Genomic DNA, 230,686 nt, shown 5'->3' on the forward strand with positions numbered 1-230,686 from the left:
GCAATCCCCAGCGTATCGAGTAATAGTGCAACCTCTGTGTCCCAGTCCAATTGCTGGCACTTTAATTCACAACCCCAATGTCTTTCAGCAATCCGTCTGTCGTAATGTCTATCGAAGTCACGACACGCGGTAACAACGGTGAGGTTGGGGATCAATAGCAGACGGTCGATCTGGGCAAGGAAATACTGTAATACACGATGCTCACGGGCAATGGACAATACATCCAAAGAATCAATTACTACTATTACATGTGCGTCTTCAGCTAGCCTTGCAGTTTCCTCAACCCATTGTTGCGATAAACCCTGGGCCTGACGTTCTTCTGATGTTATATGGTCGGCGAACTCACGCGACTGAATAAATAAAGGCACAATATTTGAGCCAGTTTTTACTCTTTCTTCCAATGTCTCCTGCAATTCAAGCATCACACAGGTTTTTCCTGAGCCAGGGAGACCAGTGAGCAGGATGGAGCCTTTTTTGGCATCAATAGCGGCAAGCAGTTCATCCAAGGTTGGGCTAGTAATGCGTAGCCCCGCAATATCTCGCCGCCATGACCTACCAATAGCAGAAGTACTAGAAAAAGAATGACGTATGTTGGTGAGATCCATTGGTGGAACCAGTATTGAGCCGGCCTGTTGAATAATGGCTCGAAGGTCGTCTTTGGTTAAGCGATGCTGCGCCGCAGTAGATAAGTGATTGCCATCCATCCGTGCGCCTAGCCGGTCGAGATTCATCCATAGAGCATTGAATGCGTGGTCTGGATTACTGACCAAGTTTCGTAAGCGTTCGCGCAGCAATTCTTCCATCTGATCTAAATCATCACTGGTAACAAAATTGGTTCGATGCAGAAATTTAAACGTTGAAAGGCTGGGAGCAGCTTTCGCTAGTCGTTTCGACAAGGTTTTGTCCAGAACCTGTTGCGCTTTCCCTAAACTTTGTATGTAACTACTTTCATCTGGTTGGGATAAACTATGTTCTTTGAGTTTTGCAAGGTCGCCAAAGTTACTTCGCGAGTAGAAGCGGACGTTAACATTCGGGTTATTAGCCAGCAGATAGAAGGCTTTATCAAGCTCATCGCCAAGGTCGGCTATGCTCCAGGACTTAAAGTCTGTTTGATTTTTTTTGCACTGACAGGCGATCAAATCACCGTCTACCTTACCAACAACCACATCATCTACGGAATAGCTTATCGAGTCGACCTCAATCCATTGAAAGTCTTGATCGGACAATACTTTTAATGCCCAATAGAAAGCTACCAGAGTCTGGTATCCATCGCCACGGTTGGAGCGTATGCCTGCAATACTCATAAATTATTCCCTTCCGGAGGGGATTCATTCCTCCTAATCCATACGCATTAGCGTCGCCAAAAGTTGTGGGCATGATATTCGCCCCTCTGCAACTGTGTCAGAGAGTAAAGTATGCTCTCTTTAAATGCAGACTCGCATTCTTGGGAGTAATTCAGGTCGAATACTTAGCTACTTTGAAGAGCTATGTGACCTGTTGCTCTCAAGGAGTGGGATGGAATGGCTTCAACCAATCGCTTCCATCATTTTTGTAATTGATCCTATACACGTAATGTATACAACGCCATAAGCGAGATGAAGCGCCTAATTACCGCTAGAACGCATTTCTTTTCTGTCCCCATCCCCATCTGCAGCTCTAAAATTTAGCTCCGTTAGGGGACAGATTTTTGTGCACGGTAATTCGCGTTCTAGCTAATAATTTTTTGCATGCACATCAGCCATCTATACGGCCAATGTGTCTTACCCTACTATGAAACATTCTTTAACTTGGGTTTCGTAATAGTATCGATAAAATCCCCATACCACTGCAACATATCCCTACGCTGCTCAAGATACTGTGCATGGTTATACGTGCCACGAATGGTATTTTTATCCACATGAGCCACTGTAATTCGATCCAGGCCGTGTTATAGCCTTGTTCGTGCAGGATAGTACTCATCGTGTGTCTAAAGCCGTGTCCCGTAGCCTTCCCGTGATAACCGATCCTCTTTAATACCTGATTGATACTCGCTTCGCTCATTGGTTTAGTGATGTCGTTACGTCCAGGAAATACCAGGTTATAACGGCCAGTAACTGCCTGGATCTCTCGCAGTGCTGTCACAACTTGATCAGATAGTGGCACAAGGTGAGGGCGGCGCATCTTCATCCTTTCGACAGGCACTTCCCAAACTCGCTTATCAAAATCAAACTCTTTCCATTCGGCCATACGCAACTCAACGGTACGAACACCAGTTAACATCAGAATCTTCGTTGCTAACCTGGTTATTGGGCTACCTGAATATGAAGCGAGTGCTTGTAAGAAAGCAGGTAGTTCATCAGCTAGTAGGTGAGGGTAGTTTGTTGACTTAGGTGCTTTAAGCGCACTTGCGAGTTCAGAAAATGGGTTGGTTTTAGCTCTGCCTGTAACAATGGCGTAGTTGCATACTTGTTTGCAGGCCTGACGAATTTTTCGCAATTTATCGAGCACACCACGTTTTTCTAACTTACGCAGAGTTGTTAACCCTTCCAATGGTTCAATTTCAGCTATTGGGCGCTTACCGATATCCGGGAAGATATCGTTTTCAAATGCTTCCATCAGATCTTCGGCATAGCCTTTTGACCAGTTCGGTCGTTTGTACTCATGCCATTCAAGCGCGATAGCTTTGAAGGTATTTTCTACATTTGCCTTCTGAGCCAATTTTTCAGCTTTTTTCTCTTCGCTCGGATCGCCGCCTAAAGCAACAATCTTGCGAGCTTCTTCGCGCTTGAGCCGGGCATCGGCCAGAGAGATATCAGGGTAAACACCGATGGAGAGTTTTTTCTCTTTCCCCAAAACACGATACTTAAAGCGCCAGTACTTCGCACCATTAGGTTTTACTAAAAGATACAGGCCACCTCCATCAGTGAGCTTGTATTCTTTTTCTTTGGGTTTTGCAGTTTCTATCTGTCGCGCATTTAGTGGCATAGGGGCCTCTAATTTCCATTGAACGAGATGAGCCCCCTCAAAGACCCCCAGATACCACTTGATTTGGGTATAACTGAGTTGACCACAGTAGAGCTCGGGACAGAAAAATCCAGTGATTTCAGGGAGTATAAAGGAGAAAAAGCGAATTCAGTAGAGGTGTGTTGACTTGAAAATGGTACGCCCTACAGGGCTCGAACCTGTGACCTACGGCTTAGAAGGCCGTTGCTCTATCCAACTGAGCTAAGGGCGCACTGAAAGTGCTTTTTGTATCGTACCACGTTTTCGGAACGCTCGGATTATACGGTCAGTACCTTTCTAGTCAATGGCTTTTCAATCACCTGCGCGACAAATGAGCATAAAGGCTTAACAATGCCTGACAGCGAGCCGCTGTTCTGACAAAATAGAAACAATCCCCTCCCTTTTCGATTACAGACGGAATCATCTGACTGATGGCAGCAAAGATTATTGACGGTAAAACGATTGCGCAGCAGGTACGGCTTGAAGTTGCTGAAAAAGTAAGAGCCCGAATTGCCGCTGGAAAACGTGCCCCAGGACTCGCCGTTGTGCTGGTTGGCGAGAACCCGGCATCGCAAATTTATGTCGGTAGCAAACGTAAGGCTTGCGAAGAAGTGGGTTTTATTTCTCGCTCATACGATTTGCCCGATTCCACCTCTGAAGCAGAATTACTTGAGCTTATCGACACGCTCAATGCCGATAACGAAATTGACGGTATCCTCGTGCAGTTGCCGCTCCCGGCAGGTATCGACAATGTGAAAGTTCTTGAGCGCATTGATCCGGATAAAGACGTGGACGGTTTCCATCCGTATAACGTGGGCCGCTTGTGCCAGCGTTCGCCGCGTCTGCGCCCTTGTACACCGCGCGGCATCGTTACGCTGCTTGAGCGTTACAATATCGACACTTATGGCCTTAATGCCGTGGTGATTGGCGCGTCTAATATTGTTGGCCGCCCAATGAGCATGGAATTACTGCTGGCTGGCTGCACAACAACAGTCACGCACCGTTTCACCAAAAACCTGCGTCAACACGTTGAGAACGCCGATCTGGTTATCGTCGCGGTGGGTAAACCGGGCTTTATTCCAGGCGAGTGGATCAAGGAAGGGGCGATTGTCGTAGACGTGGGTATTAACCGTCTTGAGAGCGGCAAAGTCGTCGGCGACGTAAATTATGATGAAGCTGCAGCCAAAGCCTCGTATATTACGCCGGTTCCGGGTGGCGTTGGCCCAATGACCGTCGCCACTCTTATCCAGAATACCTTGCAGGCTTGCGAGGAATATCATGATGTCGATGGAGAGTAATATGGAGACCTTCTCATTAGGTAAACACCCGCATGTTGAATTATGCGACCTGTTAAAGCTCGAAGGCTGGTGCGAGAGCGGTGCGCAGGCGAAAGCGGTGATTGCCGAAGGGCTGGTAAAAGTAGACGGCGTTGTTGAAACACGTAAACGCTGCAAAATTGTTGCCGGTCAGACGGTGAGTTTTGAAAGTTTGAGCATTACGGTTCAAGCGTAATAGCACTTTCCCACCCTGCGTTCTGCCAGGGTGGGAGCGCATCCATATTGGTGGATGGCGCAATCTTATTCGTCCTACATTTTTCGCATTAACCGCAATCCATTCCCCTATAAATTGCAGGTCAAAACCTGCGCAACTTCAAATATTCGATAACAGTATGGCTACAACTTAGATTTTAGTTGCCCGGCTAAAAACGTTTCGTCAGTATAGGTAGAACGTTCTACTAGAACGTTCTACCTACCATTAAAACGCGTAAATTCAGAAAACGCGATGGCAGCGTCAACACCGGGGGATTGTCTATGAGTCTTTTATCAAGCGTTACAAAATCGTTATCAAAGTTGTCGATGATAGGCCGCGCACTAATGCTGCCTATCTCTTTATTACCCGCTGCGGGTCTGTTACTGGCCTTCGGGGATAAATTCCATTTACCGTTAATGATGAACGCTGGTGGGGTGATTTTCGATAACCTGCCAATGCTGTTTGCGATTGGTTCGGCTGTGGGATTAGCGGCTGAATCAGGTATTGCGGCGCTATCGGCGGCGGTGTCGGTGTTTATCATCAACATCACTATCGGCACAGTGCTGAATATTACGCCTGAAATGGCGGCGGCAGGCGGAAAATACGCCATGGTGGTCGGGATACCGACGTTGCAGATGGGGGTATTCGGCGGCTTGATTTCCGGCATTCTGGCGGCGTGGTGCTATAACAAATTCCACACCATGCAACTGCCTGAATTTCTCGGTTTCTTCTCAGGTAAGCGTTTTGTCGCCATCGCCACGGCTTTCTTATCGTTCCTGCTGGGAATGGCGCTGCCGTGGGTTTGGTCATATATCCAGTCGGGTATTGATTCGCTGTCGGTCATTGTGAATGGTGATAATCAGGCGGTATCGACCTTTATCTTCGGCCTTGTTGAACGCGCGTTGATTCCATTGGGTCTGCACCATATCTGGTACCCCTCGTTCTGGTATTCGTTTGGTGAATATACAACCAGCGCGGGCCAGGTCATTCATGGCGACCAAACTATCTGGTTCAAAATGCTGGAAGAGGGCGTGAAATCCTTCAGCAGCGACAGCTACCAGAACGCCGGGAAGTTTATGCAGGGCGAATTTCCGCTGATGTTATTTGCGCTGCCCGCGGCGTGTCTGGCGATGTATCACGAAGCCAACACTAAAAATAAGAAAATCGCCTCCGGTATTCTGTTCTCTGCGGCGCTGACCTGTTTCCTGACGGGTATCACCGAGCCGGTTGAGTTTACCTTTATCTTTGTTGCGCCGATTCTTTATGTATTCAACGCGATTATGGCTGGCCTGTCTTATATGTGTATGTATCTGCTGCATGCGCACATCGCCAAGTCATTCTCTGCAGGGATGATTGACTACATTTCGTTTGGTATTTTGCCTTCGTTCAACGGGTACCAGACCAACTTCCTGTCTGCGGTGATTGTTGGCGTGCCAATGGGGCTTATCTACTACTTCACTTTCCGCTACGTGATTCGCCGATTTGATGTGAAAACGCCGGGCCGTGCAGATGTGACTGCTAATGCTAACGATAAAACCGATACCGAACTGGCCGGGGACATTATTGGCCTGCTGGGTGGCGCGGAGAATATTAACTCCGTCGGATCGTGTATTACGCGTCTGCGCCTTGAAGTGGAAAAAAGCGACCAGGTGGATAAAGACGGCCTGAACAGCCTCGGCGCACGTGGCGTGGTGTTTGTCGGTGATTCGGGGATTCAGGTTATCTTTGGAGCCCGCGCGCAGTTCATTGCCCAGACTATGTCGACAATGATTGGCAAATAGATCGGCGCTGTAACGCAAATGCTATCGCGGAGATAGGCAAAGGACTCAGCCTCCTGTATGTTTCAGGAGGTTGAATTTTATGGATTATCGGTGGCAGGAACAGGATGAAAAAGGTCAACATTATTGATGTGGCACAACTGGCTGGCGTTTCTGTCTCCACCGTTTCTTTAGTGCTGCGCCAAAAAGGGAAGATCTCAGACGCAACCATCGACAAAGTGAACGCTGCGATTAAGCAGCTTGGCTATGTTCATAACACGGCGGCGGCAAACCTTCGTTCCAGTACTTCAAATCTCATCGGTCTGATTATCCGGGATTTTAACGATTCGTTTTGCGTGAATGTCATGGCGAGCGTGGTTCATTATCTTGAAAAACAAGGTTATATGGTTTTTCTTGGCCACCCGCAGGATGACACCCACCAGTTGCAGCAATGTTTAACTTCTTTCACCCAGCAGGGCGTGGCGGGGGTGATTTACCTCGATGCGAATCACCGCCTGGCATCCATCCCAGCATTGATTGCTGAATGCGTATTGCCGACGGTTATCATTGCTGAATCAACGGTGAGCAGCCATCGGGATGTGATCGGGCGTGATAATCGCCAGGCCGGAAATCAGGCGACGCGCTATCTACTCGATCGCGGTCACCGAAATATCGCCTATCTGGGCGGCACCGCGTCGAATTTGATGCGTGAAGAGCGCCTGCTCGGCTATCGCAATGCGCTTGCTCAATACGATTTGCCGTTTCGTGAAGAGTGGGCACCTGTTTGTAAAAATGATACCGAGGCTGCGGCACGTTTAACGCGCCAATTGCTTGAAAATAATAGCAAGATTACCGCCATGTTGTGCCATTCACCGTCCGCCATTATTGGCTGCCTTACGGGTATTCAGCAGGTGGGGCGAACCGTCGGCAAAGATGTGTTTTTGACCCAGCAGGTTTCGCTGATTGGCTTTGAAGATATGATGCACATTAATCTCACCTCGCCGCGTTTTACCTATGTTTCGGCATCAAGCGAAGAAGCGGGTCGGCAGGCGGCAACGCTGATTGTGAATAAGATCAAAACCCCGACGTTACCGTCGCAGAAGATTATTATTTCCGGGGAGTTGGTTTTGCGGGAATCTGCGTAATGTTTTCTCTTCCGGCAATTTTTCAGGAAGAGAAATGACCCCCACCCAGCCTCCCCCTTGTCAGGGGGAGGAGCTGGTTCTGCTCCCTCCACCTTGTCAGAAGGAGAAGCTGGTTCTGCTCTCTCCCCCTTGTCAGGAGGAGAAGCTAGTTCTGCTCCCTCCCCTGGTTAAGGGGAGGGTTGGGGTGGGGTCCCTGGGAACAATCAGTTGTTTGCAATTTCACTGGCACTTGCGAATTTTTGTCGGCACCGGGCTTATCAAGCAACGCGCTAACGGTGATACTCACCCGCAGCTTCTGGCTGGTATTCCAGCTCCAGCACTTCCAGATGCGTCTGGTTACCGTTCGGTAACGTCCAGTTAATGGTCGCCCCGACTCGTAAACCCAGCAGCGCTGCGCCCACCGGGGCCATTACTGAAAGCTGATTGTCGCTGTCAGTCAGGTTTACAGGATAAACCAGCGTGCGGACATGCTCTTCTTTCGAGGCCAAATCGCGGAATTTTACGCGGCTGTTCATCGTCACGACGTCTGCCGGAATATCTTCAGGCTTACGCATTTCGGCTCTGTCCAGCTCTGCGTTCAGCGCTAAAGCTACGGGCTGGTTAGCAAATTGCGGTTGCTCCAGCAAACGGTCAATACGCTCGGCATCAAGTTCATTAATGATAATGGCTGGTCTGGACATATTTCTCTCCATGTAAAAAAACAGGCACTCATGTGCCTGATGGCGGACCTTACAAAAGAAAACCCTCACCGGTAAGAGTGAGGGTTTGGTCTGTAGTGATGATACTGAGCTTAGCGCTTACTTTAAAGTGACTTCAATCACATTTTAGTAACGACGCATTTACAGGATAATGCTGCCGACCAGAGCGAACAGGAAGGCGATGGTGCCGATCAGCGTTTCCATTACGGTCCAGGTTTTTAGCGTGGTTTTCTCGTCCATTTCAAGGAAACGACCCACCAGCCAGAAGCCGGAGTCGTTTACGTGAGACAGCACGGTTGCACCACCCGCAATCGCCACCACGATGAAGCACAGGTCGAACTGGCTCAGGCCTGTTGTTGCGGCAACCATCGGGGAGATGAGCGCTGCGGTGGTGGTCAGCGCCACGGTGGCAGAACCTTGCGCTACACGCAGTGCAGTAGAGATCACAAATGCGGCGACAATTACCGGCATGCCGGTATCAGCCAGTACGCCAGCCAATGCATCACCAATACCACTGGCACGCAGTACGCCACCGAACATGCCGCCCGCGCCCGTTACCAGAATAATGCCGCAGATTGGGCCGAGCGCGCCGTCGCACACTTTTTCCAGATGCTGGCGGCTATGGCGGCCACTAAATACTGCCAGTGAGAAGAAGACGGTGATCAGCAGCGCGATAGGGGTTTTACCGAGCATGCGCAGGAATTGAATCACAATATTATCGCCGCTTACCCAACCGAGCACGGTGGCGGTATTCAGGCCGGTATCCAGGAAGATCAGCACCAGCGGCAATAAAAGGATGGCTAATACCGTACCAAACGCAGGCGGCTGGTGGTTAGGGTCGGCTTCTACACTTCCGAGGAAAGACGAAGGTAACGGAATGTCGAATTTTTTACCCGCATACAGGCCAAACAGATACGCGCCGAGATACCAGGTTGGAATGGCGATTATCAGACCCACAATCACCAGCAGGCCGATGTTTGCGCCCAGTAATTCACTGGCGGCAACCGGGCCTGGATGAGGTGGCAGCAGGGCGTGCATTACCGCAAACGCACCCGCAGCAGGCAGCGCATATTTCAGCGTAGAGCCGCCGAACTGTTTTGCTACGCTGAAGATAATAGGCAGCATCACGACCAGGCCTGCATCGAAGAAGATCGGGAAGCCAAACAGCAGCGATGCAACACCCAATGCCAGCGGGGCGCGCTGTGAGCCAAACTTACCGACCAGCGTGTCAGCAAGCACTTTTGCCCCGCCGGAAATTTCGAGCAAGCGGCCAATCATGGCGCCGAGGCCAACCAACAACGCAACGCCTGCCAGGGTGCTACCAAAACCGCCCAGAATAGTGGGGACAATTTTGTCAAACGGTACCCCGGTGACCAGGGCGACGACCACACTCACCAGAGTTAATGCCAGGAATGCATGCACTTTAAAGCGCATGATGAGTACAAGCAGGAGTACTACAGCACAGGCTGCGATCCCTAGCAGGGTTCCAGCGCCGTAAGGGGCGGTTATTTCGGTCATATATTTATCCTCTGCGCCGAATTTTGCGGTGAATTATCGTACAGATATAATTCATCATTTTTCTGATACCGGTAACATGATATCGGTAACATGGCGCCATCGGGAATGGATCTCCTCATCTTTATTAACATTTTGGGAGCAAGTTCAAACTATCGAAATAAACCCTTATTAACATCAGTGGATCGATTGCCCATCGTAAATAAACCTGTCAGGTGAAAAATTTGCATTACCCTTTATAGGCATGTTTCACCTATGCGCCTTGTGCGCCCCTCACCTGTACAGGAGATATCATGAGCCATTACGACAAACTCACGTTAAAGGACGGTAGTTCTCTTTACTTTAAGGATTGGGGAGAAGGACAACCGGTGGTTTTCAGCCACGGCTGGCCATTAACGGCGGATGCGTTTGAAGATCAGATGTTTTTCCTTGGGCAAAAAGGATTCCGGGTTATTGCTCATGACCGGCGTGGGCACGGTCGCTCATCCCAGTCATGGGAAGGAAATAACATGGATCAGTATGCCGATGATTTGGCTGAGCTGACCGAGCACTTGAATCTGAAAGATGCGATTCATGTTGGGCACTCAACCGGTGGCGGGGAAGTGGTGCGCTATATTGGCCGCCATGGCACAAGTCGCGTAGCAAAAGTGGTGTTAATCAGTGCTGTTCCGCCCATTATGGTGAAAACCGATTTCAACCCAAACGGCGTGCCAATCGAGGTATTTGACGGCATCCGCGAAGGGGTGCGAGTTAACCGCGCAGATTTTTTCAAAGAGCTGACGCTGGCGTTTTACGGCTACAACCGGCCAGGGGCTGAAATTTCGGAAGGCGTTCGCGAGAGTTTTGTCGAGCAGGGGATGCAGGGCGGGATCAAACCGCTGTACGACTGCATCAAAGCGTTTTCTGAAACCGATTTACGTGAAGACCTCAAGAAAATCACCGTCCCTACGCTTGTGATTCACGGCGATGACGATCAGATTGTGCCGTTTGAAACCTGCGGCAAAGTGACGGCGGCAACCATACCGGGCGCAACGTTCAAAGTTTATGAGGGCGGGTCGCACGGCATCTGCACTACGGAGAAAGACCGGGTCAATGCTGATTTGCTGGAGTTTTTAAAAGGCTAACTCTTTCAGGCGGGTAAGAAATATCACCCGCCGTTTATTCACTCATTTACCCGCCACCGGCAACATAATCTCTTTTAAAATCTCGTAGCGCTGTTGAGGCGAGAGCCAAATCAGACCTAACAACTTATGGGCCTGACCTTCCCGTTCGAATTGCGCTTTTAACTGCATTAAATACCGTTTCGTCGTGTTCATAATGACCTCCGCATTTGATAACCAAAGCATAAGGCTACAAACCCGGAACTAATACTGAACTGATTGTTTTTTGTCTTCCGTATTTATGGCGACTTAATACCCTACGGCATCCAGACGGAAACTTTTCCCGCAGTTACCGGGGTTGCGTTGTTGTGCAAATGAGCCAGAGGCCAGCGGTTGGTTAATGCGTGTGGCATCAAGCGAAATTTGCATTTCGGTGAGATAAGCCGGATTGCCGTTACAGGTCAGTTTTACGGCCTTTACCGCATTGTTGCCAAAACTTTCTTTTAGGGCTTGATTGAAGGCTTTACGTGCCACAACCTTGCCGTAGTTTTGGGCTAAAAACTCGCCGAAAGCGCTCTGTTTTACTTCCGTATTCATCCGAACCATGGTGGCGAAATAGGCATTGGGATTAAATCCGAAGCAGGCACCATGCTTTGCAAATTCATAGCGCTCAAGGCAGGATTGGCCGCCAGCACCGGGCATTACTCCCGCCAGTTTGCTGGCAATATCTGCAGATAACGCCGGAGCGGGAGCCTGGCACTTCTGTGAACCACGCACTTCGGCCATTTCAGGCACCGGGCGCGTGGAGCATCCGTATCGCATCCAGCGTTTTTTATCGACACCTCGCGCGGCCACTGATTTTGGTAAACCGGGCCACAAACCATGCACCGTCAAAAACGCACGTTTATCATTTTGTTCCTGCTGCGTTTTGCATTCGGCGGGCTCGTTGCGCTTGCGTTCATGCATGCTCTGGCAAAAACCGGTCTGCCACGAGAGCGCCAGCACATAGCTGTCAAAATCACCGTACTGTTTGGGTTCAAGATTATCTGCCGTAGCGGCAAAACTGGTGATACAGGCGAGGGACAAAAGCGCGGTAGGGCAGAGTAATTTCATGCCTTTCTCATTGGGTTGAGTGATGGTTCTTTATTTAATCATAAAAAAAGCGCCTGGATGAGGCGCTTATTGAGAACACTGAAATTAAGGGAGGATGGCCGCCGATGGCACCAGAAACTCGGTGGCGATAATCACCACAACCAGACCTACGGCAATCGGGACGGAAGTGCGTTTTACCACTTCGAACGGAGAGATTTTTGCCATACCCGCCACGGCAACAACTACGCCTGAAACCGGGGAGATAGTACGGCCCAGGTTAGAGGCTTGCAGCATTGGAATCGCAAGGTACGCCGGGTTGATGCCGGATGAATGAGCCAGTTTCGGGATCATTTCAACAAAGGCATAGAACGGGGCGTTACCCGAGCCGGTCGTCATCGCGGCAAGCATGGTGAGGATCACCAGGACGAGCATCAAAATGATACTTGCGGAGCCGAACGAGGTCGCAATAGAAATCAGGCTCTGAATAAAGCCGATGGTGCTCAGACCCTGGGCAAATACGCCCGCCGCAACCAGCAGCATCACGACGTTTGCAAAGGCATCTGCCATTCCGCGATAGCACACTTCCAGCCCGGAGAAGACGTTCTGAGTATTGAAACCACGGAAAAATTCAATAATCGCCGCAGCCAGAATACAGATAACCAGAATGGTGATGATGTGTAACTGTGGCCCCCATTTGCCGTCAAAAATTAACACACCGATAATTGGCGTGAATGGCAGAATGGCGTAGAACGAAGGCGCGGTGGTCTGAATTTCGCTGACATCAAGCATCTCATGGCTGATGTGCTCTTTTTTATCCAGGTAGCGCTGCCAGAAGAAGTGGGCAATCGCCATCGCAACAATCGCAGCAATTGAAATAGGCACCGTGGTTTTAAAGGCAAAATCAACCAGCGACATTTCAGCCGCTTTCGCAGCCAGCACCACGTCGCCGGACGTTGGCGACAGGATAATGGCAGCAGGAGAGGCGCAGATAGCGGCGGCAGCGCCACGGCTAATGCCGACGTTTACCATGACCGGGAAGAGCGTTGCCATCAGCAACACGCCAAGACCCGTTGCAGAAGAGACCGCCAGTGACATCAGGCAAGCGACGAAATAGGCTGCCACCATCAAAATATACGGTGAGTTAATAAACTTCAGCGGTTTTGACGCAAGTTTAACCACCATGTCATTTGCGCCAATATGCGTCATATAAGCGGCAAAACCACACAGCATCATGATCATCATGCCGAGATCGCCACCGCGGCTCATCAGCAGAATTTTGACGTATTCAAAAATATCAGTGAGGGTATAACCGGTGCTGGTGGCACTGGACGGCAAAACCTGATGACCCATCAAGGCACTGATAATAAGCAGTAATAAACCACCGACAAATAATACGCCGGTCGCGGAGTAGCCTTTGATGATGTAGCGAGCTACACCAACAATCACTACCACGCCAATAAGTAATTCCATAATCGTTAACATTAATCCCCCTGTTCCGTTTGGTTTTCGGCATCTATATCCGTCATAGTCCTGCAACTCGAATTATTTTGGGTATATTGGCCGCACCTCAACGTAACGTCATTCCTGAAAATAAAAATATGACGCTTTGTAGTCGTCTGCGAAAGCGGTGCCAATCTGCCTGAATCACCGGGGCGAAATTCTGATAAGCATCAAATTTAGTCAGCACCGCGAATCTGCCGTAACACTTTTGCAGGCAGTGTTGCAATTATGACATTTACTTATTGATAAGCGTTATTTATTTGTACCCCTTATTGTTCTTTAAATACTCACCTGGAGGTAATTAAATTAAAAATTCATTACGAAATTGTTAATTAAAAAGCTAAATGTAAAGCATCTAAAAAAATCTTTAAAATAAAACACGCTGGTGTTTATACTGCCGCCTCGCATATTTCGGGGTGTGTATCTTGCAATCCACTTTCTGGTCGACAAGCCGTTTACGATTCTTCAGAAAGCATCTTTTGATGCTGCTGATGGCGTTCGGCTGGCTGTTTGTTAATAGCCAGGTCGCGGTGGCATCGCACGACTGCCCGGTAGAAGTCAGCTCGCAAATTCTGTCTATTCAGCACAACGACCATATGTTGATGGATGGCGCAGGCGATACGGTAAAAGTGAAGGGATCGCTGTGCGAAAAGCACTGCATTCCTGATGTGATGCAAAAAGACAACGGCCATAGCGCTCTGGTCGCTTTGCCGGTCACAAATACGCTGGCTTTAATTGTGCCTGAATGCAGTGAAACGGTGGCAGCCGTTGCTGTATTAACCCCTCCTGCCACCGGCCCTCCGGCCACGATACGGTTTTGTCGCTTTAGAGAATAACTCCAGCACTGTCTTGGTTTACAGGCGTTTTGCCATCCTTTGACTTGTGTTCTGGAGATTTTTTATGTCTATTTTTTGTGCTCGTTCCCTGACGACCGTGGCGCTGTCCGTCCTCACTTTTTTGACTGTAGCGCAAGCTGCACCTCACCAAATGCCTCACGAGATGTCCCATGAGATGTCCATGCCCATGCCTCAACCTATGGCCGCTGAGGTTTATCACGGGCATGGCGTGGTGAAAAAAGTTACCGACCATTCAGTTTCAATCGCCCATCTTCCCGTTGCCGCCCTGAGCTGGCCCGCAATGACCATGACGTTCAGCTTGCCTGCTGTCGGCACATTGCCGGTGGTTAAAGCTGGTGAAACGGTTGACTTCACTTTTAGCCAGCAGGCTGAAGGCTACCAACTCACCTCGGTTACCCCGACTAAGTAACTGAGGTCATTATGAAACAACATTCCCTGAGCTTATGGCTCGGCGGGGTGCTGTTTGCCGTGTCTGTCTCTGCCGCGTATGCGGCAGAGTTCAGCCTGCAACAGACCCTGACCGCCGCTGAACACTATTCCGCAGAACTCTCTGCTAATCGCAATCAGAGCAACGCGCTCAGTGCGATGGCCGATTCTGCCCGCGAGTTGCCCGACCCTAAATTGCAGTTTGGTATTGAAAACGTCCCGGTGCAGGGCAGTAACAACCACCGGTTCACCCGTGAAGGCATGACCATGCAGCGGATCGGAATCATGCAGGAGTACGTAAGCGGAGAAAAACGCGACCGTAAAGTCGAAACGATCCTTGCGCAATCCGCCAGTAGCGCCGCCAAAGCCGAAGTGATTCGCGCGACATTGCAAAGAGCAACGGCTCAGACCTGGCTGGATCTGGCGTTGTCGCAAAAAGTCCTGGCAACGGCACAAAAGCTGGTGGCGGAGACTGAACGTCAGGTCAACGTACAAAAGGCGACGGTTGCCAGTGGCAGTTCACCGGCCTCAAGCGTGGTGGATATCCGTATGACGCTATTGGGCATGCAGGACAAAGTGACTCTTGCCCAGCGCGATGTGGCACTCGCGCAGACGCGTTTACTGCAACTTACCGGCGAAAACATAGATGCAACGAGCGGGGGCTTACCGCGCTATCAGCGTTTGCCCGCTGACCCGGCGGTGCTGGAGCAAAACGTTGGGCAGCATCCGGAAGTTGTAGAAGCCGCTCGCGAAGCGGACGTGGCAAAAGCGCGCTCGGCACAATCCGCCGTGGCCGCAAAACCGAATGTTGGCGTAGAAGTTTTCTATGCCCATCGCGCGGATGACTATGACGATATGGCGGGCGTGATGTTCACCGTCGATCTGCCGCTGTTTAAAACAAATCGTCAGGATAAAGACCTGGCCGCGGACATGTCCCGCTCCATGGAGGCGAACGACCAGTTGGCGCTGGCAAATCGTGAGCGTGTCGCGCTGGTGCGTACGCTGGTGGCGCAATATCAGGCCGCGCAAACGCTCTGGCTGCGCCAACAGGATGAGATTTTGCCTCTGCAACGCCAGCGCTTGTCGTTGATTGAAGCGCAATATCGCTCCGGCCAGTCCTCTCTTTCCGAATTACTTAATGCACGCCGCACATTGCTTGATGCTGAACTCAGCGCCCATAGCGCGGAAAAAACCGTGGCTGAGACCTGGGCCGCCATTCGCTATCTGACGCCACAGGAAGAAAACCCATCATGAAAACCGTATTGAAACTTTCTTTGTTAGCACTCACTACCACGGCGGCGTTGGGCGTTGGTTTTTACGCGGGTAAACAAAGCCATGGTACGACCGTGCCGGTTGCCTCATCTGAACGAAAAGTTCTCTATTGGTATGACCCGATGACACAGGGGCAGCGTTTTGATAAGCCGGGTAAATCGCCGTTTATGGATATGGATTTGGTGCCGCGTTACGCCGATGAGGCGACAGAAGATGGTGGTGTGACGGTAAGTGCTCGCCAACAACAGAATCTGGGGATTAAAACGGCGATCGTCGCTAAAAGAGCGCTGGATTATCAGTTTGATGCCTTTGCCACCGTTTCGACAAACGAACGCAGTCTGCAAATTATTCCGGCCAGCGCCAACGGGGTGGTTGAAAAACTCTTTGTGAATGCGCCGCAGCAATTTGTGAAAGCAGGCGAACCGCTGGCGCAGCTTTGGATCCCGGAGTGGACGGCGGCTCAGCAAGAGTATCTGGCGGTGCGTCGCTTAGGTGATAGCGCGTTAAGCGCCGCCGCACGTGAGCGTTTGCAACTCCAGTTTATGCCATCAGATGTGATTTACCGGGTCGAACGTACCGGAAAACCACAGACGCGCGTAACGGTGCAGGCAAAGCAGGCGGGGTATATCAATAAATTGGATACCCGTGAGGGCGCGCAGGTTGCGGCAAATTCACCGCTGTTCGAGATGGCAAGCCTCGAATCCGTATGGCTTGTGATTGATTATCCGCAAACGCAGGCTCAGGCATTGCAGGTCGGAAGCGAAATTCTTGCGTCGAGCGATAGCTGGCCGGGTGAGACGTTCCACGGGCGCGTGAGCGAATTGTTGCCGAATATGGAAACCGCGACCCGGACGTTGAAAGCGCGCATCGTGCTGGAAAACCCGCACATGAAACTCAAGCCTGGTATGTATCTCAATGTGAAACTTGCCAGTCAACGCAACCTCCCGCCCGTGCTGGCGATCCCTGAAGAGGCATTGATTGAAACGGGCAGCGCCAGCCGGGTACTGGTCACTCAGAATGACGGCCATTTCACGCCGGTGAACGTGGTTGTTGGTACCGCGCAAAATGGTTGGGTGGAAATTAAACAGGGGCTGAGGGAGGGCGATAATGTTGTGACTTCCGGGCAGTTCCTGATTGATTCGGAAGCCAGCTTACGCAGTGCATTGCCGGAGGAAAAAATCGCCACGCCAGCGGCTCCTGAATATCAGGGCGAAGCGGTAGTAAAAGAGATTGCTGAAGATGCGATAACCCTTTCGCATAAGCCCATTCCCGCGTTGAAATGGGGCGCGATGACGATGGATTTCGCGCTGAAATCTGCCGCCGATGCTCAGAGTATTAAAGTCGGCGATAGCGTGATGTTCAGCTTTACCCTGGATGATCAACAAGGTGCGGTCATTACGCATCTGATGCCGATGGCGGAGGTAATGAAATGATTGCTTCCGTTATTCGCTGGTCACTAAAAAACCGCCTGCTGGTATTACTGGCGGCACTCATGATGGCGGCGTGGGGGATTTGGTCGCTACAGCGCGCCCCGCTGGATGCGTTACCGGATCTTTCGGACGTGCAGGTGATCATTCGTATCAACTACCCTGGCAAAGCGCCGCAGGTGGTTGAGGATCAGGTGACTTACCCGCTGACGACGACCATGCTATCGGTTCCTGGAGCAAAAACCGTGCGCGGTTTTTCGATGTTTGGCGACTCGTATGTCTACATTTTGTTTGAAGATGGGACTGACCCGTACTGGGCGCGCTCGCGTGTTCTTGAATATCTAAGCCAGGTGCAGTCACTTCCCCAGGAAGCAAAAGCCTCGTTGGGGCCAGATGCGACCGGTGTTGGCTGGGTATATGAATATGCTCTGGTGGACAGAACGGGTAAACACAGCCTTGCGGATTTGCGTGCGCTACAGGACTGGACGCTTAAATTTGAGCTAAAAACGGTTCCGAACGTTTCGGAAGTGGCAAGCGTGGGCGGTATGGTGCGGCAGTATCAAATCGTGCTCGATCCGCAGCGGATGCGTGCGCTGAATATCACCCATGAGCAGGTCATTAGCGCGGTTCAAAGCGCAAATCAGGAAGGCGGCGGTTCGGTCATCGAAATGGGCGAAGCCGAATATATGGTGCGCACCGCGGGTTATCTAAAAAATCTTAATGATTTTAAGCAGGTAGTCATTACTACGCGTGAAGGCGTTCCAGTATTACTGCGCGATGTGGCCACGTTGCGAATGGGGCCAGAAATTCGCCGTGGCGTGGCGGAATTTAACGGTGAAGGGGAGGTGGCGGGCGGCATTATTGTGATGCGCTACGGCAAAAATGCGCTGGATACCATCCATGGCGTGAAAGCGAAACTCCAGCAAATCCAGAAAAGTTTGCCCGCAGGCGTTGAAATCGTTCCGGTCTATGACCGTTCTCATCTCATTGAAAATGCGATTGAAACGCTCTCCCATAAGCTGCTGGAAGAGTTTATCGTCGTGGCGCTTATCTGCGCGCTATTTTTATTCCACTTCCGTTCGGCGCTGGTGGCGATGATTACGTTGCCGCTCGGGATTCTGGGCGCGTTTATCGTGATGCATTACCAGGGCGTGAACGCCAATATTATGTCGCTGGGAGGTATTGCGATTGCGATTGGCGCGATGGTTGATGCCGCGATTGTGATGATCGAAAACATGCACAAAGTGCTTGAACAGTGGCGGCACGATAACCCTGATAAACAGCCAGCGGGCGCTGATTATTGGCGTATTTCTGAACAGGCAGCGGTCGAAGTCGGGCCCGCGTTATTCTGTAGTTTGCTTATCATCACGCTGTCATTTATTCCGGTGTTTTCCCTCGAGGCGCAGGAAGGGCGAATGTTCTCTCCACTGGCCTTTACCAAAACCTATGCGATGGCGGTGGCGGCAGGCCTGGGAATCACTTTAGTCCCGGTGCTGATGGGGTATTTTATTCGCGGGAAAATTCCTGATGAGAAGGCCAATCCCATTAACCGTTGGCTGATTGCCGCTTATGAACCGCTGCTGGATAAAGTACTGGTGCGCCCTAAAACCACACTACTGGTTGCCGGGTTGGTATTGTTGGCAACACTTTGGCCGCTTAGTCGTCTGGGCAGTGAGTTTATGCCGCCGCTTGATGAAGGTGATTTACTTTATATGCCGTCAACGCTGCCAGGAATTTCAGCGCGTGAAGCGGGGCGTTTGCTGCAACAAACCGATCGCTTAATCAAAATGGTGCCGGAAGTGGCGACGGTATTTGGCAAAGCCGGCCGGGCAGATACTGCCACTGACCCCGCGCCGTTAACCATGATTGAGACGACGATTCGTTTCAAACCTCGCGATCAGTGGCGGCCAGGAATGACGATGGACAAGCTGGTAAGCGAGCTGGATAGCGTGGTGAAGGTGCCGGGCATCGCGAACGTTTGGGTGCCGCCGATTCGCAACCGTCTGGATATGCTCTCGACCGGAATTAAAAGCCCGGTCGGCATCAAAGTGAATGGCAATAATATTGCGGCTATTGAACAGGTTGCTGAACAAATCGAGCGTGTGGTGAAACAGGTTCCGGGCGTGACCTCTGCGCTGGCAGAAAGACTCGGCGGGGGACGCTACGTTGATATTAATATCGACAGACTGAAAGCGGCGCGTTACGGCGTTTCGGTCAAAGAGCTGCAATCGCTGGTTTCGACGGTGATTGGTGGGCAAAACATTGGCGAAACTATTGAAGGGCGTGAGCGTTATCCCATCAACGTTCGTTACCCGCGAGAAGTACGAGATAACATCCAAAAGCTGCAAAACCTTCCAGTAATTACGGCAAACGGCAGCCAGATTGCGCTTTCTGAACTGGCGGATATCAGTATTACCGACGGGCCGCCGATGTTAAAAAGTGAAAATGCGCGTTTATCGAATTGGGTTTACGTCGATTTACGCGGCCGCGATTTAAAATCGGCGGTCGAGGATATGCAACGTGCGGTTGCTCAGCAGGTAAAATTACCGGACGGCGTGTCATTATCCTGGTCAGGGCAATTTGAATATTTAGAACGCGCCAGCGCTAAATTAAGAATTGTCTTACCTTTCACGTTAATGATTATTTTTGTTCTACTCTATGTGACCTTTTCACGCATCAGTGATGCGTTATTAATTATGGGGACTTTACCCTTCTCATTAATTGGAGGTGTCTGGCTGCTTTATCTTCTGGGATATAATTTATCGGTTGCTGGTGCAGTTGGGTTTATTGCCCTTGCCGGTGTAGCGGCTGAATTTGGCGTCATCATGGTACTTTATTTAAATCAGGCGATTGCAAAGCATAAAGTGTTAGATCCGGAGGGTGGGAAACCGATGCTAATGCGCGCGCTTCACGAAGGGGCGGTGCTGCGTGTGAGGCCTAAAGTGATGACAGTCGCCACAATTATGGCAGGGTTACTGCCCATTATGTGGGGCGACGGCACGGGTTCGGAAGTAATGCGGCGCATCGCGGCACCGATGATCGGCGGAATGATAACCGCTCCGCTGTTATCAATGCTGGTGATTCCTGCAATGTTTGTTTTGCTAAAAAGGCATAAATAATAACCAGTTGCCCTTTGCATTTATTATTCTTACAAAATGCAAGGGGTGATTTTCTCTCTGTGTATAGAGACTTAAAATTCTATCTTTAGGAATTAACCTGAGGCTTATTTAAGTTTGGTTAATATATGGTTTGTTAAGTTGTGCATTGAATTTTGAAGTGGAAATGAATGTGGCTTTAACAAATAAAATTATCCTTTCTGTTATTATTTTCTTTTCGTCATTGGCGGCATTGCCTGCTGCTCTGGCGAATCAAAGCAGTTTATTGATTAACACCTGGGACACTTTATCCAATAACGTTTCGCAAACGTGGAACGAACCACAACATTATGATTTATATGTTCCTGCTATAACCTGGCATGCCCGCTTTGCTTACGATAAAGAAAAAACCGACAGATATAACGAACGCCCGTGGGGGATCGGATTTGGGCAAACCCGTTGGGATGAGAACGGCAATTGGCATGGTTTGTATCTGATGGCGTTTAAAGATTCCTATAACAAATGGGAACCGATTGGCGGTTATGGCTGGGAGAAAATCTGGCGGCCACTCGCCGATGATAACTTTCATCTTGGCCTGGGTTACACGCTGGGGGCGACAGCGCGCGATAACTGGAAGTACATTCCGGTCCCTGTGATTTTACCTTTGGCATCTGTCGGTTATGGGCCTGCGACCTTCCAGATGACCTATATCCCCGGGACTTACAACAACGGTAACGTTTACTTCGCCTGGTTACGTTTCCAATTTTGATTGGATGGAGTAGGCCGGAATCAGACAAAACCTGTACTTTAGTTTTAACCGTTCAAAAATACGGGTTACTGCACAGTTTTTAAAAGAGGTAGCAATTTTTATCACTTTTTAGCACTTCGGGGCTGGACAAAATCCATGACAATTGGTGTACTGGTACTCGACACAGCATTTGTGTCGTTTTTCATGTAAAGGTAATTTAGATGTCTAAGATTAAAGGTAACGTTAAGTGGTTTAACGAGTCAAAAGGCTTTGGCTTCATTACTCCGGAAGATGGTAGCAAAGACGTGTTCGTACACTTCTCTGCAATCCAGAGCAATGGTTTCAAAACCCTGGCTGAAGGTCAGCGCGTTGAGTTTGAAATCACTAACGGTGCCAAAGGCCCATCTGCTGCTAACGTAATGCCTGTATAAGTCATTACCAGTAGAATATAAAAACCCGCTAAGGCGGGTTTTTTTTGCTTTAAATTCAGGGTATTCAGACAAACAGATAAACTTTCATAAAGCACATCACAACCAGCGTACACATGAGCACCGCGGTCCATCCTGCAACACGTTCTTTCATCATTTTGCACCACTCTAATTTTCCACCAGAGTGACAGACGAAAATTAAGCTAACCTTAACACGTTGTGAATCAGTGGCCGTAAGCGATAGAAACTAACCAAAACGCGATGGCTGTCATGGTTATTGAACCCGCCAGGTTTAACAGTATGTTTAACCCCGCCCAGGCCAGACGCCCATCCTGAAGCAAAAATACGACCTCCGCCGAAAACGTTGAGAAGGTGGTTAAACCTCCGCAAAAACCGGTAGTGATCAATAATTTCCACACCGGGTCGAGGTGAGTCATTCGGGTAAACAGCGCCAATCCAAGGCCGATAATAAACGCCCCTACGAGGTTCGCCGTTAGCGTCCCTACCGGAATCGCCCCATGCACTGGGTTTAACTTCATACCGAGAAACCAGCGCACAACGCTCCCCGTTCCGCCGCCAATAAATACGGCTAAAAGCATCTGTAACACGATAATTCCCTGTTCGTTAGGATGAGAAAGTGTTTGAGTGTAACGTCAGCCCAGACTGTTTCACACCCGGTATACTAAAATTATTCGCAGCCTATTAGGAAACAACGATGAAAGTTGCAGTAGGGCAGTTTGCGGTAAGTAAAGTCTGGCAGGAAAATGTCCAAACCTGCCTTGAATATATGACACAAGCCCACGCTGACGGAGCGCAATTACTTGTGTTGCCCGAGGCGGTACTGGCTCGTGACGATAGCGATCCGGATTTGTCGGTGAAGTCGGCGCAGGTGATGAACGAAGAGTTTATCGAGCAGCTTTGCGAGCAAAGCCGCAATAACGATCTGACCACGATACTGACGCTGCATATCAAAACGACGCCCGGTCGTGCAGCCAATACTTTGCTGGCAATTCGCGGTGGCGAAGTTATCGCTCGCTATCAAAAACTTCACCTCTACGATGCGTTTAACGTTCAGGAGTCGCGGCTGGTAGATGCGGGAGAGGGTTTACCGCCGTTGATTGAGGTTGCGGGCTTTAAAATCGGGCTGATGACCTGCTACGATCTGCGTTTTCCAGAGTTGGCGTTAAGTCTGGCGTTGGCGGGAGCAGATGCTTTAGTCCTGCCCGCCGCATGGTTACGCGGGCCGAACAAAGAGATGCACTGGGCAACGCTGTTAAGCGCGCGCGCGCTCGACACAACCTGCTATCTTGTGGCGTCCGGTGAGTGCGGTAATAGAAATATCGGCCATAGCCGGATTGTTGATCCGCTTGGCGTTGTGATTGCGGCGGCAAATCAGCGCCCAGCATTGATATATGCTGAACTGGAAAACGACTACATTTCAGAGGTTCGAGCGATGCTGCCGGTTCTGAAAAATCGCCGTTTTGCCCCACCTCGGCTTTTATGATTATTTTTTACCCGATCTTGATCCAACTTGTTACAGGTTGCTATTGTATCGCACGCGAAAATGACCGTTAATTGTCTCAGTGTATTATTCGCCGTATTCACGGCCAGTATGATTAAAGAAGGTTGCTATGGGTGAGATTAGTATTACAAAGTTATTGGTAGTCGGTGTGCTGATTGTTTTGTTATTTGGCACCAAGAAGTTACGCACCCTCGGTGGCGATCTCGGTTCGGCAATTAAGGGCTTCAAGAAAGCCATGAGTGACGATGAGACTGGTGCGAAACCTGCCAACAATACGGACGCTACAGCCGATCGTATTACGCACAAAGACTGATCACCACGCAGTTTTCAGCCCAAAATAAAAAACCGGCATCAGTTGTGCCGGTTTTTTTGTGCAAGCTGCGGATTAAAAGTAACGATTTGTTACACCGTTATTTAACTTCCATCCCTTTGGCTTGCAGATCTGCGTGGTATGAAGAGCGAACAAACGGGCCACAAGCCGCATGGGTAAAGCCCATCGCCAGCGCTTCTGCTTTCATCTCATCAAACTCGTCAGGGCTAACATAACGCTGAACAGGTAAATGGTGACGGCTTGGCTGCAAATATTGGCCCAGGGTCAACATAGTGACGCCATGGCGGCGGAGATCGCGCATAACTTCAATGATCTCTTCGTTGGTTTCACCTAAGCCTACCATCAAACCTGATTTGGTCGGGATATCAGGATGCGCTTCTTTAAAGCGCTCCAGTAATTTCAGCGACCAGTTGTAATCAGCGCCAGGGCGGACTTTACGATAAACGCGCGGCACGTTTTCCAGGTTGTGATTGAACACATCTGGTGGCGTTGCGGTAAGAATTTCTAGTGCGCGGTCCATACGTCCACGGAAATCAGGCACTAATGTTTCAATTTTGATATTCGGATTTTTTTCGCGAATGGCGCTGATGCAATCGGCAAAATGCTGAGCGCCACCATCGCGCAGATCGTCACGGTCAACAGACGTGATAACCACATAGCGTAATGCCATGTCAGCAATAGTTTGGGCAAGTTTTGCAGGCTCATTGGCATCTGGTGCGATAGGGCGGCCATGAGCCACATCGCAGAATGGGCAACGGCGTGTGCAGATCGCGCCTAAAATCATAAAGGTTGCCGTTCCATGGTTGAAACACTCTGCCAGGTTAGGGCAGGAGGCTTCTTCACACACAGAGTGCAGACCATTTTTACGCATTGCCGCTTTGATACCCTGAATTCGGGTCGAATCAGAAGGAAGTTTGATCTTCATCCATTCTGGCTTTCTTAACAGCTCCTGGCGCTCAGTCACCACGTTTTTCACCGGGATCAGAGCCATTTTATCGGCGTCGCGGTACTTGACGCCGCGCTCCATTACAATGGGTTTACTCATATCGTACGTATTCCAGTTGCTGATAACGAAGACAGGCTAATCGAATGTTTTATTTTTCAACTATTTTTTAATAACGCCCGAAGTATATCATCACTGGAGGGGATAAATCAGCCTGACGGCGCAGGAAATGGGGGAAAGAATTGTAAATGATTTGTTGGATTGTGCGTTTTCATACGTTAACAGTTAGCATATCGACCTCAAAGCCGTGGGCAAGAGGTCGATAACACTACGCGGCCTCAAACTCGTGAATAATGGCGTCGATGACTTCCTGTAACACGGCGTCACGTGAACTGAGCTTATTTATGTGCATAGTGGTTGTGAGCGTTGCCGCCGAGAGCGCGGCGCATTCCACCGTTTTAAGCTGGTACATGTGCGAATACATTTCAAAGACTTTGCCTGGCATAAAGCCAATTAAGTCGCTGGTACTGAGCATTGAGGCTATCGTTAAAAAGTTATAGCTGCTAAAGGTGATCTGGCGATTGGGTAAAATTTCGTTAATTGTATGGCGTGCATCAATTAACAAGTCATCCTGCATAATCAGAAATGTATAATTCATTCTCTGAATATCATTTTCGCTAAATATTGATTCAGCGTTGGGGTGATCGCGGCGACAAACAGCTACCAGATGGTCGTTATAAAGTTTATAGCTATTGATCCCGGGGCTATGATGGGGGCGAGTGTCGATAGCAATATCGGCCTGAAATTGCGAAAGCTGGCGTTCAGTCACGGGAACGTTGCGAATAGATAATTTAGGATTCACCAGTTGAATAGCTGAATAAATCCTTGGCATTAGTAGTGCGCCCAATGATGGTGGGCTAGCAAGCGTAATTGTGCGCTCTTTTTCGTAGTTATTATTCACATCTAATGCACAAAGAATGGATTCAAACCCCTGGCTAATATATTCATGCAAATGCGCGGCATAGGCGGTTGGCGTGACACCTTGCCCCTTGCGTATGAATAGAGGGTCAGGAAAGGTAGTTCTCAGTTTTTGGATCGATTGGCTAACTGCGGAAGGGGTTAAATTTAACACCCTGGCGGCATTAACGATCCCTTTATGAATGTAGACGGCTTCAAAAACAGTTAATAAATTAAGATCAATATTACGTAGTGCATTGAATGTTGGATAATTATTTTCTTCATTTCTTTCCATGATACTTCTCTCCTTGGTTGGGTCTGGCCCTGCCATCTATAAAGTATACTCATGTTAAACCACTGAGATACTTTAGTATTATTAAAAGATAAATTTAATTTTATTAACGTTTTGATTAATAGTGATGGTAACAGTGAATTATTCACTGAATTTATATCTAAAAATAACTTGATGGTTAAGGCGGTTTTCTCAACGCTTCAAGAATTTACATGACCTTTTTCAGTTGAAGGAAATTATACAAAATGTGTCATAAAGTAAAGCAGATTAGGGTAAACACATTTCAATGACTGCAGCATAATAAAGTGCAGTCATTAAAATAATATATATTAACTGGTAATGTATTTAACGGGAGGATTGTTAAGGCATTCAATAAATTTATTAATGAGCAGCGGCTGAATATCTTTCACCAGAACGCCTGGTCGCAAGGTACTGACCTGAGTCATTTCAAGACCCGCATAGCCGCAGGGATTTATTCGCAGAAAAGGAGTGAGATCCATATCAATATTCAATGCCAGCCCGTGAAATGAGCACCCTTTGCGGATGCGCAGCCCGAGAGAACAAATCTTACGCCCTTCAACATACACGCCCGGCGCATCAGCGCGCGGATAGGCTTCGATACCTAACTGTGCGAGGGTGTTAACCACGGTCTGCTCAAGAATGGTCACCAGCTCGCGAACCCCGAGCTTACGACGTTTGAGATTAAGTAACACATACATGACTTGTTGACCGGGACCATGATAAGTCACCTGGCCGCCACGATCGCTTTGAATCACTGGAATATCACCGGGAACTAAAACATGCTCCGCTTTACCCGCCTGGCCTTGAGTAAAGACGCGTTCATGCTCAACCAGCCAAATTTCGTCTGGCGTATTTTCATCTCGGGTGTCGGTAAAGTCATGCATCGCCTGCGAAATGGGTTCGTAGGGTTGCAGGCCCAGTTGGCGGATTTGAATAGTATCTTGAGACAAAACATCGTCTCCGGCAGGTTAGAAAGTAGAGGGAGTATATCTCAGCGCGGCATAAAGAAGTACCCGGTCAGAAGACCGGGTTTCCATCACAGTACCATACGGACGATTTCGATATTGCCCAGCTCTTCGTAGAGTGTTTCCACTTGTTCAATATGCGTCGCGGTGATGGTGATGGACACTGAATGGTAATTACCTTTGCTGCTTGGTTTGACCTGCGGGGTGTAGTCACCAGGGGCGTGGCGCTGCACCACCTCAACGACCAAATCAACCAGCTCAGGTTTCGCCAGACCCATCACTTTGTAAGTAAAGGAGGTCGGGAATTCGAGCAATTCTTTCAGATTGGTTTTCATGGTAGCTCCAGCGTTACGGCATTAAAAATGATAACTCCCGCCAGCAGGGGCGGGAGTTGCTTTGATTCATAGTATATGGGGATGACTTCCACTCTTTCAAGTGTTCAATTATTAACCAAACCAGTGATGGAACATCAATTTGATATAATCAATCATACGGCTGAAGAAGTTACCTTCAGGCATTTCTTGAAGCACGACCAGCGGACGCTGTTCGATAGTTTTGCCATCCAGTTGGAAATTGATGGTGCCCACAACCTGGTTTTTTTGCAGCGGCGCGTGCAGTTCGGTGGTATTGAGCACGTAACTGGCTTTCAGGTCTTTCATACGACCACGTGGAATCGTCAGGTAAACGTCTTTATCTACGCCCAAAGATGCACGGTCGTTATCACCAAACCACGCGGGTTCTGAGGCGAATTCTTTGCCAGCTTTCAGCGGAGAAACGGTTTCAAAGAAGCGGAAGCCCCAGGTCAGCAGCTTTTTGCTCTCTGTTTCACGGCCCTTATAAGTGTGCCCACCCAATACGGCGGAAATCAGGCGCATCTGGCCTTCGGTTGCGGATGCCACAAGGTTATAACCTGCGGCGTCAGTATGGCCGGTTTTGATACCGTCAACTTGCAGGCTGGTATCCCACAGCAAACCGTTCCGGTTGATCTGGCGGATATTGTTAAACGTGAACTCTTTCTCTTTGTAGATTGAGTATTCGTTAGGAACATCACGAATCAACGCTTGGCCGATAAGCGCCATATCACGCGCGGAGCTGTACTGACCTTCTGCATCCAGGCCATGGACGGTCTGGAAATGGGTATTCTTCAGACCAAGTGCAGAAACGTAGCTATTCATCAGACCGACGAATGCATCCTGGCTGCCTGCCACAAAGTCGGCCATTGCCACGCATGCATCGTTACCAGATTGCAGGTTAATACCGCGGATCAACTGCGATACGGGTACCTGCATGCCTGGTTTCAGGAACATCAATGATGAACCTTTAAATACTGGGTTACCGGTCGCCCAGGCGTCCTGTCCAACCGTCACAATGGAGCTTTCGTTAAATTTACCGGCTTTCATCGCCTGGCCGATGACGTAGCTGGTCATCATTTTCGTCAGGCTTGCAGGATCACGGCGGGCATCGGCGTTGGATTCGGCCAGAACCTTGCCAGAGTTGTAATCAATCAGGATGTACGCTTCCGCATCAATCTGCGGCACGCCTGGGATCATGGTTTTAATGTTCAGGTCGTCAGCGTGTGCGGCTGCCATCGCCGAAAGAGTTAGCGCGGTAGTCAGCGCCAGGCGTTTAACAAAACGAAAAGAAGGGGCTGTATTCATGATTAGAACAACGACATCCATGATAGGAATAAAAAAAAGTGCCTTACTATAGCAAAAGCGATTTTTGCTGGCATCCGTCTTTGCGCATCATTTGTTAATGGAATTTACATTAATTGACGCAGGACGGATGCCAGACACAACCACTTACATAGCGGGTGCGTTAGTGATGAAAGATTGCTGTTGGGCTTCGCTCATCAGGCGTTGTTGCAGGGCGCTTGCTTCGCCTCTGCTACCGAAAGGCCCAAGCTGCACACGGAACATGGCGCCATTGCTGGAAACCTGGCCCGGTACGCCAAATTGCTGACTCAGTTTCTGCTGCCACTGTGCGGCGCGAGCCTGATCGCTTACGGCACCCACTTGAACTACATAACGGCCTGATGCGGCGGCGACGGGCGCGGCGCTTTGTACGCTACCCTGAACTGAACCCGGGGCGGTGACGGGGGCGGTTTGTTGCACCGGCGCTGCGGTTTGAACAGGTGCTGCAGATACAGCCGGTGTGGCCGCCACTTCTGGTTGGTCACTTTCGATTACGCCAGGGGCAAGCGGTGTTGCTGCGCCCAGGAAGCCACTGCTTTTAACTGGGGCACCGGTTGTGTCTTCACTTTGCAGGGTTGAATTACTGATTGCGCGCACATCGCCTTCAGGTGCTGCCACTGGCATACCGGAAGAGGCGCTCCCCATCCCACCGTTTAAGTCAGGGCGAGCGGGCAGGGCGTAGGTTTGTTTGGCGATAGTGGTACATGCGGTGCCAGGGCCTGACATCGTGCCGTCCTGGGCTACCAGAATAGGGTCGATACGCACTTTAGTATTGTTGGACGTGTTCAAACGATCGGCTGCGGCACGAGATAATGAAATCACACGGTCATTGCCGTATGGGCCACGGTCGTTAATACGCACCACCACCATGCGGCCATTGGCGAGGTTAGTAATACGTGCATAGCTTGGAATCGGCAGCGTTGGGTGTGCTGCGGTCAGTGCAGACGGGTCGAACGCTTCGCCGGATGCCGTCAGATTGCTGCCTGGTTCTGCGTCATAAATGGCGGCAAGACCAGCCTGGCTAAAGTTAGCCGGGTTCTGCACGATTTTGTAGCGCTTACCGTTGTTTTCGTAATCCTGATTTACCGAAGGATTTAACGGTTCGAAGCGCGGGTCGGCGCCGCTTATTTCAACCATCGGGCCATTACACACCGCCGGTTGCGGTTGCTGGCTTACCTGTTGTTGGTCGCCGTCATCAGACGAGCAGCCAGCCAGTATTGCAGCAACGACACAGATCCCAAGCCAACGCTTAACCATTACGCACCTCATCCACTTACACGCTTTTTGATAACATTTTTCGGTGGGTATGGATCGACATTACGATACCAAACCCGGCCATCAGAACGATCAGGGCCGAGCCCCCGTAACTCACCAGCGGCAAAGGTACGCCGACCACCGGTAAGATACCACTAACCATGCCAATGTTAACAAACACATATACGAATAAAATTAACATTAGCCCACCGGCCATTACTCGGCCAAATGTGGTTTGCGCGCGAGCCGCAATGATAAGGCCGCGCATAATGAGCAACAAATAGAGCGCCAGCAGCACCAGAACCCCCACCAGGCCTAACTCTTCGGCAAGTACTGCGAAGATAAAGTCAGTATGACGTTCAGGTAAAAATTCAAGCTGCGACTGTGTTCCGTGTAACCAGCCTTTGCCGCGTAATCCGCCGGAACCAATAGCAATTTTAGACTGAATAATATGATAGCCCGCGCCGAGTGGGTCACTTTCAGGATCAAGCAGCATCATTACGCGTGCACGCTGATAATCATGCATCAGGAAGAACCAAAGGATCGGAATGAAGGCGGCGACCAACAGGACTGCAACGCCAATCAGTTTCCAGCTCATACCAGACAGGAACAGGACGAACAGTCCGGATGCAGCAATAAGAATTGAGGTACCAAGATCGGGCTGCGCGGCAACCAGCAGCGTCGGCATGAAAATAAGCACCAGTGCGATACCGGTATTTTTTAGCGTCGGGGGGCAGACATCGCGGTTGATAAAACGCGCAACCATTAGCGGCACGGCAATTTTGGCTATTTCTGATGGCTGGAATCGCACGATCCCCAGATCCAACCAGCGCTGGGCCCCTTTGGAGATCGCTCCAAATGCATCCACCGCGACCAGCAAGATAATACAGACGATATACAGATACGGCGCCCAGCCTTCATACACTCGCGGGGGGATCTGTGCCATCACGATCATCACTACCAGGCCCATTAAGATTTGGCCAATCTTACGCTCCATCATGTCCATATCCTGGCCACTGGCGCTCCAGATAACCAGCGCACTAAAGATTAGCAGCGCCAGAATGGTCAAAAGGAAGATCGGGTCGATATGGATTTTATCCCAGAACGACTTCTTGTTTGGATTATCAGTCATGGTCATTGGTCCTCAGCCCCTGGTGACGCGGGTACTTCAGTAGGCAGTACCGTATTGTTATCCCCGAGCATAATATGGTCGAGGATCTGGCGCATGATGGTGCCTACAGCGGGGCCTGCGCCGCCGTTTTCCAGAATCATGGTGACGGAAACCTGTGGATTATCGTAAGGAGCAAACGCGGTCATTAATTTATGGTCACGTAAACGTTCAGCAATTTTATGGGCGTTATAGGTTTCATTGGCTTTCAGGCCAAATACCTGCGCCGTCCCTGATTTTGCGGCGATTTTGTAGGGTGCGTTAGCAAAATACTTATGCGCCGTTCCGTTAGGGCGGTTTGCCACGCCATACATTCCGTCTTTAGCAATTTCCCAGAAGCCGGAGTGAATATCGCCAACCGGCGGCTGCACGGGCTGCTGCCAGGGAACTTGCTTCCCGTTCTCAACCGTACTCATCAGGAAATGTGGAACGCGAACGATGCCATCGTTAATCAGGATCATCATCGCTTTACTCATTTGAATCGGTGTTGCGGTCCAGTAACCCTGGCCGATACCGACCGGAATGGTGTCGCCCTGATACCATGGCTTTTTAAAGCGTTTCAGTTTCCATTCGCGCGTTGGCATGTTACCGGCTCTCTCCTCGGAAAGATCGATACCCGTAAAGTGCCCGTAGCCAAATTTGCGCATCCACTCGCCCATGCGGTCGATACCCATGTCATAGGCGACCTGATAGAAATAGGTATCTGCAGATTCTTCCAGCGCTTTGGTGACATTCAGGCGGCCGTGGCCCCATTTTTTCCAGTCGCGATAACGTTTTTCAGAGCCGGGTAACTGCCACCAGCCTGGGTCAAATAGCGAAGTATTGCGAGTAATGACGCCGGCGCTTAACGCGGAGACTGCCATGTAAGGTTTCACCGTCGATGCTGGCGGGTAAACCCCCTGCGTTGCACGGTTGATTAGCGGCGTATTCGGGTCATTGAGTAAACCCGAATAGTCTTTAGTCGAGATGCCGTCTACAAACAGGTTAGGGTTGTAACTTGGCATGGAAACTAACGCCAGAATACCGCCGGTGCGCGGGTCGGTAACTACCACTGCTGCACGGCTTCCCGCAAGTAACGTCTCAATATAATTCTGGAGTTTCAGGTCGATAGTCAGATAGATATCGTGCCCGGCTTGCGGCGGCACTTCTTTGAGCTGACGAATAACGCGACCGCGGTTGTTCACTTCAACTTCTTCATAGCCGGTTTGGCCATGCAGGACATCTTCGTAGTAACGCTCAATACCGAGCTTACCGATGTCATGGGTTGAGGCGTAGTTTGCAAGCTTGCCGTCTTTATCGAGGCGTTCAACGTCTTTATCGTTGATTTTAGATACGTAGCCAATGACGTGTGTCAGGGCTGAACCATAAGGATAGAAGCGGCGTTTATAGCCCTTCACTTCCACGCCCGGAAAGCGGTACTGGTTTACGGCAAAACGTGCAACCTGCACTTCGGTCAGATTGGTTTTAACCGGAATAGAGGTAAAGCGATGCGAGCGGGCACGTTCTTTCTTAAAATTAGCAATATCGTCGTCAGTTAAATCCACCACCGAGCGTAATGCTTCAAGCGTCGCCTGCACGTCATCCACTTTTTCTGGCATCATTTCTACCTGATAAATGGTGCGGTTGAGTGCCAGCGGGGTGCCGTTGCGATCGTAGATAATCCCGCGACTAGGTGGGATTGGAACCAATTTTATACGGTTTTCATTCGAACGGGTTTGGTAGTCGGTGAAACGGACGATCTGCAAATTATAAAGGTTGGCGATAAGCACACCGCTTAGCACCAAAATACCGAGAAACGCGACCAGCGCCCGGCGCACAAAAAGCGCAGACTCAGCGGTATAGTCACGAAAAGAATTCTGTAATTTCATCCGCAGCTTTGTTCTACCTGACGATATTTACTCACGGTGATAAGGATGGTTGGTCGTAATGCTCCACGCGCGGTACAGGCTTTCAGCGACCAACACCCGCACTAAAGGATGCGGCATCGTCAAATTGGAAAGCGACCAGCTCTGTTCTGCGGCAGCTTTACACGCCGGGGCAAGCCCTTCCGGCCCGCCAATCAGCAAGCTAACGTCACGACCATCCTGTTTCCAGCGTTCGAGCTGCACGGCAAGGTGCGGCGTATCCCATGGTTGCCCCGGGATATCCAGCGTGACAATTCGGTTGCCCTTGCCGGCGGCTGCCAACATCATCTCGCCTTCTTTTTCAAGAATACGTTTGATATCAGCATTTTTGCTGCGTTTTCCTGCGGGAATCTCTACCAGTTCAAATGGCATATCTTTTGGAAAACGACGCAGGTACTCGGTGAAGCCGGTTTGTACCCAGTCAGGCATTTTTGTGCCAACTGCGACTAATTGCAGCTTCACGCATTAACCCCAGAGTTTTTCCAGTTCGTACAACTGGCGGCTTTCTTCTTGCATGACGTGGACGATAACTTCGCCAAGGTCAACAACTACCCAGTCAGTTGCGTTTACGCCTTTAACACCCAGTGCATCTACGCCTGCTTTACGGGATGATTCAACGACGTGTTCTGCAATAGACATAACGTGACGGTTGGAAGTACCGGTACAGATAATCATGCAATCAGTGATGCTTGATTTACCCTGAACATCCAGAGCAATGATGTCCTGGCCTTTGAGGTCGTCAATTTTATCGACGATGAAATCTTGGAATTCTTTACCCTGCAAGTGTTCCCCCTGGGAAAAGTAGAGTGTGTTCGATGTCGCCCGCATTTAACCCATTGGATGGGGAAGTCTTACTGACGAGTCAGCAATGCGGCGCTCAAAGCGGGGTATCATCCCACCGAGTAGCCTGGTTTGCATCGCCATTTTTGTAAAACTATTTTGGAAAGTCATGCTTGCGGGCAGGAAATTATGGCAGCGGAGCATAACAGCCTGGACTGTAGTGTCAATGGTTGACGATAACTGTAATACCGACAAGTCATGATAATGGGTGATAAACAGCGCGATTATTAAGGGTTCTTAGCGTGGTGAAGTCGTCGCGAATCTCAATTGAGCTCCATGCGCCTTGTTCAATCACAAAATGCCACAGCGACGCCGGAGGCATATTGAGTAGCGTTGCAATAAGTAGACTGAGTACCCCTTGATGACTCACAATCAGAATATTCTCGCTTCCCTGCATTGAAGATAAGGACTTCGCAAAAGTGCTGATGCGCCGGGAGAAAAGCTGAAATCCTTCTCCATTGTTCGGCACTACGTTCTGCCAGTCATTACACCAGGCGGCATAATTTGCGCTATCAAGGCGCTGTAAATCGCGATGGTGGCGCATCTCCCAGTCACCAAAATTCATCTCATTGAGAAGCTGCTCGGTGATAACCGGTATTTTTCGCTGTTGGAGAATTAATTCGGTGGTGTGCTGCGCCCGGCCAAGCCCGCTGCACAGTACCTTTTCGAAAGTAACGTTATCCAACATGCGACCTACGGCTTGCGCCTGAGCAACGCCAAGTTCCGTTAATGGCGTTTCGGAAATTCCGCTGTATAAACCCTCTACATTTGCCTGGGTTTGCCCATGGCGCACTAACCATAATTTCATTTAAACCTCGCGCATACGTTGGCTGGCAAGGGCATAAGTGTATCATTGCGCTTCACGATTCGAGGTCTGTTTTATGGGGGAAGTATGGCGTTCAGTAGTCAACACGGTGGCAATATTATTGAAGCCGCAGCCGTAATGGGTGTGGATGCGAATACCTTGATCGACTTTAGCGCGAACATAAATCCGCTAGGCATGCCAGATTCTTTAAAGCGAGCAATTACTGAAAATCTGGTGCTGGCTGAACGCTACCCTGATGTGGAATATCGAGCGTTACATCAGGCGCTGGCAAATCATCATAAAATTCCGCAGGAATGGGTTCTGGCAGGAAATGGCGAAACGGAGCTGATATTTAACCTGGTGCAGCAGCTTTCTCCTCGCAAAGCCTTATTGTTGACGCCGGGATTTGCGGAGTACCGCCGTGCTCTTGCGCGTGTGGGATGTGAGATAACGGATTTTCACCTTTCAGAAGAGCAGGGCTGGCAACCTGAGGCGTCCTTACTTTCGGCATTATCCTCCGATCTGGATTGCCTGTTTTTATGTACGCCAAATAACCCAACAGGCCTGTTGCTGGACAGATCGTTACTGCTCGCCGTTGCGCAGCGCTGTCGTGAAAACAATATTGCGTTGATCGTTGATGAAGCCTTTCTTGATTTCATTCCGGATGAACCAGGGTTAATTCCCCATTTATCGAATTTCCCAAGGCTTTATGTTTTACGTTCGCTCACCAAATTTTTTGCCATAGCCGGTTTACGCCTGGGTTATTTAGTCAGCGCCGATACCGTGACCGTCGGGCGTATTCGTGAGCAAAGAGAGCCCTGGACAATTAATGCCTTTGCCGCCCTGGCAGGCGAAGTAATTCTCAACGACAGCACTTATATAGAAGCGAGTCATCACTGGCTCAGTAATGAACAACCTCGTTTGTTTAATGCGCTGAATGCGCTACCGGGTATTACGGTTTGGCCGCCCAGAGCGAACTATATTTTCTTACGCTGTGATATTGAAGGTGTCGATTTGCAGCGGGCGCTGCTCGAAAAGAATATCTTGATTCGCCACTGCGCAAATTATCCAGGGCTTGACGTGCGTTATTATCGCGTGGCAATTAAAAGCCCGGCAGATAATGACAAATTACTGGAAGCGTTGCGGCAGGTGCTTAGCCATAAAGATGGTGCTGGCGAATAAACTCTGCGACGGCGGGGGGAAGCAAATCATCGCATGCCAGATGCTGCTCTAAACGCTGGCGAATCGTGGTGGCTGAAATATCATACATCGGCGTCTGGGCGAGGTAAATTTTACCCGCAGGCTGCGCATGAAGGGCTTCCACCGAGGAAGTTTGATGCGCATCTAGCCAGCGCTGTTCTTCGGACGTATTCATTGACAGAGAATACCCGGGGCGCTGGCAAACTAACAGATGGCAGAGCGTCAGCAGGGTTTCCCAACGGTGCCAGCGCTGCAGACTCAGTAAAGAATCTTGCCCCACAATAAACGCCAGCGGCTGTTCAGCGCCAATTTCTGCACGCAGTTGTTCGAGAGTTTCTACCGTGTACGAAGGCGTTTCGCGCTGTAATTCGCGGTCATCCAGGCGGAAAAGTGGGTTTCCGGCAATGGCAAGCTCCACCATCTTTTTGCGTTGCTGGCTACTTGCCAAAGGCTGAGGACGATGGGGAGGGACATTGTTCGGCATGATGGTGACCTGATGCAGCCTCACCTGTTTTGCCAGCGCTTCGACCGGTTTTAAATGCCCGTAGTGGATGGGATCGAATGTCCCGCCATACAGGGCAGATAAACGCGGTGTGCTGTTAGCCATTAATGAAAATGTCCGGTAACGCTTTATGGCACAGCAGTAGTGACAGCCCTTCAAGATCCGCCCAGACCGATTGCCCGTAATCTTGTTTCAGCGTCAGCTCAATTTGGCTTAACAAACGAACCGCCTGATAAAGCTGCTCCGCTGATAAGCGATTGAGTGCTTCCGTCACGAGCGCACGGCGGTTTTGCCAGACACGCTGTTGATCAAACAACGTGCGAAGCGGAGTGCTTGCCGACTGACGTTTGAGATTGACCAGTTGCAGTAATTCACGCTGAAGCGTGCGTAGCAAGATAACCGGCTCACTGGCTTCAAGCCTGAGCTGCTGAAGAATATGCAGCGCGCGTTTGCTCTTCCCGGCAAGAATCGCATCAACCCAATGGAAGGGCGTGAAATGGGCCGCGTCATTGACCGCTTGCTCGACGCGCGGCAGCGTCAGTGTGCCGTCAGGCCAAATCAGTGACAGCCTTTCAAGCGCTTGAGACAGCGCCAGCAGGTTGCCTTCATAGCAATAACAGAGCAATTGGTTGGCGGCATCATCCAGCGTCAGGTTCATCTGCTTTGCACGCTGAGCAACCCAGCGCGGCAATTGAGCCTGTTCCGGCGTCTGGCACGTCACAATCACGCAGCGATCGGCAAGTTGATTCAGCCACGCGGCGTTCTCCTGCGCTTTAGTCAATTTGTTGCCGCGTACCAGCAGCAGAATATCGTCATGCAGCAGCGACACCAGCGTTTCAAGTTGCGCATTAATGGCGGCGTTCGGCCCATTTTCTGGCAGCAAAAGCAGAAGAGTCTGACGGCTGGCGAACAGGCTTAACGCCTTGCAAATAGAGAACAGATCTTGCCAGTCGGTACTGGTGTCAATCTGAACGGTGTGATGTTCATCGAAGCCTTGGGTGCCCGCCGTCTGACGAATAGCATCCTGGCTTTCCTGAAGTAAGAGCGGATCGTTACCGAGCAGCAGATACGCCGCGCGCAGCCCTTCGTTGAGCTGCGCGCGGAGTTGTTCAGGGTACAACCGAATCATTTGCTACCAGATACAGCCGGAATCGTCGTTGACGTACGGCCGGTTGAGGTCGCAGGCTTCGGCGTGCTTTTCACCGGTGTTTCGGCTTCTTCGGTTTCAGCTACGTCCGCCACATGCACCGTCATCAGCTTACGAATAAGCTGCTGCGCCACATTGGTGTACATCTCTTTGATCAGCAAATCTTGCTCGGCATCTTTTTGCAGAGCCGCCAGTGGATTATCAAAGAATGATTTGTACACTTTGGCACTGATTGGGTAGATATCATGGCCCGGAATCAGCACTTGTGCTGAGGCGGTCATAACCATTTGATACTCAGCAGTACGCCCATCCTGGAAGATGGATGCGGTATCCTGGCCGATTGAGCTGCCCAGTAAGCGCAGAGAAGGAATATCCTTACGTACACCTGTCCCCGTGTCGTCCACAAGCGTAACGCCATTCAGACGTAACTGAGAGCGCACCTCACGTGCCAGTGGGCCGTTAGGATCGCCGGAATTCAGGATCATTGTTTTCATTTGATCCGGAACCTGCGTGTTGCCACGCAGGTGAAAACCACAGCCAGCGGTGACAAGCACCGCCAAAGTAACTAATAAACTGACAAAGGGATGTCGCACGGTTCCTCCTGCGCTTAGCCCACAACCAGATTGAGCAGTTTGCCCGGTACGTAAATCACTTTACGTACGGTCACACCCTCAAGATATTTCGCAACCAGATGTTCCTGACCTGCGCGTTCCTGCACTTGTTCTTGTGTGGCATCAGCAGGGACTGTGATTTTACCGCGAACTTTACCGTTCACCTGCACCACAACCAGCAGCGAGTCTTCAACCATTGCGCTTTCATCAGCCTGCGGCCACGGTGCGTTGTCAATATCGCCTTCACCGCCCAGAGATTGCCACATATCGAAGCAAACGTGCGGGGTGAACGGATAAAGCATACGTACAACTGCCAGCAGTGCTTCGTTCAGCAGCGCGCGGTCTTGCTCAGCTTCCTGCGGTGCTTTTGCCAGTTTGTTCATCAATTCCATGATGGCAGCGATAGCGGTGTTAAAGGTCTGACGACGACCAATATCATCGGTTACTTTTGCGATAGTTTTGTGAACATCACGGCGTAATGCTTTTTGATCTTCGCTCAGTGCGGCGATATCCAGAGCCGGTGCAGCACCACGGCTGGTGTGCTCGTATGCCAGTCTCCAGACGCGTTTCAGGAAGCGGTTCGCCCCTTCAACACCTGATTCCTGCCATTCCAGCGTCATATCCGCAGGGGAAGCAAACATCATAAACAAGCGAACGGTGTCCGCGCCGTAGCGTTCAACCATCACTTGTGGGTCGATGCCGTTGTTTTTCGACTTCGACATTTTGCTCATGCCAGCATAGACCAGTTCGTGGCCCTGTGCGTCAGAGGCTTTGATAATACGGCCTTTCTCATCACGCTCTACAATCGCATCAACCGGGGAAACCCAGTTACGCTCACCGTTAACGCCGGTGTAGTAGAAGGCGTCAGCCAGAACCATACCCTGACACAGCAGTTGTTTGGCTGGCTCGTTGGAAGTCACCATACCCGCATCGCGCATCAGTTTGTGGAAGAAGCGGAAGTAGAGCAGGTGCATGATGGCGTGTTCAATACCACCAATGTAGATATCAACCGGCAGCCAGTAGTTCGCTGCTTTGGAATCGAGCATGCCTTTATCGTACTGCGGGCAGGTGTAGCGCGCGTAGTACCAGGAAGATTCCATGAAGGTGTCAAAGGTGTCAGTTTCACGCAGCGCAGGTTTGCCATCAACGGTGGTTTTAGCCCACTCAGGATCGGCTTTGATTGGGCTGGTAATGCCGTCCATGACCACATCTTCCGGCAGAATAACCGGGAGTTGGTCTTCAGGTGTAGGCATAACAGTGCCGTCTTCCAGCGTCACCATTGGAATTGGTGCGCCCCAGTAACGCTGACGGGAAACACCCCAATCGCGCAGACGGTAGTTTACTTTGCGCTCACCCACGCCTTTCGCCGTGAGTTTATCTGCGATAGCGTTAAAGCCCGCCTGGTAATCCAGACCGTCAAATTCGCCGGAGTTAAACAGCACGCCTTTTTCGGTCATGGCTGATGCAGACAGGTCTGGCTCGTTGCCATCGGCATTAAGAATCACCGGTTTGATTTGCAAACCGTATTTGGTGGCAAATTCCCAGTCGCGCTGGTCGTGGCCAGGAACAGCCATCACTGCGCCGGTGCCGTATTCCATCAGTACAAAGTTTGCGACCCATACCGGCACGCTTTCGCCTGTCAGTGGATGAATGGCATTAACGCCAGTCGCAACGCCTTTTTTCTCCATGGTTGCCATTTCTGCTTCGGCAACTTTGGTGTTACGGCACTCTTCGACGAATTCAGCCAGTTCAGGGTTGTTCAACGCCGCTTGTTGGGCGATTGGATGACCCGCTGCTACGGCCAGATAGGTCACACCCATAAAGGTGTCCGGGCGCGTGGTGTAAACGGTCAGCTTCTCAGCGCTGTTTTCAACGTCGAAAGTGATTTCAACGCCTTCGGAGCGGCCAATCCAGTTACGCTGCATGGTTTTGACCTGATCAGGCCAATGGTCCAGCGTATCCAGATCGTTTAACAGTTCGTCAGCGTAAGCGGTGATTTTAATGAACCACTGTGGGATCTCTTTGCGCTCAACTTTAGAGTCGCAACGCCAGCAGCAACCGTCGATAACCTGCTCGTTTGCCAGAACAGTCAGGTCATTCGGGCACCAGTTAACCGCGGAGGTTTTTTTGTAAACCAGCCCTTTGTTATACAACTGAGTAAAGAACTGCTGCTCCCAACGATAATATTCCGGGGTACAGGTCGCCAGCTCGCGGCTCCAGTCATAACCAAAGCCCAGCGTTTTGAGCTGGTTTTTCATGTAATTGATATTGTCGTAAGTCCACGGTGCCGGTGCGGTGTTATTTTTTACCGCAGCCCCTTCCGCAGGCAGGCCAAACGCATCCCAGCCGATTGGCTGAAGAACGTTTTTGCCCAGCATACGCTGGTAGCGTGCGATAACGTCACCGATGGTGTAGTTACGAACGTGGCCCATGTGTAGTCGGCCAGAAGGATAGGGGAGCATCGAGAGGCAGTAATACTTCTCTTTGCCTTCGTCTTCGGTAACTTCAAAAGTACGCTTCTCTTGCCAGTGAAGCTGTACGTTGGATTCTATCTCTTCCGGGCGATATTGCTCTTGCATGGCAGCCAGTGGTCCTGTGATGAAAGACAGCTACAGGTTGTAGCTTTAACGTATTAATTTCAGATCGGCATAGCATAGCCGATTAGGCTGCGGCAAAACAGCCTTTCGAAAGTCCGAGTGCCCATTTCTCGTTTGCAGTTATTTACCTGGACTTTGGGCAATCTAACAAAGCGATAGCCGATTAAGGTCTACTATTAGAGTAGGTTAGATAACAGTGAATGCAGGAATCGCTTCAAGGAGACAGGCAGACGATGAACAAGGTTGCTCAATTTTACCGTGAACTGGTGGCCTCTCTCACCGAGCGGTTACGCAATGGAGAGCGAGATATAGATGAACTGGTCGCCAGTGCGCGCAAACGCATGAACGAAACCGGGGAACTTACTCGTACCGAAGTTGACGAAGTGACGCGTGCAGTCCGTCGAGATTTGGAAGAGTTTGCACGCAGTTACAACGAAAGCCAGGATGAATTTACCGACAGCGTTTTCATGCGCGTCATTAAAGAGAGTATCTGGCAAGAACTGGTGGATATCACCGATAAAACTCAGCTTGAATGGCGGGAAGTTTTTCAGGATCTCAACCACCACGGTGTTTATCACAGCGGTGAAGTGGTGGGGCTTGGGAATTTGGTTTGTGAGAACTGTCATTTCCACCTGGCGATTTACACCCCGGATGCGCTGCCCGTTTGTCCTAAGTGTGGGCATAACCAATTCAGCCGTCGGCCATTTGAGCCTTAAAATTCATAATACTGCGAAGGAACCGCGATGCCCAAAAAGTCTTTGGCCAGAAACATGCTGGCTGTCGTTCTCTCAGCGCTGCTGATACCCGCAACGGTATCGGCAGCACAAATACTGAAATATACCGATCATGAACCGCTGGGCGGGATGCGTACTCGCTTCATTCAGGACGTTTTCTTTGCCGAAATAGAGAAACAATCTCATGGTCGCCTGAAAGTTGAAGCGCACTGGAACAGTGAACTGGCGCGGAGCTATGACGCGCTCGGCGTAGTTAAAGAAGGCAAAATTGCCGACATGACCACCGCAGTGCCTGAATACACACCGAAAGAGTTCCCCTTACAGCAAATTTTCAAAAGTTTCCCTGTCGGGCAAACCGGGGATAAACAAGTCGCGTTTTTCCGCAAGGCTTACGCCACTATCCCTGCGTTGCAGAATGAATTCGCTCAGCAAAATGTGGTGAATATCTTCCTCGCAACGGGATATCCGGTCGCATTTTTCAGCACCAAACCTTTGAATAAGCTCGAAGAGATTAAAGGAACAAAGTGGCGTTCTGCGAGCTTCTGGCATCAGGATTTCCTGAAAAACAGCGGGGCGATACCTGTCTCCATGCCGTGGGGCGCAGGAATTTATGATGCTCTGAAAGCGGGAACGCTGGATGGGTTAATGGTCAATGTCGACAGCGGTTATGATCTTAACGTCCATAAAACTGCACCCAATGTGTTGATCTCCAAAGATCTATGGTTGGGGCATGTTTACCCGGTGGTGATGAACAAAAACAACTGGGATAGACTTGCCGGCAAAGATAAAGAAGCCATTAAGCGTGCAGCAGAAATTGCTTATCAAACCCAGGGTTCAGTTATGGACAGCAGCTTTAATGCAATGGTGGAAGCGCTGCGAAAGAATGGCGCGCATGTCCGCACGCTGAACGCCGGTGAAGTCGCGCGCTGGGAAGCATCCGTAAACTATCAGCAGGTGCAGGAAAAGTGGGTCAAGGAGCAAGAGGGTAAGGGCGTGAAAGAGGCTGGCCCAACGCTTATGAAAATCACTGCACTGCAAAAAGAGGCAATGCAGTAGAAATTTGCCGCGCAATCACTGTGTTGAACAGGGACTGCGCGGGTTGTCACTCTAAATTAATGCAGGATTTTTGCCAGGAAGTCTTTCGCGCGTTCGGACTGCGGGTTATTGAAGAAATCCTCTTTATTCGAGTCTTCGACAATCTTCCCTTCATCCATAAAGATCACGCGGTTCGCTACTTTGCGGGCAAAGCCCATTTCATGCGTCACCACCATCATGGTCATCCCTTCATGCGCCAGTTCAACCATAACGTCCAGCACTTCGTTGATCATCTCTGGATCAAGTGCTGATGTTGGTTCGTCAAACAGCATCGCAACTGGATCCATGCAGAGCGCACGGGCAATCGCCACACGTTGCTGTTGGCCGCCGGAAAGCTGTGCCGGGAACTTATCCGCATGCGCTGTTAACCCAACTCGCTCAAGCAATTTAAGCCCTTTTTTACGTGACTCTTCCTTGTTGCGTTTCAGGACTTTCACTTGAGCAAGCGTCAGGTTTTCAATAATCGACAAATGCGGGAAAAGTTCAAAATGCTGGAACACCATGCCGACGTGCGAACGTAGTTCAGCCAGATTGGTTTTCTTGTCGTTCACCTGCGTGCCGTTAACAACAATTTCGCCTTTTTGCACCGGCTCAAGACCATTTACGGTTTTAATCAGCGTTGATTTACCGGAGCCGGATGGCCCACAAACCACCACCACTTCGCCTTTTTTCACTTCGGTTGAGCAGTCGGTTAGCACCTGAAAGTGACCATACCATTTAGAAACATTTTTCAGGGAAATCATTACACTGTCCTTTTCTTCAAGTAGCTGACCAACAGCGAGGCGCTAAGACTAATGATGAAGTACACAAAACCAGCAAACAGGATCATCTCAACCTGGGTTCCGTCACGTTCACCAATGGTGGATGCGGTACGGAAGAAGTCAGCCAGGCTCAGTACATAGACCAGGGAGGTATCCTGGAACAATACAATCCCTTGGGTGAGCAGCAGGGGAACCATGGCGCGGAATGCCTGTGGCAAAATGATTAATTTCATCGACTGCCAGTGCGTCATGCCCAGGGCGAGCGCCGCGTTTGATTGCCCGCGTGAAACGCTCTGGATACCGGCTCGGATAATCTCTGAGTAGTAGGCTGCTTCAAACATCGAGAACGCCACCATCGCGGAGATCAGGCGAATGTCCGTTTGCGGCGAAAGGCCGAGTACTTTTTGCAAAATACCAGGCACTACCAGGTAGAACCACAGCAGCACCATAACGAGCGGGATTGAACGGAAAACGTTGACGTAAGCGCTGGCAAACCAGGCGATCGGCTTGATTGGCGACAGGCGCATAACCGCCAACAATGTTCCCCACACGATGCCGAAGATAACTGCCGTTACGGTGATTTTCAGGGTGATAATCAAGCCCTGCATCAGGTAAGGCATGGCGGGGAGAATGGAACTCCAGTCAAACTCGTACATTATTTGCCTCCCATATTGCCTGGCAGGCGAACTTTGCGCTCAACCACATACATCACCAGCATAATCACGGCGTTAATTAACACATAGGCAAGCGTAATCGCGGTGAAGGATTCGTAGGCGTGCGCAGAATAATCCAGCAGTTTACCCGCCTGCGCGGCCATATCGACCAGACCAATCGTTGATGCGATGGCGGAGTTCTTCACCAGGTTCATCATTTCAGAGGTCATTGGCGGCACGATAACGCGATAGGCATTAGGCAGCAGTACATAGCGGTAGGCTTGTGGAAGCGTAAGACCCATTGCCAGAGCCGCGTTTTTCTGCCCGCGAGGCAACGATTGAATCGCCGCTCGAACCTGCTCACAAACGCGAGCGGCGGTAAACAAGCCGAGACAAATCATTGATGACAGGAAGAATTGAATATTCGGGTCAAGCTCAGACTTAAACCACATGCCGAGATTTTCGGGCAGCAATTCCGGCACCACTAAGTACCAGGTAAAGAACTGCACGATAAGCGGCACGTTACGGAAAAGTTCGACATAAAGCGTACCGATTCCTGAAAGGAAGCGGTTAGGCACAGTACGCAAGATACCGAACAGAGAGCCGACGAGGAAAGCGATTATCCATGCACAGATGGACAGGGCGACGGTGACCTGGAAGCCATTCCAAATCCAGCCCAAATAGGTGGTGTTGCCGAACGGGGCGGGCTGTAGAAATATTCCCCAGTTCCAGTCTATAGACATAACGTACTCCGAGAAAAAATTGAGGGTAGCAGTAGCGCTACCCTCGAAGATTGATGAGAAGCTTGCACCCGTATTTCAGATCGTTGCCTGAAATTTTTGGGTACTTTCACGCCGGATGGGGAACGACCATCCGACGCATAGTCTGTCCGAGCTTCAGTTCGTCAATCGGGAGGGCTGGGTCATCCCGGCCCCTGTTCTAGTTAGTTTAGTGCCTTATCGTTTGGTGCTTTGAACAGCGCCTTCATGTCTTCGGACAGTTCAAAGTTCATGTTGATATTTTTTGGTGGGATTGGGTTTTTGAACCACTTTTCAAACCATTTAGCGGCTTCGCCTGAGGTCTGTGCCTGAGCGATGGTGTCATCCATCAGCTTTTTGAAGTCTGCATCGTCTTTACGTAGCATACAGCCGTACGCTTCGTGAGATTGCGGCGTGCCAACGATTTCCCAGTTATCCTGTTTCTTCGCTTTCGCACGTTCGCCTGCCAGCAGGGCATCATCCATCATAAAGGCAACGGCGCGGCCACTTTCCAGAGTACGGAAAGAGTCACCGTGGTCTTTGGCGCTGATAATGCGCATATCCATTTTCTTCTCTTCGTTCAGCTTGTTGAGCAGAACTTCAGAAGTCGTACCGGAGGTCACCACCACGGCTTTGCCTTTCAGATCGGCGAAATCTTTGATTGGGCCGCCTTTCTTCACCAGCAAACGAGTACCGACGACGAAAATAGTGTCGGAGAATGCCGCTTGTTTCTGGCGCTCGAGGTTATTGGTGGTGGAACCACACTCAAAATCGAAAGTACCGTTTTGCAGCAATGGAATACGGTTCTGAGAAGTAATCGGGATTAATTTAACGTGCAGGTCAGGCTTGTTGAGTTTCTTCTTAACAGCTTCAACGATGGCGTTGGAGTAATCCTGAGAATAGCCGACCACTTTCTGTTGGTTATCGTAATAAGAGAAAGGCACGGAAGACTCACGGTGACCGACAACAATAACGCCGTTAGCAGCGATTTTGTCCAGCGTGCTTTGCTGCGCATTGTTTGCCGGTTTGGCGTCTTCTGCGTGCGCGATTCCGGCACCCATTCCGATAACCAGCAAAGCTGAGGCTAGTTTACGTAATTGCATGACCAACTCCTTTATCTTCGTGCCATGTGGCACTGATACCCGTTGTGAGTGTTGTTTTGTTGTTGTGTATGACTAAATCAGAGTGAATCTTTGCCTATTTGTTAGCATTTAACCTAGCTTAATGTAAATAATTTGCTATTCAGATGTTTATTTTTGCGAAGCGTGCCGCACCGTTTAAAGGCAAAAATATTACGTTGCACTACTCTGGTGCGCGTAATGTCATTGTTTGGTGCAGCTCAATGCTTCGTACTGCCCGCAGAGACTGACATAGCATTTTGTAGGCTTCTGATAAGTATTTATTTGCAAAGGTTATGCCAGAAATAAAAAAGGCCAGCGTTAGCTGACCATTTTTGGGGTAATGCGGAGTTATAGTTTGCGGCGTGTACGCAGAGCCAGCAGCACTGAGGCGAAACCAAATATCAAGGTGGCAATCCACAGCGGCCAATTCCCGAAGTGGGCATAGGGGGTGATGCCACGTGTTGGTGTGACTTTAGCTTCCAGAACCTGGCGGGTAAATTGTGGAATCATCGCGTCCACATCCCCATTCGCATTAATCACGGCGGTGATGCCGTTATTGGTGCTGCGTAAAAGCGGGCGCCCCAGTTCCAGCGAACGCATGCGCGCCATCTGGAAATGCTGCCACGGACCAATCGACTTACCGAACCAGGCATCGTTTGAAATGGTTAGCAGGAAGTCGGTATCCGGGCGGAAGTTATCGCGGACTTGCTCGCCTAAAATAATTTCATAGCAGATAGCTGCTGTCAGCTTAATGCCGTTCGATTCGAGTTGTGGCTGGAGGTATGTGCCACGGCTGAATGAGGACATTGGCAAATCGAAGAACGGCGCGAGCGGGCGCAGAATAGACTCCAGCGGTACAAATTCACCAAACGGCACCAGGTGATTCTTGTTGTAACGATCGGTGCTGTTGTAGTTGTACTGATTGTCTTCACCCAACGTGATGATGGTGTTGTAGGTATCGTAGCGGTTCTGTTTATTAAGCCGTGCATCAACAATACCGGTAATCAGAGAGCTGTGTTTGGAACGCAGCAGGTCGTCCATCATGGTAAGGAAACTTTGCTGGTTAATTTCAAGATCTGGAATAGCGGACTCAGGCCAGATAATCAGTTGGGATTTTCCCATCTGCGGCTGAGTTTTATCCAGATAAATCTTTAGCGTATTCAGCAACTGATTCTCATCCCATTTCAGGGATTGCGGAATGTCCCCCTGAACCATCGCCACATCAATGGTTCTTTCAGCCTGAGGCTGATACCACTGAATGGAACGCAATGGCCACGGCAGAACCAGCAGGGCAGCAGCAATTACAGCCGGTCGCCAGTTACGTTCGTGTAGCGCGAACACCAACAGGCCACTGATGATCATCAGCAGGAAGGTGACGCTTTCAACGCCGAGAATCGGGGCAATGCCCTTTAGCGGGCCATCGATTTGGCTATAACCAAACTGTAGCCACGGGAAGCCGGTGAGTACCCAGCCGCGTAAGAACTCGGTGAGCTGCCAGAGCATCGGGGCGGCAATCGCCACGCGCCACCAGGTCGTTTTTGGCCATAGCTTGCTGAGAAAACCGCCGAACAAACCGGTATATAAAGAAAGATACGCGGCCAGCAACACCACCAAAAAGACGTTTACCGGGCCGGGCATCCCGCCAAACTGCGCGATACTGACATAGACCCAGTTAATGCCGGAGCCGAATAGCCCGAGCCCCCAGAAGAAACCAATCCAGGCACTCTGAATAGCGCGGCGATTAAGTGTCAGCCCCTGAAGACCCGCTAAAGAGATAATCGCAGCAGGCCAGAAATCGTAAGGGGAGAAAGCCAGCGTTCCGCAGGCACCAAAAAGCAGCGCCAGCAGCAGACGCACACGCTGGCGTTGAAGGAGTCGAGCTATAGCCATCTTTGAATTAATCTTCCAGTTTCGGTTGTGGCGAGTCGTCCGGAATTCTGACATGAACCTGAATCACACGGCGGCTATCAGCCATCGCGACTTTGAACTGATAACCATCAATTTCAATAGTTTCGCCGCGGGCAGGTAGGTGGCCAAAGGCCTGCATGACTAATCCACCAATGGTATCCACTTCGTCATCGTTGAAATGGGTAGCAAAGGTGTCGTTAAAATCTTCGATTGAGGCTAACGCGCGAACCGTCCAAGTATGACGGCTTAACTGGCGGAAATCGCCATCTTCTTCGTCGTCGTACTCATCTTCAATTTCCCCAACAATCAGTTCGAGAATATCTTCGATGGTGACAAGCCCGGAAACGCCGCCAAACTCATCAATCACAATCGCCATGTGGTAGCGTTGCTGACGAAACTCTTTAAGCATGCGGTCAACACGCTTACTTTCTGGCACAACGACGGCCTGTCGTAACACTTTTTCCATGCTAAATGGTTCAGTATCGCTGCGCATAAACGGCAGCAGATCTTTGGCCATCAGAATCCCTTCGATATGATCTTTGTCTTCACTGATCACCGGGAAGCGGGAGTGTGCGGATTCGATGATGACATCGAGGCATTCATCCAGCGTCTGGTTGTGCTTGAGCGTTACCATTTGTGAACGAGGGATCATGATGTCGCGAACGCGTTGGTCGGCGATATCCATGACGCCTTCAAGCATGTCGCGGGTATCCTGATCGATCAGATCGTTTTGCTCAGAATCACGGATCAGTGTCAGCAGATCGTCACGGTTTTTAGGTTCACCGTGGAATAGCTGGTTGAGAATCAGGGAAAAGAATCCCTTCTTACTGGCAGGCGTGTCACTGTTTTGTGAGTTGTCGTCGCTCATGGCGTTAGGTTTTATTACCTCATGTTCGTTACTGATAAACAGGCAGCTCGATGGTGCGCTGCCTGCAGGTATGTGCTTCGCAGGATTAAACCCTACGCAGACTATTCTTTCTCGGCAATGTACGGATCAGCATACCCAAGAGCAAGCATTATCTCTGTTTCCAGGGATTCCATCTCTTCGGCTTCTTCATCTTCAATGTGATCGTAGCCAAGCAGATGCAGGCTGCCGTGGATGACCATATGCGCCCAATGCGCATCCAGCGGTTTTTGCTGTTCTTTTGCTTCTTGCTCCACCACCTGACGGCAAATAATCAGGTCGCCTAACAGCGGCAGTTCGATGCCCGGAGGCGCTTCAAACGGAAACGAAAGCACATTGGTGGATTTATCTTTCCCACGGTAGGTAAGGTTCAGATCGTGGCTCTCTGCGTCGTCCACCAGGCGAATCGTGACTTCTGACTCTTCCTGAAATTGTGGAATGACCGCATCAAGCCATGTCTGAAATTGTACTTCCGTTGGCAAGCCGCTAGTCTCTTCACATGCGACCTGTAAATCCAGTATTACCTGACTCATTTACTCTCCTGAGCGGCGGCATTGATAGCCATCGCCTCTCGCTTGCGTTCTGCCGCGAGTTCATCTTTACGAACCTGTTCTGCGTTTTCCCACGCTTCATAGGCATTCACAATGCGTGCCACAACCGGGTGGCGAACGACGTCTTCGCTATTAAGGAAGTTAAAACTGATTTCATCGACTTCCGCCAGCACGTCAATCGCGTGGCGCAGGCCAGATTTCATATTACGCGGCAGGTCAATTTGCGTGACGTCGCCGGTAATTACTGCTTTTGAATTGAAGCCAATACGCGTCAGGAACATCTTCATCTGTTCGATGGTGGTGTTCTGGCTTTCATCCAGAATAATGAACGCGTCATTAAGCGTACGGCCACGCATATACGCCAGCGGGGCAACTTCAATAACGTTGCGCTCCATCAGCTTTTCCACGCGCTCAAAGCCGAGCATTTCAAATAACGCGTCATAAAGTGGACGCAAGTACGGGTCGACTTTTTGGCTCAGGTCACCCGGCAGGAAGCCGAGCTTTTCGCCCGCTTCAACCGCCGGACGCGTCAGCAGAATGCGACGAATATCCTGGCGCTCCAGCGCATCAACTGCCGCCGCAACCGCGAGATACGTTTTACCGGTACCCGCAGGGCCAACGCCGAAGGTGATGTCGTGATCGAGAATATTGGCGATGTATTGCGCCTGGTTTGGCGTACGCGGCTTGATAACGCCCCGCTTGGTTTTGATGTTCACCGCTTTGCCGTACTCAGGAACGCTTTCCGCAGACTGTTCCAGCACGCGAATTTCTTTAATTGCGAGATGGATTTGCTCCGGCGTGATGTCCTGAATTTCACCGCGTAATGGCGCGGTATCGACATATAAATTGCGCAGAATATCTGCGGCGGCATTTACCAGAATCGGGCGGCCCGTGAGCTTGAAGTTGTAGTCACGACGGTTGATCTCGATACCCAGCCGACGTTCAAGCTGCTTGATGTTGTCATCAAATGGGCCACACAGGCTTAGCAGACGCGCATTGTCTGCGGGTTCTAGCGTAATTTCACGTGTTTCGATATTCAAACTTATCCTCGGGGTCGCACAGGGCCAGTAGAAGGTATTGCTGCACTATTTCTTGCAAGTTATTGCAAGTCATAAAAAGTGCAGGCCATAAAAAAGATTATTTACGGCGACGGCTGATGGCGCAAGCCTGGTTTTTGATATTTGGGTGGCTGATTCAGAAAGCAAGTGCAAACGATGAAAATGCCTGTCGTCTCACAGTGTTAGCGAGCCGACAGGCAAAACAGAGCGGAATTATGGCTGATAAATCCCTACGCCGAGTTCATTCTCTTTGCGCGTACGGGCAATTACGGATTCTGGAGATTGTGCAATGCGCAGCCCCATTTCGTCTTCAGTACGGACAACTTTGCCGCGCAGAGAGTTGTTCGTTGCAACTTCCGTGATCTCGACATCAACAAACTTACCGATCATATCCGGGGTGCCTTCGAAGTTTACCCCACGGTTATTTTCGGAACGCCCGGTTAGCTCCATAACGTTTCTGCGTGAGGTACCTTCCACCAGAACGCGCTGGGTTGTGCCGACCATCTTGCGGCTATACTCCATTGCCTGTTGGTTGATGCGCTCTTGCAAAATATAGAGCCGCTGCAATTTCTCGCTTTCAGGAACGTCATCAACCATATCGGCGGCAGGCGTTCCAGGACGTGCGGAGAAGACGAAGCTGTAGCTCACGTCAAAGTTCACATCCCCAATCACTTTCATGGTTTGCTCGAAATCTTGCTGGGTTTCACCAGGGAAACCAACAATAAAGTCAGAGCTAATCTGAATCTCAGGGCGTACCGCACGCAGTTTGCGAATAATCGATTTATATTCAAGCGCGGTATGCGTCCGACCCATCAAATTCAAAATGCGGTCAGAACCACACTGAATTGGCAGGTGCAGGAAGCTCACCAGTTCTGGCGTATCGCGATAAACATCGATGATATCATCAGTAAATTCAATCGGATGGCTGGTGGTGAAGCGAATGCGGTCTATACCGTCGATTGCGGCAACCAGGCGCAGTAATTCAGCAAAAGAACAGATGCCACCGTCGAAAGACGGGCCACGATAAGCATTCACGTTCTGGCCGAGCAGGTTCACTTCCCGCACGCCCTGGGCGGCGAGCTGTGCAATTTCAAACAGCACATCATCGCAAGGGCGGCTCACTTCTTCACCACGGGTGTAAGGCACCACGCAGTAAGTACAATACTTATTACAGCCTTCCATAATAGAAACGAAAGCGGTTGGGCCGTCGGCTTTGGGTTCTGGCAGACGGTCAAACTTTTCGATTTCAGGGAAACTGACGTCCACGATTGGGCTGCGGTTACCGCGCACTTTGTTGATCATTTCAGGCAAACGGTGCAGGGTCTGCGGGCCGAAAACAATATCAACATAATGCGCACGGCTGCGAATCATCTTGCCTTCCTGGGAAGCAACGCAGCCGCCAACGCCGATAATCACATCGGGGTTTTTACGCTTTAAAAGTTTCCAGCGGCCTAGCAGATGGAATACTTTTTCCTGGGCTTTTTCACGGATGGAGCAGGTGTTAAGCAGCAACACATCCGCTTCTTTTGGGTTATCCGTAAGGGTATAGCCATGTGTGCTGTTCAGCAGATCGGCCATCTTCGATGAATCGTATTCGTTCATCTGACAGCCCCAGGTTTTTATATGGAGTTTTTTGGTCATCGACTTGCCATTGCTCAGTTAAAGCCAGGAATTCAGGCGGCGTATTGTAATGCTTTGGCGTTGTTGTGACCAGCCTACGAAACCTGGGTAAAAATCCGGTAGAATCAGGATAGACAATTTAAGGACAAAATCATCATGCTGAATCAGTCAATTGATGTTGTGGTCGTCGGCGGAGGCATGGTCGGTGCGGCTGCCGCTCTCGGTCTTGCGCAAAATGGTTTTCGTGTTGCGGTGATCGAGCATCAAGCTCCCGCCGCATTTGATGCCGCAAGCCAGCCCGACGTGCGTATTTCGGCTATTAGCTCGGCGTCCGTTGGTTTGCTGAAATCCCTCGGGGTGTGGAGCGCTATTCGCTCTATGCGCAGCCATGCTTACCGCCAGCTCGAAACCTGGGAGTGGGAAAGCGCCCACGTGAGTTTTAAGGCAGATGAACTAGGTCTGCCAGAGCTTGGCTATATGGTTGAAAATCAGGTGTTGCAACTGGCGTTATGGCAGGCCCTGGAAGCGCATTCTAACGTTACGCTGCTGTGTCCGGCGGAGATTATCCGCATGCACGGTGAGGCAGGGCAGTGGACGTTACATTTTGCGGATGATCAAACTTTAACGGTTCCGATGGTCATCGGCGCGGACGGTGCGAATTCTCAGGTTCGCCGTTGGGCTGGAATTGGGATTCATGCCTGGGAATATCGTCAGTCCTGCATGCTTATCACCGTGAGGTGCGATCAAGCGCCAGGGAATAGCACCTGGCAGCATTTCACTCCGAATGGGCCGCATGCATTTTTACCGCTTTTTGATAACTGGGCTTCGCTGGTGTGGTACGACTCACCTGCGCGTATTCGGCAGTTGCAAAATATGCCGATGCCACAATTGCAAAAGGCGATACAAGCGAGCTTCCCTGAGCGCTTAGGCAAAGTCACACCCGTTGCCAGCGGCGCTTTCCCTCTGACGCGTCGCCATGCATTGCACTATACACAGCAAGGACTGGCTTTAATCGGCGATGCCGCGCATACCATTCATCCATTGGCCGGGCAGGGTGTGAATTTAGGGTATCGAGATGTAGAAGCATTGATGGATGTGATGATTAATGCACGTAGCTACGGCGAAAATTGGGCAGATGCTCGCGTCCTGAAGCGCTATCAGACGCGCAGGCAGGCGGACAATTTCCTGATGCAAAGTGGAATGGATCTTTTCTATGCTGGTTTTAGTAACAGTTTGGGGCCGCTGCGGGTGATGCGTAATTTAGGACTGATGGCGGCTGAACGCGGTGGCGTATTGAAACGTCAGGCGCTGAAGTATGCGTTAGGATTATGATTCGTTAATGATTTTGTAGGTCGGATTAGCGTAAGCGACATCCGACCTGGTTGCCAGATGCAGAAAAGCAAAAAGCTCGCCGAAGCGAGCTTTTCATTTTTGGCTGGGGTACGAGGATTCGAACCTCGGAATGCTGGTATCAGAAACCAGAGCCTTACCGCTTGGCGATACCCCAAAAATATGGTGGCTACTACGGGAATCGAACCTGTGACCCCATCATTATGAGTGATGTGCTCTAACCAGCTGAGCTAAGTAGCCAAATTGTAATTCTCAAAACTCTTTTTTGACTGGCTGGGGTACCTGGATTCGAACCAGGGAATGCCGGTATCAAAAACCGGTGCCTTACCGCTTGGCGATACCCCAACTTTGGGTGCACAAAACTAATATGCTATGTCAAAAACTGTTATGTCAAAAAAGTGGCTGGGGTACCTGGATTCGAACCAGGGAATGCCGGTATCAAAAACCGGTGCCTTACCGCTTGGCGATACCCCATCCGTGCAACGCTATAAAATGGTGCGGGAGGCGAGACTTGAACTCGCACACCTTGCGGCGCCAGAACCTAAATCTGGTGCGTCTACCAATTTCGCCACTCCCGCGCTTAAAAAAAGAATTATGGTGGCTACTACGGGAATCGAACCTGTGACCCCATCATTATGAGTGATGTGCTCTAACCAGCTGAGCTAAGTAGCCTTCTTTTTTTCGCGTCACCTTATCGGCGTTGCGGGGCGCATTATGCGTAGTTGGACTTCTAGCGTCAACAAATTTTTTCCCGAAAAGTGGCTGAAATTGTCTGTTTGACCAGCTTACGAACAGCTTGATGCAATATTCGTCAATTATCGGTTATTTCGTGGTTTTATTGGGTGAAAAATCCCGAATTGAGGTAGGGATTCATGCAGAAATAAAAACGGGCCCGTAGGCCCGTGTAGTTAATTTTGTTCGCTTATTTGTAAGCAGACTGGTGAACGCCCACTGCACGACCCGATGGATCATTCATTGTTTTGAACGCTTCATCCCATTCAATCGCCTTAGCGGAAGAACAGGCCACTGATGGACCGCCCGGAACGCATTGTGCAGCGCTTGGCAGTGGGAACAACTCTTCGAAGATTTCACGATACAAATACGCTTCTTTAGAGCCTGGCGTGTTGTATGGGAAACGATAGCTTGCTGTTTCCAGTTGTTGATCGGTCACCTGGCCTGCAGCAACTTCTTTCAGCGTATCAATCCAGCTGTAACCCACACCGTCAGAGAATTGCTCTTTTTGACGCCATGCAACGCTTGCTGGCAGATAGGATTCAAAACATTCACGCAGGATATGTTTTTCCATTTTGCCGTTGCCACACATTTTGTCTTTCGGGTTGATGCGCATGGCGACATCAAGGAATTTTTTGTCGAGGAACGGTACGCGAGCTTCAACGCCCCATGCAGACATCGCTTTGTTAGCACGTGCACAGTCAAACATATGCAGAGCCTGCAGTTTACGCACGGTTTCTTCATGCAGTTCTTTATCGTTTGGCGCTTTATGGAAGTACAAGTAGCCACCAAACACTTCATCAGAACCTTCACCGGACAGCACCATCTTGATGCCCATCGCTTTAATTTTGCGTGACATCAAATACATCGGAGTGGAAGCGCGAATCGTTGTCACATCATAAGTTTCAATGTGATAGATAACATCGCGGATCGCATCCAGACCTTCTTGTACGGTGAAATGAATTTCGTGGTGCACGGTACCCAAATGGTTTGCCACTTCTTGGGCGGCTTTCAGGTCAGGAGAACCGACCAGCCCGACGGCGAAGGAGTGCAGTTGTGGCCACCAGGCTTCTGAACGCTCTTCATCTTCTACGCGACGCGCCGCAAATTTCTTCGTGATGGCGGAGATAACAGAGGAATCCAGACCGCCAGAGAGCAGAACGCCATAAGGAACGTCAGACATCAGGTGGCTTTTCACGGAATCTTCCAGCGCCTGACGCAATTCGTTTTTATCCGTAACGTTATCTTTTACCGCATCGTATTCGAACCAGTCGCGTTGGTAGTAGCTGCGAATTTCTCCGTCTTTGCTCCACAGATAGCTGCCCGCCGGGAATTCTTTGATGGTACGGCAAACCGGAACTAGCGCTTTCATTTCTGACGCGACATACATGTTGCCGTGTTCGTCATGGCCCATATACAGCGGGATGATGCCGATATGGTCGCGGCCAATCAGGTACGCATCTTGTTTTTCATCATAAAGAATGAAAGCAAACATGCCTTGCAGATCGTCGAGGAACTCTGGACCTTTCTCCTGGTAAAGTGCGAGGATCACTTCGCAATCTGAACCTGTCTGGAATTCGTAGCGGTCGCCGTATTCCGCGCGCAGAGCCTGGTGGTTGTAGATTTCACCGTTAACTGCCAGAGCGTGAGTTTTTGCTTTGTTGTACAGCGGCTGCGCGCCGGCGTTAACGTCGACAATAGAGAGGCGTTCGTGAGAAAGAATGGCTTTATCGTTAGCGTAAACGCCAGACCAGTCAGGGCCACGGTGGCGCATCAGGCGAGATAACTCGAGCGCTTTCTTACGCAGTTCGACCGCATCGGTCTTAATATCCAGAACACCAAAAATTGAACACATAGAACTCTCTCCGCAAACTCTCTTGAGTCATTAAATTGTCATGTCGCATTGCCGTTTTTTGATTTTTGAGCGGCGCTGCTGCGTTGCATGACTATGAAAATGCGCAATCATTGATGGGAATGCAAGCCCTTTAGCTTAAAGGGGATAAATAGTTCAGTAGTGATTGTTGATTACTGAAAAATGAAGAGGAAATAAGCTGGAAAATTAGTGGATCGGCAATGAAAGGCGAAAATCATTAAATGAAGAGTGCGGCATTTGGAGGGCGGATAAACGAAAGCGTAATCCACCCCTTAAAGGTTTAGATGATATCGACTTCTGCAACCGACGGGTAAATCCAGGAAGGGCGGAATGGCATGGCATCGATGTCGTTTAAGGTCGAAACCCCTGACAGAACCAGAATCGTCTCCAGACCGGCCTGGAACCCTGCAAGAATATCGGTGCGCAGGTTATCGCCAACAATGACCGTGTGCTCTGAATGGGCCTGCATTTTGTTAAGCGCGGCGCGGATAATCCACGGGCTTGGTTTGCCCACGCAGAATGGCTTACGGCCAGAGATTTTCTCAATACCCGCACACAGGGCGCCACAGGCGGGATAGTAACCACGGCCGTGTGTATCCGGGTTGGTCGCAATAAAGCGTGCGCCGTTCGCTACAAAATAGGCGGCTTTGTGCATCATTTCCCAGTTGTAGGAGCGTGTTTCACCGACGATAACAAAATCAGGGTTAATGTCGGTGATGGTGAAGCCCGCTTTATACAACTCGTGAATCAAGGCCCCTTCACCTACGACATAGGCTTTTTTCCCTTCCTGACGGCGGAGGAAATCGGCGGTTGCCATCGCAGAGGTATAAAAGACGCTGTCAGGCACATCAATACCGGCAGATGCAAAACGGTTCGCCAGATCCTGGCCCGTTTGCGACGGGTAATTGGTCAGCAGCACCAGCGGCATACCCTTTTCCATAATGCGGGCTAAGAATTCATTAGCACCAGGTACGGCGACGTTATCGTGCATCAGCACGCCGTCAATATCACAAATTACATTCTGAATGGTCATTGACTACTCGGGCTCACCTGAAAAGAAGGCGTAACTATAGCGTAAAAGAGGGCTTAACTGGATTAACTTTCCAGCAAACGCTGAAGCAGAACGCCATTAAGCATGGAGCGTTTTACCAGGGCAAAAGCGCCAATGGCCGAACGATCATCCAGTTTTGAGCATACGACAGGCAGGTTTTTACGAAACGCTTTTAACACCTGAGTGTTGATGCAGCCTTCAATTGCGGGAAGCAGCACTTTTTCCGCTTCGATAATTTCACCGGCAATCACCACTTTTTGCGGATTAAACAGGTTAATGGCAATGGCGATAGCTTTACCCAGATGGCGACCAACATGTTCAATGACTTCACACGCCAACGCATCGCCTTTATTTGCTGCTTTGCAAATGGCCGTAATGTCGCACTCTTCAAGCGTCAGGCGGCTGTTATAACCTTGTTCAAGCAAGTGGCGTACGCGATGCTCGATGGCGGCATTGGCGGCAATAGTTTCAAGGCAGCCAAAGTTTCCGCAGTGGCACCGTTCACCTAACGGGTCGACCTGAATATGGCCGATTTCACCAACGTTACCGTTGCGGCCAATAAAAATGCGCCCGTTTGACAGGATCCCGGCACCGGTACCGCGGTGTACACGCACCAAAATGGAGTCGTCGCAGTCGTGAGTTGCACCAAAGTAGTGCTCGGCGAGCGCCAGGCTACGAATGTCATGCCCGACATAGCAGGTCACTTTGAACTGTTTTTCAAGGCTATCAACCAGCGACCAGTTGTTCACCTGGATATGCGGCATATAACGGATCACGCCGCTTTCAGGATCGACCAGGCCCGGCAGAATTACAGAGATGGCAATCAGTTCGCGTATTTTGCGCTGGTTTGACTCAATAAAATGAGTGATGGCATTCAGCAATGCGTGTTCGAGCGTTTCCTGGGTGCGTTCAGGAAGGGCGTAATGCTCTTCCGCAAGCGGTTTAGCGCTAAGATCAAACAGCGTAATGGTGGCATCATGGCGACCAAGACGCACGCCAATGGCGTGGAAAGCGCGGGTTTCGGTGATAATCGAGATAGCGCGGCGGCCTCCAGTGGAAGCCTGCTGATCGACTTCTTTGATCAGCCCGCGCTCAATAAGCTGGCGAGTAATTTTCGTGACGCTGGCAGGCGCAAGCTGGCTCTGTTCGGCAATCTGAATGCGAGAGATTGGCCCATGTTGGTCAATCAGGCGATATACCGCCGCGCTATTCAGCTGTTTTACCAGATCGACATTACCAATTTGAGCCTGTCCGCCAGTCGTCATGCCTTAATTACTCAGTTACGACCTCGTTACCATTAACAAAGGTCTTGGTGATTTTAAAATCGCGAGTAAAAGTCGTCAGGTTGGCGACTTTTCCTGCAGCGATTGTACCTAATTGTTGTTCTACGCCCATCGCACGGGCAGGGTAGAGAGTCGCCATACGCAGGACTTCATCTAAAGCGATACCTGCATGTTCTACCAGGTTTCGTACCCCTTCGATCATCGTCAGGGCTGAACCGCTCAGCGTACCGTTCTCATCTACACACAAACCATCGCGGTAGTATATTGTTTTTCCTGCGAAAATGAACTCATCGATATTTGCCCCCGCCGGAGCGGTTGCATCGGTCACGAGGCAAAGTTTATCGCCCTTGACCTTTTTCGCCGTGCGAATATTGGCATAGTCCACATGTAAACCATCGGCAATGATACCGCAGTAAACATCGGGCTCATCAAAAATTGCACCTGCAAGACCCGGTTCACGGCCAGTAATGTATGGCATCGCGTTGAAAAGATGGGTTGCGAAGGTAATGCCCGCGCGGAAACCTACTTTGGCTTCTTTCACGGTGGCATTGGAGTGCCCGGCAGAAACGATAATGCCGGAGGCAACCAGTTTGCTGATCACTTCTGGCGCGACCATCTCTGGAGCCAGAGTGACTTTGGTGATGACATCTGCGTTTTGGCACAGGAAATCGACCAGTTCTGCATCAGGTTTACGCACATAGCTTGGGTTGTGCGTCCCTTTTTTCACCATGTTCAGCCACGGGCCTTCAAGATGCAGACCGAGTGCCTGGTGCTGATACTTCGCCAGGTATTCGCGCATCACTTTTACGCCTTGCTTCATCAGCTCATCGCTACTGGTGATTAGCGTCGGTAAATAGCTGGTGCAGCCAGAGCGCTCATTGGCTTTCTGCATAATTTCCAGCGTTTCAACCGTTACCGCATCGGCGGAATCGTTGAACTGCACGCCGCCACAGCCGTTGAGCTGCACATCAATAAAACCGGGGGCGATGATTGCTCCGCCCACATCGCGAGTCTCAATACCCGCAGGGAGATCTGAGCGCGGGCAAACGCGTTCAATCAGGCCGTTCGCGATAATAACCGCGTGATCATCAAGAATTTCATGGCCGGTATAAATCCGACCGTGAGTTAATGCAAACATAGTTACCCCCGGTTATACCCGTCATACTTCGAGTTGCAGCGGTGTTGGCTGCAACTCAAATGAGTCAGGGTATAAGATAATATTTAAAGATCTTTGATGTTTTCAGCTTCGAGCTCATTGAAGTACTTCAGCGTCTTCACTTTGAGTTCCATGGTGGACGGTTCATCACAAACAACCACGGCTTTAGGGTGCAGTTGCAGACAGCTAATGGTCCACATGTGATTCACGTTACCTTCTACAGCCGCTTGCAGAGCCTGAGCTTTCAGATGGCCGAGAACCAAAATCATCACTTCTTCTGCATCAAGCAGCGTGCCTACGCCCACAGTCAACGCATATTTTGGCACTTGAGAAACGTCGCCATCAAAGAAACGGGAGTTTGCAACACGGGTGTCATGGGTCAGGGTTTTAATACGGGTACGAGATGCCAGAGAAGACGCAGGCTCGTTGAATGCGATGTGACCGTCGTTGCCTACGCCACCCATAAACAGGTGAATTTTTCCGTATGAACGAATTTTTTCTTCATAACGGCGGCATTCTGCGTCAACATCTTCGGCATTGCCGTTCAGCAGGTTGATATTTTCTGCTGGGATATCAACGTGATCAAAGAAGTTACGGTGCATGAAAGTGTGGTAGCTTTCTGGATGCTCTTTTGGCAGACCAACGTACTCATCCATATTAAAGGTGACGACGTTTTTAAAGCTGACCTGGCCCGCTTTATGCATCTCTACCAGCGCTTTATACGCTTCAAGAGGCGTACCACCTGTTGGCAGGCCCAGCACGAACGGACGATCTGCTGTCGGGTTAAACGCATTGATACGCTTAACGATATGGCGTGCTGCCCATTTGCCAACTTGAGCTGGGGTAGCCAGGGGAATCAGTCTCATCATTCACCTCATAAGTTAATAGAAAATTACTTTAGCCAGATTGATTGTCCGAACCCTTTAAGGGTAAACCAGTTTTAAACTGACTATGACGGGATCAATCTGTCTTGATTTTTTGGATGATAAAATAAGTTTTAGTCGATAGCCAGTCAAAGGGGAGTGGAATAACAATATTTGGTGATTTTAATCACAAAAAAAGGGTGTTTAATTTGCGATACGAATTAATTTTTCACACACTCAGAAAGTTGGTGAATAATCGCCATGCTTTCAAGGTTTGTTAAACAATAATAAAACGGCTTTGAACGAGCCTTAACGGGGTCTCATAGGGGGAATTAACGTGAGTATTCTAGGTTATATGCAAAAGGTTGGCCGCGCGCTGATGGTGCCGGTAGCCACGCTACCAGCCGCAGCCATATTAATGGGTGTTGGTTACTGGATTGACCCGGTTAGCTGGGGTGGTGATAGCGCATTAGCTGCGTTATTCATCAAATCTGGTGCTGCAATCATTGACCATATGGGTGTGCTGTTCGCCATTGGTGTGGCTTACGGTATGTCCAAAGATAAAGATGGTGCTGCTGCACTAACCGGCTTTGTCGGTTTCCTGGTTTTGACCACACTTTGTTCGCCAGCCGCTGTTTCCATGATCAAGCATATTCCGCTGGATCAGGTTCCTTTGGCGTTCACTAAAATTGAAAACCAATTTGTGGGCATCATGGTGGGGATTATCTCCGCAGAGTTGTACAACCGCTTTAGCAGCGTCGAACTGCCAAGAGCGTTGTCCTTCTTTAGCGGCCGTCGCCTGGTTCCAATTCTGACCTCCTTTGTGATGATCGCGGTTGCCTTCATCATGATGTTCATCTGGCCAATCGTGTTTAGCGGCCTGGTGAACTTTGGTGAGCATATTCAGAAGATGGGTTCTATTGGCGCGGGCGTTTACGCGTTCTTCAACCGTCTGCTGATTCCAGTTGGTCTGCACCACGCGCTGAACTCTGTATTCTGGTTCGACGTTGCGGGTATCAACGATATTCCTAAATTCCTGGGCGGTGCTAAATCTATCGCTGAAGGAACGGGTATCGTGGGTATTACCGGTCGTTATCAGGCGGGCTTCTTCCCAATCATGATGTTCGGCCTGCCAGGTGCGGCACTTGCAATCTACCATTGCGCGCGCCCTGAAAATAAAGCCAAAGTACTGGGTATCATGATGGCGGGTGCGTTTGCTGCCTTCTTCACGGGTATCACCGAACCGTTGGAATTCTCCTTCATGTTCGTTGCTCCAGTTCTGTATCTGATTCACGCAGTGCTGACCGGTATCTCTGTATTTATCGCAGCAAGCATGCATTGGATTGCGGGCTTCGGCTTCAGCGCAGGTCTGGTGGATATGGTGCTTTCTTCCCGTAACCCGCTGGCAACACACTGGTGGATGCTTATCCCGCAGGGCCTCGTATTCTTCGTTATCTACTACGTCGTGTTCCGTTTCACTATCACCAAATTCAATCTGTTAACTCCAGGCCGTGAGCTGGCAGTTGCAGGGGATGAGGCTGATGGTCAGGACGTTAATGTTAGCGCTAATACTAATCAGGATGTTTCTGAGCTGGCTCGTCAGTACATTGCAGCGGTAGGGGGTTCTGCAAACCTGACCGGTATTGATGCATGTATCACTCGTCTGCGTCTGGGCGTAAAAGACTCTTCGCTGGTTAATGAAGCTCTGGCTAAACGCCTGGGTGCGACCGGTGTTATCCGTCTGAATAAAACCAGCGTGCAAATCATCGTCGGCTTTGTGGCTGAGAAAATTGCTAACGCAATGAAAACCGCGGGCGATGTTGCGCCGGCACCTGCAAGTGCTGCGGCTGCTGCACCGGTTACTGCGGCGTCAAAACCACAGGCTGTACCTAATGCCGTTACCATCGCTGCTCTGGTTTCTCCGGTCACGGGTGATGTAGTTGCACTGGAACAGGTTCCTGATGAAGCTTTTGCCAGCAAAGCAGTAGGTGATGGTGTGGCGGTTAAGCCAACCGAAAAAACGGTTGTCGCGCCAGCTGCCGGTACCATCGTAAAAATCTTTAATACTAACCACGCGTTCTGTCTTGAAACCGAAAAAGGTGCAGAGATCGTTGTCCACATGGGCATTGATACCGTCGCACTGAACGGTCAGGGCTTTACCCGCCTGGTAGAAGAGGGCGCTGAAGTGGTTGCAGGCCAGCCGATTCTGGAAATGGATCTTGATTTCCTGAACGCAAATGCCCGCTCCATGATTAGCCCGGTAGTTTGCAGCAATATCGACGACTACAGCGGTCTGGTTATCCAGGCGAAAGGTTCTGTCGTTGCAGGGCAAACTCCGCTGTACGAAATTAAAGGCAAATAATCGCTCCTGAGTCATTGATTGTGCCTTTAGCGGCTGGCGAGTCTTTCTCCAGCCGCTTTTTTATTGCTTCTGGTTAGTCCCCCCGATGTCCTTATTTATGCAACTAAAGGTTGTTTCCGGCGCTTGCTTATAAGATCATGTGCCAATTAACGAAAGTTTTTGCATAGAGGAACCCGCGATGAGTGAGGCAGAAGCCCGCCCAACTAACTTTATTCGCCAGATCATCGATGAAGATTTGGCCAATGGTAAGCACAACAGCATTTGCACCCGTTTTCCGCCAGAGCCAAATGGCTATCTGCATATCGGTCATGCTAAATCCATCTGTCTGAACTTTGGTATCGCCCAAGATTATCAAGGCCAGTGCAACCTGCGTTTCGATGACACCAACCCGGCAAAAGAAGACATCGAATTCGTCGATTCCATTAAGCATGACGTCGAATGGCTAGGTTTTCATTGGTCCGGCAACGTGCGCTACTCCTCCGATTATTTCGATCAGCTGTTCAACTATGCTGTAGAACTTATCAATAAAGGTCTGGCGTATGTTGATGAACTGACGCCTGAGCAGATCCGTGAATATCGTGGCTCCTTGACCGCGCCTGGCAAAAATAGCCCATTCCGCGATCGTAGCGTTGAAGAAAACCTCGCATTGTTCGAGAAGATGCGTAACGGTGAATTTGCCGAAGGAACCGCGTGCCTGCGTGCGAAAATCGATATGGCATCGCCATTTATCGTGATGCGCGATCCGGTTATTTATCGTATCAAGTTTGCCGAGCACCACCAGACTGGCAACAAGTGGTGCATCTACCCGATGTACGACTTCACCCACTGCATTTCCGATGCGCTGGAAGGCATTACGCACTCCCTGTGTACGCTGGAATTCCAGGACAACCGTCGTCTGTACGATTGGGTGCTGGATAACATCACCATTCCTGCGCATCCGCGTCAGTACGAATTCTCTCGCCTGAATCTCGAATACGCCATCATGTCCAAGCGTAAGCTGAACCTGCTGGTAACTGAGAAGGTGGTAGAGGGTTGGGATGACCCGCGTATGCCGACTATTTCTGGTCTGCGCCGTCGTGGTTATACCGCCGCTTCTATCCGTGAGTTCTGCAAGCGTATTGGTGTCACTAAGCAAGACAATACCGTTGAAATGGCCTCTCTGGAATCTTGTATTCGTGATGACCTGAACGAGAATGCGCCGCGTGCGATGGCGGTACTCGATCCGGTGAAAGTTATCATTGAAAACTTCCCGCAGGGTGAAGTTGAAATGGTGACCATGCCTAACCATCCGAACAAACCGGAGATGGGCAGCCGTCAGGTGCCGTTTAGCCGTGAAATTTACATCGACCGCGCTGACTTCCGTGAAGAAGCTAACAAACAGTACAAGCGCCTGGTGTTGGGTAAAGAAGTGCGCCTGCGCAATGCGTATGTGATTAAAGCCGATCGCGTAGAGAAAGATGAAGCAGGTAACATTACCGTGCTGCATTGCTCCTACGACCCGGACACATTAAGCAAAGACCCGGCAGACGGACGTAAAGTTAAAGGCGTTATTCATTGGGTCAGCGCGGAACACGCTCTGCCAGTTGAAATTCGTCTTTACGATCGTCTGTTCAGCGTGGCAAACCCAGGTGCTGCGGAAGATTTCCTTGCGACGATCAACCCGGAATCTCTGGTGATCAAGCAAGGTTTCGTTGAGCCTAGCCTGCAAAATGCTGAAAAAGGTAAAGCGTATCAGTTCGAGCGTGAAGGTTATTTCTGCCTTGATAGCCGTTATGCAACCGCTGAAAAACTGGTATTTAACCGTACAGTTGGTCTGCGTGATACCTGGGCGAAAATGGGCGAATAATCCCCTCGCTGTAAGTCAATATCTGACAAAAACGTCGCAAATTGCGGCGTTTTTTTTCGCTTTATAATCATCAGCTTAACTTTTTATCTGCATTCGCGTTGCGAATTAATGTTATTTAAGTCCGTTTTCATACATTTTCTTCGGTCAATCCTGAAGCATAAAAAATTCTAGCAATCACTATGTGAGCGCTCTCTATTAGAGCTTTGTATGTAAATTAACGTAATTTACCCTATAAAATTCTCGTGTCGTTGTTTGTTACAAATACTCATAAATTATGTGCTCTCTGTCATAGTATCGGAATGAACTCTTACAAAGTCGTTGATAATTCGCGTCGCGAAAAATAGTCTTATGAACAGCAGTAATGCGGGCAAATATTCATAACCGCTTTAGCCGTTAGGCATTTTTACTTTTTTTCGCGATATGACGTCTTTTAACGTCCAGCGATTATTTATACGTCAAAGAGGAATATTATATGCGTACGTTTAGTGGCAAACGTAGTGCGCTGGCTCTTGCTATTGCAGGTGTCACGGCTCTTTCCGGACTGGTTGTAATCCCTCAGGCAAGTGCAGCAGGTTTTATTGATGACTCCACGCTGACCGGCGGTGTCTATTACTGGCAACGTGAGCGCGACCGTAAAGACGTTACAACGGATAAATACGAAACCAACCTCGCTCACTCCACATGGAACGCAAATCTGGACTTCCAGTCTGGTTATGCTGCGGACATGTTCGGTCTTGATATTGCGGCCTTTACTGCTATCGAAATGGCAGAAAATGGTGACAGCGGTCACCCAAACGAAATCGCATTCTCTTCAAAAAACAAAGCGTATGACGAAGACTATTCCGGCGATAAAAGCGGGATTAGCCTCTATAAAGCCGCTGCTAAATTCAAATATGGTCCAGTCTGGGCGCGTGCAGGTTACATCCAACCCACCGGTCAAACTCTGTTGGCTCCGCACTGGAGCTTCATGCCAGGCACCTATCAGGGCGCTGAAGCGGGTGCAAACTTTGACTATGCAGATGCGGGCGCATTGAGCTTCTCCTACATGTGGACTAACGAATATAAATCCCCATGGCACCTGGAGATGGACAAGTTCTATCAGAACGATAAAAACACCAAAGTCGATTACCTGCACTCTGTCGGCGCTAAATACGACTTCAAAAATGATTTGATCCTTGAAGCGGCCTTCGGCCAGGCTGAAGGTTATGTGGATCAATACTTCACCAAAGCCAGCTATAAATTTGACATTGCTGGTAGCCCGCTGACCACCAGCTATCAATTCTATGGAACGCGTGACAAAGTCTCTGATGGCAGCGTCAACGATCTGTACGACGGTACTGCATGGTTGCAGGCATTAACCTTCGGCTATCGAGTCGGCCAGGTCGACCTGCGTCTTGAAGGCACCATGGTTAAGGCAGACGGCCAGCAGGGCTACTTCCTGCAACGTATGACGCCAACTTATGCATCTTCTAACGGTCGTCTTGATGTGTGGTGGGATAACCGCTCTGACTTCAACGCCAACGGTGAAAAAGCGGTATTTGCAGGCGCAATGTATGACCTGAGCAACTGGAACCTCGCGGGTTGGGCGGTAGGTGCTTCTTATGTTTACGCATGGGATGCTAAACCAAGCTCTAAACCGACGACCGATGGCTTCTACGATGCGGATCGCCGTCTGAAAGAGTCTGCATACAGCCTTGATGCAATGTATACCGTTCAGGATGGTCGTGCGAAGGGAACCCTCTTCAAGTTGCACTTCACTCAGTACGACAACCACTCCGATATTCCAAGCTGGGGCGGGGGTTACGGCAACATCTTCCAGGATGAGCGCGACGTGAAATTTATCGTTATCGCCCCATTCACCATCTTCTGATTTGATTCCGGGCATGAGAATGCCCGGTTTGTTTAAGGATACTCAGCATGAAAAAAATCATTTTAGTGACGGTGATGGCTTTAGGTTTGAGCGCCTGCGCACAACCGAAAACAGCGCCGGAAGATTCAAAGCTGAAAGCAGCTTACAGCGCGTGTATTAACACCGCCGAAGGTAATCCGGATAAAGTCCAGGCGTGCCAAAGCGTGCTCAATGTGCTGGCTCAGGAAAAACAGCATCAGGAATTTGCGAAGAAAGAGACGGTTCGCACCCTCGATTACCAGAATTGCATTCAGGCAACCCGCACGGGTAACGACCAGGCGGTCAAAGCCAAATGCGATAAAATCTGGCAAGAGATCCGTACCAACAACCAGTAGCGGTGATCTTCATGCAATAAAAAAACCGGTGAGCTTCCTCACCGGTTTTTTTACATCTGACCTCTGGGTTAGGGAAGCCAGGATAGACGGATTACTTTTCGCTGATTTCGTGTGCGTGCTCGTCTGTACGGCAATCACCTTCAGCGCAGTGACCATAAAGGTACAGGCTGTGGTTCGTCAGACGAATGCCATGACGAGATGCAATCTCACGCTGGCGCGCTTCGATTGAATCATCACTGAATTCAATAACTTTGCCGCAGTCCAGGCAGATTAAGTGGTCATGGTGATGCTGTTGCGTCAGTTCGAACACGGATTTACCGCCTTCGAAATTATGACGGGTCACAATGCCTGCATCATCAAACTGGTTTAATACGCGATAAACGGTGGCGAGACCAATCTCTTCACCCATATCAATCAGACGCTTATATAAGTCTTCCGCACTGACGTGATGATTCACCGGCCCCTGCAACACTTCTAAGATTTTTAATCGAGGAAGCGTGACTTTCAGGCCGGCCTTCTTTAATGCGGTATTGTTGTCAGTCATGCGGAAATTGTCCTGTTGCTTAACGAATCGCTCGGACTCAGGGTGAGCGTTAAGATGAATGCGTCTCATTATAGAACTGCAAATTCTAAATGGGAACCGCAAGTATTATACCCGTCATACTTCAAGCTGTGGGGGGTGTTGGCTGCACTCACTTACCCCAGTCACTTACTAAAGTAAGCTCTTGGGGATAAGCTCCCTGGCCGCCTGGCCACAACTTGAATTATTTAGGGTAAAAGCATATTCAAGCCAGAAAACTGCGGCTGAGTCGCGATTTGCTTGCCTTACTAGCTATTTTCCAGGAATTCATTGTACAGGGACAAACTGAAAAGTTACAAATTTGTAGCAATTATTTTAATCGGAAATATCTATTGATAATGTGACGCAGCCAAAGGGCCACGTCACTAATAGCATTAAGCGCTGAGGATATCAGCCAGATTCAGTTCTTCAGAAACCTGGTTAACCCATTTCTGAACGCGCTCTGCGGTAAGCTCAGGTTGGCGATCTTCGTCGATAGCCAGGCCAACAAAGTGATCGTCATCTGCCAGGCCTTTAGACGCTTCGAAATGGTAACCTGCTGTTGGCCAGTGGCCCACAATCGCCGCACCGCGCGGTTCGATAATGTCGCGAATAGTACCTAATGCGTCACAGAAATATTCTGCGTAGTCTTCCTGGTCGCCACAGCCGAACAGCGCAACCAGTTTGCCATTGAAATCAACTTCTTCCAGCGTCGGGAAGAAATCATCCCAGTCGCATTGCGCTTCGCCGTAATACCACGTTGGAATGCCGAGAAGCAGAATATCGAAGCCTTCCAGGTCTTCTTTGCTGCTCTTAGCAATGTCATGCACCTCAGCAACGTCCTTACCGAGCTGTTTTTGAATCATTTTCGCGATATTTTCGGTATTACCGGTGTCGCTGCCGAAAAAAATGCCTACGATTGCCATGAGTAAAATAACCTCTTGATACTTAATGGTATGATGGCTGCTATTTGGCCACAGATAGGGCAATCATAGCAGAACACATCACGGGGCGGAAACTGCTATAACCCTGTAGTGCACAGACTGCAACATTATACCCATCGTCCTGCAACTCGAATGCTAATGGGTATAACACGATATCTAACTAAGATGTTGCTTCAGTTGTTCGAGCAGTATCTCTTCAATCAGTTCACTGCGGCTGATATTGCGCGCTTCAGCCAACTGATTAAGAGCCTCTACCGCCTCATTGTTGAGCTTTAACTCCACTCGCTTCAGGCCGCGTACTTTATCGCGCTTGAGTTGATTGCGTTTGTTGATACGCAACTGCTCATCACGCGTTAGCGGATTGGTTTTTGGTCGCCCCGGGCGACGCTCGTCCGCGAACAGATCTAATGTAGTACGGTCCGTTTGTTCTTTTGCCATGATTAGACTACTGACAGGGAATTCAGGTGGCACGGAGCGGGGTGCTCTGGCGCAATTTAGCGCGCAATCATACATCAGCATGGCTTGCGCGCCAACGCGTTAGCCGCATCTTGCGGCCAGTCGGTCTGTTTTTAATCAGTTTGCGGCTGTTAGGTCGATAAAACGATGGATTGCGCGCAAAACAGCATCAGGTTTTTCGGCATGGACCCAATGCCCGGCTCCGGCAACCACATGTGCACGCGCCTGCGGGAACTGCGAAAGCAGTTCGCTACGGTGTGATTCATCCACATAAGGCGAGGTGCCACCGCGTATAAACAGTGCCGGTTCGTTCCACGCCGGAATTTTTTTCCAGCCGACAATATTTTCGTACTGCTCCCACAACACCGGCACATTAAATTTCCATTCACCATCGGTAAAAGATTTCAGCAGGAACTGAATCACACCTTCTTCATTAAGGTATTCACGCATCACTTTCGCGGCCTGCTGACGCGTTGTGATTTTCTCGGCACTAACCGCATTAATTGCCGCAAAAATCTCGTCATGGCGGCGAACCTGATAATCCACCGGCGCAATATCAATGAGCACTAATTTATCGATGCGCTGCGGTGCAATCGCGGTCAGCGCCATCGCCACTTTGCCGCCCATCGAATGACCGATGATAATCGCTTTCTCAACGCCATATTCATCGAGCGTTTCCACTACGTCCTGCGCCATGGCGGCGTAGTTCATCTCTGGGCTACGTGGTGATAAACCGTGGTTGCGAAGATCAATTTGCAGCAGCGTGTGATTTTGCCCAAGGTCACGGGCCAGCACGCCAAGATTATCCAGGCTACCAAAAAGACCGTGAATAAGTACGATGGGGGAATTACTAGTCGATTGTTGCGCAGTTTGCAGGCGAGCATTCAATTTCATGGCAAAGTTCTTTTTTTTTACTTCGTGAGGTTAGGGTATCATAACGGCATCCTGCCGCTGTGCCGCAAATATTCAGTCTAGTCTGACTTTGTGGTGTGACAAAAGCTTGGCGCTACCCGAGGTTGGGATTTGTCCCTATAATCCCAACAACTTGTATTCAGAAAAGATATCGCACTGGATTAAGATGAAAACAATTGAAGTTGATGACGAGCTCTATCGCTATATTGCCAGCCACACGCAGCACATTGGTGAGAGCGCGTCCGACATTTTACGGCGCATGTTGAAATTTACCGCCGGCCAAACGCCTGCTACACCAGCAACGACCGGCCAGGCAGCACAAGTTGTCGCCGCTCCGGAAGCCAAACCCGTAAACAAAGCACGCGATCGTGTTCGCGCGGTGCGTGAACTGCTGCTTTCCGATGAATATGCAGAACAAAAGAAAGCTGTTAACCGTTTCATGATGGTGCTTTCTACGCTGTATACCCTCGATGCTCATGCTTTTGGTGAAGCGACCGAATCGCTGCATGGTCGCACCCGCGTCTATTTTGCCGGTAACGAGCAAACGCTCCTTGCTAACGGCAACCAGACTAAACCTAAGCATGTTCCAGGCACGCCATACTGGGTCATTACTAATACCAATACGGGTCGTAAATGCAGCATGATCGAACACATCATGCAATCAATGCAGTTCCCGGCGGAATTGATTGAAAAGGTTTGCGGCACAATCTAACACCTCGCGTCAGAAGGAAAGGCCAATGGCTAACCACCCTCGTGCAGGACAACCGGCACAACAGAGCGATTTGATTAACGTAGCCCAACTCACGGCCCAGTATTATGTGCTGAAGCCTGAAGTGGGGAATAGCGAACACGCGGTGAAGTTCGGAACTTCCGGTCACCGTGGCAGTGCGGCACGTCATAATTTCAACGAGCCTCACATTCTGGCGATTGCTCAGGCGATTGCAGAAGATCGTGCAAAAAATGGAATTACCGGGCCGTGCTATGTGGGTAAAGATACTCACGCGCTGTCTGAACCTGCGTTTATCTCCGTGCTGGAAGTGCTGGCTGCGAACGGTGTGGATGTCATTGTGCAGCAGGCAAACGGCTATACGCCGACACCTGCTATCTCTCATGCCATTCTGACGCACAACAAATCAGGTGGTGCACAAGCGGACGGTATCGTTATTACGCCTTCGCACAACCCACCGGATGACGGCGGTATCAAATACAATCCGCCAAACGGTGGCCCGGCTGATACTAACGTCACCAAAGTGGTTGAAGATCGCGCTAATACGCTGCTGGCTAACGGTTTGAAAGACGTAAAACGCATCTCTCTTGATCAGGCGTGGGCAAGCGGCCACGTGCAAGAACAAGATCTGATTCAGCCGTTTATCGAAGGGCTGGTGGATATCGTTGATATGGCTGCTATCCAGAAAGCGGGCCTGAAACTGGGCGTTGATCCGCTCGGTGGTTCCGGTATCGAATACTGGCAGCGTATTGCGAAGCACTACAATCTGGATCTGACGATTGTTAACGATCACGTCGATCAAACCTTCCGCTTCATGCATCTCGATAAAGACGGCGCTATCCGTATGGATTGCTCCTCCGAATGCGCAATGGCGGGTTTGCTGGCGCTGCGTGACAAGTTTGATTTGGCATTTGCCAATGACCCGGATTACGACCGCCACGGTATCGTCACGCCTGCGGGCCTGATGAACCCGAACCATTACCTGGCTGCTGCGATTAATTACCTGTTCCAGCATCGTCCGCAGTGGGGCAAAGATGTTGCAGTGGGTAAAACCCTGGTTTCTTCTGCGATGATTGACCGTGTGGTGAATGATTTGGGCCGCAAGCTGGTAGAAGTGCCGGTTGGTTTCAAATGGTTTGTCGACGGCTTATTTGACGGAAGCTTTGGCTTTGGCGGTGAAGAGAGCGCCGGGGCATCATTCCTGCGTTTCGACGGCACGCCGTGGTCCACCGATAAAGACGGCATCATCATGTGCCTGCTGGCGGCAGAAATTACCGCCGTAACCGGTAAAAATCCGCAGCAGCATTATGACGAACTGGCTGCCCGTTTCGGTGCGCCAAGCTATAACCGTCTGCAAGCGCCAGCCACGTCTGCGCAGAAAGCGGCACTGTCCAAACTTTCCCCTGAAATGGTTAGCGCAAGTACGCTGGCGGGCGACCCGATTACCGCACGCTTAACCGCGGCACCAGGTAACGGCGCATCCATTGGCGGCCTGAAAGTGATGACCGAAAACGGCTGGTTTGCAGCACGTCCTTCCGGTACGGAAGATGCGTACAAAATCTACTGTGAAAGTTTCTTGGGTGCAGAGCATCGCCTGCAAATCGAGAAAGAAGCGGTTGAGATTGTTAGCGAAGTGCTTTCAAGCGCGAAATAAGCGTTAATAACAGTGAAAAGGCGCCGTGAAGGCGCCTTTTTTACGTCTGTTGATAGCTACAACATAAATCGATAACCAATCCCTGTTTCGGTCAACAGATGGCTTGGGCGCGCCGGATCGCTTTCCAGTTTCTGACGCAAATGCCCCATATAAATCCGCAGATAGTGGCTGTGCTCCACGGCATTTGGCCCCCAAACCTGGTTGAGCAACTGGCGCTGAGTCAGCACTTTACCGTGGTTATTTAACAGCGTGGCGAGCAGGCGAAATTCAATCGGAGTGAGGTGAATCTCCGCCCCCTCGCGTGTAATGCGCCGCGAGGCGAGATCAACGGTGATAGTAGAAAACTGATAAACCGGATCGGGCTGCGCAAGGCTTGCATGGCGGCGCAGCACCACGCGCAAACGCGCCTGTAATTCACCAATGCCAAACGGTTTACTGAGATAGTCATCGGCTCCGGCATCCAGCGCATCAATTTTAACTTGTTCATCGCTGCGAGCAGAAAGTACCACAATCGGCGTCTGGCTCCACTGGCGAAAATCGCGAATAAAATCAATGCCGTCGCCATCCGGTAAACCAAGATCAAGGATCACTAAATCGGGTTTGCGCGTGGCGGCTTCCAGCAAACCCCTTTGTAGCGTATCGGCTTCATGAACGCGTAACGATTCCCCTTCCAGCGCGGTGCGCAGAAAACGGCGGATCTCTTTTTCATCTTCAACAATCAGAACTGATATCACAAAGCCTCGTTCATCTCTGCCATTTCCGGTGCCGGGGGCAGGGGTAAAATAACATGAAAACTCGCGCCGCCTTCCGGGCGATTGGCCGCAAAGATCTTTCCGTCATGCACTTCGACTATCGCCTGACAAATTGCCAGACCCAAACCGACGCCGGGAATGGCGGACTCTTTATTGCCCCGTGAAAACTTATCAAAGATTAGCCGCTCTTTACCAGCAGGAATGCCCGGTCCGCTATCCCAAACTTCAAGATCCAGTTTATCCGCCACGGGTTGGGCGTGAATGCCAATGTTTGCCTGAAAACCTGCGTACTTTACGGCGTTTTCCAGCAGGTTTATCAGCACGCGTTCAAACAGCGGGCCGTCGACGTGAATAAGCATCAGCGGATCGGGCAAATCCAGTGCGATATGACGCCCGCCGAGGCTCGGCTCCAGCATTTTTAACGCGCTACCCACCACTTCCTCGAGCGTGAGCCACTCTTTGCGCAGGTTAAATCCGCCGGACTGTATACGCGCCATATCCAGCAAATTATTAACCAGGCGGGTGGTATTAAGCACGTGCTGGCGAATGTCATTGGCCTGCGGGGCATGCTTAGAACCTTCAGACGCCAGATCCAGCGTCAGAATTTCTGCCTGACCAAACAGCACGGTTAGCGGGGTACGCAAATCGTGTGAAAGTGCAGCGAGCAGTGAATTACGCACCTGTTCGCGTTCGCTGGAAAGCCGCGCCTGTTCCTCGCTTGCTGTCAGTAATAATCGTTCAAGCGCCGTGGCGGCCAGCAATGTGAAAGTTTCCAGCAGGCGTTGCTGCTCGGGGATCATTAGCTGACGCAAATTACTCGGTTCGACAATCAGCAGGCCGAGCGTTTTTGCGGGCGTTTTAAGCGGCAAAATCTGATACGGCACGCCCGGCAGCGTGTCTGTCCCGGCACCGGCTGGCTGGCCTTTATCAAAGCTCCAGCGGGCGATGGCTTCGTCCCAATTTTGCGGCTCGCTTTGCGCATTCGCCCGCTTCAGAACCCCGTTTTCATCGGGCAGCAGCAACTGGGCGCGGGCATTAAAACTGTTATTAATAAACAGCTCGCTGGTGGCGGCAATATCCTGCGGAGTGCGCTCGGCGGCGAGCGCTTTAGACATCTCATAAAGATGGCGGGTGCGTTGCTCGCGATAGCGGGCGATTCTCGCCTGATAACGCACGCCCGCCGTCAGGTTGCCGATAACCAGGCCGACGGTAAGCATGACCGCAAAGGTTAACAAATACTGAATATCAGAAACCGCCAGCGTGCCGTGCGGGGCGATAAAAAATAGATCGAAACTGAGGACGCTTATCACCGTTGCCAGCACCGACGGCCAGCGACCATAGAACAACGCTACAATCACCACGCCCAATAAATAGAGCATCACCAGGTTTGCGGCGTCAAACGCCATTAACCACTGATTGGCAATAAATGTCGTCACAGCACAAAGCGCGATGGCAACGCCGCAGCCGCGGAGTTGTACGCGCCATTTCTCGCTGAAACTACGGGAATCCTGGGTGGACGGCGAAGAGACAGAGGGTTTGTCATCCAACGCCACAATCACCAGATCGAGATCGGGCGCACGGCGCGCTAATTTATCGGCAAAGGATTCACGGCTCCACCAGCGTCGCGTCGTCCGCCTGCCAATAATTATCTTCCCGAGATTATGCTCACGGGCGTAACGTAAAATCGCTTTATCTTCTGCCGGATCGGCAAGCGTGGTGGTTTCGGCACCCAGCTCCTGGGCGAGGCGTAATGCGGCTAAAATAGCGCGGCGTTGATGTTCCGGTAAACGGTGAAGCAGTGGGGTTTCAACATAAACCGCGTGCCACACGCTACCCAGTTTTGCCGCAAGTCTCGCGGCGGTTCGCACCAGTTTTTCATTGCCCGAGCCGTGGCCGATGCACAATAAAATGGCATCTCGCGTATGCCAGACTTTTTCCTGGCCTTGGTTTTCGCGCCAGGCGCGCATTTGGTCGTCGACGCGATCGGCGGTGCGGCGTAACGCCAGTTCGCGCAGGGCAATTAAATTCCCTTTACGGAAAAAGTGTTCGATGGCGCGTTCGGCCTGGCCTGCGATATACACCTTTCCTTCATGCAGGCGCTGGCGCAAATCGTCAGGGGGTAAATCAACCAACACGATTTCGTCGGCGGCATCAAAAATCGGATCGGGTACGGTTTCGCGCACCTGAATACCGGTTACACCACCCACGATGTCATTCAGGCTTTCGAGATGCTGCACGTTGACGGTCGTAAAAACATCGATGCCCGCGTCCAGCAACTCTTCCACATCTTGCCAGCGCTTGGGGTGGCGAGAGCCGGGTGCATTGCTGTGCGCCAGTTCGTCCATCAGAATCAAGGCCGGGTTACGCGCCAGAGCGGCGTCGAGATCGAACTCCTGAACCCAACGCCCGCGATGATGGATACGTTTTGCTGGCAGCAAATCCAGTCTGTCGAGCAACGCGGCGGTCTCTTTACGGCCGTGCGTTTCCACCACGCCAATCAGAATATCCAGCTCCTGCGCCCGCAGGCGTTGCGCCTCCTGAAGCATGGCGTAGGTTTTCCCTACGCCCGCGCAGGCCCCGAAAAAGATTTTCAGTTTTCCTCGAGCCGGGCGTCCGACCTGCTCCAGTAATTTATCGGGATTAGGGCGCAGTGGTTCCTCTGTCATAACAACTCCTGGTGGGCCGAAGATAATCCCTGGTATTTTTGGTGGATGGCGCGGACGCTTATCCACCCTACAAAACCATTTCTGGCCGGGTTGGTCGGATAAGCTCTGCGTCATCCGACAGTTTTTTTATGGAGCCTGAAGTGCATCCAAAGCCATATTAACCAACAACACATTTACCACCGGTTTGCCGATAAAACCGACCAACGGCTGTGTGGTGTTTTCAACTATCAAACGCTCAACTTGTTCAACCGGCAAATTGCGCGTTTTGGCAATACGCGGGATTTGCCAGGCTGCCGCCAGGGGTGAAATCTGCCCGTCAAGGCCACTCGCTGAAGCGGTTACGAGTTCTACCGGAACCGCTGGTTTTGCCTGCGGATTTGCCGCACGTAACGCTGCTACACGTTCGGTAACTTGCTTATCTAACTCTGGATTACTGCCCGCCAGATTACTCCCGCCCGAGGCCATCGGATTATAAGGGGTTTCTGCGGTAGCAGAAGGGCGGCCTTGTAAATACCTGGCCTGAGTAAAGTTTTGCCCAATCAGGCTTGAGCCGCGCACAACGTTCGTATCAATAATGAGCGAGCCGTTGGCCTGCGCCGGGAACCACCACTGGCCTAACAGCGTGGTCAGGAGCGGATAAAGCCCACCGGTAACCAGGGTCAGTAAAATCAGTAACAGTATAGCGGGACGTAAGGTAGTCATTTGTTTTTCCTCTTAAACCAGGCCGCACACGGTCAGGAACAGATCGATAATTTTGATACCAACAAACGGCACAATTAATCCGCCTAAACCGTAAATCCACAGGTTGCGGCGTAACATGGCGGCGGCGCTTAACGGTTTGTAGCTCACGCCGCGCAACGCCAGGGGGATCAGGCAGATGATGATCAGCGCGTTAAAAATGACCGCGCTTAAAATAGCCGAGGCAGGGGAGTGCAGATGCATCACGTTCAGGGCATTGAGCTGCGGATAAGTGGCGGCAAACGCCGCGGGGATAATTGCGAAATATTTCGCCACGTCGTTGGCAATACTGAAGGTGGTCAGCGAGCCACGCGTCATCAGCATTTGTTTACCGATATGCACCACTTCAATCAATTTGGTGGGGTTGGAATCCAAATCCACCATGTTGCCCGCTTCTTTTGCGGCCTGGGTTCCGGAGTTCATGGCAACGGCTACGTCCGCCTGCGCCAGCGCCGGGGCATCGTTGGTGCCGTCCCCTGTCATCGCCACTAAACGGCCTTCCGCCTGATATTGACGAATTAAAGCCAATTTGGCTTCCGGCGTGGCTTCCGACAGGAAATCATCGACACCCGCTTCGGCGGCAATCGCGGCTGCGGTCAGGCGGTTATCACCGGTGATCATTACGGTTTTAATGCCCATCTGGCGTAGCTGGGCAAAGCGTTCTTTAATGCCGCCTTTGACGATATCTTTAAGCGCGATAACGCCCAGCACATTTGCACCTTCCGCAACGACTAACGGCGTACCCCCCGCACGTGCCACACCTTCTACCAGCGTATCGACAGCCGGCGGGAAGTGGCCGCCGTTGGCTTCAACGTGGCGGCGAATCGCATCGACAGAACCTTTGCGGATCATCCGATCCTGAATGTTGATCCCGCTCATGCGAGTTTGCGCGGTAAACGGTACAAACGTGGCATGCAGGTTTTGCACATCGCGTTCGCGCAGGTTAAAGCGCTGTTTTGCCAGCACGACGATGCTGCGGCCTTCCGGCGTTTCATCGGCAAGAGAGGAAAGCTGCGCCGCATCGGCCAGGGTTTTTTCTTCAATTCCCGGAGCCGGCAGGAAATCTGAAGCCTGGCGGTTCCCAAGGGTAATGGTGCCGGTTTTATCCAGCAGTAGCACATCCACATCGCCCGCCGCTTCTACCGCCCGCCCGCTGGTGGCAATCACATTTGCGCCCAGCATGCGGCTCATCCCGGCGACACCAATCGCGGAAAGCAATCCGCCGATAGTGGTGGGAATTAAACAGACTAACAGCGCAATCAGAACGGTCACGCTGACCGCCACGCCGCCATATTGTGAGAACGGCCAGAGCGTGGCGGTTGCCAGTAAAAATACAATCGTCAGCGCCACTAACAAAATGGTCAGCGCGATTTCGTTTGGCGTTTTACGGCGCTGGGCACTTTCCACCATCGCAATCATGCGGTCGAGGAAGGTTTCACCGGGATTCACGCTGCACTGAATCACCAGCCAGTCGGAAAGAATACGTGTCCCGCCCGTTACGGAGGCAAAGTCGCCGCCCGATTCACGAATCACCGGTGCGGATTCACCTGTAATCGCACTCTCATCGACAGACGCACCGCCCTCCAGCACTTCGCCATCGCACGGGATGATATCGCCCGCTTCCACCAGCACGATATCGCCTTTACGCAAATCCGCGGCAGGAACGTGATCCATCTGCGCGTCATGCTGCGGGGCGCGAAGTTTGCGAGCCCAACTGGTTTTCTTCACGCCTTTCAGACTATTGGCTTGCGCTTTACTGCGGCCTTCTGCCAGCGCTTCGGCAAAGTTTGCGAACAGCACGGTAAACCACAGCCAGAGGCTGATGGCAGCGGTAAACAGCGCGTCGCCTTGCAGCTTTCCGCTATACATCGCGACGGCTAGTACGGTGGTCAACACGCTGCCGACCCAAACGATAAACATCACCGGGTTACGCCACTGCACCTGCGGGGTAAGTTTTTTAAACGAATCAATCAGCGCCTGACGAATCAGCGATGGTTCAAATAGCGCCTGTTGCTTGCGACTCATGGAAGCCTCTTAATCACAAATTAACCAGGGAAAGGTGTTCCGCAACCGGGCCTAATGCGAGGGCGGGAATAAAGGTCAGCGCACCCACTAACAGCACGGTGCCAATCAGCAAGCCGATAAACAGTGGGCCATGCGTGGGGAGTGTGCCAACCCCTGCGGTTTGCGATTTTTTGGTGACAAGCGAACCGGCAATCGCCATCACCGGTACGATTACGGCAAAGCGGCCAAACCACATACACACTGCGAGTAGTACGTTCCAGAACGGCGTATTGGCACTTAAACCGGCGAACGCGCTGCCGTTGTTGTTGGCGGCGGAAGAGACGGCGTACAGCACTTCGCTAAAGCCGTGAATGCCCGGGTTTAACATGCCCGCGCGACCGGCTTCGGTCATCATGGCGAGTGCCGTGCCAAGCAGTACCAGAGTAGGGGTGACCAGAATCGCCAGCGCGGTCATTTTCATTTCCGCTACGTCGATTTTTTTGCCCAGATATTCCGGCGTGCGGCCAATCATCAGCCCGGCGATAAACACCGTCAGCAACACAAAGAGCAGCATGCCGTACAGGCCAGAGCCCACGCCGCCGAACACCACTTCACCAATCTGCATCAGCCACATTGGGATCATGCCGCCTAACGCGGTAAATGAGTCATGCATAGCGTTGACTGCGCCACAGGACGCGGCGGTCGTCACCACGGAAAACAGGCTACTGACCAGAATGCCAAAGCGGCTCTCTTTGCCTTCCATATTGATGTTGCTGTCAGCGCCGAGCAGGGTGAAATGCGTGTTACCGCGCATTTCGGCCCACATCACCACCGCGACGCAGATGACAAAAATCACGCCCATCGCCCATAAAATGGCCCGGCCCTGGCGTTTGTCACCTACCGCTTCACCAAATGAAAAGCACAGGGCGGTAGGGATCAAAAAGATCGCCAGCATTTGTACAAAGTTGGTTAGCGCCGTTGGGTTCTCAAACGGGTGGGACGAGTTGGCATTAAAGAAGCCGCCGCCGTTGGTGCCGAGCATTTTTATCGCTTCTTGCGAAGCCACGGGGCCCATCGGTAATACCTGATGCACGCCTTCCAGCGTGGTGAAAGGCTGATAAGCCGCCACGTTCTGTAATGTCCCCTGGCTGATAAAGAACAGCGCAATCAACAGCGAAATCGGCAGCAGGATGTAAAGCGTAATGCGAGTTAAGTCGACCCACGCGTTGCCCAATGTGTTGGCGCTGTGGCGCGAAAAAGCGCGAATCAACGCAAACACCACGGCAATCCCCGTCGACGCTGACAAGAAGTTTTGCACCGTAAGGCCGACCATCTGGCTGAAATAACTCAGCGTGGTTTCCCCGCTATATGACTGCCAGTTGGTATTGGCGACAAAACTGACCGCCGTGTTGAGCGCCAGATGCCAGGAGAGGCCGGGTAGTTGCTGCGGATTGAGAGGTAAGTGTCCTTGCGCTAATAAAATGACAAACAACACCAGCAGGCCCAGAACGTTAAAGACCATAATGGCGGCGAGATAACGCTTCCAGTTCATTTCGCTTGTGGCGTCGGAGCCCAACACTTTCCACAGGAGCGAATCCATTCTTCCCACAACCGGCAGCGGCTCGTTTTCGATCAGGCGCGTCAGCACGCTCCCCAGGGGTTTTGCCAGGATAAAAAGAACGACCAGGAAACTGGCAATTAATAAAAAACCGGAGGCGGCCATCAGAATGCCTCCGCATTAATCAGGGCGTAAATCAAATAGCCCAACAGCACACAAACTAGCACCACGCCAGCAATCAGTCCTGCACTCACAATCCACCTCCAGAGGCGTTAAGGATATGGACAGAGGGTAAGAATTCGCGTGCAAAGATGTCGTAAAAGTCTGGGGGCGGGGTGTAAAAAAAGTATAAAAATTGCAAAAGCCATTAATTAACTAATGATTAGTATTTATTTAACTATTTTGTAACTTAGTTACGGCAGGGAATGTAAATTCATCGCAAAAAGTGACTTTAAGTGGTCGGAGGAGTAGTAAACTTTCAGCCAATGCGATACTATTTTAGCCAGATGACAAGTTCTATTTTCCCGGTGTTTGCTACCGGTCACATTTGAGGGAGAAACCTATGACTTTATATAAAGACTATCCTGTGCATCAGGTTTTCCTGCGTCGCACATGTGTTGTATTAGCGGGTATCCTGGCCCTGCCGGTGATGCTGTTCTGGAAAGATCGCGCTCGTTTTTACAGCTATTTGCATCGCGTGTGGTCTAAAACCAGTGAGAAACCGGTTTGGATGGCGCAGGCCGAAGCCGCCTCCGGTGATTTCTACTGAGTTCGCTGGAAGATAAGAAAAACCGCCACTTGCTGGCGGTTTTTTTATGCGTGAAGATAAGCCCATAGATAAAATAGAGGGCAACCGCATGTTAATTTGGCAAGATTTACACCATTCAGAATTAAGCGTTACCGATCTCTACACCCTTCTGGCGTTACGCAATGAAGTGTTTGTTGTCGAACAAAACTGCCCTTATCAGGATATTGACGGCGACGATCTGGTCGGCGAAAACCGCCATATTCTCGGCTGGAAGGGCGGTAAACTGGTGGCCTATGCCCGTATTTTGAAAAGTGAGAGTGAATTTGATCCCGTGGTAATTGGCCGTGTGATTATCGACAAAAGCGTGCGCGGCGAAAAACTAGGGTATCAATTAATGGAGCAGGCGATGGCTTCCTGCCAGCAGCACTGGGCGGACAAAACGGTGTATTTGGGCGCACAGGCACATCTGCAATCGTTCTACGCGCGCTTCGGTTTTATCCCGGTAACGGATGTGTACGACGAAGACGGTATTCCACATATCGGTATGGCGAATCGTTAATCGCCAGGCGAGAAGGCTAAGTATTGTCTATAGTTAGCGGACGAGTATTTCCTTAAACACGGAGAACAGTGATGCAACCGTATGAATCTCGTCTTGATGATGACCTAACTTTGCTGAGTGAAACGCTGGAAGAAGTCCTGCGTTCCTCAGGTGACCCTGCCGACCAAAAGTACATTGAGCTGAAAGAACGTGCCGAAAAGGCGCTCAGCGAAGTCAAAGACCGGGTTAGCAATGCGTCAGACAATTATTACTATCGTGCTAAAAAAGCAGCTTATCGTGCTGATGACTATGTCCATGAAAAACCGTGGCAAGGAATTGGTGTCGGGGCTGCCGCAGGCCTGGTGTTAGGGCTTTTGCTCGCCCGACGCTAAGCGCCAACCGGCGCATTTTTTACCGTGCGCCGGTTAAACAAAATCTTACCTATTGGGTGGGATTTTTTTTTGCCGCCATGACCACGTATAATTGAAGGTTTTCAGGGAAGGTGAGGTCCACGTGAATTCAGTTGTCATCGCGCTGCAACAGTTACAGCTTGCATTGAACGCAGAATTTGCGGACGCGCCAGGCTTAAAGCAATTATCGTTTGCCTTAAACCTGAGCAATGCCTCAGATGCCCTTGCCTGGTTGACCAGCCAGCCCCTTTATCCTCAATTCTATTGGCAGCAGCGTAATGGCGATGACGAAATCGCCGCCCTCGGAGCGGTGCGTCATTTTGAAACATTAAATACTGCCCGCGCTTTTCTGGATGATTACGCCGACCAACCGACCATCCGTATCACCGGCGTGAATGCTTTTGATCCCGCTAAAAGTTTTTTATTCCTCCCAAGGCTCGAATGGCGGCGCACCGGCGGCGGGGCTTTTCTCTGTCTTCAACTTTATAGCGACACCTCTTTACAAGATGATGCCCGTGCGGCGCAACAATTCCTCGAACAAATCTTGCCAGCCAAACAGCTACCGTTGCAGCGTTTGAATTGCGTTGGCGAGCAGCATTTCCCCGCCGAACCTGAATGGCAACAGTTGATTGGCCGCGCAATTACTGCGATTGAAGAACATCAACTCGATAAAGTCGTACTGGCAAGAGCAACCGACCTGCAATTTACTACCGCCGTTTCTGCGGCAGGTTTTATGGCCGCCAGCCGCCGGGTGAATCTCAATTGCTACCATTTTCTGATGGTGTTCGACGCGAGTCATGCGTTTCTTGGCTCAAGCCCCGAGCGCCTGTGGCGGCGCATAGATAACGCATTGCGTACCGAAGCGCTGGCCGGGACGGTTGCTAATCATCCGGATGACCATCGTGCCTGGACCCTCGGGCAGTGGCTGTTAAAAGATGATAAAAACCAACGTGAAAACATGTTGGTTGTGGAAGATATTTGCCAGCGTTTGCAAAAAACCGTGGGCGCAATCGACGTGCTGCCCCCGCAGGTGGTGCGACTGAGAAAAGTGCAGCATCTGCGTCGCTGTATCTGGACCGATCTTACGCAGCCTGACGACGCCGCATGCCTTGCAATGCTGCAACCCACAGCGGCTGTGGCGGGGCTGCCGCGCGATGTCGCCCATGATTTTATCGCGCAAAATGAACCGTTTGAGCGCGAATGGTATGCGGGTTCGGCAGGGTATTTATCGCAACGCCAGGCTGAATTTTGTGTCGCCCTACGTTCGGCAAAAGTCACCAATAATATCGTGCGCTTATACGCAGGCGCGGGTATTGTCGCGGGCTCCGATGCGATGGAAGAGTGGCAGGAAATAGAAAATAAAGCCGCCGGATTACGTACCTTGCTGACGAAAGCTGCATTCTGAGTGGCTGTTTACCGACCCACATCAAAATAACCGTCTCAGCAATAATTATAATGAGTCAGCAAAATTGACTCAGGACCAAATCATGTCGATAAGCTCATTTAACCGCCGTTGGGCTACGGTAATTCTTGAAGCGCTAACCCGCCACGGTGTACGCCATGTGTGTATCGCGCCGGGTTCGCGTTCGACGCCGTTAACCCTTGGGGCGGCTGAAAATCGAGCCTTTATTTGTCATACCCATTTTGACGAACGGGGTTTAGGGCATCTGGCACTAGGGCTGGCAAAAGCGAGCCAGGCTCCGGTCGCGATTATTGTGACCTCGGGGACGGCTGTTGCCAATCTCTATCCGGCGATCATTGAAGCGGGTTTGACAGGCGAAAAACTGGTGGTTCTCACTGCCGATCGTCCACCAGAGCTTATTGATTGCGGAGCCAATCAGGCAATCCGCCAACCTGGAATATTCAGCTCTCACCCAACGCAATCCATTAATTTACCGCGTCCCACGCAGGATATTCCTGCCCGCTGGTTGGTTTCGACAATTGATAACGCCCTGGGCCAACAAATGGGCGGCGCTGTTCACATCAACTGCCCGTTTGCCGAGCCGCTGTATGGCGAGCCGGACGAAACCGGTATGAGCTGGCAACAGGCGCTTGGCGACTGGTGGAAAAGTGATAAACCTTGGTTGCGCACAGGTTCGGCCCTCGAAGCGCTGAAACAGCGCGACTGGTTCTTCTGGCGCCAAAAGCGCGGCGTTGTGGTTGCCGGGCGTTTAAATGCCGAAGAAGGTAAACAGGTTGCGGTATGGGCAAAAATGCTGGGCTGGCCGTTGATTGCCGATGTGTTATCGCAAACGGGGCAACCGCTACCGTGCGCAGATCTCTGGCTGAGTAACAGCCAGGCGGTGACCGAACTCGCCGAAGCACAAATAATTATCCAGTTTGGCAGCAGCCTGACGGGAAAACGCGTTCTGCAATGGCAAGCAACGTGTGAGCCGGAAGAGTACTGGCTGGTGGACAGCTTACCCAACCGCCTCGACCCTGCGAACCATCGTGGCCGTCGCCTTGCATGTGACATCACCCAGTGGCTGGAGTTGCACCCTGCGGAAAAACGCACGGCCTGGGCCGAGACGTTATCTCCCCTGGCAAAGCTTGCTCAGGAAACCGTGGAAAAGGGCACCGTAGAATTTGGCGAAGCCCAGGTGGCCGCACGTTTGCCGAAACTGCTTCCTGATGCGGGGCAACTGTTTGTCGGTAACAGTCTGATTGTTCGCCTGGTGGATGCTTTCGCACAGTTGCCAGCGGGTTATCCGGTTTACAGCAACCGTGGCGCAAGCGGTATCGACGGTTTGCTCTCAACGGCTGCGGGTGTGCAACGCGCTACCGCTCGCTCGACGCTTGCGATTGTGGGCGATCTGTCAGCCCTTTATGACATCAATTCACTGGCGTTATTGCGCCAGGTTTCCGCCCCGTTTGTTTTGCTGATCGTGAATAATAATGGCGGGCAAATCTTCTCGCTGCTGCCCACGCCTGCCGTCGAGCGCGAACGCTTTTACTGTATGCCGCAAAACGTCAATTTTGCCCCTGCGGCGGCGATGTTTGGCCTCACCTATCACAACCCGACGAACTGGGATGAGTTGCATGATGCGGTCACCCGAGCATGGCTGCGCCCGGAAGCTACAATTATCGAATTAACCGTCGCAGAAACTGACGGCGCGCAAACCTTGCAGCATTTGCTGGCGCAGGTAAGCCAGGCATGATCCTGCACGCGACCTACCGTGAAGGGCGCAATACCAGTTTGCCATGTCTGGTCTGGCTGCATGGATTTTTAGGAAGCCACCGCGAGTGGCTAGCACTTTGCGAGAATTTTGCCGACTGGCCGCAGTTGCTAGTTGATCTGCCCGGTCACGGAGAATCCGCGAACGTAGTGGCAGGCGATTTCACCCAGGTCGACAAACTGCTGCGCAACACGCTACTTAGTTACAACATACTAAATTACTGGCTGGTGGGTTACTCCCTCGGCGGGCGTGTGGCGATGTACCATGCTTGTCAGGGTGGGAATCGCGGTTTGTGCGGGCTGATTGTGGAAGGTGCGCATCCAGGCCTTGCCGACGAAAACGCTCGCTATGAGAGGAAAAACAGCGACCATCTTTGGGCGCAGCGGTTAAGCACAGAACCCTTAACAGCGGTTCTTTCTGACTGGTATCAGCAGCCCGTGTTTCATTCGCTAAACGACGAGCAACGCCGTGCACTAATCAGCACGCGTAGCCAGAATAACGCGCTTACTCTCGCCGCCATGCTCGAGGCCACATCGCTGGGTAACCAGCCTGATTTGCAGGCCGCACTAAAAAAATTGCCGCTGCCTTTTTACTACCTTTGCGGTGAACGGGACGAAAAATTCCGCGCCGTGGCGCAAAGCCTGGAATTGTCACCGCATGTTATTGCCGCCGCGGGCCATAATGCGCACCGGGAAAATCCCGCTGCATTCAGTGCCTGCTTACTTAATTTATGCTCTAAATAATTCGATTTGCAGGTAAGCGGCGAGGGTGTAAAGCCAACCCCCCTGCAGCTTGAAGTATGACGAATATATTGCGAAAACTTATCGAGGATACACCATGATTTACCCGGATGAACAAATGCTCTATGCCCCGATTGAATGGCAGGACTGCTCGGAAGGTTACACCGATATTCGCTATCACAAATCTGCCGATGGCATCGCGAAAATCACCATTAACCGCCCGGAAGTGCGTAACGCCTTCCGCCCATTGACCGTGAAAGAGATGATCAACGCCCTGGCTGACGCTCGCTATGACGACAATATCGGGACCATTATCCTGACTGGCGAAGGCGAAAAAGCGTTCTGCGCCGGTGGCGACCAAAAAGTGCGTGGCGATTACGGCGGCTATCAGGATGCAAGCGGAACTCACCATCTGAACGTGCTGGATTTCCAGCGCCAGATTCGTACCTGTCCAAAACCTGTTGTGGCGATGGTTGCCGGTTTTTCCATCGGCGGCGGCCATGTGTTGCACATGATGTGCGACCTGACCATTGCGGCGGAAAACGCCATCTTCGGCCAAACTGGCCCGAAAGTGGGATCGTTTGACGGTGGCTGGGGTGCTTCTTACATGGCGCGTATCGTCGGCCAGAAAAAAGCGCGTGAAATCTGGTTCCTGTGCCGTCAGTACGATGCGAAAGAAGCGCTGGAAATGGGTCTGGTGAACACCGTAGTACCGAATGCCGATCTGGAAAAAGAGACCGTGCGCTGGTGCCGTGAAATGCTGCAAAACAGCCCGATGGCGCTGCGCTGCCTGAAAGCTGCCCTGAATGCGGATTGCGACGGTCAGGCCGGTTTGCAGGAGCTTGCGGGTAACGCCACCATGCTGTTCTACATGACCGAAGAAGGTCAGGAAGGCCGCAACGCGTTCAACCAAAAACGCCAGCCGGACTTCAGCAAATTTAAACGGAATCCGTAATGCGTCGCGTCGAACTGTGGCGCTTTCAGGTGCCGATGGATGCGGGCGTGGTGCTGCGCGAGCGGCGCCTGAAAACACGCGATGGGCTGCTGGTACGTCTGACGGATGGCGATAAACAAGGCTTCGGGGAAATTTCACCGCTGCCGGGTTTTAGCGCTGAAACGGTGGATGAGGCCCAAAACGTGGCGCAGGTTTGGCTGCAAGACTGGCAAACGGGGAGCGATTGCGCCTTACCGGAAATGCCTTCGGTAGCGTTTGGCCTAAGCTGTGCGCTGGCGGAAATTAGCGGTGAATTACCGCTGGCGGCGGATTACCGCGCCGCCCCGCTGTGCACGGGCGATCCCGATGAACTGTTTGAAATGCTCGCTGCAATCCCAGGCGAGAAAATCGCCAAGGTGAAAGTGGGCTTGTACGAGGCGGTGCGCGACGGCATGGTGGTCAATTTGCTGCTTGAAGCCATGCCTGATTTACAGTTGCGTCTGGATGCCAACCGCGGATGGACGCCGCTCAAAGCGCAGCAGTTCGCCAAATATGTGAATCCAGATTTCCGCCCACGTATTGCATTCATTGAAGAACCGTGCAAAACCCGCGAGCAGTCTCGCGAGTTTGCTCGCGAAACGGGCATTAATATCGCCTGGGATGAGAGCCTGCGGGAACCTGACTTTGAGTTTGCTGCGGAACCAGGTTTAAGGGCAGTGGTTATTAAGCCGACGCTAACGGGCAGTCTTGCGAAAGTTCGCCAGCAGGTTGAGGCTGCTCATGCATTGGGTCTGACGGCGGTTATCAGTTCATCTATTGAATCGAGCCTTGGTTTAACGCAACTGGCACGCATCGCCGCATGGCTGACGCCGCAAACGATGCCAGGTCTGGATACGCTGTCGTTAATGCAGGCTCAGTTAGTACGTCAGTGGCCGAATAGTCCGTTACCATGCTGGTCGTTAGGCTCCCTCGAACAAGTGCTTTGATTATTCAAAGACGAAGAACTTTCAAACATCATGATTTTTCAAGATTTCCCGTGGCAGCACTGGGCGCAAATTCGTGGCTCACAACCGGCTGTTAGATTAGGCCACGAAACCCTGAGCTGGGCAGAGTTATGCCAGGAGGTTGATACCCTTGCGGGCGGTTTTTACCAGCAAGGGGTACGGGAAGGGAATGGCGTCGCGTTGCGGTCAAAAAATGGCCCGGAAATGGTTCTGGCCTTTCTGGCGTTGCTGCAATGTGGTGCGCGGGTGTTGCCGCTCAATCCGCAACTGCCGGACTCTTTGCTGGAACAACTGTTACCCGAGCTAACCATTAGCCACGCGTTAACGTTGGCAGCGCCGCTGAGCGTTTCCGATATTCCTGTTTTGTCTATGCATCATGGCGAGCGTTTTCAGGCGCAATGGCTGCCGTCCCGATATGCGTCGATGACGTTAACCTCCGGCTCCACCGGTTTACCTAAAGCCGCAGTACATACCAGCGATGCACATCTTGCGAGTGCTGCGGGCGTGTTGTCGGTGATGAACTACGGCCCGAGCGATAGCTGGCTGCTGTCGCTACCGCTATTTCACGTTTCCGGGCAGGGCATTTTCTGGCGCTGGTTACTGGCGGGTGGTTGTCTGGTGGTGCGTGATTTACATCCTCTGTGTGACGCCCTGCAAGATTGTACGCACGCATCGCTTGTGCCGACCCAACTCTGGCGTTTGCTGGAACAGTCGCAGCCGCTTGCGTTGCGCGAAGTGTTGTTGGGTGGCGCGGCGATTCCCGTGGAGCTCACGGAATCTGCGCAGGCGAAAGGTATAAGTTGCTGGTGCGGTTACGGGCTTACCGAACTTGCGTCGACGGTTTGCGCTAAACGCGCTGACGGTTTGCCTGACGTTGGCGAAGCGCTGCCGGGTCGTGAAGTGAAAATCATTGATGAAGAAATATGGATTCGCGCAAACAGTCTCGCCTCGGGCTACTGGAAAGCGGGAAAAGTTGAACCGTTAGTAAACTCCCATGGATGGTTTGCAACACGCGATCGTGGCGTAATGCACGAAAATCGTCTGACGATTGTCGGCCGTCTGGATAATCTTTTTTTCAGCGGCGGGGAGGGGATTCAGCCCGAAGACGTTGAGCGCGTTATCGTTACGCATCCGGCAATCAAACAAGTATTTGTGGTACCGATTGACGATGCTGAATTTGGGCAGCGCCCGGTAGCGGTTGTTGAAGCCGGTGACGATTTTGATTTATCGCTGCTTACCGAGTGGCTCCAGGGAAAAGTGGCGCGTTTTCAGCAGCCGGTGCGTTGGTTGCGTTTACCCGAGGAGCTTATGCAGGGCGGAATTAAAATTTCACGGGCGCAGTTAACCCTGTGGGTTAATGCCGGATGTCGCTCACGCTAATCCGACCTACGAAATTACGCACTTCACTTCAGGCGGGGATCAACCCCGCCGAAAATAATATTATTTCAATGCGTTAAGTGCTGCCGCTACACCCGCACCGTATTCCGGATGCACCTGATTAAACAGCGCAATCTGACGCGCCTGAATAAACTCTGGAACATCTTTCATATCCCCGGCGATGCGGTTAAACATACGTTGATGCTCTTCAGCACTCAGCAGGTTATAGAGCGCGCGTGGCTGCGTGAAATAGTCGGTATCTTCACGATGATTCCAGTGATCCGCAGCCCCTTCGAGACTTAATGGCGGCTCGCTAAAATCAGGCTGTTCCTGGAACACATTAAAGCTGTTTGGCTCATACGTCGCGCCATTGCCGCTGTTGCCGTCGATGCGCATCGCACCATCGCGATGGTAATTGTGGAACGGGCATTTTGGTGCATTCACCGGGATTTGGTGATGGTTAACGCCTAAACGGTAGCGATGGGCATCGCCATAAGAGAAGAGGCGGCCTTGCAACATACGGTCTGGAGAGAAACCAATGCCCGGCACCACGTTTGCCGGAGACATCGCCACTTGCTCAACATCAGCAAAGTAGTTATCCGGGTTACGATTCAGTTCCAGCTCACCCACTTCAATCAGCGGATAGTCACCGTGCGGCCAGACTTTTGTTAGATCAAACGGGTTATATGGCGTTTGTGATGCTTCGGCTTCCGGCATAACCTGCACGTAGAATTTCCAGCGCGGGAAATTACCGCTTTCGATGGCATCAAACAGATCGCGCTGGGAGCTTTCACGGTCATTGGCGATAATCTCCGCCGCTTCATCGTCCATCAAGTTGGCGATTTCCTGCTGCGTTTTCAGGTGGAATTTCACCCAGAAACGCTGATTGTCGCTATTAATAAAGCTGAACGTATGGCTACCAAAACCGTGAATATGGCGATAAGAACGTGGCAGCCCGCGGTCGCTGAAGTCGATAGTTAACTGGTGCAGGGTTTCAGGAAGCTGTGAGAAAAAATCCCATTTGTAGGTGGCGTTACGCAGGTTGGTGCGCGGGTCACGCTTTACTACGTGGTTCAGATCAGGGAATTTAAGTGGATCGCGCAGATAGAAAATAGGCGTGTTGTTACCGACTAAATCCCAATTGCCTTCCTCGGTATAAAACTTCATTGAGAAGCCGCGAATATCACGCTCGGCATCTGCCGCACCGCGCTCGCCTGCAACGGTTGAGAAGCGAATGAATAGCTCAGTTTGCTTACCAATCTCAGAGAACAGCTTCGCGCGGGTGAACGGGGTAATGTCATGGGTGACGGTAAACTTACCAAACGCACCGGAACCTTTGGCGTGCATACGGCGCTCAGGGATCACTTCGCGGTCAAAGTGAGCCAGTTTCTCAAGAAACCATACGTCCTGTAACAGCATTGGGCCGCGAGGGCCTGCGGTTGCAACATTATTATTGTGGGCAACGGGTGCCCCGGCGGCAGTAGTCAATCCTTTCTTGCTCATTATTGTCTCCATTTACCAATGTAAGTGACAGCCATACGTTTAACGAGGTGTCGAACTGTTTATAGGGATGTTATGGCTTAGGAGCAATTTGGCATTTTCTATCATTGCGATACCTTGATCCGGCGACGGCAATGCATTTTTTTTTCATTTTCTTACAAACGAATGTTAAAAAGCATTCCAGGCCCGTTGATTAGATCATCTGTGACTGTAGAATCGGCGTTTTTTCAGGGATATCCCTTTTTCTGCTCAGGATTGAAAGCATGAATAAATTATTAATGGCTGGCGCTGTGGGTTTAGCACTTGTTTCTGCATCAGCAAGCGCTATCAGTATCAGCGGTGAAGCGGGTGAAAAATATACCAATGTGGGTGTTGGCTTTGGTACAGAATCAAGCGGTATTGCTATCAACGGTAACTACGCACATAACGACGACGATGGCGATATCGTAGGCCTGGGTTTAGGCCTGAATATTCCCCTGGGGCCTATGATGGCAACCGTGGGCGGTCGCGGCGTTTATCTGAACCCGAACGATAGTAAAGAAGGTTACGCCGTTGCTGTGGGCGGCGGCCTGAGCTGGCCGATCTTTGAAAGCTTCACTGTTTTCGGTGACTATTACTATTCCCCGGATTCACTCTCTAGCGGCGTGAAAAACTACCAGGAAGCGAGCGGCGGTGCGCGTTGGAGCATCATGCGCCCAATCAGCGTTGAAGCGGGTTACCGTTATATCGGTGTTGATGGTAAAGACGGCGACCGTAATAACACTATCGCTGACGGCCCATACGTCGGCGTAAGCGCAAGTTTCTAATCTTTTCAGGCCGCGGCGTTCTGCCGCGGCCTATTCATTTCAGTCAATCTATTCTGCTTGAGTTATAGTAAATCGTTATCTTCCCGCGGAGTACAACGATGATAAAAGTGGAAATGCTCTCTACCGGCGACGAAGTGCTGCACGGTCAAATTATTGATACCAACGCAGCCTGGCTTGCTGATTACTTTTTTAACCAGGGTTTACCGATGTCGCGCCGGAATACGGTGGGCGACAGTCTCGAAGATTTAATTGCGGTGCTTTCCGAGCGCAGCGAACAGGCTGATGTGCTGATTGTGAACGGTGGCCTTGGGCCAACCAGCGACGATTTAAGTGCGCTTGCCGCCGCAACCGCCGCAGGCGTAGAACTGGTGATGCATCAGGAATGGCTCGAACATATGGAGCGCTTCTTTGCCGAGCGCGGGCGTGAAATGGCCCCGAGCAATCGCAAACAAGCGTTAATCCCGGCGAGCAGCGAAATGGTGGATAACCCCGTAGGTACCGCGTGCGGGTTTGCTCTGCAACTAAACCGCTGCCTGATGTTTTTCACGCCAGGTGTGCCTTCTGAATTTAAAGTGATGGTTGAGCAGCAAATTATGCCGCGCCTGCGCGAGCGCTTTGTGCTGCCTGAGCCACCTGTTTGCCTGCGTCTGACGACGTTCGGGCGTTCTGAAAGCGAACTCGCCCAAAAGCTGGAACCGCTGCCGTTACCCGAAGGTGCGGTTATGGGCTACCGCTCATCGATGCCCATTATTGAACTGAAACTGACCGGGCCTGCCAGCTTGCGCAAAGAAATGGAAGCCGTATGGCCGGAAGTGCAGCGCGTAGCCGGGGAGAGTGCTATTTTCGAAGGCACAGAAGGGCTGCCTGCGCAGCTAGCTGAACGTCTGCGCGAGCACTCACATAATATTGCAGTGAGTGAGCAGTTCACCGCCGGGCTATTGTGTTTGCAGCTTTCCGGCGCACAAGCCCCGCTGGGTAATAGCGAAATCCTCTCCGCGCGCCCTGAAACGCTGGCGCAAATTACCACCCGCGCTAAAACCTTTGCGCAAGACGCGGGAAGCACTCTGGCGCTGGTGGTAGGAAGTCTGGAGGATGAACTTCTCAACTTCGCGCTGCATACGCCGACCGGCACGTACGGCCTGCAGGTGAAATTCAGCGTGAATCGTCACGCTTTACGTACGCGGCAGGAAGTGTGTGCGATGATGGCCCTGAATATGCTGCGTCGCTGGCTAAATGGCTGGGATGTGGCGGCTGAACACGGCTGGGTGAATGTGGTCGATGTGATTCGGGCGTAGTTAATGAGAGCTCATAAAAAACCTCTCATTGCATAACGCCCTGGGAGGTTTTTTTACATCTCTAATTCAATATCGCCCTGTGCCTGGCAGCAGCAGGGGAGAATTTCACCGGGCTGAATAAAGGCTAACGGTTCCGTCAGCCATTTTACCTGGCCTGCAATCAATCGTGTCCGGCAGGAGCCGCAGTAACCCTCACGGCACTGATACTCAACGGCGACCTGATGTGATTCCAGCGTTGCCAACAATGAAGGGTGTTCTTCTTCACACTGGAGTTGAGCGCCCGTGACACTGAGAATAATGCGGCCCATAAATTACAGTTGGAAATCGCTTAAATCGTCGGTATTCACGTTCGAATCAATCTGGCCTACCAGATAAGAACTCACTTCCACTTCCTGCGGCGCAACCTGCACGTTATCAGACACCAGCCATGCGTTGATCCATGGGATTGGGTTTGAACGGGTTTTGAACGGGAGATCAAGGCCAACCGCCTGCATACGAATGTTAGTAATGTAATCAACATACTGGCAGAGGATGTCTTTGTTCAGGCCGATCATAGAGCCGTCGCGGAACAGGTAGCTTGCCCACTCTTTTTCTTGCTCTGCGGCCAGCACGAACAGGTCGTAGCATTCCTGGCGGCATTCCAGAGCAATTTCTGCCATTTCTGGATCGTCTTCACCGGAACGCATCAGGTTCAGCATGTGCTGAGTGCCGGTCAGGTGCAGCGCTTCATCACGGGCAATCAGTTTGATGATTTTAGCATTGCCTTCCATCAGTTCGCGCTCGGCGAAGGCGAAGGAGCAGGCGAAGCTGACGTAGAAGCGAATCGCTTCCAGCGCATTAACGCTCATCAGGCATAAATAGAGCTGGCGTTTGAGCGCACGCAGATTCACGGTCACGGTTTTGCCGTTCACAGTATGCGTGCCTTCGCCCAGCAAATGCCAGTAGCTGGTCATTTCAATCAGCGTGTCGTAATAACCGGAGATATCTTTCGCGCGCTTTAAGATCTCCTGGTTTGTCACGATGTCGTCAAACACAATCGCCGGATCGTTAACGATGTTACGGATGATATGGGTGTAAGAGCGCGAGTGAATCGTTTCGGAAAACGCCCACGTTTCGACCCAGGTTTCCAGCTCAGGAATAGAGATCAGCGGCAGGAGCGCAACGTTCGGGCTGCGGCCCTGAATGGAGTCCAACAGCGTCTGGTATTTCAGGTTGCTGATGAAGATGTGTTTTTCGTGATCCGGCAGTGCCTGGTAGTCGATACGGTCGCGGGAAACGTCGACTTCTTCCGGACGCCAGAAGAAGGAAAGTTGCTTTTCAATCAGCTTTTCGAAGATGTCATATTTTTGCTGATCGTAGCGGGCCACGTTTACCGGCTGGCCAAAGAACATTGGCTCAGCAAGTTGATCGTTTTTCGTCTGTGAAAAAGTGGTGTAAGCCATGAATTGGGGTCCTGTCTGATAGGTAATGTCGGATGGCGCTTCGCTTATCCGATCTACCACACCAAAATTTGTAGGGCGGGTGAGCAAGGTGCCACCCGCCGCAGAGCGTTAAAAAACGCGGTTAGATTTTACATGCGCCGCTTTCGCAGCCATCGTCCTGGATGGAAGGCGCCAGGTCGTCTTGCGCATCTTCCGCACCATCGCGGGTGTTCTGATAATAAAGCGTTTTGACACCGAATTTATAGGCGGTGAGCAAATCTTTGAGCAATTGCTGCATCGGTACTTTGCCTGACGGGAAGCGCGTTGGGTCATAGTTGGTGTTGGCAGAGATCGACTGGTCGATAAATTTCTGCATCAGGCCGACTAATTGCAGGTAACCGTCGTTGTTCGGCAGATCCCATAGTAACTCATAGCTTTCTTTCAGCGTTTCGTAATCCGGCACAACCTGGCGCAGGATACCGTCTTTTGACGCTTTAATGCTGATGTGGCCGCGCGGTGGCTCGATGCCGTTAGTCGCGTTGGAAATCTGCGACGAAGTTTCAGATGGCATCAGTGCAGACAGCGTGGAGTTACGCAGGCCGTGAGTTTTAATCGATTCGCGAAGCTGCTCCCAGTCGAGATGCAGCGGTTCGTTGCTGATCGCATCCAGGTCTTTTTTGTACGTGTCGATTGGCAGAATGCCTTTTGCATAGGTGGTTTCGTTGAACCACAGGCAAGGGCCTTGCTCTTTCGCCAGCTCGTTCGATGCTTTCAGCAGGTAATACTGAATCGCTTCGAAGGTTTTGTGCGTCAGGTTATTCGCGCTGCCGTCGGAGTAACGAACGCCGTTTTTCGCCAGGTAGTAGGCGTAGTTAATTACGCCCACGCCCAGGGTACGGCGGCCCATTGCACCGCGTTTCGCAGCGATAATTGGGTAATCCTGATAATCCAGCAGGGCATCCAGCGCACGTACCGCCAGAATTGCCAGCTCTTCCAGCTCATCCAGGCTTTCGATGGCGCCCAGGTTGAATGCAGACAACGTACACAGCGCGATTTCGCCGTCTTCGTCGTTGATGTCATTCATTGGTTTGGTCGGCAGCGCAATTTCCAGGCACAGGTTGGACTGGCGAACGGGTGCGATAGCCGGGTCAAACGGGCTGTGGGTGTTGCAGTGGTCCACGTTCTGAATATAGATACGGCCCGTTGAAGCACGTTCCTGCATCATCAGCGAGAACAGATCAACCGCTTTCACGCGCTGTTTACGGATGCTGTCGTCTTTTTCGTATTTGGTGTAAAGCTTCTCGAACTTCTCCTGATCGGCAAAGAAGGCGTCGTACAGGCCTGGGACGTCAGACGGGCTGAACAGGGTGATGTCTTCGCCTTTCAGCAAACGGGTATACATCAGTTTGTTGATTTGCACGCCGTAATCCATGTGGCGCACGCGGTTGCCTTCAACGCCACGGTTGTTTTTCAGCACCAGCAGGCTTTCAACTTCCAGATGCCACATTGGGTAGAACAGTGTGGCTGCACCGCCACGCACGCCGCCCTGAGAGCAGGATTTCACCGCGGTCTGGAAATGTTTGTAGAACGGAATACAGCCGGTGTGGAACGCTTCACCGCCGCGAATTGGGCTACCCAACGCACGGATACGACCGGCGTTAATGCCGATGCCTGCGCGTTGGGAGACGTATTTCACAATGGCGCTGGAGGTGGCGTTAATTGAATCCAGGCTGTCGCCGCACTCAATCAGAACGCAAGAGCTGAACTGGCGAGTCGGGGTGCGCACGCCGGACATAATCGGCGTAGGCAGGGAAATTTTGAACAGAGAAACCGCATCGTAAAAACGCTTCACGTAGCTCAGGCGGGTTTCACGCGGGTAGCCGGAGAACAGGCACGCAGCGACCAGAATATAAAGGAACTGTGCGCTTTCGTAGATTTCGCCGGTCACACGGTTTTGAACCAGGTATTTGCCTTCAAGCTGTTTTACCGCCGCGTAAGAGAAGCTCATATCGCGGTCGTGGTCGATGTAATCGTCCATCTGCTTGAACTCTTCTTCCGTGTAGTCTTCCAGCAGATGTTGATCGTATTTGCCCATCTCAACCATTTTTACCACATGGTTGTAGAGTTTAGGCGGCTCGAACTCACCGTAGGCTTTTTTACGCAGATGGAATACTGCCAGACGTGCGGCCAGATACTGATAATCAGGCGCTTCGCGAGAGATTAAATCTGCCGCCGCCTTGATGATGGTTTCATGAATGTCAGAAGTTTTGATGCCGTCATAAAACTGGATGTGCGAGCGCAGTTCAACCTGTGAAACGGAAACGTTATTCAGACCTTCAGCGGCCCAATCAAGAACACGATGGATTTTATCCAGATCGATGCGCTCTGTGCGCCCGTCACGTTTTGTAACCAGCAGACTCTGATTCATGTGAGTTTGTACCTGTCCGTGAAATAAAAAAATGCCCTGTTTATCCACAGCTGGCCTCTTGTGGCTAACTTTGTGGATAAATACTATATCTAGGGGTTTGTGGATTACTTAATCACTATATGGTGAGTATTCTAGTAACTAATCGCTTGAGAACAAGTATTGATTTCGTGGCAAAATTGAGGTTGTGACAACGTGGTTTTCGCTAAGTCCACGCCACGTAAGGCTTGTGACAATTGTCAATGGGATGCAAAAAAAATGATATTTTTGATCGGGTGCTGATTTCTTAAACTTAATGGATAAGTGCGCAACTTGATGTTGCGCAAAATCCATAACACTAACCTATGACGAAGCGGTTAATTAACTCTCTGTGTGCAACATATAGTTAACATCAACGCCCGGTGCGAGTTTAAAAGTATTGGTGATTGGATTGAAATGCAGCCCGGTCATGTGGCGTTCGCGCAGTTGAGTTTCATCCACCCAGGCTAATAATTCCGCAGGTTTGATGAATTTTTTCACGTCGTGGGTGCCTTTGGGCACCATGCGCAGAATGTATTCCGCACCGACCACCGCCATCAGCCAGGATTTGCCGTTACGATTAAGCGTGGAGAAAAAGACGTGGCCGCCGGGTTTCACCAGTTTTGCACAGGCTGTGACGACCGATTTCGGATCGGGCACATGCTCCAGCATTTCCATACAGGTCACGACGTCATAGGTTCCGGCAAATTTATCCGCATGCTGCTCAACGGTTTCCTGAACATAATCCACCTGAATCCCGCTTTCCAGCGCATGGAGTTTAGCCACCTGTAGCGGTTCGAATCCCATATCAAGCCCGGTTACGTTGGCTCCTTCGCGCGCCATGCTTTCAGCCAGAATCCCGCCGCCACAGCCGACATCAAGCACCGTTTTACCGAACAAACCGCCCGCACGCTGGTTGATATAGCCCAGGCGCAGGGGGTTAATACGGTGCAGAGGTTTAAATTCGCCTTCTGAATCCCACCAACGCGAGGCAACGGCTTCGAATTTGGCGATTTCATCATGGTCGACGTTCTGGATTACCGGTTGGTTTTCGGCATTCATGGGGCTACTCACTCCTTACGTATTTCGAACGGCGAGTATATCAGCCAATGCCGACGAATAAAGCTCTTAGCAAATGTGTTCTGGTTTCCCCACAGTAGGGCGATTGTGTTATAATTTGCGACCTTTGAATCCGGGACACAGTAGAGGGATAGCGGATACATGAGCGACCTTGCCAGAGAAATTACACCGGTCAACATTGAGGAAGAGCTAAAAAGCTCGTATCTGGATTACGCGATGTCGGTTATTGTCGGCCGCGCACTGCCAGATGTCCGCGATGGACTCAAGCCGGTACACCGTCGCGTACTTTACGCCATGAACGTATTGGGCAATGACTGGAATAAAGCGTATAAAAAATCCGCCCGTGTTGTTGGTGACGTAATCGGTAAATATCACCCGCATGGTGATACCGCTGTATATGACACTATCGTGCGTATGGCGCAGCCATTCTCTTTGCGTTACATGTTGGTAGATGGCCAGGGAAACTTCGGCTCTGTAGACGGTGACTCCGCCGCGGCGATGCGTTATACGGAAATCCGTATGTCGAAAATCGCGCATGAGCTGATGGCCGATCTCGAAAAAGACACGGTAGATTTCGTCGATAACTACGACGGAACCGAACGCATTCCTGATGTTATGCCAACCAAAATTCCTAACCTGCTGGTAAACGGTTCGTCCGGTATCGCGGTAGGTATGGCAACAAACATCCCGCCTCATAACATTACCGAAGTGATCAACGGCTGCCTCGCTTTTATTGAAGACGAGAACATCAGCGTTGAAGGGTTGATGGAACACATCCCAGGCCCGGACTTCCCGACAGCGGCAATCATCAATGGCCGTCGTGGCATTGAAGAAGCGTACCGCACCGGGCGCGGCAAAATTTACATCCGTGCTCGTGCAGAAGTAGAAGCCGATGCTAAAACCGGCCGTGAAACGATCATCGTTCATGAAATTCCGTATCAGGTAAACAAGGCGCGCCTGATCGAGAAAATCGCTGAGCTGGTGAAAGATAAACGCGTTGAAGGCATTAGCGCGCTGCGTGACGAATCTGATAAAGACGGCATGCGTATTGTTATCGAAATCAAGCGCGATGCCGTCGGCGAAGTGGTTCTGAATAATCTTTATTCTCAAACCCAACTTCAAACTTCCTTCGGTATCAACATGGTTGCTCTGCACCAGGGCCAACCAAAGATCATGAACCTGAAAGATATTCTTTCTGCGTTCGTGCGTCACCGTCGTGAAGTGGTTACGCGTCGTACTATTTTCGAACTGCGTAAAGCGCGCGACCGTGCGCATATCCTCGAAGGCCTGGCGATTGCGCTGGCTAATATCGACCCGATCATCGAACTGATTCGTCACTCTCCAAACGCGGCTGAAGCGAAAGCTGGCCTGATTGCGCGTTCATGGGATCTGGGCAACGTTGCGGCCATGCTGGAACGTGCAGGTGATGATGCAGCACGTCCTGAGTGGCTGGAACCAGAATTTGGTATTCGTGATGGTCAATATTTCCTGACCGAGCAACAAGCCCAAGCGATTCTGGATCTGCGTTTGCAGAAACTGACCGGCCTTGAGCATGAAAAACTGCTCGACGAGTATAAAGAGCTGCTGGAGCAGATCGCTGAGTTGCTGCACATTTTGGGCAGCGCTGAACGTCTGATGGAAGTGATCACTGAAGAGTTGGTGGCCATGCGCGATCAGTTTGGCGACAAACGCCGCACTGAAATCACCGCGAACACGGCTGACATCAACATCGAAGATCTGATCAACCAGGAAGACGTGGTTGTGACGCTGTCTCACCAGGGTTATGTGAAGTATCAGCCATTGACTGATTACGAAGCACAGCGCCGTGGCGGTAAAGGCAAATCTGCAGCCCGTATTAAAGATGAAGATTTTATCGATCGCCTGCTGGTGGCCAATACACACGATACCATTCTGCTGTTCTCCAGCCGTGGCCGTCTGTACTGGATGAAAGTTTATCAGTTGCCGGAAGCGAGCCGTGGTGCACGTGGCCGTCCAATTGTTAACCTTCTGCCGCTGGAAGCGAACGAACGTATTACTGCCATTCTGCCAGTGCGTGAATACGCCGAAGGCATCAACGTGTTTATGGCTACCGCGAGCGGTACCGTGAAGAAAACCGCGTTGACCGACTTCAGCCGTCCACGTTCTGCAGGCATTATCGCCGTTAACCTCAACGAGGGTGACGAGCTGATTGGCGTTGATTTGACTGACGGTAGCAACGAAGCGATGTTGTTCTCGGCTGCGGGTAAAGTGGTGCGCTTCAAAGAAGACGCCGTTCGTACCATGGGCCGTACTGCAACAGGTGTTCGCGGTATCAAACTGGCGGGTGAAGATAAAGTCGTTTCCCTGATCATTCCGCGCGGCGAAGGGTCTATCCTGACCGTTACGCAGAATGGCTACGGTAAACGTACCGCTGCTGAAGAGTATCCGACCAAGTCGCGTGCAACTCAGGGCGTTATCTCCATTAAAGTGACCGAGCGTAACGGCAGCGTCGTTGGTGCGGTTCAGGTGGAAGATACCGACCAGATTATGATGATCACCGATGCCGGTACTCTGGTTCGTACTCGCGTTTCTGAAGTGAGCGTCGTTGGTCGTAATACTCAGGGTGTTATCCTCATCCGTACCGCGGAAGATGAAAACGTTGTGGGTCTGCAACGTGTTGCAGAGCCGGTTGACGAAGAAGAACTGGATGCTATCGACGGCACCGTTGCGGAAGGTGATGACGACATCGCACCAGAAGCGGAAAGTGATGAAAATACCGACGATGCAGCAGACGACGAAGCGGACGAATAATCCGAAAGTTGTCGTCTGATATGAGCCATCCAGGTTGATACTTTCAACCCTTAAAACGCCCGACGCATTCATTGCGTCGGGCGTTTTGTATTTTAATACCCTGTACTATTCTGATGAATGAAAGTCAGGTGAATTCAAGATTCAATTAACAAGGCGAAACAATGGCTATTCCTGAAAAGTATGAAAGTGTAGAGCGCTGGGCATTCGGCGATACCGAGCGCCAGGCGGATGAACTGGTCAAGCTGGTGCTTGATGGGGTGAAAACCGCAACCTGCTCCAATCTGGACGGGGAAGGCATTGCGCAGCCGGGTGATATTTTTGTGGTAGTCGATGGCAAGAATGAACCGGTTTGCGCGATTGAGCTGACCAAAGTGGATATGAGCACTTACGATCAAGTAGACGAAGCCCACGCGTTGGCAGAAGGGGAAGGCGACAAAACCCTGGCTTACTGGCGTCGTGAGCATAAGCGCTTTTTTGAAGAGTACGATCTGTTTTCCCCGGACATGACGCTGGTGCTGATGCATTTCAAGGTCATCGAAAAGTTCTGATTTCATCTATAACGTCGATTTCGTCAGTCGGGTAAGCGCGGCGCTTCCCGACATTAACTTGACGTTCAAGACGATAGCCACACATCCTTTGCCGTTGCGGGCTGCCATTTTTGCGGCTACCTTAACGGCATCCAAAGTTTTACACTTCTATAACCAGGCTCAATTTGAAATATCTTGTCTCTTTTCGCACCACACTCAAAGTCTCCCGCTATCTGTTTCGGGCGCTGGCTTTATTGCTTTGGCTGCTGATTGCGCTCTTTTCGGTTTTCTATATTGTTAATGCGCTCCACGAAAAAGAGTCAGAAATTCGTCAGGAATTTAATATCAGCTTCGACCAGGCGCAGCGCTATATTCAGCGCACGTCTGATGTGGTGAAAGAGCTCAAGTACATTGCGGAAAATCGTCTTACGGCGGCGAACGGCGTGCTGCCGACCATGGAAAATGACGACAACAAAATTGACCCACCGAGTTTTATGCCGCTGTTCCCGGATTCCGACTGTTCTGCGGTAAGCACCTCCTGGCGCTCTTCGTTGCAATCCCTTGCGTGGTTTTTACGCTACTGGCGAGACAACTTTTCTGCGGCCTACGATCTCAACCGCGTCTTCTTGATTGGCGGTGACAACCTATGTATGGCGGATTTCGGCCTGCGTGAAATGCCGCTTGAGCGTGAAAAAGCGCTAAAAACGCTGCATGAGCGCATTTTAAAATACCGTAACGCACCGCAGGAAGAACGCAGCAACAGTATTTACTGGATTGGCCAGGGGGCGCGTCCGGGCGTGGGTTACTTCTATACGCTGACGCCGGTTTATCTGGCTAACCGCTTGCAGGCGCTGCTGGGCGTCGAGCAAACCATCCGTATGGAAAACTTCCTGTCGCCGGGCTCAATGCCTATCGGCGTTACGATTCTGGATGAAAACAGCCATCCGCTGATTTCACTGACCGGGCCGGAAACACGCATTCAGCCAGATGATAAGTGGCTGCAGGAGCGTTCGTGGTTTGGTTACACATCAGGCTTCAAGCAGTTCATCCTCAAGAAAAGTTTACCGCCTTCATCAATGAGCGTGGTCTACTCCGTGCCGGTGGATATGGTGCTGGAGCGCATTCGCATGCTCATCCTTAACGCCGTGCTGTTAAACATCCTGGTTGGCGCGCTGCTGTTTACCCTGGCGCGAATGTATGAGAAACGGATATTTATTCCGGCAGAAAATGACGCACAGCGTCTGGAAGAGCATGAGCAGTTCAACCGTAAAATTGTTGCCTCTGCGCCGGTCGGGATCTGCATTCTGCGCACTCAGGACGGCACCAACATTCTGAGTAATGAACTGGCGCACAATTACCTCAATATGCTGACTCACGAAGACCGGCAGCGCCTGACGCAAATCATCTGCGGGCAGCAGGTTAACTTCGTTGATGTCCTGACCAGCAGCCATACCAACCTGCAGATTAGCTTTGTCCATTCGCGTTATCGCAATGAAAACGTGGCGATCTGTGTGCTGGTGGATGTGAGCGCGCGCGTCAAAATGGAAGAGTCGCTCCAGGAGATGGCGCAGGCATCTGAGCAGGCGAGTCAGTCAAAATCCATGTTCCTTGCTACGGTGAGCCACGAGCTACGGACTCCGCTTTACGGGATTATTGGTAACCTGGATTTATTGCAAACCAAAGAGCTGCCAAAAGGGGTCGATCGTCTGGTCACGGCGATGAACAACTCTTCAAGCCTGTTGCTGAAAATTATCAGCGATATTCTCGATTTCTCGAAAATTGAATCTGAGCAGTTAAAAATTGAGCCGCGTGAGTTCTCCCCGCGTGAAGTCATGAGCCACATTACGGCGAACTATTTGCCGCTGGTGGTGCGTAAACAACTTGGCCTGTACTGCTTTATCGAGCCTGATGTGCCGCTGACGCTGCAAGGCGACCCGATGCGCCTGCAGCAGGTGATTTCTAACCTGCTCAGTAACGCGATTAAATTTACCGATATTGGCTGCATCATTCTCCATGTCAGCGTCGAAGGGGATTATCTCTCCCTGCGCGTGCGCGACACGGGGGTGGGGATCCCGGCCAAAGAAGTGACGCGATTGTTCGACCCGTTCTTCCAGGTCGGTACCGGCGTGCAGCACAACTTCCAGGGCACCGGGCTGGGGCTTGCTATTTGCGAGAAGCTCATCAGCATGATGGACGGTGATATTTCCGTGGATACTGAAGTGGGAATGGGTAGCCAGTTCACTATTCGTATTCCTTTATATAGTGCGAATTACGCCGAGCAATCCCAAGTGGAAGGGCTGATGAATAAGCGCTGCTGGTTGGCGGTGCGTAATGCTTCCCTGAGCAAATATCTTGAGTCGTTGCTTGTCAGAAATCATTTTGATGTTCAGCCATATCATGGCGAAACGCCTGATAGCGATGATATTTTAATTACCGATGATGATCTGGAAAAAGCCTGGGAAGGGCGCGCGGCCATTATTTTCTGCCGCCGCCATATCGGTATTCCTGTTGAAGCCTCCCCTGGCTGCTGGCTGCATAGCCTTGCGGCCCCGCATGATTTATTGCTGTTATTGGGTCGCATCTACAGCGTTACGGTGACTTTACCGGGCACGGATTCCGCAACACCTGTGCCGTCTGGCAGCAATGAGCGCAACGATGACATGATGATCCTTGTGGTTGACGATCATCCAATTAACCGACGTTTGCTGGCAGATCAGTTGGGATCGTTAGGGTATCAGTGTAAGACGGCAAACGACGGCGTTGATGCGCTCAATGTGCTGAGTAAAAATCATATTGATATTGTGCTTAGCGATGTCAACATGCCGAATATGGATGGCTATCGCCTGACACAACGTATTCGCCAGCTAGGTTTGACGCTGCCGGTTGTCGGCGTGACGGCGAATGCGCTGGCCGAAGAGAAACAGCGTTGCCTGGAGTCGGGAATGGATAGCTGCCTGTCGAAGCCAGTAACGTTGGATATTCTTAAAACGACAGTGGAAATTTACGCGGCCAGGGTGCGCAAGAGCAGGGGATAACTAATGGTGGATGTCGCTTACGCTAATCCACCCTACAACGGCTTTGTAGATCGGGTAAGCATAAGCGCCACCCGACATTAGCGGTTACTCTTTATCGGCTGGAGACAGGCTCACCGATGAAAGGTAATTCAGCAGAGCGATGTCGTTCTCAACACCCAATTTCATCATGGCTGATTTTTTCTGGCTGCTGATAGTTTTAATGCTGCGGTTCAGTTTACGGGCAATTTCAGTCACCAGGAAACCTTCTGCAAACAGGCGCAGCACTTCGCTCTCTTTAGGAGACAAACGCTTGTCGCCGTAGCCGCCAGCGCTGATTTTTTCCAGCAGGCGAGAAACGCTTTCAGGGGTGAATTTTTTGCCTTTCTGCAAGGCAGCCAGCGCTTTTGGTAAGTCGGTTGGCGCACCTTGCTTCAGTACAATCCCTTCGATATCCAGTTCCAACACCGCGCTCAAAATAGCCGGGTTGTTGTTCATCGTCAGAACGATGATCGAAATATTCGGGAAGTGACGCTTGATGTATTTGATAAGCGTAATGCCGTCGCCGTATTTGTCGCCAGGCATTGAGAGATCGGTTATCAAAACATGGGCATCAAGTTTTGGCAGATTATTGATAAGCGCTGTGGAATCTTCAAACTCGCCGACAACATTCACCCACTCGATTTGCTCGAGAGATTTACGAATGCCGAACAGGACAATCGGATGGTCGTCGGCAATAATTACGTTCATACTGTTCATGTAATAGGCTACCTTGCTACAGCAAACTCTTGACGTAAGCGTCAATATCGCTGGTATATTTTTGTATGTTGGTAGCATCACTTTCACGAATGTGATGCTCTAACGTTTCACATAACTGCTTGCCGGGTACCAGATTGAGCATTGCAAACACCCCTTTCAAGCGGTGAGCTGTTTGCGCTAACGCTGCGAAATCATGCGCCGCAGATTCAGTATACAATCTCCTAACATCTTCCGGTACTGTGTCAACAAACAGTGCGTAATAGCCACTGGCATGAAGCTGTGCATTTTCATCGCCACCTAACGGTGATTCTGAAGTTCCTTCTTGCGCCAGTTGCTCTTCTATCAGCTGTAGCACCGCATCCTGCATGGCATTACTGATATTAAAATTAACGCGGAACTGGCCTGGGCCAAGTTTACGCATTCCGTTCTCATCATCGCTTAAAAGCAACCCATAAGATGTAAGATTAGACGGATTATCTGTCAGGAAGATATCAAACTCTTGACTTGCCAGTCTTTCATCCGGGGTGATGCACTGTGCCCCCCAGTTTTCCAGCAGGCGAGTGACGATATTTCGTACTTCATTCGAGGTAATATCAATCATCGCTACCACATCATCCAGCAGTTTTTCTTCCTGCTCTTCCTGCTGGGGTTCCGCCGTCATTTTGATGTGCAGATTGTAGCGAGTGCCAATTTCTTCACGGGTTTTGATATTAAGATGACCACCCAATTTGCGAGAAAGCTGGTCGCATAAATAGAATGTTAAACCGTTAGCTTTCCCGTAACGATCTTCCTGGGTTTCGTTCAGGAACGGGAAGTGGAGATTATCAACTTCACCGCTGCTAATACCTTCTCCGGTGTCCAGAATACGGAACAGCAGGCGGTCCGGGCCCGACTCTTCTTCGGTAATATCAAGAGTGATTTTGCCAATCTGTGTGGTTGTCACCGAATAGTGCAGTAACAACAGCAGCACTTTACGCAGCGCTTCTCTGTCGCCGTGGCGCTCTTCATCGGCCGCCAGGTGATTATTGATTAACAACTGCAAACCCTTACGTTTAATAACCGGCAGCATTTCAAGCGCCACTTCATCAATCAGGGGTTGAATGGCGAATTTCGTGGCGTGGGTTTTCCAGGTGTCAGACTCCAGCATATTCAGCAGTTGAATCTCATCCACCAGGCGCACTATCGTTTGGGCTTCATTGGCGACCGCACGCGCTTCCGGTGTATTGAGCGCGCTGGCGTGTTCGGCGATATTTTTCACCGGTAGCTGTAGCGCTTCGCCAATATGCTGCATGAATGTCACACGCCCTTGCTGATTTTTTTCATACAGGCGCTGAGCTTGCTTGAGCTTTTTGTTTACCAGAATCTCGCGATCCTGATCGCGAATCACGAAGATCTGCGTGCGCGGCGCAATCTGGCTACGGAACTGGCGGATCTCATATAGCTCGTTGTTAATCGTCGCCTGGATAACGCCCTGATGCTGATCGGCCATCGCAATAATGTTTTGAAGATTCAGGTGCGGCAGGAGATGGTCGGCAATTTTGTTGCTGATAACCGTGCGGTTTGAATCCAGGTCATGCACCAACAGCCCCAGCGGCAGTTGGGCAACAATCTCTTCATTTAATGCGCGTAAGATTTGCAACTCGCCGTTGCCAGTTTGTACCTCGGCTGGGCGCGCTGTCTGTTGACGAAATGTGGTGAAGCCAAAAAAAGCGAGCGCCAGAAGGCCGATATTGAGCAACAGCGGCAGCAAAATGTTCTGCAACGTATCCATCAGCAGCGTGCCAAGCGGCACTTGCCACGCCAGGCGCAGATTCGTGGAAGCAAGAGGGGAGGCGATTTCAATTTTTGCACCATTAAAATTAATGGTGACGCTATCCGCGCCCTCTTTTTCCGAAACGTTGCCCGGTAACTGCGCGTCATTATTTTCCAGACGGAAACTGTCCAGCGGCATGCCAGGAGGAATCAAGTCATTGATGGGTAGATCAAACGCGACGACGGTTGCCAGGTGACCCGGCTGGTTAAACGTGGTGCGTAACGTGAAGTAGTGGCCGTTTTGCCAGGCGAGTTGGCGCAATGGAGAAAAGCTTTCGCGTTCATCCAGCGCGTTTGCCTGCTGAAGCATTTCTGCACGGCGGGAGTCGACGATTGAACCAACGCCACTCTCTTTAAGCCCGGAGGAGAGATCTTTAAGCGGCAACGTTGAAACCAGGATCATGCTGTTGTCCTGGCCGTTTAAGTAATACATCGACCACGGGCTGTTTTCGGCACCCCACAGCGTATCGAGATAGGTTGAGATACGTTGTGTCATATCCAGCGTTGAGCTGTCGTGAGAGCCAAAAATCAGCGCTTCCGTTTTACGACGCGTTTTTTCTAAATAGTAAACATCCTGGCGCAGGCGAGTCTCTTGCAAACCGTCGCTTGCCGGTGTCGTAGACACGGCGATGTTGTCATAAATTTGCCAGGTCGCGTAACGGTAGCTATCGATTCTTTTATGCAGCGCATGGGTGATATCCACCACCTGGTAGCTTTTGCCTTTCAGCCAGGTGTTGACGGCGCTTTGTACCATAACACCCATAGCGACCAGTAACACGACGATCAATAGTAGAAAGAAGCGCGTGATATTGCCGGGGATAAGCGAAAATTTATTAGGGATCATACTGTCTGACTGACTCATTGTTAGCGCGCAACCCGGCGAGCATTCGCCACTTAAAAAAATCCACTGCACTGCTATGCCAGCAGGCAGGCGTCCAGGCTGTTAGTAAACACACCAACTTGCCCTGGTAAGAATACCTGCAACGTGCGTTGGCGTCATCGTCTTCGCAGGTAAAACCCCACGAGTATAATTCGAAATCGCTACATTTCCAGGTTGTTGATAATTAGCAAAAATAACGCCGTCTAATCGTATGTATTTCATTCAGTGCTATGGGTTATTTTTGTACAAAATAATTTTTGCTGTACAACTATTTTTCTGGAATGAGAGTCTATTTAGATTTTCTTTTTTGAGAAAGTTCCCGGTTCGCTTTCAGGAAAGCATGACAAGAAAAAAGGAAATTTCTTAATAGTCATTACTATTTAGGTGGGAGTAGCACAAAATGATTAAAGTTACGTAAAGAAGCGTAAAAAAAACCGGATGCAAGCATCCGGTCCAAATAGGGGTAAACAGACATTCAGAATTGAATGACGGTAATAAATAAAGTTAATGATGATAGCGGGATGTATTTTATATATAAATCAGAGATATGTTTTGTCATTCAGTGCTACTGGCATTATGTTTTCGTATCTTATTGATTTATTGTTATGTTTTAATTTTTTTGATTATTAGTGCTTATATTATTGTCTTTTTGTGCGGAAAAAAGTTCCATAAAATTAACATTCTGAAACATGTATATGGATAAATGAAACATCTCTAGGCTTTTGGTATCATATTCGGATTGGATTAATCTGTATTTGTTTCGGACAATGAGTTTGCCGACTGATTAGAAAATTAATCAGTAAGCAGTGGCATATAAAAAGGCATATAACAGAGGGTTAATAACATGAAAGTTAAAGTACTGTCCCTCCTGGTTCCAGCATTGCTGGTAGCAGGCACCGCTCATGCGGCCGAAATTTATAACAAAGACGGCAACAAATTAGATCTGTACGGTAAAGTAGATGGTTTACATTACTTTTCTGATGACAAAGGTTCTGACGGTGATCAGTCTTATGTTCGTATCGGTTTCAAAGGTGAAACCCAGGTAAATGACCAACTGACCGGTTACGGCCAGTGGGAATACAACGTTCAGGCAAACGATACTGAAAGCAGCTCCGACCAGGCGTGGACGCGTGTTGGTTTCGCCGGTATTCGCGTTGCTGATGCAGGTTCCTTCGACTACGGTCGTAACTACGGCGTAGTTTACGATGTCGCATCCTGGACCGACGTTCTGCCTGAGTTCGGCGGTGACACCTACGGTGCTGATAACTTCATGTTCAGCCGTGCTAATGGCGTTGCAACTTACCGTAACACCGATTTCTTCGGTCTGGTTGACGGCCTGAACTTCGCTGTTCAGTACCAGGGTAAAAACGGCAGCACCTCTGGTGAAGACTTCACCGGTCGTAGCGTTCTGAAACAGAACGGTGACGGCTACGGTATGTCCTTAACTTATGATTTGGGCGAAGGCTTCAGTGCTGGTGCGGCAATGGCTTCTTCCAAACGTACTGCTGACCAGAACAACGAAACAGGTATCTACGGTAACGGTGATCGCGCTGACGCTTACACCGGTGGTCTGAAATATGACGCCAACAATATCTACCTGGCAGCTCAGTACACCCAAACTTACAACGCAACCCGCTTCGGTGGCTCTGGTCGTTCAGCTGATGATGCTTACGGTTTTGCTGACAAAGCGCAGAACTTTGAAGTTGTTGCCCAGTACCAGTTCGACTTCGGTCTGCGTCCATCCGTTGCTTACCTGCAATCTAAGGGCAAAGATATCAGCAACGGCATTAACAACTATGGCGACCAGGATCTGCTGAAGTATGTTGATGTGGGCGCGACTTACTACTTCAACAAAAACATGTCCACCTATGTTGATTACAAAATCAACCTGCTGGATGAAAACGAGTTTACCCGCGCAGCCGGTATCTCTACCGATGACATCGTAGGTGTTGGTCTGGTTTACCAGTTCTAATATCTGCTGTTGTAATCAAAGTGAAAGGCGCCTCAGGGCGCCTTTTTTACGTCTGAACCCTCAACAACACTTCACTTTTAACCACATTTTTTGCCAGTTGGTGTACCCTTTTGCGCTCGAACAGGAGAGAGAAACAATGGACTTACGATTATTACGCTATGGCCTGTTTGCCATAGTCGTGGGCGCGTTAGCGGGCTGTGATAACCCAACGGCGAAAAGCAGCGCGGGGATGGTGCTGGAAGGTAAAACCATGGGCACCTACTGGCGTGCAAGCCTTGCAGGCGTTGACAACGCACGGCAGGCAGAACTGCGCGAAAAAATCCAGGCGCAGCTCGATGGCGACGATCGCTTGTTATCGACCTACAAAAAAGATTCTGCATTATCCCGCTTCAACCAGTCTACTTCGACGGAACCGTATCCGGTTACTGAGGCGATGAGCGATATTGTCACCATGGCTTTGCGCATTGGCGCGAAAACAGACGGCGCGATGGATATCACCGTTGGCCCGCTGGTGAATCTCTGGGGTTTTGGCCCGGATAAACAACCGATTAAAACCCCTGATCAGGCACAAATCGACGCCGCGAAAGCCTTAACCGGTTTGCATCATCTGACGGTAATAAACCAGGCTGGAAAGCAGTGGTTGCAGAAAGATCTTCCCCGTTTGTATGTTGATCTCTCCACTATGGGCGAGGGTTACGCTGCGGATCATCTGGCGCGTTTGATGGAACAAAACGGGATCAGCCGTTATCTGGTTTCAGTGGGCGGAGCCGTGGTCACGCGTGGCACCAATCCAGAAGGTAAAGCCTGGCGCGTTGCCATTCAGAAACCGACCGATCGTGAAAATGCGGTGCAAGCGGTTGTAGATCTCAACGGGCATGGCATCAGCACTTCTGGAAGTTATCGTAACTATTACGAGCTGGATGGAAAACGCCTCTCGCATGTGATTGATCCGCAAACCGGCCAGCCCATTCAGCACAAACTGGTTTCCGCGACGGTGATTGCTCCGACCGCGATGGAAGCCGATGGCTGGGATACCGGGCTTATGGTGCTGGGCACTGAGAAAGCCAAACAGGTTGCGCAAAAAGAGGGCCTGGCGGTCTATTTGATCACCAAAGAAGGTGACAGCTTTACGACGTGGATGTCCCCGCAGTTTAAAACCTTCCTGTTAAGCGAGTAAAATTAGAAAGCAAGATTGCGGGTTTCTCTTCGCGGTGAAGCTGTCAAAGTCATATCGTGACAGCAAAATAAAGGAGCCAGTCATGAAAGATTTTTTTGACAATGCCACCGATGAAAGCCGCTGGCAGGCCGTGGAAACCCGCGATAGTCGCGCAGACGGGCAGTTTATTTTTGCGGTGAAAACCACCGGAATTTGCTGCCGTCCTTCCTGCAGCGCACGCCACCCGTTACGCAAAAATGTGCTCTTCTTTAAAACCTTAGCAGCGGCAATCGACGCCGGTTTTCGCCCATGCAAGCGCTGCCAGCCAGACAAACTTGTCCCTGAGCAGCAGCGTATCGACCGCATTACCCAGGCCTGCCGCCTCATCGAAAGTAGCAGTGAGCCGATTGTTCTGGCGCGTTTAGCCGCGCAAGTTGCCATGAGTCCCTTTCATTTTCACCGCCTTTTTAAACAGGTCACAGGGTTAACGCCCCACGCCTGGCAAAAAGCACTGCGGGCAAAACGCCTGCGCGAGCAATTGACGCAAGGTGATCTGGTCACGCGCGCCATTTTCGATGCGGGTTATCAATCCGGGAGCAATTTCTACCAGCAAGCGAATGAAGTGTTAGGGATGACGGCGAAGCAATACCGGCAGGGGGGCGAACGCACAGTGATTCAGTTTGTGACGGGTTCTTGTTGGCTGGGGGAATTTCTGGTCGCCCGCAGCGAGCGGGGAATTTGCGCCATACTATTAGGGAATGATGCGCAAGAACTGGGCCACGAACTGGAAACGCTGTTCCCGCACTCTTCGCTCATGACGGGCGACGAACAGTTTGCCCAAAGCGTGGCGCAGGTGGTGAGCTTCCTTGAACATCCATGCGAGCATTTCTCTTTGCCGCTGGACATCCAGGGAACCGCGTTTCAACAGCAAGTCTGGCAGGCACTGCGTGATATTCCTGCCGGGCAGACCGCCAGCTACAGTGATATTGCCCAACGCATTGGCAAACCGCAGGCGGTTCGCGCCGTAGCGGGGGCTTGTGCGGCAAACAAACTGGCGGTGATTATTCCCTGCCACCGTGTTGTACGTAACGACGGTGCAATTTCGGGTTACCGTTGGGGCGTGGAACGTAAACGTCAACTTCTTGAAATAGAGGCCAAACTGCAGGAGGAGTAATGCTCGATTTATTTGCCGATGAAGCACCGTGGATTGAGCCGCTGGCGGATGGGGCAGTGATCCTGCGTCGTTTTGCCAGTGCCGATGCGCAGGCATTGATCGCTCAAATTTCGGAACTCGCCGCAGCTTCCCCGTTTCGCCAGATGGTCACACCCGGCGGGTACACCATGTCCGTGGCGATGACCAACTGTGGGGAAGTCGGCTGGACAACCGATCATCACGGTTATCTCTATTCGCCGATTGACCCGCTCACTTCGCAGCCCTGGCCCGCTATGCCCACTCTTTTCAGAACGCTATCCGATGGAGCCTCTAAAGCTGCCGGGTACGCTGATTTTACCCCTGACGCCTGCCTGATTAACCGCTACGCATCGGGAGCCAAACTTTCGCTGCACCAGGATAAAGACGAGCTAAATCTACAGCAGCCGATCGTCTCCGTTTCTCTGGGCTTACCGGCGGTGTTTCAGTTTGGCGGCCTTAAACGCAACGATCCGCTTAAAAAAGTGATGCTCGAACACGGCGACGTAGTGGTATGGGGTGGGCCTTCAAGGCTGTTTTATCATGGGATTTTACCGCTCAAATCGGGCCACCATTCCGCCACCGGCGAATACCGCTTTAATCTGACGTTCCGTCATACTCGCTAACACGAATATAAATAAGAATTATTCTTGCTCTGGAACAATAGCCGTTTAAACTGCTCGCTGTTTTCGATTGACGGGTAGTGAGTAATGGAACTTTTGCGTGTGGTTTACCGGCAGTATCGCTGGCCTTTCTTAATGGTGATGGCACTCAGCCTGCTTAGTGCGGCACTGGGTATTGGCCTAATCGCCTTTATTAATCTGCGACTGATCGAAACGCCGGATATTTCCCTTTCGGTACTGCCCGAATTTCTCGGCTTGCTGCTGTTATTAATGGCGGTGACGCTCGGCTCACAGTTGGCGCTGACGACGCTTGGGCACCATTTTGTCTTCCGTCTGCGCAGCGAATTTATTAAACGCCTGATGGATACACACGTTGAGCGTGTCGAACAGCTCGGCAGCGCAGCGCTGCTGGCCGGTTTAACCAGTGACGTACGCAATATTACCATTGCCTTTGTGCGCCTGCCGGAGCTGGTTCAGGGCATTATTCTGACCTTCGGCTCAGCGGCCTACCTGGCGTGGTTATCGCCAAAAATGCTCGGCGTAACGGCGATTTGGGTCGCGGTAACTATCCTCGGCGGTTACCTGCTGGTGGCGCGTGTCTATAAACACCTGGCGCACCTGCGTGAAGTTGAAGACCAACTCTATAACGATTATCAGACCGTCATTGAAGGGCGCAAAGAGCTGGCGTTAAACCGCGAACGTGCGGAGCGTGTGTATGATGACATCTATATTCCCCACGCCACGGATTACCGCAGCCATATCATTCGTGCCGATACCTTCCACCTGAGCGCGGTGAACTGGTCGAACATTATGATGCTTGGCGTTATCGGCCTGGTATTCTGGATGGCAAACAGCCTCGGGTGGTCAGATACCAACGTCGCGGCGACCTTTTCCCTGACGCTGCTGTTTTTACGTACGCCGCTGCTGTCGGCGGTGGGTGCGTTACCGACTTTGCTCACCGCTCAGGTGGCGTTTAACAAACTCAACAAGTTCCACCTCGCACCGTACGATGCGCAATTCCCACGCAGTAAAGAGCCAGCCCGTTGGCAAACGCTTGAAATGCGCGATGTGGTGTTCCAGTACGGGGACAACACCTTCTCCGTGGGCCCGCTGAATCTCAAAATTGAGCGTGGCGAATTGCTCTTTCTGATTGGCGGAAACGGTAGCGGCAAATCCACCATGGCGATGTTGCTTACCGGGCTTTACCAGCCGGTATCCGGCGCTATCTATCTGGATGGTAAAAAGATTGATGCCAGTAATCAGGATGACTACCGCAAACTGTTTTCTGCGGTGTTTACCGATGTCTGGCTGTTTGACAGACTGCTTGGCCCGCAAGGGGAACAGGCGAATCCAGAGCTGGTTGCCACCTGGCTTGAACGCCTGAAAATGGGTAACAAACTGGAGCTGGAAAACGGCACCATTCTCAATCTGAAATTGTCCAAAGGTCAGCGTAAACGAGTGGCATTACTGCTGGCGCTGGCGGAAGAGCGCGACATTATTTTGTTAGATGAATGGGCGGCCGACCAGGATCCCCATTTCCGCCGCGAGTTCTACCAGACGCTGCTGCCGCTTATGCAGCAAATGGGCAAAACCATTTTTGCGATCAGCCATGACGATCACTACTTTATTCATGCCGACAGGTTGCTGGAGATGAACCAGGGGCAGTTAAGCGAACTGACGGGCCTTGAGCGAGAAAGTGCATCCAGAGATGCGGTGGCCCGAACCGGAAGCTAATCCCGGCAGTATCACATTAACCTGGCAACCCATTCACCTATCAATGCCTGCCATCTCAAACCAGTCTTAATCGACTGGTTTTTTGTTTTATGCGCCGCGACCCGCTATAACTTAGCTCGTCGCAAAAAGGGAAAACTGCCAGATGCCTGTCACTCCAAAGTACAGCGCCAAACAGCGTGCGCAAGACCGAGCCAGAATCCTTCAAATCCTGTTAACCAATAAAGCGGTAGCCACCGGTATTCTTGGCAAACTACCGCAGCCGCAAGCACAAACGCCCGAGCAGGATATCGCCGAAATCATGACGCTGGTGGCAAGACTGCCCGCCGCCGATCTCGCTGATGTCCTGGAAGCGTTGCCGACCGAAGAACGCCATGCTTTATGGCGGCTGGTAAAAGACGATCGGCGCGGCAAAGTGTTGATTGAAGCCTCAGAAACCGTCTGGGACGACTTAATCGAAGACATGAGCGATAAAGCCTTGCTCAATGTCATTCGTCCGCTGGATATCGACGACCAGATTTATCTCGCGCAATATCTGCCCCGCGACCTGATGGGGCGGCTGCTGGCAACTCTTCCGCAAGAAGAGCGCACCCGAGTCCGGCAAGTGCTGCACTACGAAAAGCACAGCGTCGGCGCGATTATGGATTTCGAAGTGATCACCGTCCGGGCAGATGTCACGCTGGCGGTGGTACAGCGTTTTCTACGCTTGCGCGGCAAAATTCCGCAAAATACCGATAAAGTTTTTGTCACCACGCGCGATAAAACATTATTGGGAGAGTTGGGCCTGACCGCTATTTTGCTGCATGCCCCGCAAACCCCGGTGCTCAATGTGATGGACGATAACCCCACCTGTTTTGCGCCCGAAGATAACGACGAAGTGGCCGCCCGCACCTTTGAACGTGATGACCTGGTGAGTGCTGCGGTTATCGATAGCAGTGGCAAACTGATTGGCCGCCTGACCATCGATGAAATCGTCGATGTGGTTTACGAAGAGACGGATAACGACCTACGCCGTATGGGCGGCCTGAGCGCTGAAGAAGACGTGTTCGCCCCGGTCAGCAAAGCGGTTAAAGCGCGTTGGGCGTGGCTTGCGATTAACCTGTGTACCGCTTTTGTCGCCTCGCGCGTCATCGGCCTGTTCGAACATACTATTTCGCAACTGGTGGCTTTAGCATCGCTGATGCCGATTGTTGCGGGAATAGGCGGTAACACCGGAAACCAGACGATCACGATGATTGTCCGCGCTCTGGCGCTGCAACATATTCAGCCGGGAAACTTCTCCTTCCTGGTGTTGCGCGAGCTGGGTGTGGCGCTGTTTAACGGGATTATTTGGGGCGGCGTGATGGGCTGCGTCACCTGGCTGCTTTACGATGACCTTGCGTTGGGTGGCGTAATGACCCTGGCAATGGTGCTTAATTTGTTGGTGGCATCGCTGATGGGCGTCCTGATTCCGATGATCATGATGCGGCTCGGAAAAGACCCGGCGGTGGGGTCGAGTGTACTGATTACCGCCATTACCGATACCGGCGGTTTCTTTATTTTCCTGGGGCTTGCGACGATCTTTTTGTTGTAGCGATAGCCGCCTGAGGCACACGACGGGTTAATTATCCGAACTTACCACTTTTAAGTTCTGTAATTTCCCGTCTGGCATCGTTATATTATGCAGTACATAACGAAACGCAATGGAGATTATCATGGCTAAGCAGTGGATCCGTCTGGCATTAGGTGCCGCATTGAGCGTTACTTTAGCTGGTCAGGCATGTGCCGATAACAGCAAAATTACCGTTTTTGCCGCGGCATCTTTAACTAACGCAATGCAAGATATTGCTACCCAATATCAGAAAGGCAAAACGGTTGAAATCGCTTCTTCTTTTGCCTCATCTTCAACGCTTGCACGCCAACTTGAAGCCGGTGCGCCTGCGGATTTATTCATCTCTGCCGATCAGAAATGGATGGACTACGCGGTAAGCAAAGATGCGATTAAAACGGACTCTCGCGAGACGCTGCTCGGCAACAGCCTGGTGGTGGTTGCGCCTAAAGCCAGCAAATTGGGCGATGTGGCGATCAACGCCAAAACGGATTGGGCCTCTTTGCTGAAAGGTGGTCGTCTGGCGGTTGGCGATCCAGACCACGTTCCCGCGGGCATTTATGCTAAAGAAGCGCTGCAAAAATTAGGCGCATGGGATACGCTATCACCAAAACTTGCTCCGGCAGAAGACGTGCGTGGCGCACTGGCGCTGGTTGAACGTGATGAAGCACCGATTGGTATCGTTTATGGTTCTGATGCGGTTGCAAGCAAAGGCGTGAAAGTTGTCGGTACTTTCCCGGAAGATTCCCACAAGAAAGTGGAATACCCGATTGCCATTGTGAAAGGCCACGACAACCCAAGCGTTAGCGCGTTTTACACTTATCTGAAAGGACCGGAAGCGGCTGCTATCTTCCAACGTTACGGATTTACGACCAAATAATGATATTGACCGATCCCGAATGGCAGGCGGTACTGCTGAGCCTGAAAGTCTCAACCCTTGCGGTGCTGTTTAGTCTTCCTTTTGGGATCTTCTTTGCCTGGGTGCTGGTGCGTTGCCGGTTCCCGGGCAAAGCCTTGCTCGACAGTATTATTCATCTCCCGTTAGTGCTCCCCCCTGTGGTGGTTGGTTACCTGTTGCTGATTGCGATGGGCCGTCGCGGTGTGATTGGCGCCTGGATTTACGACGTTTTTGGCATCACCTTTGCGTTTAGCTGGCGCGGAGCGGTGCTCGCGGCGGCGGTCATGTCCTTCCCGCTGATGGTGCGTGCGATTCGCCTGGCGCTCGAAGGGGTGGATATGAAACTCGAACAGGCGGCGCGTACACTGGGTGCCGGGCGCTGGCGTGTCTTCTGCACGATTACGCTGCCGTTAACGTTACCGGGCATTATTGCCGGAACCGTGCTGGCATTTGCGCGTTCACTCGGTGAATTTGGCGCAACCATTACCTTCGTTTCGAATATTCCCGGCGAAACCCGCACCATTCCTTCGGCGATGTATACCCTGATTCAAACCCCCGGCGGCGAAAGTGCGGCGGCGCGGTTGTGCGTGATTTCGATTGTGCTGGCGCTGGTGTCATTGCTGGTGGCCGAATGGCTGGCGCGACAGAGCCGTAAACGGATAGGGGCGCTCTGATGCTGGAATTGAATTTTGTTCAGACGCTGGGTGACCATCGTCTGGCGATTAACGAAACCTTGCCGGGGCAGGGGATTACGGCGGTATTTGGCGTGTCTGGCGCCGGGAAAACCTCGCTGATTAACGCGATTAGCGGCCTGACTCACCCCCAGCATGGGCGCATCGTCCTCAACGATCGCGTATTAAGCGATGCCGAAAACAAAAAGTTTCTCGCTCCTGAAAAACGCCGCATTGGTTACGTGTTTCAGGACGCTCGCCTGTTCCCGCACTATCGTGTGCGCGGCAATCTTAAATACGGTATGCCAGCGCGCGCGGCCGGGCAGTTCGATAAATTAGTTGAACTGTTGGGGGTTGAACCGCTGCTCGAGCGCTTCCCATGGAGCCTGTCGGGAGGCGAAAAGCAGCGCGTAGCGATTGGTCGCGCCTTATTAACTTCGCCAGAATTGCTGCTGCTGGATGAGCCGCTCGCCTCGCTGGATATTCCGCGTAAACGCGAGCTGCTGCCGTATCTGCAACGTCTGGCGCGTGAAATTAATATCCCGATGCTCTACGTCAGCCACTCGCTGGAAGAGATTCTCCACCTGGCCGATAAAGTGCTGGTGCTGGATGGCGGTGAAGTGAAGGCATTTGGCAATCTGGAAGAGGTGTGGGGCAATAGCGTCATGCACCCGTGGCTGCCGAAAGAGCAGCAAAGCAGCGTGCTAAAAGTGACGGTGCTGGAGCATCATCCGCACTACGCCATGACCGCACTGGCGCTGGGCGATCAGCATTTGTGGGTCAATAAATTAGATAAACCGGTGCAGTCGACGTTACGCATTCGCATCCAGGCGTCGGACGTTTCGTTGATTCTCCAGCCGCCGGTAAACAGCAGTATTCGTAACGTGTTGCGGGCTAAAGTGGCGAACTGTTATGACGATGAAGGGCAGGTGGAAGTTCAACTGGAAGTTGGCTCGCGCACGCTTTGGGCGCGGATTAGCCCGTGGGCGCGGGACGAATTAATGATAAAACCGGGCCAGTGGTTGTACGCGCAAATCAAAAGTGTGTCGATCACCGCGTGAAAAGTGATGTCGGGTGGCGCTTGCGCTTACCCGACCTGTGACCGCTTTCTGACAGCTATAACAAATGCTTATAAATCGTCTCCGCGATACCCGCTTCCAGATTGGTACCGATCACTAAATCCGCCCGCGCTTTAATCGCGTCATCCGCATTACCCATTGCCACACCGAGCCCGGCGCTTTCCAGCATACTTAAATCATTAAAGTTATCGCCGAAGGCCATCACTTCACTCATGGATAAACCTTGTGATTCAACCCACTGCGCCAGGCGATTGCCTTTGCTGTTACCGCGTTGCGCCACATCGACCTGATCATGCCATGACCATTCGCACGCCAGCCCCAATTCCCGTTCGACCACCTGAGTAAAACTTTGCAGCTTGATGGTATCGACATCCGTTAGCGCAAACTTCCAGATGGCATCAACGTTATGCGCGGCTTCGCGCAGGGAATTCACATGGCGGAACACCGGACGCTGAGCTTCAGGCAAAGATTTGGCCCAGTTTTCGGTACGCAAAACATGCCCGGTAGTTTCCTGATACAGCATCGCGTCATCCACATACATCAGCCCATGAACGTTGTGGGTATCAAGCAAATCAATCAACTGGCTCGCCTGCTGCGGCTGTAAAGGATCGGATGCCAGTACCTTTTTCGCATGATAATCATACAAATAAGTGCCATTGCAGCAAATTGCAGGTGTTTCCAGGGCCAGTGCCTGATAAAAAGGATGGATGGCAACGTGATGACGGCCCGTCACAATGATCACTTTCACGCCAGCGTCATGTGCGCGTTGTAAAGCGGTCAGTGATTCAGGAAGAATAGTTTTTTGCGGCGTGAGCAATGTGCCGTCAAGATCAAGGGCGATTACGCGATAAGTCATTTAGGGTTCCAGTCAAATTCAGAATCATAAGGCCTGTGCCGATGTTACACCGCTTGCGGCGTTGTTCAAAATGACAACACGATGCGGCAAAACGCACTACCCTTGTGACTATTACTCAAGACGTTGGGAGGAGAGAGATTTCATGAAACAAACAGTCTATACCGCGAGCCCCGAAAGCCAGCAGATTCACGTTTGGCAACTCGACCATGCAGGCGAACTGACTCTGGTTCAGGTCGTTGATGTGCCAGGCCAGGTGCAGCCGATGGTCATTAGCCCTGACAAACGTTTTCTGTATGTGGGCGTGCGTCCTGAGTTTCGCGTCATTGCTTACCGCATTACGCCAGATGACGGTACGCTTACCGAAGCGGGTGTTACCGCCATTCCGGGCAGCCCAACGCATATTTCAACCGATCGTCAGGGACGTTTCCTGTTCAGCGCTTCCTACAATGCAGGCAGCGTAAGCGTTGTGCGCCTTGGTGCAGATGGTTTACCGGGTGAGGTGGTAGATGTGGTCGAAGGGCTGGAAGGTTGCCACTCAGCCAATATTTCGCCGGATAACCGCACGCTGTGGGTGCCTGCGCTGAAGCAAGATCGTATTTGCCAGTTTACGCTGTCTGACGACGGCAAACTGGTAGCGCAAACGCCTGCGGAAGTGACCACCGTTGAGGGCGCAGGCCCGCGTCATATGGTGTTCCATCCGAACCAGCAATACGGTTACTGCGTCAATGAACTGAACAGCTCCGTGGACGTGTGGGAGCTGAAAAATGCTAACGGTAAAATTGAATGTGTGCAAACGCTGGACATCATGCCGCCAGATTTTGCTGATACTCGTTGGGCGGCTGATATTCACATTACACCGGATGGTCGTCACCTCTACACGTGCGACCGCACCGCCAGCATCATCACGGTATTCAGCGTGTCAGAAGATGGTAGCGTCCTGGCGTTAGAAGGTTTCCAGCCGACGGAAACGCAGCCGCGCGGGTTTAACATCGACCATAGCGGGAAATACCTGATTGCAGCGGGCCAGAAATCACACCATATCGCGGTTTATCAAATTAACGGCGAGCAAGGGTTACTGGAAGAGAAGGGCCGTTATGCCGTGGGGCAAGGGCCGATGTGGGTAGTCGTTAACGCCTTCTAATACTTTGATTCAATAATAAAAAAACCTCGCAATTGCGAGGTTTTTTGTTTTAGGTCGAACGCTTAATTACTCTGCAACGACCGCACTGCCAACGCCGCGGTTGTTGAACTCCCACATACGGTTTGCGTTAGCATCGTTCAAATCGCGCTGGATGGCGTCTTTCTCGCCTTTCGTACCGACATTCCCGGTAAACGGACGTTTAGAACTTGCGGCATCGCCCCAGGGTTTTGCGCTATTGAAGCCTTCGTTGATCACGCTGTCACGGATAACGACCTGACCATTGGATGTCTGGCCTGCGGTATAACCGTTTTCATTCGCTTCAACATCCCAGGCGCGACCCAATTGCGCGACGTTATCGCCTGCGGCGGTAAAGCGGCTATTGATTGCCAGGAAACCGTAGTAAATGTTTGGCAGCGTAGCAGGGGCAAACACATAACCTTCCTGGGTACGGCTATTAACCAGACGGAAATCGGTATTCTCGAACACCACCGCACCACGGCCAGCAACCACATCCACATCACCTTCGATGTAGCTATTTGTTACCAGTGTGCGCGGCTGACGGTCAGTTAACATGCGGTTTTGCACGTCGCTGTTGGTCACAAAGAAAGTGTTCTGGCGGCCCAGCAGATGAACATTGTTCAGTTGCACTTTGTCGCCATCGGTACGCAGAGCAACGGCCTGATGGTTACCCCCGTCAACGCTATCACCCAGGGTGTTTGCGATAGTCAGGTTTTGCATCTGCAGGCCATTGTTTTGGGACCACACTGCTGCGGAACACATGATGCCAACGGTCGCGCTGCGCTTGCTCTGGCAGCTATCGAACATGTACCAGGCAGGTTTGCCCGGCATATATTTGCCTGATGGGTTGACCGCGCGGCGCCAGGTATTCACATCGATTTCGGAATCCAGCGGCATGGTGATTTTCACATCGCCTGCATTATCCGTAGTGCCGTACAGCGTGACGCTGCCGGAACCCGCAGGGATATAAACGGTGCCCACATATTCGCCTGGCTGAATAGCGATGTACTGGCGAGTGTTGCTGTGTTTCATCATGGCTGCATCAACGGCTGCCTGAATAGACGTGTGAGTCACGCCTTCGCCACCGGCGGCACCGACGACAAAATCAGGCTGCTGCGGAAGGCGAATGGATGACGGAGCCCAGGCCGCTTCATCTTTATTCTTAGATGAGAAGTAACGCGCCTGAACGAAGTTCTGCGCTTCATCGGACGATAAAATTGGACGAGACTGGGTGCCCGGCGCGACTTGCTTAGAAGGGATGTCTTCCGGAGGTGTTGAACTACAGGCCGACAAAGCTACAGCAAAAGCGAGCGCGGCTGCCCGACGAGAAACCGAAAAAGTATTCAAGGCTTGCTCCTTGCAATGCAATTTTAAAAGGGGATCTGAAAACCTGCTTTTTTATACTATGTTGAGCGAAACGGGAAGCCGATTGTGCAAATCGGCTTCATAAAGGTGGGATTAATTAAACATTGCAGTAATCGACGCGCTTCCTAACGAGTGGAAATGGACGTTGTAACCCACCATGGCACCCGAAGCGTTCTCGTCAATATCGAGTTTTTCAACGTCGATGGCGTGAACGGTGAAAATGTAGCGGTGTGATTCCCCTTTTGGTGGCGCCGCGCCGCCGTAGCCCGGTTTACCGAAATCTGTGAGTGTTTCGATGGCGGGTTCCGGGAGATCGGCCAGACCTGAGCCTGCCCCCTGTGGCAGCACGCGCGTATCGGCAGGAAGGTTGATCACCACCCAGTGCCACCAGCCAGAGCCGGTTGGTGCATCAGGGTCATAACTGGTGACTACAAAGCTTTTGGTGCCCGCCGGCACATCGTCCCATGCCAAATGAGGGGAAATGTTATCGCCGTCGTAGCCCATGCCGTTAAACACCTGACGCCAGGGGAGTTTATCCCCCTCTTTAAAATCCTGGCTTATCAATTTCATTGCCTACCCCTTGGTCAGAGATCCAGTAATTTCAGGAGTTCCTCGGCAGCAATAGCGGATGACGCCGGGTTTTGTCCGGTGACCAAATGCCCGTCCACCACCGCATATTCACCCCAGTCGTCGGTGCGCTCGAACAGCCCACCTGCTTTTTTCAGCTCATCTTCCACCAAAAACGGCACGACGGCGGTTAAGCCCACGCCCTCTTCTTCGCTATTGGTAAAGCCCGTCACGCGTTTGCCTTTGACCAGCGGCGAGCCGTCGGGCTTAGTCACCTTGCGCAATACACCTGGCGCATGGCATACCGCCGCTACGGGTTTTCCCGCCGCCCAAAATTCTTCGATAAGTTTGATCGAATGGCTATCTTCGGCCAGATCCCACAGTGGGCCGTGGCCGCCGGGATAAAACACCGCGTCAAAATCTTCAGCGTTGATGCCCGCAAGTTTTTCAGTATTCGCTAACAGTTTCTGAGCGGCGGCATCAGCGCGAAAACGGCGCGTGTCATCGGTTTGCGCGTCGGGTTCGTCACTTTTAGGATCAAGCGGTGGCTGCCCCCCTTTTGGAGAGGCGAGAGTCACCTCAAGCCCGGCGTCGTGAAAGACATAATACGGCGCGGCAAACTCCTCAAGCCAAAAGCCTGTGGGTTTGCCGGTATTACCCAGTTGATTGTGCGAGGTTAAAACCATGAGGATTTTCATCTGAATCTCCCTGTTGGGACGTGAAAAGATCCTCGAAGTGTAGTGCATGCGCGAGCGGCTTGCTGGCGCTCAGCGTCTGAAAAACGCCGGATTTTCCACGGCACCCGCCACGGCGGTGATAAGTTTTTCCAGTTGTTCAGGGCTGATAATGTAAGGCGGCATCAGGTAAATCAGCTTGCCGAACGGACGAATCCAGACACCTTGTTCAACAAAAAATGCCTGAAGTGCAGCCATATCGACCGGATGGTGCGTTTCGACGACGCCAATCGCCCCGAGTACCCGTACATCAGCAACCTGCTCGCAATTCTGTAAGGGTTTTAGCCCCTCTTTTAGCTGTTGTTCCAGCGTGCGCACTTGCTGCTGCCAGTGGCCTTCCTCTAAAAGCGCAAGGCTTTCCGTGGCGACCGCACAGGCCAGCGGATTACCCATAAACGTTGGGCCGTGCATAAAGCATCCGGCTTCGCCGTCGCTGATGGTTTCCGCGACGTGGCGGGTGGTCAGCGTGGCTGAAAGCGTCATGGTGCCGCCGGTTAACGCTTTGCCAAGGCAGAGAATATCCGGTGAAATCCCCGCATGTTCGCAGGCAAACAGTTTGCCGGTGCGCCCAAAACCGGTGGCAATCTCATCGGCAATCAGCAAAATCCCTTCGCGGTCGCACATGCGGCGAATACGGCGTAGCCACTCAGGATGATAGAAGCGCATTCCGCCTGCGCCCTGAACAATCGGCTCCAGAATCACGGCGGCAATTTCATGGCGATGAGCGGCCATTAAACGCGCAAACGGCACGATGTCCATTTCGTCCCATTCATCGTCGAAACGGCAATTTGGTGCAGGGGCAAACAGGTGCTCAGGCAGGTAACCCTGCCACAGGCTGTGCATCGAATTGTCCGGATCGCACACCGACATCGCACCAAACGTATCGCCATGATAACCATGACGGAAAGTGAGGAAGCGCTGGCGCGGTTCGCCTTTGGCGTGCCAGTACTGCAACGCCATTTTCATCGCCACTTCAACGGCAACGGAGCCGGAGTCGGCCAGAAAAACGCATTCAAGATTTTCCGGTGTCATCTCGACCAGTTTACGGCACAGCGCCACAGCGGCGGGGTGGGTGATACCGCCAAACATTACGTGCGACATCTGGTCAATCTGGTCTTTCATCGCTTGATTTAAACGCGGGTGATTGTAGCCATGAATGGCTGCCCACCAGGATGACATCCCGTCAACAAGGGCTTTACCATCAGCAAGTTGCAGTTCGCAGCCCGTCGCTGCCACAACCGGATAAACCGGTAGCGGTTGGGTCATCGAAGTGTAAGGATGCCAAATATGTTGTTGGTCGAACGCTAAATCAGCAGGGGTCATAGGGTGGCTTGTAAACCATTTAAAAAAGATTTAGGTTTACAAGTATAACGTCAATCAACGGCTAACAACACCCTTTTTGGAGACGCCCAATGGCTCACCACGCACGCTGGACAATGTCGCAGGTCACTGCTTTATTTGAGAAACCTTTCCTCGAACTGATGTTTGAAGCTCAGCAGGTGCATCGTCAGCACTTCGATCCCCGTCATGTGCAAGTCAGCACGTTGCTGTCGATTAAAACCGGCGCGTGCCCGGAGGACTGCAAATATTGCCCGCAAAGTGCCCGCTACAAAACCGGGCTGGCGTCTGAGCGCCTGATGGAAGTTGAGCAGGTGCTGGACTCGGCGCGTAAGGCACTCAATGCCGGTTCTACCCGTTTTTGCATGGGCGCAGCCTGGAAAAACCCTAATGACCGCGATATGCCATACCTTGAGCAAATGGTGCAGGGCGTGCGTGAAATGGGGCTGGAAACCTGCATGACGCTCGGCACATTAACCGGTACGCAAGCAGAACGCCTCGCGGCGGCAGGGCTGGATTATTACAACCACAACCTGGATACCTCCCCAGAATTCTACGGCAATATCATCACCACTCGTACCTATCAGGAGCGTCTCGATACGCTTGATAAAGTGCGCGGAGCGGGGATTAAAGTTTGCTCCGGCGGCATTGTTGGGCTGGGGGAAACCGTTACCGACCGCGCCGGATTGCTGCTGCAATTAGCCAATTTACCGACGCCGCCGGAAAGCGTGCCGATCAACATGCTGGTGAAAGTGAAAGGCACGCCGATGGCCGATAACGAAGACGTGGATGCGTTTGATTTTATTCGCACTATCGCCGTGGCGCGTATCATGATGCCGACCTCCTTTGTGCGTCTTTCCGCCGGGCGCGAGCAGATGAGCGAGCAAACTCAGGCGATGTGTTTCATGGCGGGCGCGAACTCCATTTTCTACGGCTGCAAACTGCTGACCACACCAAACCCGGAAGAAGATAAAGATCTGCAATTGTTCCGCAAGCTGGGCCTGAATCCGCAGCAGACCACAACCCACGCGGGTGATAACGAACAGCAGCAACAACTGACCGACCAATTGCTCTCAGCAGATACGGAGAATTACTACAACGCGGCGGCTGTATGACCTGGCAGCAGCGTATCGACGGCGCTTTAGAGCAGCGGCGCGCAACGGGCAGCTTTCGAATCCGGCAGGTGAATCACCAAGGTAGCGGGCGCTTTCTTGAACAAGGCGATACCCGCTATCTGAATTTTTCCAGCAATGATTATCTGGGAATCAGCCATCATCCTGAAGTGATTCGCGCCTGGCAAGACGGGGCTGAAAAGTATGGCGTCGGCAGCGGCGGCTCCGGGCATGTCACTGGCTATAACGAAGCGCATCGGCAATTCGAGGAACAACTTGCTGACTGGCTCGGTTACCCACGTGCGCTGCTGTTTATTTCTGGTTTTGCCGCCAACCAGGCACTTATTACGGCGCTGACGGAAAAACCAGACCGTATTCTTGCCGATAAACTTAGCCACGCCTCGCTTCTCGAAGCGGCGATGCTGAGCCCGGCACAGCTTCGGCGTTTTGCCCATAACGATGTGGCTGCGCTAAAAACGCTACTCGCGCAACCGATAGACGGCCAGAAACTGGTGATAACCGAAGGCGTATTCAGCATGGACGGCGACGAAGCACCGCTGGCTGAAATCGCTCGGGCTACTCTTGAGGCTCAGGGATTATTGCTGGTGGATGATGCGCACGGCATCGGGGTGCTCGGTGCGGAAGGGCGGGGCAGTTGTTATCAGCAACACGTTAAGCCTGATTTGCTGGTCGTTACGTTTGGTAAAGCGTTTGGGGCGAGCGGGGCTGCCGTTTTGTGCAGCGAATCAATGGCAGATTATTTGCTGCAATTCGCTCGCCATCTGATCTACAGCACCGCAATGCCACCCGCTCAGGCCTGCGCGTTGTCGGCGGCGTTGAAGGTGATTCGCCGCGATGACTCAAGACGTGAGCAACTCCGCGCCAACATCGCCCGCTTCCGTGCGGGAGCGGGGCAATTACCGCTGAAATTAATGGCCTCGCAAACCGCTATCCAACCGCTCATTGTCGGTGAAAATGAAGCCGCGGTGAGTCTTGCCGTCACGCTGCGTGAACGTGGGTTCTGGCTGACGGCGATTCGCCCGCCAACGGTGCCAGCGGGAAGTGCAAGGCTACGCGTAACTTTAACCGCCAGTCATACCGTTGAGGATATCGACCTGCTTCTGGAGGCGCTGTATGACGCAACGCGTTAACAAAGCCGCCGTCGCCGCGGCATTCGGTCGGGCGGCAACCACCTATGACAGTCACGCCCAGTTGCAGCGTGCCAGCGGAACATTGCTTGCGGCCAGGCTCGAAGGCCGTGAAATTTCAAGCGTACTGGACGCAGGCTGTGGCACCGGCTGGTATAGCCGCGTGTGGCGTGAAAAAGGCTGCCACGTGACGGCGTTAGATCTCTCTCCCGCCATGTTGAATCATGCGGCCCAGCAAGATTCTGCGCACCGTTACCTTGAAGGCGACATCGAAACCATCAACCTGCCGGATAACTACGCCGATCTCGCCTGGAGCAACCTTGCGGTGCAGTGGTGCAGTGATTTACGCCGTGGTTTGAGCGAGCTTTATCGCGTGACGCGCCCCGGCGGCTGTGTGGCATTTACCACCCTTGCAGAGAACTCATTGAGCGAACTGCATACCGCCTGGCAGGCAGTCGATGAACGGCCTCATGCGAATCAGTTTCTCGCCGTCGAACGTATCCAGAATGCCTGTGCGGGCTGGCGTTTCTCTCTGCAAATTCATGAGATTAGCCAGACGTATGATTCGGTCCTGGCTGCCATGCACTCGCTAAAAGGAATCGGTGCGACGCACCTTCATGACGGGCGTAAAGCGTCGTTGATGACCCGTCAACAATTGCAAAAATTAAGCTTCGCCTGGCCGCAAAAAGAGGGGAAATTCCCTCTGACCTGGCAACTTGTTTGTGGAGTCATTGAACGTGATTAAAAAATGGTTTGTTACCGGAACCGATACGGAAGTGGGGAAAACCGTCGCCAGTTGCGCATTGCTTCAGGCAGCAACGCAGGCGGGTTATCGTACCGCAGGTTATAAACCGGTGGCTTCGGGCAGCGAAGTGACACCGCAAGGTCTGCGAAATAGCGATGCGCTGGCGCTGCAGCGCAACAGCAGCGTGGAGTTAAGCTACCCACAGGTCAACCCGTTCACTTTCCAGGAGCCGACATCGCCGCATATTGTGAGTGCGCTAGAGCAGCGTCCCATCGCATTTTCGGCGCTGTCATCAGGTCTTGAGGCGCTTTATCCCCTCGCAGATTGGGTGCAGGTTGAAGGGGCTGGAGGCTGGTTTACACCGCTTTCGGACAACACCACGTTTGCTGACTGGGTGGGGTTAGAGCAGTTGCCCGTTATTTTGGTCGTTGGTGTGAAGCTGGGCTGCATTAACCACGCCATGTTAACCGCACAGGCAGTGCAAAGCGCGGGGCTGCGTTTGGCAGGCTGGATCGCCAATGACGTTCAACCTACCGGCAAACGCCACTCGGAATATATCGCGACACTGCGCAATGTGTTGAAAGCACCGATGTTGGGGGAGATCCCTTTCTATACCGATATTGACACTCAAACCTCTCTTGGCCGCCATTTAGATATTTCTCTTCTTTCGGCATAACTCGCAAAACCTCAGCACTTTTCAGCAACGCCCGAGATGTTTTTCGGGCGCTCTTCCGCTATTCGTTATGGGACATTATTTCTCCTTGAAGTAAAACCTGAGGCGGGTAAATTACTTCTCAATTTCATGTTGTCACCTGACAACTTTTTTGAGAGTATGGTCTGGAGGTTTTATGAAGCGGCGCGTTCACCCGAATAAGGATATTGAAGCAGCATTAAGTTATGCGGAATGTCAGGGGTGGCAAGTCCGCCCTGGCGGTTCGCATTGCTGGGGTAAGATGTATTGCCCGTGGAATGACAAAGCCTGCCGCTGCGGTGAGTTTTGTATTAGCTGTATCTGGAGCACGCCACGTAGCGCGTTTAATCACGCCAGGCAAATACGCCTCGTGGTTGATAACTGTAGCCAGCAAAGCATACCGCCGATTATCAGACATTAAGTTTCAAGGAGCAGAACATGTCAGAATTTAGTTTCACATTGATTTTTACACTGCCAGAAAAAAGCCAGAATCCAGCCGAATGGGTTGAAGCCTTAGGAGCACAGGGCTGTGACGATGCGCTGGTGGGGGTAGGAGTAACGGGGCGTATCGCGTTAAATTTCATTCGCGAAGCGCAAGACGCCAAACAGGCGGTGGTTTCAGCCATTCAGGATGTAAAACGCATTATTCCAGGGGCGAGCCTGGTTGAAGTAATGCCCGATTTAGTCGGGTTAACGGATATTGCCGAACTGCTGGGATTTTCACGTCAATACATGCGAAAAGTGATGGTCAGCCGCAATGCTTTCCCCCAGCCGGTACATGACGGTAAAACGGCCATCTGGCATCTGGAGCCTGTGTTGCGCTGGATGCGAGAAGCGGGCGTATCGAAAGTGCCTTTGCCGCTGGTGGAGCTTTCAGCCGTTACACGCCAGTGCAATTTGCAGCGGGAGATGGCCGATCTCGATCCGAGCCTACAGAAGAAACTCGGGCAACTATGACGGCAGAATACTACGGGATCATTCTTGCCGTCCTGTGACACTCCATCATGGATCAATCCAACTGGAGACGAGTTTGTCGTCCAGTAGCGCGACATTTCCCTGGGCGACGTTACGGCCCCGGTGAAGCAAACAGAAGCGGTCTGCAACGCGGCGGATAAATGACAGTCGCTGTTCAACCAGCAGAATTGTCAGCCCAAAATCACGGCTCAGCCGCCGGATAATATTCCCCAGATCGTTAACAAACCGCTGCCCGCTGCCAAAAGTGGGCTCATCAAGAATCAACAGTTTGGGTTGCGTTACCAGGGCGCGAGCCAAGGCTAACTGCTGCTGAAGATCGCCCGACAACTCACCGCCGCGCACATGGCGCAAGCTGTAGAGTTCAGGAAAAAGCGCGTAGACCATGCCGGGTATAGAACGTGAGTTGCCTCGGGCAGCTAAAAGCGCAATGTGCAGATTTTCTTCAACACTGAGTTGAGAAAAAATGCGCCTGTCCTGGGCGACATAACTCATTCCTAATGCCGCACGGCCTTCAATCGGCTGCGTCAGCAAATCCTGCGGAGGGTGGCCCGCCTCAAGCCAGGTCATAGTGCCACTTTGCACGGGGAGGTAACCGGTGATGCAGTTAACCAACGTTGTTTTACCCATGCCAGGTGCACCGAGAATGCAGGTGCACTCTCCAGGGGTTAGTTCGAGATCCAGATTCCACAGAATATGGTTTTCGCCATAAAACTGATTCACAGCACGCAGACTCAACATCGACATTCTCCTTCAGGCAGGGTTAACAATGCGGAGCGACTTCTGCAACGCGGAGTATTACTTATCAACAGTGCAATTCCCTTGCCATGAACGGATCGATACGCCTGAACTTTGCAACTTTGAGAATAGACTCATGAAAAAGGATGAATAAGCCTTCGTGCTCTACGACTCAAAAAGCACGATGCACTTTGTCAGTGCCGGGGTTTGGTCTGTTTGGTGCAAAGCCGCGCGGTTGCGTTATGAAAATGCTTAATTCGTGAGCGGTAGCATAAGAAAAGGTAAATCCATCACAGGTAAAAAAGGATCAAAAAAAAACCTTAAAAATATTTTTGCGGCTCCGCACAGAGAATTTAGGGTTTTTTGCGGTCTGCGCTGCAAAAGGGCTGAGAGCAGTTATCCACTATTCCTGTGGATAACCATGTGCATTAGAGTTAGAAAACTTGCGGTAAGCGAGAGCGGGCGCGGGTTGCGCATGAATTGGCGCGAAACCAGACTTTCTTAAATAAACTTTTAAAATTAATGAGTTGAATAAAATCAATCGTTGCAATAAAAGTGCCACAGATGTTCCTTACGCTTTTATGACACTGCTTGACAAATGTTAAAAGCTAAAAAAATCTGGGGATAACCATTTTGGTCAGTTGAAACCTCTGAGAGATGAGTGTTTTACCGGCAAACCAGACGGTAAAGAGGGGGGAAGTATCATAAACTCGATGGCATGGAACTGGTTTTTCATCCAGTATCTTTTTCTGGCAAAATTTCCTGTGCCGAGTAAAATTACCCTCCGGCCCGCTCGTTTCTTCACCAGGTAGCCTCTTCATGAGTAAAGCATTCAAATTAAATTCAGCATTCAAACCTTCTGGCGATCAGCCCGAAGCCATACGTCGCCTTGAAGAGGGGCTAGAAGACGGGCTTGCCCATCAAACGCTATTGGGGGTGACGGGCTCCGGTAAAACGTTCACCGTGGCGAATGTGATTGCTGATTTGCAACGTCCCACCATGGTGCTGGCTCCGAATAAAACCCTCGCGGCACAATTGTATGGCGAGATGAAAGAGTTCTTCCCGGATAACGCGGTTGAATTTTTTGTTTCCTACTACGATTACTACCAGCCCGAAGCCTACGTTCCGAGCTCAGATACGTTTATCGAAAAAGACTCATCGGTTAACGAACATATCGAACAGATGCGCCTGTCGGCCACCAAGGCCCTGCTTGAGCGGCGCGATGTGATTGTGGTGGCTTCGGTATCGGCCATTTATGGTTTGGGCGACCCGGATTTATACCTGAAGATGATGCTGCACCTCACCAAAGGGATGATTATCGACCAGCGTTCTATCTTGCGCCGCCTGACTGAATTGCAATATACCCGTAACGACCAGGCATTCCAGCGTGGGACTTTCCGCGTGCGCGGCGAAGTGATTGATATCTTCCCGGCTGAATCTGACGACCTGGCGTTACGTGTCGAGTTGTTTGATGAAGAAGTGGAGCGGCTTTCGCTGTTTGACCCGCTGACCGGGCAAATTGACAATGTGATTCAGCGTTTCACCGTGTACCCCAAATCCCACTACGTCACGCCTCGCGAACGTATTCTGCAGGCAATGGAAGAGATCAAAGAGGAGCTGGCGGACCGTCGAAAAGTCCTGCTGGCTAACAATAAATTGCTTGAAGAGCAGCGCCTTGCGCAGCGTACGCAGTTTGATTTAGAGATGATGAACGAACTGGGTTACTGCTCAGGGGTAGAAAACTATTCACGCTTCCTTTCTGGCCGTGGCCCTGGCGAGCCGCCGCCAACGTTGTTCGATTATCTGCCAGCCGATGGCTTGCTGGTTGTCGACGAATCCCACGTTACCATTCCGCAAATCGGCGGTATGTACCGTGGGGACCGGGCGCGTAAAGAGACGCTGGTGGAATATGGTTTCCGTCTCCCTTCCGCGCTCGACAATCGTCCGTTGAAATTTGAAGAGTTTGAAGCGCTGGCTCCGCAAACGATTTATGTCTCGGCAACCCCAAGCAACTACGAGCTGGAAAAATCGGGTGGCGATGTTGTCGATCAGGTTGTCAGGCCAACTGGCCTGTTGGACCCTATTATTGAAGTTCGTCCGGTGGGCACTCAGGTTGACGATCTGCTGTCTGAAATCCGTAAGCGCGTCGAAATTAACGAACGTGTTCTGGTCACTACGCTGACCAAACGCATGGCCGAGGATTTAACGGAATATCTCGAGGAGCACGGCGAGCGGGTTCGGTACCTGCACTCAGATATTGATACCGTTGAGCGTATGGAAATCATTCGTGATTTGCGCCTTGGCGAGTTCGATGTTCTGGTGGGGATCAACTTGCTGCGTGAAGGGCTGGACATGCCTGAAGTGTCGCTGGTGGCGATTCTTGATGCCGATAAAGAGGGCTTCCTGCGTTCCGAGCGTTCACTGATTCAGACCATTGGCCGTGCGGCGCGTAACATCAACGGTAAAGCCATTCTTTACGGCGACAAAATTACGCCATCTATGGCAAAAGCGATTGGCGAAACAGAACGCCGCCGTGAGAAACAGCAGCGCTATAACGAAGAGAATGGTATCACGCCGCAAGGGCTTAACAAGCGAGTCGTAGACGTCCTTCAGCTTGGCGAAGGGATGGCGAAAACCAAAGGCCGCATGAAGAGCAAAGCGCGCAGCGTGATTGAAGATGATGAAATCGTTCTGACACCAAAAGCGCTGCAGCAGAAAATTCAGCAGCTAGAAGGCAAGATGCTTGAGCATGCGCAGAACCTGGAGTTTGAAGAAGCGGCGCAGATTCGTGACCAGCTTCATCAGTTGCGGCAGCTTTTCATCGCAGCTTCGTAGTTCATTTCACAATGGCGGATGTTGCTTGTGTTAATCCGCCCTGCGAAAACCGGTTTTGTCGGTCGGGTTAGCGTGAGCGGCACCCGACAAAACGCTACCCCAGTTGCTGAATCGCTTTCTCCAGCGCCTGGCGAAGCAGGTGCCGGTCATGGCGGTAACGAATATCGTGCGCCTCAAGCGGCTCCTGAATCACCACGCGATCGGTGATTTCAGACACATCAATTTGTGGGCCAACAACTACCGCATCAATAATCCGCTTCCCAACACGTTGCTCCATAATGTCTAAGGTTTGCCCCAGCGTCAGGCTGGCTGCAGCAGTGCTAAGCTCTTTGCCGAGATTACCGATAAATACCACCGGCGCAGGCGTTCGGCGCAGCGCTTGATCCATATCCTCAAGCAGAAGCAGCGGCATCAGGCTTGTGTAAAAACTCCCCGGCCCAATCAAAATTAAATCCGCTTCGGCAATGGCCTGCACCGCTTCACGCGTGGCGTGCGCTTTAGGGTACAGCGACAGCTCCTGTGGCGGGGAAGAAAGCTGATCTATATTCACTTCCCCGTAGATAAAATGCCCGTCTGCATCGGTTGCCATCAGATCAACCGGCTGTTCAGACATCGGAATCAGAAACGCATCCACTTTAAGCAGGTTACGAATGAGATTGATAGCTTCTAAAGGCCGCACACTCAGATGGTCGAGGGCCTTTAACATCAAGTTTCCGAGGTTATGTCCAGAAAGTTCGCCGTTACCTCCAAAACGATACTCAAACATGGCAGAAGCAACGCTTTGTTCGGTAATTAACTGATTTAAGCAGTTGCGCATATCGCCCCAGGCAATCCCCCCTTCGGAGCGTCGAATGCGCCCCGTAGAACCGCCGTTATCGGTGGTGGTCACAATGCCGGTTAAACGTGAACCCAAAGAGGAGAGGGATGACATGACCCTGCCCAGACCGTGCCCGCCGCCAAGGGCGACCACCCGGTCCAAATCCGCAAACGTACGATTGCGCATAACTATTCCTTATGACGAACTATCGAAATAAGGTAGCGCAAAAGATCTTAAAATACGATTCAGCCATGGAGGTTAATGATGTATATCAAAGCAAAAGTTCGCTTTTCGCGTAGTCTGTGGCGAAATTGAGCAATTAGTTCGTTATGTATATATTTATATAACGAAAGCTGCTATGGCGAATAACTTCTCCACGCGCTACTATCGCTTTAACACACACTAAGCCTCTGGACCTAAGTCGCAAGATACGGTGCTTTGGCCGTGACCCTGAGTCACCAGGGTGCAGAAAGAAATGCCTGCACCTCCCGTATTTGGAAGGTGTACATGGCTACTCAACTTACCGATGCTTTCGCACGGAAGTTTTTTTATCTGCGTCTGTCTATTACCGATGTTTGCAACTTCCGTTGCAATTATTGCCTCCCTGACGGCTACAAGCCTCACGGCGTGGCAAATAAAAGTTTCCTCAACGTCGATGAAATTCGCCGTGTTACGCGCGCCTTTGCTGCCCTCGGCACGGAAAAAGTGCGCCTGACGGGGGGCGAACCCTCCCTGCGCAAAGACTTTACTGACATCATCGCTGCCGTGCGTGAAAATCCGGGTATTCGCCAGCTTGCCGTTACCACTAACGGTTATCGCCTTGCGCGTGATATCCAGCAGTGGCGCGATGCCGGTCTTACGGCGGTGAACGTCAGCGTCGATAGCCTAGATGCACGCCAGTTCCACGCCATTACCGGCCAGGATAAATTCCGCCAGGTGATGGAGGGGATTGATGCCACTTTTGCCGCGGGTTTTGAACGCGTAAAAGTGAATACCGTGCTAATGCGCGGGGTAAATAGCCACGAGCTCGATACCTTCCTTGCATGGATTAAACCCCGCCCCATTCAACTGCGTTTTATTGAACTGATGGAAACCGGCGACGGCGGCGATCTGTTCCGTAAACATCACATTTCCGGCAAAACCATTCGCGACCAACTTCTGGCGCGCGGCTGGATTCACCAGATTCGCAGCCGCAGCGATGGCCCGGCTCAGGTCTTCTGCCACCCGGACTACCAGGGCGAAATCGGCCTGATCATGCCGTATGAGAAAGATTTCTGTGCCAGCTGCAACCGCCTGCGCGTCTCGTCTGTCGGTAACCTGCATTTATGCTTATTTGGTGAGCAGGGGATTTCACTGCGCGATCTGCTGGCCGATGACGGGCAAATCGATGCGCTTGAAGCCCGCATTGCCGAGGCGTTAACGCACAAAAAGCAGACCCATTTCCTGCATGACGGTGACACCGGCATCACTCAGAATCTGTCCTACATCGGCGGATAAAAGTGGCGGGTAAACCCCAAAAAACGCGTAAACCAGATAAAAAAGCCAGATAAAAAAGGAAGAGACCAATGAGCCAGGTGAGTAGCGAATTTATCCCGGTACATATTGCCATTCTGACTGTTTCCAGCCGTCGCGGTGAAGAAGATGATACATCAGGACATTATCTGCGCGATGCCGCAACAGATGCGGGTCACAAAGTGGTCGCTAAAGCGATTGTGAAAGAGAACCGCTACGCAATTCGCGCTCAGGTTTCCCAGTGGATTGCAGACGATGAAGTTCAGGTTGTGCTGATTAACGGCGGAACAGGTTTTACCGACGGTGACCAGGCCCCAGAAGCACTGCTCCCGCTGTTTGATCGCGAAATCGAAGGTTTTGGCGAAGTGTTCCGCATGCTCTCTTTTGAAGAGATCGGCACTTCAACGCTGCAATCGCGCGCGGTGGCGGGTATCGCCAACCGTACGCTGATTTTCGCTATGCCCGGTTCGCCGAAAGCCTGCCATACCGCATGGGACAATATTATTCAGCCGCAGCTTGATGCTCGCGTGCGCCCGTGTAATTTCCACCCTCATCTCAAGAAATAGACTATGTCGCAACTGACCCATATTAATGCGCACGGCGAAGCGCACATGGTTGATGTCTCCGCCAAGGCCGAAACCGTACGCGAAGCGCGTGCGGAAGCGTTTATCACGATGGAAGCTGCCACGCTTGCCAAGATTATTGAAGGCAGCCATCACAAAGGTGATGTGTTCGCCACCGCACGTATTGCCGGTATCCAGGCCGCGAAACGCACCTGGGATTTAATTCCGCTTTGCCATCCGCTGATGCTCAGTAAAGTCGAAGTCAACCTGGTTGCTCAGCCCGAGCATAATCGTGTGCGCATTGAATCCGTCTGCCGCCTGACCAGTAAAACCGGAGTGGAAATGGAAGCATTAACCGCCGCATCGGTTGCCGCGTTAACCATCTATGACATGTGTAAAGCAGTACAAAAAGACATGGTAATTGGCCCCGTGCGACTGCTGGCGAAAAGCGGCGGCAAGTCGGGAGATTTTAAGGTGGAAAGCCATGATTAATGTCCTTTTCTTCGCGCAGGTGCGTGAGCTTATTGATTGCGACCGCCTGCAACTGGATGCCACTTTTAGTGACGTTGAGCAACTGCGCCAGCACCTCGCCGCGAAAAGCGACCGTTGGGCACTGGCGTTAGAATCCGGTAAGCTTTTGGCGGCGGTAAACCAAACCCTGGTGAGTTTTGACCATCCGCTTAACGAGGGCGACGAAGTGGCGTTCTTCCCGCCGGTGACGGGGGGCTGAAATGGAAAACACACGAATCCGCGTAAGCCATGAAAACTTTAACGTTGGCGATGAATACCAGTGGCTTGCGCAGTGCGATGAAGACGGAGCCGTGGTGACGTTTACCGGCAAAGTACGCAATCACAATCTGGGCGATAGCGTCAGCGCGTTAACGCTTGAGCACTATCCGGGGATGACTGAAAAAGCCCTCGCGGAAATCATCGACGAAGCACGTCTTCGCTGGCCGCTGCAACGGGTGAGCGTTATTCATCGCATTGGCGAATTATGGCCTGGGGATGAGATCGTTTTCGTCGGGGTGACCGGGGCGCATCGTAATTCTGCGTTCGAATCCGCACAATTCATCATGGATTATCTGAAAACGCGAGCCCCGTTCTGGAAGCGCGAAGCCACGCCAGAAGGGGATCGCTGGGTAGAAGCGCGGGATACGGATAAGCAGGCGGCAAAACGCTGGTAACAGGCACCTCGGTGTAGTTGTGTTAATCTTAAACATGGTGGGCCTTAAAGCCTGAAGTTCAGTTAACGTAATTCACTAAAGGAAGCATCATGGATCGATTCCCACGTTCCAATGACACCATTGTGCAGCAGGCCCGTACTGGCTTGCAGGCATATATGGCACAAGTATACGGCTGGATGACCTGCGGCCTGTTGCTGACGGCATTTGTTGCCTGGTATGCCGCGAATACCCCAGCGGTAATGGAATTCGTCTTTTCCAGCAAAATCACATTCTTTGGGTTGATCATCGTCCAGTTAGGGCTGGTGTTTGTGCTTTCCGGTATGGTGCATAAGCTCAGCGCAGGCATGGCAACCAGCTTGTTCATGCTCTATTCCGCCTTAACGGGCCTGACGCTTTCCAGTATTTTCATCGTTTACACCTATTCTTCGATTGCCAGTACTTTTGTCGTCGCAGGCGGGATGTTTGGTGCGATGAGCCTTTACGGCTACACCACCAAGCGCGACCTGAGCGGTTTTGGCAACATGCTGTTTATGGCGCTGATCGGCATCGTGTTGGCTTCGCTGGTGAACATGTGGCTGAAAAGCACCGCGCTGATGTGGGCGGTGACTTATATCGGCGTGATCGTGTTTGTTGGTCTGACGGCCTACGATACCCAGAAGCTGAAAAACATTGGCGAGCAAATTGATACTCGCGATACGCAAACCATGCGCAAGTACTCGATTCTTGGCGCACTGACGCTGTATCTCGACTTCATCAACCTGTTCCTGATGCTGCTGCGTATTTTCGGCAATCGTCGTTAATTATTGAGGGGGCGGGTGGCGCTTGCGCTCACCCGATCTAACCAAGAAGGTGGATAAGCGGAACGCGCTATCCACCTTCTTGTTTACAAACTCCTCTCCATCTTCTCTTCGTTCTTTACCCGCATCTTTTTCGCCCGGCTTTCCAGCCACAAATAACAAACAATCGCCAATAGCAGCGGAGCGATAAAGTAGAGCATACGGTAAGCCAGAAGTGCGGCGATGATTGTGCCGTTGCTGACATGTTCGCCTGCCAGCAGGGCAATAAACACCGCTTCCAGCACGCCAATTCCGGCGGGAATATGCACAATAACCCCCGCAATACTGCTGACCAAAAGCACGCCTAAAACGAAGAAATAATTGACCTGCTGGCCCAGCAGCAGCCAGATTATTGCGCCCATTACCATCCAGTTAGCGCTGGAAATCACCATCTGCATCAGCGCAAATTTGAACGACGGCAGCACCAGGCGCTGGCCTTTGATCGTCATATGGCGATGCTTTGCAAATGCACAAAACCACAGGTAGACCGCAATAATTGCCAACAACACGATGCCTAAAATCCGCAGCGTTGTTTCGTCGATATACCAGTGAGCCGGGAGCTGCACTACGCCCACGGTAAAAATCACGCCAGCGAGCAAAATATAGCCGAGCCAGTTGGTCGAAATGCTTAACGAGAAAATGCGCGTTATGGTGGCGCTTGGCAGGCCAAGGCGGGAATAAAGCCGATAGCGCATACCGATCCCGCCGACCCAGGTGCTCAGCGTTAAGTTGAAGGCATAACAGATAAACGACACCAGCATGACCTGCCGTTTCGCCAGTTTATGCCCGCAGTAAGAGCGCGCCAGCAGATCGTAACAGCCATAAATCAGGTAGCTTAGGATCACCAGCCCAACCGCGCTAAACAAAGCGATGCGGTTGTAATTTCGAATCACCTCCCAGACTTCTTCCCAGTTTACTTTTGTGGCATACACCACCAACAGCACGATGACGGCGATGAAAAACAGCCAGGTGAGAATTTTTTTCGCTTTGCGCCATTTTGGGTGCGAGTGTGACATCAGAGTTTGACCCCCTGATTATCCGCTTCGACCCGATCCTGCGTTTCAATATGCGGTTGCGCAGGAGGCATCACCTGCGAAAGACGTGGGGTATGCGCGGGTAACCAGCCCACCATCGCCGGGAAGTGACGCAAGAAGTGGAACGCCAGAACGCTTTTTCCCAGGTTCCACCAGGTTCGTTTGGGCAGCATCGACTCAACAACAGGGTGGCAATCTTTGGCAATCAGCCCGGTCAAATTTGCGCGCAAAGTGTCATTGAAAGTGCGGTCATAAATAATCAGGTTCGCTTCCAGATTGAGAGACAAACTCAGCGGATCAAGATTACTGGAGCCGACGGTTGCCCAATGGTCGTCCATCAATGCGACTTTGCCGTGTAACGGGCGGCGATGGTATTCGTAAATTTTCACCCCCGAGCGCACTAAATAATTGTACAGCAGGCGTGCACCGACTTTAACAATCGGCATATCCGGCTCGCCCTGAACGATCAACTTAACGGAAACGCCGCGGCGAGACGCATTGCGCATCGCATGCAGCAAGCGATAACCGGGGAAGAAATAGGCGTTGGCGATAATCACTTCACGCTTCGCATTACTGAGCATTTTCAGGTAATAACGCTCGATGTCATCCCGATGCCTGTCGTTATCACGCCAGACGAACAAGGCTTGCGCTTCGCCAGGCGTCAGGTTTTCCTGCGCCTGGTTACGGCGGCGGTTCCACCAATGGCGTTTATTTTCCTGCCCCGGCAGGTTGGAAATCACATACTGATAAATATCATCCACCACCGGCCCTTCAACTTTGACCGAATAGTCCTGCTTGGCTTCCGGGCCGTAATCACTCATTTGTTCGGCGGAATAGTTAATGCCGCCGACAAACGCCACTTCGCCGTCCACCACTACAATTTTGCGGTGCATACGGCGGAATAAATTTGTACGCATGCCAAACACCAGCGGGCGGGGATCGTAATAGCGGAACATCACGCCTGCGGTAGTCAGTTGGCTAACAAATTCATCGCTTAAATCCGGCGAACCGTAGCCATCAAGCAGCACTTCTATACTAACGCCGCGACGCGCAGCATTTAGCAGTACTTCGTGTAACTGCCGCCCCACGTTATCTTCAAACCAGATAAATGTTTCGAGCAGCACTTTGCTGCGTGCCTTCTCAATAGCTTTAAACACCGCAGGGAAGAATTGGTCACCGTTTTCGAGCAATTCAATCCGGTTCCCGTCGCGCCAGTTATTTTTCATATATGAATCTCCACCGCTAATGGCGCATGGTCTGAAAGGTGGCGCCAGTGCCGCAACGGCAAAGCCGTTGGAGCCGAGGCAGACGCATTTTTCACATAAATTCTGTCAAGGCGAAGCAGCGGGAAACGAGCAGGGAAGGTACGTGCCGGGCGGCCCATTGCGCGGGTAAAAACTTCATCTAAACCCGTCTGTTTTAACTGCCGATTCACGCGTTGCTGCCAGTCATTAAAATCACCGGCGACGATCACAGGCTCGCCTTCCGGTAATTCATTGACCAACTGGCAGAGCATATTGAGCTGCGCCTGACGGTGAGCATCTCGCAGGCCAAGATGCACGCATATCACGTGCACGCGGATACCTTTACCCGGCGGATTCATCTGGCAATAAAGCATGCCTCGCTTTTCGTGGCCCTCTACGGAAATATCGCGGTTTTCATAATGGCTGATAGGGAAGCGGGACAGCACCGCATTCCCGTGATGCCCTTCGGGATAAACCGCGTTACGGCCATAGGCGAAATCGCTCCACATGGTGTCGGCGAGAAATTCGTAGTGGCTGGTATCAGGCCAGTTTTCCACATGCAGCGGATGCACTTCATGAGCGCCCATGACCTCCTGCAAACAGACAATATCGGCGGAAGTCGCGCGGACTGCATCGCGTAACTCCGGCAAAATAAAACGCCTGTTGAGGGCGGTAAAACCTTTGTGTGTATTAATTGTGAGCACTTTAAAGGATAAGTGCTGAGCATTGTTACCCATGCTTCTCCCGGCATTGTTAACATCCTAATGAAAATAAAGTGTAGTCTCTGTCACAAATAGGTGCTGGGTTACGGAATTTTCCGCATACTGCGGTACTCTGAAAGACAGAAATTAGTGGCCAGGAGAGAAATAATGAAATGGCAACAACGTGTACAAGTGACAACAGGCCTTAGCTGCTGGCAAATTATGCTGCACCTTTTGGTGGTCTGTGCGCTGCTCGTTGGCTGGAAAACTGCCACCCTTATCCCGGTTGGAATTGGGCTGTGCGCGCTGTATATCGCAACAGTTGTTTTGATGTTCATTCTGCAACGCGTTCATACCGGGCGTTTACGCGATATTGGCGATTTTCTGGAAGAGCTGACCACCACCTGGTATTTCGGCAACGCAATGATTGCGCTGTGGCTGTTATCCCGCGTTATCGATAATAAATTTTTACTGGCAGGCGCAGGGCTTGCAATGATTGCAGGCCCGATAATCTATTCACTGTTTGCCAAAGATAAAACCTCAGGCGATTTTGCGCCGAAACATCCAATACGCCGCTGAACCCGTGGTGGCCGCTATCACCAATAGTGGCCACACACTTCCCCACACAATATCGAAACTCGCGTTCTTCAAATAAATCTGCTTGGTGATGTCGGTGAAATGGCGAATCGGGTTTGCCCATGTCAGATTTTGCAGCCACACTGGCATGTTTTCTACCGGTGAGACATAGCCCGAGAGCAATATCGCGGGCATCATAAAGACAAACACCCCGATAAACGCCTGCTGTTGCGTGGAACACAGCGCCGAAATCAGTAACCCAAACCCCACCAGCGACAAACCGTAAATCAGCATCGTGAAGTAGAACAGCAGTAGCGAGCCGGAAAACGGAATGTGATAACCCCAAATCCCGACGGCAAGCACAATGGTTGCCTGGCCGATAGCCACAATCTGCGCGGGCACCGCTTTACCCACGAAGATTTGCCAGGTTGCCAGCGGGGAAACCAGCAGTTGATCCAGCGTGCCTTGCTCACGTTCGCGGGCGACGGAAAGTGAAGTGACAATCATCACGCCAATAGTGGTGATCATCGCAATTAAAGACGGCACCACAAACCATTTGTAGTCCAGATTTGGGTTATACCAGTTGCGTACCACCAGTTCGCTGTTGTTGGGTTTTGGTTGCCCGGACACCAGTTCCTGCTGGTAGTTTTTCACGATCTGCTGAAGATAATTGGCGGCGATTTGTGCGCTGTTCGAGTTACGCCCGTCCAGAATAATTTGCAGTTTTGCCGGCTGCTGGCTGGCAATATCCCGGGAAAAATCTGCCGGGAAGCGAATCAGCAGCAGCGCTTTTTGGTTGTCGATAGTCGGCTGAATTTCTTGCGGGCTTTTTAATAGCAGCACATGGCTGAAAGCTTTGGCGCGGGCAAAACGCTGGGTGAGTTCCACCGAGTGGCTGCCGTTATCTTCGTTGTAAATCGCAATGGTGGCGTTGGTGACTTCAAGCGTTGCCGCGAACGGGAACAGCAACACCTGCAATACCACGGGCAAAATCAGAATCGCACGGGTTTGCGGCTCGCGAAGCAGGGATTGCAGCTCTTTGCGAATCAGTGTCCAGAGTCGATAAAACATAGCCTTCCCTTAATCAAGACGACGTTTGGTTTTCAGCGCCGTCAGGCCGATAAACATCACCGCCGAGGCAATCAAAAACAAAGTGTTGATCACAAGCACGGTCGTAATATTCCCCGCCAGAAACAGGCTTTGCAGCGTGCTGACGAAATAACGCGCCGGAATAATATAAGTCACCGCGCGGATAATCGCGGGCATGCTGTCAATCTGGAAGATAAATCCGGACAGCATAATCGACGGCAAGAACGCCGCATTCAGCGCCACCTGGGCGGCATTAAACTGGTTGCGGGTAATCGTTGAAATCAGCAGCCCCATACCGAGCGTGCTGAGTAAAAACAGGCTGGTGATAAAGAATAAAATCAGCAGCGAACCGCGATAGGGCACGCCGAGAATAAACACCGACACCAGCATACACAGCAGCATCGCCAGCATGCCCAATACGTAATAGGGCAGCAGCTTACACAGCAGCAGTTCGGTGCGCGTCACCTGCGTGGAGAGCAGCGCTTCCATGGTGCCGCGCTCCCACTCGCGGGCGACCACAAGCGAGGTCAGAATCGCACCGATCACCGTCATGATAATGGTCACGGCACCGGGAATAATAAAATGCTGGCTGATGGCGGCGGGGTTAAACCAGTACCGTAGCTGCACGTCGATTAATGGCTCAAATTTTTCGCCCCGGTCTTCCGCCCGCTGTTGCTGCCAGATTTGCCAGATCCCCTCCATGTAACCCTGCACAAAGTTGGCGGTATTCGGCTCGCTGCCGTCGGTAATGACCTGCACGGGTGCCGTCGCTCCGGCTCGCGCCATGTTTTGTGCAAAATCTGAGGGGATCACCACCAGGCCGCGAATTTTCCCCGCCTGCATTAACTGAATCAGATGCTGGCGGTTATCGCTGATGGTTGGGTCAATGTAAGGCGAGGCGGTAATCGTGTGGGCGAAATCCAGCGCCTCTTCGCTTTGCTGTTCCAGCAACACGCCCACGCGCAGGCGGCTGGAGTCGAGGTTAATGCCATACCCAAAAATAAACAGCAGCAGCAGGGGGATCACCACGGCAATCAGCCAACTGCTTGGGTCGCGCACAATCTGGCGTGTTTCTTTCACGCACAGGGCGCGCATGCGCCGCCACGAGACGGCCTGGTTATGTTCGCTCATGCTCGTGTTCCTTATCCCATTGATGAATCAGCGTGATAAAAGCCTGCTCCATCGTCGGGTCGGTTTGTTTGTCGTCGGCCGCCTGCTCTTTCAGGTCGTCCGGCGTGCCGCTGGCGATGAGTTTGCCGCGATACACCAGCCCAATGCGGTCGCAGTATTCCGCTTCATCCATAAAGTGCGTGGTCACCATAACGGTCACGCCTTTTTCCACCATGCTATTAATGTGCAGCCAAAATTCACGGCGCGTAATCGGGTCAACGCCGGAAGTCGGTTCATCAAGAAAGAGAATATCGGGCTCGTGCATTAGCGAGCAGGCCAGCGCCAGGCGCTGCTTAAACCCGAGCGGCAGCGCGTCTGTGGCACTGTTCATAATCGGTTGCAGGTTAAAGGCTTCGCTCATGCGGTTAATTTTCTCGTCCTGTGCTTTGCCGCGCAGGCCGTAGACGCCGGAGAAAAATCGCAGGTTTTGCGCCACGGTCAGGTTGCCGTAGAGCGAAAATTTTTGCGCCATATAACCCAGATGCTGACGCGCTTTGCCTGAACTGGTTTTTAAGTCCATATCCAGCACTAACGCTTTACCGGACGTGGGCACCAGTAATCCACACATCATTTTAAACGTGGTGGATTTACCCGCGCCGTTTGGCCCTAGTAGGCCAAAAATCTCCCCGCGCTGGACGGTAAAATTAACGTTGTCGGTTGCCGCGAAATCGCCAAATTTTTTGGTCAACGCTTCGGCTCTGATAACCGTTTCGCCTTGCGTGCCTTCAACGGTATGCAGAATTTTCCCCAGAGGAGATTCTTGCGTAGCCGCGCCCCCCAGCAGATCGATAAACGCATCTTCAAAGCGGGGTTCAGTCTGTGCGAGGCTTTCTTGCGGCACATTGAGCGCGTGCGCGAGATCTTCAACCGACGACGCTTTGGCGAGGATCAGGCGCACCGAACGCCCCTGAATCACGCCGTCGCTCACCTGCGGTAATTTCAGCGCCCGTTGCAGCAGCTTGCGGTTATTTTCATCATTGTGGCTCACCAGCAGCGAGCGGCCCGCCATTTGCTGAGTCAGCTCTTTTGGTGCGCCTTGATATAACAGCTCGCCCTCGTTCAGCAGCAGCACGTCGCGGCACTGCTCGGCTTCGTCGAGATATGAGGTGCTCCAGAGAATCAGCATGCCGTCACCGGCCAGCTCATGCACCATTTGCCACAGCTCGCGGCGTGAAATCGGGTCAACGCCGACGCCCGGTTCATCAAGCAACAAGACTTTGGGTTGACCGACCAGGGTGCAGGCGAGACCGAGTTTTTGTTTCATCCCGCCGGATAGTTTCCCTGCAAGGCGCGTGGTAAACGGGCCGAGAGCGGTAAATTCCAGCAGCCGCTTAAAGGTGGCTTCGCGCTCGGCCCCTGTGACGCTGCGTAAATCGGCGTACAGCGTCAGGTTTTCCATCACCGTTAAATCTTCATACAGGCCAAATTTTTGCGGCATGTATCCCAGAACGGCGTGTAAAGCCCGATCGTCTTCCACCGGATCGAGGCCAATGACGTTTGCCGATCCTTCGGTGGGTTTCAGCAATCCCGCCAGCATACGCATTAGCGTGGTTTTCCCCGCGCCATCCGGGCCAACCAGCCCCGTCACCGCCCCGGTACGAATCTCACAATCAAGACTCGCCACCGCCGGTTTTTCCTGGCCTGGAAACTGTTTCATTAGCCCTTGCAGGCGAATGATGCCTTCCTGGCTATTCATGTGATTTCTCATCATTGAATTTCACGGTGACAGGCATCCCCTGGCGCAACGCGTCGTCGGCATCGGTCACGATAATGCGCAGGCGGTAAACCAAATCGGTACGCAAATCAGGCGTTTCAACGGTTTTCGGGGTGAATTCCGCCGTTGGCGAGACAAAACCAATTTTGCCGTGATAGGCCTTATCCGGGCGACCATCGGTATAAACCAGCAGCTCAGTGCCCGGTTTCGCCTGGTTGAGGCTCACTTCACTGACGTAAGCGCGCACCCAAACCGGGCGCGTCAGGGAGAGAGTAAGTACGGTGCTGCCGGCGTTTAGCATGCTGCCGGGCTCCACGGCGCGGGTCAGTAACGTGCCATCTGACGGGGCAACCAGCGTGGTGTCCTGCAAATCTAACTGCGCCTGGGCAAGCTGGGCTTTTGCCTGTTGCAGACTTGCTTGCGCCTGGGCTATTTCCTGCGGGCGGTTACCGGTACGGTACTGGCTGAGTTTATCCCGCGCGGCTTTAAGCGTCGCTTTGGCCTGATCGCTGGATGAACGGGCATTTTCCAGTTCGTTAGCGGAAATCACGCGTCTGGCCCATAAACCTTGCTGGCGCTGATAGAAATTCTGCGCGTAATCGAATGCTGCCTGCGCCTGATTAACCTGGGCGGCGGCCTGGGCGATCTCTTCGTCACGATAACCGGCAATCACCAGGTCAAATTTGGCCTGCGCCGCAGCCACGTTTGCCTGAGCCTGAAGCAGAGCGTTTTGATAAGGGCCTTGATCCAACTCACCCAGCGTTTCACCGGCTTTAATGGCATCGCCTTCATCCACCTGCAAGGCCGCAAGCCGCCCTCCCACGCGGAAGCTCAAATTCACGGTGCGAATGTCGACGTTGCCATACAGCGTCAGACCCTGATCTTGCTTATTTTCGTACCACACCCAGCCCGCAATGCCTGCGGCGATGAGCGCGATAACGGCTACGATAACTATCGGCTTTTTACTTTTCATTGCCGGATTTTCCTCGTTCACTCGATAAGCCCTGCAAAATGAAATCGATATGGCTGCGCACCACATCGCTGATTTGCTGAACATTTTCTTTATCAAACGTTGCCCACCCGGCGCGAAGCAGAATGGTTTCTCGCCCGAGGCGGAAAGCCAACACCTGCCCGAGCAATGCGTGGGTATGAAGAATGGTGGCGGTATCATCCGGCGGGCTGCCGGTATAACACCCAACCAGACTGGTGAGATGCGCGTGCATCGGGGCAATCACCTGGTCGTGAATAAGCTGGTAAGCCGGGGTGGGGGAGAGCTGTTCGCGAGAAATAAATTTGCTGAGGTTTAGCGTTTCGTCAGCCGTCAGCAGGATAATCATGTGCTCGCAGGCGGTATGAATGAGTTCGCGAATCTTCGCTTTATCAGGCGGTTGCTGGTTAAGAATCGCCTCGGCGTGTTCGACATGAGGCTTAAAATTATGCGTGATGAAATCGGCGATCCACTGTGCGCAGGCCATATATAGCTCTTCTTTTGAGCCAAAATAGTAGGTAATAGCCGCAATGTTTTGACCGGCGAGGGCGGCGATGTCGCGGGTAGTGGCGTGCAATCCGTACTCGCCAAATTGTGCAAGAGCGGCAGCAATAAGCGTATTTTTTGCCTGTTCACCGCGGGATGTGACCGGTGTCGGTGTTGCGTTCATACCGACCTCATAGAAAGTTAATCAATCGATTGATTAAGAGTAGGCGCGATATTTATTGCTGTCCAGTACGCATATTTATCTGACGAATGCTTCAAAAAATAGAATTTGTGCGCAAAGTCACAAAACCTGTTACACTGCGCCGCTTACGGCACCGTGGTTTGTGCCCCTCTCTCGCGCCAGAATGACTGGCGTCATATGAACCCCTGGAAACTACACCGCACCTCGCGGTCAGGGCGATTCTGGAGTACCTATGTCTTTTGATTCTCTCGGCCTGAACGCCGATATTCTGCGTGCAGTGGAAGAGCAGGGCTATCGTGAGCCTACCCCTATTCAACGTCAGGCGATTCCGGTTGTTTTAAGCGGTCGCGACCTGATGGCCAGTGCCCAAACCGGTACCGGCAAAACCGCAGGCTTTACCTTGCCGCTGTTACAGCGCCTGGTAGACAAACAGCCGCATGCTAAAGGTCGCCGCCCGGTGCGCGCGCTGATCCTGACGCCAACCCGTGAGCTGGCTGCTCAGATTGGCGAAAACGTGCGTGACTACAGCAAATATTTAGATATCCGCTCGCTGGTGGTTTTCGGCGGCGTGAGCATTAACCCGCAGATGATGAGACTGCGTAGCGGTGTGGATGTGCTGGTGGCAACCCCTGGCCGTCTGTTAGATCTGGAACACCAGAACGCCGTGAAACTCGATCAGGTGGAAATCCTGGTGCTGGATGAAGCTGACCGCATGCTGGACATGGGCTTTATTCACGATATCCGTCGCGTGCTGGCAAAACTGCCTGCCCGTCGCCAGAACCTGCTGTTCTCCGCAACGTTCTCCGATGATATTAAAGGCCTGGCTGAAAAGCTGCTGCATAACCCGGAAGAAGTCTCTGTTGCGCGTCGTAATACCGCTTCTGAGCAAGTGACTCAGCACGTTCATTTCGTTGATAAGAAACGTAAAAGAGAACTGCTGTCGCAGATGATTGGCGAAGGTAACTGGCAGCAGGTACTGGTCTTTACCCGTACCAAACACGGTGCGAACCACCTGGCAGAACAGTTGGGTAAAGACGGCATCACCGCCGCCGCTATCCACGGCAACAAGAGCCAGGGCGCGCGTACTCGTGCATTGGCTGACTTCAAAAGTGGCGGCATTCGTGTGCTGGTCGCAACGGACATCGCGGCGCGTGGTCTTGATATCGAAGAGTTACCGCACGTCGTGAACTACGAACTGCCTAACGTACCGGAAGATTACGTGCACCGTATTGGCCGTACTGGCCGTGCGGCAGCAACCGGTGAAGCGCTGTCTCTGGTTTGTGTTGATGAACACAAACTGCTGCGTGACATCGAGCGTCTGCTGAAGCGCGAAGTGCCGCGTATGGCACTGCCTGGGTATGAAGTCGATCCGTCTATTCCTGCTGAACCGATTGTTAACGGTCGTCAACAGCAGCGTGGCGGTGGCCGTGGTAACGGTGGCGGTCAAGGCCAACGTCGTGGTGGCAACGGCGGCGCATCTTCTGATCGCAGCAGTGCACCGCGTCGCCCGTCACGTCCACAGGGTGATGGCGCGGCAAAACCGGCCGGTGCGAATGGGCGTCGTCGTCCAGCGCGTAAGCCTGCGGCTACTAACTAATATCAGACCCCCTCCCAGCCTCCCCCTTACCAGGTGGAGGAGTTAACGGCTCTCTGGGGTGGTTTTAGAGCAAATAAAGAGGTGCTAACATAGCGCCTCTTTTTTTTATCGGAAAACGTTATGCGCGTGCTACTCGCACCAATGGAAGGGGTTCTCGACTCTCTGGTTCGTGAACTGCTTTCTGAGGTCAACGACTACGACTTGTGTATCACCGAATTTTTACGCGTGGTCGATCAGCTTTTGCCGGTAAAATCTTTCCATAAAATCTGCCCTGAACTGCTGCATAACAGCCGCACGCCGTCCGGGACGCTGGTTCGCATACAACTTCTTGGGCAGTATCCGCAGTGGCTGGCAGAAAACGCCGCGCGTGCGGTAGAACTCGGCTCCTGGGGGGTTGATCTCAACTGCGGCTGCCCGTCGAAACTGGTGAACGGCAGCGGCGGTGGGGCCACACTCCTGAAAGATCCTGACCTGATTTACCGGGGAGCCAAAGCGATGCGCGAAGCGGTGCCCGCCCATTTGCCGGTAACGGTTAAAATTCGCCTCGGTTGGGACAGCGATTCTCGCCAGTTTGAAATTGCCGATGCGGTGCAACAGGCCGGAGCCAGCGAACTGGTGGTACATGGGCGCACTAAAGAAGATGGCTATAAAGCCGAGCGCATCAACTGGGCGGCGATTGGTGAAATCCGTAAACGCCTGTCGATTCCGGTGATTGCCAACGGGGAAATCTGGGACTGGCAAAGCGCTCAGGAGTGCATGGTAGCTACGGGCTGCGATTCCGTGATGATTGGCCGTGGCGCACTTAACGTACCGAATTTAAGCCGCGTGATTAAATACAACGAGCCGCGTATGCCCTGGGCGGACGTCATCAAACTGCTGCAAAAATACAGCCAGCTCGAAAAGCAGGGCGACACCGGTATGTATCACGTTGCGCGTATCAAACAGTGGTTGGGTTATTTACGTAAAGAATATATTGAGGCCACGGATGTATTCAGCGAAATCCGTACATTGAAAACCTCGAAAGATATTGCATTGGCGATTCAGCGCTTATAGTTCAATGGCTCCGGGCAAAATAGCGCCCGGACATCAACGGATAGTATTCTATTAATTAGCGTTAATTATTTGTTTAATGAATATATGGCTGTTATCTGCCAGGATATTTGAATTGCATTTTTTTAAGATGTAAATCACACATCGTAATATTAATCCCGATCGCCTGTGGATCATTAATAAATACAGTGTTAACTTGCGAACCGTTGATAACAGGATTGTGACTGTCTAACAGGCAAAACCTAATCATCTGATGCTAAAGACTTGCGTCAGGTGATTAGGTTTTTTTTTGCTTTTTATGTATCGCTGAACGTATTCAGCGATACATGTGACCGCCTGTATTCAATAAAAAATAGGTAACGACTGCCGTAATAATATTTTATCGCACCTATAAATTTCTCCAGAAATGCAGATAATAACAATGACAGGATGTTTATTATGCTTATACACAAAAAATCTATACCTCTATTAATGTTAATGGCGGGGTGCAGTTTTATACCGCCCGCCAGCGCGCTGGATTATTCAACGGGCGGGTTTCTGGAAGATAGCCATCTGGATCTCACACTACAGAACGTCTGGATGCTAAATACCACCGATCAGCGTGCTGACCAGGATGTCGGTGACCAAAACGCATGGGCTCAGGCGATGCATGTAAACTGGCAAAGCGGATGGCTGTGGGACAGCGTGGGTCTGGATGCCTCATGGTATGGCGTGGAAAAACTCTATGCCAACGATGCCTTTTACGGCCGAGATCTGGTGCGTGATAACAACGGACACGCAGAGGGCTTTAACAAGGTCGGGCAGCTTTATGGTAAAGGGCGCTGGGGGGATAAAACCAGGCATCTCAATCTGTGGGCTGGCTGGAAGGAGATGTATAAGTTCGGCACCCTAACTTCTTCCCGTAGCCGCGCAACGCCGAGCACATGGGAAGGCATAAGCTCAGAAGCGGTTTGGGATGACTTCACCCTGCGCGGGGGCATTGTGACTCGTTTTTCTGAACGTGACGAGCCTGAGAAACGGCGCTTCATCACGCTCAGCAGCCAGCAGGAGATTGATTATATTGCCACCGGTGATGCGAGTTGGTCCCCCGCGAAGGGCACTAAAATTACTTATGTTGTGGGTGAGGCCAAAGATTATCTGTTACGCCACGGTATCGAGGCGAATGCCAGTTGGCCCCTTTCGGATAAATTTAATTTATTAACCAAAGGGGTATTTTATTACAACCGAGGTTTAAGCGACTGGGAGGGTAACCGCGCCTTTAACGACGATGCGAAACATCTCTATCTGCAATTAGGTTATCAATACGAAGGTTCTGAGTCGGGTATCGGCTGGTCAAAAACTAAAGCGCCGCTGGATAACGGGCTGGGGTATTTCTATTGGCACTTTGGTAAAAATACCCGTGGGGCATTTAATAGCCCGGCAGATGGCGAAGGCAACGACTATATCAATGACGGCGAGCAGATGATCTATTTATACAGTCAGTATAAATTCTCCCCTGAATTTATGGCGGGTATTTATGGCAACTATGGATTTGGGATGGAGTACCAGGATGTTTCCCTGAAAGAGTGGGAATATGGTGGGTATTTCTTATGGTCACCGGAAATGATTAAAGGATTCACTATTTTTGCAGGCGCTGGGCCAAGTTATACATGGAAATTAACCAGTAAGAGTACCCCATCGTTAACAGAGGATAACCGTACTTTCCACCGGGCAAAGGGCATCGGTGCTGCGGTACGCGTGGAATATAAATTTAATGTGTTCTGATGAATAACCAGGGAATTAAAACAATGAAAAAATCGCTTCTCGTTTTGCTGATGCTTCCTGTGCTGAGCGGTATTGCTTATAGCGCAGTGCGCCCAATGCGAATTCTGATCGTTAATGACGATGGCTGCGAATCGGTGGGCACTACCTCGCTTCAGGAAAAGCTCGCCGCTAAGGGCTATGACGTCTGGATGGTTGCCCCCGCGACTAACCAAAGCGGGGTAGGGTCCGCCATCACCTTCAAGCCGAATAAAATTTTTGATGTGAAAAAGATAGCGGAAAAGCGCTATTGCTTCCCCGGCACACCTGCGGATTCTGTTGATTTTGGTCTGCTCGGGTTAATGAAAAATAACCCGCCAGATTTAGTGATTTCCGGTGTGAATGACGGGCCAAATACCGGCGCCGCGCAGCTCAATTCCGGAACGGTTTCTGCCGCAGCACGCGCAGTCCGCTATGGCCACCCGGCCATTGCCGCGAGTATTGGCTACATCTTCACTGAAGAAGAGATGAAGGCGAAATGGCCATCTACACATCAGTACTGGCCTGACGCGGTAGATTATGTGGTAAGTCTGGTCGGCCAACTTGGCGCGGCCTGGCAACCAGGAAAACCGCTGCTGCCTGTGGGGTCGGGGCTAAGTATCAACTATCCGCCGCTTGCGAAAAAAGCTATTCACGGGGTAAAAATCGTCAAAAATGAACCGCATCCGGCACCGCAAATTGCCTGGAAAATCCTGGAGGAGGGTAAAGCGCAGCAGTTGATGAGCGCAGATGCGCTGAAGCCGGTGGTGACTGATACCGATACTGGCTGGCTGAATAAAGGCTATATCACCTGGACGCCTTTTGATGGCCAATGGAATGCGCCAGAGTATGACAAACAATACCAGCGCCTGGTTGTTTCTCAGGGTAAAGGGTGAGAGTTAAGTCGAGATCTGCATCACGATTTTTCTACCGGTGGGTTGTGGAGTAGGGCGAAGCTGGTACATTCATCGGATTGGATTGTCACTGCGTATGCAGGCAAAACCTGATTATCTGGCTCCGGTCGGAAGTCAGGTTTTTTTGTTTCTGGGGTACTGATGAAAATCGCCAAAATACTCAATAACAACGTAGTGGTGATTCTGGACGAGCACGGGCGTGAGCAAGTGGTGATGGGACGCGGTCTGGGGTTTCAGAAACATATCGGTGAGCCGCTTGAACAGGACAAAATCGAAAAGGTTTTCGCCCTGAAAAGTGACGAACTGGTGGCGCGTTTAGGGGAATTACTGAGCCAGATCCCGCTGGAAGTGATGACCACCTGCGATCGCATTATCGAGCTTTCGCGCCAGCGTCTGGGCAAGTTGCAAGACAGCCTCTACATTACGCTGACCGACCACTGCCATTTTGCTATCGAACGGCAAAAGAAAGGGGTGGCGATTCGTAACGTGCTGTTATGGGAAATTAAGCGCCTCTACCCCAAAGAGTTTTTGCTCGGTGAGGAAGCGCTGGCCATCATAGAAAAACGGCTGCACATTCAACTGGCAGAAGATGAAGCGGGATTTATCGCACTGCATCTGGTGACGGCTCAGTTGAACAGTGAAATGCCTGAAGTGATGCACGTGACCCGTGTGATGCAAGAAATTTTGCAGATTGTGAAGTACCAGCTACGCTTTGAATATGACGAAGATAGTCTGAGTTATCAGCGTTTTGTCACGCATCTGAAGTTTTTTGCGCAACGCATGCTGAGCCGCAATGTAGTCGCAGACGATGACGCAACGCTGCATGCGGCGGTAAAAGATAATTACCCACACGCCTGGCGCTGTGCTGAAAAAATTAGCCGCCATCTTGTGACCGAGTATCAGCGTGAATTGACCACAGAAGAAATTATGTTCCTCGCGATTCATATTGAGCGGGTGCGTAAAGAGAGCCTTAAAGTTTAATCACCGCGCGTCGAAAGGCGGGCGATAAAAACGGATTGTTACTGCTTCGGCAGGCAAAACCTGAGAACGGGTTTCCCATAACGGGAAGTCGGTCTCAGGTTTTTTTTTGATTCTTACTCAGACATAGATACCGAAAGGTGAAAGGAAAGAAGATGGGATATCAAGACGTTGCAAGAGATATTCTGACCCATGTCGGTGGGCGAGAGAATATTGCAAGCCTGGTCCACTGCGCCACACGGCTGCGCTTCAAACTCAAAGACCCGAAGCAGGCCAATGCTGAGGCGCTGAAAAGGAACCCCGGCGTGATTATGGTGGTGGAAAGCGGCGGGCAGTTTCAGGTAGTTATCGGCAATCACGTGCATGATGTTTACAACGCCGTGTGTGCCGAAGCGGGCATTACGGAAGATAACGCGCAATCCTCGCAAGAAACGAGCGAAAAAGTCAGCCTGCTTAGCCGCCTGATTGATATTGTTTCGGCGGTATTCACTCCGTTTATCGGCGTAATGGCGGCCTCCGGTATTCTCAAAGGTTTGCTGGCGGTGGCGGTGGTCTTCGGCTGGCTTGCTACAGATAGCGGCACCTACAAACTCTGGTTTGCGGCGAGCGACGCGCTGTTTTACTTCTTCCCGCTGGTGCTCGGTTATACCGCCGGTAAGAAATTTGGCGGCAACCCATTTATTACCATGGCGATTGGCGGGGCGTTAACGCACCCGGTGGTAATGCAGGCGCTGGACGCCAGCAGCAAGGCGGGGGCGGCAAGCGAATATTTCCTGGGCATTCCTATCACGTTTATCAACTACAGCTCCTCGGTTATCCCAATTATTTTCGCCGCCTGGGTGAGCTGCTGGGTAGAAAAACACAGTAACAAATTGCTCCCTTCTGCGGTGCGTAACTTCTTTACGCCGCTGTTTTGCCTGGCAATTACCGTCCCGCTGACATTTCTGCTGATTGGCCCGGCGGCGACCTGGCTGAGCCATATGTTGGCCCTTGGTTATCAGGCGATTTATGCCTTTGCGCCGTGGCTCGCGGGTGCCGTTATGGGGGCGATTTGGCAGGTCTGCGTCATTTTTGGCCTGCACTGGGGCCTGGTGCCGCTAATGATTAACAATTTGTCGGTATTTGGACACGACACACTGTTACCGCTGCTGCTTCCGGCGATTATGGGGCAGGTGGGCGCGTGTCTGGGCGTGTTCCTGCGTACCCGCGATACGCGTCTGAAAATGCTGGCGGGATCGGCGGTCAGCGCCGGAATCTTTGGTATTACCGAGCCTGCGGTTTATGGCGTCACGCTACCTAACCGTCGCCCGTTTATTTTCGGCTGCGTAGCTGGGGCGATTGGCGGGGCGATTGTTGGGTTCAGCCACAGCAATGTCTATTCGTTTGGCTTCGCTAACATCTTTACCATCGCGCAGATGATTCCTCCGGGTGGAATAGATGCCAGCGTTTGGGGGGCGGTCATCGGCACGCTTATCGCGCTGGTGCTGTCTTGCGTACTGACCTGTATTGCCGGATTACCGCGCAGCGAAACCGAGATGCCGGAAATGGCTAAAGTACAAGAAAATGAAATTCTGGCGCCGATGAGCGGAACGGTTCTGGCGATGAATCAGGTTCCTGATTCCACGTTTGCAAGCGGCTTGTTAGGTGAGGGCGCGGCAATCATTCCCCTCACCGGGAAAGTTATCGCACCGTTTTATGGTGAAGTGGCTTCGCTGTTCCAGACGCGCCATGCCATTGGCTTACTCAGCGATAGCGGTATCGAAATGTTGATTCATATCGGGATTGATACCGTAAAACTGGACGGGCAATTCTTCACCGCCCACGTGAAAGTCGGGGACAAAATTAAGCCGGGCGATCTGCTGATCGAGTTTGATCGCCAGGCCATTCTGGATGCGGGTTACGATCTGGCAACGCCCGTGATTATCAGCAATAGCGACGATTACACCGCCGTTAAGCGTATGACAAATAAACTTTCAGTTGATTCGGGTATGCCGTTCCTGACGGTAAGCCGCTAAATAAAGGAGAAGTAGATGAAAGCATTTCCTGAGACGTTTCTATGGGGCGGCGCGATTGCTGCAAATCAGGTTGAAGGTGCATGGCAGGAAGACGGGAAAGGGATTTCAACATCCGACGTTCAACCCCATGGCGTATTTGGTGACGTAGTGGAGCGCAAATCGGGCGATTTTGGCATTAAAGATGTCGCCATTGATTTCTACCACCGTTACCCGGAAGACATCGCGCTGTTTGCGGAAATGGGATTTAGCTGCCTACGGGTTTCTATCGCCTGGACGCGTATCTTCCCGAATGGCGATGAAATGCAGCCTAACGAAGCGGGCCTTGCCTATTACGACCGTCTGTTTGATGAACTCGCAAAGCATAACATCACGCCGATGGTGACGCTGTCTCACTACGAAATGCCGTGGGGACTGGTCAAAAACTACGGCGGCTGGGGCAGCCGTGACGTCATCACTTTCTTTGAACGCTACGCTCGCAGCGTGTTTACGCGCTTTAAGAATAAAGTGAAATTGTGGCTGACGTTTAATGAAATCAATATGTCGCTGCATGCGCCGATGACGGGCGTGGGGCTTTCTGAGGACAGCAGCAAAGCCGAAATTTACCAGGCGATTCACCATCAACTGGTGGCGAGTGCGCTGGCGGTCAAAGCCTGCCACGAAATCATCCCGGATGCGCGAATCGGCAATATGTTGCTGGGCGGGCTGATGTATCCCCTGAGCTGCAAGCCGGAAGATGTGCTCGAAACCTTGCAAGAAAACCGTCACTGGCTGTTCTTTGGCGACGTGCAATGCCGGGGTGAATATCCGGGCTATATGCTGCGCTATTTCCGCGACAACGATATTAAGCTGGAAATTTCCGACAGCGACCGCGAAGCGCTGAAAGCGACCATCGACTTTATCTCGTTCAGCTATTACATGTCTGGCTGCGTCACCGCAGATGAAGAACTGAATGCCAAAGCACGCGGCAATATTTTGAATATGGTACCCAATCCGCATCTGGCAAGCTCCGAATGGGGCTGGCAAATTGACCCAATCGGCCTGCGTATTCTGCTTAACATGCTGTGGGATCGTTATCAAAAGCCACTGTTTATTGTTGAAAATGGGTTAGGCGCGAAGGATAAACTGGAGGCGGACGGCACGGTGCATGATGACTACCGCATCAGCTATCTTAACGATCACTTAGTGCAGGTTGGCGAAGCGATTGAAGATGGCGTCGACGTGCTGGGCTACACCAGTTGGGGGCCGATTGATCTCGTGAGTGCCTCGAAAGCGGAGCTCTCTAAGCGTTACGGCTTTATTTATGTCGATCGCGATGACCAGGGCAACGGAACACTGGCGCGTTCTCGTAAGAAAAGTTTCAACTGGTATAAGGAAGTGATTGGCAGTAATGGGGCGAGTTTGAAGCGCTGAGTTTTTATTAGCTCGTAGACCCCCACCCAGCCTCCCCCTTGCCAGGAGGAGAGGCTTAACAGGGAAATGTTATTGCTCCCTCCCCTGGTTAAGGGGAGGGTTGGGGTGGGGTCCCACCAAACGCCCAATAAACCCACGCACCCACATCAGCGCCGCATCACTGCTGTGGCGCTGATGCCACAGTAACGCCACTTCAAGCGGAGCCATCCCCAGCGGGACGGGACTGCTACGTAATCCCCAAATCTCCTGCCAGTTCTCACAAACCCCCTGCGGCACCGTTGCAAGCGCAGGCATCCTGCTTAACAAACCGGGTAACGCAGAAAAATGCGGCGTGGAATAGCCTATATCCCGTTTCAGCCCTTGTTTGGCTAACAGGGTATCGATATGGCTGCTGGTGGCTTCGCGGTAGCTCACCACCACATGCTGTTGCGCGGCATACACTTCAGCAGACACAGGCGCGTCGAGCGGTAACTGCGAGGGATGCCAGAGTGTGAGAAACTCCATTCTCGTCAGAAGCTCACGTTCCATCCAGCGGGCTGAAAGGTTTGCCACGCTGAGCGCCATATCCAGCTCGCCGCCTTCAAGGCGCTGTGCGTCAGTAAATGGATCGCTTGCGGCTACGTTCAGGCGCACACCCGGAGCATGTTTAGCTAATTCAGGAATCAAACGTGGCATCAGCCACATTTCCATCCAATCGGTCATGCCGATGGTGATGGTCGCTTTCGCACTGGCGGGGTTAAATTCTGCCTGCTGGAACAGCGCACTTTGTAGCTGCTCAAGTAATGGCATCAGTTCGGTATGCAGTTCCGTTGCACGGGCGGTAGGTTGCATGCGGTGCCCGCTGCGAATAAAGAGCGGATCGTCAAACATTTCGCGCAAACGTGAAAGGGAACCACTTACGGCGGGTTGGCCTAAATGCAGTTTATCTGCCGCCAGCGAAACGCTCTGTTCGCGAAACAACACGGCAAAAGCAATCAACAGATTGAGATCGATTTTGCGGAAATCATTTTCTTTGATAGTCATTATTTCTCCAATCACCTGGAGTGATAATAATGCCTCACCACTGTTTTCCGCAAGTTGAGCTGACTTTCGTAAAATTAAAAGGGGTGCCACAAGCGTGGCACCCACAGTCATCAGAAGATCATTTTGAACACGCCGGTAACGACCAGTAAGCCAATAATAAAGATGATTAAAACCGCCCATAGAATAATTTTCATTGATGCTCCCTGTCTGTTATCGCAGTTTTATTAGTATAGGCAAGGAAACAAAAAATGGGGGGAGTGGCCTCCCCATAAACGCAAATTGAGATTAATTACAGGTAATCAGATTAACGGTTTACGTGCGGTCAGCAGGAAAATCATCGGGCGCTCTTTTTCTTCATCCAGTGCCGGATTCCGGGCAATTTGCTCCGCGTCTGGCCCCCATTCATCCAGTTTTTTGATAACAAACCCGCAGGCTATCAGCGCATTTATCCAGCTTGAAAGTTTACGATGCTGTTTTTTTACGCCGTCGGCAAACCAGTTGCTGATGCGCTCGCCTTCCTGCTGATAGTGATTGACCGGCCAGGATTTTTGCCCGGTCTGATCCGCAAGCCAACCCTGTTTTAGCGGCGCGGTATAGATGGGATGTTCTGCTGAAAAGACCAGCATGCCGCCCGGTGTCAGCGCCTGATAAAGCGTTGCGAAGAGCGCGTCGATATTTTCCAGATAATGCAGCGCCAAAGAGCTATAGAACAGATCGACGCTTTGCGCGTTCAGATGCAACTGTTCGAGATCCTCACGCTGATAAACGATGCCTGCACCCGTGGTCATCTCCTGCGCTTTTTCCAGCATTTTTACCGAGACATCAAGCCCGAGAACATGTGCTGCCCCCTGGTCGCGGGCGTAGCGGCAAAACCAGCCGTATCCGCAGCCTAAATCAACGACGGTTTTACCGGTTAAAGCGGGCAGCAGCGTTTGCATGGCTGCCCACTCTGGCGCGCCGTCCAGCCCTTTGATTGATCGGTCGAGCGTGGCGTATCCTTCAAAAAATGCAGGGTTATCATAGATATTCTGTGTCATTGCAACTCCTTGGTAATCCTCGAACTGACACAAGCAGTTTAGTTAAATAGTTTTTCTGAAGAAAGTAACGTGCTCTCCTGAGGCGCTATCCCTGCGTCTAAATCGGCACGTATTTTTTCGTAATGGTCGTCGAGACGGTAAAACTTACCTATCCACAACATCGAAACCACGATCAGCGCGGCCGGGATATACAGGTAGCAGGCTTTGATGGCGAACAGGGCATCAACGCTTTGTGCGTGGTTCGCTACATAGCCGCTCGCCGAAAGCATAATTCCGGTTATTGCGCCCGCACCGGCCATTGCCACTTTGCCAAGAAAACCGTTGATGGAGGTTAATATTCCAGCGGTATTAATCCCGGTTTTCCACACGCCATAATCCACGGGATCGGCCTGCATCGAGAAGTAAATCGCGGTCCGTTGCCCGGCGCCTAACGATAAAATCACCGCGCCGACGACCAGCCCAATAACGTTAATGCCCGCAAAGATCATCACAGCCATGCCGATCAAATTGATGGAGGAAGCGACAAGATAGACGTGGCGTTTTTTCATGCGCTTTGCCAGCAGGGGAACCGTAAGCGTGCCGAGAAGCGGAACGAAGGTGGAAATCCCGGCAACCAGCGCGGTGAGCTCGGTGTTCCCGACGTAGTAATTAAAGAAGTAAACCAGGGCACCCGTCTGGAAGAAAAAGGCTCCCCACATCAGGAAAATATTCACCGCAAAAACAAACCACGGCGGGTTATTGCGCAGGCTTATCCAGGCGCGCTTTAACGTCATCGGCTCAGAGGTAATGTTAATTTTCTCTTCTACATTGCGAAAACTGATCAGCAAAAAGAAGGTGGCAACAGCCCCAAACACCATCGCTGTATATAAGAAACCGTGCTCCTGATTCCCCTGACCGAGGGTTTTTACCAGCGGTAAAGTGGCGACGGCAACAATCGTCGATCCCAGCGAACCCAGCAAGATGCGTACCGTAGAGAGGGTCGTACGCTCTTTTGACTCACTGGTCAGGAAAGGCAGCATCGCGCAAAACGGGATGTTTACGATGGTGTACAGGAACGACAGGCACAGGTAGGTGATAAAGGCGTAAATAAGGCGGCCCGTGGTCCCAAAATCCGGAACGTAGAATGCCAGCACGCACAGCAAACCGAACGGCACTGCGCCAATCAGCAAGTACGGGCGGCAGCGGCCCCAGCGCGTGCTGGTGTTATCTATCACCAGGCCCATCAGCACATCCGCCACGCCATCAACCAGACGGGCCACCAGGAACATCAGCCCAACGTAATAGGCGGGAAGGCCCATCACATCGGTATAAAAGTACATCAGATACAACGAGATCATTTGCCAGACGAGGTTGCAGGACAAGTCCGCAATCCCGTAGCCAAAGCGCTGCCGCCAAAGAGTTGAGGTAGACATAAGTAGGTTCTCGACGTTGTTGTTTTAGAGGAGGTACTTTCTAATGAACCACGAAGGCGTACAGCTCCAGGCGTGGCAATAACTGTTGATGAGCTTGCTGCCATAGGGGGAAAAATCAGGCCGCTGTGGGTCGAAAAGTTCCCAGAAGGTATCGGCTCCGTGTTCCACCATCGCCCCCCAATAACCTTTAATCTCTTCGGTGGCTTGCTCTATCTCATTCACATGTAATAACGCCGCAACGTAATGATGCATCATGTAGGGTGTGTTCATCTGAATTTCTGGCGGGTGGCTTTTGAGGCGCACTAACAGTTGTTGCTGGCTTTCGACTGTCCCGACATCTGCCAGTACCAGCCAGACTTGCGAAGCACAGGAAATTTGCCGGGATTCCCCGCTGGTGAAAAAGCCGCTTTGTGCATCCCAAAGTTCGCGCAGTGAGGCGGTTTTAAGGGAAGATATCTGCTCTTCCAGGAAGGCGACTTTACCGGTGTCGTAAAGCCTTGCCAGCATTAACGCTTTATTGAGGCAGTAAATAAGTACGCCCTGGGATGCCGCCTGTTTGTTGAGATCTTCATGCCAGTCGATAAACGACCACCAGTCGCTGCTGTCCCGTACGATGCCGTTTTCGCCCACGCGTGCCAGGGCTATTTCGATTTGCTGCCAGGCAACCGGCCACAGTTCAGCCAGCGTTTGGCGGTCATGGGTTGCGGCGGCGTAATCTTGCAGAACATCGACAAAAAATAGGGCGTAATCAAACAGGAACGTGTCGTCTGCGATGACCTGCGGTTTTACAAAAATATTGGCTGAAAGCATGCCATCTTCACGCGTCATGGCTGCGAAGAGATACAAACAGCGTTTCACCAGAGGGTAATTTTTCACGGTGACATCGTTGACCAACGCCTGAAGACGTAGATCTCCGAGCCACAAACGACGGTCCCGCTTGGGTCCATCTTCAAACACTTCCTGCATACAGTTTTTTAAGGTGTGGATCGCCACTTCATCAATGCGTTTGAGCGGGTGGTCCATAGTTTGGCACTGCGGCAGTGCGACGAGGGATGCCGACGTTACGGTATCAAGCTTTAACGAGGTGAAACGCAGCCGAAATTTGCGTGATAACGCGACGATGTTAATTCGCAAATAGCGGCAGCAATAGCGGCGCGGCAGGCGCATACGGTGCGGCAATTCGTCTAAATAGCAGTCTTGTTGTTGTAGCCAGCTACTGCTCAGCCATCCGCTGTAGTCTGAAAAGGGCTCAACCACTTCCGCGAGTGTTTCACCGAAAATAAACTGTAGATGCGCAGGGGCGTCGGGCGGGCTGCCAACCGATTCGCAGGCAAACTCCAGATAACCCACGCAATGCTCACCAAAATCAATAATGACATGCTCACCCTGGGCAAACTCTTGCTGAAGAAAACCCGCTGCGGTATTTACCCTCTCTGGCCGCCAGCCGTGAATTTTCTGCTCGTCTTTTTGTGCACTGACTATCGCCTGCGGGAAAATATCGCGGTGATAAAGTTCAGGGGCAATCTCCTCGGCCCGGGCTAACATTTGCGGATGGCGAACCATGTTGAGATGTTGATTTTGCTGCAATGCCTGTGACATACCGGGTCCTTGATGATGAAGCAATAAGCTGAGTTTAGGGCGGGAGTCTTTTAGCGAGCTATTCTCAGGCTGCCACTAATTGTTAGCGTCTGGCATTTTCAGTGGGGTACTGATGTTGGCGATCACAAATCGAAAAATCGGGATCGTTATTTGGTTGGAAGTGTTTTATTTTGCCGACAGATCCGGACGGGTGGGTGTTAAGTGAGTGCGATGGTGAATAAATTAGAAGTTAGTCAGTATTTTCCCGATGAGCAAACCAAGCTGTCTCTCTATACCAGCGACCCTGAGGACAATAACTGCGAGCATAGTCATAGCTTTCAGGAATTAGTCATTGTTGAAGAAGGGCACGGCCTGCATGTTATTAACGGCAAGCCGGTTTTTATTCAGCAAGGCGACGTCTTTTTTATTAACGTTAACGATGTTCATTTCTACGATGAACTGGGTACGTTAAAGCTCATTAATATTTTAATTAATCCGCAGGTTGGGTTTATCTATTTGGCTCAAATAGACGAATTATTAGGCACTCTTACGGGTAACCGTGCGGCGAATTATGGCTGGCTTACCCCTGAGACAAAAGCTCAGTGCAAACGGCTGATTAGCCAAATCTTTTGTGAAGAGATGTCTACCGTTGCCAACGTGGCGCTAAGAGAGTCGCTCTTTTTTAATTTAGTGACCACTATCCTTTACGCGCAGTCGCAAGCTGAATACAGCACCACGCGCTATAAACTGCATAAACTCCTCAGCTATTTACAGGAAAACTGTTTTAACGAAATAGACTGGCAGCAAATGGCTCATCAGTTTCATTTAACGCAGCGCACCGCCTCGCGCCATATCAAAGAAGTCACAGGGCTCACCCCGGAAAATTACCTCAAAAGATTAAGGCTGGTTTCCGCGCGTGTAAAACTGAAAGAGACGGATATGACAATCACCGAAGTCGCCTATCTTTGCGGTTTTAGCAACAGCAATCACTTCACCACATCGTATAAAAAAGTGTTCGGCGTCACCCCGAGCGTGGAGCGAAAACGGGCGGGTTAGCGCTAAGTTTAAAATTCAGGTATGGGGAAGAGTGGGGCTGTTTTGCGCGGGTTATTCATTCGGTGTATTTTTTGTAATCTATTAATTTTATTGGTGAATATTTTTACAGATATTTCATTTTGTCTCCATGTATGTTTTCCCACTGATACCTAAACCTTTCATTTTTGAAATCCGTAATCTCAGCGCTTTCTTTTACTCTGTGGCTCATTATGATTCCCTCTCGCTTCCTGCTTGCGCCGGTTACCGCCGCAATAATGCTCACTTTATCCGCCTGCGCGCCAATGCATCATGATGATGCGCCTCTCGCGCAAAAAACGCTGCCACAACGGCTTGAAACTCAACTTCCTCCTGAACTGGCTCACGGTTGGCCGGGCAGTGACTGGTGGCGCAGCTATCACGACAGCCAGATAGACCAGCTTGTGGCACACGCGCTTAAAGACTCGCCTGATCTCGCTATCGTGCAGCAGCGCATTAAACTCGCGCAGGCGCAAACTCGGATGCAGGAGGCCAATGATGGCCCGCAGATGGATTTTTCCGCAAACGTAGAGCGCCAGAAAATGTCTGCGGAAGGGGTGATGGGGCCGTTTGCGTTGACCGATCCGGCAGCGGGCACCACGGGGCCGTACTACACCAACGGTAATTTTGGTCTGACAGCCGGTTGGGATTTAGATCTGTGGGGCAAAAATCGCGCACAAGTAGAAGCGAGAGTGGGCGTCATACGGGCGAAACAGGCAGAGCTGGCGCAGGTGCAGCAGATGATTTCTGCCAATGTGGTGCGCCTGTACTGGGATGTGCAAACGTTGCTGGCGTTAAAAGAGGTGAAACAGCAAACGCTGGCGGCGCAAAAGAAGATTGTTAATGTTGAAGCCCTGCTTTATGAAAACGGCATTAATTCCTCGGTCGATGATGTAGAAATCAATATTGATTATGTGAAAACCCAGCAGCAGTTGGATGACATCGACGGGCGGATCAACATCGCCAAAGCGCAGCTCGCGGCAATGACCGGCAACGCTCGTGCCGCCTCCAACATTAAACGTGCCCCGCTTGCACAAGTGCATAGCCGGGTACCAGACCAAATGGGTTATGGGCTGCTCGCTCGTCGCCCGGATCTCCAGGAAGCGCACTGGTACATCGAATCATCCCTAAGTCAGGTTGATGCGGCAAAAGCGGCGTTTTATCCGGACGTTAACCTCAGCGCATTTTTGCAAAATGACGCCCTGCATCTGAGCGATCTGTTTCGTGGCTCAGCCCAGCAAATGGGCATTGTCGCGGGCCTTACGCTGCCTGTTTTCGACAGTGGCCGCCTGAATGCGAATCTCGATATCGTGCGCGCAGAAAGTAATTTATCGATTGCCAGCTATAACAAAGCGGTGGTGGACGCGGTGAATGATGTGGAAAAAGCTGCCAGCCAGTTGAATGCCGTTGCGGCAGAAAACCAGCACCAACTCACCGTTTTAAAAGGTACGCAAAAACTCAAAGCGCTGGCGCAGGCTCGTTTCAATGCGGGCCTGATTTCAGGGGCGCGCCTGAGTGCTGCGACGCTTCCGGATTTATCAGAGCAGGCGAAAGCGATTCAACTTCACGGCAAGTGGCTTAATGCAGACGTGCAGTTGATCTCTGCCTTGGGTGGCGGCTATCAGGCAGGAAAAGCGTAGTTAACGCGCATCTCTCACCACCTCCTATAATTATGTTTCGGTCATAATATAGTCAGGTGGTGGTGATGAGTGCGGCGAACAAAGTAGCGATCGTAACGGCATCGGATTCAGGTATTGGTAAAAAATGTGCGCTGATTCTGGCTGAACAGGGTTATGACATCGGCATTACCTGGCATTCCGACGAGCAGGGGGCCGAAGAAACCGCGCGAGAGGTCAGAACCCTGGGGCGGCGCGCCGAAAGTGTTCAACTCGACCTGGCCCATCTCCCTGACGGTGCGGCGGGTATTGATGAGTTGATTAGCCGCTTCGGGCGCGTAGATGCGCTGGTCAATAACGCCGGGGCGATGAGCAAACATCCTTTCCTTGATGTGACGCTCGAAGAGTGGCGTGAGCTTTTTACCGTGGACGTAGATGGCGCGTTTTTATGCTCGCAAAAAGTGGCGCGAGCGATGGTTTCCCAGGGGCAGGGCGGGCGCATTGTCAATATTACGTCCGTTCACGAGCATACCCCGCTGCCGGAAGCCTGCGCCTATACCGCGGCAAAACACGCGTTAGGAGGCCTGACTAAATCGATGGCGATGGAACTGGTGCATCACAAAATTCTGGTGAATGCCGTAGCGCCCGGCGCTGTCGCAACCCCAATGAACAACATGAATGAAGGCGACGGTGCGAAAAGCAAAATCCCTGAAATCCCGTTAGGGCGAGCCGGGGAGACAGAAGAAATTGCCAGCCTGGTCGCCTGGCTGTGTTCAGACAGCGCGAGCTACACCACCGGGCAGTCGTTTATCGTTGACGGCGGCTTTATGTTTGCTAACCCGCATTTCAAACCCAAAGGTTAATCCTGCTGCTTGCTTTCCCGGTGCCTGAACCAATAACGCACCAGCCACACCAGGGCAACCACGCCCACCAGCCAAATCCAGTGCTTAATATGTTGGTCCAGGTTATGTAACCATGGGCCAACGACTTCGCCGCCAACGTAACCCAGGGTGGTAAAGAGTGAGGCCCAAATCACTGCGCCAAGGATATTTAGCGGCAGAAAGATTTTGGGGGGCAGGCGACTGGCACCGATCAAAATAGGCCCGATAATACGAAAGCCGTACATAAAACGTGAGCCGATCACAAACCAATACGGATGACGCTGAATCAGTTTTTGTGCTTTGATGATTTTCTTACGGTGCTTTTTAAAACGCTCAAGAATGGCTTCCCCGTAGCGTCGGCCAATCAGATAGAGAAGCTGATCGCCAATCATCCCGCCCAGTGCCACAGAAAGAATCACCAACGGATATTTCAGCAGCCCCTGGTGCGCGGCAACGCCTCCCAGCAGCGTCACCGTCTCCCCTTCGGCCATGCTGCCAAGCAGCAGTGCGCCATAGCCGTAATGCTCAATCAGATTATTAATATCCACAACGAATACTGTAACTCCTTGTTGTTGTACCCCTCCAGTATAGCGGCTATGGCTGAGTTGCTGATTTTGGTTTTAGCCTGCGCCCACCCAGGGACAGTAAAACGATCGCTAAAAATCCCGTTCCGCTGAACCAGTAAAGCGAAGAAACGACGCCAAGATATGGCGTGCAGAAGCCTGCGCCAATAGACACCACGGCGGTGATGACCATCTGTAAGCGGTAACTTTTTGCTATCGCCGCTGAGACATGAACTTCATCAAATGATTGGAGAAGGGTATACAACGCCCGGGCGAATACGATGTTTGAGAAAAGGTGAGCTGTAAAAACCAGACTTAGCGCCAGGTATTTCGACGGTGAAAAAGGCACGAGTCCATAGCCGGTGATAAAGGCGAAAAGGCAGCCAATCATCAGCGCATTGTTGTTGCTGTTTTTCTCAAATTTTGCGGGATTTAAAATTAATGGGCCCACCAGTTGCCCGAAGCTGCGGGCAAAAAGTAACGCCAGCGCCATGCTTTGCGCTTCCTGTCCTGAAAGCGTGGTTTGGGCGTGTTATTTAAATATGACGCTTTTACCGTTTCGTCAAACTGACTCAATCAAATTCGTTACGTTTGCCGCGTCAGTTATTTTTGGTTGATTAAAAAACAATCTAGCGCTGTGCATTATACTTTGACTGTGCTCGATCGTTTTTTTTGACATGTCAGGAGGCGTTATGAGTCATGTCTGGGGGCTTTTTTCCCATCCAAATCGTGAAATGCAGGAAATAAAACGCGAGAACGAAACGGTATCCCATCACTACACCCACCATGTATTAATCATGGCGGCCATCCCGGTGATTTGTGCGTTTATTGGCACAACCCAAATTGGCTGGAATTTTGGCGATGGCACGTTCGTTCAATTGTCGATGTTTACCGGATTCTATTTAGGCGTACTGTTTTATGCACTGATGTTGGCAGGCGTTGCCGTGATGGGCCGCGTTATCTGGTGGATGGCGCGCAGCTATCCGCATCGCCCATCGCTTGCACGTTGTATGGTGTTCGCCGGCTACGTGGCGACGCCGCTGTTTTTAAGCGGCATTGTGGCGCTTTATCCACTGGTGTGGCTGTGTGTTCTGGTAGGCGCGGCGGCGCTTATCTATACCGGATACTTATTGTATGTGGGCGTTCCTGAGTTTCTTGGCATCAATAAAGAAGAGGGGATGAGCTTCTCCAGCTCAACGCTCGCCATTGGCGTGCTGGTACTTGAAGTGCTGTTAGCCCTGAGTGTTATTCTCTGGGGTTATGGATACCGGCTGTTTTGATACTCTCTTACGAATCATTTGTAGGATTTTTCAGGGGCGTCAGCGTATTATGCTGGCGCCTCGTTTATTCATACGCTTTGTGAATAAATTTGATGGGCAAATCACATATTTGAATACTTAAAGAAGCGTCACCATGCCGACAAAAATCCGTCTATCGTTGCTCAGCCTCGCGCTGATGATTGCCGTACCATTCGCTTCCCAGGCCGCGAATAAAACCACCGCGCACTCCACGGTACAACATGCCAGCGCCGGGCAAGAAATCGCCTCCGGCAGCGCCATGATCGTCGATCTGCAAACCAATAAAGTTTTATATTCCAGCCATCCGGACTTAGTGCGTCCTATTGCCTCAATAACAAAATTGATGACGGCGATGGTCGTTCTTGATGCGAAGTTACCGATGGATGAAATGCTGAGCGTCGACATCAGCCAGACGCCGGAAATGAAAGGGATTTATTCCCGCGTACGCCTTAACAGCAAAATCAATCGTAAAGATATGATGTTGCTGGCGTTAATGTCTTCTGAGAACCGTGCAGCAGCGAGCCTCGCGCACCATTACCCTGGCGGTTATAACGCGTTTATTCGTGCCATGAATGCGAAAGCAAAATCTCTGGGTATGACCCACACGCGTTATGTTGAGCCGACGGGGCTGTCGATTCACAACGTTTCCACGGCGCGTGATTTGTCCCGACTGCTGATAGCGTCAAAACAGTACCCGCTGCTTGGCCAGTTGAGCACCACCAAAGAAGATATGGCGACTTTCGCTAATCCTCCTTATACGCTGCCGTTCCGTAATACCAACCATCTGGTTTACAACAGCAAATGGAATATTCAACTGACTAAAACTGGTTTTACCAATAATGCCGGTCACTGCCTGGTGATGCGCACGGTGATTAACAATCGTCCGGTAGCACTTGTGGTGTTGGATGCGTTTGGGAAATACACTCACTTTGCGGATGCGAACCGTCTACGTAATTGGATGGAAACCGGCAAAGTGACGCCAGTTCCTGCGCCTGCCTTGACCTATAAAAAGCAAAAAGCGGCCCAGATGGCGAGCAACAATACACAAGGTAATGCTCTCGACGATTAACCCTTGCTGTTAAGGCAGTGTCCTGTCTCCATCGTTGAGCGGGCGCTGCATAATTATCGTATCTCGCCATCCGCCCAGCTTAAATCCTACGCTACGTAACTGCCCGGCCACTTCAAAACCGAGCTGTTTGTGTAAGCGGCACGAACCGATATTGTTTTCCCCGTCACCAATGATCGCCACCATTTGTCGCCACGGCCCTTGTTCACATCGGTTGATAAGCTCGCTCAATAATTCCCGCCCAACGCCTTTTCCCGTCATGCTCGCGTCGATATAAACAGAATCTTCAAGCGTATAACGGTAACCGGGGCGAGGACGATAGGCGGTTGCGTAGCTATATCCCACAACAATGTCGTCATACATCGCAACCAGCCAGGGAAGATTTTGCGTCTGCACCCCCTCTAAGCGCTCAGACATTTGCGTGCGTGTCGGGGGCGTTTCCTCAAATGAGCCACGGCCATGCAGAACGTGCCACTCGTAAATCGCGGTAATCGCTGGAATATCATCGTGCGAAGCATCACGAATCTGTAACCGCGTTAATGTTTCGAGCTCTGACATTGCTCGCTCCTTAGGCTGGTGGTATAAGTGGCATGAGGTCACACCACCTTCTGGCACTTTAATCTAGTACGAAAAACAGCCTATGGACAGCCCTGATTCTGGCGGTTGACAGTTGCGATCAATGAGGATCGTGGTGATGCGTATGGCTACAGTCTGGTTCCTCCCACCATTTATGCTTAGTGGTTTTACCAATCCCTGGATTCATGCTGTTTGTCGGATCGTTTTCCTTATAAAACCTTTTTAAACTTTCAGGGGCTTCATACAAATGCCCGACGTTGTGTTCAGCCGGGTACTGCGCGCCTCGGGAGCGGAGCAATTCGAGCATCTGTTCTTTTAAGGCATACACATCAACCCCTTTTTTGACGATGTAATCCTGGTGGAAAACATGGCACATAAAGTGGCCGTAATAGAGGCTGTGGCTTATCTGGCTACTGATTTCCGGCGGTAATTGCTCAAACCACTGCTGATCGTTACGACGCAGGGCAATATCGAGCGCCAGAATATCTTCCACTTCATTGGCATGAACCGCGTGATAGCGCACCGCAGCGCCGGCGGCGGCAAAACGGTGTAAAAACGCTTTCGCCCCTTCACCTGGCGTACAGACGAAAAAGTCACCTTCGGCCTGCTGGAAATAGTTCTCAAGCCAGGTACGTGCTTCGGCAATTCCTGCGCCGGACATCTTCAATAAGAGGTGATGCTCGTATTTCCCGCGCCACTCTTTCATGCGCGGAGGCAAATGGCTTGGGCACCAGCCGCTCAAACGTTGCAAAACGCGGTCGGTAAAGTGAGGTTTCACAAACGGGACTTTCTCAAACCATGCGTCAGTGCGGCCCTTCAACGTGAAGAACAGCGGCATTTTGTCGGTGCCGAGTTTGTCGATCATCATGAAAGTGTCTTTGCCATACACTTCGGCAATGTCGTAAATATCCCGGTGCATGTACTCGCCCGCCACCGGCAGGTTTTCAAAATTAGCCAGAATATGGCGGCGGATCTCGGTCAGCACTTCGGGTTTATTGGTGCCGATGTAAAACACTTCGTTCTGTTTTTCTGCCACGAAAGTATCGAGACGTACCGCAAATACCGCCAGTTTCCCGGCGCAGCCTGAGGCTTCGAACAGGCGGCTTGGGTCGGCGTTAAACCGCGACGGCGTGTCAGCATCCACATCGCGAACGCGTTCGGCGTAATCTTTATCGGAAGCCTGGCGTTGGTCGTGCAGCACATTTTCTGGCTTCACACGTTCATCATCGAGCTTGCCAAGAATCTGCTCGGGGGTGATACCGAGGTCGATGCCCAGGTGATTGACCAGGGTTAATTTGCCTTGTTCATCAATGCGCGCATACAGCGCCATTTCGGTATACGCCGGGCCGCGTTTAACCAGCGAACCCCCGGAGTTATTACAAATCCCGCCAATGACCGATGCGCCAATGCAGGACGAACCAATCACCGAATGCGGTTCACGCCCGAGCGGCTTCAACGCTTTTTCCAGTTGATACAGCGTGCTGCCAGGGAATGCCAGCACCTGCTTACCGCCATCCAGCAGTTGCAATTTATCCAGCCGCAGCGTGCTGATAATGACGATTTCACGATCGTAATCGTTGCCGTTTGGCGTGGAACCTTCGGTCAGGCCGGTGTTTGCCGCCTGCATCAGGATGATTTTGTCCTCGCGCACGCAAAGACTGAGTACGCGCCATAACTCCAGAAGTGTACCGGGGAATACCACCGCCAGCGCATCGCCTTGCCCCGAACGGAAACCTTTGCGGTAACGCGCGGTTTTCGCGGCATCGGTTAAAACATGCTGGTGGCCAATCAGGCGATTAAGTTCGGTGATAAATGTCTGTTTTTGCGTTTCGGTAGAATGAGTCATGAATCCACTCCTTGGGAAAAATTGACGTCTTAAAGCATAGCTCGCAATTCCGTAATGAATACTCTGAAACGCTCGGAAAATCAGCATATAACATCGAAGCGACTCTTCTTACCGCTGTAACGTTGTGGCACACTGCACCTCTTATCACTTCGTGCTGCCCACGCGGCGGCTTGAGAAAGAGAGTAATGTCGATGAAATGGCTCTGTTCTGTAAGTATCGCTGTTAGCCTTGCGCTGCAACCCGCGCTGGCTAGCGAAATGTTTGGCCCACATCCGTTAACCCCGGAAGCGCGAGACGCCTTCGTTACGGATTTGCTGAAAAAAATGACCACTGACGAGAAAATCGGCCAGTTGCGGTTAATCAGCGTCGGGCCGGATAACCCGAAAGAAGCCATTCGCGAGATGATCAAAGACGGCCAGGTCGGGGCGATTTTTAACACGGTTACCCGCCACGACATCCGTACCATGCAAGACCAGGTGATGGATCTTAGCCGCCTGAAAATCCCATTATTCTTTGCCTACGACGTGGTGCATGGTCAACGCACCGTCTTCCCAATCAGCCTTGGCCTGGCGTCATCCTTTAATCTGGACGCGGTGAAAACCGTGGGCCGCGTTTCCGCCTATGAAGCCGCCGATGATGGCCTGAACATGACCTGGGCGCCGATGGTCGACGTTTCTCGCGATCCGCGCTGGGGCCGTGTCTCCGAAGGTTTTGGGGAAGATACTTACCTGACCTCCATCATGGGCCGCACCATGGTGGAAGCCATGCAGGGCAAAAGCCCGGCTGACCGCTACTCCGTTATGACCAGCGTGAAACACTTCGCGGCTTATGGCGCGGTGGAAGGCGGTAAAGAGTACAACACCGTCGATATGAGCCCGCAGCGCCTGTTCAACGACTACATGCCGCCTTATAAAGCCGCGCTGGACGCGGGCAGCGGCGGCGTGATGGTGGCGCTGAACTCGCTCAACGGCACCCCGGCTTCTTCTGATAGCTGGCTGTTAAAAGATTTACTGCGCGACGAATGGAAATTTAAAGGCATCACCATTTCTGACCACGGCGCTATTAAAGAATTAATCAAGCATGGCGTGGCAAGCGACCCGAAAGACGCGGTGCGCGTTGCGCTTAATTCCGGCATCAACATGAGTATGAGCGATGAGTATTACAGCAAATACCTGCCGGAACTGGTGAAAAGCGGTGCGGTACCGATGGCGGAACTCGATGACGCCGCGCGCCATGTGCTGAATGTGAAATATGATATGGGGCTGTTTAACGACCCTTACAGTCACTTAGGGCCGAAAGAGTCAGACCCGCAGGACACTAACGCCGAAAGCCGCCTGCATCGCAAAGAGGCGCGTGAAGTGGCCCGCGAAAGTATGGTGCTGCTGAAAAACCGCCTGCAAACTTTGCCGCTGAAAAAATCCGGCACCATTGCCGTGGTTGGCCCGCTGGCTGACAGCAAGCGTGACATGATGGGAAGCTGGTCTGCGGCGGGTGTAGCCGACCAAACCATCACGGTGCTTCAGGGCATTAAAGGTGCGGTGGGTGACAACGCTAAAATTGTGGTCGCCAAAGGCGCTAACGTCACTGATGAAAAAGGCATTGTTGATTTCCTCAACCAGTACGAGCCAGCCGTAAGCGTTGACCCGCGTACGCCACAAGAGATGATCGACGAAGCGGTAAACACCGCAAAATCTGCCGATGTCGTGGTCGCCGTGGTCGGTGAAGCACAAGGCATGGCGCATGAAGCCTCCAGCCGCACCGATCTTGTACTGCCGCAAAGCCAGCGCGATTTAATTACCGCGCTTAAAGCGACGGGCAAACCGCTGGTGCTGGTGCTGATGAACGGTCGCCCGCTGGCGCTGGTCAAAGAAAACCAACAGGCCGATGCGCTGCTGGAAGCGTGGTATAGCGGTACCGAAGGCGGTAATGCGGTGGCAGACATTTTGTTCGGCGATTACAACCCGTCAGGCAAATTGCCGATGTCCTTCCCGCGCTCCGTGGGGCAGATTCCGACTTACTACAGCCACCTGAACACTGGCCGTCCGTATAACCCGGAAAAACCTAACAAATATACCTCTCGCTACTTCGATGAAGCTAACGGCCCGCTGTTCCCATTCGGTTACGGCCTGAGCTACACCACCTTTAGCGTGTCGGATGTGAAAATGTCTGCGCCTACGATGAAAGCCGATGGCAAAGTTGAAGCGTCTGTTGACGTGAAAAACACCGGCGATCGCGAAGGTGAAACCGTGGTGCAAATGTACGTGCAGGATGTCACCGCGTCGATGAGTCGCCCGGTCAAAGAGCTGAAAGGCTTTAAGAAAGTGACGCTCAAACCGGGTGAAACCCAGACGGTCAACTTCCCCATTGACGTGGACGCGCTGAAGTTCTGGAATGCGCAGATGAAACACGTTGCCGAACCTGGCAAGTTTAATGTGTTTATCGGTCTGGATTCCGCGCGCGTTAAGCAAGGTGAGTTTGAACTGAAGTAATACCCTTTGTTCTTGGCGCTGCGTTAGCAGCGTCAATTACTTTAGGTATACATTTGCAGGTTCATAAGTCGGGTAAGCGCCAGCGCCACCCGACATTAACTCGACGTTAAATACGGCCGCTGCGACACCCATTAGTCTGCTTTTTGTGCCTGGTTTTCCGCCTCTTTTCTCATTCTGCCCGTCTCGTTCCACCAACCTTTAAATTCTCGACTAAACTTTTGCGACTCCATGATTTTTAAGCAAAGAACAATAGCGAGGAAGCACATGAACGTATCAGCGCGTTGGGGTATGGCAGGTTTAGTCTTGTTGGCCGCAGGGGCTCAGGCCGCAGAACCGGTGAAAGTCGGCTCTAAAATTGATACTGAAGGGTCACTGCTCGGGAATATTATTTTGCAGGTGCTCGATAGTCACGGCGTTAAAACGGTCAATAAAGTGCAGCTCGGCACAACGCCTGTGGTGCGTGGGGCGATAACGGCAGGCGAACTGGATATTTATCCGGAATATACCGGTAACGGGGCGTTTTTCTTCAAAGATGAAAACGATCCGGCCTGGAAAAATGCGCAGCAGGGTTATGAGAAAGTTAAAAAGCTCGACGCTGAAAAAAATCACCTGGTCTGGCTCACGCCTGCACCGGCCAATAACACCTGGACCATTGCGGTTCGCAAAGATCTGGCTGAAAAAAACAAACTCACCTCGCTTGACGATCTCAGTGCCTATTTGAAAAAGGGCGGTGAATTTAAACTGGCGGCTTCCGCTGAGTTTATCGAACGCTCTGACGCGCTTCCTGCTTTTGAAAAAGCCTACGGTTTTAAACTTGAACAGCCGCAGTTGCTGTCCCTTGCGGGCGGGGATACTGCCGTAACCATTAAAGCTGCCGCGCAGCAAACTTCCGGCGTTAATGCGGCGATGGCCTACGGCACCGATGGCCCGGTTGCGGCGCTTGGCCTGCAAACTTTGACCGATCCGAAAGGTGTGCAGCCGATTTACGCCCCAACGCCTGTGGTACGTGAAAGCGTGCTGAAGGCTTATCCTGAAATAGGGGACTGGTTAAAACCGGTGTTTGCCTCTCTGGATGCGAAAACCCTGCAACAGCTTAACGCAAGCATTGCGGTCGAGGGGCTGGATGCCAAAAAAGTGGCGGCTGACTACCTGAAACAGAAAGGTTTTGTGAAGTAACGAGGATGTTTGTTTGCTCAATATTCATAATCGCGTCCTGCTGCTACTGGTGATTTTGCTGGTGGTTGCAGGCGCGGCATTACCCTTTATTAATTTTGCCCCTAATCGCCTGGTTTCCGGGGAGTCTATCGCGCTTAGTCGGCTCCCCAACCATGCCGGGCTGCTTCTTTCCCTTCCGGTGATTTTTCTCGCGGCTCTTTCGCTTGTCGCTTGCCGAAACCTCCCGCTATTACTGACCCTATTTTTAAGCGAACTGCTGTTTATCGGCATTTTGCTGGTCTTAGGGCAGACGGCGACGCATTTTGCTGAGCAGGGCAGTACGCTTGCTCGTACATCGCCGGGAAGCGGTTTGTGGCTGTCGTTAACGTTGTGCTTATTGCTCTGCGCCGATGCCATAAACCGGCTGACGCCCAAAGCGCTCTGGCGTTTACTGCTGAATATGCAGGTCTGGATTGTGCCCGTGGCGCTGCTGTGGAGCGGTTTTTTTGCCGATCTTTCGCTGCTAAAAGAGTACGCCAATCGTCAGGATGTGTTTGATGATGCGCTGACGCGCCATCTGGCCTTGCTGCTCGGCACTTTACTGCCTGCGTTGCTGATAGGCGTTCCGCTCGGCGTGCTCTGTTACAGCCGCCCGGGCTGGCAGTCCTCGGTATTTTCGGTACTTAACGTGATTCAGACGGTGCCTTCGGTGGCGCTGTTTGGCTTGTTGATTGCGCCGCTGGCGGGGCTGGCAAAACTTGCCCCATGGCTTGGCGCCATGGGCGTGAGCGGGATTGGCGTGGCTCCGGCGTTAATTGCCCTGGTGCTGTATGCCCTGTTGCCGTTAGTTCGCGGTGTAGTGGCCGGATTGCAGCAGGTGCCGCGCAATATTATTGAAAGTGCCGAAGGCATGGGGATGTCACGCTGGCAGATTTTCTGGCGGGCAGAAGTGCCGCTGGCGCTACCGGTTTTGCTGCGTAGCCTGCGCGTTGTTTGCGTGCAAACCATTGGCATGACGGTTATCGCCGCGCTGATTGGTGCCGGTGGTTTCGGAGCCATTATCTTCCAGGGATTACTCAGTAGTGCGTTGGATTTAGTGTTGCTCGGCGTGATCCCGGTTATCGCGCTGGCGGTTATTCTGGATGCGCTTTTTAAACTGTTTATCTCATTACTTGAGGAAAAACAGCCATGATTGAATTTGAAAACGTCAGTAAATACTTCCAGGGCGAAGCCGCGGTGCGCGATTTGTCGCTAAACATCAAGGAAGGGGAGTTTACGGTGCTGATTGGCACCTCCGGCTCTGGAAAATCCACCACGCTGAAAATGATTAATCGCCTGGTAGAGCATGATACCGGGCGGATTCGCTTTGCCGGAGAAGAGATCCGTAATTTTGATGCGAAAGCGCTGCGCCGCCGCATGGGCTACGCGATTCAGTCTATCGGCCTGTTTCCGCACTGGAGTGTGGCGCAGAATATCGCGACCGTACCGCAACTGCTGAAATGGCCGAAAGCACGAATTAGCGCGCGCATTGATGAATTGCTGGATCTGCTTGGACTCGACGCGGCCCAGTTTCGTGACCGCTACCCGCACCAGCTTTCAGGGGGGCAGCAGCAGCGCGTTGGCGTGGCGCGGGCGCTGGCGGCAGACCCGGAAGTGTTGCTGATGGATGAGCCGTTTGGCGCATTAGACCCGGTCACGCGCGGCTCGCTCCAGCAAGAAATTATCCGCATTCACCAACTGCTTGGGCGCACCATTGTGCTGGTGACGCATGACATTGATGAAGCGCTGACGCTTGCAGACCGCATTGTGCTGATGGACAGCGGGCAGGTGATCCAGCAGGGGACGCCGCTGGAATTACTCACTCGCCCGGCAACGGATTTTGTGCGTGATTTCTTTGGCCGCAGCGAACTGGGTGTGCGGTTATTGTCGCAGCGCCTGGTCGCCGATCGGGTGCGCTCGCAGGAGCGCCTGGGCGGCGAGCCGATTAGCGAAACCATGACGTTGCGTGAGGCGTTATCGCTGTTTGTTGACCGCCAGTGCCAGCAGTTACCGGTCATTAATCAGCAAGGCGAGCCGTGCGGCGTACTGCATTTTAGTGATTTAGTGCGCGGCGAAGAGTGGCGAGGTGAAAATGCGCCTGCTACGTGATCCGCTGTTATGGCTAATTGCGCTGTTTATCGCCCTGCTGGTTGTGCTGCCCTACAGCAGCCCGCTATTTAGCTGGATGTTTCCTGAGCTGGAAAGGCCGCTGTATCAGCAGGACACGTTTATTTCGCTGGCGTTAAAGCATTTCATGCTGGTGGGGATTTCAAGCCTCGTGGCGATTGTGATTGGCGTGGGGTTGGGCGTTGCCGTAACGCGTCCGGCAGGGCTTGAGTTTCGCTCGGTGGTTGAAACTATCGCCGCTGCCGGGCAAACATTTCCGCCGGTGGCGGTGCTGGCGATTGCCGTTCCGGTGATGGGATTTGGTCAACAGCCTGCGATTATTGCCCTGGTGATTTACGGTTTACTGCCGATTTTACAAGGGACGCTGGCCGGAATGGGCACGGTACCGGATGCGACAAAAGAGATTGCTTTGGGGGCAGGAATGAGCCGCTGGCAGATGCTGCGTAAAGTGGAATTACCGCTGGCCGCGCCGGTGATTCTGGCGGGCATTCGTACGTCGGTGATTATTAATATCGGGACTGCGGCGATTGCATCGACCGTGGGGGCCAGCACATTGGGTTCGCCGATTATTATCGGGCTGAGCGGCTTTAACACCGCCTATGTGATTCAAGGGGCCTTGCTGGTTGCGCTGGCGGCAATTGTTATCGACCGCCTTTTTGAACGCCTGCTACGCTACATCACGCGCCATGCAGAATAACGATGTAGCCGACCAGCATTACGCCGCCAATCCCGCCGATAGCCATCACCAGCATGCCGCTCACAAGGGCTATTTTACTTAGTTTCATCTTCGCTCCGGACTCTGTATGTTACGGGGCGATTATAAGATGAAGCGGGCTTGTTAATGAACCTTTAAATTCTGCTTATGCGCGTTGGGGCGATTGCCCGTTGCTCATTAGCGGGAAAATTTGCAGACCTGCGCAGCGCCAAAGTTCAAGTTGGTCAAGCTGGCTATTGGTGGGGGTGTCACCGCACCACACTAACAACGTTTGCTGGGCGAACAGCTCCGGGCGTAACTGGTGTAGCGGGTGGGCCAGCACATCAATACGCCACCCCTGCTGAATCGCCATCCATGCCGCCATCCACAGGCGCGTGGTATCGGGCGTGTCCCATCCCACCAGCAGGGCATCTTTCCCGCTGCGTTTGCGGGCAGATGCGAGACAGATCGCAATGTAATTAATTAGCGCGCCATCCAATAGACTGAGCAGGGTATTCAGGGTGACTTGTTGGCATTGCAGACGGCGGCGAAGGGGGATGTAAAGCTGGTGGACGAGGGTTTCTGCGGGGTAATCACGGCCTATATCGCTGATCCAGGCGCGTAATCGATTTGGGCTACCGCTTTGTAAATGGTGAAGTAACAGCTCCTGGCGTTCACGCCAGCCGCTTTCCAGATCCTGAAGCTCGCCGCTCAACAAGGCTTTGACTTTGCTGACCTGAACACCGTTTTCGATCCAGTGTTTAATTTCGCGGATGCGCTCGAGGTCAGCATCGTCAAACAACCGATGGCCACCATCTGTGCGCTGTGGTTTCAGTAACCCGTAACGTCGTTGCCAGGCACGTAACGTGACAGGGTTGATGTCACAAAGCACCGCCACTTCGCCGATGGTATAAAGCGCCATGTTATCCCCACACTCAGCCCGGGAAGCCCCCGTATAACTGTAGACAGTGCGATGGACTCTGTGTAATTTTTAGTTACATGCGTAACAAAATAATTACATAGAGCGGTTGAGCGCTCTGGCAATTAACCCTCAAAATCGTAGGTCGGGTAAGCGCAGCGCCACCCGACATTAACATGGTATTTTACAAAGAATTAATCGTCGAAATACCAGTAACCCTGATTAACCAGCTCAGTCAGAACGTTAACAAATTCCGGGTTCTGCAACGCAGCGCCCAGTTCTGTTTGACCCACGGTGGTGTAACGGCACAACGCATCTGCCGCCTCGGGAACAGGCGCTTCCATGGCTTCGCTATTGACGAAGAACTCACCGTCAACGTTCAGCACACGCAGGCCGCTCAGGCGCGTGAGGTTTTCACCGCCCAGTAACGCATCAAGAATTTCGTCCTGCTGGTATGGCGGTTCGGCTGGCGCAACGTCCAGTTCGTGACGAGGTGTCGTGACAAAACGGCCAAACCACTGTTTGAAATCTTCTGGCTGATTGATGACTTCCATCATCATGTCGCGCAGGCGATTAAGCTCGTAGCCTTCAATTTTGCCCGGATGCTCGCGGCAGGTTAAATCTGGATCGCTGTAGTGCTCGCCCCCCAGATCGTTTTCCAGGGCGTAATCAGCGAAGCTGCTGATCAAATCACGCCCATTTGGCCCACGGAAACCAACGGAATAGTTAAGCGCTGTTTCATGGGTGAAACCATCGTGTGGGAAACCTGGTGGAATATAGAGAATGTCGCCCGGCTCAAGATCTTCATCAATGATGGGGGTGAACGGGTCAACGTGTAACAACGCCGGATGCGGGCAGAACTGACGCATAGGCAGTTTGTCGCCCACACGCCAACGGCGGCTGCCCATACCCTGAATAATAAACACATCATACTGATCGATATGAGGGCCTACGCCACCGCCGGGTACGGAGAAGGAGATCATCAGATCGTCCAGACGCCAGTCGGGCAACACGCGGAATGGACGCACCAGTTCAGCAGACGGTGCATGCCAGTGGTTAACGGCCTGCGCCAACAGCGACCAGTTGGTTTCACCGAGGGAATCAAAATCCTCAAAAGGCCCGTTAGCGGCCTGCCATTGACCATCGATATGGCTGACCAGACGGCTATCCACTTCGGCTTCCATGGCAAGACCGGCTAATTCATCAGGCGTAATCGGATCGATAAAATTAGGAAACGCATTTTTTAAAATGACCGGTTTTTTCTGCCAGTATTTCTCTAAGAATTCAGGCCAGTCTAAATTAAGTTGATAATCCATTTTTGGGTACCAGTGGAGGATAAACGGGCTCGATTATAGAGAGGGTTCACCACTGGCCGCTTTGTCATGAGTCAAGGCTTTTGGATATGGGTTATGCCTGAAGCTTGCTGCGATGCCTCATTCGTTCAGTTCGCGAAGCAAACGCGTATTGAGGTACAGTTTTTCGCGTCCCGCAGAGACTTCTTCAAGTACGCCAATTTCGACCAGTTGTTTCAAATACACTGACGCTGTTTGGCGCTTCGCAATACCACTCTCTACCAGATTCTCTATCCGGCAGTATGGCTGTGAGAACAACACCTGAACCAGTTCCCAGGAATAGATTTTTGGCAGCTTGTCCCGGATATAGACTTTGGTCGTTTCGATTAGCTCGCGGATGACGGCGATCCTTTTTATTGTCCATAGCGCTGTGTTTTCCACCGCCTCAAGAATAAAGAGAATCCAGGCTTCCCATGCACCCTCTGCGGTAACACTACGCAGTAGCGTGTAATAATCACTCTTGCGTTCAAGTATGAAGCGGGACAAATACAGGATGGGCAGCGTTAGCAACCCGCTTTGGATCAGATACAGAATATTGATGATACGGCCTGTGCGCCCGTTCCCGTCCGGAAAGGGGTGAATGCACTCAAACTGGTAATGCAAAATAGCCATTTTAACCAATGGATCTAACTCATCTTCGGCGTGAATGAATTGTTCCCAATTGGCTAACAGATCTCGTATAACGGATTCACCTTCTGGCGGCGTATAGACAACGTTCATATGCTGATCGCGTAGCACGATGCCTGGCGTCTTGCGGATGTCGGTATCCACGGCGCGTAAGGTCGTGCAAATCTCCATCGTGGTATTGATACACAGTGGGTATGCTGCCAGATGATTAAAACCATTATACAAGGCAGTTCGATAGCGTAGCGCTTCTTTGGTTGCCGGATCAGCCTGCTCTTCACGATCTGCGAACTGGAACAGTTGATCGCTGGTAGTCACAATGTTTTCAATACGCGAAGAATCTTTCGCTTCAAGCATTGGTAGTAGGTTTATCAACAAACTCTGGTCAGGCAGCATCTCTCCGGCAGTTTTTAATTCTGCGAGCGCCGCTCGTGCGTTAATACAGGCTTTCAACACGCTACGTGTTTCAATTTGCTCAATATCAGGAGGTAGCAGGGGAAGTTGATTGTAAGGTCTTTCCGGTGTCCAGGTCATATGTTTAAAAAAACCATTTTTATCGACATGTTCCTGTTATATGTCGATGCCATAAACAGATCAAGGCGATATGTTTAAAAAATCGAGTTTTATCGACATTTGATAAAAACGTGTCGATGGAAAACTGATAAAAACAATACAGCCCTGTCGCAAAAAATGGGAGAATAGTGGCTGTTTATACAGTGAAAGTGGGTTTTATGGCCTTGTCCTCCGCGCAAAAAGCGCAAATCGCCGCCTGGTATAAGGCGCTACAGCAGCAGATCCCGGACTTTATTCCGCGCCCACCGCAACGGCAAATGATTGCCGAAGTGGCGAAAACGCTCGCGGGTGACGAAGGCCGCCATCTGGCGATTGAGGCACCAACCGGCGTGGGGAAAACCCTCTCTTACCTGATTCCCGGCATCGCAATTGCACGCGGGGAAGAAAAAACGCTGGTGGTCAGCACCGCAAACGTCGCCCTTCAGGATCAAATTTTCAGTAAAGATTTGCCCTTGCTGCGCAAAATTATCCCCGATCTAAAATTTACCGCCGCTTTTGGACGTGGGCGTTATGTTTGCCCGCGTAATCTCGCCGCGCTGGCGACGGATAACGTCTCGCAGGGCGATCTGCTGGCTTTTCTGGAAGATGAACTCGCCCCCACCAGCAAAGATGAGCAGCAGCGCTGCGCGAAGCTGAAAACCGATCTTGATGCCTATAAATGGGACGGCCTGCGCGATCACACTTCGCACTCCATCGATGATGATTTATGGCGTCGTCTAAGTACGGATAAAGCCAGTTGTCTGGGACGTAATTGCCACTGGTATCGTGAATGCCCGTTCTTTGTGGCGCGGCGTGAAATTGATGATGCGGAAGTGGTGGTGGCGAACCATGCGCTGGTGATGGCCGCCATGGAAAGCGATGCGGTTCTGCCCGAAGCCAAAAACCTGTTGCTGATTTTAGACGAAGGCCACCATCTGCCTGATGTGGCCCGTGACGCGCTGGAAATGAGTGCGGAAGTCACGCCGGGCTACAGCCGTTTGCAGCTTGATTTGTTCACGAAACTGGTGGAAACCTGCATGGCGCAGTTCCGCCCGAAAAGCCCGCCACCACTCACCGTGCCGGAGCGTTTGACGAATCATTGCGATGAAATTTATGAACTGCTGAACTCGTTCAGTAGCATTGTGTCGCTGTGGTTGCCGGGTGAACAAGAAGCCGAGCATCGCTTTGAGATGGGGATTTTGCCCGGTGAAATTATGGAGATTTGCAAGCGCCTCGCAAAACTCATGGAAGGGTTACGGAGCCTTTCAGAAGCGTTGCTAAACGATCTCAGCGAAAAAACCGGGACTCACGATATTGTGCGGTTGCATCGCTCGCTATTACACATGAACCGCGCGCTGGGTTATTTCGAAACGCAGAGCAAACTCTGGCGGCTTTCGGCGATGGACCAGGCATCCGGTGCGCCGGTGTCAAAATGGGTGACGCGCGAAATCCGTGAGGGCCAGCCGCATCTGTTCTTCCATTGCGTGGGGATACGCGTCAGCGATCAGCTCGAAAAACTGGTCTGGCGCAATGTGCCGCATGTCATTGTCACTTCTGCCACGCTGCGCTCGCTCAACAAATTCGACCGTTTGCAAGAGATGAGTGGCCTGAGCGAAAAAGCGGGCGACAGGTTTATCGCCCTGGATTCACCGTTTAACCATGTCGAGCAGGGTAAACTGGTTATCCCGCGGCTTACCGTTGAACCGACGATGGAAAACGAAGCGCAGCATCTGGCTGAAATGGCTGCGTTTTTCAGGGCCGAACTTGCCAGGGGTGAGCACAAAGGTATGCTGGTGCTCTTTGCCAGCAACCGTGCGATGCAGGTGTTTCTGACCCACGTCACCGATTTGCGCCTGACACTGCTGGTGCAGGGCGATCAGCCGCGCTATCGGCTGGTGGAAACGCATCGCAAACGCGTGGAACAAGGCGAAACCAGTGTGCTGGTCGGTCTGCAATCTTTTGCTGAAGGCCTGGATTTAAAGGGTGAATTACTCAGCCAGGTGCATATCCATAAAATTGCCTTCCCGCCCATTGACAGCCCGGTGGTGCTCACCGAAGGCGAGTGGCTAAAAACCCTGAAACGCTATCCTTTTGAAGTCCAGAGCCTACCGAGCGCTTCATTTAATCTTATTCAACAAGTTGGGCGTTTAATTCGTAGCCACGGCTGTTATGGTGAGGTGGTGATTTATGATCGCCGTTTGTTGACCAAAAATTATGGTCACCGTTTACTGGGTGCATTGCCGGTGTTTCCCATCAGCCAGCCAGAAGCGCCAGCGGCTAAAATGATTGATACCACACCGAAAAAGACGGTGCGGCGCAAACGTGTCAGCAAGAAATAGAAAGGAGATTTTGAGTGGACTACCGTAAGATCATCAAAGAAGTCGGGCGCGGTAAGAACCATGCTCGCGATCTGGATTTTGACACCGCGCGTGGTTTATACGCCCATATGCTCAGAGGCGAAGTGCCGGAGCTGGAGCTTGGCGGCGTACTGATTGCGCTTCGCATCAAAGGTGAAGGCGAGGCGGAAATGCTCGGTTTCTATGACGCGATGAAGCATCACCTGATCTCCCTGACGCCGCCGGTCAACAAGCCGATGCCCATCGTCATCCCTTCCTATAACGGCGCGCGCAAACAGGCCAACCTAACGCCTTTGCTAGCCGTGCTGCTTAATCGACTCGGTTTTCCTGTCGTGGTGCATGGCGTGAGCCACGATCCCTCGCGCGTATTGACCGAAACTATTTTTACGCTGATGGGCATTGAGCCGACGCTACATGCGGGCCAGGCGCAAGCCAAACTTGATTCGCATCATCCGGTGTATATTCCAGTCAGCGCGCTTTGCCCCCCGATGGAAGATCAGCTCGCCATGCGCTGGCGTATGGGCGTGCGTAACAGCGCGCACACGCTTGCCAAACTGGCGACGCCATTTGCAGAAGATGCGGCTCTGCGGCTTGCCAGCGTTTCCCACCCGGAGTATGTCCCGAAAGTGGCGAAGTTCTTTGCAGACATCGGCGGGCGCGGCCTGCTAATGCATGGCACTGAAGGGGAAGTTTATGCCAACCCGCAGCGCTGCCCGCAGATTACGCTTATCGATAGCCAGGGTGCGCGCGTAGTAAGCGAGCGCCAGACGGAAGTCAGCGGCGATGAAATCATTTTGCCAGACGGAAAAGACCCGGAAGTCACCGCGCGTTGGATTGAACGGTGTGTGACAGGTGTTGAACCCATCCCACAATCATTAAGAACGCAAATGGCCTGCTGTCTGGTGGCTACGGGTGAAGTTGCGACGCTTGAAGAGGGAGTGGCCCGCGTTAATCAGACATTCTGATTAAAAAGGGCAAAAAAATACCCGCGGTAATTGGCCGCGGGCAACAAGGGGTACAACGGAGTGAAACAGGGTGGAGCAGAGCTCCAATATGAGGGTTAAATCAAGGCAATACAGCAGGAATTACTTATAGATAACTGCAGTACCGCTCATTTTGCCGTTAGTGTTAGCAGAAGTGATTGAATAGGCTTTTGCGCCCGCAGCTTGTGCTTTATCAGCCAGTTTTGCTTCCAGACCGTCCAGTGTTGTTGCGCCGTCCGCAGAAACCACACCCACTTTATTTAAGTTCTGAGCTTGAGATGGGCTGATGGATTGTGCAGCAAAAGCACCGAAAGAAAGAGTAGAAAGGGCGATGGCGGCTACAGCATATTTGATGGTTTTCATAGTTAATTTCTCGCAGGTTATTCTGTTTAAGGTGACGTTGTTGCGTCGATGTGATTATGGTCACACTTTTAAGCAGAAGAATAAATCGAATAGAATTGACCGCCTTATTCAAAATTTTTGACGTTAAGTTAAATCATTGAAATAAGTGATGATTAGTGAGCGAATTATCAATCTGGTTTCTGGTTTGGCTATGCCGCTTCGTTTTTCGCATCTTTTGCTACACTTTTTGCCATCGCTGGTCTGCTCTGATCTGCAATCGCTTGCGCGCTCTTTTTAGCCTGTTCTGCTCATTTAAGCTTTTATAACGCACAATAAAATAACGGCTTCCTGTAGAGGAAACCGTTATGACAAATACCCGGGAAATAGACTTTTGAGACTATTTATAAATAGTCGCGGTGCCGAACATTTTGTTTTCACCGCTAGCAGAGTTAACAACAAAACCTTTTGCACCTTCTTGTTTCGCTTTTTCTCCAAGCTTGGTTTGCAGATCGTCAAGGTTTGCCGCGCCAGTAACAGAAACGGTGCCTGCAGGGCGGAGCTGACCGGTGTTGGTGTCAGTCAATTCTTGAGCTGCCATGGTAGCAAACGGTAATGCTGCAAGAGTGACAACCGCAGAAAAATACAGCAATTTTTTCATAATCACATCCTCATCACTTTGGGGGCTGATTTAAACAATCATCAGCACTAAAAGTGTAGGTGTATTGTGATAATTAAAAGCCGCAAAAAATTGACTGACTTATGCTCATTTTTTGAACAACATTACTTGACGAAAATCTTACAAATCATAGAGATACAGGCTTATGATTTTGCTGATTTTATCGTGCGTCAGGGCGAATTAAATCGAAGCGATGGGCTTCATCAATGGTGTAATAAGCGGATGGACCGCCCGCTCTTAACACCGGTTTTGCCAGCGCAGTCTGGTAAATGCCGTCTTTAAGCAGCGTTTCATCAATGTGTACCGCGACCACTTCGCCTAAAACCAGCCAGGTATCAATAGCGTTTCCGTCGGCTCCTGTGAGCTGAATACACTGAGAGAGGCGACATTCAAAATTGACCGGGCTTTCCGCCACCAGGCTCGCTTTGACTTTGCGACCGGCCACGGGCGTTAATCCGGCGCGGGCAAATTCATCTTGACCACGCGGGAGGGAAGCGGAGGTTTCATTCATTTGCTCTGCCAGCTCACGCGTGGTGAGGTTCCAGACAAACTCCTTCGTCTCAAGAATATTTTGTACGCTGTCTTTCCAGCCGCTGCTGGCGAAGCCAATAATTGGCGGGCGATAATTAAAGCAGTTAAAAAAACTGTACGGGGCCAGATTACGGTTTCCCTGCATATCGTATGAGGCAATCCAGCCGATAGGACGTGGGCCGATGATGGCGTTGAGCGGGTCATGTGGCAAACCGTGCCCATCGGCAGGTTCGTAGTAATATCTTTTCGCGGACATAAAACCTCTGCTTCAGTGGTGAAATTGGCGCGGTGTATTTACCCCGCAGCCTTCACAGAGTATCTTACGCGCCCACACAAGGAGAAGCCGCAATGAAAACCCCAGCCACCACTAAACCGGGTCTGCACCCCCGAAACCGCCATCGTAACCGTTATGATTTCCCGGCGCTGACGCAAAGTAGCCCGGCGCTTAGCGCGTTTTTACGCCACGGTCCGCATGGCGATACCACGGTTGATTTTGCCGACCCTTTAGCGGTGAAAGCGCTGAATCAGGCGTTGTTGGCGCATTTCTATGGTGTGCAGCAGTGGGATATTCCAGAAGGTTTTCTTTGCCCTCCGGTGCCAGGGCGCGCCGATTATATTCACCATCTGGCCGATTTGCTGGCGGAAGGTAACGATGGCGTGGTGCCTTCTCAGGCTTCAGTCCTGGATGTGGGTGTTGGCGCGAACTGTATTTATCCGTTAATCGGGCAGCATGAATACGGCTGGCGTTTTACCGGCACCGATGTGGATGCCGAAGCCTTGCGTAACGCAACGGCAATTATTGACGCAAACCCCGGGCTTTCACGCCTGATTCGTCTGCGTCGTCAGAAAACGCCGACCGCGATTTTGCCAGGTGTGATTCATAAGAATGAAATGTTTGATGCCACCCTTTGCAACCCGCCTTTCCATGACTCCGCGCAGGCAGCACGCAGCGGTAGCGAGCGTAAACGCGTGAATCTGGGCCAGGATAAGAACGGGGCATTGAACTTCGGTGGGCGCGAGCAAGAGTTGTGGTGTGAAGGAGGCGAAGTCGCTTTCGTTAGCCAAATGGCAAACGAGAGCAAAGCATTTGGCCGCCAGGTGCAATGGTTTACTTCCCTGGTTTCACGCGGGGAAAACTTGCCGCTGATTTATCGTGTGCTGCAGGAAGCGGGCGTGGAGAAGGTGGTGAAGAAAGAGATGGCCCAGGGGCAGAAACAGAGCCGTTTCATTGCCTGGACCTTTATGAACGACGCACAACGCGCTCGTTGGGCCGCTACGCGTTATAAATAATTATATGCCAGGGTTCGCCGGTGGCAGCGTGCCCGCTGCTGCCTGTGAGTCCTGAAGCGCCTGAGCGGCATCCGCACCGGGCTGCATCACCTGCACCGTTTGTACCGGCGGCCGAATCCCTGCGGCATCGAAGTGTTTTTTTACCATCCCATCCAATGCGAACCGCACTGACCACTGTTTTAACGGCTGAGTGGTGAATGAAACTCGCACCGTAAACGCCTGGTTAGTTAGCCCGACGATGCCTGCAAACGACGGTTCGCCAATCACCAGCTTGCGGATATCCTCTTGCTCCATCAATTCCGATACCGCTTCTTTCAGAATGCGGTTAGCTCTATCCACATCTTCCTGCCTGTCCACATCGTAGTTCGCCACAAACGACCCAATACCGCGCACAAAGTTTGCGAAGGTGGTGATCGATGACCACGGAATTATGTGATAAGCCCCGGTGTCCTGACGCACGCCCACCGAACGAATAGACATGCGCTCAACGCTCCCGGTAATCGGCCCGATAGTGACTAAATCTCCGGTATTCATGCCATTCTCAAACTGGATAAAGACGCCGGTAATAATATCTTTCACCAGGGTTTGCGACCCAAAGCTGATGGCTAACCCCAGCGCGCCCGCCCCGGCCAGTAACGGCGCAATATTAACGCCAATTTCCGAAAGCAAAATCATTATGGTAATCGTACTTATCACCACCGCCAGCGCGTTACGGAATAAAGTAAGCAGCGTACGGGTACGCGCGCTGGGCATCGGGCGGCCATGAATATCAGATGCCAGACGGTTTTCAATCAGGCTTGCCAGCAGGGTCCAGCCGACGGCTGAGAAGAGCAGAATCAGAACGATGCGGATCAGTATGTCGATGGTTTTCTCGCCGGTATCGTTCGCAATCCACCCCCATAAATCAAACAAACCCCAGGCGTTGAGCAGCAGCATCACCGCGATGCAGACCGTCAGGATCCGCGCGAGCTTTAACGCCGCAGAAATCCAGCCGTTAAGGCGCTTTTGCAGTTCGGGGTAATTACGCTGCACTTGAGGTGAAAGGGAGATAGTTTTCGCCAACCAACGCGAAAGCATTCCCGAAATAAATGCGGCAATGCTGATAATCGCAAGACTGTGCAGCGAAGCGGCCATCATCAATTTCAGGCTGTTAGCCGGGTCAAAAAGCGAGAAGAAAAACAGAACGATAAAATAGGCGCTCGCCAGCCAGTGCCAGACCAGGGCGAAAGCCCGAATAAACAGGCTGAAAAAGGCCATCGAGCGGTCGGCTAACTGAATCAGACTCTGCTGAATAGGGCGCTTATTATGGAAAATCAGATACAGCGCCCAGAGCGTAATGCACAGCATAATCACGACGTTGGCAATGGCCCCCACCTGGACGTTCACCTGGTTTGAGATAATCGGTACCGCCACCAGAAGGCCGTACCCAATCAGGCTGCTTAATCCGGCGAGGCGGAAATTCCAGTATCGGGCACTTTGGTCGGTCACCGGGAATGGGCGTAGATCAGGGAAACGTGGGCAGAAAATCAATCGCAATATCGCTTTGAAAAATTCGATAAGCGCAAAAGCGTTGAGGAATAACCCTTGTTGACGGGCGATGGTGCGGTTTCCGGCGTTCATCATATCGCTGAAAATTTGCCCGACGAAAATCGTCAACGCCAGTAACAGCAAATCAATAATAAATGCCCCGATAATCATTAGCGGCAAATGGAACCAGCTTGAACGGTCGCGATTCTTTTTGCGCCCCCATTTTCCCATGCGTGACCAGACCGGCGTCATACAGGCGCGAACCGCCAGATAGAAGGCGAAAACGCTGACCACGAGCATCGTGAAATGTGTCAGGGCGTTATAGAAGGTTTGGGGATTAAACGCTTTGTGCGGGGCGTTGGTGATGTTCCGGTGCAGTTGAGCGAAACGCTGCGCCAGTTCACCCCCGTAATGGCGGCTCACGTCGGTCACGTTTTCGAGAACCGTTTTGTCCTCGCTGAGTTGCTCCGGAGGAACAATGGCGGGTACCGGTTCTGGCGGCGGCGTGGCGGCCACTTTGCGCAATTGATCAATCAGTTCGTTACGCGACTGCGAGTTATCCAGTACATCTGCCAGTGCCGAATAGGCTTTCTTTTTTTCTTCAAGATTAGGTTCAGCGGGTGGAGTGGTGGCGTTTTGGGTAGACGTTGCGGCTACAGCGGCGGGAAGCGTCACCGCTTGGGTTTGAAAGCTAAGCAGGCTGCATAGCAGTAACAGGATCCACGGCACGGCGCTCCTCCAGGCTGAGAAAGTCAGGCAAAGAGATAAGTATAGAGAGTTGGGCGCGGCGGGCAGGAAAACGGGAATTATCTGGTAATGCGGAATGTTATGTCGGGTGGCGCTGCGCTTACCCTAGCTACAGAAAATACGACACAGGGCTGTTCGTAGGGCAGATAAGCGTAGCGCCATCTACCCAAAGGCAGTGGCGCTATGCTCAAACTAAATTACGAAACGTGCTGCAAGAATTCTTGCAAACGCTGACTTGGTGGGTTCTCAATCAGCTCTTGTGGATTGCCATCTTCAGCGATGCGGCCTTTATCAATGAAGATCAGGCGCGAGGCAACTTTGGCGGCAAAGCCCACTTCGTGCGTCACGATAACCATCGTCATGCCTTCTTCGGCCAGATCCTGCATAACCTTCAATACTTCGTGGCGCAGTTCCGGGTCGAGGGCTGAGGTTGGCTCATCAAACAGCATCATTTTCGGTTTAACCGCCAATGCACGGGCAATCGCCACACGCTGTTGCTGACCACCGGAGAGTTCTGACGGATAGTGGTGCGCACGTTCGGCAAGACCCACTTTCGCCAGCAACTCTTTCGCCAGTTGATCGGCAGCCTCTTTCTTCAGGCCACGGACACGAATCGGCCCAAAGGCGACGTTTTCCAGTGCGGTCAGGTGCGGGAACAGGTAGAACTGCTGGAACACCATGCCTGCTTCCTGACGAATCAGGCGCTCATCGACTTTCGGGTCGTTTACTTTCAGCCCGTCAACAAACAGGTCACCGCTGGTGATGTCTTCAAGCTTGTTGATGCAGCGCAGCAGCGTAGATTTACCGGAACCGGATGGCCCGATAATAACCACCACTTCGCCCTGTTTAATGTCGAGGTCGATATTGTGCAGCACCTGGGTTTTGCCGAAGTGCTTAGAAACGTTTTTAAATTCAATCACAGGATTTTCATCCTTCTTTCAAGGCGACGCAGCACGAAGCTCAGCACCAAAGTAATAATCAGATAGAAGACCGCAACGGCGCTCCAAATCTCCAGCGCACGGAAGTTACCGGCAATAATCTCTTGCCCTTGACGGGTCAACTCAGCCACACCGATGACGATGAACAGCGAGGTATCTTTAATGCTGATAATCCACTGGTTACCCAATGGCGGCAGCATACGACGCAGCGCCAGCGGCATAATCACATGGCGAATGGTTTCGCGTTTAGACAAACCGAGCGCCAGACCTGCTTCCTGAAAACCTTTATGAATCGACAGCACGGCGCCGCGGGTAATTTCCGCAATGTAGGCACCTGAGTTGATCATAATCGTCACGACAGCGGCGGTGAACGGGTCGATGCGCAAGTCAGGGATTGCCATCGGCAATGCGAAGTAAATAAACATCACCTGTACGACAATCGGCGTACCGCGAATGACTTCGATGAACACTAATGCGATGTGGTTGGCAATCCAGCCGCCGTAAGTACGGGCGAAGCCAGCTACTAAGCCAATGATCAGGCCGCCAAACAAGCCAATGACTGAAATTAGCAGCGTCATTTTGGCGCCTTCAATCAAAAGCGGGATTGCAGGCCAGATGGCACTCCAGTCGAACTCCATGATTAATTCCTATTGTGTACCGTGGTTCAAAAATAGCAGGGGCGAAAGCCGCCCCCGAGGTCTTACTTAAATCATTTTAGATTTATTATTTTGGTTCAGTGCCGAACCATTTTTTGTAGATTTCGTTGTACTGGCCGTTCTCTTTCAGGGTTTTCAGCGCGCCGTTCACTTTAGTACGCAGGTCGTCGCTGCCTTTAGGGAATGCGATACCATATTGCTGTGCTTCCAGAGATTCGCCCACGGCTTTGAATTTGCCCTGGCCTGCGGTCTTGATGAAGTACAGAATGTTTGGCGTATCGTGCAGAACCGCGTCAGCGCGGTTGGTACCCAGTTCCATGTAGGCGTTGTCGATGTTCGGGAACTGACGCAGATCTTTCGTTTTGATGTTAGCTTTCGCGTAATCAACAGAACCGGTGCCGCTCTTCACTGCAACCACTTTGCCGTCGAGATCTTTTACGCTTTTAACCGCGTCGTTATCCGCTTTAACCATCACTAACAGGCCGCTTTTGTAGTAGCCATCAGAGAATTCGATCGCTTTTTTACGTTCGTCGGTGATGGTGATACCCGCCAGCGCCAGGTCAATGTTTTTGGTTTGCAGAGCAGGAATGATGCCGCTGAAATCCATTGGCTTGAGGGTGTAATCTAATTTCAATTCTTTCGCGATGGCATCCCATAAATCGATATCAAAACCGACGTATTTGTCGCCTTGTTTAAATTCGAAAGGAACGAATGCGGTGTCGGTCGCAACGACCAGTTTCTTGTCAGCGGCATGGGAAGAAACCGCAAAAGCCAGGGTGAGCGCAGCAAGTGAAACTTTCAAAATCGACTTCATAGCATTTCCTTGTTTATCCATGGGGCAATCCCCTGCATCAGTAAGCCGCTACATGAAAAAATCATGCCAACTTTTCAACTTACTGTTTTGCAAGGATGTGAATATGTAACATTGCACAATAATGGTTGCAAGCCTGTTGCGATGCACTGTTATGGTGCCCAGTTTTGGTGCGTGATTTTAGAGGGGAACCCGGAGAGTAGTTTTACCGCAGATTAAGGCGATAAAACAATCGTCTGTTAACGATTGTGTGAAGTGATTATTACAAATGAGTAACTTGTGCGCTAAGGATAAACAATTTAATGCGCTAAAAGAGTGCAGTCACCCTCCCTAAACGGGAGGGTGTGATAACAAGCTGCTAGCAATTATTCGATATTAGACTCGATAAACCACAGGAATTTATCCAGATCGCGCGAGGCGGCGGTCAAAATATCGGCGGTGTCTTCATCTTTAGCTTCGCCAATCGCTTTGCGAACATCATTTGCCACAATAGCGTAACGATCCGCCAACTCTTTCAGGTGATCCTGAACGGTGTGAATGTCAAGCGGATAGCTTTTCAGCGGTGTTTTGCTGTTAATGACTTGTGTGGTCCCCAGTGCTACGCCTCCGAGTTGAACGGCGCGTTCTGCCATGGTGTCGAGATGGTCAGTGAGTGCGGTGCGGAAACCGTCAAGCATTTCATGAACGGCGATAAAGTTAGCACCACGCATGTTCCAGTGCGCTTGCTTGGTAATTAACGACAAATCAATGAACTGGATGACCTGGCGATTTAGCAGCTCGATGGTGGCTTTTTTTTCGCTGTCTGCAACATCGTTACGGGTATACAGCAGATTAGTAGATTTGGTTTTTACCAGTTTAGCGGTAGTCATAATCTTTCGTCCTCTTGATGTTATGTCCAATGAATTACCGGAAATAAGTATAGCACCGGATCTCAGGCTCACCGGAGAAGGTAATAACTATCAGACAAATAGCTATAAAAGCTAATTCACATCTATGGGGGTAATCTGCGTTTCGCGCTTGAGGGTAAGCGTCGATCCTATCGATGCAGCAATGATTGAAAGCAATGCAAGCCACTGCACTAGAGTGAGGTGCTCACCCAGGAATAACATACCGGATAACGCCGCCAGTCCGGGTTCCATACTCATCAGCGTGCCGAATGTTCGCGTCGGTAAACGGGTGAGGGCAATCATTTCCAGCGAGTAGGGCAGCGCCGTTGATAAAACCGCTACGCCAAGGCCAAGCGGCAGAAGCGACCAGTGCCACAGTGCATCCCCGGTTTGTAATACGCCAATTGGCACGAAGATGACGGCGGCGATGCATGAACCAAAAGCGACCGTAGCCGGGCCGTGATCGACACCTGCTTTTTGCCCAAACAGAATGTAAATCGCCCAGCAAGCCCCGGCACCCAGTGCAAAGGCTGCGCCGGCTAAATCGACGTGGGAAATAGACTGCCCCAGTGGCAGCAAGAACCACAGACCGAGTACGGCCAAAATCACCCAGACAAAATCGACTGCCCGGCGAGACGAAAATAGCGCCACGGCAAGGGGGCCGGTGAACTCCAGCGCTACGGCGATGCCAAGCGGCACTGTCTGAATAGATAAATAGAACAGATAATTCATGCCGCCTAAAGCCAGGCCATACATCAATAGCGGAATGCGCTGCTCCGCTTTGAAACGTAAGCGCCACGGTTTGAAAATAATTACCAGAATCAAGGTACCTAGAGCCAGGCGCAACGCGGTTACGCCCGGTGCGCCGACAAGAGGGAATAATGATTTTGCCAGTGATGCGCCACTTTGAATCGAAGTCATGGCAATCAAAAGAACAACGATAGGCAACCAAACGGGGGTCTTACGTGGCGATAACGGCATCCTGCTTCCTGTCAGTCAGTGTCTAGTTAAGTCAAGAATATAAAAGTAACCCCAGTGTAAATGATTAAGTTATGGCTGGTTGAGAATTCATTGAAAAAAATAATGGCCTAATGCAGTACTATAAGTGGGTGATCGATTAAGATTTGTTCAGTTAAGTTTAAGAATTATCTGGATGACGAGGGTAGTCTTCACGCCAATAATTGTGGCGCTTTTTAATAAAAAGCTCGCAATTTGAATGGCCTGCAATGTAATGGAAATGTTCTGTTACATGAAAGGATTCGTTAGACAACGTAAATGTCGCAGAGTTTCGTACACATTTTTGATATATTAAAAACTTAGAAGTTACTTGAAGCACATTTGAGGTGGTTTATGAAAAAAATTGCATGTCTTTCAGCACTGGCTTGTGTTCTGGCCGTTTCCGTTGGTACCGCATCTGCAGCAACTAGCACCGTAACTGGTGGCTACGCTCAGAGCGATATGCAGGGCGTTGCTAACAAAGCTAGCGGTTTCAACCTGAAATATCGTTACGAAAACGACACCCCATTGGGTTACATCGGTTCCTTCACTTACACCGAGAAAAACCGCTCTGAAGAAGGCGTCTACAGCAAAGCACAATACTACGGCATCACTGCGGGTCCAGCTTACCGTCTGAACGACTGGGCAAGCATCTACGGTGTAGTGGGTGTTGGTTACGGTAAAGCACAGGCAACTGCTGCTGAAGACAAAGCTGATTCAAGCGACTACGGTTTCTCCTACGGCGCAGGTCTGCAGTTCAACCCAGTTGAAAACGTTGCTCTGGACGTTTCCTACGAGCAGAGCCGCATCCGTAACGTTGATGTTGGCACCTGGATCGCAGGCGTGGGTTACCGCTTCTAATTTCACTTTAACGAGTGAAAATAAAAATCCGCCCAAGTGGCGGATTTTTTTATACCCAAATTCCCCGTTTTATTTGATGCTAAACGAAACGGGAAATTCAATAAAATCAACGCGTTTTAGTTTCAAACACATCCGTCTGCAGATGAGTATAGTCCACCTTCTTGAGCTTAAAGTTGGTGATGTAAATTGGCCCCGCATTCTGCTCAGAAATAAACTTGTACTTCGGCATTAATTCTTTGGTTTTAATCCCCGTCCAGGCAGAAAAGAAATTCAGGAAATCGTTGGCTGAACGGCGCGCTTTAATCTGGCGATGCGCTTTATCATCACTTGAAAGCACCATAAATGGTACCTGGAAGTTTTGCTGAAACTCATCATCGTGCGCCAGATATTGCACATCGGTGCCACGCTCTTTGAATGCCAGACCGTGATCGGAGAAGTAAACCATCGAGAAGCTTTCACCGCTGTTTTGCAACTGCTGGTAAAGCTGTTTTAGCAGGTCGTCAGTTTGCGTCATGCTATAGATATAACAAGACGTCTCTTTCGACTGCACAAAATCTTTATATTTACCCTGCGTACGATCGCATGCCTGTGGATGCGAACCCATCAAATGCAGCACAATTAATTGCGGCGTAGTGCGTTGGGTTGCAAATACCTGTGCCGTCATTTTCAATAATGCTTCGTCGCGGGTATTTTTATCCGCTTCAAAATCACCGTTTTTCAGGAAATGTACTTCATCTGCACGTTTGGCGATGCTGGCGATGGCGGTATCGTACTCACCAATTTGCCCTTGATTGGAGAACCACCAGGTCTGGAATCCGGCGCGGTTAGCAAGCGTGATAATACTGTCCTGATACTGCGGTTTACCATCAACGACGCGGTTGAGCGTCATGCCTAACGATTTCTGCGTTGACCCGCTGGCAGCTACATAATCCATAAACAGATTGCCATTGACCTGGCTTGCAAACGGGGTGTTATCCCAGTGCCCGCCAAACGCGCCTAATGCGTCGCGTCGTGCGCTTTCACCAATCACAACGACATACGTCTGGTATTTCGGCTTAACTGCCAGCACATTCCAGGTGTCCTTCATTTTCGAGAAGGCCTGCATGCGCGTTTGCTCGTCAATAACTTCCTGGTTATTCACAATGACATCTTTAACAAAGCGGAAAACCGGATAGCCGGAGTCTTTGATTTTAAATACGCCGCCGTAGGCCAGGTTTTGCACAGGTGCGACAAAGAAACAGACCACGCTCACGACCAGACATAAACTGTCGAAATGGCACCAGGTCCTCTTCTTCGCGGCTATTTTGCGGCGCACGGCAATCACGCCGAGCGCCAGAATAAAGACCGATACCAAATAGCTGTACCACGGGAAGATAGTCATTATCTCCGTGGATTCTTCGAAGTTGGTCGAATGCAGGGCCAGCAGAGTATTAAAGTTTGGCGCGCCGTAAGCCTGACCAAAAGGGAAATACATGGCTGCGAGTAGACTGCAAATAGCCAGTAACCCTTTTTGTAGTTTGGGTGCGCTGCGCCAAAGCAGCAGCAGAACGCAACTGAATGCGACCGCATAGAGAATGCTAAATTCGTAGCCGAGTGCGAAGTTAATCAGTAGAGACTGAAGGAAATAAAAACCAGTCCACGGGTTAAGCGCAATTGCGCGAGTCGTCAGGGTATCTTTAACCGTTAAATTCATGTTTTTCGAGATCTACTAAACGCCATGCGAAGACCCTGGCGACGAGGGTAAGAACCTGCCTGACAGACGGAAAAGAAGGGAAACTGGACCGCATCTGCGAGCCGCTTCATGTGCAGGGCTGCAAGAAGATAGAGCGGTACGATAAGAAGATCAACTGATAAGCGAAATGTGTTTTGCGAAGCAGATAACAAATCCGACAAATGGCAGGGTTAAAGCGTGTAAAACGGAGGTATTCACGGAATCTATTGAAAAAGAAATTTATAAGCAGGCACCCGTAGCTGTTCAGCTAGAGTGAAACAGGAAAGGCAGGGCGGCCGCCTATGGCTTCGGTTTTTCGCCCTGCTGAGGTTTCCCGGAAACCCAATCACATATCATATTCAGCAGCATCAGCCGCACTTGAAACGGGGAATGTGTAAACACGCTCATGCACCTCTTGAATTCATTCATATAACCCTCCTGTTCGCTTCTGCCGCCCTTAGTTCCTTTAAAAGCTGACTGCATTACATACAGATATAGCACAGGCTATATTGTATAGCTATTGCTAATTCGTTAAATTTTTGTGCTTACGTGATGCTGGTTTACAATGGGGCCAAACATCGTCATGGGACGATGCCGCGCCACTGCAAGAGGAAGCATCATGAGCCGTACGCCTGGCCAAAAAAATAAACAGAAAGTGACGCAGTTGGTAAACGTTGAAGCGCATGTGGAAGGCTTTCGACAGGTGCGGGAAGCGCACCGTCGTGAATTAATTGATGATTATGTTGAGCTGATTTCTGATTTGATTCGTGAGGTTGGAGAAGTCCGCCAGGTTGATATGGCGGCACGCCTTGGCGTCTCTCAGCCAACGGTTGCAAAAATGTTAAAACGCCTGGCGTCGGTTGGGCTTATCGAACAAATACCCTGGCGTGGCGTTTTTCTGACGGCAGAAGGGGAGAAGCTGGCGCAGATGAGCCGCGAACGTCATCAGATTGTCGAAAACTTTTTCCTTGCGCTCGGTATCAGCCCGGAAACCGCAAGGATTGATGCGGAAGGCGTTGAACACCACGTCAGTGAGGAGACGCTGGAAGCATTTCGTCTTTTTAGCGAACAGCGAGGTTTTAAGTAGGAATGGTACAAACCCTGCTTCGTCCGTTCGCTCGCGACCACTTTCTTCATCTATTGCTGCTCATCGGTGTTGCGTTAAGTTTTATCACGCCTTTTCATCCTGAACGGTGGGTTCATGCGATTGACTGGCACACGATCATTACGCTCGCGGGCCTGATGATGTTGACCAAAGGCGTGGAACTGAGCGGTTATTTCGATGTGCTGGGCCGTCGTATGGTGAAGCGTTTTGCCAGTGAGCGCTCCCTGGCATTGTTTTTGGTGAGCGCCGCGGCACTGCTTTCGACGTTTCTGACTAACGACGTGGCACTGTTTATTATTGTCCCGTTGACCATTACGCTGAAAAAACTGTGCGCGATACCGATTAACCGGCTCATCATTTTTGAAGCGCTGGCGGTGAATGCCGGTTCAACGCTCACGCCAATTGGCAACCCGCAGAACATCTTGCTTTGGGGGCGTTCGGGCTTATCGTTTGGGGCGTTTACCTGGCAAATGGCGCCATTGGCGACAGCCATTATGCTTAGTTTGCTGGTGCTTTGCTGGTTCTGTTTCCCGAATAAAAAACTGACTTACCAGGCTCATGATAAACGGCATGACTGGCAGCCTCGGCTGGTGCTGAGTTGTGTGGCGCTTTACGTCGTATTTATTGTCGCGCTTGAGCTTAAACAAGAAATCTGGGGGTTGGCGATTGTCGCAGCGGGCTTTTTACTGCTTGCGCGTCGGGTATTGCTGAATATTGACTGGAGTTTGCTGCTGGTCTTTATGGTGATGTTTATTGATGTGTACCTGATAACGCAACTGCCGGTGTTACAACACGCGCTGGAGGGCATTAATCAGCTTTCAACAGGTGGGTTATTTGCGTTAGGGATTGGTTTATCACAGTTTATCAGCAATGTTCCCTCAACGATTTTGCTGCTGAACTACGTTCCTGCTTCGGTGCTGCTGGCCTTTGCGGTCAACATTGGCGGTTTTGGATTGTTGCCGGGGTCGCTGGCGAATCTGATCGCATTACGCATGGCTAACGATCGTCGTATTTGGATACGTTTTCATTACTATTCGCTGCCGATGTTAGTCTGGGCGGCAGCGCTGGGCTATGGATTATTGCTGTTGCTCAAACAGTTTTAAGAGGTGAGGGGATTGCCCCTCACCACTCCATTACGCGTTAAATGGCGCTTCTTTTTTCAATACTTTTTCAATCACATCCAGCACGCCCTGCTGATTGCAATGCCCCGCCCGATAAGTCGCTATTTGCTTAATTTTTTCAGGCGCATTTTCCATCGCAAAGCCATATTTGGCCTGGCGCAACATTTCTATATCGTTGCCCCCGTCGCCAAATGTCACCACTTCGCTGTCATTAATGCCCCATTTTTCCTGCAAAATACGCAGGCCGTTGGCTTTATGAACACCGGGAATGATGAGGTCAATCGAACCGTGGCCGCTGGAAACCGGAACCATAATGCCTTCGAATTTCTCTGCCAGGGAGTTCATTGTGTCGTCTAACAGACTGTCCGGCAGATTGAGCGCAAATTTAAAGAACACATCGTTCAGATTAGAGAAATTATCCACCAGTTGAAGACGGTGATAATAGCGACGTGCCATGGCTATAAATGCGTCATCATAGCTTTTCAGGGTATAGCCGTTGTGTTTGCCACAGGCGATGATATCCACATGCGGCAATGTCAGCAGGTGGTCGATAACCGTGTTGAACTGCTGCTTTGTCAGCTCGCCATTGAAGGTATCTTTTTCTTCACTGACCACCCAGCCGCCGTTATCGGCAACGAATGAGATCTCGTGGGCGATCTCCGGGAAAAATGAAATTAACTGATAATACTGGTTGCCACTGGCGACCACGAAACGGATCCCTTGCTCTTTCATCTGCGCGTACTGCTCCGCAAAACGTGCGCGGTTGTACTCTTTTTTATCGTCCAGAAACGTACCATCCATGTCGACGGCAATTAATTTCACACTCATCGAACTCTCCCTTCAAGCGAGTGGGTAACAAGGTCTGTAGGTTTAGCGACGGCTTTTGCAACCAGAGCTGCAACCACCATCAAACTCAGTACAACCAGCATGGCAAGGCGTAGGCCGTAATGTTCCCCAAGGAAGCCCAACAGCGGTGGACCCACAAGGAATGCAATATAGCCTGAAGCCGCAACCACGCTGACGCGAGTGGCCGGATCCGGCCCGGTATCGCCTGCGGCCGAGATCGTTAATGGGAAACCGAGCGAGGTGCCTAATCCCCACAAAATGACCGAAACACCGGCTACAAACGCGTTATCAACAAAGATGATTAAACCGATACCCAAAATCCCCATCACCGCGCACGCACGCACAACGGCTACGCGGCTGTAGCGATCGATAAACCAGCCGCCGGTAAAGCGTCCCACAGTCATCCCAAGAGTGAAACCGACATAAATCATTGAGCCGGATGTCGGGTTAAAACCGTGGCCGTCGACCATCAGCAATGGCAGCCAGTCATTTGCGGAACCTTCCGCAAACGCCATTGCCAGTACAATCGTCCCGATGAGTAACAGCTGGAGATCTTTATAGAACGGGGGATGAGCTTCGTGCTGATTTTCGCCTTCGCCTTCGGCATTATTCTTGCCAACGCCGTGCGGAATCGCGGTAATAGCAATCACAATCGGCGTGATAACCACTAAACCAATCACTAAAAGATGCCCGTACGCGCTAACGTTAAAGGCCGTTAAACTCATGCCGATACCTGCGCCTGCGAGCGTGCCAAGGCTATAAAAGCCATGCATCATCGGCAATACGGTCTTTTTCAGTAAACCTTCAACGATGGCTCCTTCGACGTTCATCGCCACTTCTGATGAACCGAGCCCCGCGCCTAAAATAGCCAGGCCAAGCGCAAACAAAACCGGAGATGAAACAAAAAGCGCCGACCCCATTACCAACATGCCGGTGACCATTAGCGTCATGCCGCTGCGGATAATATTGCGCGTCCCAAACCGCTTAACCAGCCAGCCGGAGCAAAGAATACCGCTCATCGAACCAATCGACAGACCAAATAGCACAATGCCCATGCCGGCGGTAGAAACGCTAAGCGTGTCTCGGATGGCGGGCGTACGTGTTGCCCACGACGCCATAACCAAGCCGGGCAAAAAGAAGAAGGCGAATAAAGCCCAGGTGCGACGCTGCGTGGCTTTGCGAGTATGGGTAACGGCGGACATGGAAATACCGGTTGGCAGAGAATACAAATCACACTAGCAAGTTTGTGTACATTTGTACATATTGCCTGGTAAACTCTTTTCCGTCCGTTATTACTGAGCAATCAACATGAGCAAATCCCCACGGCGTAACGACCCTGACCGACGCGCACGCATACTGCAAGCCACGCTGGATATGTTGGTGGAACATGGTATTAGCCATATTACGCATCGTAAAATCGCCGAAGCGGCGGGCGTCTCACTGGGGTCAATGACCTACTATTTTGACGGCATTGAATCGCTCCTGGGCGAAGCCTTCACGCAGTTTGCCCATCAGATGTCAGACGACTATCGCGTTCGCATGGAGCAGGCCTGCAACCGCGATGAAGCATGCGAAGCGATTGTCGATATGATTTGCGGGGAGAAGATCGCGACGTCGTACAACCTGCAAGTGATGTATCAACTTTATGCCTACGCCAATCGCAATCCCGCGCTAAAAATCATCATGCAGGACTGGATGTGCCGCAGCCAGCAAGTGCTGGAAGCCTTCTTTGATCCGATAACCGCCCGAACGCTGGATGCATTTATCGAAGGAATGACGCTGCATTATGTGACGGATCGACATCCGTTGAGTCGGGAAGAATTGATTGAGATGGTGGGGCGAATTGTCAGGTAGATTTGCTATGCGCTCAGCCGGTTGTGTTGTGCAAATGGGGGGCGGGGCTTTTGCTGGTGGCTAATTTAGGAAGACCACAAATCCCAGGCAATAAAAAACCCATCAACCTTGAACCAAAGAGGCGGGGTTGATGGGCTCCACAAATTGGGGACATCAAAGAAAAGCAGTGGCACTAATTAAGACTTTGCCCCGGGCAAAAAGTTCGGCCTGTCATAAAAAAATCTTTTTTCTTTGTCTGCGGCATGGATCACAAACCAGGCCATATGATGACGATCAGCGTCCCCGCAAGGGTTAGCAATACGTTTGCGATGGCGTAAGTTCCGGCGTAGCCCAGCGCAGGAATGTTGCTGCGTGCGGTATCGCTGATGATTTCCATTGCCGGTGCGCAAGTACGAGCGCCCATCATTGCGCCAAATAGCAACGCGCGGTTCATACGTAAAACGTATGCGCCAAACAGGAAACAGATAACCACCGGAACCAGGCTTACGATAAGACCGGCGATGAGCATTTGCCCGCCGACGGCACCCAGGCCATGACCAATGCCGCTCCCGGCACTTAACCCAACGCCCGCCATAAACACCATCAGGCCGAACTCTTTCACCATATTCAGCGCCCCCTGCGGGATGTAGCCGAAAGTCGGGTGGTTGGCACGTAAGAAGCCGAGCATGATACCGGCGAACAGCAAGCCTGCCGCATTCCCGACGCCAAAACTAAACGAGCTGAACTGGAAGGTGATCATGCCGATCATCAGCCCAATAATGAAGAAGGCGCAGAAGGCGAGCAGATCGGTAATCTGACTGTGAATCGAGATAAAGCCGATTCGCTCTGCCACGGTTTTAACACGACGCGCATCGCCGCTCACCTGCAACACATCGCCTTTGTTGAGCACGATGTTGTCATCAATAGGCATTTCAATCTGGCTGCGAATGACGCGGTTCAGGAAGCATCCGTGATCGGTCAGCTTTAACTGACCAAGGCGACGGCCTACGGCATTGTGGTTTTTCACCACAATTTCTTCGGTAACGATGCGCATATCCAGCAGGTCGCGGTCGAAAACTTCTTTCCCGTTTCGGAAACTTGGATCGAGGCGGGAATGTGCGTCCGGATAACCTACCAGTGCGATTTCATCGCCTTTTTGCAGCACCGCGTCGCCATCTGGGTTTGCCAGAATACCATTACGACGGATACGTTCGATGTAACACCCGGTCTGGCGGTAAATCCCCAGTTCACGCAGATTTTTACCGTCGGCCCAGGCGACTAATTCAGAACCCACGCGATAAGCGCGAATAACGGGCAGGTAGACTTTGCGGGCGGCATCGGTATCAAGCCCACGTTCGCGAGCGATTTGCTGCGCGCTGGTTTGCAGATCCTGGTGCTGGAGTTTTGGCAGATAGCGGGCGCCAACAATCAGGCTGACTAAACCGATGAGATAAGTCAGCGCGTAGCCGAGGCTCAGATGATCCAGCGATGTTGCAAGTTCACTCCCAGCGCCGCCGGAATGGCGCAGGGTATCACCTGCACCCACCAGCACCGGAGTGGAGGTCATGGAACCGGCGAGCATACCGGCGGTGAGGCCAATATCCCAACCGAAGAGTTTCCCCAACCCTAATGCCAGTAACATCGCACTACCGACCATCACCAGCGCCAGCATCAAGTAATTTTTGCCGTCGCGGAAGAAAATTGAAAAAAAGTTTGGCCCGGCTTCCACGCCGACGCAAAAAATGAACAACATAAACCCCAGATTTAGGGCATCTGTGTTAATAGAAAAATGTTGTTGGCCGAGTAATAAAGAGACCACTAAAACACCAATGGAATTACCCAGTTGGACTGGACCAAGGCGTAATTTACCCAGACATAAGCCTAAGGTCAGAACAACAAATAATAACAGGATGTAATTCCCGCTTAACAAATCTGCGACGTTTATATTCACGAAGGATAACTTCTTGTTTACTAGTAACTTGTTGAAAGAGATGGTTTTTTGCGTTAGGGTTTCTACTAATTAAGACGCAGTTTAATGTATTTTCTTTGCATTAAAATATCCAGTGCGCAGACCTGATAATAGCCATTAGTTTAATCTTTATGAAGTTTTACGGCTAGTAAGAATATTGTGCTAATTGCGCTTTCGATTTTGCAGTAGGGATGCTGAAACTTTATCTGACTCGGGCATGGTTCTGCATGCAGGGCCATTAATTTAAGTTCGATACAAGCGATCGTCAGGAGGATGTGTGTTCATGCGTGGACAACGTTGGTTTGGAGTCATTTGCTGCTTCGTGTTGTTTGTTGGCGTATTTCTGTCGCAGAAATTAATGGCCGCCAGCAGCTACCCGGGCGATGGGCATTCGGAGTGGGGATTGCTGTTTTTTATCCTGCCGGGTGTTATCGCGAGCGTGTTCTCACGCCATGGCAGAGTGATCAAACCGCTGATAGGCGCAGTACTGGCTTCACCGATTTGTCTGTTAATCTTTCAATTGTGGCTGTCGCCAACGCGGACATTCTGGCAAGAAATGGCGTGGACGTTTAGTGCTGTGTTTTGGTGTGCACTTGGCGCACTGTGCTACTTGTTTATCCGTAGCGTGATTCGTCGCCAGCGGCGATAAAAAAAACCGGCTCATTTTTAAAGTGAGCCGGTTTTTTTCTGTGGCTTATTCCGCGTTCTGGAACAAGCTCAGGTGTTCTTTAGCGTAAGCTTCAAAATCAGTGCAACCACCGATGTGTTTCTGGTCGAGGAAAATCTGCGGTACGGTTTCAACAGGTTTACCAACAGTTTTTTCCAGATCGGCTTTAGTGATGCCTTCTGCATGAATATCAACATAGCGGAAGTTGAAGTCGTCACGCTCAGCGGTCAATTTCTCAGCCAACTCTTTAGCACGAACGCAATATGGGCAGCCTGGGCGGCCAAAAATTACTGCAAACATGGAAATCTCCTTTATTTTTTGTGGCCGAACGAACCGGCGAATGGCAACTATAATGCCGCTAACGGTGATGAATGAAAAGAAGGTCTTGCCTGTTAGTTTGATATTCACCACCTATGGCCTCGGCGTAAAAAAGAGGGGAATCAGGTTATACTAAGCCGATAATTGCCTCTGGAGACAAGCGGATGCGTTCACTCGGTGCACTACCGAAGCCAGTATTAATCCTCGAAGTTATCGGTATCGTTTTTTTACTGCTTTCCTATCTTTCCCTGAATGGTTACATAACGTTGCCAGCGCCTGTTGGGAGTGCCACGGCGGCCATTGTCATGGTATTTTTGGGGATTGCGCTGATGATTCCAGCGGCGGCATTCATGGTATGGGCGATGGCTCAAAACGTTGCGCCGCTGCTGACCAAAGGCAAACCACCACTCGATAAATCTCTTTCAGATAAGCCAAAGGATAAACGCGATGACGCCGACCATTGATCTGCTGCGTTCACACCGTTCCATTCGTCGTTTTACCGACGCACCCGTTACTGATGAACAGCGCGCAGCGATTGTAGCCAGTGCCCAGGCGGTCTCCAGCTCCAGTTTTTTACAGTGCAGTTCAATTATTCGCATTACCGATAAGTCTAAGCGCGAGCAACTGGTGGCGCTTAGCGGCGGCCAGAAACACGTCGCGCAGGCGGCTGAATTTTGGGTATTTTGCGCTGATTTTAACCGCCATTTGCAAATCTGCACGGAGGCGCAATTGGGTCTGGCAGAGCAATTACTGTTGGGTGTAGTTGATACGTCCATACTGGCGCAAAACGCGTTTACCGCGGCGGAATCACTGGGGTTAGGCGGCGTTTATATCGGCGGTATTCGCAATAATATCGAAGCGGTGACGGAATTATTAGCGCTACCGGAGCACGTTCTTCCACTTTTCGGCCTGTGTCTGGGCTGGCCTGACGAAGATCATGATATCAAACCCCGCATGCCCGCCGCGATGTTGATGCATGAAAACAGCTATCAACCGGTGGATGAAAACGTATTGGCGCAATACGACGAAGAGATGGAGCAATATTATCTGTCCCGCGATAGCAACTCGCGCAAGGATAACTGGAGCGATCACATTCGCCGCACCATCATTAAAGAGAACCGTCCGTTCATTCTTGATTATTTGCACAAGCAGGGTTGGGCGACCCGCTAATCGCTCTGGCGGTAGCGAGGGTTACCGCCGATCAATACATTTTCACTATCAATCACCCGCCTAAACGGTATTGGTTTTGCACAGTTGTCAGTCGGTATAACAGAGTCAGAAACGCTGATTCTGTTATTTCGACACGACGACAAGGAGCACCTGATGCCGATGACTACACTTGATAACTCCCCGTTCTACGCCGCAGATATTATCCGTTCCCGCATCAATGGCCTCGTACCACGCGTGGCTTTTATTCTCGGTTCTGGCTTGGGGGAACTGGCCGAGAAAATCGAACAACCGGTGGTTTTCCCGTATGACGAATTACCTGGCTTCCCGGTTAGTACCGTTCACGGCCACGCGGGTGAGTTAGTTGTAGGAACCCTGGCAGGAGTGCCCGTTGCCTGCATGAAAGGGCGGGGTCACTTTTACGAAGGGCGTGGAATGTCAGTTATGACCAACGCTATTCGTACCTTCAAACTGCTGGGTTGCGAAATCCTCTTTTCGACCAACGCCGCAGGTTCATTGCGCCCGGAAGTTGGCCCTGGCAGCCTGGTTGCGTTGAACGACCACATTAACACCATGCCGGGAACGCCAATGGTTGGCCCAAATGATGACCGTTTCGGCGAGCGGTTCTTCTCTCTGGCTAATGCCTATGACGCTGACTATCGTGGTATTTTGCAGCATGTCGCTAAAGAGCAGGGCTTCCCGCTGACCGAAGGCGTTTTTGTTTCCTACCCTGGCCCGAACTTTGAAACGGCGGCAGAAATTCGCATGATGCAAATCATCGGCGGTGACGTGGTGGGGATGTCAGTGGTGCCCGAAGTAATCAGCGCTCGCCATTGTGGGCTGAAAGTGGTCGCCGTATCGGCGATTACCAATCTGGCCGAAGGTTTGGGCAGCGTGCAACTTTCCCATACGCAAACGCTTGAGGCTGCGGCACTCTCACGCCAGAACTTTATCAATCTGATTTGCGGTTTCCTCGGCAAACTCGCCTGAGGCACTTCCACCACACCGGGTAAAACACATGGCGATTAACTCTATGGCGATTCAACCGCGCTTGAAAATCATGTTGTTTTTGCAGTACTTCATCTGGGGCGCCTGGCTGGTTACGCTGGGCTCTTATATGATTAATACCCTCGGTTTCCGGGGGGCTGATGTGGGCATGGTCTACAGCACAAAAGGCCTTGCGGCGTTACTGATGCCGGGAATTGTCGGCATTATTGCTGATAAATGGCTCCCTGCGAATCGTGTGTATGCTCTCTGCCACCTGGTGTGCGCGGGAATGTTGGCCTGGGCGGCCAGCATTAACCAGCCTGGGCTGATGTTTTGGGTAATGCTGGGTAATGCGATGGCATTTATGCCGACCATTGCTCTGTCGAATACCATTTCCTATGCCAGTCTTGAAAAAGTGGGGCTGGATACCGTGAGCCATTTCCCGCCCATTCGCGTTTTCGGCACCATCGGATTTATTGCCGCGATGTGGACCGTAAGCCTGATGCGTTTTGAACTCAGTAATCTTCAGCTCTATATTGCTGCCGGAGCTTCGCTGGCGTTAGCGCTCTATTCATTAACTTTGCCAATGATTCCTGTGGCAAAGGGCGGCGTATCCCGCACCTGGGTAAGCCGTTTGGGGTTAGATGCGTTCGTATTATTTAAAAATCCGCGCATGGCCGTCTTCTTTTTGTTCGCCATGCTGTTGGGGGCGGTATTACAGATAACCAATACTTTCGGCAATCCCTTCCTGCATGATTTTGCGCGTAACCCTGAGTTTGCTGATAGCTTCGTGGTGCAATACCCGTCGATTCTGCTTTCGGTGTCTCAAATGTCGGAAGTGGCATTTATCCTCACCATTCCTTTCTTCCTGCGTCGCTTTGGGATTAAACAAGTGATGCTAATGAGTATGGTGGCGTGGGTGTTACGCTTTGCGCTGTTTGCCTGGGGCGACCCGTCGGCGTTTGGTTTTGTGTTATTGCTGCTTTCGATGGTGGTGTACGGCTGCGCATTCGATTTCTTCAATATTTCCGGTTCCGTATTCGTGGAACAAGAAGTCGACTCGCGTATTCGGGCCAGCGCTCAAGGGCTATTTATGACCATGGTTAATGGTGTGGGTGCCTATCTCGGCGCGATTCTCAGCGGCTATGTGGTGGATTATTTCAGCGTAGGCGGCGTTAAAGACTGGACGACTATTTGGCTGGTGTTTGCCGGATACGCGCTGGTGTTGGCGGTTATTTTCCACTTCAGCTTCCAGTATCGTCACGATCCCTCTCTTAAAGCTTCGGCCTCGGTCGCACATTAATAGTCGGCTGCATTACACCGAACGACAAGAGTGATAGCTTATGGGGCTGCCAGTGCACAGGGAGCCTCATGACTATTTCACAGCGAACTTACCGTACAGATTTAAAACTACTGCGCTATTTTCAGGCGGTGGCGGAAGAGCTGCATTTTGGCAAAGCCGCCGCGCGGCTCAATATGTCTCAGCCTCCGCTCAGTTTTCATATCAAAGAGCTGGAATCACAGCTCGGTACCGTTTTGTTTATACGCCATTCTCGTAGCGTGGCCTTAACACACGCCGGGGAAATCTTGCTCGAAGAAACCCGCCGCCTGCTGGATAGCGCGAATCTGGCCCTGGCTCGCGTCGAACAAATTGGGCGTGGTGAAGGCGGGCGTATTCATCTGGGGATTGTTGGCACCGCCATCTGGGGTGGGTTACGTCTCGGGTTACAACAGTTTATTGCCGATTTCCCCGCCATTGATATCTTATTCCGTGAGAAGTCACCGGGCGATCAGATTTCTTTGATAGAACGCCATGAAATTGATGCAGGGATCTGGCGAATGGAAACCAATCCTCGGCCAGGTTTGCGCAGCGAAAAACTGCATGACGCCACGTTTTTAGTCGCCCTCCCGGAAAAACATCCGCTCACTAAACAATCCGCCATTGATATAGAGCAGTTGCGCCATGAGGCTTTTGTCACCATGACGGCGGTGCATTCTGACTGGACGTTTTTGCAGGGCGTGTGTCGTGAAGCGGGGTTCTCACCCCGGGTGGTCAGAGAAGCGGTTGAGCCACAAACGGTGCTGGCGCTGGTCAGCATCGGTATTGGGCTGACAATAATGGCCGATAGCTACGCGCAGATGAACTGGCCTGGGGTAACCTTCCGCCCGTTAACGCAAGCGATCCCGGCCGATCTTTATGCGGTGTACGATCCGCATCATCTCTCTTCGACGACGCGCCATTTAATTGATGTGCTAAAACAGTCGCCGGATACATTGCCCGTTCGTTGAAACCCCGTTCGTTGAAATGTAGTGGCAATGTTATGATAACCGCGCTGTTATTATTGGACTGGAAACGCTGAGGTACAGGGTGAAAATCGCCATTTTATCGCGGGATGGAACGCTTTATTCTTGTAAACGCCTGCGTGAAGCGGCATCGCGTCGTGGTCATGCCGTCGAAATTATCGATCCGCTTTCGTGCTATATGAACATCAATCCGGCCGCACCGTCTGTGCACTATAAAGGCCGCCAACTTCCGCATTATGATGCGGTTATTCCTCGTATCGGCTCGGCGATCACTTTTTACGGCACCGCCGTTTTGCGCCAGTTCGAAATGCTGGGAAGTTACCCGCTGAATGAATCCGTGGCGATTACCCGCGCCCGCGACAAACTGCGATCTTTACAGCTTATGGCGCGGCAGGGCATTGATTTACCCGTTACCGGTTTTGCGCATTCCCCAGATGACACCAGCGATTTAATCGATATGGTGGGTGGCGCGCCGCTGGTGGTGAAACTGGTGGAAGGTACGCAGGGAATTGGCGTGGTACTGGCTGAAACCCGTCAGGCCGCAGAAAGCGTGATTGATGCGTTTCGCGGTTTGAATGCCCATATCCTGGTTCAGGAATATATAAAAGAAGCGCAGGGCAGGGATATTCGCTGCCTGGTCGTCGGCAATAAGGTGGTCGCGGCGATTGAACGCCAGGCAAAACCGGGCGATTTCCGTTCCAATTTGCACCGTGGCGGTGTGGCAAACCAGGTCACGATTACCGAACGTGAGCGCGAAATTGCGTTACATGCCGCAGCCACGTTAGGGTTGGATGTCGCCGGGGTTGATATTTTGCGCGCTGAGCGCGGCCCGCTGGTGATGGAAGTTAACGCCTCGCCGGGTCTGGAAGGCATTGAAAAGACCAGCGGAGTGGATATTGCCACGCTTATGATCAAGTGGATCGAGCAGCAAGCGCAGCCGGGTTTTTGCCTTAAAACGGGCGGCTAATCCCGAGCATCAGCGTCATTGGGCGCATAATAATAGTATGAGTCGCCATTTTTGCGTAAGCTATGTCGCGACTCAATCACCCCCCTTTAAAGAGGCTACGGCATTTATGGATTCACTCGTTGTCCCTACTCTGGACATCTTACGCCGCTGGCTTGACGAAATCGGTGTGACCATTTTCGAGTGCGATACTTGCCAGGCGCTCCATCTGCCACATATGCAGAATTTTGATGGTGTCTACGATGCCAAAATCGATCTGGTCGACGATATTGTCTTGTTTTCGGCCCTGGCCGAAGTAAAACCTTCCGCTTTGCTGCCTTTGGCGTCCGATCTTTCGTCGATTAACGCAAGCTCTCTCACGGTCAAAGCGTTTTTAGATATTCAGGATGATAATCTGCCTAAACTTGTGGTTTGCCAGTCGCTGCCCGCATCGGTAGGTATTACTCGCGAACAGTTTGCTGCTTTTGTAAAACAGAGCGAAGAGCAAATCTCAATGGTTATTCTGGAAGCCTGCGCAAATCAGTTGCTCTTTATCTCTGAAGAAGAAGAGCAAGACGGCACCATTATTCAGACCCATTTCCTACACTAACTGATGCATTATTGACCGCAGCGGCAGCCATGCGCGCTGCGTTCCACCTCTTTTTATCCTGCCTGATAACCCCCCAACCAGCATTTTTCTCTCCGATCTCGCCACTTCTGGGCCACAGCATAGATGTTTAATTGTTAAAAAATTGATAAAGGGCGCTTTTTTGCCTGGGCTATAGTGACTAACTCTGGCTACAGTTATTCTTGCGAGACGCTATATCTTTTTTCACTGCAGTTTGAATAGAGATGCATGATTCTTGCATGCAAAAAAATGTGGGAATGAAATGCATAAAGTTTGATTGAGTAAATTATGCTCGCGAAAGCGAGATTTACCCTTTATTCAGAAGGAAAGAAATATGTTCGCCCAACGTAAAAAATTGTTGTCGGGTGTGGTAGCGGGTTTACTGATGGTCGTTTCTGCCACCACGTTTGCTGCTGAACAAAAGACGCTGCACGTATATAACTGGTCTGATTATATTGCTCCCGATACGCTAGAAAACTTCACCAAAGAAACCGGTATTAAAGTGGTGTATGACGTCTTTGACTCCAACGAAGTGTTGGAAGGGAAGTTAATGGCGGGCAGTACCGGCTACGATCTCGTCGTGCCTTCTTCGCAATTCCTTGAGCGTCAGGCTCAGGCGGGTATTTTCCAGCCTCTGGATAAGAGCAAACTGCCAAACTATAAAAACCTCGATCCGGAAATGCTCAAACTGGTCGCGCATAACGACCATGACAATAAATACGGCATTCCCTACATGATGGTAACTACGGGTATTGGCTACAACGTCGATAAAGTCAAAGCGGCTCTGGGTAAAGATGCTCCGGTAAATAGCTGGGATCTTATTCTGAAACCAGAAAATCTCGAGAAACTGAAAAGCTGCGGTGTGTCATTCCTTGATGCGCCAAGCGAAGTCTATGCCAGCGTATTACATTATCTGGGCAAAGATCCTAACAGTACCGATCCTAAAGACTACACCGGTGCGGCCAACGATCTGCTGCTAAAACTGCGCCCGTCGATCCGCTATTTCCATTCCTCTCAGTATATTAACGACCTGGCGAACGGGGATATTTGCGTCGCGATTGGCTGGTCTGGCGATATTCTCCAGGCCGCGAACCGGGCCAAAGAAGCAAAAAATGGCGTGAATATTGCTTATACCATTCCTAAAGAGGGGGCGATGGTTTACTTCGATATGTTCGCTATGACCGCTGATGCGAAAAATAAAGACGAAGCGTATCAGTTCCTGAACTATCTGATGAGACCGGACGTGGTGGCCAATATCAGCAACCACGTTTACTACGCCAATGCGAATACTGCCGCAACGCCGCTGCTGAATGAAGAGATACGCAATAATCCAGGGATTTACCCTCCTGCTGACGTGCGTGCCAAATTGTTCACCCAGGGTGTGCAATCGCCAAAAGTTGACCGTGTGATTACGCGCGCGTGGACTAAAGTTAAAACAGGCAAATAAGCAAACCTAAGAGTGACTTAACAAGGTTTGCAACGGGGCAGTGCACCCCGATGGTGCACGCGCCCCAACACGGACAGAGGTTTTTAGCCTCTGTCTCGTTATTGGTACGGCAACCGGGCCGTACATTTATAATGATTTTGCCGGAGAGCAACATAATTGAACGATGCAACTCCTCGTCCGCAAGCGAAAACTCGCAAAGCGCTCACCCCGCTGCTTGAAGTTCGCAATCTCACCAAGTCCTTTGACGGACAACATGCCGTTGATGATGTCAATCTGACCATTTATAAAGGCGAAATTTTTGCGCTACTCGGGCCATCCGGCTGTGGTAAATCCACGCTGTTACGTATGCTTGCCGGGTTTGAACAGCCCAGCGCCGGGCAAATTATGCTTGATGGCGTGGACTTATCACATGTGCCGCCTTACCAGCGCCCAATCAATATGATGTTCCAGTCCTATGCGCTTTTCCCCCATATGACGGTGGAGCAGAACATTGCGTTTGGCCTCAAGCAGGATAAATTGCCGAAAAATGAAATAACGCAGCGCGTACAGGAAATGCTGACCCTGGTGCATATGCAGGAGTACGCCAAACGTAAACCGCATCAGCTTTCGGGTGGGCAGCGTCAGCGTGTTGCCCTGGCCCGAAGCCTGGCAAAACGGCCCAAATTATTGCTGCTCGATGAGCCGATGGGGGCGCTGGATAAAAAGCTGCGCGACCGTATGCAGCTTGAAGTGGTGGATATTCTTGAGCGCGTGGGTGCGACCTGCGTCATGGTAACGCACGATCAGGAAGAGGCGATGACCATGGCGGGGCGCATTGCCATTATGAATCGCGGCAAGTTTGAACAAATCGGTGAGCCGGAAGAAGTTTATGAATACCCGACCACCCGTTACAGCGCAGAATTTATCGGGTCGGTAAATGTTTTCGAAGGCCTGCTGAAAGAGCGCCAGGACGACGGTCTGGTCATTGATAGCCCAGGGCTTGTGCACCCGCTCAAAGTGGATCCTGATATTTCAGTGGTTGACGGGGTGCCGGTGTATGTCGCCTTGCGCCCTGAAAAAGTGATGCTCTGCGACGAACCACCGGCTGACGGATATAACTTTGCAGTCGGGGAAGTCGTGCATATTGCCTATCTTGGCGATCTGTCGATTTACCACGTTCGCCTGAAAAGCGGGCAGATGATCAGCGCTCAGTTGCAAAATGAGCACCGTAATCGCCGAGGTATGCCGACATGGGGCGATGAAATTCGCCTGTGTTGGGATGCAGAAAGTTGTGTGGTTCTGACGGTTTAAGGGGGCGAAATGAGCACGATAACTGAACGCCCGGCTGAGCCACCGGCAAGCGGTTTTAAAATGTGGCTGGCGCGAATGCAAATGCGGCATGGTCGCAAACTGGTTATTGCGCTGCCTTATCTGTGGTTAGTGTTGCTGTTTATGCTGCCGTTCTTGATTGTCTTCAAGATAAGCTTTGCGGAAATGGCCCGTTCAATTCCGCCTTACACGGATTTGATTACCTGGGCGGATGACCAGATTTCGGTAGCGCTTAATCTGGCGAACTACCTCCAGTTAACCGACGACCCGCTTTATGCCGAAGCCTATTTGCAGTCGCTACAAATGGCTGGGGTGTCGACTCTTTGCTGTTTGCTTCTGGGGTACCCGCTCGCCTGGGCGGTTGCGCACAGCAAATCTTCCACGCGTAATATCCTGCTGTTGCTGGTGATTTTACCGTCGTGGACATCGTTTTTGATCCGCGTTTATGCGTGGATGGGCATTCTCAAAAATAACGGCGTACTCAATAACGTGCTGATGTGGTTGGGCGTTATCGATCAGCCGTTAGTCATCTTGCATACCAATCTCGCGGTTTATATCGGCATTGTATATGCCTATCTGCCCTTTATGGTGTTACCGATTTATACCGCGCTCACCCGGCTCGATTATTCGCTGGTGGAAGCCTCATTAGATTTGGGGGCCCGTCCGCTGAAAACCTTCTTTAGCGTGATCGTGCCGCTCACGAAAGGCGGAATTATTGCCGGATCCATGCTGGTGTTTATTCCAGCGGTAGGCGAGTTTGTGATCCCTGAACTGCTCGGTGGGCCAGACAGCATTATGATCGGTCGCGTTTTGTGGCAGGAGTTCTTTAACAATCGCGATTGGCCGGTTGCGTCAGCGGTGGCGATCACCATGCTTATCTTGCTGATTGTGCCGATCATGTGGTTCCACAAATACCAGAACAAAGCGGCGGAGGACCACTCATGAACAATTTACCGGTAGTGCGTTCGCCGTGGCGCATCCTGATTTTGGTGATAGGTTTTACCTTCCTCTACGCGCCCATGCTAATGCTGGTGGTGTACTCATTTAACAGCTCAAAACTGGTGACGGTCTGGGCGGGCTGGTCAACGCGCTGGTATAGCGAATTATTCCAGGACTCCGCGATGATGAGCGCCGTGGGGCTCAGTTTAACCATTGCGGCAGCAGCGGCCACGGCAGCGGTGATTCTCGGGACTATTGCCGCCGTGGTGATGGTGCGTTTCGGTAAGTTCCGTGGTTCAACGGGATTTGCCTTTATGCTTACCGCGCCCTTGGTTATGCCGGATGTCATCACCGGCCTTTCGTTGCTGTTACTTTTTGTGGCGCTAGGGCACGCCATCGGCTGGCCAAGCGACCGCGGTATGCTGACCATCTGGCTTGCGCACGTGACTTTCTGTACCGCGTATGTTTCGGTAGTAATAAGTGCCCGCCTGCGAGAGCTGGACCATTCAATCGAAGAGGCAGCAATGGATTTGGGGGCAACGCCGCTGAAGGTTTTCTTTGTGATAACCGTTCCGATGATTGCGCCGGCCATTATCTCCGGCTGGCTGCTGGCCTTTACCTTATCTCTTGATGATCTGGTGATTGCGAGTTTTGTCTCAGGCCCAGGGGCGACAACCTTGCCGATGCTGGTTTTCTCAAACGTAAGAATGGGTGTGAATCCGGAGATAAACGCGCTGGCGTCGATCATTTTAGGCGTCGTCGGGGTTATTGGTTTGATAGCCTGGTGGTTTATGGCACGCGCAGAAAAGCAACGTTTGCGTGACATCCAGCGTGCAAGGCGTAGCTGAGTGGCCTAAAATCTGCAATCATAAGTGCCGCGCCAGACGCGGCGCTGTATCGTATGGAACACGAGGTTTGCGGAAATTTTCAGGAAACGAAGTCAAACACAAGCCAAGCTAAATGCCCCTACCGTCGTGCTGGTGGCGGCTATCGCTATTCTTACTACGCGAATGCTCGATCTCATATTGCTTTTCAATATGCTCGGGCTGCGTGGCGTTTTGGATTTTGTTCACCGCAGTGTGCAAACCTGGAACCTGACGCTGATATTCCTTGGCAGCCTGATTATGCTGTGTATTGAATTGCGTTGTGCCTTTGTCATCATGAAAGGGCGTAACTGGGGGCGATGGGTGTTTCTTGCCACGCAAGTTATCGCCGTGACCTATTTGTGGGCGGCGTCGCTCGGCTGGGGTTATCCGGAGCTTTTCAGTATTCCCGGCGAGTCAAAACGTGAGATTTTCCGTTCATTGATGACACAAAAATTGCCCGATCTCCTGGTACTGTTTCTGCTGTTTATCCCTTCGCGGAGTCGGCTTTTTTTCAAACTTCAATGACCAGGTAGTGCTACAATCTGTGCCCCCGGTTTTCAGGATTAAATTATGCATTGCGCGCTTTATCAGGCTAATCGCTGCCGTTCTTGTCAGTGGATTGAACAGCCGATTTCCGATCAGCTCACCGCTAAAATGAACGAACTTCAGCAATTGCTGAAGGGGATTGCGGTGCAGGACTGGCGCGTGCCAATCAGTGGTCCTGAACAGGCATTTCGTAACAAAGCAAAAATGGTTGTCAGCGGCAGCGTAGAAAAACCGCTGCTGGGGATGCTACATCGCGACGGCAGCCCTGAAGATTTAACCGAATGCCCGCTTTATCCTGCCTCATTTCAGGCGGTGTTTGCTGCACTAAAACCCTTTATCGCCCGCGCTGGTTTGACGCCTTATAACGTGGCGCGCAAACGTGGCGAGCTCAAATATCTGTTATTAACCCAAAGCCAGTTGGACGGCGGGCTGATGCTCCGTTTCGTTCTGCGTTCTGAAAGCAAACTCGAACAGTTACGCGCAGCGCTTCCCTGGTTGCAGCAACAACTTCCGCAGCTCAAAGTGATCTCCGCCAACATCCAGCCGGTGCACATGGCGATTATGGAAGGCGAGCAGGAAATTCTGTTTACCGAGCAGAAAGCGCTGGAAGAAGAATTTAACGGCGTGCCGTTATATATCCGCCCGCAAAGTTTCTTCCAGACCAACCCGACGGTTGCCGCTTCCCTGTATGCCACCGCGCGCGAATGGGTGCGTGAAATTCCGGTCAAACATATGTGGGATTTATTCTGCGGTGTTGGTGGCTTCGGGCTGCATTGCGCAACGCCTGAAATGAAACTGACCGGCATTGAAATTGCCCCGGAAGCCATCGCCTGTGCCCGCCAGTCTGCAGAAAAACTTGGGCTGACCGATATTCATTTCCAGGCGTTAGATTCGACAAAATTTGCCACCGAGCAACAAGATACTCCTGACCTGGTATTAGTGAACCCGCCGCGGCGCGGTATTGGCCAGGCGCTGTGTTATTTTCTGAATAACATGGCTCCGCAATACATTATCTATTCAAGCTGTAACGCGCAGACAATGGCGCGAGATATTTCCTCGCTCTCCGGGTACCGCGTTGAACGAGTCCAGCTTTTTGATATGTTCCTGCACACGGCGCATTACGAGGTGCTGGCGTTGTTGGTGCGGGAGTAGTTTTCCCCTCATCCTAAACCTCTCCCGTGGGAGAGGAGCGGAGTGAAGGCAAGAATTACTGCGGGAACCACTGCGCGCTTATTTTCTGATAAGTCCCGTCAGCTTTAATCGCCGCCAGCGCGGTATTCAACTTGGTAAGCAGCGCCTGATTATCCGGGCGAACGGCAATTCCAAGACCCGTTCCGAAGTATTCAGCATCCGTAACGTGCTCGCCTACCGTGCCCAACTGCGGATTGGTTTTCAGCCACTCATTTACCACCGCCGTGTCACCAAATACCCCGTCAATACGGCCATTTTTCAGGTCGATAATCGCATTCTGATAGCTATCGTAGGAGACGGTTTTAATTTCCGGATGTTTATCCTGAAGATATTTCTGGTGCGTGGTGCCGTTTTCCATTCCGATACGTTTACCTTTTAAATCTTCCAGAGATTTAAATGCACCTTTTTTGGCGATGACTACAGCCGAGTTCGCGTAGTACGGCGTGGTGAAAGAAACTTGTTTGCTACGTTCCGGTGTAATGTCCATGCCAGAAATAACGGCGTCGTATTTGCGGAATTTAAGCGACGGGATCAGGCTGTCAAAAGCGTGGTTAGTGAATGTGCATTCAGCCTGCATTTGTTTGCATAAAGCTTTAGCAAGATCGATATCAAAACCGACGATCTGATTACTGGCATCAAGAGATTCAAATGGCGGATAAGTGGCCGAGGAACCAAAGCTAATTTTGTCGGCTGCAGCGGCGTTGAATGCGGCTGTAGCGAGCATAGCGGCCAAAATAAACTTCTTCATGTGTGTTGCTCCCGTCTGTCGTGTTTTATTGTATTCACCGTTTCCCGGCGTCAAAAAATCATGCCAGTAAATGAATTTATATGCAAATAAAACGTATAATTATATTTTTAGGGGCGTAAAAAAGGCGGGAAATCCCCGCCTTGTTCAACTGATTTACTATGGCTTAATTGCGACGTTCAAATGCCAGGGCGCGTCGTTCGATGACACGCATTAACAGCGTGAGTAATCCATTTACCACCAGATAAACCAGGCCTGCTGCCCCGAATACCATCACATCGTAAGTGCGACCGTACAGCAATTGCCCGTGGCCCATCACTTCCATCAGCGTAATGGTGTAGGCAAGCGAAGTACTTTTAAACACCAGCACCACTTCGTTCGAATAAGACGAGAGCGCGCGCTTAAATGCATAAGGAAGCAAAATAGCGAGCGTGTCTTTCTTGCTCATTCCTAATGCGCCGCATGACTGCCACTGGCCATCAGGAATGGCGCGAATCGCACCGTAAAACAGTTGCGTGGTGTAGGCGGCGCTGTTGAGCGACAACGCAATTAGCGCACATAGCCACGGTTCTGAAAGCAGATGCCACAGCACGGGATAGTTCTGAATCGAGGGGAACTGACCTGGGCCGTAGTAAATCAGGAAGATTTGCACCAGCAAAGGCGTACCGGTAAAGAGCGTAATGTAGGCGCGTACAATGTGAACCAGTATCGGTGTTTTCAACGTTAAAACGATGGTGAAAATCAGCGATAAAATCAGCGCAACCACAATGGAGGCTGCGGTGAGCGTCAGGCTGGTATGCAGGCCTTTCAACAGCTCCGGTAAATATTCGAGCATCAGCCGGGTCTCCGTTCAAAACGTGTCGCTCGTTGGTCAATGCGTTTAAGAATGTATTGACTGACGAGGGTAATCACGAGGTAGATCGCGGCAGCAACCACATACCAGGTAAACGGTTCCTGAGTACGAGTGGCGATACTCTTGGTTTGCAACATCAAATCGTTGACGCTAATCAGCGAAACCAGAGCGGTGTCTTTTAACAACACCAGCCACTGGTTGCCCAAACCCGGCAGCGCGTGACGCCACATTTGCGGCATCACCAGGCGGAAGAAAATGGCTGCTTTTGACAGACCCAACGCCTGGCCAGATTCCCATTGCCCAACGGGCACGGCTTTAAGTGCGCCACGCAATGTTTGCGAAGCATACGCCGAGTAGAGCAGGGAAAGAGCGATTACACCGCACAGGAACGGGCTGACATCGAAATTCTCAATTTGGATTTGGATGGGGAGCTGCGCAAAACCGAGGTTAAGGACAAACCCATCTGACAAAATCAGCAGTAACTGCGAGGCGCCGAAATAGATAAACAGCACCACCAGAATTTCAGGCAGGCCGCGCAGCACCGTGACCAACGCTGAACCCAGCCAGGCTATCGGCCGCCATTTCGCGGACTCCCATACGGCAAAAATCATCGCCAAAGCAAGGCCGATGACCAGCGCACAAACGGCGAGGCCGACGGTCATCCCGGCGGCGCTCGCTAAAGGAAACATTTCGTTCATTCAGATTACTTCTGGAACCATTTTTCGTAGATGGTTTTGTAGGTACCATCTTGTTTTACTTTTTCCAGGGCAGTGTTGAACTTCGCTTGCAGGTCAGTATTACCCTGACGTACCGCGATGCCCAGACCTGTACCAAAGTAGTCTTTATCCGTCACTTTATCGCCAATGGCTGCAAGTTTAGGATCGGCTTTCAGCCACTCGGTAACCACCGCAGTATCACCAAATACCGCGTCAATACGGCCGCTTTCCATATCCAGCTTGGCGTTCATATAGCTGTCGTAAGGAACGGTGGTGATTTCCGGATGTTTATCCATGATGAATTTCTGGTGCGTGGAGCCGTTCTGCATACCCACTTTTTTGCCTTTCAGGGCGCTGATATCAGCAATTTTGCCTTTCTGACCGACAAACAGCGCTGAGTTTTCATAGTAAGGGGTGCTGAACAACACCTGCTTTTCACGCTCAGGGGTGATGTCCATACCGGAAATTACCGCGTCGATACGACGGAATTTCAGGCTTGGGATCAGGCTATCGAAAGCCTGGTTGGTGAAGGTACAGTTGGCATCGATCTCTTTACACAGGGCGTTAGCCAAATCGACATCAAAACCGACAATCTTGTTGCTGGCGTCCATAGACTCAAATGGAGGGTAAGAGGCCTCCATAGCAAAACGAATATTTTGTGCAGCCGTCGCGGAAAGGCTCAGGCTGGCTAATAAGGTGGCAAGCAGAACTTTTTTCATGATTATTTTCCCGGATACATCAGTGTGACAGATAGAATTTAAACGCTTCGGTCTGTGGTTTTGCGAAGCAACTCGCATCACCTTGTTCGACTATGTGGCCATTTTCCATATACACCACGCGGCTTGCGGTTTTACGCGCGACTTCCACTTCGTGGGTAACGATGACCTGAGTGATGTTGGTTTGCGCCAACTCACGAATAATACTGACGATTTGCGCGGTGATTTCCGGATCCAGTGCGGCGGTCGGCTCATCAAACAGCAGGATCTGAGGTTCCATCATTAAGGCGCGTGCAATCGCGACGCGCTGCTGCTGACCACCGGAAAGGTGAAGCGGGTAGCGGTCCATATAAGGCTTGAGGCGTAAACGCTCAAGCAGCTTGTCGGCACGCAGGCGAGCTTCATCTTTGCTGATTCCGAGGACGCGGCAAGGCGCTTCCATTAGGTTTTGCAGCACAGTGAGATGAGGCCAAAGATTATATTGCTGGAAGACCATGCCTACGTTGCGACGTAATTCACGGATGGCTTTGTCGCCAGGCGCTTTCGCAAAGTCGAAATGGTTGTCTGCAATGGTGAGTTGCCCGGAGCGCGGCATCTCAAGCAGATTGAGTACGCGCAGAAGCGAGCTTTTGCCTGCGCCACTTGGGCCCAGTAACACCAGCGTTTCGCCCTGGGGGCAACTAAGGGTGATATCGAACAGCGCCTGATGCGCGCCGTAAAAACAATTAATGCCGTTTAGTTGAATACTCATGCGCATAAGTTGAATAGCAATTGAAGCCGCAAAGGGTACCTTTAACAGAATAGTTATGCAATCTTTGTGCGTTAAAACCTAAAAATAACTATTCCAACACCTTAAAGGTAGCACAATATAGCGGGGCGGGAGGGAGGTAAGAATAAATGTCGGAGTTAAGTAGAAATTCCAGACTATTTACAAGGGTTACCTTCCCTCACACAAGGATAATTAATTTGTTTCGATGGCCTGGCGCAGGCTGCCGGAAGGCGCATGGCTGTTTTCGCCCAGGTAGCGTACGTCATCAACCGCCCAACATTGCCCTTCACGTATCATCAGCACTTCATCCTGCCAGGTTTTGCTGCCTTTAGTGAGGTTCACACGCAGCGGAATATTGCGCGCATCGGTATTAGGAATGGTTGAGGAAGACGCGACCACTGCGCTGTCTGCACCTTCACCATTGCTGGTGAACATATTGCTGCGCATAAACGTATTTTGCGCATTCGGTGAAGTGCTGGCCTTTTGCATTTGTTGCGCCAGAGTGTCGCTCATGTAAGGACGCAAGCCGACGATCGCGCTGCTGCCCTGCGTTTTATGGCTGATTTGATAGTCGTAAAATTGTTGCGCCACGCTATCCGGGCCGCCATCAATACAAGGGCCACTGCGGGTGCCAATATCCTTAAAAGCGGGTGTTACGGTGGTAGTACAGGCCGTGAGTAACAGCGCGCACGGAACAAGAACCAAAACTGAGCTGCGCATTTTTATTTCCTTATCTTCTCAGGAGGACTAACTTAGCATAGCGTATCGCTGTCAAAATGCGTGGCTGGATATACGCTAAGATGTTGATACAAAGAGAGGAGAGGCTTATGCAATTTACAACAACCCCTACGCTTGAAGGGCAGAGCATCACGGAATACTGTGGCGTGGTGACCGGCGAGGCTATTCTGGGCGCGAATATTTTCCGTGATTTTTTTGCTGGCGTGCGCGATATCGTCGGCGGTCGTTCAGGTGCGTACGAAAAAGAGCTGCGCAAAGCGCGTGAAATCGCCTTCCGAGAGTTGCAGGAACAGGCTGAAAGCCTCGGTGCCAATGCCGTGGTGGGCATCGATATTGATTACGAAACTGTTGGCAAAGAAGGCAGTATGCTGATGGTGAGTGTAACGGGTACAGCGGTGAAAACTCGTCGATGAAAGGTCGTTTAGGCGCGTTATTTATTGCGATATTGCTGGCGGGCTGCGCCAGCAAACCTGAAGTTAACGACAAAGTTGTTGTCGATAAAGGTGATTTTAAAGTCGACACCAGCCACACAGCGCGGGCAGCCTACCCTCGTGTGAAAGTGTTGGTTATTCACTACACCGCCGATGATTTTGCCGGTTCGTTATCCACTTTAACTGACCAAAATGTCAGTTCTCATTATTTGATTCCCGATACGCCACCGGTCTCCGGCGGTAAGCCAGTTATCTGGCAGTTGGTGCCGGAAAGCGAACTGGCATGGCATGCGGGGGTGAGCTTCTGGCGGGGAGCAACGCGCATCAATGACACTTCGATTGGCATAGAACTGGAGAATAAAGGTTTCACACGCCTGGGTCGCGTGAAGCAGTTTTACCCGTTCAACCCGGCGCAGATCGCGGTGCTGGAGAAACTCGCCAAAGTGATTATTGCCCGGTATCAAATCCAGCCGCAGAACGTGGTTGCCCACGGGGATATCGCTCCCCAGCGGAAAGTTGACCCAGGTCCGCTATTCCCGTGGCAGCAGCTCGCACAGCAGGGCATCGGGGCCTGGCCGGATGCTAACAGAGTGGCGTTTTATTTGAATGGCCGTGGTCCATACCAGCCGGTGGATAAGCGAGCGCTGCTCGAATTGCTATCACGTTATGGCTACCAGGTGACGCCAGATATGACGTCTGAGCAGCAAAAGAGGGTGATTCAGGCTTTTCAGATGCACTTCCGACCAACCGAATATTCGGGTCAGCCGGATGCGCAAACTGAAGCCATCGCGGAAGCGTTGCTGGAAAAATATGGCCAGGCGTAGGCCCGGTAGTCTTCGAGTTGCAGCCAACGCCCCTGTAGCTCGAAGGACAGCGGGTCTGATTAACGATGCAGCGTACCGTGGTCGCGTAGCCAGTGGGCGGTACGCCGAATCCCCTCATCAAGGGTGATAATCGGTTGATAACCCAATTCTGTTTCAGCGCGCGTGGTATCCAGCGTTAAGTCGAAATTCAATTTCGACACACCGTAATGGGTGAGCACGGGCTCTTTGGCGGATTTACTGCCAAGGCGCTCCATGCTACGGGCAATCATATCCAGCATCGGATACGGCACTGAACGAATCCGGCATTTAATCTCTAACTCATCAATCAGTTTTTGCACGATCACCCGCAGCGGGCGGGCTTCCATATTAGTGATGTTGTATGCCCGCCCCGACGGCTGCGATTCACACTGTGTGGCAAGCCACATCGCATGCACCGCATTTTCGATATAGGTCATATCCACCATCGCTTCGCCGCCGCGCGGCAATAACACGCTGCCGTAGTGGCGCATCATCTGCACCAGACGCGGGAAAAAGACTTTATCATGCGGGCCGAACAAACTTTGCGGGCGCAAAATAGTAAAGCGCGTGTGCGGATTTGATTGGGCTAAAAGCTGAATCACCTCTTCGCTGGCGGCTTTACTGCGCGCAAATTCGTTCGCAAAGCGCACCGGGCGGAAATCTTCGCTGATATTGCGATGATGATGGTAATCAAAGTAGAGCGATGGGGATGAAATATGCACGAAGTTGCGCACGCCCCAGGCAACGGCCCACTCGCCCAGGCGGCGGGTCGCGCGAACGTTCGCGAGATCAAAGGCCTCCTGAGTACCCCACGGTGAGGTGAAACTCGAGCAATGCCATAGTGTATCGACATCGGCCAACATCACTTTAGCCTGCGAGGAAACCAGTTCGGTCAGGTCCGCCTGAACAAACTCCGCGCCCATTTTTTCCAGTAGTTTACCCATGGCCTCATTACGCCCGGTAGCCCGAACGCTGATGCCTTTTGCGCGAAGAAATTCGACCGCGTTTCGGCCTAAACCGCTGGTGGCGCCCGTTACCAGTACCTTCATGTCGACCAACTCATGATAAATGATATTAACGCTGCGCATTTTTCCGTGAAACGCCAACGCTTGCAATGGGGAAAGCTAAAGATTAAGAACTCTCAACGGCGTTTATGCGAGATTTGTTCGGAAAGTTGGCAAATCCGTCGGGCCATACCGCGAAAAATGAACAGATGCGCAGGGATCATCACCAGCCAGTAGAATAAACCTGCCGTTCCGTGTGGATGCCACCAGGCACGAACATCCAGCGCCCGGTGCTTGCCGTGATCGCGTAAGGTGAAAGAAAGCCGCCCAAGACCCGGCGCTTTCATGCCAAATAACAGCGTCAGTTCTTTTTCAGGTTCGACAATAATCACTTTCCAGCTATCAACGTGATCGCCAACCTCGAGCATTTCTCGCGTTGGGCGGCCTTTCGCCAGTTTATGACCGATGAGGAGATCCATCAGGCCACGGGTTTTCCACAAAATATTGCCGAAGAAATACCCCTCTTTGCCACCAATCTGATTCACCACCTGCCATAGATCCGCCAGCTCAGCAGAGGTGTTTAGCGTGCAGCCCGCCTGTTTAGGGAAAAAACCGTATTCTGGCCGCCAGCGGGCAAAAGCCTGCGCGTCGTAACCCCAGTCCTGCGAGTTTGCCAGTTTATGTTCGTCCTGAAGCGTGGCGCGAACGGCATCGTCAAAAGTTAAAAGCCGCTGTGGGATCAACGCCCGTAATTCCCGATCGTCAGCCAAAAGATCGTGTTTTAACCCCTGGATCAACGCCCTGGCGATGGTTGGCGGTACGGATGTGATCATGTTGAGAAACCAGACGGAGATCCAACGGGTGGGTAGAGGAATGGGAATTAAAGGGCGATGCTTGCCGCTGATAGCCATAAAGCGTTCGAATTGCTGCTGGTAACTCAGCACTTCCGGCCCTGCGGCTTCAAATACGCGGTTCTCCTGCGCAGGGTGATTGAGCAGTTCGACTAAATAATGCAGCAGATTTTCCAGAGCGATTGGCGTGGTGCGCGAGCGCACCCAACGCGGCGGCGTGAGCACTGGCAGGTTATAAACCATATCGCGCATCACTTCGAACGCGGCAGAGCCTGCACCGACAATAATCCCGGCACGCACTTCCGTCACCGGAACATTTGCATCCCGTAAAATATCGGCGGTAATTTGACGGGCTCGCAGATGCTCAGAATCCCCGTCACCTTCCGCCGCCTGGAGCGAACTCAGAAATATTAGCTGCTTTACCGGATGCTCGCGTAGTGCATCCCGAAGATTAAGCGCAGTCTGGCGTTCATGGGCAACGAAGTTTGTGCCGTCGCCCATGCTGTGCACCAGGTAATAAAGCGTATCGACATTTTCGAGCAGTGCGGGAAGCGTGTCCGGCCACTGCAAATCAATATGACGGCACACAACATCTGGCCAGGGCTGTTTCTCCAGCCACTCAACCCGCCTTGCGGCGGCGGTAACATGATGCCCGGCGGCGCTCAGTTGCGGCACCAGATGCTGCCCGATGTAGCCGCTTGCGCCGAGTACCAGAATATTTTGTGGCTGTGTCATCGTCCCTGATCCTCAGCTTATTTCTGTAAAAAAGCCTGCCAGTGGGAAACCACTTCGGCTAGCTGCTGGCGATTCACGTCAAGATGCGTCACCAGGCGGGTGATTGGCCCTGCGCTCATTAATACGCCGCGCTCTTTCATGAACTTACCCAGGCTTTCAGCTTGCTCAACCGGCACACGGACAAACACCATATTGGTATCCTGACGGGTGACATCGACGCCAATTTCGCGTAATTCGCCAGCCAGCCAATGGGCGTTGTCATGGTCGGTTTGCAGTCGCTGAACGTTATTCTGAAGGGCGTATAGACCCGCCGCGGCGAGAATACCGGCCTGGCGCATACCGCCGCCGACCATTTTACGCCACCGTGTCGCACGTTTGATGTATTCGCGGCTACCCAATAACAGCGAGCCAACCGGCGTTCCCAGCCCTTTAGAGAGGCAAATGGTAAAGGTATCGCAATAGCGCACGACCTCTTCAAGCGTGCAGCCATACGCCACCACGGCATTGAAAATACGTGCGCCATCAACGTGCAAGGCCAGATTGTGGTTGCGGCTAAATTCCCACGCCTGCTTGAGATACTCACGCGGTAGAACTTTGCCGTTATGGGTGTTTTCAAGGCTGAGTAATTTGGTGCGTGCGAAGTGGATATCGTCCGGCTTAATTTTCGCAGCGACTTTATCAAGCGGCAGCGAGCCGTCAGGATTTGCATCGATAGGCTGAGGCTGAATGCTGCCTAAAACCGCCGCACCGCCTGCTTCATACAGATAATTATGCGCAAGTTGCCCAACGATATACTCTTCGCCGCGCTCGCAGTGGCTTAATAGCGCGACGAGGTTTGCCTGGGTGCCCGTTGGCAGAAACAGTGCGGCTTCTTTGCCGCTGATTTTCGCCGCGTAATCTTGTAATTCGTTAACGGTTGGGTCATCACCGTACACATCATCGCCAGTGGGTGCGGTCATCATACGTTTTAGCATTTCGTCGCTTGGGCGGGTTACGGTGTCGCTGCGCAAATCAATCACGGTGGGTCCTTATAATTATCGACAAGAAGCCCCAAAATAATTCAAGTTGCATCGCGGCGGCAAGAGAGCGAGTCCCGATAAGCTTACATAAGTAAGTGATTCGGGCGAGCAAACGCCGCCAACAGAGATGCAACTTGAAGTATGAAGGGGATAAACCTCTGTTTTACCGGAACCAGTTGGTTTTCGCCAGTTCGATAACTTCATCCCCGCGCCCGCTGATAATGGCGCGCAGCATATAAAGACTGAACCCTTTGGCCTGTTCGAGTTTGATTTGCGGTGGGATCGCCAGCTCATCTTTTGCCACGACAACATCCACTAATACCGGGCCATCAATACTCAGCGCGCGTTGCAGGGCGTTATCCAGATCGGCTGCTCGTTCTACGCGAATACCGGTAATGCCGCAGGCGTTGGCGATATTGGCAAAGTTAGTGGCTTGTAGATCTGTGCCGTCTGTCAGGTAGCCACCCGCTTTCATTTCCATCGCCACAAAGCCCAACACGCTATTGTTAAACACAACAATTTTGATCGGCAGTTTCATTTGCACAACGGACAAAAAATCGCCCATCAGCATGCTAAAACCGCCGTCACCGCACATGGCGATCACTTGTCGGTCCGGCGCAGTGGCTTTCGCACCCAATGCCTGGGGCATAGCGTTCGCCATTGAGCCGTGGGTGAATGAGCCAATCAGGCGGCGTTTACCGTTCATTTTTAAATAGCGTGCAGCCCAGACGGTTGGCGTACCGACGTCACAGGTAAAGATGGCGTCGTCGTCGGCATATTTACTGATTTGCTGCGCGACATATTGTGGATGGATAATTTTGCCATCGCCGGGCTGCGCCAGTTCGTCCAGCCCCTCACGCGCTTCGCGGTAGTTATCCAGGGCTTTGTCGAGGAAGCTGCGGTCAGTTTTTTCTTCCAGAAGTGGAAGGAGTGCCGCAAGCGTGGCTTTAATATCCCCGACCAGGGCCATATCGACTTTACTGTGCGCCCCAATGCTGCCAGGGTTGATGTCAATTTGAATGATTTTCGCATCGGTTGGATAGAAGGCGCGGTACGGGAATTGGGTGCCGAGCAGAATTAACGTGTCGGCGTTCATCATGGTATGGAAACCCGATGAAAAACCGATAAGCCCGGTCATGCCGACATCGTACGGATTGTCATATTCGACGTACTCTTTGCCGCGCAGCGCATGCACAATCGGCGCTTTTAACGTGGCGGCAAATTGCACCAGCTCGTCGTGTGCTCCGGCACATCCGCTGCCGCACATCAGGGCGATGTTGTCGTTATAACGCAGTAGCTGCGCCAGCTTTTTAAGTTCGTCATGCGGGGGAGTCATCACCGGCTGTGGGGCAGGGTACCAGTGTGTGCTGGCGGTTTCGGGCGCGGGTTTGAGCGCCACATCACCGGGCAGAACGACTACGGAAACACCGCGGTTTAATACCGCTTTGCGCATGGCAATCGCCAGCACCTGGGGAATTTGTTCCGGGGATGACACCAGCTCACAATAATGGCTGCATTCGCGGAACAACTCTTCGGGATGGGTTTCCTGGAAGTAGCCGCTGCCAATTTCGCTGGACGGAATATGCGCGGCAATCGCCAGCACCGGGACGCGGTTACGGTGGCAATCGTATAAGCCATTAATTAAATGCAGATTACCCGGCCCACATGAACCTGCGCAGACGGCCAGTTCACCAGAAAGATGGGCTTCGGCACCCGCGGCAAAAGCGGCAACTTCTTCATGGCGCGTCGGCATCCATTGAATGGTTTCCATGCGGTTAAGGCTATCGGAAAGGCCATTAAGGGAATCACCGGTTACACCCCAGATGCGTTTAACACCTGCGCTTTCGAGAGTTTTTGCCAGATATGCGGCGACGTTCTGTTTCATTGATTTTCCTTGTCACGATTCAGTTATCGTAAACAAGCTTAGTCAATGAAATGGGAGGGGGAGGGCAGAAAGTGCCACCCAAAGGCTGGGCGGCACATTTTACATCAGGCGAGAACCAAATCCCCTTGCGGATGACACGAGCAGGCCAGAACGTAACCGTTAGCAATTTCTGCTTCGGTCAGTGTCATAGTGCTGCTTACGGTGTAATCCCCGGATTCAATTTTGGTTTTGCAGCTACCACACACGCCCGCACGGCAAGCCGCATTGACCGGAACGCTATTGCTTTCCATGGCTGCCAGCAGAGTGCTACCCACAGGGGCGTAGAACTCACGCAGAGGTTTCAGTGTGGTAAATTTCAAACCGCTATTTACCGGTGCTGCGACTGGAGTGAAGAATTTTTCGTGATAGAAATCGGTAACACCGAGCGCTTTCACTTCTTTTTCCACCATCTCCATGTACGGAGCCGGGCCGCAGGTCATCACGGTGCGAGAAGCAATATCCGGAACGGCTTCAAGGATCTGGCGCGTCAGGCGACCAGCAATGAAACCGTGTGTTGCATTGTTTTCAGCAACCAGCATGACCGGGTAGTCACGCCACTCTTCAGCAAAGATGACATCTTCCGGAGAGCGCACGTTGAAAATCACCTGTACATCAGCCTGCGGGCGATGTTTTGCCAGCCAGCGGCGCATCGACATAATCGGTGTTACGCCACAGCCTGCCGCCATCAACAGATAGCGGTCAGTCGTCAGGTTTTCGCAGGTGAATTCCCCCTGGCCTTCAGACAGCCAGAGGTAATCGCCGACTTTTACTTCATTGGTCAGCCAACCAGAACCAACGCCATTCTCGATACGACGGATAGTCAGCGTAACGAACGGGCTGATTCCCGGGGTGGAAGAAATTGTGTACGCACGCAGCGTTTCATCACTGTTACGAATACTCACCAGTGCATACTGCCCGGCTTTGTAAGGATAGAAGTCGTGGTTGATTAACGACAGCGTCCAGACATCCGGCGTTTCCTGATGAATATGATGTACCTGCATACGATACGGGCACATTGGCGTTGGCATAGTCATGGCTTCTCCTTATGCACCCATCAACTGTTTAATGTCTTCTTCAGGGGTGGTGATAGCGCGCAGGCCAAATTTCTCGTTGAGGATAGCCAGCAGGTTAGGCGTCAGGAAGCCAGGTGCTGTTGGGCCAGTCACGATATTGGTCACACCCAGGGACAGCAGGGTCAGCAGAACAACAATCGCTTTCTGCTCAAACCAGGACAGAACCAGGCTCAGCGGCAGGTCGTTTACGCCACAACCGAGTTTCTCAGCAAGGGTCACAGCCAAAATGATTGCAGAGTAAGAGTCGTTACACTGACCGGCATCCACCAGGCGCGGCAGGCCTTCGATGTTGCCGAAGTCCAGTTTGTTGAAGCGGTATTTACCACAGGCCAGAGTCAGGATCAGGCAGTCTTCTGGAACGCTGGTCGCAAAATCAGTGAAGTAGCTACGCTCGCTGCGTTCGCCATCACAACCGCCCACCAGGAAGATGTGGCGCAGTTTTTCACGGCTTACCAAATCGATCAGGGTGTCAGCTGCGCCCAGCAGCGTCTGGCGACCGAAACCTACGGTGATCAGGTGTTCGATTTCGCTGTACGGGAAGCCAGCCATTTGTTGTGCCTGGTTGATAACAGGTGCGAAATCATCGCCTTCCAGGTGGCTAACGCCCGGCCAGCCAACAATGCTGCGAGTCCAGATACGGTCTGCATAAGAACCCACTTCCGGGTTGATGATGCAGTTTGATGTCATCACGATTGGGCCCGGGAAGCGTGCGAACTCGGTCTGCTGGTTTTGCCAGCCGCTGCCGTAGTTACCTACCAGGTGTTTGAATTTACGCAGTTCTGGGTAGCCGTGTGCTGGCAGCATTTCACCGTGGGTGTAGACGTTTACGCCTGTACCTTCGGTTTGTTCCAACAGGTGGAACAGATCTTTCAGGTCGTGACCGGAAATCAGTACACATTTGCCCGCTACTGGACGCACGTTAACCTGGGTCGGCGTTGGGTGGCCGTATTTCTCAGTTTCGCCGTGATCCAGAATGCTCATCACTTTGAAGTTCATCTGGCCGATTTCCATGGAGCACTCAAGCAGGGCGCCCATGTCCGCAGGCCAGGTACCCAGCCATGCCATAATTTTGTGGTATTGAGCGTACACGTCGTTGTCGTACTGACCCAGAACGTGTGCGTGTTCCATGTATGCCGCAGCGCCTTTCAGGCCATACAGGCACAGCAGACGAAGGCCCAGAACATCTTCACCGATTTCTGCTTTGTCACGGTTAGGCGCAAATTCGCCTGCCTGACGTTGCAGATCGCCCAAATCGTTGCTGATCAGTTGCAGTTCAGCCATTGGGTTAGTCACGGTAATGTCAGCGTTAACCGCCAGGGCGCGAGCTTTCAGGCTTTCACGCAGAGCGATCGCTTCCTGCGCGTAACCGACGATGCGCGGGGAGTCGAAGTTAACGTTGGTCAGCGTAGAGAAGAACGCGCGTGGTGCAAAGCTATCAACTTCATGGTCGATAATGCCAACTTCACGTGCGGCAATGGCCCATGCAGACAGCCCTTGCAGAGAAGCAATCAGCAGATCCTGGAGATCGGAAGTTTCGGCAGTTTTGCCACACATCCCCTGCGCGTAAGAGCAGCCGTTGCCCGCTGGGGTGCGGATTGTTTGTTCACATTGCACACAAAACATGATCGTACCTTTTAAAGTTATATTTAATATACATGTTTAAGATTATGCGCAGTACGGGGCAGGTAAAAGAGATTTTTTATGCAAAGTAGAGGGATGTTGATTTAGCGCAATTTTGGCGGCAGAAACCTACCGCCAATGAGGTATCAGGAGGCGAATAATGCCATCAGCAAAGGTGTCAGCAAACTCAGAATGAAGCCGTGAACGATTGCCGCCGGGACAATTTCCACGCCGCCGCTGCGCTGTAAAACGGGCAGGGTGAAGTCCATGGATGTTGCGCCACACAGACCAAGCGCGGTGGAGCGACTGCGGCGAAGCAGGCCGGGAATCAACATAATAGCGATAAGTTCGCGCGCTAAATCATTGAAAAATGAAGCGCTGCCAATTACCGGGCCGTAGGATTCCGTCATCAAAATACCCGACAGTGAATACCAGCCAAATCCTGATGCCATCGCTAATCCTGCTTTGATGGGCAGGCCGAGAATAAAGGCGTTGATAATCCCACCCACCAGCGAGCTAGCTGCAACCACGACCGCAACAATCATGCCGCGGCGGTTAAGTACAATCTGTTTTAACGTCATGCCGCTATTACGGAGCTGCGTGCCCACCAGCAACAGCAGGAAGATCAGCGTGTATTCGCTGGCTTCGGTTGCGTGTTGCAGTAACGGCAAACCGGTCAGGCCAAGCAGGAAACCCATTACCACCACACCGCATAATTTTAGCGATTCCAGCGCCATCGCAATACGCGAAGGGAGCTTCTCCTGCAGGTGCTTGTGACGCCATGGCATGGAGCGTTCAAGCCAAAGTAAAGCCGCAGCATTACACAGAAGGATCACTACCACACTCACTGCCGCGTAATGGAAAATCGCCAGCAGATTGCTCGCCAGGTTATCGAGAAAAGCGAGGCTGATGCCCATGAAGAATAAAATAACGTACACAATCCAGCTTAACAGACGGTTGATAAGCTTTAATAAGCTGGCTTGTTTCAGAGGAATCAGATAACCGGCGATGAGCGGCACTAAGATGATGAGCAATCCCGAAAACATGGTGCGGACAATCCTTGCAATAGAAGTAACGACGTCAGCCACACTACCCAAAGAAAGTGAATGAGTAAAGCTACGAAAAAAAAGGATTTTTATGCAGATTTGTTGTTGCTGAAAAATGATTTGCGTAGGGCAGATGGCTCCGCCCTACGCGAACAAAGCCGATTAGTTACGTTTCTCTAACAAAGTGCGATAGATAACGCCACCCAGGATACCGCCGACGATTGGCATTACCCAGAACAACCACAGTTGTTCAAGCGCCCAACCGCCCTGGAAAATAGCAACCGCAGTACTGCGCGCCGGGTTTACCGAGGTGTTGGTGACAGGAATGCTGATCAAGTGAATCAGCGTCAGCGCAAGGCCGATAGCAATTGGCGCAAAACCGGCTGGCGCAAACTTGTCGGTCGCGCCATGGATAACAATCAAGAAGCCGCAGGTTAATACGATTTCAATGATAATGGCTGACAGCATGGAATAATGGTCTGGGGAATGTTCGCCGTAACCATTCGAAGCAAAGCCGCTGGCCGCCGCATCAAAACCACTTTTTCCGCTGGCAATCAGATAGAGAATACCCGCTGCAACAATACCGCCAATCACTTGAGCAACAACGTAGCCAATCACCTCTTTTGCAGGGAAACGACCGCCCGCCCATAAACCGAGGGTGACAGCAGGGTTAAAGTGCCCGCCTGAAATATG

212 protein-coding genes, 7 tRNA genes, 1 pseudogene and 1 riboswitch (2 of these 221 running past the window's edge) are annotated in these 230,686 nt (G+C 51.5%); of the genes and pseudogenes, 102 read left to right on the forward strand and 118 right to left on the reverse strand.

Translation table 11 applies throughout. From position 1 onward, the window contains the following. From AB1E22_RS15245 to AB1E22_RS15255, 3 genes and pseudogenes are all read right to left on the reverse strand, one after another. Positions 1 to 1,304, reverse strand: partial view of an AAA family ATPase gene (locus AB1E22_RS15245; RefSeq protein WP_367596081.1) — the start only. It extends 3,271 nt beyond the left edge of the window; only the first 1,304 of its 4,575 coding nucleotides appear in the window; it begins with the start codon at positions 1,302 to 1,304; the stop codon falls past the left edge of the window. Positions 1,305 to 1,768: 464 nt separating this feature from the next. After that, a pseudogene (locus tag AB1E22_RS15250) lies at positions 1,769 to 2,964 on the reverse strand (tyrosine-type recombinase/integrase). Positions 2,965 to 3,137: 173 nt separating this feature from the next. Further along, positions 3,138 to 3,214 (reverse strand) — tRNA-Arg (locus AB1E22_RS15255). Between the two features lie 199 nt (positions 3,215 to 3,413). On the opposite strand from AB1E22_RS15255, the gene folD reads away from it, so the two are divergent. From folD to malI, 4 genes are all read left to right on the forward strand, one after another. Beyond that, positions 3,414 to 4,280: a bifunctional methylenetetrahydrofolate dehydrogenase/methenyltetrahydrofolate cyclohydrolase FolD gene (folD, locus tag AB1E22_RS15260; RefSeq protein WP_367596082.1), complete on the forward strand. Its 867-nt coding sequence runs from the start codon at positions 3,414 to 3,416 to the stop codon at positions 4,278 to 4,280. 1 nt (position 4,281) lies between these two features. After that, positions 4,282 to 4,494 carry a ribosome-associated protein YbcJ gene (gene ybcJ, locus AB1E22_RS15265; protein WP_367596083.1) on the forward strand — a complete coding sequence of 71 codons (213 nt, stop codon included), beginning with the start codon at positions 4,282 to 4,284 and terminating at the stop codon, positions 4,492 to 4,494. A 299-nt stretch (positions 4,495 to 4,793) separates the two neighbouring features. Beyond that, positions 4,794 to 6,293 (forward strand): PTS transporter subunit EIIC, encoded by a 1,500-nt coding sequence (locus AB1E22_RS15270; RefSeq protein WP_367596085.1) that lies wholly within the window; start codon positions 4,794 to 4,796, stop codon positions 6,291 to 6,293. Between the two features lie 104 nt (positions 6,294 to 6,397). Then, positions 6,398 to 7,414, forward strand: coding sequence for a Mal regulon transcriptional regulator MalI (gene malI, locus AB1E22_RS15275; protein ID WP_367596086.1), 1,017 nt, complete (start codon positions 6,398 to 6,400; stop codon positions 7,412 to 7,414). Positions 7,415 to 7,683: 269 nt separating this feature from the next. On the opposite strand, the gene rnk is transcribed toward malI, so the two are convergent. Beyond that, positions 7,684 to 8,094 (reverse strand): nucleoside diphosphate kinase regulator, encoded by a 411-nt coding sequence (gene rnk / locus AB1E22_RS15280; protein ID WP_367596087.1) that lies wholly within the window; start codon positions 8,092 to 8,094, stop codon positions 7,684 to 7,686. A gap of 159 nt (positions 8,095 to 8,253) precedes the next feature. After that, entirely contained in the window at positions 8,254 to 9,630 is a 1,377-nt protein-coding gene (locus AB1E22_RS15285) for a GntP family permease (RefSeq protein WP_367596088.1), read from the reverse strand. Positions 9,631 to 9,920: 290 nt separating this feature from the next. Between AB1E22_RS15285 and AB1E22_RS15290 the strand changes: the two genes are divergently transcribed. Next, positions 9,921 to 10,751 (forward strand): alpha/beta fold hydrolase, encoded by an 831-nt coding sequence (locus AB1E22_RS15290; protein ID WP_367596089.1) that lies wholly within the window; start codon positions 9,921 to 9,923, stop codon positions 10,749 to 10,751. A 42-nt stretch (positions 10,752 to 10,793) separates the two neighbouring features. Here the strand turns inward: AB1E22_RS15290 and AB1E22_RS15295 are convergent, their stop codons facing one another. The 3 genes from AB1E22_RS15295 to dcuC all read right to left on the reverse strand — a co-directional run bounded on the left by AB1E22_RS15295 (position 10,794) and on the right by dcuC (position 13,301). After that, positions 10,794 to 10,943, reverse strand: a complete 150-nt coding sequence (locus tag AB1E22_RS15295) for a hypothetical protein (RefSeq protein ID WP_367596090.1) — start codon at positions 10,941 to 10,943, stop codon at positions 10,794 to 10,796. Between the two features lie 93 nt (positions 10,944 to 11,036). Beyond that, on the reverse strand, positions 11,037 to 11,840 hold the full coding sequence (gene rna / locus AB1E22_RS15300; RefSeq protein WP_367596091.1) for a ribonuclease I: 804 nt from the start codon (positions 11,838 to 11,840) through the stop codon (positions 11,037 to 11,039). 84 nt (positions 11,841 to 11,924) lie between these two features. After that, positions 11,925 to 13,301 carry an anaerobic C4-dicarboxylate transporter DcuC gene (gene dcuC, locus AB1E22_RS15305; RefSeq protein ID WP_367596092.1) on the reverse strand — a complete coding sequence of 459 codons (1,377 nt, stop codon included), beginning with the start codon at positions 13,299 to 13,301 and terminating at the stop codon, positions 11,925 to 11,927. Positions 13,302 to 13,744: 443 nt separating this feature from the next. Between dcuC and AB1E22_RS15310 the strand changes: the two genes are divergently transcribed. The 7 genes from AB1E22_RS15310 to cspE all read left to right on the forward strand — a co-directional run bounded on the left by AB1E22_RS15310 (position 13,745) and on the right by cspE (position 21,575). Further along, positions 13,745 to 14,155, forward strand: a complete 411-nt coding sequence (locus AB1E22_RS15310; protein WP_367596093.1) for a DUF2946 domain-containing protein — start codon at positions 13,745 to 13,747, stop codon at positions 14,153 to 14,155. A gap of 64 nt (positions 14,156 to 14,219) precedes the next feature. After that, a complete protein-coding gene (locus tag AB1E22_RS15315) occupies positions 14,220 to 14,585 on the forward strand; it encodes a copper-binding protein (RefSeq protein WP_367596094.1) in 366 nt (121 codons plus the stop codon). Positions 14,586 to 14,596: 11 nt separating this feature from the next. Further along, the gene (locus tag AB1E22_RS15320) at positions 14,597 to 15,856 is read left to right on the forward strand and encodes a TolC family protein (RefSeq protein ID WP_367596095.1); all 1,260 of its coding nucleotides are present in this window, start codon (positions 14,597 to 14,599) and stop codon (positions 15,854 to 15,856) included. Further along, entirely contained in the window at positions 15,853 to 17,307 is a 1,455-nt protein-coding gene (locus tag AB1E22_RS15325) for an efflux RND transporter periplasmic adaptor subunit (RefSeq protein ID WP_367596096.1), read from the forward strand. The genes AB1E22_RS15320 and AB1E22_RS15325 overlap by 4 nt, the downstream gene beginning before the upstream one ends. Beyond that, positions 17,304 to 20,420 carry an efflux RND transporter permease subunit gene (locus AB1E22_RS15330; protein WP_367596097.1) on the forward strand — a complete coding sequence of 1,039 codons (3,117 nt, stop codon included), beginning with the start codon at positions 17,304 to 17,306 and terminating at the stop codon, positions 20,418 to 20,420. Before AB1E22_RS15325 ends, AB1E22_RS15330 begins: the two co-directional genes overlap by 4 nt. 163 nt (positions 20,421 to 20,583) lie before the next feature. Then, positions 20,584 to 21,165 (forward strand): lipid IV(A) palmitoyltransferase PagP, encoded by a 582-nt coding sequence (gene pagP / locus AB1E22_RS15335; RefSeq protein ID WP_367596098.1) that lies wholly within the window; start codon positions 20,584 to 20,586, stop codon positions 21,163 to 21,165. A gap of 200 nt (positions 21,166 to 21,365) precedes the next feature. Then, on the forward strand, positions 21,366 to 21,575 hold the full coding sequence (cspE, locus tag AB1E22_RS15340) for a transcription antiterminator/RNA stability regulator CspE (protein WP_007373839.1): 210 nt from the start codon (positions 21,366 to 21,368) through the stop codon (positions 21,573 to 21,575). Between the two features lie 221 nt (positions 21,576 to 21,796). Here cspE and crcB read toward each other — a convergent pair whose 3' ends face one another. Then, positions 21,797 to 22,180 carry a fluoride efflux transporter CrcB gene (gene crcB / locus AB1E22_RS15345; protein WP_367596099.1) on the reverse strand — a complete coding sequence of 128 codons (384 nt, stop codon included), beginning with the start codon at positions 22,178 to 22,180 and terminating at the stop codon, positions 21,797 to 21,799. A 107-nt stretch (positions 22,181 to 22,287) separates the two neighbouring features. Here crcB and AB1E22_RS15350 point away from each other — a divergent pair, with 107 nt between their 5' ends. Both AB1E22_RS15350 and tatE read left to right on the forward strand, forming a co-directional pair. Continuing rightward, entirely contained in the window at positions 22,288 to 23,076 is a 789-nt protein-coding gene (locus AB1E22_RS15350; RefSeq protein WP_367596100.1) for a deaminated glutathione amidase, read from the forward strand. A gap of 127 nt (positions 23,077 to 23,203) precedes the next feature. Continuing rightward, the gene (gene tatE, locus AB1E22_RS15355) at positions 23,204 to 23,407 is read left to right on the forward strand and encodes a twin-arginine translocase subunit TatE (protein ID WP_367596101.1); all 204 of its coding nucleotides are present in this window, start codon (positions 23,204 to 23,206) and stop codon (positions 23,405 to 23,407) included. 97 nt (positions 23,408 to 23,504) lie between these two features. On the opposite strand, the gene lipA is transcribed toward tatE, so the two are convergent. The 11 genes from lipA to AB1E22_RS15410 all read right to left on the reverse strand — a co-directional run bounded on the left by lipA (position 23,505) and on the right by AB1E22_RS15410 (position 34,271). Beyond that, positions 23,505 to 24,470 carry a lipoyl synthase gene (gene lipA / locus AB1E22_RS15360; protein WP_367596102.1) on the reverse strand — a complete coding sequence of 322 codons (966 nt, stop codon included), beginning with the start codon at positions 24,468 to 24,470 and terminating at the stop codon, positions 23,505 to 23,507. A gap of 226 nt (positions 24,471 to 24,696) precedes the next feature. Then, entirely contained in the window at positions 24,697 to 25,620 is a 924-nt protein-coding gene (locus AB1E22_RS15365; RefSeq protein ID WP_437178387.1) for a YbeF family transcriptional regulator, read from the reverse strand. A gap of 326 nt (positions 25,621 to 25,946) precedes the next feature. Beyond that, positions 25,947 to 26,588, reverse strand: coding sequence for a lipoyl(octanoyl) transferase LipB (gene lipB, locus AB1E22_RS15370; protein WP_367596104.1), 642 nt, complete (start codon positions 26,586 to 26,588; stop codon positions 25,947 to 25,949). Positions 26,589 to 26,674: 86 nt separating this feature from the next. Further along, positions 26,675 to 26,938, reverse strand: coding sequence for a DUF493 family protein YbeD (ybeD, locus tag AB1E22_RS15375; protein WP_367596105.1), 264 nt, complete (start codon positions 26,936 to 26,938; stop codon positions 26,675 to 26,677). A 111-nt stretch (positions 26,939 to 27,049) separates the two neighbouring features. Next, positions 27,050 to 28,261: a D-alanyl-D-alanine carboxypeptidase DacA gene (gene dacA / locus AB1E22_RS15380; RefSeq protein ID WP_367596106.1), complete on the reverse strand. Its 1,212-nt coding sequence runs from the start codon at positions 28,259 to 28,261 to the stop codon at positions 27,050 to 27,052. 144 nt (positions 28,262 to 28,405) lie between these two features. After that, positions 28,406 to 29,554 carry an endolytic peptidoglycan transglycosylase RlpA gene (gene rlpA / locus AB1E22_RS15385; RefSeq protein WP_367596107.1) on the reverse strand — a complete coding sequence of 383 codons (1,149 nt, stop codon included), beginning with the start codon at positions 29,552 to 29,554 and terminating at the stop codon, positions 28,406 to 28,408. Between the two features lie 16 nt (positions 29,555 to 29,570). Beyond that, complete coding sequence (gene mrdB, locus AB1E22_RS15390) at positions 29,571 to 30,683, reverse strand: peptidoglycan glycosyltransferase MrdB (protein ID WP_367596108.1); 1,113 nt, start codon at positions 30,681 to 30,683, stop codon at positions 29,571 to 29,573. A 2-nt stretch (positions 30,684 to 30,685) separates the two neighbouring features. Continuing rightward, entirely contained in the window at positions 30,686 to 32,587 is a 1,902-nt protein-coding gene (gene mrdA / locus AB1E22_RS15395) for a peptidoglycan DD-transpeptidase MrdA (protein WP_367596109.1), read from the reverse strand. 27 nt (positions 32,588 to 32,614) lie between these two features. Beyond that, on the reverse strand, positions 32,615 to 33,085 hold the full coding sequence (gene rlmH, locus AB1E22_RS15400) for a 23S rRNA (pseudouridine(1915)-N(3))-methyltransferase RlmH (RefSeq protein ID WP_034456714.1): 471 nt from the start codon (positions 33,083 to 33,085) through the stop codon (positions 32,615 to 32,617). Between the two features lie 3 nt (positions 33,086 to 33,088). Continuing rightward, the gene (gene rsfS / locus AB1E22_RS15405) at positions 33,089 to 33,406 is read right to left on the reverse strand and encodes a ribosome silencing factor (RefSeq protein ID WP_367596110.1); all 318 of its coding nucleotides are present in this window, start codon (positions 33,404 to 33,406) and stop codon (positions 33,089 to 33,091) included. Positions 33,407 to 33,659: 253 nt separating this feature from the next. Further along, on the reverse strand, positions 33,660 to 34,271 hold the full coding sequence (locus AB1E22_RS15410) for an adenosylcobalamin/alpha-ribazole phosphatase (protein WP_367596111.1): 612 nt from the start codon (positions 34,269 to 34,271) through the stop codon (positions 33,660 to 33,662). A gap of 84 nt (positions 34,272 to 34,355) precedes the next feature. On the opposite strand from AB1E22_RS15410, the gene cobD reads away from it, so the two are divergent. Further along, positions 34,356 to 35,450 (forward strand): threonine-phosphate decarboxylase CobD, encoded by a 1,095-nt coding sequence (gene cobD / locus AB1E22_RS15415; RefSeq protein WP_367596112.1) that lies wholly within the window; start codon positions 34,356 to 34,358, stop codon positions 35,448 to 35,450. On the opposite strand, the gene nadD is transcribed toward cobD, so the two are convergent. From nadD to leuS, 4 genes are read right to left on the reverse strand one after another with little or no spacing between them, the layout of a single operon-like run. After that, entirely contained in the window at positions 35,422 to 36,075 is a 654-nt protein-coding gene (nadD, locus tag AB1E22_RS15420) for a nicotinate-nucleotide adenylyltransferase (protein ID WP_367596113.1), read from the reverse strand. The genes cobD and nadD overlap by 29 nt on opposite strands. Next, on the reverse strand, positions 36,068 to 37,099 hold the full coding sequence (gene holA / locus AB1E22_RS15425) for a DNA polymerase III subunit delta (RefSeq protein ID WP_367596114.1): 1,032 nt from the start codon (positions 37,097 to 37,099) through the stop codon (positions 36,068 to 36,070). The genes nadD and holA overlap by 8 nt, the downstream gene beginning before the upstream one ends. Then, on the reverse strand, positions 37,096 to 37,710 hold the full coding sequence (gene lptE / locus AB1E22_RS15430; RefSeq protein ID WP_367596115.1) for an LPS assembly lipoprotein LptE: 615 nt from the start codon (positions 37,708 to 37,710) through the stop codon (positions 37,096 to 37,098). The genes holA and lptE overlap by 4 nt, the downstream gene beginning before the upstream one ends. Positions 37,711 to 37,724: 14 nt before the next feature. Next, on the reverse strand, positions 37,725 to 40,307 hold the full coding sequence (gene leuS, locus AB1E22_RS15435) for a leucine--tRNA ligase (RefSeq protein WP_367596116.1): 2,583 nt from the start codon (positions 40,305 to 40,307) through the stop codon (positions 37,725 to 37,727). 251 nt (positions 40,308 to 40,558) lie between these two features. Between leuS and AB1E22_RS15440 the strand changes: the two genes are divergently transcribed. Continuing rightward, positions 40,559 to 41,041: a zinc ribbon-containing protein gene (locus tag AB1E22_RS15440; RefSeq protein WP_367596117.1), complete on the forward strand. Its 483-nt coding sequence runs from the start codon at positions 40,559 to 40,561 to the stop codon at positions 41,039 to 41,041. 27 nt (positions 41,042 to 41,068) lie between these two features. Further along, positions 41,069 to 42,115, forward strand: a complete 1,047-nt coding sequence (gene dctP, locus AB1E22_RS15445; protein ID WP_367596118.1) for a TRAP transporter substrate-binding protein DctP — start codon at positions 41,069 to 41,071, stop codon at positions 42,113 to 42,115. Positions 42,116 to 42,171: 56 nt separating this feature from the next. On the opposite strand, the gene AB1E22_RS15450 is transcribed toward dctP, so the two are convergent. From AB1E22_RS15450 to miaB, 9 genes are all read right to left on the reverse strand, one after another. Then, on the reverse strand, positions 42,172 to 42,897 hold the full coding sequence (locus tag AB1E22_RS15450) for an amino acid ABC transporter ATP-binding protein (RefSeq protein ID WP_367596119.1): 726 nt from the start codon (positions 42,895 to 42,897) through the stop codon (positions 42,172 to 42,174). Then, the gene (gltK, locus tag AB1E22_RS15455; RefSeq protein WP_367596120.1) at positions 42,897 to 43,571 is read right to left on the reverse strand and encodes a glutamate/aspartate ABC transporter permease GltK; all 675 of its coding nucleotides are present in this window, start codon (positions 43,569 to 43,571) and stop codon (positions 42,897 to 42,899) included. The genes AB1E22_RS15450 and gltK overlap by 1 nt, the downstream gene beginning before the upstream one ends. Next, positions 43,571 to 44,311, reverse strand: coding sequence for a glutamate/aspartate ABC transporter permease GltJ (gltJ, locus tag AB1E22_RS15460; RefSeq protein ID WP_367596121.1), 741 nt, complete (start codon positions 44,309 to 44,311; stop codon positions 43,571 to 43,573). Before gltJ ends, gltK begins: the two co-directional genes overlap by 1 nt. 200 nt (positions 44,312 to 44,511) lie before the next feature. Continuing rightward, positions 44,512 to 45,429, reverse strand: coding sequence for an amino acid ABC transporter substrate-binding protein (locus tag AB1E22_RS15465; protein WP_367596122.1), 918 nt, complete (start codon positions 45,427 to 45,429; stop codon positions 44,512 to 44,514). 366 nt (positions 45,430 to 45,795) lie between these two features. Then, positions 45,796 to 47,337: an apolipoprotein N-acyltransferase gene (lnt, locus tag AB1E22_RS15470; protein ID WP_367596123.1), complete on the reverse strand. Its 1,542-nt coding sequence runs from the start codon at positions 47,335 to 47,337 to the stop codon at positions 45,796 to 45,798. Positions 47,338 to 47,344: 7 nt separating this feature from the next. Further along, positions 47,345 to 48,223: a CNNM family magnesium/cobalt transport protein CorC gene (gene corC, locus AB1E22_RS15475; RefSeq protein WP_034494022.1), complete on the reverse strand. Its 879-nt coding sequence runs from the start codon at positions 48,221 to 48,223 to the stop codon at positions 47,345 to 47,347. A 101-nt stretch (positions 48,224 to 48,324) separates the two neighbouring features. Beyond that, positions 48,325 to 48,792 carry an rRNA maturation RNase YbeY gene (ybeY, locus tag AB1E22_RS15480; RefSeq protein ID WP_367596124.1) on the reverse strand — a complete coding sequence of 156 codons (468 nt, stop codon included), beginning with the start codon at positions 48,790 to 48,792 and terminating at the stop codon, positions 48,325 to 48,327. Beyond that, the gene (locus AB1E22_RS15485) at positions 48,789 to 49,850 is read right to left on the reverse strand and encodes a PhoH family protein (RefSeq protein ID WP_367596125.1); all 1,062 of its coding nucleotides are present in this window, start codon (positions 49,848 to 49,850) and stop codon (positions 48,789 to 48,791) included. The genes ybeY and AB1E22_RS15485 overlap by 4 nt, the downstream gene beginning before the upstream one ends. Before the next feature lie 231 nt (positions 49,851 to 50,081). Further along, the gene (miaB, locus tag AB1E22_RS15490; protein WP_367596126.1) at positions 50,082 to 51,509 is read right to left on the reverse strand and encodes a tRNA (N6-isopentenyl adenosine(37)-C2)-methylthiotransferase MiaB; all 1,428 of its coding nucleotides are present in this window, start codon (positions 51,507 to 51,509) and stop codon (positions 50,082 to 50,084) included. Positions 51,510 to 51,644: 135 nt separating this feature from the next. On the opposite strand from miaB, the gene ubiF reads away from it, so the two are divergent. Next, entirely contained in the window at positions 51,645 to 52,820 is a 1,176-nt protein-coding gene (ubiF, locus tag AB1E22_RS15495) for a 3-demethoxyubiquinol 3-hydroxylase (RefSeq protein ID WP_367596127.1), read from the forward strand. 100 nt (positions 52,821 to 52,920) lie between these two features. Here the strand turns inward: ubiF and AB1E22_RS15500 are convergent. The 11 genes from AB1E22_RS15500 to nagB form a co-directional block, all read right to left on the reverse strand. Beyond that, positions 52,921 to 52,995 (reverse strand) — tRNA-Gln (locus AB1E22_RS15500). A 6-nt stretch (positions 52,996 to 53,001) separates the two neighbouring features. Beyond that, positions 53,002 to 53,078 (reverse strand) — tRNA-Met (locus AB1E22_RS15505). 30 nt (positions 53,079 to 53,108) lie between these two features. Further along, positions 53,109 to 53,183 (reverse strand) — tRNA-Gln (locus tag AB1E22_RS15510). A gap of 54 nt (positions 53,184 to 53,237) precedes the next feature. Continuing rightward, positions 53,238 to 53,312, reverse strand: a tRNA-Gln gene (locus tag AB1E22_RS15515). 19 nt (positions 53,313 to 53,331) lie between these two features. Beyond that, a tRNA-Leu gene (locus AB1E22_RS15520) sits at positions 53,332 to 53,416 on the reverse strand. Positions 53,417 to 53,433: 17 nt separating this feature from the next. Beyond that, positions 53,434 to 53,510: transfer RNA gene (locus AB1E22_RS15525), tRNA-Met, on the reverse strand. 250 nt (positions 53,511 to 53,760) lie between these two features. After that, on the reverse strand, positions 53,761 to 55,425 hold the full coding sequence (gene asnB / locus AB1E22_RS15530) for an asparagine synthase B (protein WP_367596128.1): 1,665 nt from the start codon (positions 55,423 to 55,425) through the stop codon (positions 53,761 to 53,763). A 298-nt stretch (positions 55,426 to 55,723) separates the two neighbouring features. Further along, positions 55,724 to 56,476, reverse strand: coding sequence for an HAD-IIA family hydrolase (locus tag AB1E22_RS15535; protein ID WP_034456689.1), 753 nt, complete (start codon positions 56,474 to 56,476; stop codon positions 55,724 to 55,726). A 62-nt stretch (positions 56,477 to 56,538) separates the two neighbouring features. After that, positions 56,539 to 57,759, reverse strand: a complete 1,221-nt coding sequence (nagC, locus tag AB1E22_RS15540; protein WP_367596129.1) for a DNA-binding transcriptional regulator NagC — start codon at positions 57,757 to 57,759, stop codon at positions 56,539 to 56,541. 7 nt (positions 57,760 to 57,766) lie between these two features. Next, positions 57,767 to 58,915, reverse strand: coding sequence for an N-acetylglucosamine-6-phosphate deacetylase (gene nagA, locus AB1E22_RS15545; protein ID WP_367596130.1), 1,149 nt, complete (start codon positions 58,913 to 58,915; stop codon positions 57,767 to 57,769). A gap of 83 nt (positions 58,916 to 58,998) precedes the next feature. Continuing rightward, complete coding sequence (nagB, locus tag AB1E22_RS15550) at positions 58,999 to 59,799, reverse strand: glucosamine-6-phosphate deaminase (protein ID WP_183271433.1); 801 nt, start codon at positions 59,797 to 59,799, stop codon at positions 58,999 to 59,001. Between the two features lie 334 nt (positions 59,800 to 60,133). Here nagB and nagE point away from each other — a divergent pair, with 334 nt between their 5' ends. The 4 genes from nagE (at position 60,134) to chiQ (ending at position 66,248) form a co-directional block, all read left to right on the forward strand. Then, a complete protein-coding gene (gene nagE, locus AB1E22_RS15555; RefSeq protein WP_367596131.1) occupies positions 60,134 to 62,158 on the forward strand; it encodes an N-acetylglucosamine-specific PTS transporter subunit IIBC in 2,025 nt (674 codons plus the stop codon). A gap of 178 nt (positions 62,159 to 62,336) precedes the next feature. Next, the gene (glnS, locus tag AB1E22_RS15560; protein ID WP_367596132.1) at positions 62,337 to 64,004 is read left to right on the forward strand and encodes a glutamine--tRNA ligase; all 1,668 of its coding nucleotides are present in this window, start codon (positions 62,337 to 62,339) and stop codon (positions 64,002 to 64,004) included. 472 nt (positions 64,005 to 64,476) lie between these two features. Further along, entirely contained in the window at positions 64,477 to 65,874 is a 1,398-nt protein-coding gene (chiP, locus tag AB1E22_RS15565) for a chitoporin ChiP (RefSeq protein ID WP_367596134.1), read from the forward strand. A 47-nt stretch (positions 65,875 to 65,921) separates the two neighbouring features. Next, entirely contained in the window at positions 65,922 to 66,248 is a 327-nt protein-coding gene (gene chiQ, locus AB1E22_RS15570) for a ChiQ/YbfN family lipoprotein (protein ID WP_367596135.1), read from the forward strand. A 91-nt stretch (positions 66,249 to 66,339) separates the two neighbouring features. Here chiQ and fur read toward each other — a convergent pair whose 3' ends face one another. The 4 genes from fur to ybfF form a co-directional block, all read right to left on the reverse strand. Then, a complete protein-coding gene (gene fur, locus AB1E22_RS15575) occupies positions 66,340 to 66,792 on the reverse strand; it encodes a ferric iron uptake transcriptional regulator (protein ID WP_367596136.1) in 453 nt (150 codons plus the stop codon). 410 nt (positions 66,793 to 67,202) lie between these two features. Further along, positions 67,203 to 67,733, reverse strand: coding sequence for a flavodoxin FldA (gene fldA, locus AB1E22_RS15580; protein ID WP_367596137.1), 531 nt, complete (start codon positions 67,731 to 67,733; stop codon positions 67,203 to 67,205). A gap of 174 nt (positions 67,734 to 67,907) precedes the next feature. Next, on the reverse strand, positions 67,908 to 68,189 hold the full coding sequence (ybfE, locus tag AB1E22_RS15585) for a LexA regulated protein (RefSeq protein ID WP_367596138.1): 282 nt from the start codon (positions 68,187 to 68,189) through the stop codon (positions 67,908 to 67,910). A gap of 135 nt (positions 68,190 to 68,324) precedes the next feature. Beyond that, positions 68,325 to 69,101, reverse strand: coding sequence for an esterase (ybfF, locus tag AB1E22_RS15590; RefSeq protein ID WP_367596140.1), 777 nt, complete (start codon positions 69,099 to 69,101; stop codon positions 68,325 to 68,327). Positions 69,102 to 69,285: 184 nt separating this feature from the next. On the opposite strand from ybfF, the gene seqA reads away from it, so the two are divergent. Then, positions 69,286 to 69,831, forward strand: coding sequence for a replication initiation negative regulator SeqA (seqA, locus tag AB1E22_RS15595; protein ID WP_367596141.1), 546 nt, complete (start codon positions 69,286 to 69,288; stop codon positions 69,829 to 69,831). 25 nt (positions 69,832 to 69,856) lie between these two features. Next, entirely contained in the window at positions 69,857 to 71,500 is a 1,644-nt protein-coding gene (gene pgm, locus AB1E22_RS15600) for a phosphoglucomutase (alpha-D-glucose-1,6-bisphosphate-dependent) (protein ID WP_367596142.1), read from the forward strand. 56 nt (positions 71,501 to 71,556) lie between these two features. Here the strand turns inward: pgm and kdpE are convergent, their stop codons facing one another. From kdpE to kdpF, 6 genes are all read right to left on the reverse strand, one after another. Continuing rightward, entirely contained in the window at positions 71,557 to 72,234 is a 678-nt protein-coding gene (kdpE, locus tag AB1E22_RS15605) for a two-component system response regulator KdpE (RefSeq protein WP_367596143.1), read from the reverse strand. Continuing rightward, complete coding sequence (gene kdpD, locus AB1E22_RS15610) at positions 72,231 to 74,918, reverse strand: two-component system sensor histidine kinase KdpD (protein WP_367596144.1); 2,688 nt, start codon at positions 74,916 to 74,918, stop codon at positions 72,231 to 72,233. Before kdpD ends, kdpE begins: the two co-directional genes overlap by 4 nt. A gap of 126 nt (positions 74,919 to 75,044) precedes the next feature. Next, positions 75,045 to 75,620: a potassium-transporting ATPase subunit KdpC gene (kdpC, locus tag AB1E22_RS15615; RefSeq protein ID WP_367596145.1), complete on the reverse strand. Its 576-nt coding sequence runs from the start codon at positions 75,618 to 75,620 to the stop codon at positions 75,045 to 75,047. A 12-nt stretch (positions 75,621 to 75,632) separates the two neighbouring features. Beyond that, positions 75,633 to 77,681 (reverse strand): potassium-transporting ATPase subunit KdpB, encoded by a 2,049-nt coding sequence (gene kdpB / locus AB1E22_RS15620; protein ID WP_367596146.1) that lies wholly within the window; start codon positions 77,679 to 77,681, stop codon positions 75,633 to 75,635. Between the two features lie 13 nt (positions 77,682 to 77,694). Then, the gene (gene kdpA / locus AB1E22_RS15625; protein WP_367596147.1) at positions 77,695 to 79,383 is read right to left on the reverse strand and encodes a potassium-transporting ATPase subunit KdpA; all 1,689 of its coding nucleotides are present in this window, start codon (positions 79,381 to 79,383) and stop codon (positions 77,695 to 77,697) included. Continuing rightward, entirely contained in the window at positions 79,383 to 79,472 is a 90-nt protein-coding gene (kdpF, locus tag AB1E22_RS15630; RefSeq protein ID WP_367596148.1) for a K(+)-transporting ATPase subunit F, read from the reverse strand. Before kdpF ends, kdpA begins: the two co-directional genes overlap by 1 nt. Before the next feature lie 308 nt (positions 79,473 to 79,780). Here kdpF and AB1E22_RS15635 point away from each other — a divergent pair, with 308 nt between their 5' ends. The 9 genes from AB1E22_RS15635 to menE all read left to right on the forward strand — a co-directional run bounded on the left by AB1E22_RS15635 (position 79,781) and on the right by menE (position 88,148). Further along, on the forward strand, positions 79,781 to 79,987 hold the full coding sequence (locus AB1E22_RS15635; protein WP_367596149.1) for a YbfA family protein: 207 nt from the start codon (positions 79,781 to 79,783) through the stop codon (positions 79,985 to 79,987). An 88-nt stretch (positions 79,988 to 80,075) separates the two neighbouring features. Then, a complete protein-coding gene (locus AB1E22_RS15640) occupies positions 80,076 to 80,525 on the forward strand; it encodes a GNAT family N-acetyltransferase (RefSeq protein WP_367596150.1) in 450 nt (149 codons plus the stop codon). A gap of 71 nt (positions 80,526 to 80,596) precedes the next feature. Further along, entirely contained in the window at positions 80,597 to 80,896 is a 300-nt protein-coding gene (gene elaB / locus AB1E22_RS15645) for a stress response protein ElaB (protein ID WP_367596151.1), read from the forward strand. A gap of 121 nt (positions 80,897 to 81,017) precedes the next feature. Next, the gene (menF, locus tag AB1E22_RS15650; RefSeq protein WP_367596153.1) at positions 81,018 to 82,319 is read left to right on the forward strand and encodes an isochorismate synthase MenF; all 1,302 of its coding nucleotides are present in this window, start codon (positions 81,018 to 81,020) and stop codon (positions 82,317 to 82,319) included. Positions 82,320 to 82,401: 82 nt separating this feature from the next. Further along, complete coding sequence (gene menD / locus AB1E22_RS15655) at positions 82,402 to 84,072, forward strand: 2-succinyl-5-enolpyruvyl-6-hydroxy-3-cyclohexene-1-carboxylic-acid synthase (protein ID WP_367596154.1); 1,671 nt, start codon at positions 82,402 to 82,404, stop codon at positions 84,070 to 84,072. Then, a complete protein-coding gene (gene menH, locus AB1E22_RS15660; protein ID WP_367596155.1) occupies positions 84,069 to 84,833 on the forward strand; it encodes a 2-succinyl-6-hydroxy-2,4-cyclohexadiene-1-carboxylate synthase in 765 nt (254 codons plus the stop codon). Before menD ends, menH begins: the two co-directional genes overlap by 4 nt. 94 nt (positions 84,834 to 84,927) lie before the next feature. Continuing rightward, on the forward strand, positions 84,928 to 85,785 hold the full coding sequence (gene menB, locus AB1E22_RS15665; protein WP_367596156.1) for a 1,4-dihydroxy-2-naphthoyl-CoA synthase: 858 nt from the start codon (positions 84,928 to 84,930) through the stop codon (positions 85,783 to 85,785). Next, positions 85,785 to 86,750, forward strand: coding sequence for an o-succinylbenzoate synthase (gene menC / locus AB1E22_RS15670; protein WP_367596157.1), 966 nt, complete (start codon positions 85,785 to 85,787; stop codon positions 86,748 to 86,750). The genes menB and menC overlap by 1 nt, the downstream gene beginning before the upstream one ends. 30 nt (positions 86,751 to 86,780) lie before the next feature. After that, positions 86,781 to 88,148, forward strand: a complete 1,368-nt coding sequence (gene menE / locus AB1E22_RS15675) for an o-succinylbenzoate--CoA ligase (protein WP_367596158.1) — start codon at positions 86,781 to 86,783, stop codon at positions 88,146 to 88,148. A 60-nt stretch (positions 88,149 to 88,208) separates the two neighbouring features. Here menE and AB1E22_RS15680 read toward each other — a convergent pair whose 3' ends face one another. Further along, complete coding sequence (locus AB1E22_RS15680) at positions 88,209 to 89,648, reverse strand: catalase (protein ID WP_367596159.1); 1,440 nt, start codon at positions 89,646 to 89,648, stop codon at positions 88,209 to 88,211. 260 nt (positions 89,649 to 89,908) lie between these two features. Here AB1E22_RS15680 and AB1E22_RS15685 point away from each other — a divergent pair, with 260 nt between their 5' ends. Continuing rightward, a complete protein-coding gene (locus AB1E22_RS15685; RefSeq protein ID WP_367596160.1) occupies positions 89,909 to 90,451 on the forward strand; it encodes a YfaZ family outer membrane protein in 543 nt (180 codons plus the stop codon). Positions 90,452 to 90,549: 98 nt separating this feature from the next. Beyond that, positions 90,550 to 91,746: a nicotinamide mononucleotide deamidase-related protein YfaY gene (locus AB1E22_RS15690; RefSeq protein WP_367596161.1), complete on the forward strand. Its 1,197-nt coding sequence runs from the start codon at positions 90,550 to 90,552 to the stop codon at positions 91,744 to 91,746. A gap of 53 nt (positions 91,747 to 91,799) precedes the next feature. On the opposite strand, the gene yfaE is transcribed toward AB1E22_RS15690, so the two are convergent. The 4 genes from yfaE to ubiG all read right to left on the reverse strand — a co-directional run bounded on the left by yfaE (position 91,800) and on the right by ubiG (position 96,672). Further along, positions 91,800 to 92,054, reverse strand: coding sequence for a class I ribonucleotide reductase maintenance protein YfaE (gene yfaE, locus AB1E22_RS15695; RefSeq protein WP_367596162.1), 255 nt, complete (start codon positions 92,052 to 92,054; stop codon positions 91,800 to 91,802). 3 nt (positions 92,055 to 92,057) lie between these two features. Continuing rightward, positions 92,058 to 93,188 carry a class Ia ribonucleoside-diphosphate reductase subunit beta gene (gene nrdB, locus AB1E22_RS15700; protein ID WP_367596163.1) on the reverse strand — a complete coding sequence of 377 codons (1,131 nt, stop codon included), beginning with the start codon at positions 93,186 to 93,188 and terminating at the stop codon, positions 92,058 to 92,060. Between the two features lie 121 nt (positions 93,189 to 93,309). Beyond that, positions 93,310 to 95,595: a class 1a ribonucleoside-diphosphate reductase subunit alpha gene (gene nrdA / locus AB1E22_RS15705; protein ID WP_367596164.1), complete on the reverse strand. Its 2,286-nt coding sequence runs from the start codon at positions 95,593 to 95,595 to the stop codon at positions 93,310 to 93,312. A gap of 357 nt (positions 95,596 to 95,952) precedes the next feature. Next, positions 95,953 to 96,672 carry a bifunctional 2-polyprenyl-6-hydroxyphenol methylase/3-demethylubiquinol 3-O-methyltransferase UbiG gene (ubiG, locus tag AB1E22_RS15710; RefSeq protein ID WP_367596165.1) on the reverse strand — a complete coding sequence of 240 codons (720 nt, stop codon included), beginning with the start codon at positions 96,670 to 96,672 and terminating at the stop codon, positions 95,953 to 95,955. A 159-nt stretch (positions 96,673 to 96,831) separates the two neighbouring features. Here ubiG and gyrA point away from each other — a divergent pair, with 159 nt between their 5' ends. From gyrA to rcsC, 3 genes are all read left to right on the forward strand, one after another. After that, positions 96,832 to 99,480: a DNA topoisomerase (ATP-hydrolyzing) subunit A gene (gene gyrA / locus AB1E22_RS15715; RefSeq protein WP_367596166.1), complete on the forward strand. Its 2,649-nt coding sequence runs from the start codon at positions 96,832 to 96,834 to the stop codon at positions 99,478 to 99,480. A gap of 161 nt (positions 99,481 to 99,641) precedes the next feature. Continuing rightward, entirely contained in the window at positions 99,642 to 100,028 is a 387-nt protein-coding gene (locus AB1E22_RS15720) for an ASCH domain-containing protein (RefSeq protein WP_367596167.1), read from the forward strand. Between the two features lie 164 nt (positions 100,029 to 100,192). After that, complete coding sequence (gene rcsC / locus AB1E22_RS15725; protein WP_367596168.1) at positions 100,193 to 103,042, forward strand: two-component system sensor histidine kinase RcsC; 2,850 nt, start codon at positions 100,193 to 100,195, stop codon at positions 103,040 to 103,042. A gap of 84 nt (positions 103,043 to 103,126) precedes the next feature. Here the strand turns inward: rcsC and rcsB are convergent, their stop codons facing one another. Continuing rightward, positions 103,127 to 103,777 (reverse strand): response regulator transcription factor RcsB, encoded by a 651-nt coding sequence (gene rcsB / locus AB1E22_RS15730; protein ID WP_034494092.1) that lies wholly within the window; start codon positions 103,775 to 103,777, stop codon positions 103,127 to 103,129. A gap of 16 nt (positions 103,778 to 103,793) precedes the next feature. Next, on the reverse strand, positions 103,794 to 106,451 hold the full coding sequence (gene rcsD, locus AB1E22_RS15735; RefSeq protein WP_367596169.1) for a phosphotransferase RcsD: 2,658 nt from the start codon (positions 106,449 to 106,451) through the stop codon (positions 103,794 to 103,796). Positions 106,452 to 107,313: 862 nt separating this feature from the next. Between rcsD and AB1E22_RS15740 the strand changes: the two genes are divergently transcribed. The 9 genes from AB1E22_RS15740 (at position 107,314) to modC (ending at position 117,358) form a co-directional block, all read left to right on the forward strand. Next, entirely contained in the window at positions 107,314 to 108,441 is a 1,128-nt protein-coding gene (locus AB1E22_RS15740) for a porin OmpC (protein ID WP_367596170.1), read from the forward strand. A gap of 136 nt (positions 108,442 to 108,577) precedes the next feature. Further along, on the forward strand, positions 108,578 to 109,618 hold the full coding sequence (gene apbE / locus AB1E22_RS15745; protein ID WP_367596171.1) for an FAD:protein FMN transferase ApbE: 1,041 nt from the start codon (positions 108,578 to 108,580) through the stop codon (positions 109,616 to 109,618). An 82-nt stretch (positions 109,619 to 109,700) separates the two neighbouring features. Then, on the forward strand, positions 109,701 to 110,771 hold the full coding sequence (gene ada / locus AB1E22_RS15750) for a bifunctional DNA-binding transcriptional regulator/O6-methylguanine-DNA methyltransferase Ada (protein WP_367596172.1): 1,071 nt from the start codon (positions 109,701 to 109,703) through the stop codon (positions 110,769 to 110,771). Then, positions 110,771 to 111,412 (forward strand): DNA oxidative demethylase AlkB, encoded by a 642-nt coding sequence (gene alkB, locus AB1E22_RS15755; RefSeq protein WP_367596173.1) that lies wholly within the window; start codon positions 110,771 to 110,773, stop codon positions 111,410 to 111,412. The genes ada and alkB overlap by 1 nt, the downstream gene beginning before the upstream one ends. 84 nt (positions 111,413 to 111,496) lie before the next feature. Next, positions 111,497 to 113,143 (forward strand): multidrug ABC transporter permease/ATP-binding protein, encoded by a 1,647-nt coding sequence (locus tag AB1E22_RS15760; RefSeq protein WP_367596174.1) that lies wholly within the window; start codon positions 111,497 to 111,499, stop codon positions 113,141 to 113,143. Positions 113,144 to 113,285: 142 nt separating this feature from the next. Continuing rightward, complete coding sequence (gene mgtE, locus AB1E22_RS15765; RefSeq protein WP_367596175.1) at positions 113,286 to 114,713, forward strand: magnesium transporter; 1,428 nt, start codon at positions 113,286 to 113,288, stop codon at positions 114,711 to 114,713. Between the two features lie 121 nt (positions 114,714 to 114,834). After that, a complete protein-coding gene (modA, locus tag AB1E22_RS15770; RefSeq protein ID WP_367596176.1) occupies positions 114,835 to 115,608 on the forward strand; it encodes a molybdate ABC transporter substrate-binding protein in 774 nt (257 codons plus the stop codon). Continuing rightward, the gene (gene modB / locus AB1E22_RS15775) at positions 115,608 to 116,300 is read left to right on the forward strand and encodes a molybdate ABC transporter permease subunit (RefSeq protein WP_154149737.1); all 693 of its coding nucleotides are present in this window, start codon (positions 115,608 to 115,610) and stop codon (positions 116,298 to 116,300) included. Before modA ends, modB begins: the two co-directional genes overlap by 1 nt. Then, a complete protein-coding gene (gene modC / locus AB1E22_RS15780) occupies positions 116,300 to 117,358 on the forward strand; it encodes a molybdenum ABC transporter ATP-binding protein ModC (RefSeq protein WP_367596177.1) in 1,059 nt (352 codons plus the stop codon). Before modB ends, modC begins: the two co-directional genes overlap by 1 nt. Positions 117,359 to 117,413: 55 nt before the next feature. On the opposite strand, the gene AB1E22_RS15785 is transcribed toward modC, so the two are convergent. After that, on the reverse strand, positions 117,414 to 118,232 hold the full coding sequence (locus AB1E22_RS15785; RefSeq protein ID WP_367596178.1) for a pyridoxal phosphatase: 819 nt from the start codon (positions 118,230 to 118,232) through the stop codon (positions 117,414 to 117,416). Positions 118,233 to 118,374: 142 nt separating this feature from the next. Here AB1E22_RS15785 and pgl point away from each other — a divergent pair, with 142 nt between their 5' ends. Continuing rightward, positions 118,375 to 119,373: a 6-phosphogluconolactonase gene (pgl, locus tag AB1E22_RS15790; protein ID WP_367596179.1), complete on the forward strand. Its 999-nt coding sequence runs from the start codon at positions 118,375 to 118,377 to the stop codon at positions 119,371 to 119,373. A 66-nt stretch (positions 119,374 to 119,439) separates the two neighbouring features. Here the strand turns inward: pgl and AB1E22_RS15795 are convergent, their stop codons facing one another. The 4 genes from AB1E22_RS15795 to bioA form a co-directional block, all read right to left on the reverse strand. Next, on the reverse strand, positions 119,440 to 120,738 hold the full coding sequence (locus AB1E22_RS15795; protein ID WP_367596180.1) for a putative acyl-CoA thioester hydrolase: 1,299 nt from the start codon (positions 120,736 to 120,738) through the stop codon (positions 119,440 to 119,442). 111 nt (positions 120,739 to 120,849) lie between these two features. Then, on the reverse strand, positions 120,850 to 121,326 hold the full coding sequence (locus AB1E22_RS15800; RefSeq protein WP_367596181.1) for a kinase inhibitor: 477 nt from the start codon (positions 121,324 to 121,326) through the stop codon (positions 120,850 to 120,852). A gap of 14 nt (positions 121,327 to 121,340) precedes the next feature. Next, on the reverse strand, positions 121,341 to 122,021 hold the full coding sequence (locus AB1E22_RS15805) for a type 1 glutamine amidotransferase domain-containing protein (RefSeq protein ID WP_367596182.1): 681 nt from the start codon (positions 122,019 to 122,021) through the stop codon (positions 121,341 to 121,343). 69 nt (positions 122,022 to 122,090) lie between these two features. Next, positions 122,091 to 123,380 carry an adenosylmethionine--8-amino-7-oxononanoate transaminase gene (gene bioA, locus AB1E22_RS15810; protein ID WP_367596183.1) on the reverse strand — a complete coding sequence of 430 codons (1,290 nt, stop codon included), beginning with the start codon at positions 123,378 to 123,380 and terminating at the stop codon, positions 122,091 to 122,093. Between the two features lie 89 nt (positions 123,381 to 123,469). On the opposite strand from bioA, the gene bioB reads away from it, so the two are divergent. The 6 genes from bioB to AB1E22_RS15840 all read left to right on the forward strand — a co-directional run bounded on the left by bioB (position 123,470) and on the right by AB1E22_RS15840 (position 128,048). Further along, entirely contained in the window at positions 123,470 to 124,510 is a 1,041-nt protein-coding gene (gene bioB, locus AB1E22_RS15815) for a biotin synthase BioB (RefSeq protein WP_367596184.1), read from the forward strand. Beyond that, positions 124,507 to 125,658, forward strand: coding sequence for an 8-amino-7-oxononanoate synthase (gene bioF / locus AB1E22_RS15820; protein ID WP_367596185.1), 1,152 nt, complete (start codon positions 124,507 to 124,509; stop codon positions 125,656 to 125,658). Before bioB ends, bioF begins: the two co-directional genes overlap by 4 nt. Beyond that, positions 125,642 to 126,400: a malonyl-ACP O-methyltransferase BioC gene (gene bioC / locus AB1E22_RS15825; protein ID WP_367596186.1), complete on the forward strand. Its 759-nt coding sequence runs from the start codon at positions 125,642 to 125,644 to the stop codon at positions 126,398 to 126,400. The genes bioF and bioC overlap by 17 nt, the downstream gene beginning before the upstream one ends. Beyond that, the gene (gene bioD / locus AB1E22_RS15830) at positions 126,393 to 127,076 is read left to right on the forward strand and encodes a dethiobiotin synthase (RefSeq protein WP_367596187.1); all 684 of its coding nucleotides are present in this window, start codon (positions 126,393 to 126,395) and stop codon (positions 127,074 to 127,076) included. Before bioC ends, bioD begins: the two co-directional genes overlap by 8 nt. A gap of 172 nt (positions 127,077 to 127,248) precedes the next feature. Continuing rightward, a complete protein-coding gene (locus AB1E22_RS15835) occupies positions 127,249 to 127,512 on the forward strand; it encodes a hypothetical protein (protein WP_367596188.1) in 264 nt (87 codons plus the stop codon). A 17-nt stretch (positions 127,513 to 127,529) separates the two neighbouring features. Continuing rightward, positions 127,530 to 128,048 carry a helix-turn-helix transcriptional regulator gene (locus AB1E22_RS15840; protein ID WP_367596189.1) on the forward strand — a complete coding sequence of 173 codons (519 nt, stop codon included), beginning with the start codon at positions 127,530 to 127,532 and terminating at the stop codon, positions 128,046 to 128,048. Positions 128,049 to 128,093: 45 nt separating this feature from the next. Here the strand turns inward: AB1E22_RS15840 and AB1E22_RS15845 are convergent, their stop codons facing one another. Beyond that, a complete protein-coding gene (locus AB1E22_RS15845; RefSeq protein WP_367596190.1) occupies positions 128,094 to 128,804 on the reverse strand; it encodes an ABC transporter ATP-binding protein in 711 nt (236 codons plus the stop codon). A gap of 816 nt (positions 128,805 to 129,620) precedes the next feature. Between AB1E22_RS15845 and uvrB the strand changes: the two genes are divergently transcribed. Continuing rightward, complete coding sequence (gene uvrB / locus AB1E22_RS15850) at positions 129,621 to 131,636, forward strand: excinuclease ABC subunit UvrB (RefSeq protein WP_367596191.1); 2,016 nt, start codon at positions 129,621 to 129,623, stop codon at positions 131,634 to 131,636. A gap of 94 nt (positions 131,637 to 131,730) precedes the next feature. Here uvrB and yvcK read toward each other — a convergent pair whose 3' ends face one another. Beyond that, positions 131,731 to 132,639 (reverse strand): uridine diphosphate-N-acetylglucosamine-binding protein YvcK, encoded by a 909-nt coding sequence (gene yvcK, locus AB1E22_RS15855; RefSeq protein ID WP_367596192.1) that lies wholly within the window; start codon positions 132,637 to 132,639, stop codon positions 131,731 to 131,733. 205 nt (positions 132,640 to 132,844) lie between these two features. Then, positions 132,845 to 132,973, forward strand: a riboswitch (molybdenum cofactor riboswitch). Between yvcK and moaA the strand changes: the two genes are divergently transcribed. The 6 genes from moaA (at position 132,961) to AB1E22_RS15885 (ending at position 136,512) form a co-directional block, all read left to right on the forward strand. Beyond that, positions 132,961 to 133,950, forward strand: a complete 990-nt coding sequence (moaA, locus tag AB1E22_RS15860; protein WP_367596193.1) for a GTP 3',8-cyclase MoaA — start codon at positions 132,961 to 132,963, stop codon at positions 133,948 to 133,950. Its footprint overlaps the riboswitch before it by 13 nt. 68 nt (positions 133,951 to 134,018) lie before the next feature. Further along, positions 134,019 to 134,531 carry a molybdenum cofactor biosynthesis protein B gene (gene moaB / locus AB1E22_RS15865; RefSeq protein WP_367596194.1) on the forward strand — a complete coding sequence of 171 codons (513 nt, stop codon included), beginning with the start codon at positions 134,019 to 134,021 and terminating at the stop codon, positions 134,529 to 134,531. A gap of 3 nt (positions 134,532 to 134,534) precedes the next feature. Further along, positions 134,535 to 135,020, forward strand: a complete 486-nt coding sequence (gene moaC / locus AB1E22_RS15870; RefSeq protein ID WP_367596195.1) for a cyclic pyranopterin monophosphate synthase MoaC — start codon at positions 134,535 to 134,537, stop codon at positions 135,018 to 135,020. Further along, the gene (gene moaD / locus AB1E22_RS15875) at positions 135,013 to 135,258 is read left to right on the forward strand and encodes a molybdopterin synthase sulfur carrier subunit (RefSeq protein ID WP_367596196.1); all 246 of its coding nucleotides are present in this window, start codon (positions 135,013 to 135,015) and stop codon (positions 135,256 to 135,258) included. The genes moaC and moaD overlap by 8 nt, the downstream gene beginning before the upstream one ends. A gap of 1 nt (position 135,259) precedes the next feature. Continuing rightward, complete coding sequence (gene moaE / locus AB1E22_RS15880) at positions 135,260 to 135,712, forward strand: molybdopterin synthase catalytic subunit MoaE (RefSeq protein ID WP_367596197.1); 453 nt, start codon at positions 135,260 to 135,262, stop codon at positions 135,710 to 135,712. Between the two features lie 89 nt (positions 135,713 to 135,801). Next, positions 135,802 to 136,512 carry a Bax inhibitor-1/YccA family protein gene (locus tag AB1E22_RS15885; RefSeq protein ID WP_034456535.1) on the forward strand — a complete coding sequence of 237 codons (711 nt, stop codon included), beginning with the start codon at positions 135,802 to 135,804 and terminating at the stop codon, positions 136,510 to 136,512. Positions 136,513 to 136,595: 83 nt separating this feature from the next. Here AB1E22_RS15885 and AB1E22_RS15890 read toward each other — a convergent pair whose 3' ends face one another. The 3 genes from AB1E22_RS15890 to AB1E22_RS15900 are packed head-to-tail and all read right to left on the reverse strand — an operon-like array spanning position 136,596 to position 139,563. Then, positions 136,596 to 137,564, reverse strand: coding sequence for a lysylphosphatidylglycerol synthase domain-containing protein (locus tag AB1E22_RS15890; protein ID WP_367596198.1), 969 nt, complete (start codon positions 137,562 to 137,564; stop codon positions 136,596 to 136,598). Beyond that, entirely contained in the window at positions 137,564 to 138,808 is a 1,245-nt protein-coding gene (gene clsB, locus AB1E22_RS15895) for a cardiolipin synthase ClsB (RefSeq protein ID WP_367596199.1), read from the reverse strand. Before clsB ends, AB1E22_RS15890 begins: the two co-directional genes overlap by 1 nt. Beyond that, a complete protein-coding gene (locus AB1E22_RS15900) occupies positions 138,805 to 139,563 on the reverse strand; it encodes an endonuclease/exonuclease/phosphatase family protein (RefSeq protein WP_367596200.1) in 759 nt (252 codons plus the stop codon). Before AB1E22_RS15900 ends, clsB begins: the two co-directional genes overlap by 4 nt. A 132-nt stretch (positions 139,564 to 139,695) precedes the next feature. On the opposite strand from AB1E22_RS15900, the gene AB1E22_RS15905 reads away from it, so the two are divergent. After that, positions 139,696 to 140,106: a YbhQ family protein gene (locus tag AB1E22_RS15905; protein ID WP_367596201.1), complete on the forward strand. Its 411-nt coding sequence runs from the start codon at positions 139,696 to 139,698 to the stop codon at positions 140,104 to 140,106. Here the strand turns inward: AB1E22_RS15905 and AB1E22_RS15910 are convergent. Genes AB1E22_RS15910 through cecR form a run of 5 tightly spaced genes read right to left on the reverse strand, consistent with a single transcriptional unit; the run spans position 140,068 to position 145,734 of the window. After that, entirely contained in the window at positions 140,068 to 141,174 is a 1,107-nt protein-coding gene (locus AB1E22_RS15910; protein ID WP_367596202.1) for an ABC transporter permease, read from the reverse strand. The two genes, AB1E22_RS15905 and AB1E22_RS15910, sit on opposite strands and share 39 nt — an antisense overlap. A 9-nt stretch (positions 141,175 to 141,183) precedes the next feature. Further along, complete coding sequence (locus tag AB1E22_RS15915; RefSeq protein ID WP_367596203.1) at positions 141,184 to 142,323, reverse strand: ABC transporter permease; 1,140 nt, start codon at positions 142,321 to 142,323, stop codon at positions 141,184 to 141,186. Next, a complete protein-coding gene (locus AB1E22_RS15920; protein WP_367596205.1) occupies positions 142,310 to 144,058 on the reverse strand; it encodes an ATP-binding cassette domain-containing protein in 1,749 nt (582 codons plus the stop codon). Before AB1E22_RS15920 ends, AB1E22_RS15915 begins: the two co-directional genes overlap by 14 nt. Further along, complete coding sequence (gene hlyD / locus AB1E22_RS15925; protein WP_367596206.1) at positions 144,051 to 145,049, reverse strand: secretion protein HlyD; 999 nt, start codon at positions 145,047 to 145,049, stop codon at positions 144,051 to 144,053. The genes AB1E22_RS15920 and hlyD overlap by 8 nt, the downstream gene beginning before the upstream one ends. Beyond that, complete coding sequence (gene cecR, locus AB1E22_RS15930) at positions 145,039 to 145,734, reverse strand: transcriptional regulator CecR (protein ID WP_367596207.1); 696 nt, start codon at positions 145,732 to 145,734, stop codon at positions 145,039 to 145,041. The genes hlyD and cecR overlap by 11 nt, the downstream gene beginning before the upstream one ends. Positions 145,735 to 145,984: 250 nt before the next feature. On the opposite strand from cecR, the gene rhlE reads away from it, so the two are divergent. From rhlE to AB1E22_RS15965, 7 genes are all read left to right on the forward strand, one after another. After that, positions 145,985 to 147,349, forward strand: a complete 1,365-nt coding sequence (rhlE, locus tag AB1E22_RS15935; RefSeq protein WP_367596208.1) for an ATP-dependent RNA helicase RhlE — start codon at positions 145,985 to 145,987, stop codon at positions 147,347 to 147,349. Between the two features lie 120 nt (positions 147,350 to 147,469). After that, the gene (gene dusC / locus AB1E22_RS15940; protein WP_367596209.1) at positions 147,470 to 148,402 is read left to right on the forward strand and encodes a tRNA dihydrouridine(16) synthase DusC; all 933 of its coding nucleotides are present in this window, start codon (positions 147,470 to 147,472) and stop codon (positions 148,400 to 148,402) included. Positions 148,403 to 148,837: 435 nt separating this feature from the next. Further along, entirely contained in the window at positions 148,838 to 150,163 is a 1,326-nt protein-coding gene (locus AB1E22_RS15945) for an OprD family outer membrane porin (protein WP_367596210.1), read from the forward strand. Between the two features lie 23 nt (positions 150,164 to 150,186). Further along, on the forward strand, positions 150,187 to 151,074 hold the full coding sequence (gene surE / locus AB1E22_RS15950) for a 5'/3'-nucleotidase SurE (RefSeq protein ID WP_367596211.1): 888 nt from the start codon (positions 150,187 to 150,189) through the stop codon (positions 151,072 to 151,074). Positions 151,075 to 151,233: 159 nt separating this feature from the next. Next, a complete protein-coding gene (bglG, locus tag AB1E22_RS15955) occupies positions 151,234 to 152,073 on the forward strand; it encodes a transcriptional antiterminator BglG (RefSeq protein WP_367596212.1) in 840 nt (279 codons plus the stop codon). A 152-nt stretch (positions 152,074 to 152,225) separates the two neighbouring features. Then, on the forward strand, positions 152,226 to 154,085 hold the full coding sequence (gene bglF, locus AB1E22_RS15960; protein WP_367596213.1) for a PTS beta-glucoside transporter subunit IIABC: 1,860 nt from the start codon (positions 152,226 to 152,228) through the stop codon (positions 154,083 to 154,085). 15 nt (positions 154,086 to 154,100) lie between these two features. Continuing rightward, positions 154,101 to 155,495 carry a glycoside hydrolase family 1 protein gene (locus AB1E22_RS15965; protein ID WP_367596214.1) on the forward strand — a complete coding sequence of 465 codons (1,395 nt, stop codon included), beginning with the start codon at positions 154,101 to 154,103 and terminating at the stop codon, positions 155,493 to 155,495. A gap of 69 nt (positions 155,496 to 155,564) precedes the next feature. On the opposite strand, the gene AB1E22_RS15970 is transcribed toward AB1E22_RS15965, so the two are convergent. The 5 genes from AB1E22_RS15970 to AB1E22_RS15990 all read right to left on the reverse strand — a co-directional run bounded on the left by AB1E22_RS15970 (position 155,565) and on the right by AB1E22_RS15990 (position 160,566). Further along, positions 155,565 to 156,518, reverse strand: coding sequence for a LysR family transcriptional regulator (locus tag AB1E22_RS15970; protein ID WP_367596215.1), 954 nt, complete (start codon positions 156,516 to 156,518; stop codon positions 155,565 to 155,567). Between the two features lie 110 nt (positions 156,519 to 156,628). Then, positions 156,629 to 156,712, reverse strand: coding sequence for a small membrane protein YohP (gene yohP, locus AB1E22_RS15975; RefSeq protein ID WP_072009412.1), 84 nt, complete (start codon positions 156,710 to 156,712; stop codon positions 156,629 to 156,631). A 105-nt stretch (positions 156,713 to 156,817) separates the two neighbouring features. Beyond that, on the reverse strand, positions 156,818 to 157,555 hold the full coding sequence (locus AB1E22_RS15980) for a class I SAM-dependent methyltransferase (protein WP_367596216.1): 738 nt from the start codon (positions 157,553 to 157,555) through the stop codon (positions 156,818 to 156,820). A gap of 38 nt (positions 157,556 to 157,593) precedes the next feature. Next, a complete protein-coding gene (locus AB1E22_RS15985; protein WP_367596217.1) occupies positions 157,594 to 158,967 on the reverse strand; it encodes a glycoside-pentoside-hexuronide (GPH):cation symporter in 1,374 nt (457 codons plus the stop codon). 24 nt (positions 158,968 to 158,991) lie between these two features. Beyond that, on the reverse strand, positions 158,992 to 160,566 hold the full coding sequence (locus AB1E22_RS15990) for a sugar hydrolase (RefSeq protein WP_367596218.1): 1,575 nt from the start codon (positions 160,564 to 160,566) through the stop codon (positions 158,992 to 158,994). A gap of 213 nt (positions 160,567 to 160,779) precedes the next feature. Between AB1E22_RS15990 and AB1E22_RS15995 the strand changes: the two genes are divergently transcribed. From AB1E22_RS15995 to AB1E22_RS16005, 3 genes are all read left to right on the forward strand, one after another. Beyond that, positions 160,780 to 161,601: a helix-turn-helix domain-containing protein gene (locus AB1E22_RS15995; RefSeq protein WP_437178388.1), complete on the forward strand. Its 822-nt coding sequence runs from the start codon at positions 160,780 to 160,782 to the stop codon at positions 161,599 to 161,601. A 209-nt stretch (positions 161,602 to 161,810) separates the two neighbouring features. Then, entirely contained in the window at positions 161,811 to 163,256 is a 1,446-nt protein-coding gene (mdtQ, locus tag AB1E22_RS16000; RefSeq protein WP_367596221.1) for a multidrug resistance outer membrane protein MdtQ, read from the forward strand. A 65-nt stretch (positions 163,257 to 163,321) separates the two neighbouring features. Further along, a complete protein-coding gene (locus tag AB1E22_RS16005; RefSeq protein WP_367596222.1) occupies positions 163,322 to 164,095 on the forward strand; it encodes an SDR family oxidoreductase in 774 nt (257 codons plus the stop codon). Here AB1E22_RS16005 and AB1E22_RS16010 read toward each other — a convergent pair. Together AB1E22_RS16010 and AB1E22_RS16015 are read right to left on the reverse strand one after the other, a co-directional pair. Continuing rightward, complete coding sequence (locus AB1E22_RS16010) at positions 164,092 to 164,661, reverse strand: DedA family protein (RefSeq protein WP_367596223.1); 570 nt, start codon at positions 164,659 to 164,661, stop codon at positions 164,092 to 164,094. The genes AB1E22_RS16005 and AB1E22_RS16010 overlap by 4 nt on opposite strands. Before the next feature lie 46 nt (positions 164,662 to 164,707). Next, positions 164,708 to 165,169: a hypothetical protein gene (locus AB1E22_RS16015; RefSeq protein WP_367596224.1), complete on the reverse strand. Its 462-nt coding sequence runs from the start codon at positions 165,167 to 165,169 to the stop codon at positions 164,708 to 164,710. Positions 165,170 to 165,368: 199 nt separating this feature from the next. Here AB1E22_RS16015 and AB1E22_RS16020 point away from each other — a divergent pair, with 199 nt between their 5' ends. Further along, entirely contained in the window at positions 165,369 to 165,956 is a 588-nt protein-coding gene (locus tag AB1E22_RS16020; protein WP_367596225.1) for a Yip1 family protein, read from the forward strand. A 133-nt stretch (positions 165,957 to 166,089) separates the two neighbouring features. After that, a complete protein-coding gene (pbpG, locus tag AB1E22_RS16025) occupies positions 166,090 to 167,043 on the forward strand; it encodes a D-alanyl-D-alanine endopeptidase (protein ID WP_367596226.1) in 954 nt (317 codons plus the stop codon). 9 nt (positions 167,044 to 167,052) lie between these two features. Here pbpG and AB1E22_RS16030 read toward each other — a convergent pair whose 3' ends face one another. Continuing rightward, the gene (locus AB1E22_RS16030; protein WP_367596227.1) at positions 167,053 to 167,598 is read right to left on the reverse strand and encodes a GNAT family N-acetyltransferase; all 546 of its coding nucleotides are present in this window, start codon (positions 167,596 to 167,598) and stop codon (positions 167,053 to 167,055) included. 118 nt (positions 167,599 to 167,716) lie between these two features. Further along, entirely contained in the window at positions 167,717 to 169,462 is a 1,746-nt protein-coding gene (gene dld / locus AB1E22_RS16035; protein WP_367596228.1) for a D-lactate dehydrogenase, read from the reverse strand. 191 nt (positions 169,463 to 169,653) lie between these two features. On the opposite strand from dld, the gene bglX reads away from it, so the two are divergent. From bglX to AB1E22_RS16060, 5 genes are all read left to right on the forward strand, one after another. Further along, a complete protein-coding gene (gene bglX / locus AB1E22_RS16040; RefSeq protein WP_367597383.1) occupies positions 169,654 to 171,951 on the forward strand; it encodes a beta-glucosidase BglX in 2,298 nt (765 codons plus the stop codon). A 264-nt stretch (positions 171,952 to 172,215) separates the two neighbouring features. Further along, complete coding sequence (gene osmF / locus AB1E22_RS16045; protein WP_367596229.1) at positions 172,216 to 173,127, forward strand: glycine betaine ABC transporter substrate-binding protein OsmF; 912 nt, start codon at positions 172,216 to 172,218, stop codon at positions 173,125 to 173,127. Between the two features lie 13 nt (positions 173,128 to 173,140). After that, positions 173,141 to 174,298 carry an ABC transporter permease gene (locus tag AB1E22_RS16050; RefSeq protein ID WP_367596230.1) on the forward strand — a complete coding sequence of 386 codons (1,158 nt, stop codon included), beginning with the start codon at positions 173,141 to 173,143 and terminating at the stop codon, positions 174,296 to 174,298. Beyond that, entirely contained in the window at positions 174,295 to 175,254 is a 960-nt protein-coding gene (locus AB1E22_RS16055) for an ABC transporter ATP-binding protein (protein WP_367596231.1), read from the forward strand. Before AB1E22_RS16050 ends, AB1E22_RS16055 begins: the two co-directional genes overlap by 4 nt. After that, a complete protein-coding gene (locus AB1E22_RS16060) occupies positions 175,238 to 175,969 on the forward strand; it encodes an ABC transporter permease (protein WP_367596232.1) in 732 nt (243 codons plus the stop codon). The genes AB1E22_RS16055 and AB1E22_RS16060 overlap by 17 nt, the downstream gene beginning before the upstream one ends. Here the strand turns inward: AB1E22_RS16060 and AB1E22_RS16065 are convergent. From AB1E22_RS16065 to fic, 4 genes are all read right to left on the reverse strand, one after another. Continuing rightward, positions 175,950 to 176,057, reverse strand: coding sequence for a hypothetical protein (locus AB1E22_RS16065; protein ID WP_367596233.1), 108 nt, complete (start codon positions 176,055 to 176,057; stop codon positions 175,950 to 175,952). The two genes, AB1E22_RS16060 and AB1E22_RS16065, sit on opposite strands and share 20 nt — an antisense overlap. Positions 176,058 to 176,132: 75 nt before the next feature. Next, a complete protein-coding gene (locus AB1E22_RS16070; protein WP_367596234.1) occupies positions 176,133 to 176,888 on the reverse strand; it encodes a MerR family transcriptional regulator in 756 nt (251 codons plus the stop codon). 191 nt (positions 176,889 to 177,079) lie between these two features. After that, positions 177,080 to 178,201 carry a ribosomal protein uL16 3-hydroxylase gene (locus tag AB1E22_RS16075; protein ID WP_367596235.1) on the reverse strand — a complete coding sequence of 374 codons (1,122 nt, stop codon included), beginning with the start codon at positions 178,199 to 178,201 and terminating at the stop codon, positions 177,080 to 177,082. A gap of 117 nt (positions 178,202 to 178,318) precedes the next feature. Next, positions 178,319 to 179,395, reverse strand: a complete 1,077-nt coding sequence (gene fic, locus AB1E22_RS16080) for a protein adenylyltransferase Fic (RefSeq protein WP_367596236.1) — start codon at positions 179,393 to 179,395, stop codon at positions 178,319 to 178,321. Between the two features lie 197 nt (positions 179,396 to 179,592). Between fic and dinG the strand changes: the two genes are divergently transcribed. Together dinG and ybiB are read left to right on the forward strand one after the other, a co-directional pair. After that, a complete protein-coding gene (dinG, locus tag AB1E22_RS16085) occupies positions 179,593 to 181,752 on the forward strand; it encodes an ATP-dependent DNA helicase DinG (RefSeq protein ID WP_367597384.1) in 2,160 nt (719 codons plus the stop codon). A 14-nt stretch (positions 181,753 to 181,766) separates the two neighbouring features. After that, complete coding sequence (gene ybiB / locus AB1E22_RS16090; RefSeq protein WP_367596237.1) at positions 181,767 to 182,735, forward strand: DNA-binding protein YbiB; 969 nt, start codon at positions 181,767 to 181,769, stop codon at positions 182,733 to 182,735. A gap of 120 nt (positions 182,736 to 182,855) precedes the next feature. Here the strand turns inward: ybiB and ybiJ are convergent, their stop codons facing one another. The 3 genes from ybiJ to AB1E22_RS16105 form a co-directional block, all read right to left on the reverse strand. Beyond that, positions 182,856 to 183,116: a DUF1471 family protein YbiJ gene (gene ybiJ, locus AB1E22_RS16095; RefSeq protein WP_367596238.1), complete on the reverse strand. Its 261-nt coding sequence runs from the start codon at positions 183,114 to 183,116 to the stop codon at positions 182,856 to 182,858. Positions 183,117 to 183,492: 376 nt separating this feature from the next. Then, entirely contained in the window at positions 183,493 to 183,753 is a 261-nt protein-coding gene (gene mcbA / locus AB1E22_RS16100; RefSeq protein ID WP_367596240.1) for a DUF1471 family periplasmic protein McbA, read from the reverse strand. Positions 183,754 to 183,931: 178 nt separating this feature from the next. Beyond that, entirely contained in the window at positions 183,932 to 184,558 is a 627-nt protein-coding gene (locus AB1E22_RS16105) for a flavin reductase family protein (RefSeq protein WP_367596241.1), read from the reverse strand. Positions 184,559 to 184,650: 92 nt separating this feature from the next. Here AB1E22_RS16105 and rlmF point away from each other — a divergent pair, with 92 nt between their 5' ends. After that, a complete protein-coding gene (gene rlmF / locus AB1E22_RS16110; protein ID WP_367596242.1) occupies positions 184,651 to 185,592 on the forward strand; it encodes a 23S rRNA (adenine(1618)-N(6))-methyltransferase RlmF in 942 nt (313 codons plus the stop codon). Here rlmF and ybiO read toward each other — a convergent pair whose 3' ends face one another. The 6 genes from ybiO to rhtA form a co-directional block, all read right to left on the reverse strand. Continuing rightward, positions 185,593 to 187,848 carry a mechanosensitive channel protein gene (gene ybiO / locus AB1E22_RS16115; RefSeq protein WP_367596243.1) on the reverse strand — a complete coding sequence of 752 codons (2,256 nt, stop codon included), beginning with the start codon at positions 187,846 to 187,848 and terminating at the stop codon, positions 185,593 to 185,595. It lies immediately after the preceding gene. 215 nt (positions 187,849 to 188,063) lie between these two features. Then, complete coding sequence (gene glnQ / locus AB1E22_RS16120) at positions 188,064 to 188,786, reverse strand: glutamine ABC transporter ATP-binding protein GlnQ (RefSeq protein ID WP_367596244.1); 723 nt, start codon at positions 188,784 to 188,786, stop codon at positions 188,064 to 188,066. Further along, on the reverse strand, positions 188,783 to 189,442 hold the full coding sequence (gene glnP / locus AB1E22_RS16125; RefSeq protein WP_367596245.1) for a glutamine ABC transporter permease GlnP: 660 nt from the start codon (positions 189,440 to 189,442) through the stop codon (positions 188,783 to 188,785). Before glnP ends, glnQ begins: the two co-directional genes overlap by 4 nt. A gap of 85 nt (positions 189,443 to 189,527) precedes the next feature. Continuing rightward, a complete protein-coding gene (glnH, locus tag AB1E22_RS16130; RefSeq protein WP_367596246.1) occupies positions 189,528 to 190,274 on the reverse strand; it encodes a glutamine ABC transporter substrate-binding protein GlnH in 747 nt (248 codons plus the stop codon). 362 nt (positions 190,275 to 190,636) lie between these two features. Further along, positions 190,637 to 191,140, reverse strand: a complete 504-nt coding sequence (dps, locus tag AB1E22_RS16135) for a DNA starvation/stationary phase protection protein Dps (protein ID WP_367596247.1) — start codon at positions 191,138 to 191,140, stop codon at positions 190,637 to 190,639. A 111-nt stretch (positions 191,141 to 191,251) separates the two neighbouring features. Further along, complete coding sequence (gene rhtA / locus AB1E22_RS16140; RefSeq protein WP_367596248.1) at positions 191,252 to 192,139, reverse strand: threonine/homoserine exporter RhtA; 888 nt, start codon at positions 192,137 to 192,139, stop codon at positions 191,252 to 191,254. Between the two features lie 369 nt (positions 192,140 to 192,508). On the opposite strand from rhtA, the gene ompX reads away from it, so the two are divergent. Then, positions 192,509 to 193,015: an outer membrane protein OmpX gene (gene ompX / locus AB1E22_RS16145; protein ID WP_367596249.1), complete on the forward strand. Its 507-nt coding sequence runs from the start codon at positions 192,509 to 192,511 to the stop codon at positions 193,013 to 193,015. A gap of 106 nt (positions 193,016 to 193,121) precedes the next feature. Here ompX and AB1E22_RS16150 read toward each other — a convergent pair whose 3' ends face one another. Next, on the reverse strand, positions 193,122 to 194,708 hold the full coding sequence (locus tag AB1E22_RS16150; protein ID WP_367596250.1) for a sulfatase-like hydrolase/transferase: 1,587 nt from the start codon (positions 194,706 to 194,708) through the stop codon (positions 193,122 to 193,124). Positions 194,709 to 195,026: 318 nt separating this feature from the next. Further along, complete coding sequence (gene mntS / locus AB1E22_RS16155) at positions 195,027 to 195,155, reverse strand: manganase accumulation protein MntS (protein WP_367596251.1); 129 nt, start codon at positions 195,153 to 195,155, stop codon at positions 195,027 to 195,029. Between the two features lie 190 nt (positions 195,156 to 195,345). Here mntS and mntR point away from each other — a divergent pair, with 190 nt between their 5' ends. Next, positions 195,346 to 195,813 carry a manganese-binding transcriptional regulator MntR gene (gene mntR / locus AB1E22_RS16160; protein WP_367596252.1) on the forward strand — a complete coding sequence of 156 codons (468 nt, stop codon included), beginning with the start codon at positions 195,346 to 195,348 and terminating at the stop codon, positions 195,811 to 195,813. A gap of 2 nt (positions 195,814 to 195,815) precedes the next feature. Next, complete coding sequence (locus tag AB1E22_RS16165; RefSeq protein ID WP_367596253.1) at positions 195,816 to 196,934, forward strand: anion transporter; 1,119 nt, start codon at positions 195,816 to 195,818, stop codon at positions 196,932 to 196,934. A gap of 30 nt (positions 196,935 to 196,964) precedes the next feature. Here the strand turns inward: AB1E22_RS16165 and AB1E22_RS16170 are convergent, their stop codons facing one another. Both AB1E22_RS16170 and AB1E22_RS16175 read right to left on the reverse strand, forming a co-directional pair. Further along, positions 196,965 to 197,780 (reverse strand): Cof-type HAD-IIB family hydrolase, encoded by an 816-nt coding sequence (locus AB1E22_RS16170; RefSeq protein ID WP_367596254.1) that lies wholly within the window; start codon positions 197,778 to 197,780, stop codon positions 196,965 to 196,967. Further along, on the reverse strand, positions 197,777 to 199,000 hold the full coding sequence (locus tag AB1E22_RS16175) for an MFS transporter (RefSeq protein ID WP_367596255.1): 1,224 nt from the start codon (positions 198,998 to 199,000) through the stop codon (positions 197,777 to 197,779). The genes AB1E22_RS16170 and AB1E22_RS16175 overlap by 4 nt, the downstream gene beginning before the upstream one ends. Positions 199,001 to 199,106: 106 nt before the next feature. On the opposite strand from AB1E22_RS16175, the gene AB1E22_RS16180 reads away from it, so the two are divergent. Next, positions 199,107 to 199,652, forward strand: coding sequence for a TetR/AcrR family transcriptional regulator (locus tag AB1E22_RS16180; protein WP_367596256.1), 546 nt, complete (start codon positions 199,107 to 199,109; stop codon positions 199,650 to 199,652). 247 nt (positions 199,653 to 199,899) lie between these two features. Here the strand turns inward: AB1E22_RS16180 and AB1E22_RS16185 are convergent, their stop codons facing one another. Then, entirely contained in the window at positions 199,900 to 201,582 is a 1,683-nt protein-coding gene (locus AB1E22_RS16185) for an aspartate:alanine antiporter (protein WP_367596257.1), read from the reverse strand. Positions 201,583 to 201,883: 301 nt separating this feature from the next. Between AB1E22_RS16185 and AB1E22_RS16190 the strand changes: the two genes are divergently transcribed. After that, complete coding sequence (locus AB1E22_RS16190) at positions 201,884 to 202,249, forward strand: inner membrane protein YbjM (protein ID WP_367596258.1); 366 nt, start codon at positions 201,884 to 201,886, stop codon at positions 202,247 to 202,249. Positions 202,250 to 202,294: 45 nt separating this feature from the next. Here the strand turns inward: AB1E22_RS16190 and AB1E22_RS16195 are convergent, their stop codons facing one another. After that, positions 202,295 to 202,567: a GrxA family glutaredoxin gene (locus AB1E22_RS16195; protein ID WP_367596259.1), complete on the reverse strand. Its 273-nt coding sequence runs from the start codon at positions 202,565 to 202,567 to the stop codon at positions 202,295 to 202,297. 182 nt (positions 202,568 to 202,749) lie between these two features. Here AB1E22_RS16195 and AB1E22_RS16200 point away from each other — a divergent pair, with 182 nt between their 5' ends. From AB1E22_RS16200 to rlmC, 13 genes are all read left to right on the forward strand, one after another. Further along, complete coding sequence (locus AB1E22_RS16200; protein ID WP_367596260.1) at positions 202,750 to 203,049, forward strand: YbjC family protein; 300 nt, start codon at positions 202,750 to 202,752, stop codon at positions 203,047 to 203,049. Next, positions 203,033 to 203,755 carry an oxygen-insensitive NADPH nitroreductase gene (gene nfsA, locus AB1E22_RS16205; protein ID WP_367596261.1) on the forward strand — a complete coding sequence of 241 codons (723 nt, stop codon included), beginning with the start codon at positions 203,033 to 203,035 and terminating at the stop codon, positions 203,753 to 203,755. The genes AB1E22_RS16200 and nfsA overlap by 17 nt, the downstream gene beginning before the upstream one ends. A gap of 153 nt (positions 203,756 to 203,908) precedes the next feature. Further along, a complete protein-coding gene (xapA, locus tag AB1E22_RS16210) occupies positions 203,909 to 204,742 on the forward strand; it encodes a xanthosine phosphorylase (protein WP_367596262.1) in 834 nt (277 codons plus the stop codon). A gap of 43 nt (positions 204,743 to 204,785) precedes the next feature. Continuing rightward, on the forward strand, positions 204,786 to 206,042 hold the full coding sequence (locus AB1E22_RS16215) for a nucleoside permease (RefSeq protein ID WP_367597385.1): 1,257 nt from the start codon (positions 204,786 to 204,788) through the stop codon (positions 206,040 to 206,042). A 68-nt stretch (positions 206,043 to 206,110) separates the two neighbouring features. After that, complete coding sequence (locus AB1E22_RS16220; protein ID WP_367596263.1) at positions 206,111 to 207,028, forward strand: LysR family transcriptional regulator; 918 nt, start codon at positions 206,111 to 206,113, stop codon at positions 207,026 to 207,028. A 79-nt stretch (positions 207,029 to 207,107) separates the two neighbouring features. Continuing rightward, the gene (rimK, locus tag AB1E22_RS16225; RefSeq protein ID WP_367596264.1) at positions 207,108 to 208,010 is read left to right on the forward strand and encodes a 30S ribosomal protein S6--L-glutamate ligase; all 903 of its coding nucleotides are present in this window, start codon (positions 207,108 to 207,110) and stop codon (positions 208,008 to 208,010) included. Positions 208,011 to 208,116: 106 nt separating this feature from the next. Beyond that, positions 208,117 to 208,596, forward strand: a complete 480-nt coding sequence (locus AB1E22_RS16230; protein WP_367596265.1) for a YbjN domain-containing protein — start codon at positions 208,117 to 208,119, stop codon at positions 208,594 to 208,596. Positions 208,597 to 208,948: 352 nt separating this feature from the next. Further along, positions 208,949 to 210,061 carry a spermidine/putrescine ABC transporter substrate-binding protein PotF gene (gene potF / locus AB1E22_RS16235; protein ID WP_367596266.1) on the forward strand — a complete coding sequence of 371 codons (1,113 nt, stop codon included), beginning with the start codon at positions 208,949 to 208,951 and terminating at the stop codon, positions 210,059 to 210,061. 156 nt (positions 210,062 to 210,217) lie between these two features. After that, positions 210,218 to 211,351: a putrescine ABC transporter ATP-binding subunit PotG gene (gene potG / locus AB1E22_RS16240; protein ID WP_367596267.1), complete on the forward strand. Its 1,134-nt coding sequence runs from the start codon at positions 210,218 to 210,220 to the stop codon at positions 211,349 to 211,351. Between the two features lie 9 nt (positions 211,352 to 211,360). Next, a complete protein-coding gene (potH, locus tag AB1E22_RS16245; RefSeq protein WP_367596268.1) occupies positions 211,361 to 212,314 on the forward strand; it encodes a putrescine ABC transporter permease PotH in 954 nt (317 codons plus the stop codon). Then, positions 212,311 to 213,156: a putrescine ABC transporter permease PotI gene (gene potI / locus AB1E22_RS16250; protein WP_367596269.1), complete on the forward strand. Its 846-nt coding sequence runs from the start codon at positions 212,311 to 212,313 to the stop codon at positions 213,154 to 213,156. Before potH ends, potI begins: the two co-directional genes overlap by 4 nt. Before the next feature lie 48 nt (positions 213,157 to 213,204). Then, a complete protein-coding gene (locus tag AB1E22_RS16255; protein WP_367597386.1) occupies positions 213,205 to 213,699 on the forward strand; it encodes a YbjO family protein in 495 nt (164 codons plus the stop codon). A gap of 45 nt (positions 213,700 to 213,744) precedes the next feature. Continuing rightward, a complete protein-coding gene (gene rlmC, locus AB1E22_RS16260) occupies positions 213,745 to 214,872 on the forward strand; it encodes a 23S rRNA (uracil(747)-C(5))-methyltransferase RlmC (RefSeq protein WP_367596270.1) in 1,128 nt (375 codons plus the stop codon). Positions 214,873 to 214,927: 55 nt separating this feature from the next. Here rlmC and artJ (AB1E22_RS16265) read toward each other — a convergent pair whose 3' ends face one another. From artJ (AB1E22_RS16265) to AB1E22_RS16290, 6 genes are all read right to left on the reverse strand, one after another. After that, positions 214,928 to 215,659 (reverse strand): arginine ABC transporter substrate-binding protein ArtJ, encoded by a 732-nt coding sequence (gene artJ / locus AB1E22_RS16265; RefSeq protein WP_367596271.1) that lies wholly within the window; start codon positions 215,657 to 215,659, stop codon positions 214,928 to 214,930. Positions 215,660 to 215,822: 163 nt separating this feature from the next. Then, positions 215,823 to 216,491 carry an arginine ABC transporter permease ArtM gene (gene artM / locus AB1E22_RS16270; RefSeq protein WP_367596272.1) on the reverse strand — a complete coding sequence of 223 codons (669 nt, stop codon included), beginning with the start codon at positions 216,489 to 216,491 and terminating at the stop codon, positions 215,823 to 215,825. Beyond that, the gene (gene artQ / locus AB1E22_RS16275; protein ID WP_367596273.1) at positions 216,491 to 217,207 is read right to left on the reverse strand and encodes an arginine ABC transporter permease ArtQ; all 717 of its coding nucleotides are present in this window, start codon (positions 217,205 to 217,207) and stop codon (positions 216,491 to 216,493) included. The genes artM and artQ overlap by 1 nt, the downstream gene beginning before the upstream one ends. Positions 217,208 to 217,212: 5 nt before the next feature. Continuing rightward, entirely contained in the window at positions 217,213 to 217,944 is a 732-nt protein-coding gene (gene artJ, locus AB1E22_RS16280; protein ID WP_367596274.1) for an arginine ABC transporter substrate-binding protein, read from the reverse strand. A 19-nt stretch (positions 217,945 to 217,963) separates the two neighbouring features. Continuing rightward, entirely contained in the window at positions 217,964 to 218,692 is a 729-nt protein-coding gene (artP, locus tag AB1E22_RS16285; RefSeq protein WP_367596275.1) for an arginine ABC transporter ATP-binding protein ArtP, read from the reverse strand. A gap of 210 nt (positions 218,693 to 218,902) precedes the next feature. Next, the gene (locus tag AB1E22_RS16290) at positions 218,903 to 219,430 is read right to left on the reverse strand and encodes a lipoprotein (protein WP_367596276.1); all 528 of its coding nucleotides are present in this window, start codon (positions 219,428 to 219,430) and stop codon (positions 218,903 to 218,905) included. Between the two features lie 107 nt (positions 219,431 to 219,537). On the opposite strand from AB1E22_RS16290, the gene AB1E22_RS16295 reads away from it, so the two are divergent. Next, positions 219,538 to 219,861 (forward strand): heavy metal-binding domain-containing protein, encoded by a 324-nt coding sequence (locus tag AB1E22_RS16295; RefSeq protein ID WP_367596277.1) that lies wholly within the window; start codon positions 219,538 to 219,540, stop codon positions 219,859 to 219,861. After that, a complete protein-coding gene (locus AB1E22_RS16300; protein ID WP_367596278.1) occupies positions 219,858 to 220,703 on the forward strand; it encodes an N-acetylmuramoyl-L-alanine amidase in 846 nt (281 codons plus the stop codon). The genes AB1E22_RS16295 and AB1E22_RS16300 overlap by 4 nt, the downstream gene beginning before the upstream one ends. 59 nt (positions 220,704 to 220,762) lie before the next feature. On the opposite strand, the gene AB1E22_RS16305 is transcribed toward AB1E22_RS16300, so the two are convergent. From AB1E22_RS16305 to aqpZ, 8 genes are all read right to left on the reverse strand, one after another. Then, positions 220,763 to 221,770, reverse strand: a complete 1,008-nt coding sequence (locus tag AB1E22_RS16305) for an NAD-dependent epimerase/dehydratase family protein (RefSeq protein ID WP_367596279.1) — start codon at positions 221,768 to 221,770, stop codon at positions 220,763 to 220,765. A gap of 92 nt (positions 221,771 to 221,862) precedes the next feature. Beyond that, positions 221,863 to 223,311 carry an SDR family oxidoreductase gene (locus AB1E22_RS16310; RefSeq protein WP_367596280.1) on the reverse strand — a complete coding sequence of 483 codons (1,449 nt, stop codon included), beginning with the start codon at positions 223,309 to 223,311 and terminating at the stop codon, positions 221,863 to 221,865. Positions 223,312 to 223,328: 17 nt separating this feature from the next. Continuing rightward, the gene (ltaE, locus tag AB1E22_RS16315) at positions 223,329 to 224,330 is read right to left on the reverse strand and encodes a low-specificity L-threonine aldolase (protein ID WP_367596281.1); all 1,002 of its coding nucleotides are present in this window, start codon (positions 224,328 to 224,330) and stop codon (positions 223,329 to 223,331) included. A 163-nt stretch (positions 224,331 to 224,493) separates the two neighbouring features. Beyond that, on the reverse strand, positions 224,494 to 226,215 hold the full coding sequence (gene poxB / locus AB1E22_RS16320; protein ID WP_367596282.1) for a ubiquinone-dependent pyruvate dehydrogenase: 1,722 nt from the start codon (positions 226,213 to 226,215) through the stop codon (positions 224,494 to 224,496). A gap of 104 nt (positions 226,216 to 226,319) precedes the next feature. Next, entirely contained in the window at positions 226,320 to 227,288 is a 969-nt protein-coding gene (gene hcr, locus AB1E22_RS16325; protein ID WP_367596283.1) for an NADH oxidoreductase, read from the reverse strand. A 9-nt stretch (positions 227,289 to 227,297) separates the two neighbouring features. Beyond that, positions 227,298 to 228,950, reverse strand: coding sequence for a hydroxylamine reductase (gene hcp / locus AB1E22_RS16330; RefSeq protein WP_367596284.1), 1,653 nt, complete (start codon positions 228,948 to 228,950; stop codon positions 227,298 to 227,300). 143 nt (positions 228,951 to 229,093) lie between these two features. After that, entirely contained in the window at positions 229,094 to 229,993 is a 900-nt protein-coding gene (locus AB1E22_RS16335) for a lysine exporter LysO family protein (RefSeq protein WP_367596285.1), read from the reverse strand. A 162-nt stretch (positions 229,994 to 230,155) separates the two neighbouring features. Next, positions 230,156 to 230,686, reverse strand: partial view of an aquaporin Z gene (aqpZ, locus tag AB1E22_RS16340; RefSeq protein ID WP_367596286.1) — the 3' portion only. The gene runs 165 nt beyond the window's last position; only the last 531 of its 696 coding nucleotides appear in the window; its start codon lies beyond the right edge, outside the window; the stop codon is at positions 230,156 to 230,158.

It is taken from the genome of Buttiauxella gaviniae (assembly GCF_040786275.1).
In the GTDB taxonomy this organism is placed as follows: Bacteria; Pseudomonadota; Gammaproteobacteria; order Enterobacterales; family Enterobacteriaceae; genus Buttiauxella; species Buttiauxella gaviniae_A.

What these genes read in the sequence shown, in the direction of transcription:
- folD (WP_367596082.1), top strand. Translation starts at nt 3,414, where the DNA reads ATGGCAGCAAAGATTATTGACGGTAAAACGATTGCGCAGCAGGTACGG.
- ybcJ (WP_367596083.1), top strand. Translation starts at nt 4,282, where the DNA reads ATGGAGACCTTCTCATTAGGTAAACACCCGCATGTTGAATTATGCGAC.
- AB1E22_RS15270 (WP_367596085.1), top strand. Translation starts at nt 4,794, where the DNA reads ATGAGTCTTTTATCAAGCGTTACAAAATCGTTATCAAAGTTGTCGATG.
- malI (WP_367596086.1), top strand. Translation starts at nt 6,398, where the DNA reads ATGAAAAAGGTCAACATTATTGATGTGGCACAACTGGCTGGCGTTTCT.
- rnk (WP_367596087.1), bottom strand. Translation starts at nt 8,094, where the DNA reads ATGTCCAGACCAGCCATTATCATTAATGAACTTGATGCCGAGCGTATT.
- AB1E22_RS15285 (WP_367596088.1), bottom strand. Translation starts at nt 9,630, where the DNA reads ATGACCGAAATAACCGCCCCTTACGGCGCTGGAACCCTGCTAGGGATC.
- AB1E22_RS15290 (WP_367596089.1), top strand. Translation starts at nt 9,921, where the DNA reads ATGAGCCATTACGACAAACTCACGTTAAAGGACGGTAGTTCTCTTTAC.
- AB1E22_RS15295 (WP_367596090.1), bottom strand. Translation starts at nt 10,943, where the DNA reads ATGAACACGACGAAACGGTATTTAATGCAGTTAAAAGCGCAATTCGAA.
- rna (WP_367596091.1), bottom strand. Translation starts at nt 11,840, where the DNA reads ATGAAATTACTCTGCCCTACCGCGCTTTTGTCCCTCGCCTGTATCACC.
- dcuC (WP_367596092.1), bottom strand. Translation starts at nt 13,301, where the DNA reads ATGTTAACGATTATGGAATTACTTATTGGCGTGGTAGTGATTGTTGGT.
- AB1E22_RS15315 (WP_367596094.1), top strand. Translation starts at nt 14,220, where the DNA reads ATGTCTATTTTTTGTGCTCGTTCCCTGACGACCGTGGCGCTGTCCGTC.
- AB1E22_RS15320 (WP_367596095.1), top strand. Translation starts at nt 14,597, where the DNA reads ATGAAACAACATTCCCTGAGCTTATGGCTCGGCGGGGTGCTGTTTGCC.
- AB1E22_RS15325 (WP_367596096.1), top strand. Translation starts at nt 15,853, where the DNA reads ATGAAAACCGTATTGAAACTTTCTTTGTTAGCACTCACTACCACGGCG.
- AB1E22_RS15330 (WP_367596097.1), top strand. Translation starts at nt 17,304, where the DNA reads ATGATTGCTTCCGTTATTCGCTGGTCACTAAAAAACCGCCTGCTGGTA.
- pagP (WP_367596098.1), top strand. Translation starts at nt 20,584, where the DNA reads ATGAATGTGGCTTTAACAAATAAAATTATCCTTTCTGTTATTATTTTC.
- cspE (WP_007373839.1), top strand. Translation starts at nt 21,366, where the DNA reads ATGTCTAAGATTAAAGGTAACGTTAAGTGGTTTAACGAGTCAAAAGGC.
- AB1E22_RS15350 (WP_367596100.1), top strand. Translation starts at nt 22,288, where the DNA reads ATGAAAGTTGCAGTAGGGCAGTTTGCGGTAAGTAAAGTCTGGCAGGAA.
- tatE (WP_367596101.1), top strand. Translation starts at nt 23,204, where the DNA reads ATGGGTGAGATTAGTATTACAAAGTTATTGGTAGTCGGTGTGCTGATT.
- lipA (WP_367596102.1), bottom strand. Translation starts at nt 24,470, where the DNA reads ATGAGTAAACCCATTGTAATGGAGCGCGGCGTCAAGTACCGCGACGCC.
- AB1E22_RS15365 (WP_437178387.1), bottom strand. Translation starts at nt 25,620, where the DNA reads ATGGAAAGAAATGAAGAAAATAATTATCCAACATTCAATGCACTACGT.
- ybeD (WP_367596105.1), bottom strand. Translation starts at nt 26,938, where the DNA reads ATGAAAACCAATCTGAAAGAATTGCTCGAATTCCCGACCTCCTTTACT.
- dacA (WP_367596106.1), bottom strand. Translation starts at nt 28,261, where the DNA reads ATGAATACAGCCCCTTCTTTTCGTTTTGTTAAACGCCTGGCGCTGACT.
- rlpA (WP_367596107.1), bottom strand. Translation starts at nt 29,554, where the DNA reads ATGGTTAAGCGTTGGCTTGGGATCTGTGTCGTTGCTGCAATACTGGCT.
- mrdB (WP_367596108.1), bottom strand. Translation starts at nt 30,683, where the DNA reads ATGACTGATAATCCAAACAAGAAGTCGTTCTGGGATAAAATCCATATC.
- mrdA (WP_367596109.1), bottom strand. Translation starts at nt 32,587, where the DNA reads ATGAAATTACAGAATTCTTTTCGTGACTATACCGCTGAGTCTGCGCTT.
- AB1E22_RS15410 (WP_367596111.1), bottom strand. Translation starts at nt 34,271, where the DNA reads ATGAAATTATGGTTAGTGCGCCATGGGCAAACCCAGGCAAATGTAGAG.
- cobD (WP_367596112.1), top strand. Translation starts at nt 34,356, where the DNA reads ATGGCGTTCAGTAGTCAACACGGTGGCAATATTATTGAAGCCGCAGCC.
- nadD (WP_367596113.1), bottom strand. Translation starts at nt 36,075, where the DNA reads ATGGCTAACAGCACACCGCGTTTATCTGCCCTGTATGGCGGGACATTC.
- holA (WP_367596114.1), bottom strand. Translation starts at nt 37,099, where the DNA reads ATGATTCGGTTGTACCCTGAACAACTCCGCGCGCAGCTCAACGAAGGG.
- leuS (WP_367596116.1), bottom strand. Translation starts at nt 40,307, where the DNA reads ATGCAAGAGCAATATCGCCCGGAAGAGATAGAATCCAACGTACAGCTT.
- AB1E22_RS15440 (WP_367596117.1), top strand. Translation starts at nt 40,559, where the DNA reads ATGAACAAGGTTGCTCAATTTTACCGTGAACTGGTGGCCTCTCTCACC.
- dctP (WP_367596118.1), top strand. Translation starts at nt 41,069, where the DNA reads ATGCCCAAAAAGTCTTTGGCCAGAAACATGCTGGCTGTCGTTCTCTCA.
- AB1E22_RS15450 (WP_367596119.1), bottom strand. Translation starts at nt 42,897, where the DNA reads ATGATTTCCCTGAAAAATGTTTCTAAATGGTATGGTCACTTTCAGGTG.
- gltK (WP_367596120.1), bottom strand. Translation starts at nt 43,571, where the DNA reads ATGTACGAGTTTGACTGGAGTTCCATTCTCCCCGCCATGCCTTACCTG.
- gltJ (WP_367596121.1), bottom strand. Translation starts at nt 44,311, where the DNA reads ATGTCTATAGACTGGAACTGGGGAATATTTCTACAGCCCGCCCCGTTC.
- AB1E22_RS15465 (WP_367596122.1), bottom strand. Translation starts at nt 45,429, where the DNA reads ATGCAATTACGTAAACTAGCCTCAGCTTTGCTGGTTATCGGAATGGGT.
- lnt (WP_367596123.1), bottom strand. Translation starts at nt 47,337, where the DNA reads ATGGCTATAGCTCGACTCCTTCAACGCCAGCGTGTGCGTCTGCTGCTG.
- corC (WP_034494022.1), bottom strand. Translation starts at nt 48,223, where the DNA reads ATGAGCGACGACAACTCACAAAACAGTGACACGCCTGCCAGTAAGAAG.
- ybeY (WP_367596124.1), bottom strand. Translation starts at nt 48,792, where the DNA reads ATGAGTCAGGTAATACTGGATTTACAGGTCGCATGTGAAGAGACTAGC.
- miaB (WP_367596126.1), bottom strand. Translation starts at nt 51,509, where the DNA reads ATGACCAAAAAACTCCATATAAAAACCTGGGGCTGTCAGATGAACGAA.
- ubiF (WP_367596127.1), top strand. Translation starts at nt 51,645, where the DNA reads ATGCTGAATCAGTCAATTGATGTTGTGGTCGTCGGCGGAGGCATGGTC.
- asnB (WP_367596128.1), bottom strand. Translation starts at nt 55,425, where the DNA reads ATGTGTTCAATTTTTGGTGTTCTGGATATTAAGACCGATGCGGTCGAA.
- AB1E22_RS15535 (WP_034456689.1), bottom strand. Translation starts at nt 56,476, where the DNA reads ATGACCATTCAGAATGTAATTTGTGATATTGACGGCGTGCTGATGCAC.
- nagC (WP_367596129.1), bottom strand. Translation starts at nt 57,759, where the DNA reads ATGACGACTGGCGGACAGGCTCAAATTGGTAATGTCGATCTGGTAAAA.
- nagA (WP_367596130.1), bottom strand. Translation starts at nt 58,915, where the DNA reads ATGTTTGCATTAACTCACGGTCGGATTTATACCGGCCATGAAATTCTT.
- nagB (WP_183271433.1), bottom strand. Translation starts at nt 59,799, where the DNA reads ATGAGACTGATTCCCCTGGCTACCCCAGCTCAAGTTGGCAAATGGGCA.
- glnS (WP_367596132.1), top strand. Translation starts at nt 62,337, where the DNA reads ATGAGTGAGGCAGAAGCCCGCCCAACTAACTTTATTCGCCAGATCATC.
- chiP (WP_367596134.1), top strand. Translation starts at nt 64,477, where the DNA reads ATGCGTACGTTTAGTGGCAAACGTAGTGCGCTGGCTCTTGCTATTGCA.
- chiQ (WP_367596135.1), top strand. Translation starts at nt 65,922, where the DNA reads ATGAAAAAAATCATTTTAGTGACGGTGATGGCTTTAGGTTTGAGCGCC.
- fur (WP_367596136.1), bottom strand. Translation starts at nt 66,792, where the DNA reads ATGACTGACAACAATACCGCATTAAAGAAGGCCGGCCTGAAAGTCACG.
- fldA (WP_367596137.1), bottom strand. Translation starts at nt 67,733, where the DNA reads ATGGCAATCGTAGGCATTTTTTTCGGCAGCGACACCGGTAATACCGAA.
- ybfE (WP_367596138.1), bottom strand. Translation starts at nt 68,189, where the DNA reads ATGGCAAAAGAACAAACGGACCGTACTACATTAGATCTGTTCGCGGAC.
- ybfF (WP_367596140.1), bottom strand. Translation starts at nt 69,101, where the DNA reads ATGAAATTGAATGCTCGCCTGCAAACTGCGCAACAATCGACTAGTAAT.
- seqA (WP_367596141.1), top strand. Translation starts at nt 69,286, where the DNA reads ATGAAAACAATTGAAGTTGATGACGAGCTCTATCGCTATATTGCCAGC.
- pgm (WP_367596142.1), top strand. Translation starts at nt 69,857, where the DNA reads ATGGCTAACCACCCTCGTGCAGGACAACCGGCACAACAGAGCGATTTG.
- kdpD (WP_367596144.1), bottom strand. Translation starts at nt 74,918, where the DNA reads ATGACAGAGGAACCACTGCGCCCTAATCCCGATAAATTACTGGAGCAG.
- kdpC (WP_367596145.1), bottom strand. Translation starts at nt 75,620, where the DNA reads ATGACTACCTTACGTCCCGCTATACTGTTACTGATTTTACTGACCCTG.
- kdpB (WP_367596146.1), bottom strand. Translation starts at nt 77,681, where the DNA reads ATGAGTCGCAAGCAACAGGCGCTATTTGAACCATCGCTGATTCGTCAG.
- kdpA (WP_367596147.1), bottom strand. Translation starts at nt 79,383, where the DNA reads ATGGCCGCCTCCGGTTTTTTATTAATTGCCAGTTTCCTGGTCGTTCTT.
- AB1E22_RS15635 (WP_367596149.1), top strand. Translation starts at nt 79,781, where the DNA reads ATGACTTTATATAAAGACTATCCTGTGCATCAGGTTTTCCTGCGTCGC.
- AB1E22_RS15640 (WP_367596150.1), top strand. Translation starts at nt 80,076, where the DNA reads ATGTTAATTTGGCAAGATTTACACCATTCAGAATTAAGCGTTACCGAT.
- elaB (WP_367596151.1), top strand. Translation starts at nt 80,597, where the DNA reads ATGCAACCGTATGAATCTCGTCTTGATGATGACCTAACTTTGCTGAGT.
- menD (WP_367596154.1), top strand. Translation starts at nt 82,402, where the DNA reads ATGTCGATAAGCTCATTTAACCGCCGTTGGGCTACGGTAATTCTTGAA.
- menH (WP_367596155.1), top strand. Translation starts at nt 84,069, where the DNA reads ATGATCCTGCACGCGACCTACCGTGAAGGGCGCAATACCAGTTTGCCA.
- menB (WP_367596156.1), top strand. Translation starts at nt 84,928, where the DNA reads ATGATTTACCCGGATGAACAAATGCTCTATGCCCCGATTGAATGGCAG.
- menC (WP_367596157.1), top strand. Translation starts at nt 85,785, where the DNA reads ATGCGTCGCGTCGAACTGTGGCGCTTTCAGGTGCCGATGGATGCGGGC.
- menE (WP_367596158.1), top strand. Translation starts at nt 86,781, where the DNA reads ATGATTTTTCAAGATTTCCCGTGGCAGCACTGGGCGCAAATTCGTGGC.
- AB1E22_RS15680 (WP_367596159.1), bottom strand. Translation starts at nt 89,648, where the DNA reads ATGAGCAAGAAAGGATTGACTACTGCCGCCGGGGCACCCGTTGCCCAC.
- AB1E22_RS15685 (WP_367596160.1), top strand. Translation starts at nt 89,909, where the DNA reads ATGAATAAATTATTAATGGCTGGCGCTGTGGGTTTAGCACTTGTTTCT.
- AB1E22_RS15690 (WP_367596161.1), top strand. Translation starts at nt 90,550, where the DNA reads ATGATAAAAGTGGAAATGCTCTCTACCGGCGACGAAGTGCTGCACGGT.
- yfaE (WP_367596162.1), bottom strand. Translation starts at nt 92,054, where the DNA reads ATGGGCCGCATTATTCTCAGTGTCACGGGCGCTCAACTCCAGTGTGAA.
- nrdB (WP_367596163.1), bottom strand. Translation starts at nt 93,188, where the DNA reads ATGGCTTACACCACTTTTTCACAGACGAAAAACGATCAACTTGCTGAG.
- nrdA (WP_367596164.1), bottom strand. Translation starts at nt 95,595, where the DNA reads ATGAATCAGAGTCTGCTGGTTACAAAACGTGACGGGCGCACAGAGCGC.
- ubiG (WP_367596165.1), bottom strand. Translation starts at nt 96,672, where the DNA reads ATGAATGCCGAAAACCAACCGGTAATCCAGAACGTCGACCATGATGAA.
- gyrA (WP_367596166.1), top strand. Translation starts at nt 96,832, where the DNA reads ATGAGCGACCTTGCCAGAGAAATTACACCGGTCAACATTGAGGAAGAG.
- AB1E22_RS15720 (WP_367596167.1), top strand. Translation starts at nt 99,642, where the DNA reads ATGGCTATTCCTGAAAAGTATGAAAGTGTAGAGCGCTGGGCATTCGGC.
- rcsB (WP_034494092.1), bottom strand. Translation starts at nt 103,777, where the DNA reads ATGAACAGTATGAACGTAATTATTGCCGACGACCATCCGATTGTCCTG.
- rcsD (WP_367596169.1), bottom strand. Translation starts at nt 106,451, where the DNA reads ATGAGTCAGTCAGACAGTATGATCCCTAATAAATTTTCGCTTATCCCC.
- AB1E22_RS15740 (WP_367596170.1), top strand. Translation starts at nt 107,314, where the DNA reads ATGAAAGTTAAAGTACTGTCCCTCCTGGTTCCAGCATTGCTGGTAGCA.
- apbE (WP_367596171.1), top strand. Translation starts at nt 108,578, where the DNA reads ATGGACTTACGATTATTACGCTATGGCCTGTTTGCCATAGTCGTGGGC.
- ada (WP_367596172.1), top strand. Translation starts at nt 109,701, where the DNA reads ATGAAAGATTTTTTTGACAATGCCACCGATGAAAGCCGCTGGCAGGCC.
- alkB (WP_367596173.1), top strand. Translation starts at nt 110,771, where the DNA reads ATGCTCGATTTATTTGCCGATGAAGCACCGTGGATTGAGCCGCTGGCG.
- AB1E22_RS15760 (WP_367596174.1), top strand. Translation starts at nt 111,497, where the DNA reads ATGGAACTTTTGCGTGTGGTTTACCGGCAGTATCGCTGGCCTTTCTTA.
- mgtE (WP_367596175.1), top strand. Translation starts at nt 113,286, where the DNA reads ATGCCTGTCACTCCAAAGTACAGCGCCAAACAGCGTGCGCAAGACCGA.
- modA (WP_367596176.1), top strand. Translation starts at nt 114,835, where the DNA reads ATGGCTAAGCAGTGGATCCGTCTGGCATTAGGTGCCGCATTGAGCGTT.
- modB (WP_154149737.1), top strand. Translation starts at nt 115,608, where the DNA reads ATGATATTGACCGATCCCGAATGGCAGGCGGTACTGCTGAGCCTGAAA.
- modC (WP_367596177.1), top strand. Translation starts at nt 116,300, where the DNA reads ATGCTGGAATTGAATTTTGTTCAGACGCTGGGTGACCATCGTCTGGCG.
- AB1E22_RS15785 (WP_367596178.1), bottom strand. Translation starts at nt 118,232, where the DNA reads ATGACTTATCGCGTAATCGCCCTTGATCTTGACGGCACATTGCTCACG.
- pgl (WP_367596179.1), top strand. Translation starts at nt 118,375, where the DNA reads ATGAAACAAACAGTCTATACCGCGAGCCCCGAAAGCCAGCAGATTCAC.
- AB1E22_RS15800 (WP_367596181.1), bottom strand. Translation starts at nt 121,326, where the DNA reads ATGAAATTGATAAGCCAGGATTTTAAAGAGGGGGATAAACTCCCCTGG.
- AB1E22_RS15805 (WP_367596182.1), bottom strand. Translation starts at nt 122,021, where the DNA reads ATGAAAATCCTCATGGTTTTAACCTCGCACAATCAACTGGGTAATACC.
- bioA (WP_367596183.1), bottom strand. Translation starts at nt 123,380, where the DNA reads ATGACCCCTGCTGATTTAGCGTTCGACCAACAACATATTTGGCATCCT.
- bioB (WP_367596184.1), top strand. Translation starts at nt 123,470, where the DNA reads ATGGCTCACCACGCACGCTGGACAATGTCGCAGGTCACTGCTTTATTT.
- bioF (WP_367596185.1), top strand. Translation starts at nt 124,507, where the DNA reads ATGACCTGGCAGCAGCGTATCGACGGCGCTTTAGAGCAGCGGCGCGCA.
- bioC (WP_367596186.1), top strand. Translation starts at nt 125,642, where the DNA reads ATGACGCAACGCGTTAACAAAGCCGCCGTCGCCGCGGCATTCGGTCGG.
- AB1E22_RS15835 (WP_367596188.1), top strand. Translation starts at nt 127,249, where the DNA reads ATGAAGCGGCGCGTTCACCCGAATAAGGATATTGAAGCAGCATTAAGT.
- AB1E22_RS15840 (WP_367596189.1), top strand. Translation starts at nt 127,530, where the DNA reads ATGTCAGAATTTAGTTTCACATTGATTTTTACACTGCCAGAAAAAAGC.
- AB1E22_RS15845 (WP_367596190.1), bottom strand. Translation starts at nt 128,804, where the DNA reads ATGTTGAGTCTGCGTGCTGTGAATCAGTTTTATGGCGAAAACCATATT.
- uvrB (WP_367596191.1), top strand. Translation starts at nt 129,621, where the DNA reads ATGAGTAAAGCATTCAAATTAAATTCAGCATTCAAACCTTCTGGCGAT.
- yvcK (WP_367596192.1), bottom strand. Translation starts at nt 132,639, where the DNA reads ATGCGCAATCGTACGTTTGCGGATTTGGACCGGGTGGTCGCCCTTGGC.
- moaA (WP_367596193.1), top strand. Translation starts at nt 132,961, where the DNA reads ATGGCTACTCAACTTACCGATGCTTTCGCACGGAAGTTTTTTTATCTG.
- moaB (WP_367596194.1), top strand. Translation starts at nt 134,019, where the DNA reads ATGAGCCAGGTGAGTAGCGAATTTATCCCGGTACATATTGCCATTCTG.
- moaC (WP_367596195.1), top strand. Translation starts at nt 134,535, where the DNA reads ATGTCGCAACTGACCCATATTAATGCGCACGGCGAAGCGCACATGGTT.
- moaD (WP_367596196.1), top strand. Translation starts at nt 135,013, where the DNA reads ATGATTAATGTCCTTTTCTTCGCGCAGGTGCGTGAGCTTATTGATTGC.
- moaE (WP_367596197.1), top strand. Translation starts at nt 135,260, where the DNA reads ATGGAAAACACACGAATCCGCGTAAGCCATGAAAACTTTAACGTTGGC.
- AB1E22_RS15885 (WP_034456535.1), top strand. Translation starts at nt 135,802, where the DNA reads ATGGATCGATTCCCACGTTCCAATGACACCATTGTGCAGCAGGCCCGT.
- AB1E22_RS15890 (WP_367596198.1), bottom strand. Translation starts at nt 137,564, where the DNA reads ATGTCACACTCGCACCCAAAATGGCGCAAAGCGAAAAAAATTCTCACC.
- clsB (WP_367596199.1), bottom strand. Translation starts at nt 138,808, where the DNA reads ATGAAAAATAACTGGCGCGACGGGAACCGGATTGAATTGCTCGAAAAC.
- AB1E22_RS15900 (WP_367596200.1), bottom strand. Translation starts at nt 139,563, where the DNA reads ATGGGTAACAATGCTCAGCACTTATCCTTTAAAGTGCTCACAATTAAT.
- AB1E22_RS15905 (WP_367596201.1), top strand. Translation starts at nt 139,696, where the DNA reads ATGAAATGGCAACAACGTGTACAAGTGACAACAGGCCTTAGCTGCTGG.
- AB1E22_RS15910 (WP_367596202.1), bottom strand. Translation starts at nt 141,174, where the DNA reads ATGTTTTATCGACTCTGGACACTGATTCGCAAAGAGCTGCAATCCCTG.
- AB1E22_RS15915 (WP_367596203.1), bottom strand. Translation starts at nt 142,323, where the DNA reads ATGAGCGAACATAACCAGGCCGTCTCGTGGCGGCGCATGCGCGCCCTG.
- AB1E22_RS15920 (WP_367596205.1), bottom strand. Translation starts at nt 144,058, where the DNA reads ATGAATAGCCAGGAAGGCATCATTCGCCTGCAAGGGCTAATGAAACAG.
- hlyD (WP_367596206.1), bottom strand. Translation starts at nt 145,049, where the DNA reads ATGAAAAGTAAAAAGCCGATAGTTATCGTAGCCGTTATCGCGCTCATC.
- cecR (WP_367596207.1), bottom strand. Translation starts at nt 145,734, where the DNA reads ATGAACGCAACACCGACACCGGTCACATCCCGCGGTGAACAGGCAAAA.
- rhlE (WP_367596208.1), top strand. Translation starts at nt 145,985, where the DNA reads ATGTCTTTTGATTCTCTCGGCCTGAACGCCGATATTCTGCGTGCAGTG.
- dusC (WP_367596209.1), top strand. Translation starts at nt 147,470, where the DNA reads ATGCGCGTGCTACTCGCACCAATGGAAGGGGTTCTCGACTCTCTGGTT.
- AB1E22_RS15945 (WP_367596210.1), top strand. Translation starts at nt 148,838, where the DNA reads ATGCTTATACACAAAAAATCTATACCTCTATTAATGTTAATGGCGGGG.
- surE (WP_367596211.1), top strand. Translation starts at nt 150,187, where the DNA reads ATGAAAAAATCGCTTCTCGTTTTGCTGATGCTTCCTGTGCTGAGCGGT.
- bglG (WP_367596212.1), top strand. Translation starts at nt 151,234, where the DNA reads ATGAAAATCGCCAAAATACTCAATAACAACGTAGTGGTGATTCTGGAC.
- bglF (WP_367596213.1), top strand. Translation starts at nt 152,226, where the DNA reads ATGGGATATCAAGACGTTGCAAGAGATATTCTGACCCATGTCGGTGGG.
- AB1E22_RS15965 (WP_367596214.1), top strand. Translation starts at nt 154,101, where the DNA reads ATGAAAGCATTTCCTGAGACGTTTCTATGGGGCGGCGCGATTGCTGCA.
- AB1E22_RS15970 (WP_367596215.1), bottom strand. Translation starts at nt 156,518, where the DNA reads ATGACTATCAAAGAAAATGATTTCCGCAAAATCGATCTCAATCTGTTG.
- yohP (WP_072009412.1), bottom strand. Translation starts at nt 156,712, where the DNA reads ATGAAAATTATTCTATGGGCGGTTTTAATCATCTTTATTATTGGCTTA.
- AB1E22_RS15980 (WP_367596216.1), bottom strand. Translation starts at nt 157,555, where the DNA reads ATGACACAGAATATCTATGATAACCCTGCATTTTTTGAAGGATACGCC.
- AB1E22_RS15985 (WP_367596217.1), bottom strand. Translation starts at nt 158,967, where the DNA reads ATGTCTACCTCAACTCTTTGGCGGCAGCGCTTTGGCTACGGGATTGCG.
- AB1E22_RS15990 (WP_367596218.1), bottom strand. Translation starts at nt 160,566, where the DNA reads ATGTCACAGGCATTGCAGCAAAATCAACATCTCAACATGGTTCGCCAT.
- mdtQ (WP_367596221.1), top strand. Translation starts at nt 161,811, where the DNA reads ATGATTCCCTCTCGCTTCCTGCTTGCGCCGGTTACCGCCGCAATAATG.
- AB1E22_RS16005 (WP_367596222.1), top strand. Translation starts at nt 163,322, where the DNA reads ATGAGTGCGGCGAACAAAGTAGCGATCGTAACGGCATCGGATTCAGGT.
- AB1E22_RS16015 (WP_367596224.1), bottom strand. Translation starts at nt 165,169, where the DNA reads ATGGCGCTGGCGTTACTTTTTGCCCGCAGCTTCGGGCAACTGGTGGGC.
- AB1E22_RS16020 (WP_367596225.1), top strand. Translation starts at nt 165,369, where the DNA reads ATGAGTCATGTCTGGGGGCTTTTTTCCCATCCAAATCGTGAAATGCAG.
- pbpG (WP_367596226.1), top strand. Translation starts at nt 166,090, where the DNA reads ATGCCGACAAAAATCCGTCTATCGTTGCTCAGCCTCGCGCTGATGATT.
- AB1E22_RS16030 (WP_367596227.1), bottom strand. Translation starts at nt 167,598, where the DNA reads ATGTCAGAGCTCGAAACATTAACGCGGTTACAGATTCGTGATGCTTCG.
- dld (WP_367596228.1), bottom strand. Translation starts at nt 169,462, where the DNA reads ATGACTCATTCTACCGAAACGCAAAAACAGACATTTATCACCGAACTT.
- bglX (WP_367597383.1), top strand. Translation starts at nt 169,654, where the DNA reads ATGAAATGGCTCTGTTCTGTAAGTATCGCTGTTAGCCTTGCGCTGCAA.
- osmF (WP_367596229.1), top strand. Translation starts at nt 172,216, where the DNA reads ATGAACGTATCAGCGCGTTGGGGTATGGCAGGTTTAGTCTTGTTGGCC.
- AB1E22_RS16055 (WP_367596231.1), top strand. Translation starts at nt 174,295, where the DNA reads ATGATTGAATTTGAAAACGTCAGTAAATACTTCCAGGGCGAAGCCGCG.
- AB1E22_RS16060 (WP_367596232.1), top strand. Translation starts at nt 175,238, where the DNA reads ATGCGCCTGCTACGTGATCCGCTGTTATGGCTAATTGCGCTGTTTATC.
- AB1E22_RS16065 (WP_367596233.1), bottom strand. Translation starts at nt 176,057, where the DNA reads ATGAAACTAAGTAAAATAGCCCTTGTGAGCGGCATGCTGGTGATGGCT.
- AB1E22_RS16070 (WP_367596234.1), bottom strand. Translation starts at nt 176,888, where the DNA reads ATGGCGCTTTATACCATCGGCGAAGTGGCGGTGCTTTGTGACATCAAC.
- AB1E22_RS16075 (WP_367596235.1), bottom strand. Translation starts at nt 178,201, where the DNA reads ATGGATTATCAACTTAATTTAGACTGGCCTGAATTCTTAGAGAAATAC.
- fic (WP_367596236.1), bottom strand. Translation starts at nt 179,395, where the DNA reads ATGACCTGGACACCGGAAAGACCTTACAATCAACTTCCCCTGCTACCT.
- dinG (WP_367597384.1), top strand. Translation starts at nt 179,593, where the DNA reads ATGGCCTTGTCCTCCGCGCAAAAAGCGCAAATCGCCGCCTGGTATAAG.
- ybiJ (WP_367596238.1), bottom strand. Translation starts at nt 183,116, where the DNA reads ATGAAAACCATCAAATATGCTGTAGCCGCCATCGCCCTTTCTACTCTT.
- mcbA (WP_367596240.1), bottom strand. Translation starts at nt 183,753, where the DNA reads ATGAAAAAATTGCTGTATTTTTCTGCGGTTGTCACTCTTGCAGCATTA.
- AB1E22_RS16105 (WP_367596241.1), bottom strand. Translation starts at nt 184,558, where the DNA reads ATGTCCGCGAAAAGATATTACTACGAACCTGCCGATGGGCACGGTTTG.
- rlmF (WP_367596242.1), top strand. Translation starts at nt 184,651, where the DNA reads ATGAAAACCCCAGCCACCACTAAACCGGGTCTGCACCCCCGAAACCGC.
- glnP (WP_367596245.1), bottom strand. Translation starts at nt 189,442, where the DNA reads ATGGAGTTCGACTGGAGTGCCATCTGGCCTGCAATCCCGCTTTTGATT.
- glnH (WP_367596246.1), bottom strand. Translation starts at nt 190,274, where the DNA reads ATGAAGTCGATTTTGAAAGTTTCACTTGCTGCGCTCACCCTGGCTTTT.
- dps (WP_367596247.1), bottom strand. Translation starts at nt 191,140, where the DNA reads ATGACTACCGCTAAACTGGTAAAAACCAAATCTACTAATCTGCTGTAT.
- rhtA (WP_367596248.1), bottom strand. Translation starts at nt 192,139, where the DNA reads ATGCCGTTATCGCCACGTAAGACCCCCGTTTGGTTGCCTATCGTTGTT.
- ompX (WP_367596249.1), top strand. Translation starts at nt 192,509, where the DNA reads ATGAAAAAAATTGCATGTCTTTCAGCACTGGCTTGTGTTCTGGCCGTT.
- AB1E22_RS16150 (WP_367596250.1), bottom strand. Translation starts at nt 194,708, where the DNA reads ATGAATTTAACGGTTAAAGATACCCTGACGACTCGCGCAATTGCGCTT.
- mntS (WP_367596251.1), bottom strand. Translation starts at nt 195,155, where the DNA reads ATGAATGAATTCAAGAGGTGCATGAGCGTGTTTACACATTCCCCGTTT.
- mntR (WP_367596252.1), top strand. Translation starts at nt 195,346, where the DNA reads ATGAGCCGTACGCCTGGCCAAAAAAATAAACAGAAAGTGACGCAGTTG.
- AB1E22_RS16165 (WP_367596253.1), top strand. Translation starts at nt 195,816, where the DNA reads ATGGTACAAACCCTGCTTCGTCCGTTCGCTCGCGACCACTTTCTTCAT.
- AB1E22_RS16170 (WP_367596254.1), bottom strand. Translation starts at nt 197,780, where the DNA reads ATGAGTGTGAAATTAATTGCCGTCGACATGGATGGTACGTTTCTGGAC.
- AB1E22_RS16175 (WP_367596255.1), bottom strand. Translation starts at nt 199,000, where the DNA reads ATGTCCGCCGTTACCCATACTCGCAAAGCCACGCAGCGTCGCACCTGG.
- AB1E22_RS16180 (WP_367596256.1), top strand. Translation starts at nt 199,107, where the DNA reads ATGAGCAAATCCCCACGGCGTAACGACCCTGACCGACGCGCACGCATA.
- AB1E22_RS16190 (WP_367596258.1), top strand. Translation starts at nt 201,884, where the DNA reads ATGCGTGGACAACGTTGGTTTGGAGTCATTTGCTGCTTCGTGTTGTTT.
- AB1E22_RS16195 (WP_367596259.1), bottom strand. Translation starts at nt 202,567, where the DNA reads ATGTTTGCAGTAATTTTTGGCCGCCCAGGCTGCCCATATTGCGTTCGT.
- AB1E22_RS16200 (WP_367596260.1), top strand. Translation starts at nt 202,750, where the DNA reads ATGCGTTCACTCGGTGCACTACCGAAGCCAGTATTAATCCTCGAAGTT.
- nfsA (WP_367596261.1), top strand. Translation starts at nt 203,033, where the DNA reads ATGACGCCGACCATTGATCTGCTGCGTTCACACCGTTCCATTCGTCGT.
- xapA (WP_367596262.1), top strand. Translation starts at nt 203,909, where the DNA reads ATGCCGATGACTACACTTGATAACTCCCCGTTCTACGCCGCAGATATT.
- AB1E22_RS16215 (WP_367597385.1), top strand. Translation starts at nt 204,786, where the DNA reads ATGGCGATTCAACCGCGCTTGAAAATCATGTTGTTTTTGCAGTACTTC.
- AB1E22_RS16220 (WP_367596263.1), top strand. Translation starts at nt 206,111, where the DNA reads ATGACTATTTCACAGCGAACTTACCGTACAGATTTAAAACTACTGCGC.
- AB1E22_RS16230 (WP_367596265.1), top strand. Translation starts at nt 208,117, where the DNA reads ATGGATTCACTCGTTGTCCCTACTCTGGACATCTTACGCCGCTGGCTT.
- potF (WP_367596266.1), top strand. Translation starts at nt 208,949, where the DNA reads ATGTTCGCCCAACGTAAAAAATTGTTGTCGGGTGTGGTAGCGGGTTTA.
- potH (WP_367596268.1), top strand. Translation starts at nt 211,361, where the DNA reads ATGAGCACGATAACTGAACGCCCGGCTGAGCCACCGGCAAGCGGTTTT.
- potI (WP_367596269.1), top strand. Translation starts at nt 212,311, where the DNA reads ATGAACAATTTACCGGTAGTGCGTTCGCCGTGGCGCATCCTGATTTTG.
- rlmC (WP_367596270.1), top strand. Translation starts at nt 213,745, where the DNA reads ATGCATTGCGCGCTTTATCAGGCTAATCGCTGCCGTTCTTGTCAGTGG.
- artJ (WP_367596271.1), bottom strand. Translation starts at nt 215,659, where the DNA reads ATGAAGAAGTTTATTTTGGCCGCTATGCTCGCTACAGCCGCATTCAAC.
- artM (WP_367596272.1), bottom strand. Translation starts at nt 216,491, where the DNA reads ATGCTCGAATATTTACCGGAGCTGTTGAAAGGCCTGCATACCAGCCTG.
- artQ (WP_367596273.1), bottom strand. Translation starts at nt 217,207, where the DNA reads ATGAACGAAATGTTTCCTTTAGCGAGCGCCGCCGGGATGACCGTCGGC.
- artJ (WP_367596274.1), bottom strand. Translation starts at nt 217,944, where the DNA reads ATGAAAAAAGTTCTGCTTGCCACCTTATTAGCCAGCCTGAGCCTTTCC.
- artP (WP_367596275.1), bottom strand. Translation starts at nt 218,692, where the DNA reads ATGAGTATTCAACTAAACGGCATTAATTGTTTTTACGGCGCGCATCAG.
- AB1E22_RS16290 (WP_367596276.1), bottom strand. Translation starts at nt 219,430, where the DNA reads ATGCGCAGCTCAGTTTTGGTTCTTGTTCCGTGCGCGCTGTTACTCACG.
- AB1E22_RS16295 (WP_367596277.1), top strand. Translation starts at nt 219,538, where the DNA reads ATGCAATTTACAACAACCCCTACGCTTGAAGGGCAGAGCATCACGGAA.
- AB1E22_RS16300 (WP_367596278.1), top strand. Translation starts at nt 219,858, where the DNA reads ATGAAAGGTCGTTTAGGCGCGTTATTTATTGCGATATTGCTGGCGGGC.
- AB1E22_RS16305 (WP_367596279.1), bottom strand. Translation starts at nt 221,770, where the DNA reads ATGAAGGTACTGGTAACGGGCGCCACCAGCGGTTTAGGCCGAAACGCG.
- AB1E22_RS16310 (WP_367596280.1), bottom strand. Translation starts at nt 223,311, where the DNA reads ATGACACAGCCACAAAATATTCTGGTACTCGGCGCAAGCGGCTACATC.
- poxB (WP_367596282.1), bottom strand. Translation starts at nt 226,215, where the DNA reads ATGAAACAGAACGTCGCCGCATATCTGGCAAAAACTCTCGAAAGCGCA.
- hcr (WP_367596283.1), bottom strand. Translation starts at nt 227,288, where the DNA reads ATGACTATGCCAACGCCAATGTGCCCGTATCGTATGCAGGTACATCAT.
- hcp (WP_367596284.1), bottom strand. Translation starts at nt 228,950, where the DNA reads ATGTTTTGTGTGCAATGTGAACAAACAATCCGCACCCCAGCGGGCAAC.
- AB1E22_RS16335 (WP_367596285.1), bottom strand. Translation starts at nt 229,993, where the DNA reads ATGTTTTCGGGATTGCTCATCATCTTAGTGCCGCTCATCGCCGGTTAT.